At 64.4% G+C, this 230,122-nt stretch carries 202 protein-coding genes, 2 tRNA genes, 3 other RNA genes and 6 pseudogenes (2 of these 213 cut by a window edge); 121 read left to right on the top strand and 92 right to left on the bottom strand.

The features are described from left to right. Positions 1-563 carry the beginning of a glutamine synthetase family protein gene (locus M0D43_RS20285; protein WP_260807551.1) on the bottom strand. It extends 817 nt beyond the left edge of the window, so only the first 563 of its 1,380 coding nucleotides appear in the window; its start codon is at positions 561-563; the stop codon falls past the left edge of the window. Between the two features lie 143 nt (positions 564-706). Here M0D43_RS20285 and M0D43_RS20290 point away from each other — a divergent pair, with 143 nt between their 5' ends. The 10 genes from M0D43_RS20290 to M0D43_RS20335 all read left to right on the top strand — a co-directional run bounded on the left by M0D43_RS20290 (position 707) and on the right by M0D43_RS20335 (position 13,359). Continuing rightward, a complete protein-coding gene (locus M0D43_RS20290) occupies positions 707-1,462 on the top strand; it encodes a gamma-glutamyl-gamma-aminobutyrate hydrolase family protein (protein WP_252162777.1) in 756 nt (251 codons plus the stop codon). Positions 1,463-1,468: 6 nt separating this feature from the next. Further along, positions 1,469-2,854, top strand: coding sequence for a glutamine synthetase family protein (locus M0D43_RS20295; RefSeq protein WP_252162778.1), 1,386 nt, complete (start codon positions 1,469-1,471; stop codon positions 2,852-2,854). A gap of 214 nt (positions 2,855-3,068) precedes the next feature. Next, entirely contained in the window at positions 3,069-4,436 is a 1,368-nt protein-coding gene (locus tag M0D43_RS20300) for an aspartate aminotransferase family protein (protein ID WP_260807552.1), read from the top strand. A 220-nt stretch (positions 4,437-4,656) separates the two neighbouring features. Continuing rightward, a complete protein-coding gene (locus M0D43_RS20305; protein ID WP_252162780.1) occupies positions 4,657-5,772 on the top strand; it encodes a polyamine ABC transporter substrate-binding protein in 1,116 nt (371 codons plus the stop codon). 268 nt (positions 5,773-6,040) lie between these two features. Continuing rightward, complete coding sequence (locus M0D43_RS20310; protein ID WP_260807553.1) at positions 6,041-7,243, top strand: HlyD family secretion protein; 1,203 nt, start codon at positions 6,041-6,043, stop codon at positions 7,241-7,243. Further along, positions 7,240-8,826, top strand: a complete 1,587-nt coding sequence (locus tag M0D43_RS20315) for an MDR family MFS transporter (RefSeq protein ID WP_252162781.1) — start codon at positions 7,240-7,242, stop codon at positions 8,824-8,826. Before M0D43_RS20310 ends, M0D43_RS20315 begins: the two co-directional genes overlap by 4 nt. A 4-nt stretch (positions 8,827-8,830) precedes the next feature. Next, entirely contained in the window at positions 8,831-10,324 is a 1,494-nt protein-coding gene (locus tag M0D43_RS20320) for an efflux transporter outer membrane subunit (RefSeq protein WP_252162782.1), read from the top strand. A 145-nt stretch (positions 10,325-10,469) separates the two neighbouring features. Beyond that, complete coding sequence (locus M0D43_RS20325; RefSeq protein WP_252162783.1) at positions 10,470-11,603, top strand: ABC transporter ATP-binding protein; 1,134 nt, start codon at positions 10,470-10,472, stop codon at positions 11,601-11,603. Beyond that, on the top strand, positions 11,603-12,514 hold the full coding sequence (locus M0D43_RS20330) for an ABC transporter permease subunit (RefSeq protein ID WP_252165138.1): 912 nt from the start codon (positions 11,603-11,605) through the stop codon (positions 12,512-12,514). Before M0D43_RS20325 ends, M0D43_RS20330 begins: the two co-directional genes overlap by 1 nt. Further along, positions 12,511-13,359 (top strand): ABC transporter permease subunit, encoded by an 849-nt coding sequence (locus M0D43_RS20335; RefSeq protein WP_252162784.1) that lies wholly within the window; start codon positions 12,511-12,513, stop codon positions 13,357-13,359. Before M0D43_RS20330 ends, M0D43_RS20335 begins: the two co-directional genes overlap by 4 nt. A gap of 154 nt (positions 13,360-13,513) precedes the next feature. Here the strand turns inward: M0D43_RS20335 and M0D43_RS20340 are convergent, their stop codons facing one another. Further along, the gene (locus tag M0D43_RS20340) at positions 13,514-13,933 is read right to left on the bottom strand and encodes a hypothetical protein (protein ID WP_252162785.1); all 420 of its coding nucleotides are present in this window, start codon (positions 13,931-13,933) and stop codon (positions 13,514-13,516) included. 253 nt (positions 13,934-14,186) lie between these two features. On the opposite strand from M0D43_RS20340, the gene M0D43_RS20345 reads away from it, so the two are divergent. Beyond that, positions 14,187-15,551, top strand: coding sequence for an NAD-dependent succinate-semialdehyde dehydrogenase (locus M0D43_RS20345; protein WP_260807554.1), 1,365 nt, complete (start codon positions 14,187-14,189; stop codon positions 15,549-15,551). A 523-nt stretch (positions 15,552-16,074) separates the two neighbouring features. On the opposite strand, the gene M0D43_RS20350 is transcribed toward M0D43_RS20345, so the two are convergent. From M0D43_RS20350 to M0D43_RS20390, 9 genes and pseudogenes are all read right to left on the bottom strand, one after another. Further along, positions 16,075-17,076 (bottom strand): magnesium and cobalt transport protein CorA, encoded by a 1,002-nt coding sequence (locus tag M0D43_RS20350; RefSeq protein ID WP_101363818.1) that lies wholly within the window; start codon positions 17,074-17,076, stop codon positions 16,075-16,077. A 15-nt stretch (positions 17,077-17,091) separates the two neighbouring features. After that, positions 17,092-18,345: a lipoprotein N-acyltransferase Lnb domain-containing protein gene (locus tag M0D43_RS20355; protein ID WP_425510683.1), complete on the bottom strand. Its 1,254-nt coding sequence runs from the start codon at positions 18,343-18,345 to the stop codon at positions 17,092-17,094. A gap of 14 nt (positions 18,346-18,359) precedes the next feature. Beyond that, on the bottom strand, positions 18,360-19,238 hold the full coding sequence (locus M0D43_RS20360) for a CorC family transporter (RefSeq protein ID WP_003488337.1): 879 nt from the start codon (positions 19,236-19,238) through the stop codon (positions 18,360-18,362). Between the two features lie 95 nt (positions 19,239-19,333). Continuing rightward, on the bottom strand, positions 19,334-19,852 hold the full coding sequence (locus tag M0D43_RS20365; protein WP_252162789.1) for a hypothetical protein: 519 nt from the start codon (positions 19,850-19,852) through the stop codon (positions 19,334-19,336). Further along, the gene (ybeY, locus tag M0D43_RS20370; protein ID WP_252162790.1) at positions 19,852-20,337 is read right to left on the bottom strand and encodes an rRNA maturation RNase YbeY; all 486 of its coding nucleotides are present in this window, start codon (positions 20,335-20,337) and stop codon (positions 19,852-19,854) included. The genes M0D43_RS20365 and ybeY overlap by 1 nt, the downstream gene beginning before the upstream one ends. A gap of 94 nt (positions 20,338-20,431) precedes the next feature. Then, on the bottom strand, positions 20,432-20,968 hold the full coding sequence (locus tag M0D43_RS20375) for a hypothetical protein (protein WP_252162791.1): 537 nt from the start codon (positions 20,966-20,968) through the stop codon (positions 20,432-20,434). Between the two features lie 17 nt (positions 20,969-20,985). Continuing rightward, positions 20,986-21,972 (bottom strand): PhoH family protein, encoded by a 987-nt coding sequence (locus tag M0D43_RS20380; RefSeq protein ID WP_260807556.1) that lies wholly within the window; start codon positions 21,970-21,972, stop codon positions 20,986-20,988. Positions 21,973-22,395: 423 nt separating this feature from the next. After that, positions 22,396-23,850: a tRNA (N6-isopentenyl adenosine(37)-C2)-methylthiotransferase MiaB gene (miaB, locus tag M0D43_RS20385; protein WP_252162792.1), complete on the bottom strand. Its 1,455-nt coding sequence runs from the start codon at positions 23,848-23,850 to the stop codon at positions 22,396-22,398. Between the two features lie 38 nt (positions 23,851-23,888). Next, positions 23,889-24,529: pseudogene (locus M0D43_RS20390) on the bottom strand (glutathione S-transferase family protein). A 104-nt stretch (positions 24,530-24,633) separates the two neighbouring features. Here M0D43_RS20390 and M0D43_RS20395 point away from each other — a divergent pair. From M0D43_RS20395 to M0D43_RS20430, 8 genes and pseudogenes are all read left to right on the top strand, one after another. Next, a pseudogene (locus M0D43_RS20395) lies at positions 24,634-25,595 on the top strand (helix-turn-helix transcriptional regulator). 190 nt (positions 25,596-25,785) lie between these two features. Further along, positions 25,786-26,769, top strand: coding sequence for a lytic transglycosylase domain-containing protein (locus M0D43_RS20400; RefSeq protein WP_260807557.1), 984 nt, complete (start codon positions 25,786-25,788; stop codon positions 26,767-26,769). Between the two features lie 519 nt (positions 26,770-27,288). Further along, positions 27,289-27,933, top strand: coding sequence for a ubiquinol-cytochrome c reductase iron-sulfur subunit (petA, locus tag M0D43_RS20405; protein WP_101363826.1), 645 nt, complete (start codon positions 27,289-27,291; stop codon positions 27,931-27,933). Further along, complete coding sequence (locus tag M0D43_RS20410) at positions 27,933-29,192, top strand: cytochrome b (protein WP_101363827.1); 1,260 nt, start codon at positions 27,933-27,935, stop codon at positions 29,190-29,192. Before petA ends, M0D43_RS20410 begins: the two co-directional genes overlap by 1 nt. Beyond that, positions 29,185-29,943, top strand: coding sequence for a cytochrome c1 (locus M0D43_RS20415; RefSeq protein WP_252162793.1), 759 nt, complete (start codon positions 29,185-29,187; stop codon positions 29,941-29,943). Before M0D43_RS20410 ends, M0D43_RS20415 begins: the two co-directional genes overlap by 8 nt. 371 nt (positions 29,944-30,314) lie before the next feature. Beyond that, entirely contained in the window at positions 30,315-30,950 is a 636-nt protein-coding gene (locus tag M0D43_RS20420; protein ID WP_101363828.1) for a glutathione S-transferase N-terminal domain-containing protein, read from the top strand. Between the two features lie 78 nt (positions 30,951-31,028). Continuing rightward, positions 31,029-31,469, top strand: a complete 441-nt coding sequence (locus M0D43_RS20425; protein ID WP_252162794.1) for a ClpXP protease specificity-enhancing factor — start codon at positions 31,029-31,031, stop codon at positions 31,467-31,469. A gap of 32 nt (positions 31,470-31,501) precedes the next feature. Continuing rightward, positions 31,502-31,833: pseudogene (locus M0D43_RS20430) on the top strand (hypothetical protein). 206 nt (positions 31,834-32,039) lie between these two features. On the opposite strand, the gene M0D43_RS20435 reads toward M0D43_RS20430, so the two are convergent. From M0D43_RS20435 to M0D43_RS20445, 3 genes are all read right to left on the bottom strand, one after another. Continuing rightward, positions 32,040-32,384, bottom strand: a complete 345-nt coding sequence (locus M0D43_RS20435) for a DUF3301 domain-containing protein (protein ID WP_252162795.1) — start codon at positions 32,382-32,384, stop codon at positions 32,040-32,042. A 93-nt stretch (positions 32,385-32,477) separates the two neighbouring features. Further along, positions 32,478-32,723, bottom strand: a complete 246-nt coding sequence (locus M0D43_RS20440; RefSeq protein WP_252162796.1) for a hypothetical protein — start codon at positions 32,721-32,723, stop codon at positions 32,478-32,480. Continuing rightward, positions 32,720-33,235 (bottom strand): SDR family NAD(P)-dependent oxidoreductase, encoded by a 516-nt coding sequence (locus M0D43_RS20445; protein ID WP_252162797.1) that lies wholly within the window; start codon positions 33,233-33,235, stop codon positions 32,720-32,722. Before M0D43_RS20445 ends, M0D43_RS20440 begins: the two co-directional genes overlap by 4 nt. A gap of 210 nt (positions 33,236-33,445) precedes the next feature. Between M0D43_RS20445 and M0D43_RS20450 the strand changes: the two genes are divergently transcribed. From M0D43_RS20450 to M0D43_RS20460, 3 genes are all read left to right on the top strand, one after another. Continuing rightward, entirely contained in the window at positions 33,446-37,861 is a 4,416-nt protein-coding gene (locus M0D43_RS20450) for a DEAD/DEAH box helicase (protein WP_252162798.1), read from the top strand. 440 nt (positions 37,862-38,301) lie between these two features. Further along, positions 38,302-39,990 carry a methyl-accepting chemotaxis protein gene (locus tag M0D43_RS20455; protein ID WP_252162799.1) on the top strand — a complete coding sequence of 563 codons (1,689 nt, stop codon included), beginning with the start codon at positions 38,302-38,304 and terminating at the stop codon, positions 39,988-39,990. 10 nt (positions 39,991-40,000) lie between these two features. Then, positions 40,001-40,510, top strand: coding sequence for a chemotaxis protein CheW (locus tag M0D43_RS20460; RefSeq protein ID WP_101363833.1), 510 nt, complete (start codon positions 40,001-40,003; stop codon positions 40,508-40,510). Positions 40,511-40,552: 42 nt separating this feature from the next. Here the strand turns inward: M0D43_RS20460 and M0D43_RS20465 are convergent, their stop codons facing one another. From M0D43_RS20465 to M0D43_RS20480, 4 genes are all read right to left on the bottom strand, one after another. Next, complete coding sequence (locus tag M0D43_RS20465; RefSeq protein WP_252162800.1) at positions 40,553-41,638, bottom strand: sensor domain-containing diguanylate cyclase; 1,086 nt, start codon at positions 41,636-41,638, stop codon at positions 40,553-40,555. 303 nt (positions 41,639-41,941) lie between these two features. Continuing rightward, positions 41,942-42,118: a hypothetical protein gene (locus M0D43_RS20470; protein ID WP_165786147.1), complete on the bottom strand. Its 177-nt coding sequence runs from the start codon at positions 42,116-42,118 to the stop codon at positions 41,942-41,944. Between the two features lie 160 nt (positions 42,119-42,278). Beyond that, a tRNA-Ala gene (locus M0D43_RS20475) sits at positions 42,279-42,354 on the bottom strand. A gap of 92 nt (positions 42,355-42,446) precedes the next feature. Continuing rightward, positions 42,447-42,848: an H-NS histone family protein gene (locus M0D43_RS20480; RefSeq protein ID WP_039516171.1), complete on the bottom strand. Its 402-nt coding sequence runs from the start codon at positions 42,846-42,848 to the stop codon at positions 42,447-42,449. 224 nt (positions 42,849-43,072) lie between these two features. Between M0D43_RS20480 and M0D43_RS20485 the strand changes: the two genes are divergently transcribed. Continuing rightward, positions 43,073-43,249, top strand: a complete 177-nt coding sequence (locus tag M0D43_RS20485) for a DUF3606 domain-containing protein (RefSeq protein ID WP_252162801.1) — start codon at positions 43,073-43,075, stop codon at positions 43,247-43,249. A 14-nt stretch (positions 43,250-43,263) separates the two neighbouring features. Beyond that, entirely contained in the window at positions 43,264-45,891 is a 2,628-nt protein-coding gene (gene ligD / locus M0D43_RS20490) for a DNA ligase D (protein ID WP_252162802.1), read from the top strand. 76 nt (positions 45,892-45,967) lie between these two features. On the opposite strand, the gene rnd is transcribed toward ligD, so the two are convergent. Continuing rightward, a complete protein-coding gene (gene rnd, locus M0D43_RS20495) occupies positions 45,968-47,059 on the bottom strand; it encodes a ribonuclease D (RefSeq protein ID WP_252162803.1) in 1,092 nt (363 codons plus the stop codon). Positions 47,060-47,266: 207 nt separating this feature from the next. On the opposite strand from rnd, the gene M0D43_RS20500 reads away from it, so the two are divergent. The 3 genes from M0D43_RS20500 to M0D43_RS20510 all read left to right on the top strand — a co-directional run bounded on the left by M0D43_RS20500 (position 47,267) and on the right by M0D43_RS20510 (position 50,938). Next, a non-coding RNA gene (locus tag M0D43_RS20500) (sX9 sRNA) lies at positions 47,267-47,342 on the top strand. Further along, on the top strand, positions 47,331-49,166 hold the full coding sequence (locus M0D43_RS20505; protein WP_434739014.1) for a formylglycine-generating enzyme family protein: 1,836 nt from the start codon (positions 47,331-47,333) through the stop codon (positions 49,164-49,166). The genes M0D43_RS20500 and M0D43_RS20505 overlap by 12 nt, the downstream gene beginning before the upstream one ends. 509 nt (positions 49,167-49,675) lie before the next feature. Continuing rightward, positions 49,676-50,938, top strand: a complete 1,263-nt coding sequence (locus M0D43_RS20510; RefSeq protein WP_252162805.1) for a virulence factor — start codon at positions 49,676-49,678, stop codon at positions 50,936-50,938. 249 nt (positions 50,939-51,187) lie between these two features. Here M0D43_RS20510 and xseA read toward each other — a convergent pair whose 3' ends face one another. Together xseA and queG are read right to left on the bottom strand one after the other, a co-directional pair. Continuing rightward, on the bottom strand, positions 51,188-52,525 hold the full coding sequence (xseA, locus tag M0D43_RS20515) for an exodeoxyribonuclease VII large subunit (protein ID WP_252162806.1): 1,338 nt from the start codon (positions 52,523-52,525) through the stop codon (positions 51,188-51,190). Between the two features lie 133 nt (positions 52,526-52,658). After that, positions 52,659-53,725 (bottom strand): annotated as a pseudogene (gene queG, locus M0D43_RS20520) (tRNA epoxyqueuosine(34) reductase QueG). Positions 53,726-53,749: 24 nt separating this feature from the next. Between queG and M0D43_RS20525 the strand changes: the two are divergent. The 6 genes from M0D43_RS20525 to M0D43_RS20550 all read left to right on the top strand — a co-directional run bounded on the left by M0D43_RS20525 (position 53,750) and on the right by M0D43_RS20550 (position 61,461). Continuing rightward, complete coding sequence (locus M0D43_RS20525) at positions 53,750-55,237, top strand: NAD(P)H-hydrate dehydratase (RefSeq protein WP_252162808.1); 1,488 nt, start codon at positions 53,750-53,752, stop codon at positions 55,235-55,237. Next, on the top strand, positions 55,234-55,734 hold the full coding sequence (gene tsaE, locus M0D43_RS20530; RefSeq protein ID WP_252162809.1) for a tRNA (adenosine(37)-N6)-threonylcarbamoyltransferase complex ATPase subunit type 1 TsaE: 501 nt from the start codon (positions 55,234-55,236) through the stop codon (positions 55,732-55,734). Before M0D43_RS20525 ends, tsaE begins: the two co-directional genes overlap by 4 nt. A gap of 70 nt (positions 55,735-55,804) precedes the next feature. Further along, positions 55,805-57,508 carry an N-acetylmuramoyl-L-alanine amidase gene (locus tag M0D43_RS20535; RefSeq protein WP_252162810.1) on the top strand — a complete coding sequence of 568 codons (1,704 nt, stop codon included), beginning with the start codon at positions 55,805-55,807 and terminating at the stop codon, positions 57,506-57,508. Between the two features lie 138 nt (positions 57,509-57,646). After that, positions 57,647-59,524: a DNA mismatch repair endonuclease MutL gene (gene mutL / locus M0D43_RS20540; protein WP_252162811.1), complete on the top strand. Its 1,878-nt coding sequence runs from the start codon at positions 57,647-57,649 to the stop codon at positions 59,522-59,524. Next, complete coding sequence (locus M0D43_RS20545; protein WP_252162812.1) at positions 59,524-60,459, top strand: DUF1684 domain-containing protein; 936 nt, start codon at positions 59,524-59,526, stop codon at positions 60,457-60,459. Before mutL ends, M0D43_RS20545 begins: the two co-directional genes overlap by 1 nt. 33 nt (positions 60,460-60,492) lie before the next feature. After that, a complete protein-coding gene (locus M0D43_RS20550) occupies positions 60,493-61,461 on the top strand; it encodes a TraB/GumN family protein (RefSeq protein ID WP_252162813.1) in 969 nt (322 codons plus the stop codon). Positions 61,462-61,505: 44 nt separating this feature from the next. Here M0D43_RS20550 and phaR read toward each other — a convergent pair whose 3' ends face one another. From phaR to gluQRS, 3 genes are all read right to left on the bottom strand, one after another. After that, positions 61,506-62,081, bottom strand: a complete 576-nt coding sequence (phaR, locus tag M0D43_RS20555) for a polyhydroxyalkanoate synthesis repressor PhaR (protein WP_252162814.1) — start codon at positions 62,079-62,081, stop codon at positions 61,506-61,508. Between the two features lie 159 nt (positions 62,082-62,240). Then, positions 62,241-62,981, bottom strand: a complete 741-nt coding sequence (gene phbB, locus M0D43_RS20560) for a beta-ketoacyl-ACP reductase (protein ID WP_252162815.1) — start codon at positions 62,979-62,981, stop codon at positions 62,241-62,243. Positions 62,982-63,068: 87 nt separating this feature from the next. Then, on the bottom strand, positions 63,069-63,968 hold the full coding sequence (gene gluQRS / locus M0D43_RS20565) for a tRNA glutamyl-Q(34) synthetase GluQRS (RefSeq protein ID WP_252162816.1): 900 nt from the start codon (positions 63,966-63,968) through the stop codon (positions 63,069-63,071). Positions 63,969-64,065: 97 nt separating this feature from the next. Between gluQRS and htpX the strand changes: the two genes are divergently transcribed. Continuing rightward, the gene (htpX, locus tag M0D43_RS20570; protein ID WP_101363849.1) at positions 64,066-64,944 is read left to right on the top strand and encodes a protease HtpX; all 879 of its coding nucleotides are present in this window, start codon (positions 64,066-64,068) and stop codon (positions 64,942-64,944) included. Positions 64,945-64,994: 50 nt separating this feature from the next. Here the strand turns inward: htpX and M0D43_RS20575 are convergent, their stop codons facing one another. The 4 genes from M0D43_RS20575 to M0D43_RS20590 all read right to left on the bottom strand — a co-directional run bounded on the left by M0D43_RS20575 (position 64,995) and on the right by M0D43_RS20590 (position 69,567). After that, positions 64,995-67,064, bottom strand: coding sequence for a GGDEF/EAL domain-containing response regulator (locus tag M0D43_RS20575; protein WP_252162817.1), 2,070 nt, complete (start codon positions 67,062-67,064; stop codon positions 64,995-64,997). A gap of 220 nt (positions 67,065-67,284) precedes the next feature. Further along, complete coding sequence (locus tag M0D43_RS20580) at positions 67,285-68,466, bottom strand: BaiN/RdsA family NAD(P)/FAD-dependent oxidoreductase (RefSeq protein ID WP_252162818.1); 1,182 nt, start codon at positions 68,464-68,466, stop codon at positions 67,285-67,287. Continuing rightward, positions 68,463-69,011 (bottom strand): YaeQ family protein, encoded by a 549-nt coding sequence (locus M0D43_RS20585; RefSeq protein WP_252162819.1) that lies wholly within the window; start codon positions 69,009-69,011, stop codon positions 68,463-68,465. The genes M0D43_RS20580 and M0D43_RS20585 overlap by 4 nt, the downstream gene beginning before the upstream one ends. Before the next feature lie 70 nt (positions 69,012-69,081). After that, complete coding sequence (locus M0D43_RS20590) at positions 69,082-69,567, bottom strand: YaiI/YqxD family protein (RefSeq protein ID WP_252162820.1); 486 nt, start codon at positions 69,565-69,567, stop codon at positions 69,082-69,084. Between the two features lie 267 nt (positions 69,568-69,834). On the opposite strand from M0D43_RS20590, the gene M0D43_RS20595 reads away from it, so the two are divergent. Next, complete coding sequence (locus tag M0D43_RS20595; RefSeq protein ID WP_033483465.1) at positions 69,835-70,044, top strand: cold-shock protein; 210 nt, start codon at positions 69,835-69,837, stop codon at positions 70,042-70,044. A gap of 170 nt (positions 70,045-70,214) precedes the next feature. Further along, a complete protein-coding gene (locus M0D43_RS20600) occupies positions 70,215-70,913 on the top strand; it encodes a glutathione S-transferase (protein ID WP_252162821.1) in 699 nt (232 codons plus the stop codon). A 181-nt stretch (positions 70,914-71,094) separates the two neighbouring features. On the opposite strand, the gene M0D43_RS20605 is transcribed toward M0D43_RS20600, so the two are convergent. Next, positions 71,095-71,970, bottom strand: a complete 876-nt coding sequence (locus tag M0D43_RS20605) for an alpha/beta hydrolase (RefSeq protein WP_252162822.1) — start codon at positions 71,968-71,970, stop codon at positions 71,095-71,097. A 290-nt stretch (positions 71,971-72,260) separates the two neighbouring features. Here M0D43_RS20605 and M0D43_RS20610 point away from each other — a divergent pair, with 290 nt between their 5' ends. Continuing rightward, entirely contained in the window at positions 72,261-73,817 is a 1,557-nt protein-coding gene (locus M0D43_RS20610; RefSeq protein ID WP_252162823.1) for a protein adenylyltransferase SelO, read from the top strand. Between the two features lie 94 nt (positions 73,818-73,911). Continuing rightward, on the top strand, positions 73,912-74,472 hold the full coding sequence (locus M0D43_RS20615) for an adenine phosphoribosyltransferase (protein WP_252162824.1): 561 nt from the start codon (positions 73,912-73,914) through the stop codon (positions 74,470-74,472). 152 nt (positions 74,473-74,624) lie between these two features. Here M0D43_RS20615 and dbpA read toward each other — a convergent pair whose 3' ends face one another. Beyond that, positions 74,625-76,001: an ATP-dependent RNA helicase DbpA gene (dbpA, locus tag M0D43_RS20620; protein ID WP_101363857.1), complete on the bottom strand. Its 1,377-nt coding sequence runs from the start codon at positions 75,999-76,001 to the stop codon at positions 74,625-74,627. Positions 76,002-76,101: 100 nt separating this feature from the next. Between dbpA and M0D43_RS20625 the strand changes: the two genes are divergently transcribed. Next, positions 76,102-77,994: an ATP-binding cassette domain-containing protein gene (locus M0D43_RS20625; protein ID WP_101363858.1), complete on the top strand. Its 1,893-nt coding sequence runs from the start codon at positions 76,102-76,104 to the stop codon at positions 77,992-77,994. 368 nt (positions 77,995-78,362) lie between these two features. Here the strand turns inward: M0D43_RS20625 and M0D43_RS20630 are convergent, their stop codons facing one another. Together M0D43_RS20630 and M0D43_RS20635 are read right to left on the bottom strand one after the other, a co-directional pair. Then, the gene (locus M0D43_RS20630; protein WP_252162825.1) at positions 78,363-78,788 is read right to left on the bottom strand and encodes a barstar family protein; all 426 of its coding nucleotides are present in this window, start codon (positions 78,786-78,788) and stop codon (positions 78,363-78,365) included. After that, entirely contained in the window at positions 78,785-79,225 is a 441-nt protein-coding gene (locus M0D43_RS20635) for a guanyl-specific ribonuclease (protein WP_252162826.1), read from the bottom strand. The genes M0D43_RS20630 and M0D43_RS20635 overlap by 4 nt, the downstream gene beginning before the upstream one ends. Before the next feature lie 258 nt (positions 79,226-79,483). Between M0D43_RS20635 and M0D43_RS20640 the strand changes: the two genes are divergently transcribed. Next, the gene (locus M0D43_RS20640) at positions 79,484-80,095 is read left to right on the top strand and encodes a superoxide dismutase (RefSeq protein ID WP_252162827.1); all 612 of its coding nucleotides are present in this window, start codon (positions 79,484-79,486) and stop codon (positions 80,093-80,095) included. 260 nt (positions 80,096-80,355) lie between these two features. Here M0D43_RS20640 and M0D43_RS20645 read toward each other — a convergent pair whose 3' ends face one another. Then, a complete protein-coding gene (locus tag M0D43_RS20645) occupies positions 80,356-81,189 on the bottom strand; it encodes an inositol monophosphatase family protein (RefSeq protein WP_005913068.1) in 834 nt (277 codons plus the stop codon). Positions 81,190-81,307: 118 nt separating this feature from the next. On the opposite strand from M0D43_RS20645, the gene M0D43_RS20650 reads away from it, so the two are divergent. From M0D43_RS20650 to M0D43_RS20660, 3 genes are read left to right on the top strand one after another with little or no spacing between them, the layout of a single operon-like run. Beyond that, positions 81,308-82,072, top strand: coding sequence for an RNA methyltransferase (locus M0D43_RS20650; RefSeq protein WP_252162828.1), 765 nt, complete (start codon positions 81,308-81,310; stop codon positions 82,070-82,072). A 51-nt stretch (positions 82,073-82,123) separates the two neighbouring features. Beyond that, on the top strand, positions 82,124-83,053 hold the full coding sequence (locus M0D43_RS20655; RefSeq protein WP_252162829.1) for a phosphate/phosphite/phosphonate ABC transporter substrate-binding protein: 930 nt from the start codon (positions 82,124-82,126) through the stop codon (positions 83,051-83,053). Beyond that, positions 83,050-85,167 (top strand): putative bifunctional diguanylate cyclase/phosphodiesterase, encoded by a 2,118-nt coding sequence (locus tag M0D43_RS20660; RefSeq protein WP_260807560.1) that lies wholly within the window; start codon positions 83,050-83,052, stop codon positions 85,165-85,167. Before M0D43_RS20655 ends, M0D43_RS20660 begins: the two co-directional genes overlap by 4 nt. Positions 85,168-85,317: 150 nt before the next feature. Here the strand turns inward: M0D43_RS20660 and epmB are convergent, their stop codons facing one another. Next, positions 85,318-86,346, bottom strand: coding sequence for an EF-P beta-lysylation protein EpmB (epmB, locus tag M0D43_RS20665; RefSeq protein ID WP_252162831.1), 1,029 nt, complete (start codon positions 86,344-86,346; stop codon positions 85,318-85,320). A gap of 101 nt (positions 86,347-86,447) precedes the next feature. On the opposite strand from epmB, the gene efp reads away from it, so the two are divergent. From efp to M0D43_RS20700, 7 genes and pseudogenes are all read left to right on the top strand, one after another. After that, positions 86,448-87,014: an elongation factor P gene (efp, locus tag M0D43_RS20670; RefSeq protein ID WP_002802373.1), complete on the top strand. Its 567-nt coding sequence runs from the start codon at positions 86,448-86,450 to the stop codon at positions 87,012-87,014. A 127-nt stretch (positions 87,015-87,141) separates the two neighbouring features. Then, a non-coding RNA gene (locus M0D43_RS20675) (sX9 sRNA) lies at positions 87,142-87,217 on the top strand. 59 nt (positions 87,218-87,276) lie between these two features. Beyond that, a pseudogene (locus M0D43_RS20680) lies at positions 87,277-87,429 on the top strand (PA3715 family protein); the annotation flags it as partial. A gap of 20 nt (positions 87,430-87,449) precedes the next feature. After that, positions 87,450-88,787, top strand: a complete 1,338-nt coding sequence (locus tag M0D43_RS20685) for a TRZ/ATZ family hydrolase (RefSeq protein ID WP_252162832.1) — start codon at positions 87,450-87,452, stop codon at positions 88,785-88,787. A 30-nt stretch (positions 88,788-88,817) separates the two neighbouring features. Then, positions 88,818-89,537, top strand: a complete 720-nt coding sequence (ubiG, locus tag M0D43_RS20690) for a bifunctional 2-polyprenyl-6-hydroxyphenol methylase/3-demethylubiquinol 3-O-methyltransferase UbiG (RefSeq protein ID WP_252162833.1) — start codon at positions 88,818-88,820, stop codon at positions 89,535-89,537. Positions 89,538-89,610: 73 nt separating this feature from the next. After that, a complete protein-coding gene (locus tag M0D43_RS20695) occupies positions 89,611-90,315 on the top strand; it encodes a phosphoglycolate phosphatase (RefSeq protein WP_252162834.1) in 705 nt (234 codons plus the stop codon). A gap of 29 nt (positions 90,316-90,344) precedes the next feature. Beyond that, positions 90,345-91,034: an isoprenoid biosynthesis enzyme family protein gene (locus M0D43_RS20700; RefSeq protein WP_252162835.1), complete on the top strand. Its 690-nt coding sequence runs from the start codon at positions 90,345-90,347 to the stop codon at positions 91,032-91,034. A gap of 171 nt (positions 91,035-91,205) precedes the next feature. On the opposite strand, the gene M0D43_RS20705 is transcribed toward M0D43_RS20700, so the two are convergent. Beyond that, the gene (locus M0D43_RS20705; RefSeq protein WP_252162836.1) at positions 91,206-92,876 is read right to left on the bottom strand and encodes a glycoside hydrolase family 28 protein; all 1,671 of its coding nucleotides are present in this window, start codon (positions 92,874-92,876) and stop codon (positions 91,206-91,208) included. Between the two features lie 392 nt (positions 92,877-93,268). Further along, positions 93,269-94,450: a putative acyl-CoA thioester hydrolase gene (locus tag M0D43_RS20710; RefSeq protein ID WP_252162837.1), complete on the bottom strand. Its 1,182-nt coding sequence runs from the start codon at positions 94,448-94,450 to the stop codon at positions 93,269-93,271. Positions 94,451-94,887: 437 nt separating this feature from the next. Here M0D43_RS20710 and M0D43_RS20715 point away from each other — a divergent pair, with 437 nt between their 5' ends. The 3 genes from M0D43_RS20715 to M0D43_RS20725 all read left to right on the top strand — a co-directional run bounded on the left by M0D43_RS20715 (position 94,888) and on the right by M0D43_RS20725 (position 96,945). Beyond that, the gene (locus M0D43_RS20715; RefSeq protein WP_252162838.1) at positions 94,888-95,391 is read left to right on the top strand and encodes a pyridoxamine 5'-phosphate oxidase family protein; all 504 of its coding nucleotides are present in this window, start codon (positions 94,888-94,890) and stop codon (positions 95,389-95,391) included. A gap of 279 nt (positions 95,392-95,670) precedes the next feature. Next, positions 95,671-95,961: a hypothetical protein gene (locus tag M0D43_RS20720; protein WP_252162839.1), complete on the top strand. Its 291-nt coding sequence runs from the start codon at positions 95,671-95,673 to the stop codon at positions 95,959-95,961. Between the two features lie 204 nt (positions 95,962-96,165). After that, positions 96,166-96,945, top strand: a complete 780-nt coding sequence (locus tag M0D43_RS20725) for a nuclear transport factor 2 family protein (protein ID WP_252162840.1) — start codon at positions 96,166-96,168, stop codon at positions 96,943-96,945. A 128-nt stretch (positions 96,946-97,073) separates the two neighbouring features. Here the strand turns inward: M0D43_RS20725 and eutC are convergent, their stop codons facing one another. From eutC to yidD, 6 genes are all read right to left on the bottom strand, one after another. After that, positions 97,074-97,895, bottom strand: coding sequence for an ethanolamine ammonia-lyase subunit EutC (gene eutC / locus M0D43_RS20730; RefSeq protein ID WP_260807564.1), 822 nt, complete (start codon positions 97,893-97,895; stop codon positions 97,074-97,076). Beyond that, positions 97,892-99,304: an ethanolamine ammonia-lyase subunit EutB gene (locus M0D43_RS20735; protein WP_252162841.1), complete on the bottom strand. Its 1,413-nt coding sequence runs from the start codon at positions 99,302-99,304 to the stop codon at positions 97,892-97,894. The genes eutC and M0D43_RS20735 overlap by 4 nt, the downstream gene beginning before the upstream one ends. Then, the gene (gene eat, locus M0D43_RS20740; RefSeq protein ID WP_252162842.1) at positions 99,301-100,665 is read right to left on the bottom strand and encodes an ethanolamine permease; all 1,365 of its coding nucleotides are present in this window, start codon (positions 100,663-100,665) and stop codon (positions 99,301-99,303) included. Before eat ends, M0D43_RS20735 begins: the two co-directional genes overlap by 4 nt. 622 nt (positions 100,666-101,287) lie before the next feature. Further along, positions 101,288-102,127, bottom strand: a complete 840-nt coding sequence (locus M0D43_RS20745) for a M23 family metallopeptidase (protein ID WP_260807565.1) — start codon at positions 102,125-102,127, stop codon at positions 101,288-101,290. Further along, positions 102,127-103,476, bottom strand: coding sequence for a dihydroorotase (locus tag M0D43_RS20750; RefSeq protein ID WP_252162843.1), 1,350 nt, complete (start codon positions 103,474-103,476; stop codon positions 102,127-102,129). Before M0D43_RS20750 ends, M0D43_RS20745 begins: the two co-directional genes overlap by 1 nt. Next, positions 103,473-103,799 carry a membrane protein insertion efficiency factor YidD gene (yidD, locus tag M0D43_RS20755; protein WP_260807566.1) on the bottom strand — a complete coding sequence of 109 codons (327 nt, stop codon included), beginning with the start codon at positions 103,797-103,799 and terminating at the stop codon, positions 103,473-103,475. The genes M0D43_RS20750 and yidD overlap by 4 nt, the downstream gene beginning before the upstream one ends. Positions 103,800-103,883: 84 nt before the next feature. Here yidD and dksA point away from each other — a divergent pair, with 84 nt between their 5' ends. Together dksA and M0D43_RS20770 are read left to right on the top strand one after the other, a co-directional pair. Continuing rightward, a complete protein-coding gene (gene dksA / locus M0D43_RS22065; RefSeq protein WP_313905039.1) occupies positions 103,884-104,912 on the top strand; it encodes an RNA polymerase-binding protein DksA in 1,029 nt (342 codons plus the stop codon). Positions 104,913-105,170: 258 nt separating this feature from the next. Further along, entirely contained in the window at positions 105,171-105,434 is a 264-nt protein-coding gene (locus tag M0D43_RS20770) for a hypothetical protein (protein ID WP_252162846.1), read from the top strand. A 193-nt stretch (positions 105,435-105,627) separates the two neighbouring features. On the opposite strand, the gene M0D43_RS20775 is transcribed toward M0D43_RS20770, so the two are convergent. From M0D43_RS20775 to cysS, 3 genes are all read right to left on the bottom strand, one after another. Beyond that, positions 105,628-106,878, bottom strand: coding sequence for an MFS transporter (locus M0D43_RS20775; protein WP_260807567.1), 1,251 nt, complete (start codon positions 106,876-106,878; stop codon positions 105,628-105,630). After that, positions 106,875-107,312 (bottom strand): SufE family protein, encoded by a 438-nt coding sequence (locus tag M0D43_RS20780; protein WP_101363881.1) that lies wholly within the window; start codon positions 107,310-107,312, stop codon positions 106,875-106,877. The genes M0D43_RS20775 and M0D43_RS20780 overlap by 4 nt, the downstream gene beginning before the upstream one ends. A 309-nt stretch (positions 107,313-107,621) precedes the next feature. After that, entirely contained in the window at positions 107,622-109,046 is a 1,425-nt protein-coding gene (gene cysS, locus M0D43_RS20785) for a cysteine--tRNA ligase (protein ID WP_252162847.1), read from the bottom strand. A 176-nt stretch (positions 109,047-109,222) separates the two neighbouring features. On the opposite strand from cysS, the gene M0D43_RS20790 reads away from it, so the two are divergent. From M0D43_RS20790 to M0D43_RS20855, 14 genes are all read left to right on the top strand, one after another. Further along, positions 109,223-109,711, top strand: coding sequence for a glycine zipper 2TM domain-containing protein (locus M0D43_RS20790; RefSeq protein WP_252165140.1), 489 nt, complete (start codon positions 109,223-109,225; stop codon positions 109,709-109,711). Positions 109,712-110,023: 312 nt separating this feature from the next. Then, positions 110,024-111,037, top strand: coding sequence for an N-acetylornithine carbamoyltransferase (locus tag M0D43_RS20795; protein ID WP_252162848.1), 1,014 nt, complete (start codon positions 110,024-110,026; stop codon positions 111,035-111,037). A 70-nt stretch (positions 111,038-111,107) separates the two neighbouring features. Further along, the gene (locus M0D43_RS20800) at positions 111,108-112,349 is read left to right on the top strand and encodes an argininosuccinate synthase (RefSeq protein ID WP_425510617.1); all 1,242 of its coding nucleotides are present in this window, start codon (positions 111,108-111,110) and stop codon (positions 112,347-112,349) included. Between the two features lie 197 nt (positions 112,350-112,546). Beyond that, on the top strand, positions 112,547-113,647 hold the full coding sequence (locus M0D43_RS20805) for an acetylornithine deacetylase (RefSeq protein WP_252162850.1): 1,101 nt from the start codon (positions 112,547-112,549) through the stop codon (positions 113,645-113,647). Positions 113,648-113,696: 49 nt separating this feature from the next. Further along, positions 113,697-115,040, top strand: coding sequence for an acetylglutamate kinase (locus M0D43_RS20810; protein WP_252162851.1), 1,344 nt, complete (start codon positions 113,697-113,699; stop codon positions 115,038-115,040). A 5-nt stretch (positions 115,041-115,045) separates the two neighbouring features. Continuing rightward, on the top strand, positions 115,046-115,657 hold the full coding sequence (locus tag M0D43_RS20815) for a GNAT family N-acetyltransferase (protein WP_252162852.1): 612 nt from the start codon (positions 115,046-115,048) through the stop codon (positions 115,655-115,657). Next, complete coding sequence (gene argC / locus M0D43_RS20820) at positions 115,654-116,622, top strand: N-acetyl-gamma-glutamyl-phosphate reductase (RefSeq protein ID WP_252162853.1); 969 nt, start codon at positions 115,654-115,656, stop codon at positions 116,620-116,622. The genes M0D43_RS20815 and argC overlap by 4 nt, the downstream gene beginning before the upstream one ends. Before the next feature lie 145 nt (positions 116,623-116,767). Then, positions 116,768-118,063 carry an argininosuccinate lyase gene (gene argH / locus M0D43_RS20825; RefSeq protein WP_260807569.1) on the top strand — a complete coding sequence of 432 codons (1,296 nt, stop codon included), beginning with the start codon at positions 116,768-116,770 and terminating at the stop codon, positions 118,061-118,063. Between the two features lies 1 nt (position 118,064). Continuing rightward, entirely contained in the window at positions 118,065-118,442 is a 378-nt protein-coding gene (locus M0D43_RS20830; protein WP_252162854.1) for a cupin domain-containing protein, read from the top strand. Beyond that, positions 118,439-118,651 (top strand): hypothetical protein, encoded by a 213-nt coding sequence (locus tag M0D43_RS20835; RefSeq protein WP_252162855.1) that lies wholly within the window; start codon positions 118,439-118,441, stop codon positions 118,649-118,651. Before M0D43_RS20830 ends, M0D43_RS20835 begins: the two co-directional genes overlap by 4 nt. After that, on the top strand, positions 118,635-119,426 hold the full coding sequence (locus M0D43_RS20840; RefSeq protein ID WP_260807571.1) for a BPL-N domain-containing protein: 792 nt from the start codon (positions 118,635-118,637) through the stop codon (positions 119,424-119,426). Before M0D43_RS20835 ends, M0D43_RS20840 begins: the two co-directional genes overlap by 17 nt. An 89-nt stretch (positions 119,427-119,515) precedes the next feature. Then, a complete protein-coding gene (locus tag M0D43_RS20845) occupies positions 119,516-119,773 on the top strand; it encodes a YciI family protein (RefSeq protein ID WP_179563951.1) in 258 nt (85 codons plus the stop codon). Positions 119,774-119,789: 16 nt separating this feature from the next. Next, on the top strand, positions 119,790-120,944 hold the full coding sequence (gene proB, locus M0D43_RS20850; protein WP_252162857.1) for a glutamate 5-kinase: 1,155 nt from the start codon (positions 119,790-119,792) through the stop codon (positions 120,942-120,944). Between the two features lie 153 nt (positions 120,945-121,097). After that, positions 121,098-122,342 (top strand): glutamate-5-semialdehyde dehydrogenase, encoded by a 1,245-nt coding sequence (locus M0D43_RS20855; RefSeq protein ID WP_252162858.1) that lies wholly within the window; start codon positions 121,098-121,100, stop codon positions 122,340-122,342. A 69-nt stretch (positions 122,343-122,411) separates the two neighbouring features. Here the strand turns inward: M0D43_RS20855 and M0D43_RS20860 are convergent, their stop codons facing one another. Beyond that, positions 122,412-122,912 carry a hypothetical protein gene (locus tag M0D43_RS20860; protein WP_260807574.1) on the bottom strand — a complete coding sequence of 167 codons (501 nt, stop codon included), beginning with the start codon at positions 122,910-122,912 and terminating at the stop codon, positions 122,412-122,414. A gap of 183 nt (positions 122,913-123,095) precedes the next feature. Next, positions 123,096-123,416 carry a hypothetical protein gene (locus M0D43_RS20865; RefSeq protein WP_252162860.1) on the bottom strand — a complete coding sequence of 107 codons (321 nt, stop codon included), beginning with the start codon at positions 123,414-123,416 and terminating at the stop codon, positions 123,096-123,098. 147 nt (positions 123,417-123,563) lie between these two features. Here M0D43_RS20865 and M0D43_RS20870 point away from each other — a divergent pair, with 147 nt between their 5' ends. Next, positions 123,564-125,477, top strand: coding sequence for a CocE/NonD family hydrolase (locus M0D43_RS20870; RefSeq protein ID WP_252162861.1), 1,914 nt, complete (start codon positions 123,564-123,566; stop codon positions 125,475-125,477). Here the strand turns inward: M0D43_RS20870 and M0D43_RS20875 are convergent. From M0D43_RS20875 to M0D43_RS20895, 5 genes are all read right to left on the bottom strand, one after another. Next, positions 125,458-126,684 (bottom strand): CynX/NimT family MFS transporter, encoded by a 1,227-nt coding sequence (locus M0D43_RS20875; RefSeq protein ID WP_260808302.1) that lies wholly within the window; start codon positions 126,682-126,684, stop codon positions 125,458-125,460. The genes M0D43_RS20870 and M0D43_RS20875 overlap by 20 nt on opposite strands. Before the next feature lie 124 nt (positions 126,685-126,808). Continuing rightward, a tRNA-Pro gene (locus M0D43_RS20880) sits at positions 126,809-126,885 on the bottom strand. A gap of 59 nt (positions 126,886-126,944) precedes the next feature. Next, complete coding sequence (cydX, locus tag M0D43_RS20885; RefSeq protein ID WP_252162862.1) at positions 126,945-127,055, bottom strand: cytochrome bd-I oxidase subunit CydX; 111 nt, start codon at positions 127,053-127,055, stop codon at positions 126,945-126,947. An 85-nt stretch (positions 127,056-127,140) separates the two neighbouring features. Beyond that, entirely contained in the window at positions 127,141-128,292 is a 1,152-nt protein-coding gene (cydB, locus tag M0D43_RS20890; protein ID WP_252162863.1) for a cytochrome d ubiquinol oxidase subunit II, read from the bottom strand. Positions 128,293-128,307: 15 nt separating this feature from the next. Beyond that, positions 128,308-129,927, bottom strand: a complete 1,620-nt coding sequence (locus M0D43_RS20895; protein WP_252162864.1) for a cytochrome ubiquinol oxidase subunit I — start codon at positions 129,925-129,927, stop codon at positions 128,308-128,310. Between the two features lie 151 nt (positions 129,928-130,078). Between M0D43_RS20895 and cydD the strand changes: the two genes are divergently transcribed. After that, positions 130,079-131,815 carry a thiol reductant ABC exporter subunit CydD gene (gene cydD / locus M0D43_RS20900; protein WP_260807575.1) on the top strand — a complete coding sequence of 579 codons (1,737 nt, stop codon included), beginning with the start codon at positions 130,079-130,081 and terminating at the stop codon, positions 131,813-131,815. Then, complete coding sequence (cydC, locus tag M0D43_RS20905) at positions 131,812-133,497, top strand: thiol reductant ABC exporter subunit CydC (protein ID WP_260807576.1); 1,686 nt, start codon at positions 131,812-131,814, stop codon at positions 133,495-133,497. The genes cydD and cydC overlap by 4 nt, the downstream gene beginning before the upstream one ends. A gap of 80 nt (positions 133,498-133,577) precedes the next feature. Here the strand turns inward: cydC and M0D43_RS20910 are convergent. The 12 genes from M0D43_RS20910 to ccmA form a co-directional block, all read right to left on the bottom strand. After that, positions 133,578-133,654: non-coding RNA, sX9 sRNA (locus M0D43_RS20910), on the bottom strand. Positions 133,655-133,716: 62 nt separating this feature from the next. Further along, positions 133,717-134,331: a DUF1294 domain-containing protein gene (locus M0D43_RS20915; protein ID WP_252162865.1), complete on the bottom strand. Its 615-nt coding sequence runs from the start codon at positions 134,329-134,331 to the stop codon at positions 133,717-133,719. Positions 134,332-134,478: 147 nt separating this feature from the next. Then, positions 134,479-135,681: a homoserine O-acetyltransferase MetX gene (gene metX / locus M0D43_RS20920; protein WP_252162866.1), complete on the bottom strand. Its 1,203-nt coding sequence runs from the start codon at positions 135,679-135,681 to the stop codon at positions 134,479-134,481. A 183-nt stretch (positions 135,682-135,864) separates the two neighbouring features. Continuing rightward, positions 135,865-136,878 carry a tetratricopeptide repeat protein gene (locus tag M0D43_RS20925; protein WP_260807578.1) on the bottom strand — a complete coding sequence of 338 codons (1,014 nt, stop codon included), beginning with the start codon at positions 136,876-136,878 and terminating at the stop codon, positions 135,865-135,867. Next, the gene (locus M0D43_RS20930; protein ID WP_252162868.1) at positions 136,878-137,312 is read right to left on the bottom strand and encodes a cytochrome c-type biogenesis protein; all 435 of its coding nucleotides are present in this window, start codon (positions 137,310-137,312) and stop codon (positions 136,878-136,880) included. The genes M0D43_RS20925 and M0D43_RS20930 overlap by 1 nt, the downstream gene beginning before the upstream one ends. Beyond that, positions 137,309-137,911 (bottom strand): DsbE family thiol:disulfide interchange protein, encoded by a 603-nt coding sequence (locus M0D43_RS20935; RefSeq protein WP_252162869.1) that lies wholly within the window; start codon positions 137,909-137,911, stop codon positions 137,309-137,311. The genes M0D43_RS20930 and M0D43_RS20935 overlap by 4 nt, the downstream gene beginning before the upstream one ends. After that, positions 137,904-139,841 carry a heme lyase CcmF/NrfE family subunit gene (locus M0D43_RS20940; RefSeq protein ID WP_252162870.1) on the bottom strand — a complete coding sequence of 646 codons (1,938 nt, stop codon included), beginning with the start codon at positions 139,839-139,841 and terminating at the stop codon, positions 137,904-137,906. Before M0D43_RS20940 ends, M0D43_RS20935 begins: the two co-directional genes overlap by 8 nt. Before the next feature lie 162 nt (positions 139,842-140,003). After that, entirely contained in the window at positions 140,004-140,474 is a 471-nt protein-coding gene (ccmE, locus tag M0D43_RS20945; RefSeq protein ID WP_252162871.1) for a cytochrome c maturation protein CcmE, read from the bottom strand. Then, a complete protein-coding gene (ccmD, locus tag M0D43_RS20950; protein ID WP_252162872.1) occupies positions 140,471-140,641 on the bottom strand; it encodes a heme exporter protein CcmD in 171 nt (56 codons plus the stop codon). The genes ccmE and ccmD overlap by 4 nt, the downstream gene beginning before the upstream one ends. Beyond that, on the bottom strand, positions 140,638-141,390 hold the full coding sequence (locus M0D43_RS20955; RefSeq protein ID WP_252162873.1) for a heme ABC transporter permease: 753 nt from the start codon (positions 141,388-141,390) through the stop codon (positions 140,638-140,640). Before M0D43_RS20955 ends, ccmD begins: the two co-directional genes overlap by 4 nt. Positions 141,391-141,484: 94 nt before the next feature. Further along, on the bottom strand, positions 141,485-142,180 hold the full coding sequence (gene ccmB, locus M0D43_RS20960; RefSeq protein ID WP_101363905.1) for a heme exporter protein CcmB: 696 nt from the start codon (positions 142,178-142,180) through the stop codon (positions 141,485-141,487). Continuing rightward, the gene (gene ccmA, locus M0D43_RS20965) at positions 142,177-142,821 is read right to left on the bottom strand and encodes a heme ABC exporter ATP-binding protein CcmA (RefSeq protein ID WP_252162874.1); all 645 of its coding nucleotides are present in this window, start codon (positions 142,819-142,821) and stop codon (positions 142,177-142,179) included. The genes ccmB and ccmA overlap by 4 nt, the downstream gene beginning before the upstream one ends. Positions 142,822-143,047: 226 nt before the next feature. On the opposite strand from ccmA, the gene M0D43_RS20970 reads away from it, so the two are divergent. Together M0D43_RS20970 and M0D43_RS20975 are read left to right on the top strand one after the other, a co-directional pair. Continuing rightward, a complete protein-coding gene (locus M0D43_RS20970) occupies positions 143,048-144,196 on the top strand; it encodes a pyridoxal phosphate-dependent aminotransferase (protein ID WP_252162875.1) in 1,149 nt (382 codons plus the stop codon). 141 nt (positions 144,197-144,337) lie between these two features. Continuing rightward, the gene (locus tag M0D43_RS20975; RefSeq protein WP_252162876.1) at positions 144,338-145,138 is read left to right on the top strand and encodes an amidohydrolase; all 801 of its coding nucleotides are present in this window, start codon (positions 144,338-144,340) and stop codon (positions 145,136-145,138) included. A gap of 85 nt (positions 145,139-145,223) precedes the next feature. Here the strand turns inward: M0D43_RS20975 and M0D43_RS20980 are convergent, their stop codons facing one another. Further along, positions 145,224-145,994, bottom strand: coding sequence for a glutaminyl-peptide cyclotransferase (locus M0D43_RS20980; RefSeq protein ID WP_313905547.1), 771 nt, complete (start codon positions 145,992-145,994; stop codon positions 145,224-145,226). A 163-nt stretch (positions 145,995-146,157) separates the two neighbouring features. On the opposite strand from M0D43_RS20980, the gene M0D43_RS20985 reads away from it, so the two are divergent. Next, positions 146,158-146,595 (top strand): hypothetical protein, encoded by a 438-nt coding sequence (locus M0D43_RS20985; protein WP_016904973.1) that lies wholly within the window; start codon positions 146,158-146,160, stop codon positions 146,593-146,595. A gap of 217 nt (positions 146,596-146,812) precedes the next feature. On the opposite strand, the gene M0D43_RS20990 is transcribed toward M0D43_RS20985, so the two are convergent. The 3 genes from M0D43_RS20990 to M0D43_RS21000 are packed head-to-tail and all read right to left on the bottom strand — an operon-like array spanning position 146,813 to position 150,663. Next, positions 146,813-148,462, bottom strand: a complete 1,650-nt coding sequence (locus M0D43_RS20990; protein WP_260807580.1) for a pseudouridine synthase — start codon at positions 148,460-148,462, stop codon at positions 146,813-146,815. Continuing rightward, positions 148,455-149,621 (bottom strand): SMC-Scp complex subunit ScpB, encoded by a 1,167-nt coding sequence (gene scpB, locus M0D43_RS20995; protein ID WP_260807581.1) that lies wholly within the window; start codon positions 149,619-149,621, stop codon positions 148,455-148,457. The genes M0D43_RS20990 and scpB overlap by 8 nt, the downstream gene beginning before the upstream one ends. A 13-nt stretch (positions 149,622-149,634) precedes the next feature. Beyond that, positions 149,635-150,663: a segregation and condensation protein A gene (locus M0D43_RS21000; RefSeq protein ID WP_252162878.1), complete on the bottom strand. Its 1,029-nt coding sequence runs from the start codon at positions 150,661-150,663 to the stop codon at positions 149,635-149,637. A 228-nt stretch (positions 150,664-150,891) separates the two neighbouring features. Between M0D43_RS21000 and M0D43_RS21005 the strand changes: the two genes are divergently transcribed. From M0D43_RS21005 to M0D43_RS21050, 10 genes are all read left to right on the top strand, one after another. Continuing rightward, positions 150,892-151,191, top strand: a complete 300-nt coding sequence (locus tag M0D43_RS21005; protein WP_101363913.1) for a YciI family protein — start codon at positions 150,892-150,894, stop codon at positions 151,189-151,191. Then, positions 151,188-151,457, top strand: coding sequence for a BolA family protein (locus tag M0D43_RS21010; RefSeq protein ID WP_101363914.1), 270 nt, complete (start codon positions 151,188-151,190; stop codon positions 151,455-151,457). The genes M0D43_RS21005 and M0D43_RS21010 overlap by 4 nt, the downstream gene beginning before the upstream one ends. Positions 151,458-151,787: 330 nt before the next feature. After that, positions 151,788-152,810, top strand: coding sequence for a LacI family DNA-binding transcriptional regulator (locus M0D43_RS21015; RefSeq protein ID WP_252162879.1), 1,023 nt, complete (start codon positions 151,788-151,790; stop codon positions 152,808-152,810). A gap of 135 nt (positions 152,811-152,945) precedes the next feature. Further along, complete coding sequence (locus M0D43_RS21020) at positions 152,946-155,924, top strand: TonB-dependent receptor (RefSeq protein ID WP_252162880.1); 2,979 nt, start codon at positions 152,946-152,948, stop codon at positions 155,922-155,924. 103 nt (positions 155,925-156,027) lie between these two features. Continuing rightward, complete coding sequence (locus M0D43_RS21025) at positions 156,028-157,647, top strand: glucoamylase family protein (RefSeq protein WP_252162881.1); 1,620 nt, start codon at positions 156,028-156,030, stop codon at positions 157,645-157,647. A gap of 3 nt (positions 157,648-157,650) precedes the next feature. Then, a complete protein-coding gene (locus M0D43_RS21030) occupies positions 157,651-159,021 on the top strand; it encodes a sugar ABC transporter substrate-binding protein (protein ID WP_252162882.1) in 1,371 nt (456 codons plus the stop codon). Next, a complete protein-coding gene (locus M0D43_RS21035) occupies positions 159,018-159,902 on the top strand; it encodes a carbohydrate ABC transporter permease (protein WP_252162883.1) in 885 nt (294 codons plus the stop codon). The genes M0D43_RS21030 and M0D43_RS21035 overlap by 4 nt, the downstream gene beginning before the upstream one ends. Further along, complete coding sequence (locus tag M0D43_RS21040) at positions 159,899-160,735, top strand: carbohydrate ABC transporter permease (RefSeq protein WP_252162884.1); 837 nt, start codon at positions 159,899-159,901, stop codon at positions 160,733-160,735. The genes M0D43_RS21035 and M0D43_RS21040 overlap by 4 nt, the downstream gene beginning before the upstream one ends. 26 nt (positions 160,736-160,761) lie before the next feature. Continuing rightward, positions 160,762-163,896 carry a discoidin domain-containing protein gene (locus M0D43_RS21045; protein ID WP_252162885.1) on the top strand — a complete coding sequence of 1,045 codons (3,135 nt, stop codon included), beginning with the start codon at positions 160,762-160,764 and terminating at the stop codon, positions 163,894-163,896. A 62-nt stretch (positions 163,897-163,958) separates the two neighbouring features. Continuing rightward, the gene (locus M0D43_RS21050) at positions 163,959-164,861 is read left to right on the top strand and encodes an endonuclease/exonuclease/phosphatase family protein (RefSeq protein WP_252165142.1); all 903 of its coding nucleotides are present in this window, start codon (positions 163,959-163,961) and stop codon (positions 164,859-164,861) included. Positions 164,862-165,095: 234 nt separating this feature from the next. Here the strand turns inward: M0D43_RS21050 and M0D43_RS21055 are convergent, their stop codons facing one another. The 6 genes from M0D43_RS21055 to ykgO form a co-directional block, all read right to left on the bottom strand. Then, positions 165,096-166,328, bottom strand: a complete 1,233-nt coding sequence (locus tag M0D43_RS21055; protein ID WP_425510619.1) for a TraB/GumN family protein — start codon at positions 166,326-166,328, stop codon at positions 165,096-165,098. Continuing rightward, entirely contained in the window at positions 166,309-166,848 is a 540-nt protein-coding gene (locus M0D43_RS21060) for a GNAT family N-acetyltransferase (protein ID WP_252162887.1), read from the bottom strand. Before M0D43_RS21060 ends, M0D43_RS21055 begins: the two co-directional genes overlap by 20 nt. A 4-nt stretch (positions 166,849-166,852) precedes the next feature. Continuing rightward, the gene (locus M0D43_RS21065; RefSeq protein ID WP_252162888.1) at positions 166,853-167,737 is read right to left on the bottom strand and encodes a carbon-nitrogen hydrolase; all 885 of its coding nucleotides are present in this window, start codon (positions 167,735-167,737) and stop codon (positions 166,853-166,855) included. A 125-nt stretch (positions 167,738-167,862) separates the two neighbouring features. Continuing rightward, positions 167,863-168,897 (bottom strand): agmatine deiminase family protein, encoded by a 1,035-nt coding sequence (locus M0D43_RS21070; protein ID WP_252162889.1) that lies wholly within the window; start codon positions 168,895-168,897, stop codon positions 167,863-167,865. A gap of 234 nt (positions 168,898-169,131) precedes the next feature. Further along, positions 169,132-169,461, bottom strand: coding sequence for a hypothetical protein (locus tag M0D43_RS21075; protein WP_101363925.1), 330 nt, complete (start codon positions 169,459-169,461; stop codon positions 169,132-169,134). A gap of 248 nt (positions 169,462-169,709) precedes the next feature. Then, positions 169,710-169,835 carry a type B 50S ribosomal protein L36 gene (ykgO, locus tag M0D43_RS21080; RefSeq protein ID WP_005913193.1) on the bottom strand — a complete coding sequence of 42 codons (126 nt, stop codon included), beginning with the start codon at positions 169,833-169,835 and terminating at the stop codon, positions 169,710-169,712. A 172-nt stretch (positions 169,836-170,007) separates the two neighbouring features. On the opposite strand from ykgO, the gene cmk reads away from it, so the two are divergent. The 9 genes from cmk (at position 170,008) to M0D43_RS21125 (ending at position 180,324) form a co-directional block, all read left to right on the top strand. After that, complete coding sequence (gene cmk / locus M0D43_RS21085; protein WP_252162890.1) at positions 170,008-170,691, top strand: (d)CMP kinase; 684 nt, start codon at positions 170,008-170,010, stop codon at positions 170,689-170,691. A gap of 183 nt (positions 170,692-170,874) precedes the next feature. Continuing rightward, entirely contained in the window at positions 170,875-172,560 is a 1,686-nt protein-coding gene (gene rpsA, locus M0D43_RS21090; protein WP_003489652.1) for a 30S ribosomal protein S1, read from the top strand. A gap of 88 nt (positions 172,561-172,648) precedes the next feature. Then, complete coding sequence (locus M0D43_RS21095; RefSeq protein WP_011408447.1) at positions 172,649-172,960, top strand: integration host factor subunit beta; 312 nt, start codon at positions 172,649-172,651, stop codon at positions 172,958-172,960. Positions 172,961-173,027: 67 nt separating this feature from the next. Then, entirely contained in the window at positions 173,028-173,333 is a 306-nt protein-coding gene (locus tag M0D43_RS21100) for a lipopolysaccharide assembly protein LapA domain-containing protein (RefSeq protein ID WP_252162891.1), read from the top strand. A 6-nt stretch (positions 173,334-173,339) separates the two neighbouring features. Further along, a complete protein-coding gene (gene lapB / locus M0D43_RS21105; protein ID WP_101363928.1) occupies positions 173,340-174,518 on the top strand; it encodes a lipopolysaccharide assembly protein LapB in 1,179 nt (392 codons plus the stop codon). Further along, entirely contained in the window at positions 174,518-175,486 is a 969-nt protein-coding gene (locus M0D43_RS21110) for an MraY family glycosyltransferase (RefSeq protein ID WP_252165143.1), read from the top strand. Before lapB ends, M0D43_RS21110 begins: the two co-directional genes overlap by 1 nt. Before the next feature lie 13 nt (positions 175,487-175,499). Continuing rightward, a complete protein-coding gene (locus M0D43_RS21115; RefSeq protein WP_252162892.1) occupies positions 175,500-177,407 on the top strand; it encodes a polysaccharide biosynthesis protein in 1,908 nt (635 codons plus the stop codon). After that, positions 177,407-178,300, top strand: coding sequence for a UTP--glucose-1-phosphate uridylyltransferase GalU (galU, locus tag M0D43_RS21120; RefSeq protein ID WP_252162893.1), 894 nt, complete (start codon positions 177,407-177,409; stop codon positions 178,298-178,300). Before M0D43_RS21115 ends, galU begins: the two co-directional genes overlap by 1 nt. Before the next feature lie 173 nt (positions 178,301-178,473). Next, entirely contained in the window at positions 178,474-180,324 is a 1,851-nt protein-coding gene (locus M0D43_RS21125) for a monovalent cation:proton antiporter-2 (CPA2) family protein (protein WP_252162894.1), read from the top strand. Between the two features lie 152 nt (positions 180,325-180,476). Here M0D43_RS21125 and M0D43_RS21130 read toward each other — a convergent pair whose 3' ends face one another. Next, on the bottom strand, positions 180,477-180,797 hold the full coding sequence (locus M0D43_RS21130) for a DUF1244 domain-containing protein (RefSeq protein ID WP_252162895.1): 321 nt from the start codon (positions 180,795-180,797) through the stop codon (positions 180,477-180,479). Positions 180,798-180,846: 49 nt separating this feature from the next. On the opposite strand from M0D43_RS21130, the gene folD reads away from it, so the two are divergent. The 4 genes from folD to M0D43_RS21150 all read left to right on the top strand — a co-directional run bounded on the left by folD (position 180,847) and on the right by M0D43_RS21150 (position 185,435). After that, positions 180,847-181,731, top strand: a complete 885-nt coding sequence (gene folD / locus M0D43_RS21135) for a bifunctional methylenetetrahydrofolate dehydrogenase/methenyltetrahydrofolate cyclohydrolase FolD (RefSeq protein ID WP_252162896.1) — start codon at positions 180,847-180,849, stop codon at positions 181,729-181,731. A 92-nt stretch (positions 181,732-181,823) separates the two neighbouring features. Continuing rightward, positions 181,824-183,281, top strand: coding sequence for an IMP dehydrogenase (gene guaB / locus M0D43_RS21140; protein ID WP_039434802.1), 1,458 nt, complete (start codon positions 181,824-181,826; stop codon positions 183,279-183,281). Between the two features lie 129 nt (positions 183,282-183,410). Next, on the top strand, positions 183,411-184,976 hold the full coding sequence (guaA, locus tag M0D43_RS21145) for a glutamine-hydrolyzing GMP synthase (RefSeq protein ID WP_252162897.1): 1,566 nt from the start codon (positions 183,411-183,413) through the stop codon (positions 184,974-184,976). Between the two features lie 135 nt (positions 184,977-185,111). Continuing rightward, positions 185,112-185,435 carry a hypothetical protein gene (locus M0D43_RS21150; RefSeq protein ID WP_252162898.1) on the top strand — a complete coding sequence of 108 codons (324 nt, stop codon included), beginning with the start codon at positions 185,112-185,114 and terminating at the stop codon, positions 185,433-185,435. Between the two features lie 61 nt (positions 185,436-185,496). Here the strand turns inward: M0D43_RS21150 and M0D43_RS21155 are convergent, their stop codons facing one another. Continuing rightward, positions 185,497-187,941, bottom strand: coding sequence for a YbcC family protein (locus tag M0D43_RS21155; RefSeq protein ID WP_252162899.1), 2,445 nt, complete (start codon positions 187,939-187,941; stop codon positions 185,497-185,499). Positions 187,942-187,962: 21 nt separating this feature from the next. Beyond that, positions 187,963-189,534, bottom strand: coding sequence for a proton-conducting transporter transmembrane domain-containing protein (locus M0D43_RS21160; RefSeq protein WP_260807582.1), 1,572 nt, complete (start codon positions 189,532-189,534; stop codon positions 187,963-187,965). A gap of 109 nt (positions 189,535-189,643) precedes the next feature. Between M0D43_RS21160 and M0D43_RS21165 the strand changes: the two genes are divergently transcribed. Beyond that, the gene (locus tag M0D43_RS21165; RefSeq protein WP_252162900.1) at positions 189,644-190,534 is read left to right on the top strand and encodes a LysR family transcriptional regulator; all 891 of its coding nucleotides are present in this window, start codon (positions 189,644-189,646) and stop codon (positions 190,532-190,534) included. A 31-nt stretch (positions 190,535-190,565) separates the two neighbouring features. On the opposite strand, the gene M0D43_RS21170 is transcribed toward M0D43_RS21165, so the two are convergent. Continuing rightward, positions 190,566-191,252 carry a LysR substrate-binding domain-containing protein gene (locus M0D43_RS21170; RefSeq protein ID WP_252162901.1) on the bottom strand — a complete coding sequence of 229 codons (687 nt, stop codon included), beginning with the start codon at positions 191,250-191,252 and terminating at the stop codon, positions 190,566-190,568. Between the two features lie 78 nt (positions 191,253-191,330). Further along, the gene (locus M0D43_RS21175) at positions 191,331-191,483 is read right to left on the bottom strand and encodes a helix-turn-helix domain-containing protein (protein WP_252162902.1); all 153 of its coding nucleotides are present in this window, start codon (positions 191,481-191,483) and stop codon (positions 191,331-191,333) included. Positions 191,484-191,585: 102 nt separating this feature from the next. Between M0D43_RS21175 and M0D43_RS21180 the strand changes: the two genes are divergently transcribed. Further along, the gene (locus tag M0D43_RS21180; protein ID WP_252162903.1) at positions 191,586-191,930 is read left to right on the top strand and encodes a nuclear transport factor 2 family protein; all 345 of its coding nucleotides are present in this window, start codon (positions 191,586-191,588) and stop codon (positions 191,928-191,930) included. 287 nt (positions 191,931-192,217) lie between these two features. Beyond that, the gene (locus tag M0D43_RS21185; protein WP_252162904.1) at positions 192,218-192,595 is read left to right on the top strand and encodes a Rap1a/Tai family immunity protein; all 378 of its coding nucleotides are present in this window, start codon (positions 192,218-192,220) and stop codon (positions 192,593-192,595) included. A gap of 27 nt (positions 192,596-192,622) precedes the next feature. Here M0D43_RS21185 and M0D43_RS21190 read toward each other — a convergent pair. Together M0D43_RS21190 and M0D43_RS21195 are read right to left on the bottom strand one after the other, a co-directional pair. After that, a pseudogene (locus M0D43_RS21190) lies at positions 192,623-193,297 on the bottom strand (YeiH family protein); the annotation flags it as partial. Continuing rightward, on the bottom strand, positions 193,294-194,037 hold the full coding sequence (locus M0D43_RS21195; protein WP_252162905.1) for an SDR family NAD(P)-dependent oxidoreductase: 744 nt from the start codon (positions 194,035-194,037) through the stop codon (positions 193,294-193,296). The gene M0D43_RS21195 and the pseudogene M0D43_RS21190, both read right to left, overlap by 4 nt. 88 nt (positions 194,038-194,125) lie before the next feature. Here M0D43_RS21195 and M0D43_RS21200 point away from each other — a divergent pair, with 88 nt between their 5' ends. Then, positions 194,126-194,689, top strand: coding sequence for a TetR/AcrR family transcriptional regulator (locus M0D43_RS21200; RefSeq protein ID WP_252162906.1), 564 nt, complete (start codon positions 194,126-194,128; stop codon positions 194,687-194,689). An 89-nt stretch (positions 194,690-194,778) separates the two neighbouring features. On the opposite strand, the gene M0D43_RS21205 is transcribed toward M0D43_RS21200, so the two are convergent. The 4 genes from M0D43_RS21205 to M0D43_RS21220 all read right to left on the bottom strand — a co-directional run bounded on the left by M0D43_RS21205 (position 194,779) and on the right by M0D43_RS21220 (position 200,601). Beyond that, entirely contained in the window at positions 194,779-195,399 is a 621-nt protein-coding gene (locus M0D43_RS21205; protein WP_252162907.1) for a DUF8082 domain-containing protein, read from the bottom strand. A gap of 42 nt (positions 195,400-195,441) precedes the next feature. After that, entirely contained in the window at positions 195,442-196,596 is a 1,155-nt protein-coding gene (locus M0D43_RS21210; RefSeq protein WP_252165144.1) for a Cache 3/Cache 2 fusion domain-containing protein, read from the bottom strand. Positions 196,597-196,874: 278 nt separating this feature from the next. Next, the gene (locus M0D43_RS21215) at positions 196,875-197,516 is read right to left on the bottom strand and encodes a response regulator (RefSeq protein WP_260807584.1); all 642 of its coding nucleotides are present in this window, start codon (positions 197,514-197,516) and stop codon (positions 196,875-196,877) included. Further along, the gene (locus M0D43_RS21220; protein ID WP_260807585.1) at positions 197,509-200,601 is read right to left on the bottom strand and encodes a sensor histidine kinase; all 3,093 of its coding nucleotides are present in this window, start codon (positions 200,599-200,601) and stop codon (positions 197,509-197,511) included. The genes M0D43_RS21215 and M0D43_RS21220 overlap by 8 nt, the downstream gene beginning before the upstream one ends. Positions 200,602-201,121: 520 nt before the next feature. On the opposite strand from M0D43_RS21220, the gene M0D43_RS21225 reads away from it, so the two are divergent. From M0D43_RS21225 to M0D43_RS21250, 6 genes are all read left to right on the top strand, one after another. Then, the gene (locus M0D43_RS21225; RefSeq protein WP_260808304.1) at positions 201,122-201,562 is read left to right on the top strand and encodes a helix-turn-helix transcriptional regulator; all 441 of its coding nucleotides are present in this window, start codon (positions 201,122-201,124) and stop codon (positions 201,560-201,562) included. Next, complete coding sequence (locus tag M0D43_RS21230; RefSeq protein ID WP_260807586.1) at positions 201,559-202,215, top strand: hydrolase; 657 nt, start codon at positions 201,559-201,561, stop codon at positions 202,213-202,215. The genes M0D43_RS21225 and M0D43_RS21230 overlap by 4 nt, the downstream gene beginning before the upstream one ends. Beyond that, positions 202,212-202,649: a DoxX family protein gene (locus M0D43_RS21235; RefSeq protein WP_260807587.1), complete on the top strand. Its 438-nt coding sequence runs from the start codon at positions 202,212-202,214 to the stop codon at positions 202,647-202,649. The genes M0D43_RS21230 and M0D43_RS21235 overlap by 4 nt, the downstream gene beginning before the upstream one ends. Positions 202,650-202,762: 113 nt before the next feature. Then, a complete protein-coding gene (locus M0D43_RS21240) occupies positions 202,763-204,604 on the top strand; it encodes an amidohydrolase (RefSeq protein WP_260807588.1) in 1,842 nt (613 codons plus the stop codon). Between the two features lie 94 nt (positions 204,605-204,698). Continuing rightward, positions 204,699-206,327 carry an MFS transporter gene (locus tag M0D43_RS21245; protein ID WP_260807589.1) on the top strand — a complete coding sequence of 543 codons (1,629 nt, stop codon included), beginning with the start codon at positions 204,699-204,701 and terminating at the stop codon, positions 206,325-206,327. After that, positions 206,327-206,470 (top strand): XapX domain-containing protein, encoded by a 144-nt coding sequence (locus M0D43_RS21250; RefSeq protein WP_260807590.1) that lies wholly within the window; start codon positions 206,327-206,329, stop codon positions 206,468-206,470. Before M0D43_RS21245 ends, M0D43_RS21250 begins: the two co-directional genes overlap by 1 nt. Before the next feature lie 297 nt (positions 206,471-206,767). On the opposite strand, the gene M0D43_RS21255 is transcribed toward M0D43_RS21250, so the two are convergent. Together M0D43_RS21255 and M0D43_RS21260 are read right to left on the bottom strand one after the other, a co-directional pair. Next, the gene (locus M0D43_RS21255; protein WP_260808306.1) at positions 206,768-207,592 is read right to left on the bottom strand and encodes an alpha/beta fold hydrolase; all 825 of its coding nucleotides are present in this window, start codon (positions 207,590-207,592) and stop codon (positions 206,768-206,770) included. A gap of 550 nt (positions 207,593-208,142) precedes the next feature. After that, positions 208,143-209,477: an Nramp family divalent metal transporter gene (locus M0D43_RS21260; RefSeq protein WP_260807592.1), complete on the bottom strand. Its 1,335-nt coding sequence runs from the start codon at positions 209,475-209,477 to the stop codon at positions 208,143-208,145. Between the two features lie 145 nt (positions 209,478-209,622). Here M0D43_RS21260 and mntR point away from each other — a divergent pair, with 145 nt between their 5' ends. The 3 genes from mntR to orn all read left to right on the top strand — a co-directional run bounded on the left by mntR (position 209,623) and on the right by orn (position 211,270). Next, on the top strand, positions 209,623-210,090 hold the full coding sequence (gene mntR / locus M0D43_RS21265; protein WP_101363950.1) for a manganese-binding transcriptional regulator MntR: 468 nt from the start codon (positions 209,623-209,625) through the stop codon (positions 210,088-210,090). Positions 210,091-210,158: 68 nt separating this feature from the next. Continuing rightward, complete coding sequence (tadA, locus tag M0D43_RS21270) at positions 210,159-210,614, top strand: tRNA adenosine(34) deaminase TadA (RefSeq protein WP_260808308.1); 456 nt, start codon at positions 210,159-210,161, stop codon at positions 210,612-210,614. A 71-nt stretch (positions 210,615-210,685) separates the two neighbouring features. Next, positions 210,686-211,270 carry an oligoribonuclease gene (gene orn, locus M0D43_RS21275; protein ID WP_046964110.1) on the top strand — a complete coding sequence of 195 codons (585 nt, stop codon included), beginning with the start codon at positions 210,686-210,688 and terminating at the stop codon, positions 211,268-211,270. 214 nt (positions 211,271-211,484) lie between these two features. On the opposite strand, the gene M0D43_RS21280 is transcribed toward orn, so the two are convergent. Together M0D43_RS21280 and ppsA are read right to left on the bottom strand one after the other, a co-directional pair. Beyond that, positions 211,485-212,444 (bottom strand): mechanosensitive ion channel family protein, encoded by a 960-nt coding sequence (locus tag M0D43_RS21280; RefSeq protein ID WP_260807593.1) that lies wholly within the window; start codon positions 212,442-212,444, stop codon positions 211,485-211,487. 5 nt (positions 212,445-212,449) lie between these two features. Next, positions 212,450-214,828 (bottom strand): phosphoenolpyruvate synthase, encoded by a 2,379-nt coding sequence (gene ppsA / locus M0D43_RS21285; protein WP_260807594.1) that lies wholly within the window; start codon positions 214,826-214,828, stop codon positions 212,450-212,452. Between the two features lie 142 nt (positions 214,829-214,970). Here ppsA and ppsR point away from each other — a divergent pair, with 142 nt between their 5' ends. The 3 genes from ppsR to M0D43_RS21300 all read left to right on the top strand — a co-directional run bounded on the left by ppsR (position 214,971) and on the right by M0D43_RS21300 (position 217,080). After that, on the top strand, positions 214,971-215,792 hold the full coding sequence (gene ppsR, locus M0D43_RS21290) for a posphoenolpyruvate synthetase regulatory kinase/phosphorylase PpsR (RefSeq protein ID WP_010373220.1): 822 nt from the start codon (positions 214,971-214,973) through the stop codon (positions 215,790-215,792). A gap of 205 nt (positions 215,793-215,997) precedes the next feature. After that, the gene (locus tag M0D43_RS21295; protein WP_101363955.1) at positions 215,998-216,507 is read left to right on the top strand and encodes a DUF1249 domain-containing protein; all 510 of its coding nucleotides are present in this window, start codon (positions 215,998-216,000) and stop codon (positions 216,505-216,507) included. Between the two features lie 84 nt (positions 216,508-216,591). Beyond that, positions 216,592-217,080 carry an NUDIX hydrolase gene (locus M0D43_RS21300; RefSeq protein ID WP_260807596.1) on the top strand — a complete coding sequence of 163 codons (489 nt, stop codon included), beginning with the start codon at positions 216,592-216,594 and terminating at the stop codon, positions 217,078-217,080. 375 nt (positions 217,081-217,455) lie between these two features. Here M0D43_RS21300 and M0D43_RS21305 read toward each other — a convergent pair whose 3' ends face one another. Further along, positions 217,456-218,214, bottom strand: coding sequence for a 3-hydroxybutyrate dehydrogenase (locus tag M0D43_RS21305; protein ID WP_252162918.1), 759 nt, complete (start codon positions 218,212-218,214; stop codon positions 217,456-217,458). A gap of 84 nt (positions 218,215-218,298) precedes the next feature. On the opposite strand from M0D43_RS21305, the gene M0D43_RS21310 reads away from it, so the two are divergent. The 5 genes from M0D43_RS21310 (at position 218,299) to M0D43_RS21330 (ending at position 222,113) form a co-directional block, all read left to right on the top strand. Beyond that, positions 218,299-218,961, top strand: a complete 663-nt coding sequence (locus tag M0D43_RS21310) for a CDP-alcohol phosphatidyltransferase family protein (protein WP_252162919.1) — start codon at positions 218,299-218,301, stop codon at positions 218,959-218,961. 55 nt (positions 218,962-219,016) lie between these two features. Beyond that, positions 219,017-220,243, top strand: a complete 1,227-nt coding sequence (phaE, locus tag M0D43_RS21315) for a class III poly(R)-hydroxyalkanoic acid synthase subunit PhaE (RefSeq protein WP_260807597.1) — start codon at positions 219,017-219,019, stop codon at positions 220,241-220,243. Continuing rightward, the gene (locus tag M0D43_RS21320; RefSeq protein WP_252162920.1) at positions 220,240-221,316 is read left to right on the top strand and encodes a class III poly(R)-hydroxyalkanoic acid synthase subunit PhaC; all 1,077 of its coding nucleotides are present in this window, start codon (positions 220,240-220,242) and stop codon (positions 221,314-221,316) included. The genes phaE and M0D43_RS21320 overlap by 4 nt, the downstream gene beginning before the upstream one ends. 114 nt (positions 221,317-221,430) lie before the next feature. Further along, the gene (locus M0D43_RS21325; protein WP_252162921.1) at positions 221,431-221,628 is read left to right on the top strand and encodes a PspC domain-containing protein; all 198 of its coding nucleotides are present in this window, start codon (positions 221,431-221,433) and stop codon (positions 221,626-221,628) included. Beyond that, on the top strand, positions 221,625-222,113 hold the full coding sequence (locus M0D43_RS21330; RefSeq protein WP_260808310.1) for a hypothetical protein: 489 nt from the start codon (positions 221,625-221,627) through the stop codon (positions 222,111-222,113). The genes M0D43_RS21325 and M0D43_RS21330 overlap by 4 nt, the downstream gene beginning before the upstream one ends. Here M0D43_RS21330 and M0D43_RS21335 read toward each other — a convergent pair. Continuing rightward, on the bottom strand, positions 222,071-223,282 hold the full coding sequence (locus M0D43_RS21335) for an NAD(P)/FAD-dependent oxidoreductase (protein ID WP_252162922.1): 1,212 nt from the start codon (positions 223,280-223,282) through the stop codon (positions 222,071-222,073). The two genes, M0D43_RS21330 and M0D43_RS21335, sit on opposite strands and share 43 nt — an antisense overlap. Positions 223,283-223,472: 190 nt before the next feature. Here M0D43_RS21335 and M0D43_RS21340 point away from each other — a divergent pair, with 190 nt between their 5' ends. Continuing rightward, complete coding sequence (locus tag M0D43_RS21340) at positions 223,473-223,700, top strand: hypothetical protein (protein ID WP_101363962.1); 228 nt, start codon at positions 223,473-223,475, stop codon at positions 223,698-223,700. Positions 223,701-223,803: 103 nt separating this feature from the next. Continuing rightward, a complete protein-coding gene (locus M0D43_RS21345) occupies positions 223,804-226,164 on the top strand; it encodes a Tex family protein (protein ID WP_252162923.1) in 2,361 nt (786 codons plus the stop codon). A 621-nt stretch (positions 226,165-226,785) separates the two neighbouring features. On the opposite strand, the gene M0D43_RS21350 is transcribed toward M0D43_RS21345, so the two are convergent. Beyond that, positions 226,786-230,122, bottom strand: the 3' portion of a protein-coding gene (locus M0D43_RS21350; protein ID WP_252162924.1) for a PAS domain S-box protein. Its footprint extends 59 nt past the window's final position; the window shows 3,337 of its 3,396 coding nt (coding positions 60-3,396); its start codon lies off the right edge, out of view; its stop codon occupies positions 226,786-226,788.

Genomic DNA, 230,122 nt, shown 5'->3' on the forward strand with positions numbered 1-230,122 from the left:
TCGTCCAGATCCTGTAGCGAATACACCTGGGTACTGTCGTTGCGTTCGCCGGTGAGCGGGTCGCGCGGGGTTTGCGGCCGCCCCTGCGCATCGGCCACCGCATCGAACAGATAGAACTCCAGCTCCACTGCGATCACCGGGGTCAGGCCGAGCGCGTCAAATCCCTGCAACACGCGCTGCAACACCGCACGCGGGGCAACCTCGAACAGCCCGCCTTCGGGGGTATGCATCGCCAGCAGCAGTTGCGCCATCGGCCGTGGCGCCCACGGCACCGGGCGCAGCGAACCTTCGATCGGCCGGCAGATGCGGTCGGCATCGCCAATGGCATAGCCAAGCCCGGTTTCTTCCACGGTGTTGCCGGTGATGTCGGTGGCAATCAGCGACATCGGCAGGCACACGCCATCGCGATAGACCTTGCTCAGTGCATCGGCGGTCACGCGCTTGCCGCGCAGCACGCCGTTAGTGTCGGGCAATAACAGATCGACTGCTTCGCAACCGGCGATGCGTACCAAGGTGCCGGCATCGGCAGCGGGCAGGGACGCGATGGAGTTCTCGGAAGCCATGGGCAACACCTGCGAAGTCGCCGCGCAGAGTAGCAAAGCGCACGTGAGCAATCGCAAGCGCAGCGGCGCGCTTGGCAATGCCGGCGATGGCGCGGTAAGTTCGACCGTGTCGAGGTTCCACCCAACGCATTGGATTTTCGCGCATGGCTGTCGTTCCGCTGGTCGGCCTGCCGACCGATCGCATCCTGCAAGGGGCGCACCCGTTCCTGGCCGCCGGCGAGAAGTACATCCGCGCGGTGGCCGAGGCCGCCGGTGCGATGCCGGTGCTGTTGCCCAGCCTGCAGCCGGCATTGGAGGCAAGCACGTGGCTGGAGCGCTTGGACGGGCTGCTGCTGACCGGTGCTGTCAGCAATGTGGAGCCGCATCACTACTGCGATGCGCCCAGTTGGGAAGGCAACCCGCACGATCCGGCGCGCGATGCCACCACCCTTGGGCTGATCCCGCAGGCGCTGGCACGCGGACTGCCGGTGCTGGCGATCTGCCGCGGCTTGCAAGAGGTTAACGTGGCGCTGGGCGGGCGACTGCATCAGCGCGTGCATGACGTCCCCGGGCTGGCCGACCACCGCGAGGACCGCAGGGCACCGTTGGACACGCAATACGGCCCGGCGCACGCGGTTCACCTGCATGCCGGTGGCTGGTTGGCCGGCATGAACGACAGCGCAGAGGTGTGGGTGAATTCGCTGCATGGGCAAGGCATTGCCCTGCTGGCCGAGGGGCTGTTGATCGAAGCCACCGCGCCGGATGGTTTGATCGAAGCCTTCCGTGGACCTGGCCCTGGCTTTCTGCTGGCGGTGCAGTGGCATCCGGAATGGCGCGTCACACAGCATCCGTTCTACCTTGCCATCTTTCAGGCCTTCGGCGAGGCCTGTCGCCAATACGCCGCGCAACGCGGCAAGTGAGGTTGCATGTCCATCCGTACACGTTCGCGCAAAACGACGCCCAAGCAGCCGGAGAGTGCGCTGCGCCGCTGGCTCAAGGAGCGCAGCATTACCGAGGTGGAATGCCTGGTGCCGGATATCACCGGCAACGCACGCGGCAAGATCATTCCTGCCGACAAGTTCTCGCATGATTACGGTACGCGCCTGCCCGAAGGCATCTTCGCCACCACCGTTACCGGCGATTTTCCGGATGACTATTACGAACTGACCTCGCCTTCGGATTCGGACATGCATCTGCGTCCGGATGCCAGCACCGTGCGCATGGTGCCGTGGGCGGCAGACCCCACGGCGCAGGTCATCCACGACTGCTATACCAAGGATGGTCAGCCGCACGAACTCGCCCCGCGCAATGTGCTGCGCCGCGTGCTGGATGCCTACGCACAGGTCAGGTTGCAACCGGTGGTGGCGCCGGAACTGGAATTCTTTCTGGTGCAGAAGAACACCGACCCCGACTTTCCGTTATTGCCGCCGGCAGGACGCTCGGGTCGCCCGGAAACGGCGCGGCAGTCGTATTCGATCGACGCCGTCAACGAGTTCGACCCGATCCTGGACCTGATGTACGACTACTGCGATGCGATGGAACTGGACGTTGATACCTTGATCCACGAATCCGGTGCCGCGCAGCTGGAAGTCAACTTCACCCATGCCGATCCGCTGTCGCGTGCGGACCAGGTCTTCCTGTTCAAACGCACCATGCGCGAGGCTGCGCTGCGACATGGCGTGTACGCCACATTCCTGGCCAAGCCGATGGAAACCGAGCCCGGCAGTGCGATGCATATTCACCAGAGCCTGCTGCATGCCGGCACCGGCAAGAACGTGTTCAGCGGCAAACGCGAGGGCGGCTTCAGCGATACCTTTGCGCATTATCTGGGCGGGTTGCAGAAATACATTCCGATGGCGATGGGGCTGCTGGCCCCGAACGTCAACTCATATCGTCGACTGATGTTCGGTGAGGTGTCGCCGAGCAATGTGCTGTGGGGTTTCGACAACCGCACGTGCGGGCTGCGGGTGCCGATCGATGCGCCGCAGAACATGCGGGTGGAAAGTCGCTTCGCCGGCTCCGATGCCAACCCGTATCTGGCGATGGCGGCAACGCTGGCTTGTGGATTGTTGGGAATTCGCGAAAAGCTCGAACCGACCGCGCCGATCAGCAGCAATGGCAAGGAGCAAGGCTACGATTTGCCGCGCTCGCTGGGCGAAGCGTTGGATGAGCTGGAAGGCTGCGAGGCCTTGCAGGAGATGTTGGGGCAGCGCTTTGTGCGGGCCTATATCTCGGTGAAGCGGAAGGAGTACGAGACCTTCTTTCGGGTGATCAGTTCGTGGGAGCGGGAGTTCTTGTTGTTGAATGTGTGAGGCGTTCTTGCGCCGCGCCGTGAGCGGAGTTGCCTTCTCCCGCAGGGAGAAGGTGCCCGACGGGCGGATGAGGGTACGGCGTTGGCAAGGCTGGCTTCCCCACCAAGCCCACGTGTCGTGCACGCAGCAGATCGCAACTGTCATGCGTCATGCCGTCCACGAGGCAGCAACACGGCCCGGGTATGCTTGTGATTCCTCACGCGCGGAGTAGGTCGTGGATCCATCTGTGCTCAGCGCGTTGCAGCAGCTCGACGCCGCCCATCACCTGCATCCGTTCAACGACAACGCGGCATTGGCGCAGAAGGGCACACGCATTTTGACCCGTGGTGATGGTGTGTACGTGTGGGATGCCGATGGCAACCAGTTGCTCGATGCGTTCGGCGGCTTGTGGTGCGTCAATGTGGGCTACGGGCGCAAGGAACTGGCGCAGGCCGCGGCGCGGCAGATGGAGCAGCTGGCCTACTACAACAGCTTCTTTCAATGCACCACCGAACCCACCATACAGTTGGCCGCCAAGCTGGCGGAGTTGGCCCCCGGCGATCTGAATCACGCGTTCTTCGCCAATTCCGGGTCGGAGGCCAACGACACCATCGTGCGCTTGGTGCGGCATTTCTGGGCGGTGCAGGGGCGGCCGCAAAAACGCATCTTCATTGGCCGCCATGATGGCTATCACGGCACCACCATGGCCGGGGCCAGCCTGGGTGGCATGAAGGGGATGCATCAGCAGGGCGGGTTGCCGATTGCCGATATCCACCACATCGCACCACCGTATCACTTCGGCGATGGCGGCGAGATGGATCCGGAGCGTTACGGGCTGCTTGCGGCGCGTCGTCTGGAAGACAAGATTCTCGAACTCGGGCCGGGAAATGTGGCCGCGTTTATCGGTGAGCCGATCATGGGCGCGATCGGCGTGTATCTCCCGCCGCGCAGTTACTGGCCGGAAATCGAGCGGATCTGCCGGCACTACGACGTGCTGCTGGTCGCCGATGAAGTGATCTGCGGGTTCGGGCGCACCGGGGAGTGGTTCGGTGCGGACTATTTCGGCTTCCAGCCCGACGTGATGACGCTGGCCAAAGGCATCACCTCCGGCTACATCCCGCTGGCGGCAGCGATGTTCAATGACCGCGTAGCCGGTGTGCTCAAGACCCAAGGTGGCGAACTGGCGCACGGTGGCACGTACGCCGGGCATCCAGTGTGCGCAGCGGTGGCGTTGGAGAACCTGCGCCTGCTGCAGGACGAAGGCATTGTCGAGACCGCGCGCACGCAGGTTGCGCCGTACCTGGCGCAGCGCTGGGCTGCGCTGGGCGAGCACCGGCTGGTCGGCGAGGCGCGCATTGCCGGGCTGGTCGGCGCACTGGAACTGGTGCCGGACAAGCAGCGTCGCGGGGTGTATTTCCCGGGGCGCGGGCGGATCGGGGCGATGTGCCGCGATTTCGCACTGCGGCGCGGGCTGATCCTGCGCGCGACCTACGATGCCATGCTGCTGTCGCCGCCGTTGATCATCACCCGCACGCAGGTCGATGAGCTCTTCGAGAAGGCCTGGTCTGCGCTGGATGACACGGCGCAGGCGCTGGGCAGATAGTGCGACGTGCACGCACCACCAGCACTGCTGGGGAATGGAAGAGAGCGGTGACGCTCATGCGCGAGCATCGGCGCCGCTCAGCACCTGCCGCGCTCGCCAAGCGGCGATGTCCTGCTGTGCCAGCCCCGGCTGCGCTGGGCAAACCAGGCCGCGGTGCGTAGGCTGGGGCAAGGCCGGCTTCGCCACCGGCCGCCCACATCGCGCTGCCCCGGAGACCCACATGACGCTGCGACTGCTCGCCCTGACGCTGTCCATCACCCTGTTGTCCGGCTGTGACGGCAGTGGTGCGCCCGGCAAGGCCGATGCGCAGGCCAAGGTGCTCAACGTTTACAACTACTCCGATTACATCGCCGAAGACACCATTCCCACGTTCGAAAAGAGCACCGGCATCAAGGTGACCTATGACGTGTTTGACAGCGACGAGATGGTGGAAACCAAGTTGCTGGCCGGCGGCAGCGATTACGACGTGGTGGTGCCCACGCTGAACTTCTTCGGCCGGCAGATTCAGGCCGGTGTGTTCCTGCCATTGGACAAGAGCAAGATCCCGAATCTGGCCAATCTGGACCCGGATGTCATGCGCCGCATCGCCGCGCAGGATCCCAACAATGCGTATGGGGTGCCGTACATGATCGGTACCACCGGCATCGGCTACAACGTCGACAAGCTCAAGGCGATCTTCGGCAGCACCGATGTCGCCAACAGCTGGGATCTGGTGTTCAAGCCGGAGAATCTGTCCAAGCTCAAGGATTGCGGCGTGACCATTCTGGACACGCCTTCGGACATGATTCCGATCGCGTTGAATTATCTCGGGCTGGATCCGCACAGCACCGTGCCGGCCGAGATCGAAAAGGCTGCCGCGCTGATCAAGACCATTCGCCCGTATGTGCAGAACTTCCACTCCAGTCAGTACGTGACCTCGCTCGCCAACGGCAATACCTGCCTGGCGGTGGGCTGGTCAGGCGACATCATCCAGGCGCGCGACCGCGCAGTGGAAGCCGGCAACAACATCAAGGTGGCGTATGCCATTCCGAAGGAGGGTGCGCCGCAGTGGTTCGACATGCTGGCCATTCCCAAGGACGCCAAGCATCCGGACAACGCTTACGCCTTCATCAATTATCTGTTGAAGCCGGACGTGGCGGCGGCCAATACCAACTTCATCCACTACGCCAACCCCGTGCGCACTGCCACGCCGCTGGTGGATGCGGCAATCCGCAACGACCCCACCATCTATCCACCGCCGGACGTGACCGCCAAAATGTTCACCTACGCCATCAATCCGCCTGAGGTGGACCGGCTGTATACGCGGCTGTGGACCGAGATCAAGACCGGTCGTTGAGTTGCCGTGTGCGGAAGTGCGAGATAGAGCGCTGCGTGGCGAGGCGCTGGTCTGGCATTCCCCTCTAACAGAGCGGGCATACGGCGCCGTGGGGTTCATCCCTGCGGCCGCTTTCTTCAGATGACCATCAGCCCAGGCGCCACCTGACCGGCTCATCACGTAATCTGTACTGGGCGGTACAAATAATTGTATGGTTGCGCCGCCGTTGCTGAAGCCGCCGATGCGGCCGCTGCATGGCGTGTCTCGCCCATCACACAGGACGCATCCTTTGAGCAATCACGACCATCAGTCCAATGACGGCCAGTCTTCGGCCACGGATGCGCAGGGCGCAGGCGCGCGCGAGGAACAGGAGTCGCCCAAGCCCTCGCCGTTGAAGAACCCCAAGGTGAAGTGGACGCTGATTCTGGTCGGGCTGCTGGTGCTGATCTTGCTGGTGGTGTGGCTGGCCTATTACCTGATCAAGGGCCGCTACATGCAGGACACCAATAACGCCTATCTGCAGGCCGATTCGGTCGCCGTGGCGCCGCGTGTCAACGGTTACGTGACCAAGGTGCTGGTGCGCGACAACCAGATCGTGGAGGCCGGCCAGCCGTTGCTGCAGATCGACGACCGTACCTATCAGGCCACCCTGCAGCAGGCCGAAGCCGCCATTGCTGCACGCCAGGCCGATATCGTCGCTGCCACCGCCAATGTCTCCGCGCAGGAATCGGCGCTGTTGCAGGCGCGTACCCAGGTCACCGCAGCTGCTGCCAGCCTCAGGTTCGCCCAGGCGGAAGTGAAGCGCTTTGCGCCATTGGCCGCCTCCGGCGCCGACACCCATGAACATCAGGAAAGCCTGCAGCACGATCTGGCCCGCGCACGCGCCCAGTACGACGCCGCGCAGGCGCAGGCCAAGGCTGGCGAAAGCCAGATTCAGGCCAGCCGCGCGCAGCTGGAACAAGCGCAGGCCGGCGTGAAGCAGGCCACCGCCGATGCCGACCAGGCGCGTGTGGCCGTGGAAGACACCCGGTTGACCAGTCGCATCCACGGCCGGGTCGGCGACAAGACTGTGCAGGTGGGCCAGTTCCTTGGCGCTGGCACCCGCACCATGACCATCGTGCCGCAGCAATCGCTGTATCTGGTCGCCAATTTCAAGGAAACCCAGGTTGGACTGATGCGTCCCGGCCAGCCGGCCGAGATCGAGGTCGATGCGTTGTCCGGGGTGAAGCTGCACGGCAAGGTGGAAAGCCTGTCGCCGGGTACCGGCTCGCAGTTCGCCTTGCTGCCACCGGAAAACGCCACCGGCAACTTCACCAAGGTGGTGCAGCGCGTGCCGGTGCGCATCCGCGTGCTGGCCGGTGACGAGGCGCGCAAGGTGCTGGTGCCTGGCATGTCGGTGGAAGTCACCGTCGACACGCGCTCGGCCAAGGACGCCAAGCAGCGTGCCGAAGCAGAATCCGATCGCGTGCAGGAGCAGGAGCGCGCGCAGTGAGTGCAGCGGCAGCCACCGGCCAGAGCGCCGGCGGCAAGGCTGCCAGCGAGAAGGCCGAGCCGGGCGCCTGGCTGGCCGTGCTGGCCGGCACCATCGGCTCGTTCATGGCGACGCTGGATATCTCCATCGTCAACGCCGCGCTGCCCACCATCCAGGGCGAAGTCGGCGCCAGCGGCACCGAAGGCACCTGGATTTCCACCGCCTACCTGGTGGCCGAGATCATCATGATCCCGCTGACCGGCTGGTTCGTGCGCACGCTGGGCCTGCGCAACTTCCTGCTGATCTGCGCGGTGATGTTCACCGCGTTTTCGGTGGTGTGCGGGCTGTCGACCTCGTTGAGCATGATGATCATCGGCCGGGTCGGGCAGGGCCTGGCCGGTGGTGCGCTGATCCCCACCGCGCTGACCATCGTTGCGACCCGGCTGCCGCCGAGTCAGCAAACCATGGGCACCGCCCTGTTCGGCATGACCGTGATCATGGGCCCGGTGATCGGCCCGTTGCTCGGTGGCTGGCTCACCGAAAACGTCAGCTGGCACTACGCGTTCTTCATCAACGTGCCGATCTGTGTCGGCCTGGTGGCGCTGCTGCTGCTCGGCCTCAAGCATGAGAAAGGCGATTGGGCAGGCCTGCTCAATGCCGATTGGCTGGGAATTTACGGGCTGACCGCTGGTTTGGGCGGGCTGACCGTGGTGCTGGAAGAAGGCCAGCGCGAGCGTTGGTTCGAGTCCAGCGAGATCAATACACTGAGCCTGATTGCGTTGAGCGGATTCATCGCCTTGGTCATCAGCCAGTTCCGGCGCCGGCCTCCGGTGATCCGCCTGTCGCTGCTGGTGCATCGCAGCTTCGGTGCGGTCTTCATCATGGTGATGGCGGTGGGCATGATCCTGTTCGGCGTCATGTACATGATTCCGCAGTTCCTGGCGGTGATCTCGGGCTACAACACCGAGCAGGCCGGATATGTGCTGCTGTTGTCCGGGCTGCCGACCGTGCTGCTGATGCCGATGATGCCCAAGCTGTTGGAAACGGTGGACGTGCGCATCCTGGTGATTGCCGGGCTGATCTGTTTTGCCGCTGCCTGCTTCGTCAATCTGACCCTGACCGCCGACACCGTGGGCACGCATTTTGTCGCCGGGCAGCTGCTGCAGGGCTGTGGCCTGGCGCTGGCGATGATGTCGCTCAATCAGGCGGCGATTTCGTCGGTGCCGCCGGAACTGGCGGGCGATGCCTCGGGCCTGTTCAACGCCGGCCGCAACCTGGGCGGCTCGGTCGGTCTGGCGCTGATCTCCACCTTTCAGGAGCGCCGCATGACGTTCCATACCGAAACCATCGGCAGCGCCGTCACTGCCAATTCGTCGCGTGCGCAGGATTTTCTGGCGGGGATCACTGCACAGATGCAGGCCAGCGCTGGCGGCGAGGCGGCTATTCGCTCGGTCGCGCAGCTGGCCCGGCTGGTGCAACAGCAGGCCTTGGTGATGACCTATAGCGATCTGTTCTGGATCTTCGGCGTGATCGTGGTCTGTACGATTCCGCTGGCTTTTTTGCTCAAGCCGTTACCCAAGGGGGCGCACCTTGCAATGCACTGAGTCCATGCGCCTGATCCGCATGCCATTGGCTGTGGCGTTGAGCACGCTGATGCTCGGCGGCTGCATGCTCGGCCCCAACTACACCAAGCCGCCGGCCGTGGCCGATGCGGCGATACAGGCGCCGGCCCTTCTGCGTGCCAGTGGTGCGGACGTTGTGGCAGCTGCACCGTTGAACCACTGGTGGGAGGAGCTGCACGACCCGACCCTCACCCAGTTGGTTACCCAGGCATTGGCCGATAGCCCCAACCTGCGCGCCGCGCAGGCGCGGTTGCGCGCCAACCGCGCGCTGGCACAGCAACGCCGCGCGGAGCGCCTGCCCAAGCTCAACGCCAGCGCGCTGTATGCCTACGCCGAGCCCCCGCAGGCCATTGTCGATACGCTGGGTGGGCTGCAGCAGCAAGGCCAGGCCGGTCAGCCGCCGGCTAACGGCAACCAAGCGCTGGATCTGGACAAGGCCCAGATCTACAGCGCCGGTTTCGATGCGAGTTGGGAGCTGGATTTCTTCGGCCGCCGCCGCCGCGCCGCCGAAGGTGCGCTCGCACAGGCGCAGGCCTCCGAAGCCGAGCTGGCCGATGCGCAAGTGCAGCTGGCTGCCGAAGTAGGGCAGGTCTACCTCAACTACCGCGGTTTGCAGGCGCGCCTGGCGATTGCCGATGCCAACCTGGGCAAGATTCGCCAGACGTTGCAGTTGGTGCAGCAACGGCGTGGACAGGGCGCCGCGTCGGACCTGCAGGTCGAGCAGATCGCCACCCAGGTGCAGCAGCAGCAGGCGCAACGTCTTCCGCTGGAAATGCAATCGCAGGAAGCGCTGGACCAGCTGGCGCTGATGGTCGGGCGCGAGCCCGGCGCACTGGATGCGCAGCTGGCCACGCCGCAGCCGCTGCCGATGTTGCCCAGCGAGGTGCGCGTGGACGATGCCGGCGCGTTGATCCGGCGACGCCCGGACGTGCGCAAGGCCGAGCGCGAGCTGGCCGCGTCCAGTGCGCAGATCGGCGAGGCCTTGAACGGCTATTTCCCGCAGGTGAGTCTGCTGGGCGGGCTGAGTTGGGTCGCCGGTTCGCCGAGCGATTTCAATTCCGATGCGCTGACGACATTGGCTGTGCCGATGCTGCGCTGGTCGATCTTCGATTTCGGCAAGACCCGCGCGCAGGTGGAACAGGCACGCGCCGGCAATGCCGGTCGGGAAGCGGCGTATGAAGGTACGGTCTTGGCTGCGCTGCAGGATGCCAATTCGGCGTTGGCGCGCTTCGGTTCGGCACGCAAGCAACTGGTGGTCGCGCGCCAGGCCGAAGCCTCGGCGAGACGGTCGGCCGGGTTGATGCAGCAACGTCGCGATGCCGGCGCTACCTCATCCATCGATCTGCTGGATGTACAGCGCCAGCAGTTGTCGGCGCAGGACGCCGCCGCGCAGGCGCAGGTGCAATTGCTGGTGAGCTACGTCGCCCTGCAGAAGAGTCTGGGTCTGGGTTGGAGTGAACAGGCGCAGCAGGCGCGCTGAGTGCCGCTGGCAAAGCGCCTGCGCAGCTGCCAGGCGCGCGTGGCAGCTGCGCGGCGGGTTCAAGCGCGCCGCTGCGGTCGAGCTTTGCCATGATGGTGGTCGGTCGCCGTAGTGGCGGCCCGCATTGGGAAGAGTGAGAGGTTCGATGGTATCCCCCGAGACCACGCCACAGCCGCAGGTTGCCCCTGATGACAGCGGCTATCTGAGCATCCATGAGGTCCGCAAGGAGTTCGACGGATTCGTTGCGGTCGACGATGTCAGCCTGCAGATCCGCAAGGGTGAAATTTTCGCGCTGCTGGGCGGCTCGGGCAGTGGCAAATCCACACTGCTGCGCTGCCTTGCGGGGTTCGAGCGCCCGACTAAAGGGCGCATCGTCTTGGATGGTCAGCCCATCGAGGCGCTGCCGCCGTACGAACGCCCGATCAACATGATGTTCCAGTCGTATGCGCTGTTTCCGCATATGAGCGTGGAGCAGAACATCGCCTTCGGGTTGAAGCAGGAAGCCTTGCCCAAGGCTGCGATCGCCACCCGTGTCGGCGAGATGCTCGAGTTGGTGCAGCTTGGCGCGCTGGCCAAGCGCAAGCCGCATCAGCTCTCCGGCGGGCAGCAGCAACGCGTGGCCCTGGCGCGCTCGCTGGCCAAGCGCCCCAAGCTGTTGTTGCTGGACGAACCGATGGGCGCGCTGGATAAAAAACTGCGCTCGCAGATGCAGCTGGAGCTGGTCAACATCATCGAAACCTCGGGCGTCACCTGCGTCATGGTCACCCACGATCAGGAAGAGGCGATGACGATGGCCACCCGCATCGCGCTGATGGACCAGGGCTGGATTCAGCAGGTCGGCACGCCCGACGAAATCTACGAGCAACCGGCCAATCGCTTCGCGGCCGAGTTTATCGGTTCGGTCAATCTGATCGAGGCGGTCATCGCCGACGACGCGCCCGATTACGTCACCTTGAAGACGTCTGCATTCCACGCGTGCATCCGCATCGGTCACGGCATCACCGGCTTCGAAGGGCAGGCGGTGGCGTTCGCGCTGCGCCCGGAAAAGCTCGCCATCGGCAAGGACGAGCCAACGCAGGCATGCAACAAGGCGCAGGGCGTGATCGAAGACATCGCCTATTTCGGCAGCCATTCGGTGTATCACCTGCGCTTGCCGAGTGGGGTCAAGCTGATGGCCAACTTCGCCAATCGCCAACGCTGGGCCAGCGAGGCGCTGACCTGGGGCGACACCGTGTGGGTGGGCTGGGGCGAAGACGACGGCGTGGTGCTCACCGCATGATGCGGCGCCTGCTCCGCGCGGCAATGCCGGGTGCGCGCTGGGGCGTCATTGCCGCACCGTATCTGTGGCTGCTGGTGTTCTTTGCGATTCCGTTTTTGATCGTGCTGAAAATTTCTTTCGCCGAGCGCGCCACCGCCATGCCGCCGTATACGCCGCTGTTCGCGTATGCGGCCGATGGCGCAGTCAGCGTCAAGCTGCATCTGGGCAATTACCTGGCACTGCTGCGTGACAGCCAGTACGTGGCCGCTTACCTGAGTTCGATCAAGATCGCGGCTATTTCTACCGCGATTGCGCTGTTGATCGGCTACCCAATGGCTTACGTGATCGCGCGGCTGTCATTGGCAACCCGCAACGTGGCAATGATGCTGGTGGTGCTGCCATCGTGGACCTCGTTCCTGATCCGCGTGTACGCGTGGATCGGCATACTCGATGGCAATGGCGTGTTCAATCAGGCACTGCTGGCGCTGGGTGTGATCAAGCAGCCGTTGCAGTTGCTGTACACGCCAATCGCCGCCTACATCGGCATCGTTTACTGCTATCTGCCGTTCATGGTATTGCCGCTGTACGCCAATCTGGTCAAGCACGACAACCGCCTGCTCGAAGCGGCCTACGACCTGGGCGCGCGGCCGTGGCACGCGTTTGTGCGTATCACCTTACCGCTGTCGCGCAACGGCATCGTGGCCGGCTGCATGCTGGTGATGATCCCGGCGGTGGGCGAGTTCGTCATTCCGGAAATGCTGGGCGGGCCGAACACCTTGATGATCGGGCGCGTGCTGTGGGGCGAGTTCTTCAACAACCGCGACTGGCCGGTGGCAGCGGCCGTGGCGACGGTGATGTTGCTGCTGCTGTTGCTGCCGATCCTGATCTTCCACCGCTACCAGCAGCGTGAGCTGGAAGGGCGGCTGACATGATGCGCGCCTCCCTCAGTGGGCGCCTGCTCGGCGGCAGCGTACTCGCGCTGGGCTTCGGGTTCCTGTACCTGCCGATCCTGTTGCTGATGGTGTATTCGTTCAACGCCTCACGTCTGGCAACGGTGTGGGGCGGATTTTCGACCAGGTGGTACGGCGAATTGCTGCGCGACCGGCAATTGCTCGACGCAGCCTGGGTCAGCCTGGAAGTGGCGTTCTGGACGGCCTGCGCAGCGACAGTGCTGGGCATGATGGCCGCCATGGCGATGGTGCGCATGCGGCGTTTCCCCGGCAAAACCCTGTTCGGCGCACTGATTACCGCGCCATTGGTCATGCCCGAAGTCATCATCGGTTTGTCGATCCTGCTGTTGCTGGTGTCGATGGGCGGCGTGCTCGGCATCGCGCCGCGCGGCGCCGTGGCGATCTGGGTGGCGCATGTCACCTTCACCGTATCGTTTGTGACCGTGGTGATCTCGTCGCGGCTGCAGGAGCTGGACCGCTCGCTGGAAGAAGCCGCGATGGATCTCGGTGCCACACCGGTGAAGGTATTTTTCCTGATCACCTTGCCGATCATCGCGCCGGCCTTGGCATCGGGCTGGCTGCTGGCATTTACGTTGTCGCTGGACGATGTCGTGATCGCCAGTTTCCTGGCCGGGCCCAGTTCCACCACCTTGCCGATCAAGGTGTTTTCCTCGTTGCGCCTGGGCATCAGCCCGAAGATCAACGCCCTCGCCACGGTGATGGTGCTGGCGGTGTCGATGGCCGCGGCGATCGGCTGGTGGTTGCTGGCGCGCAGCGAAAAACGCCGCTTGCGCGATGCGCAACTGGCGCAACAAGCCATGGCGTGAGCGCGCGCCAACGTTGACGTCGCCAAAGCACCACAGCAATCGGCCGCCAGAAAGACGCAGTGCCTAAGCGCCGACGTGCGAGAAAGCGGCAGGTCGATTCCGAACGCGTCCTGCACCTGCCGGCCGATGCGCGCAATAGTTCAATCGGCGGCGCTTACCTGGGTTGTGGCGTGTAACCGCTGTTCCAGGGCTGCGGCTTGGTCAGGTAGCACTGATATTCGGCGCTGATGTTGTAGCCATGCTGCTCGACTCTGGGGTGTTCGTCGGCGCGGTTCCTGCCGCTGTCCTTGCCGTCGTCCCTGGACTTGCGCTTCTCTGGAAAGATCGTGACCGTGTTCGGCGACGAACGCGCGGTGATGAGTTGGCGGATCGCGGTGTCTGCGCAGGCGCGCAATGCCTCTTCATCGCAGGGTTGCGCGGGATCGGGCATCAGGCTGGTGCAGGTCACGGTGACAGACCCGGCCGGACCGGGCCGCGGCCCACGCAAGAACTCCTGAAAGGAGGTACATCCAGTAAGGCATGCGCTGATGCCAAGTACAACCAGAACAATGAGATTCCGGCGCATCGTGGTCATCTTCCATGAATGCATTTCCAATCACGCGATGCCAGGGCACTTTGCGCGGTTGAAACATGGGGCAGGGCAGTCCTCGTTCCGTTTACGTTGCGCTGGAGCGGCATTCAGATGGTATGAAATTCGCGTTGTGCGATGAAGGTGCGGCATTGCGTCACGGTGCCGGCAAACACAGCGTTGCAGCGATTTCAGGCGGTTGTGACGCGGCTACAACTTTCCGGCGACTAGCATGGCGGCCTTGCTACTGGAGAACCTCATGGCCTACGACACTGTCAACCCCGCCACCGGCCAGGTCGAGCACACCCAGCAGACCCTGGACGCCGCTGCCATCGAAGCGCGTCTGGCTGCATCCGCCAAGGCATTTCCGGCCTGGGCCGCGTTGCCGCTGGGCGAGCGTGGCGCGTTGCTGCGCCGGGTCGGCGAAGAGCTGACCAAGCGAGGTGAGGACCTGCAACGCATCATGACGGCCGAAATGGGCAAGCTGCGCCGCGAGGCGCTGGCCGAGGTCGACAAGTGTGCGCAGGCCTGCGCGTATTACGCCGACCATGCCGCCGAGTACCTGGCGCCGCGCGATATTCCCACCGAAGCGCAATCCAGCTATGTGCGTTATGAGCCGCTGGGCTGCGTCTTCGCGGTGATGCCGTGGAATTTTCCGTTGTGGCAGGCCTTCCGGTTTCTGGCGCCAAGCCTGATGGCCGGCAACGTGTCGCTGCTCAAGCACGCCAGCAATGTGCCGCGCTGCGCCGATGCCATGAAGGAGGTGCTGGACGCCGCCGGGATTCCACCGGGCGTGTTCGATGTGCTGCATATCGATAACGACCAAGCCGCCGACGTGCTGCGCGACGACCGCATCGCCGCGGTGACGCTGACCGGCAGCGAACGTGCCGGCCGCTCGCTGGCCGCAAATGCGGGCGACCAGCTGAAGAAGTGCGTGATGGAACTGGGCGGCAGCGATGCCTTCGTGGTGCTGGAAGACGCCGATCTGGACCACACCGTGCAATCGGCCGTGCAGTCGCGCTTCGACAATAGCGGGCAGACCTGCATCGCCGCCAAGCGTTTCATTGTGGTGGACGCGATTGCCGACCGGTTCATTGAGCGCTTCGTCGCCGCGGCAGCCAAGCGTGTCCTCGGTGACCCGCAGCAAGAGAACGCCACGCTGGCGCCGATGGCACGTGCCGACCTGCGCGACGAACTGCACAAGCAGGTGCAGGCCAGCGTGGAAAAGGGTGCCAAGGTCTTGCTGGGCGGCAAGCCCGTCGCCGGCTCGCATGCCGGTTATCCGGCAACGATTCTCGACAATGTCGCCCCTGGCATGCCGGCATACGACGAAGAATTCTTCGGCCCGGTCGCCTCGATTATTCGGGTTGCCGATGAAGTAGAAGCGGTGCGTGTGGCCAACGACACCACCTTCGGCCTGGGCGGCAGCGTGTGGACCGCCGACGCCAAGCGCGGCGAACGCGTCGCCCAGCAATTGCAGTGCGGCGCGGCGTTCGTCAATTCTGTGGTCAAGAGCGATGTGCGGCTGCCGTTTGGCGGCATCAAACGCTCAGGCTTTGGCCGCGAACTCGCCGATCACGGCATCCACGAGTTCATGAATATCAAGACGATCTATGTGACTTGAGGCCGGGGCTTGGTGATTCGGGATTCGCAAAACCGGGATTCGCAACGGCCAGCGCGGTTCCTTCTCCCAGCGGGAGAACGTGCCCGAAGGGCGGCTGAGGGTATGGATTACACGCGCGAGTTGGTGGGTGCTGAAACGAACGCCTGCGAGCGCAGCGTCTTGAACGGGAGCTACAAAGCAAGCGCAAGAGCTTGTGCGCTTTTCGGCGCCAGTCACGTTTGTTTTGGCAAAAGTAACCGAAACGATATCGCCCGACACGATCCGGTGCGATAACGCCGCACCGGTCCCCTGCGCTCCTCGCCACACGCGGCACGGCGTCCAGACTCTCTACGCTCAGACAGGGCGCTTCTCCGGCCACGTGCGGCGCCGGTGCTCGGCTCGCTTCAGGGCGAGAGGAAGCCAACAGCCAACCGCTAGAAGCCAACCGCTGAAAGCGGCAAAGCAATACTTAGACGCTAGACGCTAGACGCGATGGCGCAAGGCATGAAACACAAGCTACAAACCAGCGGTCAACGATGCGGCTCTAAAGCCACCGTGCACGCTTGAACAGGCGATACAGCACCACGCACGAGCCGACCACGCCGGCCACGAGTAGCGGATACGCATAGCGCTCGTCGAGCTCGGGCATGTGGGTGAAATTCATCCCGTACCAGCTGGTGATGAGCGTGGGTGCGGCGAGCAGGGCGGCCCAGGCGCCGAGGCGTTTGACCGTTTCGCCCTGGGCCAGCGTCACCATCGACAGGTTCACGCTCAGTGCGGTGCCCAGCATCTCGCGCAAGGTGTCGATGGCGTCGTTGGTGCGCACGGCGTGATCGAGCACGTCGCGTAGATAGATGCCGACCTCGTCGTGGATCAGCGAGCCGGGATTGCGCTTGAGGTGCGACAGCACGTCCTGCAGGGGCGCCACCACCAGCCGCATCTTGTTGAGTTCGCGCTTGAGCTCATACAGGCGTACCACCGTCTCGCGCTTGTAGTTGTCGGCGAAGATGTCCTTTTCCAGGCCTTCCAGCGTGTCGCGGAATTCGTCCATGATCGGCAGGTAGTTGTCGACCACGAAATCGAGCACGCCGTACAGGCAGAACGAGGCGCCCATGCGCAGCATCGCAGGCTCGCGTTCGACCCGATGCCGCACGGGCGCATACGACAGCGACGCGCCGTGGCGCACGGTCAGCAGGAAGCGTGCACCCAAAAATGCATGCGTCTCGCCATAGCGGATACGCTCGTTGACCAGCTGCGCCGTGTTGACCACCACGAACAGCGAATTACCGTAGCTCTCGGCCTTGGGGCGCTGGTGCGCCTTGAGCGCATCCTCGATCGCCAGGTCATGCAGGCCGAACTCGTCCTGCAGTTTGTGCAGCACCGATTCCTGCGGTTCGTAAAGGCCGACCCAGACAAAACCATCCGGGCGCTGCAGCACATCGCTGATCTGCTCCAGGCTGATGTCGTGGCGCTTGCCGTCGCCGTCGTAGTAGGCGCAGGTGATGACGCAGGACGGATTATCGGGGTGATGGCCGTGGCTGTTCATAGGCGCATCCTCAGGTCAGTACGTGCGGACGGGCAAGTCACGCGGCCGCAGGGCAATGGCGAGCGCGGTGTGGATCGGCAACAGCAGCATTACCCATTGCATGTTGTCCTGCGCTTGGAACGACAGCCAGTGAATCAATAGCGCCACCAGCGCACATGCCGCAACCACCCAGGACAGCACATTGAACCAGCGGCCCGGCCGATGGCCCAACTGCAGCCGGATGCCGCCGAACCAGAGCAGGACACATAGTGGGTTGACCAGCAACAGATTGCGGTTGGCCCATGCCGATTGATGCGCAGTGAATCCCCACAGATACACCAGCAGACCACCGCCGATGGCACAAAATAGCCAGAACGGCAGCGCCAGTCCGGCCAGCAGACGCTGCCTGCGGCCCAAGGCCAGCGCGCCGCCTGCCACGATGAGCCCGGTCAACAGCCACGGCCACCAGTGGCGCTGTTGGTCGGCCGGTTCCGGCGCAATGCGATGCGGCAGCAATACCTGCGTGGATTGCACCAACGGGCGACCGGCGCTGTTGTGCACCTGGGTCAGGCTGTCAGCCAGCCGCATTGGTACGAAGGCTTCTTCCCAGCGCGACAACGGGCGGTCTGCGTACGGCCCCAGGCCCAGGTCGAAGCCCAGCCACATCCATGGGGCGGGGGAGGCCAGGCGAATCGCTTCGCTGCGGAAGGTGTTGCCACGCGAACGTCCGGACAGTTGCGATTTGAGCGCGCCGCCCATCGCACGGTCCAGCGTGTCGCGGACCATGGTGGCGCAGTTGGCCATGAAGTAATCGTAGTGGTAACGCGCGTTTTCCGGTTGGCTACGCACTGCCAGACCGTCGGCCAGCGCACGCGCCTGGTCTGGCGGCAGATCCAGCCACTGAATGCTGACACCTCGGCCAGCATCGCGATATTGCGACAGGTCTTCTTCCAGCGGCAGCGCGACCAAGTAGTACATCATGTCGCCGCGCGCAAACCGCGGGACGAAATCGGCCTCGCTCGGGTCGAAGAAGCCGAAGTTGTACGAGGTGGCCTGTTGCGTGCGCGGGTCGACCACCACGATGGCATCGTGGCCGAAGCGTTCGAAAAACGCCTCGCCCGGCTGCATGGTCAACACGCCGATCCGTGGCGCCGGCGTGGACGCAGTGGCGGCTTCCGGGGCGGACGCTTGCGCGAAGGCGGCCGGCGTCACCAACAGTGCCAGCAACGCGAGCAGCCAACCTGCAGCCCAACGCCGGGCGCTGCAGCGAACGTGCGCTGCAGCGGTCATGCCATGCGACAGGTTCAAGCGTCGTCCTGGGGGTCGGGCGGCAGAATGGTGACGTGGAAGGCGTGCACGCGCCGCGCGTCGGCCTTGGCCACGCGGAACGCAAACCGCCCCAGCGTCAGCTCTTCGCCGGTTTCGGGCAGGTGCCCGATCGCATCGGTGACCAGCCCGCCGACAGTGTCGTACTCGTCGTCGGGGAACTCGGCCCCGAAGCGTTCGTTGAAGTCTTCGATCGGCGTCAACGCATCGACCACATAGCGTCCATCGGCCTGGATCGCGATGAGCGAATTCTCTTCTTCTGCATCGTCGTGCTCGTCGTCGATCTCGCCGACGATCTGCTCCAGCACGTCCTCGATGGTGACCAGGCCGGCGACACCGCCGTACTCGTCCACCACGATCGCCATGTGGTTGCGCGAGAGGCGAAATTCCTTGAGCAGGACGTTGAGCTTCTTGGACTCAGGGATCAGCACCGCCGGGCGCAACAGCTCGCGCACATTGCCAGGGCCGTTGTCGGCGACCACGCCGCGCAGCAGGTCCTTGGCCAGCAGGATGCCGAGCACTTCGTCCTTGTTCTCGCCGTGCACCGGGAAGCGCGAATGGCCGGATTCGACCACCTGCTTCATCAGGTCGATGAAACGCGCTTCCACTGGCAGCGAGACCATCTGCGAGCGCGAGATCATCACGTCGCCCACGGTGAGCTCGGACACGGAAATCGCGCCTTCCATCATGCGCAAGGTGTCTGCGGCGATGAGACCATCCTGTTCGGCGGTCCGCAGCAAGGCGACGAGTTCGTCGCGGGTATGGGGTTCGCCAGAGAAGGCAGCGCTGAGGCGCTCGAGCCAGCTACGGCGTTTTTCCGGTGTTTCTAGGGATTGGCTACTGTCGTCTTCGGACATCGTGACGGGGAAGGGCACCCGGCAAACCAGGCGTTAGCCATCAGTCTAGCAGGAAGCCGGCAAGGCGCTGTGGATGCGCCGTTGCCTGGCCTGGCTCAGGGCAGATCCAGGCTGTAGCCGCAGCCGACCACGGTCTTGCCGGGGTGCGATTTGACGTTGGTCACGCTCAGCACGACCGATTCGATCATCGCCTCGCCAGTCTTGGGGTTGATGGTGTCCTCGCTGACCAGCTCGCGCCCGTACATCACCTTCTCGGCATTATCCACGCCCAGTTCCAGGTCCAGTTGCTTGGCCAGCGGGCGTGGGTCGGGCAGGTCCAGGATCGCCATGACGCTGGCACCGGAAAACGCGATGTGGTTGGTGCTGTGGCCGAACACGCTGATCGGCGTGTTGAGCGTGTACTCGGTCATGAACAGGTTGGACTGATCCAGCGGCGTCCAGCCCAGCGCGACTGCCTTGAGCGGGTCGGCCAGCACCGGTGCCAGCGCGCTGAAATCGCCGATGCGCCGGCGGCATTCGATCAACGCCGGCAGGTCAGGGCGCACTGGCGCGGTTTGTGCCCATGCGCCGGGCGCGCTCAGCAATAGCAGGGCACCGGCAATGCAGCGACGCATCAATGGCCTCCCGCGTACGGGTCGTCGATGCCGAGGTCGGCCAGGATCTCGCGTTCGAGTTGCTCCATCGCATCGGCCTCCTTGTCGTCTTCGTGATCCCAGCCGAGCAAGTGCAAGGTGCCATGCACGGTCAGGTGCGCGTAGTGCGCGGTCAGCGATTTGCCTTGCTCGGCCGCTTCGCGCGCCACCACCGGTGCGCAGATCACCAGATCGCCCAGCAGCGGCATCTTGATGCCCTTGGGCAGACCTTCCGGCAGCTCAGCGGGGAAGCTCAGCACGTTGGTGGCGTAATCCTTGCCGCGGTAATGATGATTGAGCGAACACCCTTCCTTCTCGTCGACCACGCGGATTGCCAGATCGGCCTCGCGGATGCGTCCCTTCAGCGCAGCGGCCACCCACTTGCGAAAACTCACAGCGGACGGCAGGCCGGCGCGCGGTAGCGCGTAACTGACGGCGACGTCGAGGCGAACGGGGCCTTTGGTCATGGGAACACGTCTGATGTGGGCAGCTGGAAGGAGTCGACAGTATCGCGCGTGTGACGCTTCGCCGCGACCTGTGGCAATGAGGCCGAGGTGGGAATCATCGGACACATTCGGTCAGCGTCAGCAGTAATGGTCCGCCATCGGCGATGCGATACACGATGCTACCGTGCGGACCATCCTGGCATTGTGGGTCGGTATGCTCGACCGTGATCGCAGGCGCGAAGCCGCTCGGCGCGCGCGTCAACACGGCGGCCTGCCCGCGTTCGAGCAGGGCCCCGACCAGGTACATGCCGTCGCCAGACGCCTGCGCAGCGTCCACTGCGGCGCAGCCGAATCGGTCGTGGGTGTCGCCGGCTGCCGCCAATAGCGCCTGCGCCCGGTCGCCTGCGATCCAGGCTAGCCGCTGTCGTTCATTGCCTACGGGAGCGCTGGCGAGGCTGCGCCGGAACGCAGCGGCCCGCTGCAGTTCTGATTCGGAGAGAACGATGGTGCCTTCATCGACGGAGATCGACACGCATGGCAGGGTGACGGTCTGACTGAGGGCGACGCGCTGCGGCGTGTTCGCCCTGTCCGCCGGTGGTTGGGCGAAACCGTCGGGGCTAAATGCAATGCCGAGCAAGGCGGCCAACGCCACACGGACTAGACGCCGGCTCATGCCGCCGGACCGGTCTCTTTGTCGATACCGTCACGCTTTTCGTAGGCATTGACGATACGCGCCACCAGCGGATGCCGTACCACGTCGCGTGCTTCGAAGAACGTGAAGCTGACCCCGTCGACCTCGTGCAGCACCTCGATCGCATCGCGCAGGCCGGACTTGACGTGCTTGGGCAGATCGATCTGGGTGAGGTCGCCCGTCACCACCGCGGTGGAGCCGAAGCCCAGGCGGGTCAGGAACATCTTCATCTGCTCGATGGTGGTGTTCTGCGCCTCATCCAGGATCACGTATGCATCGTTGAGCGTGCGGCCGCGCATATAGGCCAGCGGCGCGATCTCGATGACGTTGCGCTCCAATAGCTTGACCACTTTTTCCACGACCAGCATTTCATAGAGCGCGTCGTAGAGCGGGCGTAGGTACGGATCGACTTTCTGGCTGAGATCGCCCGGCAAAAAGCCCAGCTTCTCGCCGGCTTCCACTGCCGGGCGCACCAGGATCAAGCGCTGCACGCGCGATTCGTTGAGCGCTTCCACCGCGCACGCCACCGCCAGGAAGGTCTTGCCGGTACCGGCCGGACCGATGCCGAAATTGATGTCGTGCGTGGCGATCGCATGCAGGTATTTGGCCTGGTTGGCGCCACGGCCACGCACGGTGCCACGCTTGACCTTGATGGCGACATCCTGGGCCTGGTATGCACGCTCGGCGACATGCTCGAGGTTGGCATCGTTGAGCCGCAGATGGATCGCGTGGGAGTCGAAAGTGGTGGCAGCGGCCTCTTCGTACAACGCGGTCAACAGCGACTGCGTGGCGGTGATGGCGGGCTCCGGTCCGGTGACCCGGAAGATGTTGCCGCGGTTGGCGATCTCGACGCCAAGCTTGAGTTCGATCTGGCGCAGATGCGCATCGAACGGGCCGGCCAGATTGGCCAGACGTTCGGTGTCCTCGGGTTCCAGGGTGAAGTCGCGATGTGCTGTTGCGTTCATGATTGGATCGGACAGCGCACGCAGGTGCGCGTCGGTAGGGCGGGATCGAAAGGGTAGCGCGCGGCACGTGATCCCACCAACACACCAAACGGCGCGGCACCTCGGCAATGTGGCTGTTCGCAGGTGCGTGCAGGTTTTCCACAAGCGCTGTGGAGTCAGGCCTCACTAACTTGTGGATAAAAGTTGTCGCGCCTACTGGCGCAAGGCCCGCTAGGGTGGTGGTGAAAAAATCATCAGTGCCGACAGGGTTGTCCACACAGGATGTGGATCGAATTCGGCAAAGCCTGTGGGTAAGTGCGACGAGGCCTTGCACCGCAAGGCGCTACGGATGCGTGGTGAAATTTTGACCATTGCGTGCGACACGCTTCGGCGCGTCGTCGCGCTGCTTGAAGGTGCGCCGCAGTGTGCGGCGCCCACGCGCGATCAGTGCGCGCTGTCGTCCAGTTGAATGCGACCACGCAGCGAATTGCTCATCGCCTCGGTGATCAACACATCCACAAACTGCCCAACCAAACGCGGGTTGCCCGGGAAATTTACCGGGCGCATGTTTTCGCTCTTGCCGGTCAATTCGTTCGGGTCGCGCCGCGAGGGGCCTTCCACCAGCACGCGTTGCACGCTGCCCACCATCGACTGCGAGATGCTCGCCGCATGCGCGCTGATATGCGCCTGCAGACGCGCAAGACGCGCCTGCTTCACCGCTTCCGGCGTATCGTCCTGCAGGTCCGACGCCGGGGTGCCCGGGCGACGCGAATAGACGAACGAGAAGCTCTGGTCGAAGCCGACGTCTTCGATCAGTTTCATGGTCTTTTCGAAGTCGGCTTCGGTTTCGCCGGGGAAGCCGACGATGAAATCCGAACTGATCGAAATATCCGGCCGCACCGCACGCAGCTTGCGGATTTTGGATTTGAATTCCAGTGCGGTATAGCCACGCTTCATCGCCGACAGAATGCGGTCGCTGCCGGCCTGCACCGGCAGGTGCAGATAGTTGGCCAGTTGCGGCACGTCGCGGTACGCATCCACCAGGGAATCGGAAAACTCCAACGGATGCGAGGTGGTGAAACGGATCCGGCCGATGCCGTCGATCTGCGCAATGGTGCGGATCAGCAGGCCCAGATCGGCGTACTGCGCGGCGTCGCCGGCATCGGCGCCGTACGCACCGCGATACGCGTTGACGTTCTGGCCAAGCAGGTTGATTTCGCGCACGCCTTGCGCTGCCAATTGCGCCACTTCCACCAGCACGTCTTCGAACGGCCGGCTGACTTCTTCGCCGCGGGTGTAGGGCACCACGCAGAACGAGCAGTATTTGGAGCAGCCTTCCATGATAGACACGAACGCTGACGGGCCATCGGCACGCGGCTCGGGCAGGCGGTCGAATTTCTCGATCTCCGGGAAGCTGATGTCGACCTGCGACTTGCCCGATTCGCGCCTTGCACGGATCAGCTCTGGCAACCGGTGCAGCGTCTGCGGGCCGAACACCAGGTCCACGTAGGGCGCACGCTTGACGATGGCTTCGCCTTCCTGCGACGCCACGCAGCCACCCACGCCGATGATCACCGGCTTGCCGCCGGCCTTCAGCGCCTTCCAGCGCCCCAACTGGCTGAACACCTTTTCCTGCGCCTTCTCGCGGATGGAGCAGGTGTTGACCAGCACCACGTCTGCTTCTTCCGGGTTGTCGGTCAGCTCCAGGCCTTCGGAGGCGGCAAGCACGTCGGCCATCTTGGCCGAGTCGTACTCGTTCATCTGGCACCCGTGGGTCTTGATATAGAGCTTGCCGCGCACCACGGCAGGCGCGGATGGGCGCGCGACGGGCAACGGCAACAGGGCGGGTGCATCCACGGCGGTGGCCGTGGACAGGTCGGAAACGGATGTCCCGGGCATGGCGCTTATTCCAGGCGGGTAGAAGAGAGCCGCGCAGTTTACCCGCTTGCGCCGGCAGCGTCCGCCCCGGCCGGGGCGTCGACCGCCTGGGCACGCGCCACTGCCGGGCGTGCAGCCATCCGGGCGATAGAGGCACGAGTGGGGGCGGGCGGGTCGATCAGGCCAAATTCCACCATCTACGCCAAGGCGCCGCCCCACAGCACATCGGCCGCGCTGCAGCGCCCGCCGAGCAAGTAATTACCCTTTGCCAGCTGCGCAAGACCACCTGCAACACGGTGTCGGCGCTTGCGTAGCGCGAGCGCGAGCGCGGTGGCGCCTCACGTTTGCGGGCAAGGTCCATGATCGCCGGCCCGAAGGCCGAGCCATAGAATGCCAACCAGCGCAGGTAGGCGCCGCGGTCGGCGTCGCCCGGCGCGGGCGACAAACCGGCTTCTGGGTAGAGCTCTGCCAGATATTGATAGATGGCGCCCTGTTCGGTGACCACGCTGGTGCCATGCACCATGGTCGGGAGCTTGCCCATCGGGTTGATTGCGAGGAATTCCGGCGTGCGCTGCTGCTCCTTTTCCAGATCGATGGGGTGCACGCTGTAGTGCGCGCCCAGTTCTTCCAGCAGCACCAGCACGCCACGCGAGCGGGAGCGGGGATTGTGGAAGAGGGTGATATGGCGGTCGTCGCACATTGCGGTCTCCGGGCTGTCTGCGGTGGCGAGGCAGGTGGTCATGGCGAATATGCCGAGCTCACGGGGCGCCTGCGGACAGTTTCTGTCCGCAATAGGGTGGCGCGATGGCGTCTACTGCTGCCCATCTGCTGCGTCTGCTTTGCCTGCTGCAAGGTGGCCGAAGCTGGTCCGGCGTGGCGCTGGCAGAGCGCTTGGACATCCATCCGCGCAGCCTGCGGCGCGATATCGAGCGCTTGCGCGAACGGGGTTACCCCGTCCATGCCGCGCCAGGCAGTGGCGGCGGTTACCGCCTGGGGCAGGGGGCGGCGGCGTTGCCGCTGTTATTCGAAGAAGACGAGGCACTGACCGTGGTGGTCGCCTTGCGCGCCGCTGCACCGGCCGTGCGTGGCATGGACGCCGCGGCTGCACGTGTGATGGCCAAACTGGACCCGCTGCTGCCGCGACGCACGGCCAGCGTGCCAGTGCCGCGCATGCCGCCATGGCCAGCATGCCGGCCGCCGACGCGGAACCGCTGGTCGATGCGGCCTTGCTCGCATACCTGGCCACCGCCTGCCGCGACCGGGTCATGCTGCGGTTGAACTATCGGCGCCATTCCGGCGCGGCCATCACCCGCAACGTCGAGCCTGCGCTGGTGAACTATGGTCGGCGCTGGTATCTGCTGGTCTGGGACTGCGAACGTCAGGACTGGCGCAGCCTGCGCGCGGACCGGATCGATCACGCGGTCGCCACCGGCGCGCAGTTCGCCGCCCGCGCATTGCCCGAGGAACCGTTGCAGCTGTTGCGCAAAGCCATTGGCGAAGCACCGTTCCCGTGCCGGGCGCGGGTCCGCCTGGCCGGCACGGTGGCGACATTGGCAGCGCGCATCCCGCCTTGGCTGAGCGCTTTGGAGGCGGACGGCCCCGCGCACTGCTGGCTGGGCCTTGGTGCGCCGAGCATGCCCGCATTGGCGGCCAACTTGTTGCTGCTGGACCTGCCGTTCGACGCGATTGCGCCGGCCCAAGCGCGTACCGCGCTGACCCAGGCGCTGAACGCGTTGCGCGGGCAACTGGACCGGCTGCCGCAGTAGGAACGGCGAACAACGCGTAGCGAGCGATCGCAGGTGGGCGTGGGCGGCGGGCAGGGACCGGAGTGCAAGCGTGCTAGATGCCGATCCCGAGCACCGGCCGCGTCCGCCTGGGGGCTGCGCAGTCGTGTCTGGCCGCTCTCACGCTGGCCGACACTTGGCAAGCCCTGGGCAAGCTGGGACACTGCGCCACATGAAGGGGATGTCAAGAGTGCTGGGGCTGATGCTTGTCACGTTGTCGGCTGCGCCGGTCAGCGCCGGCACGCTGTACAAGTGCGTCAGCGGCGACGGTATCACCAGCTATCTGAGCAAGCGCCAGAGCGGCGCGACCTGCAGCGTTATCAGCAGCTACACGCCGGATCGGTCGGCCCGTCGCACCCCTGCGTCCACCGCTTCGGCGGCGCGCCCGCCCGCCCGCCCCGCGCCCAGCATGGCCAATATCGACAGCGGCGCGCCGGCCACTATCATCAGCCAACCGGTCACCCAGCCGCCACGCCGTGCTGCCGAGGTCGCTTCGGCGCTGGCGCCGCGTGCGTTGCCGGTATCGGCCACCTCGGTCGTGCCCCCGCCAGCGGCAGCGGTCAACCCGCGCCGGGTGATCAGTGGGCAGGTGTACTCGTATATGAAGGACGGTGTGCGCCACTACACCAGTGCCCGTCCGCGCCAGGTCGCCAGCATCGAAGGCCTGCGCACCATCCATTACAGCTTTATCGAAACCTGCTACGCCTGCAGTGCCAAGCCCGGCGTCAATTTCGGTGCGATCCGCCTCAATACCAGCGCGTATCAGCAGGAAATCGCAGCGGCGGCGCGCGAGTTCGGGGTGGAAGAATCGATCGTGCGCGCGATCATCCACGCCGAATCGGCCTACAACCCGCTTGCGCTCAGTCGCGCCGGTGCGCAAGGCCTGATGCAGTTGATGCCGGGGACGGCACGCCGCTTCGGCGTGAGCGACGCCTATGATGCAACGCAAAATATTCGCGGCGGTGTGCAGTATCTGTCCTGGCTGCTGAAGCGCTTCAATGGCGATCTCACCCTGGCGGCTGCCGGCTACAACGCAGGCGAGGGCGCAGTCGACCGTTATGGCGGTGTGCCGCCGTATAGCGAGACCCAGCGGTATGTGCAACGTGTGGGTGTATTGGCCGGCCGCTATCGTGGCCAGGTGACTGCAGCCAATTAAGGCGGCGAACAAAACGACTGTGCGGCCGTGCGCCAGGCGAGCGCAACGGGTGCTCGGGTCGCCATGTCGCGCGCACCGCCGCTCCTACGCGCTGCAGGGCGAGTCGACGATTGCTGGCTACATTCCTTAGCCACTCTTGATGATGCTCGGCGGAGCGCTGCGCAGCCTGCGGTAGGGCGGATTGCTTTCTGTCTTGGCATAGGCGTTGCAAGTGCCCGCGGCGAATCGTGAGCGATCGTTTGCTGCGCTTGCATCATGCCCACGGATCAATCGCACGCGTGCATTGCCGTTGCAGGCGATGCACGGCACTGCGTCACCGCCGAACCCACGTTCCGCGCGCTCTGCGCTCCACATGATCGGCGCTCCTCTGCATCGGCCGTTGCATCGCATGGGTCCGACTGCGTACATTGCGTTGTCTGTGCATTAAGCGTTCCGCTACACTGCGGTCGATTCATCGCGGCTGGACCCCCCGCCAGCCGTTGGCAGCCTCACGCTACCTAATCAAGATCGGAGAGCCGGATGGCCAACGATGGGGTTAACGCACCTGCTGATATCGGGCGTCGTCGGTTTTTGACCGCCACAACGGCCGTGGTCGGTGCGGTCGGAGCAGGATTCGTCGCAGTTCCGTTCGTGAAGTCGTGGAATCCCAGTGCACGTGCCAAGTTGGCCGGCGCACCGGTAACCGCCGACATCAGCGCCTTGCAGGAAGGCCAGCGCATGGTCCTTGAATGGCGCGGTCAGCCAATCTGGATTGTGAAGCGCTCCAAAGCCATGCTCGACGCACTCCCGTCGCTGGACGACCGGCTCAAGGACCCCAAGTCCGAGAACAAGGATCAGCAGCCGGAGTACGTGCTGAAAAACCCGGAATACCGCTCAATCAAGTCCGACATCTCGGTGCTGGTCGGGCTATGTACGCATCTGGGTTGCTCGCCGGAGATGGTCGCCGAGATCCGCCCCGAGCCCTATGACCCGCAGTGGAAGGGCGGTTATTTCTGCCCTTGTCACAAGTCGCGTTTCGACATGTCCGGCCGCGTCTTCGACGGCGTGCCGGCACCGATCAATCTACTGGTGCCCCCACACCACTATGTAGACGACAACACCTTGGTGATCGGCGTCGATCCTGACAATGCCGGTACGTCGGCCAAAAGCACGGGGGCTGCCTGATGAGCAATGTTCTGGTCCGTACCGCCAACGGCGTCTTCGATTGGGTCAACGAGCGTGCGCCCGGGCTGATGCCCATGTACCGCAAGCACATCAGCGAGTACTACGCGCCGAAGAACTTCAACCTCTGGTACTACTTTGGCTCGCTGGCCATCGTGGTGCTGGTGAATCAGATCGTCACCGGCATCTTCCTGACGATGCACTACAAGACCAGCGCCGCCGATGCATTCGCTTCGATCGAATACATCATGCGCGACGTGGAGTGGGGCTGGCTGATCCGCTACATGCACAGTACCGGCGCCTCGCTGTTCTTCATTGTGGTGTACCTGCACATGTTCCGCGGGTTGATGTACGGCAGTTACCAGAAGCCGCGCGAGTTGGTGTGGATTCTCGGCATGCTGATCTATCTGGTGCTGATGGCCGAAGCCTTCATGGGCTATGTGCTGCCGTGGGGGCAGATGTCGTTCTGGGGCGCGAAGGTGATCATCTCGCTGTTCGGCGCCATTCCGGTGATCGGCAATGGGCTGACCGAATGGATCATGGGCGACTACCTGCCCGGGGATGCAACGCTCAACCGCTTCTTCGCGTTGCACGTGATCGCGCTGCCGTTGGTGCTGCTGCTGTTGATCGTGCTGCATATCGGCGCGTTGCACGAAGTGGGTTCGAATAATCCGGACGGTGTGGAGATCAAGAAGGGTCCCAAGGGCAATCGTTGGGATGCGCACAAGCCAGCCGATGGCATTCCGTTCCATCCGTATTACACGGTCAAGGATCTGGTCGGTGTCGGGTTCCTGCTGCTGATCGCGGCCTTCATCATCTTCTTCGCGCCGGCGTTCGGTGGCCTGTTCCTGGAGCACGACAACTTCACCGAGGCCAATCGCCTGGTGACGCCGGAGCACATCAAGCCGGTGTGGTACTACACGCCGTATTACGCGATGTTGCGGGTGGTGCCTAACAAGCTCGGTGGCGTGCTGGTGATGTTCTCGGCCATCGCGATCCTGTTCATGGTGCCCTGGCTGGATCGCGCCAAAGTGCGGTCCGTGCGCTACCGCGGCTGGATCTCCAAGGTGGCGTTGGGTGTGCTGGTGGTGTGCTTCGTGTGGTTGGGCGTGATTGGTTCCGGTCCCGGTACCGACGCGCACGAAACCTATGTCGGGCGCGTACTGACCTTCCTCTACTTCGCCTTCTTCATCACCATGCCGGTGTGGACGCGGCTTGACAAAACCAAGCCGGTTCCGGAACGGGTGACCGTCCATGACTAACTCCAACGTGACGTCATGGAAGTCGCGCGTGGTCGCCTTGCTCTGCGGCCTGTCGATTGCCGGTGGTGCAATGGCGGCCGAGGGCGGGGCAGTGCAGCACGCAGGCAATGACCTGAGCGACCGCGCTTCGCTGCAACGCGGCGCGCAGTTGTTCATGAATTACTGCTCCGGCTGCCATTCGCTGAAGTACCTGCGTTATTCGCGCATGGCCAGCGATTTGGGCTTGAGCGAAGAAGAGGTCATGACCAACCTCAACTTCACCGGTGCCAAAGTCGGCGAACACATCGAAGGCACCATGCCGCACGATGCGGCGACCAAGTGGTTTGGCAAGGCGCCGCCGGATCTGACGTTGATCGCGCGCGTGCGCGGCACCGACTGGGTCTATACCTACCTCAAGTCGTTCTATCTGGATCAGACCCGCCCGCTGGGCTGGAACAACAAGCTGTTCCCGAACGCATCCATGCCCAACCCGCTGTGGGAGTTGCAAGGCTTGCAGCAGGCGCAATTCGGCCCGCCAGACAAGGCCACCGGCGACAAGCCAGTAGAGGCGTTGAAGCTTGGGCAGCCGGGGCGTCAAACGCCGGTGGAGTTCGATCAGACCGTGCGCGACATCGCCAACTTCCTCGAGTACGCCGGCGAGCCGGCCGCACTGAAACGCCAGAGCATGGGCGTGTGGGTGGTACTGTTCCTGGCGCTGCTCACCTTCCTGGCGTACCTTCTGAAGAAGGAATATTGGAAGGATGTGCATTGAGCGCTGCTTGAGCCGTCATCGGTTGCAATGGCCAACAAATGCAGTGCAGGGCAGGTATCTGCAGTGTGTCTTGCAACGTCACCGTATGCTGAGCCTCTTCCAAGCGGGAGAGCGGGTGTGGTGAGTGGCGGCAAGCCAGGAGTGCCTCGGTTGAGGCCATCAGTTTCGAGCCCCGCGACATTGTTGTAGCACCCACACGGCACCTATTTCCCGTGTACAGGGCAATAACCGCCTTATCGGAACGTTAATAAGGCCTATCACTCTTGGCTTTTGCGTGACGTGATTGCACACTCGATAGACCGTGGTGACTGTCGGCGTTGGGCCGGCCGCGCCGATGCGGCCGGCGGATTCCGGTCGTCGGAGAGCCTTGAATGGCGACGAGTGTGCGTATGCGGAATACCTTGACTTTGTTTTCGTCCAACGACGACGTGTTGTGCCACCGGGTCCGTCTGGTCCTGGCGGCGAAAGGGGTGACCTACGACCTGGTGCCGGTCGACCCGCAAAATCCCCCGGAAGATCTGATCGATCTCAATCCCTATCATTCGGTGCCGACGCTGGTCGAACGCGACCTGGTGCTGTACGCCGCGTCGGTGGTCAGCGAATACCTGGACGAGCGCTATCCGCATCCGCCGCTGATGCCGGTCGACCCGCTCTCGCGCGCGCGGTTGCGCCTGGCGATGTTGCGCATCGAGCATGACTGGGTGCCGCAGGTGCAGGCCATCCAGCTCGGCAACAAGACGCAGGCCGAAGCCGGCCGCAAGCGCCTGAAGGAACTGCTCACCGCATCGGTGCCGTTGTTCAAAGCCAGCAAGTTCTTCCTCAATCCGGAAATGAGTCTGGCCGATTGCGCAATGGCGCCGATCATCTGGCGACTGGACGCCCTGGAGATCAGCCTGCCCAAGGATGGCAAGGTGATCGAGGATTACGGCAACCGCATTTTCCGCAATCCCGGTTTCATCCGCAGCCTGACCGATCAGGAGAAGAAGCTGCGCGATCTGCCGGGCTGATGCGACGGCTGTATGCCAACAGACCGACTTCCCATCGCGTGGCCGCCGTTGCGGGTCGTGTGCGGGTAAAATGACGCGATGAGCGAAGATTTCCCCCGCATGACCAGCCATCGCCCGTACCTGTTGCGGGCCTTGGTTGAATGGATCAACGACAACGGCATGACGCCGCACGTTTTGGTGGATGCAAGCCTGCCCGGTGTGCAGGTCCCCGCCAGTGCCGTCAAGGACGGTCGCGTCGTGTTGAATATCGCCGAGCGCGCGGTGGTTGGCCTGCAGGTCGACAACGAGAGCGTGAGCTTTACCGCGCGCTTTGGTGGTGTGAGCCACCCTGTGATGGTGCCGATGGCGGCCGTGCTGGCGGTGTATGCGCGCGAGACCGGGCAGGGTATGGCGTTGCCGGACGACATTCCCGGGACCAGCAGCGAGCCGCCGGATCCAGGCGCACCGCCGCCGAGCGCGCCGACGCCGGACGAGCCGCCCAGCGGGGGCAAGCGCCCGCACCTGCGCGTGGTCAAGTAGGCGTTGCCGACATGCACGACGAAGGCGTTCCGATGCAGGTGGAGCGCGTTCGTCATGTCCATTGCGGCGAGCCGGATGCGTCCGGCATGTACGATTACTATGACGAATACGACATCTATCGCGTCATCGATGCTGCGACGTCCCTTGTTGCGCGCAGCTGCACCGACACGCCTGCTGAAGTGCATTTCTCAATATCGAAGTGGCCGGCAAGTCGCGACCGTTGCAACCTGCCGATCGTGCTCGTCCGCTATGCGAACGCGCACAGGCGTATCTGCGTCGGGAGGGCAAGCTGGAAATACGCTGGCTGAGTAGCAGGGGCAATGGCTATGAGCCGGTGCCCTTGGATTCCGCGCTGGAGCGGTGAGCTGGTTCGATGTGGAGTGCCTGCCACGCGCATCGCGTCCGTCACCGCCTCCGACCGCATGCGGTCACGCTTCGCTCAAAGTGGGGCTCCGCGGCGGGGCCAGGCCGATCGGCGACCGGTGCGCGTTCGGTTCCTGCTGTCACGTGATCGCTGTCGGGCGAAGGCCTCAGGACGTGAGCGCGACACGCGTTGCCCGGCACTCCCCGTCATTCCAGTCGCTGCTGCTCCGGATGCAGCGCCCGCACCGTCGCGACCTGCGGCCCGGTGAACGCAATCAACTGATCGCCACGCAGCACCAGCTTGCCGCTGTGGCGATCGGCGCCATCGTAGGAATACTCGAAGCGGAACGTGCGCTCGAAGCCCAGCCATCCATTGGGCAGTCTGCAGACGCGCAGATTGGTGGAGTGCACGCTCTGGTCCAGCCACTGCACATCGGCCGCACGGCAGGCATTACGGCCGAGGATGTCGGCACGTTCGGCCGCGGCACGCGACGAGTTCCAGAACGCGAACAGCGCGGCGCCGGCAATCATGAAGAGGATGAGGCTGGGCATGCCCCAATGTGCCACGGTGTCGCCTGCCCGACAATCGCATGGCCGTTTGTGGCCTCAATGCGCGTGCTGTGTGCATGCTTCAGAGTGCGGGTTTCAGTCTGCTGACAGGTGCGCCACCCTCATCGCCAGCGTCGCTTCGCACTGGCCGTGACGTTCGGCATCGCGGAAGGGGCGAACCCGGCTGACGCAGACTTCGGCAGGCGAGCGCGCGCTTTCAGGGTCGGGATGCAGCAGCGCCAGGACTTCATCGGCGAATGTGTCCAGCGGCATGGGGTTCGGGTCCTGCGACTGGCCGGGCGTCAGCTCTGTCTGAACCTGGGGCGGCACGATCTCGATCACCTCGACCTGTCCCTGCAACAGCGGCCGCAGCGCGGCGGTGTAGGAATGCAGCCCGCCTTGCTGGCGCTGTAGGTGGGTGCGGCCGGATAGGGCACGAAATAGGGCACGAAGGCCTTCCCGGAGGACACGTTGAGGATGGCCGCATCCGGTTGCGTGCGCAGATGCTCGATCAATGCGTCGTTCAACCGGATGGGGCCAAGGACGTTGGTGACGATCATGCGTTCGGCATCTGCCAGGTCGCGCTTGCGGCGCGGATCCTCGCCTGCATAGGCGCCTGCGTTGTTGACCAGCACATTGAAATCGGGGAACGCGTCGAGCAGATCGCGCACGAAGGCCGCAACGGCATGGGGATCGGCGATGTCCAGCTCGCGCACCTGCATGCCGGCATGGTCGGTTGCGGTGGCGTCCAGCGCGGCACGGCGCCGTCCGGCAGCGATCACGCGGTTGCCCGCAGCGTGCCAGCGCTGTGCCAGCGCCCGCCCGATCCCCGAGCCGCCGCCCGTGACCAGCATGGTATTGCCGCTCGCCTTCGGGTTGCCTGGGCAGTGATGCAGGGTAGGGAGTCCACCTGCGATTGCCGTGAACGCCGGTGAATCCATTCACCAGCCTTGCAGATGGCGGCTTGCATCGGTGCCACAGCGGCGCCACCTCACAGATATCGTTGCTTCGTTGACCCCATCCGGCTGGTCGTCCAGGCTGGCCATTCGCCACTGACATCGCCCATGCATCCTGTTCTGCAGCATTTCCATCCCGTGGTCGCCGCGTGGTTCGCGCAGACCTTCGCTGCGCCCACGCCGGCGCAGGTGGCTGCGTGGCCGGCGATCCAGGCCGGCCGGCATACGCTGGTGGCGGCGCCGACCGGGTCGGGCAAGACGCTCACCGCATTCCTTGCGGCGATCGATGCGCTGATCCGCGACGGGCTGGACAACGGCGGGGCGCTGCCCGACCAGACGCGCGTGGTGTATGTGTCGCCGCTGAAGGCGCTGTCCAACGACATCCATCTCAATCTGGAAGCCCCGCTGCAGGGCATCCGGGCGGCCCTGGCCGCCGAAGGCCTGCCGGATGTGGCAGTGCGCACGGCGGTACGCACCGGCGACACGCCGCAACGCGAGCGGGCTCAGGCGCGGCGGGTGCCGCCGCACATCCTGGTGACCACCCCGGAGTCGTTGTACGTGCTGTTGGGCTCGGCGTCCGGGCGCAGTGCGTTGCGGCATGTGCGCACGGTCATCGTCGATGAAATCCATGCGGTGGCGGCGGACAAGCGTGGCAGCCATCTGAGCCTGACGTTGGAGCGGCTGCAGCGGCTTGCCCACCAGCCGATCACGCGGGTCGGTTTGTCGGCGACCCAGAAACCCATCGAAACCGTCGCGCACTTTCTGGTCGGCGTTGACGAAGACGGCGTACCGCCGCCCTGCGAGATCGTCGATATCGGCTACACGCGTGAACGCGATCTGGCGTTGGCGTTGCCGCCCACGCCGCTGAGCGTGGTGATGTCCAACGACCAATGGCTGCAGATCTATGCCGACGTGGCCGCACTCGCGCGGCAGCATCGCACCACGCTGGTGTTCGTCAATACGCGGCGCATGGCCGAGCGTGCGGCGCGACACCTGGGCGATCTGTTGGGCAAGCAGCGCGTTGCCGCCCATCACGGCAGTCTGTCGCGCGAAACGCGTCTGCTGGCCGAGCAACGTCTCAAGGCTGGCGACCTCACCGTGCTGGTGGCCACCGCATCGCTGGAACTCGGCCTGGATATCGGCAATGTGGACCTGGTGTGCCAGCTCGGTTCGCCGCGTTCGATCGCCACCTTCCTGCAACGCGCCGGGCGTTCCGGGCACAAGGTTGGCGGCACGCCGAAGGCGCGTCTGTTTCCGCAAACCCGCGACGAACTGGTCGAATGCGCCGCGCTGCTGGATAGCATCCGCCGCGGCGAGCTGGATGCCTTGCGCATCCCGCTGGCACCGTTGGACGTGTTGGCGCAGCAAATCGTGGCCGAAGCCGCGTGCGAAGACTGGGACGAAGATGCGCTGTTTGCACTGATGCGGCGTGCGTGGCCGTTTGCCGGGTTGAGCCGCGCCACTTTCGATAGCGTGGTGCGCATGCTGTGCGATGGCTTCAGCACCCGGCTCGGCCCGCGTGCCGGGTATCTGCATCGCGATGCGGTGCATCGGCGCCTGCATGCGCGGCGCGGTGCGCGCATGACGGCACTGACCTCCGGCGGCACTATTCCCGAAACCGGCGACTACAGCGTGGTGCTGGAACCGCAGGCCGAAAAGATCGGCACGGTGAACGAGGATTTTGCCGTCGAAAGTCTTACCGGCGATGTGTTCCAACTCGGCAACGCGAGCTACCGCATCCTGCGCGTGGAGGCCGGGCGCGTGCGTGTGGAAGATGCCAAGGGCGCACCGCCGAACATTCCCTTCTGGCTGGGCGAAGCACCGGGCCGTAGCGACGAACTGTCGGCGGCGGTGTCGCGCCTGCGCGGCGAACTTGCCGCGCGTCTGGACACCGCGCCACATCAGGCGGCCTGCAATTGGCTGCAGGAAGAGCTGGAGATGTCCGCCGAAGCGGCGCGGCAACTGGTGGACTATCTGGCCAACGCATGCGCCGCACTGGGCGCGATGCCTACCCAACAGTGTCTGGTGATGGAGCGTTTTTTCGATGCCAGCGGCGGTACCCAGCTGGTGATCCATTCGCCGTACGGCAGCCGTATCAATCGTGCATGGGGGCTGGCATTGCGCAAGCGCTTTTGCCGCACCTTCAATTTCGAATTGCAGGCTGCAGCCACCGAAGATGCGATCGTGCTGTCGCTGTCCACCAGTCATAGTTTTTCGCTGGAGGAAGTTGGCCGTTACCTGCATTCGTCATCGGCCGGGCATGTGTTAATCCAGGCATTGCTGGATGCGCCCTTGTTCGGCGTGCGTTGGCGCTGGAACGCGACCAATGCGATGGCGCTGCCGCGCTTCAGTGGCGGCAACAAGGTGGCGCCGCAGTTGCAGCGGATGAAGTCGGAGGATCTGCTGGCCACGGTGTTTCCGGATCAGGTCGCCTGCGCAGAGAATCTGGTCGGCGAACGCGAAGTGCCCGACCACCCGTTGGTGGCGCAGACGCTGGAAGACTGTCTGCATCACGCCATGGACAGCGAAGGCTGGTTGCAGGTGTTGCGCGGGCTGGAATCGGGTGCGGTCACGCTGACTGCGCGCGATCTGGCCGCACCGTCTGCTCTGGCAGCCGAAGCCCTGAATGCGCGTCCCTACGCATTTCTCGACGATGCACCATTGGAAGAACGCCGGACCCAGGCCGTGCAAAGTCGACGTTATACGCCGCAGTCCAGCGACGACCTGGGCCAGCTCGATCCGCAGGCCATCGCGGCAGTGCGCGAGGAAGCCTGGCCGCAGCCGCGCGATGCCGAAGAAATGCACGAGGCGTTGGTAGGGCTCGGTGTGTTGCCAGTCGAAGAAACCACCGACGCGCAGTGGCAGGCCTGGTTGTCCGCGCTGGCTGCGGCTGGTCGTGCCACCTGCATTGCCTTGCGCGGCAGTTCGACGCTGTGGATCAGCGCCGAGCGCATCGATTGGTTTCTACCGCTGTATCCAGAAGCGGCTGCGCAGCCGCCGTTGCAGGCGCCGGACGATTGCCGCGTTGCCGATTGGGAGCGCGACTGGGCGGTGCGCGAACTGCTGCGCGGTCGCTTGTCCGCCGTGGGCCCGGCACACGTGTCGGCGTTGTCCCACGCGTTGCAGGTGCCGGAAGCAGAGATCGCGCTGGCGCTGGCGGCCCTGCAGCGCGAGGGTTACGTCATGACCGGACAGTTCAGTGCGCACGCACAGGCGGAAGAATGGTGCGAGCGTCACCTGCTGGCGCGCATCCATCGCTACACGCTGGGGCGATTGCGCCGCGAGATCGAGCCGGTGTCGCAGCGCGATTACGCGCGCTTTCTGTTCGAGTGGCAGCACGTGGACAGCAGCAGTCGCGTGGCCGGGCCGGACGCACTGGCCAGTGTGGTCGGGCAGCTCGAAGGTTTTGAAGCGCCTGCGGTGCTGTGGGAGAGCGAGCTGTTGCCCGCGCGTATGCGCGACTATCAGCCGGCCTGGCTGGACGAGTTATGCACCGCTGGTCGCACGCTCTGGGCACGCTTGCGGCCCGGCGGTGGGCGGAGCGGTGCTGCACTACGCAGCACCCCGATCGTGCTGCTGCCACGGCGCGAAGCGCAGCGCTGGAGCGCACTGGCGCGCGATGCGGACGACGCACCGTTGGGTTCGCGTGCCGAACGCGTCATGCAGGTCCTGCAGCAGCAAGGTGCATTGTTCTTCGACGAAATTGCCGACGCCGCGCACCTGATGAACACTGAGCTGGAAGATGCATTGAGCGAGCTGGTGATGCGCGGCCGTGCGCATTGCGACAGCTATGCCGGCCTGCGCGCGCTGCTGGTGCCGGCGTCCAAGCGACCGTCGGCGCTGTCGCGTCACCGTCGCCGCGCAAGTGCGCTGGGTATTCGCGATGCGGGCCGCTGGGCACCGGTGCGTGCGTTGCCCGACTTGCCGCTTGCCGAAGCCGGCGAGCGCCATCAAGACACACTCGAACACGTCGCGCGCACGTTGCTGCGGCGCTATGGCGTGGTGTGCTGGCGGCTGCTCGAACGCGAGGCCGGGTGGTTGCCGCCGTGGCGCGACTTGCTGCGGATGTATCAACGCTTGGAAGCCCGTGGCGAAATCCGCGGTGGCCGCTTCATCGCTGGGCTGTCCGGCGAGCAGTTCGCCTTGCCCGCTGCGATCGTCGCGCTGCGCCGGGTGCGTGGTCAGCCGCTGGACGGGTGTTGGATCTGCGTCAGCGCCAGCGATCCGAGCAATCTGCTGGGCAGCGTGCTGCCGGGCGAGCGCATCGCACGGGTGCCGGGCAATCGGGTGCTGTTTCAGGATGGGCTGGCTATCGCGGCCTGGAGCGGCGAGCGATTTCAGCCGCTGCAGGAACTGAGCGTCGAGCAGGGTGCACGGGCCTTGCAGATGCTGCAACGCGGACCAGGCGCCGCGCCGGGCACTGCGTTGGAACGCTGGCTGGCGCAAGCACCGGCCAGCGGCGACTGCGCGATGGCTAATACCTTCGGCGGCATCGCGTCTCAGGGTAGCGGGGACGACTACTAGAGGCGCGTCCGTATCGCGGCATTTAGCGTAGCCAACGGCGAGAGAACCCCTACACGCAGGGCGGGTTCCCCACTCCTGCTAGCCGGTCGCGTTCGATCAATCCGTGTTGTTGCAGCGCATGCCGCGTAAAACCTGAGTTAATCGGGGCGATGGATGTCACATTTTTATCTTTGTGTTCGCTACGCGGCGCCATGGTTTGCGCACAAACCTGTCAGGGTTTTCCTACCCACCATGTCAGGTGTCACAAAAACGGAGATGCAAAAACCTGAATAGCCGCTATACACGGGTTTGCGTCTAAAGCGCATTTGTGCATCGCCGATAGACCTATGCGAACGGTTGAAGTGTAGCGGTGTCACCCGCCCACTCCTGCCTCACGGCAAACCGGCATCGGCCCAGCCTCATCGGACTTTTCCGAAACAAGCACACTTGAAGGTATCCCCGTGTTCAACAATCTCAAAGTCGCTACCAAGCTCTACACTGGCTTTAGCGCTGTTCTCGCTATTCTTCTGGTGTTGGCAGGGGTGGCCTATTTCAACGTCACCAAGCTTTCCCAAGCCAATTACTGGAACAACCATACCTACGAAGTGCTGGCCGAGGCGGATGCGGCGCTCAGCAGTCTGATCAATATCGAGACCGGCGCACGCGGCTTCTCGCTGACCGGCGAGGATGCGTTCCTGGCCCCGTACCACACCGGAACGGCGGAATTCGACAAGCATCTGGCCAAGGCGCAGAAGCTGACCTCGGACAATCCCAAGCAGCAGGTTCGTCTGAACGCGGTCAAGGAAGCACAGGCGCAGTGGCTGTCCGAAGCGGTCGAGCCGCAGATCGCGCTACGCCGCAAGATCAATGCCGGAACCGCATCGATGGAGACGATGGTTGCCACGGTGCGCGATTCCAAGGGCAAGGCGTTCATGGATCGCATGCGTGAGGAAATGTCGGAAGTGCGCCGCACCGAAAGCGAGCTGTTGGCCGCGCGCTCGGCCGAAGCCGATCAGCTGCAGTCGCGTACCAACACCATGCTGATCCTGGGCAGCTTGCTGGCCGCTGCGTGTGCGGCGTTGATCGGCTACCTGATCGCGCGTTCGTTGATGCGCGAACTCGGCGGCGAGCCGAGCATGGTGGTCGATGTCGCCACGCGGATTTCGCAGGGCGATCTGACCATGCAGGTGCACACCAAGCAGAACGACACTACCAGCGCAATGGCGGCAATGAAGCTGATGGTCAGCAAGCTGGTGGCGGTGGTGGGCGAGGTCAATTCCAGCGCCGAACTGCTGTCCGGTTCGTCGGAGGAAGTCAGCGCCACGGCGCAATCGTTGAGCCAGGCCGCAGCCGAACAGGCAGCTGGCGTCGAAGAGACCAGCGCCTCGCTGGAACAGATGACCGCCTCGATCGGACAGAACACCGAAAACGCCAAAGTCACCGACAGTCTGGCCACGCAGGCGGCCAAGGAAACCATCGAAGGCGGTGAAGCCGTGGTCGCCACCACCAAGGCGATGAAGCAGATCGCGCAGAAGATCGGCATCATCGACGACATTGCTTACCAGACCAACCTGCTCGCGCTCAATGCGGCCATCGAGGCGGCGCGTGCCGGCGAGCATGGCAAGGGCTTTGCGGTGGTCGCCGCCGAAGTGCGCAAGCTGGCCGAACGCAGCCAGATCGCTGCGCAGGAGATCGGCGAGGTCGCCAGCTCCAGCGTCGAGCTGGCCGACCGTGCCGGCCGGCTGCTGGACACCATCGTGCCAAGCATCAAGCGTACATCGGACCTGGTGCAGGAAATTTCCGCCGCATCGGAAGAGCAGTCGTCCGGCGTCAGCCAGATCAATGCGGCTGTGGTGCAGTTGAGCCAGACCACCCAGCAAAATGCCAGCGCCTCGGAGGAATTGGCTGCCACGGCCGAGGAAATGAGCTCGCAGGCCGAGCAGTTGCAGCAGAGCATGGCGTTCTTCCGGCTCGGCGGGCAGGAGCCGGTCGCCACCGCTCCCCGGCGCGGCAGGGCGGTTCCCACCCGGCCCAACCGTTCCAGCAGCGGGCAGCCGCGCGAACGCAGTGCGCGCAGCTGGCGCGGCAACGCGGCGCCGGCCTATGCCATGGCCGAAGGTCCGGACGAAAGTCAATTCGCACGCTTCTGAGAGAGCATCAATGGACGCACAGACCCCCGATGTGATGCCTGGCGACGCCGACGCGGCGGCCCAGTACCTGACCTTCCAACTGGATGGCGAAACCTTCGCCACCAGCATTCTCGGAATTCGCGAAATCATTCAATACCGCACTCCTACGCCAGTGCCGTCGATGCCCGATTGCGTGCGCGGGGTGATCAATCTGCGTGGCGCAGTGGTGCCGGTGGTCGACTTGCAGTCTCGGCTTGGGCGCGCAGACAGCGCGATCGGCAAACGCAGCTGCATCGTGATTCTGGCCACCGAGCAGGCACAAGGCACGCAGGTGATCGGCGTGCTGGTGGATGCGGTCAACGCAGTGATCGAACTGGCCGATCAGGACATCGAAGCGGCACCCTCATTCGGCACCCATATCCGCCGCGATTTGCTGCGCGGCATGGGCAAGGTGGGCGAGCGCTTCGTGGTCTTGCTGGAGATGGAGCAGGTGCTGCAGGTGGACGAGATCGCCGGAAACGCCGACGCACTGGCGGCCTGAGCTGCAGCGGCGTGGCGGAACGGCCAGCCCTCAGTGCGCCGATCAGTCCTGTAGGTGCCAACCGGCGAAGCGGTGTACGCGGTTGCGGCCATCGCGACGCGCCTGCTGCAGCGCGTGCCGGGCGCGTGCCAGCAAGGTATTGCTGTCGAGCGCAGCATGCGCGGCAACATCCACCAGCCCGGCGCTAATGGTCAACGGGCCGGTGGGCCAGGCTGCGTCTTCCATGGTCCTGCGCACGCCTTCGGCAGCAGCGAGTGCGGCAGATGCAGAGAGTGTCGGCAGCGCCACGCAGAATTGGTCGCAGGCCAGGTGCGCCACGATTGCGGCGGGCGGCAGCTGTGCTTCGAGCACGGCAGCGACCTGCAGCAAGGTGGCATCTGCCGCTGCTGCACCGGCCTGCAATTTTTGTCGTTTGAAGCCGTCCAGTTCGATCAACATGAAGCCCAGCGTGGCGTCTGGCGCTGCGTTGGGCGCGTCTGCAAGCGCATGCAAGGCGTGATCCAGCCCGGCGCGATTCCATAGCCCGGTAAGCACATCGCGCAAGGCATCCAGTTCCACCAGTCGGGCGGCCTGTTGCAGTTCGATGGTGTTGACGACTTGCTTGGCCAGTGCCTGCAGCGCGTCGCGCTCGGCCACCGACAAGCGACGCGGGGAGTGATCCAGCACGCACAGAGTGCCCAGCGCGATACCGTCGGAGGTCAGCAATGGCGCGCCCGCATAAAAACGGATCTGCGGCTCGCCCGTGACCAGCGCATTACTGACGAAACGCGCGTCCAGGTGGGTGTCGCCAACCTCCATCACCTGATCGGGTTCAAGAATGGCGTGCGCGCAAAAGGACAGCTCGCGCGGCGTCTCGGTCGCCTGCATGCCGATCCTGGATTTGAACCACTGCCGATGGGTATCGACCAGCGAAATCAGCGCCATCGGCGTGCGGCAGAGCGTTGCTGCAATCGAGGTGAACGCGTCGTAGCTCGGCTCAGGTGCGGTGTCCAGCAAGCGGTACGCATGCAGCGACTCCACACGCTCATCTTCGTTGGCTGGCAAGCGGGCACCGAAGTTCGCGTTGACGCCGCCTGGGAGCAGCGTTGCGTGGATCAGATGCAACGTAGGTGCGTCGGGTATTTGCATGCAAAGCACCACCGGAACAAGGCGCCATCAAGGCGATGAAGGAATAAGGCGGCAAGACGCTGGCCGATGTGATCGCCGTGCCGCCATGGCACTGCTTCCCAGGGCATCGGTATACCGGCGAGCGCCTATCCGGATCTTGCCACAGGAGCAGGGGTGCGTAACGGCGCCCGATCCCGGTCCCGCAGCCCTCGCGTTGTCAGGTGCGCGAAACGCCGTACGGTCTTGCGGGCGATGGTGCGTGGAGGTCGACCGTCTCAGCGCGACCCGGGCACGGCGCGATGCCAGGCTGCGGCTTGGGCTAACTCACTCTCCCTGACCAACCGTGCCCTTGGGGCGGCGGCTGTGCTCGTCGTGCACCTTCAGATCTTCCTGGCCCTGGCGCTGCTTGGCGGCATCGTCATGCTTGCGGTCCTGTTGGCTCTCAGTCATGCCGTGCGCATCGTCGGCGACAGGGTCGGGTTGCTGGTCTTTCGTGCTCATGATCTGGGTCCGCTAAGGGGGAAGCCGGACGTTAGCGCGCGCGATGTGATCCCCACGCCACGGCGACCGGCTGCCTTGCACCACTCGTCGCTTGGCAATGGCCTCCAAGACGCACAAGCCCCGGAAACACGACGTTTCCAGGGCTCGTTCGTTGATTCGATGGTGGAGCGGAAGGGGATCGAACCCTCGACCTTCGCGATGCGAACGCGACGCTCTCCCAGCTGAGCTACCGCCCCACGTGTTTCGATTCTACCCACAAGCTGCGCGGTTCGCCAAGCGAAGGACGCAGCCGGCCGTGCACCGCGGCACGGTCGTGTGGGCCTTGGCCTTACTCGCGAACCAGCGGGAACTTGAGGTCCGGGTTCTTGGCCTTCCATTCCTTGTACGACACCGAACCTTCCCAGGCAGCGAAAGCCTTCGGGGTGCGGCCACGGCCGGACCAGGTTTCGCCGGTGTGCGGCAGTTCGTACTTGGGCTTCACTTCGCTGCGGCCGCTCTTGACCACTTCCTTGCGCGCGGCAGTGGTGCCCAGGTACGCGGCAATGTCGTTGCGCTGTTTGGTGTTGAAGTGACCGGCGAACTGTTCGAGCAGCGAGACGATGGTGGCATGCGCAGAGGATGCCTCGCTCGCGCGCTCAGTTTTCTCCTGCTCTTCCAGCTTCTGCAGTTCGTCCAGCAGCTTGGCTTTGGCTTGCGCGATGGAATCCAGTTTCGAAGTGGTATTGCTCACAGAGGTATGGCCTCGGAATAAAGGGTGGACACACTGCCCGAAAGGGCGCGCGGCATTATGGCATGTGGCCCGGGAGCGGCCGTTATGGAACAGGGGCTTGCACACAGCGTGAACAGACCTTTCACGACGCCTGTTCGAACGCTTTCGCATTGTCGCTAAGGGCGTTGTGTCTAGCCGAAGGGCTCGACTTGGCAAACCCGACCATGACGATACAGGAGCATGCAATGAGTGACGACACACGCAAGGTCGGCTCGCCGGGCCGCGACCGCATTAACGCCAACGAAGCCTGCGAGCTGCAGTACTGGACCAAGTCCCTGGGTGTCAGCATCGAGGAGCTGCGCGCGGTCGTGCAGAAGGTCGGCCCGGTCGCTGCCAGCGTGCGCCACCACCCGGGCAACTAGCGGAAAGGTCTGCCATGAGCCTGAGCGAGTACCGCCGCAAGCGCAGCTTCGCCAAGACCCGCGAGCCAGAACCGGGCAAGGCCTTGCCGCAAGGACAGCGCGCGATCTTCGTAGTGCAGTTGCACCACGCCAGCCGTCGCCACTACGACTTCCGCCTGCAGGTGGGCGATGCGCTCAAGAGCTGGGCTGTGCCGAAGGGGCCAAGCTACGACCCCAAGGTCAAGCGCATGGCGGTGGAGGTCGAAGATCACCCGGTCGACTACGCCAACTTCGAGGGCGAGATTCCCAAGGGCGAGTATGGCGGCGGGCATGTGGCGCAGTTCGACCATGGCGTGTGGACTACCACGGGCGACCCGGAAGCGCAGCTGGCCAAGGGGCATTTGCGCTTCGAGTTGTTCGGCAACAAGCTCAGGGGCGGCTGGCATCTGGTGCGCTCGGGCAAGCCGGCGCGGCAGCCGCAGTGGCTGCTGTTCAAAGACGACGATGCCTACGCCGGCGCGTTGGAGGCCGATGACCTACTGGCCGACGTCGCTGCCGCGCCTGCCGAGGATGTACGCCGCGCAGGCGCCGGCAAGACCCAGCGCAAGGCGCTGACAACCGTGCCGCCGCCGGCGGCGAAAAAGCCTGGTACCTGGGCGAAACAGGCGCTGGCGCTGAGCAACGCACGTAGCGCCGAGATGGAAGGTGCCCCGTTTGCACCGCAGCTGGCCAAGCTGGGGCAGTGCCCGCCCGAAGGAGCGCAGTGGCTGCATGAAATCAAATGGGACGGCTACCGCATCCTGGCGACGGTCACCGCTGGCAAGGTGCGGCTGTGGTCGCGCAATGCGCTGGAGTGGACCGACAAGACGCCAGAGATCGCCGATGCGATTCAGTTGCTGGGCCTGCGCAGCGCGCAGATCGATGGCGAATTGATAGCCGGACGCGGCACCAAAGAAGACTTCAATCTCTTGCAGGCCACCCTGTCTGGCGAACGCCAGATGCCGCTGGCGCTGGCAGTGTTCGACCTGCTGCACGTGGACGGAGTAGATATTCGCGAAGCGCCGCTGCGCGAGCGCAAGCACTTGTTGCAGCAGGTGCTTGAGGCGACGCCCAACGCGCGTCTGGCCTACAGCTCGCATGTGGAAGGCGATGGCACCGAGGCGTTCCGGGTGGCCGGCGAGCAGCGCTTTGAGGGCATCATTTCCAAACGCGCAGATCGCCCTTATCGCCAAGGACGCAGCGACGATTGGCGAAAGACCAAGCAGCTTGCCAGCCAGGACTATGCGGTGGTCGGCTACACCGCGCCCAAGGGCAGCCGCAGCGGCTTTGGCTCGCTGTTGTTGGCCACGCCGGACCCGGTGCATGGCTGGTTGTACGTAGGCCGCGTTGGGTCCGGCTTCTCCGATGCGTTGATGCGCGAGATCACCCAGCAACTGGAGGGCGGTGGTGGCCGCAAGCCCACTGCGCATGTTCCCACTAGCGATACCGACTTGCGCGGGGCCATCTGGTTTGCGCCACGCTTCGTGGTGGAGGTGTTCTATCGCGGCATCGGTGGGCAGCACTTGTTGCGCCAGGCCTCGTTCAAGGCGCTGCGCCCGGATAAGCGCATTGCCGATCTTACCGACAGCGATGCGGTAGATGGCCCAGTTTCACTGTTTTCTGCCAAGCGTTTGCCAAAGCGTGTTGCGAAACATGCCGACACTGTGGCGACACAGGCACCGAAACGCGCGGCAACGCGTGCGGCAGCGACAACGCGCAAATCGGCACTTGCCTCAGCTGCATCGGACGCGCTGCCGACGCTGTCCAGCCCGACCAAGCTGATCTACCCGGATATCCGCGCGACCAAACGCGACGTCTGGGACTACTACCAAGCGGTGATGGACCACCTGCTGCCGCAGATCGTGGGCCGGCCGCTGTCGGTCATCCGCTGCCCAAGTGGTGCAGAAAAACCGTGTTTTTTCCAGAAACACCACACTGCTGGCCTTGAGCGCGTGAGTTCTGTCAAGCTGACCGAAGAGACCGGCAGCAATGCGTATTATCTGGTTGTGGAGGATGCGTCCGGCTTGCTGGAACTGGTGCAATTCAATGCGCTGGAATTCCATCCCTGGGGCTCGCATGCCGACCACCCGGATGTCGCCGACCGCGTCGTATTCGATCTCGACCCGGGCCCGGATGTGCCGTTTGCCGAGGTCAAACGTGCGGCCAACGATATCCGTAAGTTGCTGGCGCAACTGGAACTGGAATCGTTCTTGCGCGTCTCCGGCGGCAAGGGTCTGCACGTGGTGGTGCCCTTGAACCCGGGCTGCGATTGGGAAGTCACCAAGCGCTTTGCCAAGGGCTTTGCCGATGCCTTGGCGCAGGCCGAGCCGCAGCGGTTCATCGCCACTGCCACCAAGCGCCTGCGTAACAAGCGCATCTTCGTCGACTACCTGCGTAACGGCCGCGGCGCCACCGCAGTGGCCTCCTATTCACTGCGTGGCCGACCAGGTGCGCCGGTTGCGTTGCCGCTGGCGTGGTCGGCGTTGTCCAAGCTGCAGCGCGCCGATGCCTTCACTTTGCCCGATGTGCCTGAGGAGCTGCGCCGCCGTCGCAAGGATCCGTGGGCAGATATGGACCGCATCCAGCAGAACCTGGCCCGCTGGGCGGAGCAGGACGCGGACTGAGGCGTGACGCCGCTGTTATGCAATCCAGGAAAAAAGCCCGCATCGCTGCGGGCTTACGTGTCAAACCGCTAGCAAGTTACGCTGCGGATTGTTCCAGCAGCGGCATCACCTGCGCTTCCAGCACCGCACGCCGCCACTGGCCTAGCGCCGCGGGCCAGCTGCGCTGTTCGATCAAGGTTTCCAGGTGCCTACGTGACGCCAGCAGACCATCCGGCAGACCGAGTTCACGGCTGCGCTGCGCCACGGTGTCCTGCAGGCGCTTGAGCACGGCCTTGTTGCCGTCGGTGGCGGCTTGCGCCAGTGGCGCATGTTCTTCGTCGGGGAGGGGAGTATTGAGCGCGTCCCACACCGCAGTGGCGAGCTTACGCGGCGCCTTGGGAAATTTATCGAACTGGCGCAGCAACGCGTCCAGATCGGCGGGCGGGAACCGCGCCAGTTGGCTGGCCAGTTCGTTGTCCAGAATCCAGCTACGCGGGCGATCGCTCTGACGTGCCTGCAGGTCGCGCCAACGCAGCAGGCGTAGTAGCCGCCGTTGCGCCGCCGGCTCCAGGAATTGCGCGGTGCGCAGGCTCACATGCGGCCAGCGTTCGCCATCGTCGTGCTCCACCGTGGCGAGCAGGCGTTCGGCATCTTCGGCCAGCCAGTCCAGGCGGTCCTGCTCGGTGAGGCGGCGGGTAAGGTCGTCGTGGATCGCAAACAGATAGCGCACGTCGTCGGCGGCGTATTCCAGCTGCGACGGCGATAGCGGGCGACGCATCCAGTCCGAGCGCGTCTCGCCCTTGGTCAGCAAGGTGCCAGTCACTTCCTGCACCAGTTTCTGGTAGCCCATGCCACCGCCAACACCGGCCAGCGCTGCAGCGATCTGGGTATCGAACAACGGCCGCGGCACCGCACCGCACGCGCATTTGAACGTGACCAGGTCTTCGCTGGCGCTATGCATCACCTTGACGATGTCGGTGGCGGTCAACCACTCCTTGAGCGCCTCGTTCATGCCCGGGATCAGCGGGTCGATCAACAGGATCTCCTCGCCGATGGCCATCTGCACCAGCGCCAGTTGCGGCCAGTAGGTGCGTTCGCGAATGAATTCGGTATCCAGGCCGATGCGCGACGGGCGCGCTGCCTGCAGGCGGTCGGTCAGCTCGGAGGGGTGGGTCATCCAATGGGGCACGTGATTTCCGTCGACAGCAAGGGTTTGCGCAGAACGCGCAGAATAGCCTAACGTCGCGATCGCCTGTCGTGCGGCAGAGCACTGGAAGGAGCGGGTGGTGGGTGAGTGCGGTGACCGGATGGCAGCGTGGGCAATGGTCGCGCTGAGAGCGACCAGCAAAACGACTGCGCAGGCACCAGGCGGGCGCGGCCGGGGCTCGGAATCGGCATGGACCATCCGGACACTCCGGTTCCTGCGCGCCGGCCACCCCCGCCTGACGGTTGCTTGCTACGTGTTGTTGGCCGCGCTTGGCGTGTGCGCCTGTTCGCGCACACCGACACCGGTGCCCGCGGTTGCGCCCCAACCGGCGCCTGCTGCCGCCGCGCCGAGCAAGCCGAATGTCTCCATCGGCGGTGAAGAATCCGCCGAGACCGTGGCGCACTGGCAGCCGCCCGCGGTGGCGTTAGGCGATGAGCCGTTGGCGCAGGTGCGCAAGCGCGCCGACCAGGCATTGCAGGAAGACCGCCTGTATCGCGATGACAGCGATGCGATCCCGCTGTATCTAGCGATTCAGCAGCGTGCCGGTGGCAAGGATGCAGCCAGCCGTCGCGGCCTGGAACAGGCGCGCCGCCGCTTGCTTGAACGCGGCGCGGCATTGATCGAACAGACCGAGCGTCAGGACGATACGTTGGAGCAGGCACGCGAGGTGGCCTTCGTCGCGCTCGCCCTCGCGCCACAAGACCCCAAGGTGCGCGCCCTGCAACGCGAGGTGGAAACCGCGCAGCGCGTGCTGGCGTTCAACCGCGCCGGCGAGGAAGACCTGCGCGGTGGACGGCTGGGCGAAGACGGCAACGGCGCGCTGGTGAATTTTCGCGATGCCGCGCAACTGGACACCGACAACCCGCGCACCCGACAGGGCCTGGCAGCCGTGGAAAGCGGTCTGCTTGAGCGCGCCGAACAGGCGGCACAGGCAAGCGACTTCATCGGTGCCCGTTACTGGCTGCAGATGGCAGGTCAGGTGCGCGAGCGTGCGCCCACCATCGCCGATGCGCGCACGCGGGTGGAGCGCATGCGCCGCGCGCAAATCGCCGCGTTGCACGATGCCGGTTTGCACGATCTGACCTCGCCGCGCGGGCTCAAGGCGGCCGGCGAAAAACTTGCCGAGGTGCTGCGCATCGCCGACCCCGGCGACCCGGTGGCTGGCGATCTGCGTCGCCGCCTGGAGCTGGCCACGCACTACGGCAGCTTCCGTCCCGGACAGGTGTTCACGGACGGACTCAACGTCGGTGGGCGCGGTCCACAGATGATCGTGGTGCCGCATGGCGCGTTCCAGATGGGGGCCGGCGATGCCGAACCGGGCGCATCCGACAACGAGCGACCGGCACATTACGTGCGCTTCGCGCGCGGCTTTGCGTTGTCGATCACCGAGGTCACGGTCGCCGAGTTCCGTCAGTTTGTCGAAGCCACCGGTGCGCGCCCGCGTGCCACCCGGCGCGGGCATTCGGTGGTGTACGACGAGCGTAGCGGCAATTTCATCCGCCGTAGCGGCGTGGATTGGCAGTCCGATTACAACGGCGCCCAGGCCGCGCCCAACAGCCCGGTCATGCACGTGAGCATTCGCGACGCCGAAGCGTACGCATCCTGGCTTTCGGAACAGACCGGCCGCCATTACCACGTGCCCAGTGAGGCCGAGTTCGAATATGCCGTGCGTGCCGGCACCACCGGGCGCTACCCGTGGGGCAATGCGGGCTCGCCTCCGCCCGATGCCGGTAACTTTACCGGCGGCAACGACGTCTCGCGCAGCGGCAGGCACTGGAACAACGGCTTCGTCGGCTACGGCGACGGCTTCTGGGGCCCGGCGCCGGTCGGCAGCTTTCGCGCCAACGCCTGGGGTCTGCACGACATGGGCGGCAACCTGAGCGAATGGGTGGCCGACTGCTGGCACGCCAGCTACCGCCGTGCTCCAGCCGATGGCGCTGCCTGGTACAACCCAGGCTGCCGCCAGCGCATGATCCGCGGCGGCAGCTGGGCCAATTCGCCGCAACAGACGCGTGCGGCCTGGCGGCAGTCGCAGGACTCGGACACCACCAGTGCGCGTATTGGCTTCCGCGTGGCGCGTGGAATTTAACTGCTGCTGACATGGCGTGCGGCGCGGCGATCGTGCCCTGTGTGACCGCCGCACTCGGCCTGGTGTTGTAGCCGCTGGGCGCCCTGCTCGGACCAACGGTGCGATCTGGACATGGCTTTACGAGGGCGTGTTCGCTCTGACAGAGGCAGGCTTGGGCGCAGGCGAAACGAGCTAGGCCTCTCTACCGTACGACGAGCGAACACTGCCGCAGGCACGCTGCGCTGGTAGAAGCAGTTTTTGGGGTGCATGCGGACGGCGGTTCGCTTCTCTACCTCCACTCGACAGCGGTGCTGAACGATTGACCAAGACCGTGGAGTTTTTGGTGCGGTCGTTCCGGCCGTTCTATGAGCGTTGTACAGCACAGCGGCAGACTGTGGGTTGCGAGCCAGGCCGTCACGCGCAATATACTTTGTTCAGCTGGCTTAACGGCGACGAACAGCGCGCACATCGCGACGAAACCGGCCGTGTCTGCTGTGGTCAAATTACAATCGCATGATGGGGACGCCGTGATGGGCATGGGGATTAAGATGTTTCGTTGGGTCATCGCGATTTTGCTGATTGGCGGCAGCGGCTACGCCGTGGCGCGGCATTTGCAGAACAGTAATACCGCCGGGCATTACGGCTCGGTCGAAGTGATTCGCCCGGAAGGCACGCCCAAGGCGATGGTGATATTGCTGCCCGATAGCGGCCATCCTCAGGACAGCCAGCGGCTGGCCGACACGCTGAGCAACGATGGCGCACTGGTGGCGGTGGTCGACACCGCAAGATACCGCGAACGCGCGCGCAAGCACCAAGTCGCCTGCAGTTCGCTGGCCGACGATGCCGAGCGGCTGGGCAAGAAATTGTTGCGCGCCGAACATGTCGATGCGTTCTTGCCGCCGGTGCTGGTGGGGCAGGGCGACGGTGCTGTGCTGGCACGCCAGGCAGTGGCCTCGGCTGCGCCCGACGTGCTGGGCGGCGCAGTGGTCGCCGACGCCGGTAGCAGGGATCCAGGGCTGGCATGCTCGCGGGATATGCCCAGTGCCAGTCAGGGCTTCCTGGACGATCTGGCCGATGAGTCCAGTCCAATGCAGATCGCCGCAGCCACACGCGGCCACTTCCTGGCTGCGCAGTCGCAAGGCCTGGGTGATTTGCCGCTCGTAGAACTGCACGCGCCAGGCAGCGACCGGCTGGTGGTGATGCTCTCCGGCGATGGCGGCTGGCGCGAACTGGATAAAGGCATCGCCGCGCAGCTGCAGCAGCAGGGCGTGTCGGTGGTGGGCTGGAACAGCCTGCGCTACTTCTGGGGCAGCCGCACGCCGCAGCAAGTTGGCGCGGACCTGGATCGGGTGATCGCCAGCTATCGCGAGCGTTGGCATATCCAGCACGTCGCCCTGGTTGGCTATTCGTTCGGTGCCGATGTATTGCCGTTCGCCTATCCGGAACTCTCGCCGCAGCAACGTGCCTCGGTGCAGTTCGTCAGCCTGCTCGGCCTTGGCCACGAGGCAGACTTCAAGGTGCGCGTCGGTGGCTGGCTGGGCTGGCATAACGATGCCGAGCGCGATGTGGAGCCGGCTATCCAGTCGCTGGATGCGCACCGCCTGCAATGCATCTACGGCGAGGAAGAAAAAGACACGCTGTGCCCGGAACTGCGCGCACGCGGCGTGCAGGTGCTGGCACGCCCGGGTGGGCACCACTTCGACCACGATCCGGTGGTGCTGGCCGGGCTGCTGATGCAAGGCTGGCAGCACGCAGCGCAAACACCGATCGCGCAAGCGTCCAGCCGCTCCTAACGCGGCTGTGAGCCAGCGAAGCGCCCTGCATAACGTTTTCTAGAGCGTTTGATCTACAAGTAACGATCGTCATCGTGCACCTTCCACTATGCGAAGGTGCTCGCGTCTAAGCACGGCGTGTTCGACGGTGCTCTCTGGCACCGGGCCGACCTTCGCGGACCGACGTGAAGTGAGAACCTTCGAAGCGTTCACGCTGGCGCTGGGTGCCGGCATTGCTACAGGAGCCACGCTGTCGCGCGTGGCTTGCTGTCAACTCTCGCCAGACTCTACCCGCACTTCGATACTGCCATCGGCCAGTTGTGCGCGTAGGTGTTCGCCTGCTACCACCTCGGCGGCGCTGCGTACGACGCTGCCATCGGCAGGGCGGGTCACGATCGCGTAGCCGCGCGCAACCGTGGCCAGCGGGCTGACCGCTTCCAGCGAGCGCGCAATGCTGCGCAGCTGCAGCTGATCGTGCTGCAGGCGCCGTTGCATCGCCGCCTGGGGGTGCAACGCCCGCAGGCGTTGCTGCAAGCCGGCCAGATGACGTCGCGGGTTGTGTGATTGCACCTGCGCTTGCCCACGCTGCACACGTGCCTGCAAGCGCTCCAGCACTTGCGTCATGCGCGCACGCAGCTGGCGACCTGCCTCTTCCTGGCGGCGATGGAGCAGTTGCAGTCGCGCCTGCGGGCTATGCGCACGCAGGCGAAGCGCAAGTCGGTCTGCGCGTTGCATGGCATTGCCCAAGGCGTGTTGCTGCAGCTGAGTCATGCGTGCCTGCGCACGTCGCACGCGCGCGATCAGCTCGCGTTGATCGGGCACCAGCAATTCGGCCGCGACCGAGGGCGTGGGCGCACGCACATCGGCCACGAAATCGCTGAGGCTGAAGTCGGTCTCGTGGCCTACCGCAGACACCACGGGTGTCTGCGCAGCGGCAATCGCGCGCGCCAGGCGCTCGTCGTTGAAGGCCCACAGATCTTCCAGCGAGCCGCCACCGCGGGTGATCAGGATGACGTCGTAGCGCCCGGACGCATCGGCGCGTTGCAGCAGTGAGGTAATCTGTGCGGCGGCGCTGTCGCCTTGCACCAGTGCGGGCAGTAGGTCCACTTCCAGTAGCGGAAAGCGCCTGGCCAGCACGCTGAGTACATCGCGCACCGCCGCGCCGCTGGGCGAGGTAATCACCGCGAGACGCTGCACATGCGCAGGCAGTGCCTGCTTACGCTCGGCATCGAACAGGCCTTCGGCAGCCAGACGTGCGCGCAGTTCGTCGAAGGCGCGGCGCAACGCGCCTTCACCTGCTTCTTCCATATGGTCGAGCACCAGCTGGTAATCGCCGCGTGCTTCGTACAGGGTCAGGCGCCCGCGCGCGAGCACGCGCAGGCCTTCGCGCGGCTGGAATTTCAGCCAGGTGCTTTTGGGCTTGAACATCGCACAGCGGATCTGCGCACGCGCGTCCTTCAGCGTGAAATAGAGATGCCCCGACGAGGGCCGGGTGACGCTGCTCAGTTCGGCTTCCACCCAGACCAGCGGAAAGCTGCCTTCCAGCAGGTCGCGCGCCAGCGAATTGAGCTGGCTGGGAGTGAGGATCTGTTCGTTGCGGTCGGCCATCGCCGTATTATCCCGTAGCGACGAAGATCGTGGGTGATCCGCTGGCGAACGCCTATGCGGCCGGTGACTCCCTCGGTGATTGTCGTGTCGCAGATGGCGTAGGCGCAAGGCGCGTTAGTCAATGCCTGTCGGCTCACAGACCGTGTTGCGCCAGCGCCCAACCAACGTGTTCGCGCACCAGCGCCGCATCGTCGTGACGACGCGCTTCCAGTGCGGTGAGCACCTCTGGCGTGCCGGGCGCATTGCCCAGGCCGACGGCGATATTGCGCAGCCAGCGTTCATGTCCGCTACGGCGGATCGGACTGCCCTCGGTGCGACGCAGGAATTCGTCTTCGTCCCAGGCGAACAGCTGCGGCAGCGTAGCCACGTCCAGCGCATTGCGGGCGCGGAAATCGGCTTCGTCGGTGCGCTTGGCGAACTTGTTCCAGGGGCAGATCAGCTGGCAATCGTCGCAGCCGAAGATGCGGTTGCCGATCGGCTTGCGCATGTCTTCTGGAATTGCGCCGTCGTGTTCGATGGTGAGGTACGCGATGCAGCGGCGCGCATCCAGCCGGTACGGCGCGATGATGGCTTGGGTGGGGCAGATATCGATACAGCGCGTGCAGGTGCCGCAATGCGCCGTTGCGGGCGTGTCGATCGGCAGCGGCAGGTCGAGGTAGATCTCGCCCAGGAAAAACCACGAGCCGCCGTTGCGATCGATGAGGCAGGTATGTTTGCCGATCCAGCCCAGGCCGGCATTGCGCGCCAACGCGCGTTCGAGCACCGGTGCGGAATCGACGAACACGCGGAAACCGAATGCGCCGATTTCGCCCTGGATACGCTCGGCCAGCTTCTGCAGCCGGTTGCGCATCAGCTTGTGGTAATCGCGCCCTAGTGCATAGCGCGCCACGTAGGCCGTGTGCCGTCGTGCAGGGTGTTCCAGGCCTCGGTGTCGTCCTTGCGGCCGTAATCCATGCCCACCGACAACACGCGCAAGGTGCCAGGTACCAGCTCCTGCGGGCGCGAGCGCTTGTCGCCGTGCTGGGCCATCCAGTGCATGGTGCCGTACAGGCCTTCTTCCAGCCAGCTGCGCAGGTGCACCTCGTCTTCGCCCAGCTCGATGCCGGTAATGCCGCAGCGTTGAAAGCCGGCTTCGCGCGCAAGCACGCGAATGCGCGCGGCGGCATCGGCAGGGTCGGGGCGGGCAAGGACGGCAGACATGGCGACAAGTATAGAATTCCCGGCATGTACGCACCGCTCGATCTTTACGACACCGCCGCCGCACGCACGCTCGATGCGCAGGCCACCATGCTGCTTGGCGGCGACGGCTACATCCTGATGCAACGCGCCGGGCAGGCCGCCTGGCAGTGGTTGCTGGAACGCTGGCCGCAGGCGCGCCGCATCGTGGTGGTATGCGGTACCGGCAACAATGGCGGCGATGGCTATGTGCTGGCGCGCCTGGCGCACCGGGCAGGGCGCCGGGTACGCGTGGTGCATCTGCCCGAGCACGGCCCCGGATCGGACCTGGCGCAGCGTGCCTGCACCGACTACCTGGCGGTCGGTGGCGCGATCGAATTGTTTCCGTACCCGCTGGCGCAGGCGGATGTGATCGTCGATGCGCTGTTCGGCATCGGCCTGAATCGCGCACCGGACGAGGCTACCGCTGCGTTGATCGACGCCATCAACGCGGCCGGCGTGCCGGTGTTCGCGCTGGATGTGCCCAGTGGCATCGATGCAGATCACGGGGTGGCTTTCGGCGCCGCGGTAAACGCTGCGCTGACCTTGCAGTTCATCGTGCCGCATCTGGGGCTCTACACCGGTGACGCGCTGGAAAACGCCGGCGAGCGCGCAGTCGCGCCGCTGGAGGTGCCTGCGTCTGCATTCGATGGACTGACGCCTGCCGCGCACAGTTGGAATGGCGATGCACTGGCGGCGCAGTTGCGCCCACGTCGTCGCAACACGCACAAGGGCCAATCCGGGCGGGTGCTGTGCGTGGGCGGCAATCTCGGCAGCGGTGGCGCCATCATGCTGACTGCCGAAGCGGCGTTGCGCAGCGGCGTCGGCTTGGTGCAGGTCGCGACGCGTGCCGAGCATGTGACCCCACTGCTGGCCCGCTGCCCCGAAGCGATGGTGCGTGCCGTGCAGGCCGATGACGATATCGCCACACTGGCCGAGGCGGCGGACGCAGTCGCGCTCGGACCCGGGCTAGGGCAGGACGCCTGGGCTCACGCGTTGTGGCGTGCGGCGCTGGGCGCCGACACGGCAGTGGTGATCGACGCCGATGGCTTGAATCTGCTGGCTGGCAACGCGGTGCCGGCACGTGGCCCGCGGATTCTGACCCCGCACCCGGGCGAAGCCGGTCGTTTGCTGGGACTTTCGACCGCGCAGATTCAGCGCGATCGTCCGGCCGCTGCGGCTGCACTGGCAAAGCGCTATCACGCGGTGGTGGTGCTGAAAGGCGCCGGCACCGTGGTCGCCGCGCCAGACGCGGTGCCGCGCATTATCGACGCAGGGAATCCGGGCATGGCGGTCGGCGGCATGGGGGATCTATTGACCGGTGTCATTGCGTCATTGTTGGGGCAGGGCTGGTCGCCATTCGACGCCGCCAGCCTTGGCGCATTACTGCATGCCTGCGCCGGCGATGCGGCTGCGCAGGCAGGCGAGCGCGGCTTACTGCCAACCGATCTGCTTCCAGAACTGCGCCGCCTCGCCAACGCTGGAACCATTGCATGATCGACCTCAACGGACACCTGCACGACGCGCAGGCCACCGAAACCCTGGGCCAGGCCCTGGCCGCAGCGCGGCCCGTCACTGCGGTGGTGCAGTTGCATGGCGACCTGGGCGCCGGCAAATCCACCCTCGCACGCGCGCTGCTGCGCGCACTCGGCGTCACCGGGCCGATCCGCAGCCCGACCTACACCCTGGTCGAACGCTATCGGCTGAGTACCGGCGATGAAGCCTGGCATCTGGACCTGTATCGCATCGGCCACGCCGGAGAGCTGGATTTTCTCGGGCTCGACGAGGGCAGTGCGAGCCTGTGGCTGGTTGAATGGCCGGAGCGCGGCGCCGGTGTCCTGCCGCCGGTCGATCTAGACGTGGAATTGGTCGTTGCCGGCGAAGGGCGTCGCGTTCGGTTGCGGGGCCGCAGTGCGGTCGGGCACGGCTGGCTGGAGCGTCTGTCGCGGCAGCCCCAGTTGCAGCCCCTTTTTGCCGCCTCACGAGAAGAATGAACGCCAGGTTGTGGATTATTAAGGGAAATCACCTTGCAATTCACACGGTTGGATGATTGAATCCAGCGCCATGACACCGGGGATCCGCCAGTTCTGTGTTTCCGCCCTGACCGCCAGCCTGAGCCTGGCGGTTTTTGCTGCGTGGGCCGGCGAAATCAAGGGTGTTGGCGTGAGTACCGGCGCAACCGGAACCCGCGCAGAAATTCAACTTGTCGGCAGCGGTGGGTTCAAAACCTTGTCGCTGGCGAACCCGGATCGCTTGGTCGTCGATTTTCCAGATTCCTCCGGCGTGCGCGGCCTCAAACTACCGTCCGCTGCCGGGTTGGTGACGTCGGTGCGCACCGGTCAGCCGGTGCCGGGGACGTTCCGGGTGGTGTTCGAGCTGGCAACGCCGGTGACGTCGCTCAAACCGCAGATGCAGACCATGGGGAGCGGGTCGACGTTGGTGATCGAATGGCCGGGCGATCCGACCCCGCCAGCGACCTCCGCAGTTGCTACTGCGCCAACGGTTGCCCCCGTGTCGCGTCCGCTGAACGCACAGAGCGAGGCTGCGCGCGCAACCGCTGCGCTGGCCGCTTCTGCACAGCGCGCCTCCTCGGTGCCGTCGCCCCAACCACAAACTCCGCCGCCTGCACCGTACGTGCCGGCATCGGCGATGCCAACTGTCACTCAGGCGCCGGTTCCGACAACCGTTGCCACTGGCGTACCAACGCCGCGGCCCGGCACCACCACTCATAACGCAGCGCCAACTGGCGTAGCAGGCAGCACACCTAACCGTGCCACCGTGCCCAGCGGCAACGCATCGGCTGGCGCAGTGGCCGCCGGCAGTAGCGCATCCGCAGCTGCCATCTTGAACGGCGGCAGCGCACCGACGACGGGAGCGATGGCAGGGAGTAGCGCAGCAGTCACCCCCAACGGCGGGTCGAGTGTGGTGGCCGCCGCAAACGACGACGACCTTCCGCCGCGACCGGTGCTGCCCAGCGAGGCATCGCGCGTCAAGATGTCACCAGGCATGCGGCCGTTGATCGTCGCCATCGATCCCGGCCATGGTGGCCAGGATCCGGGGGCGATGGGTCCGACCGGCAAGCGCGAAAAAGACGTGACCCTGGCGGTCGGCCGCGAACTGGCGCGCCAGATCAACGCCACGCCCGGGATGAAGGCGTACCTGACCCGCGACACCGACGTGTTCATTCCGTTGCCCATGCGCGCGCAAAAGGCGCGGGCTGCGAAGGCCGACATCTTCATTTCCATCCATGCCGACGCTGCAGAAAATCGCAGTGCGACCGGCTCGTCGGTGTACGTCCTGTCGACCAAGGGCGCCTCGTCGCAACGCGCGCGCTGGTTGGCCGATAAGGAAAACGCGGCCGATCTGGTGGGGGGCGTGCGGCTGCAACAAACCGAAAGCACGCTGGCCAACGTGCTGCTGGACCTGGCGCAGAGCGGCCACATGAAGGCCTCCGAGGATGCCGCCGGCCATGTGCTCGGTGGCCTCAAGCGTATCGGCAACAATCACAAGCCGCAGCTGGAGCGCGCCAATTTCGCGGTGCTGCGTACCTCCGACATGCCGGCGATGCTGGTCGAAACCGCCTTCATTTCCAACCCGGACGAAGAACGCCGCCTGATCGACCCGGCCTACCAGCGCAAGATCGCCGCCGCCGTGCTGGATGGCATCGATACCTTCTTCACCCGTCAGCCGCCGCCGGGCACCTTGTTTGCCGCGCGCGCGCAGGCCGAGGCCGATGCCGTCGGCACCGTGGCCGGCGGCAGTCGCTGACCCGCTCGGCTATCATTCGGCACTGATTCCCTGAGTGACGGCGCCTGCGCGCCGCCGGATTGCCGTGCCGACGTTCGTCTTGCCTGCCACCCCCGACATCCATCCTGTTTTGCGCTGCCAGCGCTCAAGCGTGCGCTGATGGCGATCCGTCAGTTACCCGAGATCCTGATCAACCAGATCGCTGCCGGAGAAGTGGTCGAGCGTCCCGCCTCGGTGGTCAAGGAGCTGGTCGAAAACGCCCTCGATGCCGGTGCCACCCGCGTGGACATCGATCTGGAAGAGGGCGGCGTGCGGCTGATCCGCATCCGCGACAACGGCGGCGGGATTACGCCCGATGAGTTGCCGTTGGCGGTGTCGCGGCATGCCACCAGCAAGATCGCCTCGCTGGACGATCTGGAAACCGTCGCCACGCTCGGCTTCCGCGGCGAAGCCTTGCCGTCGATCGCCTCGGTCAGCCGCTTTACGCTGATCTCGCGCCGTCACGATGCCGAACACGGCTCGGCGCTGCAGATCGAAGGCGGGCGGCTTGGCGAGGTGACGCCGCACGCGCATGCGCCCGGTACAACGGTGGAAGTGCGCGAGTTGTTCTTCAACGTGCCGGCGCGGCGCAAGTTTCTGCGCGCCGAGCGTACCGAACTGGGGCATATTGAAGAGTGGCTGCGTTCGTTGGCGTTGGCGCGCCCGGATGTGGAATTGCGCGTGGCACACAACGGCAAACCGTCGCGCCGCTACAAGCCGGGCGATCTGTATTCGGATGCGCGGCTGGGCGAAACCTTGGGCGAGGACTTCGCGCGGCAGGCCTTGCGCGTGGATCACAGTGGCGCCGGCCTGCGGCTGCATGGCTGGGTCGCGCAACCGCATTACTCGCGGGCCAGCACGGATCAGCAATATCTCTACGTCAACGGCCGCTCGGTGCGCGATCGCAGCGTGGCGCATGCGGTCAAGATGGCCTACGGCGATGTGTTGTTCCATGGCCGCCAGCCCGCGTACGTGCTGTTTCTCGAGCTGGACCCGGCGCGCGTGGACGTCAACGTGCACCCTGCCAAGCACGAGGTGCGTTTCCGCGAAGCGCGGCTGATTCACGACTTCGTCTATCGCACCTTGCAGGATGCCCTGGCACAGACGCGCGCCGGCGCCACGCCCAACAGCATTGGCAGCGATGGCGTCGGCTACGCGGGCGCCACGTCTGCAGGAATTGGCGGCATTGGCAGCGGAGGCGTTCCGAGCCATGGCACCTCACCCGGTACCGGTGGTGGCGGCTACAGCTACACCAGCTGGACGCCTTCGCAGACGCCGCTGGGCCTGCGCGTGGACGAGGCGCGCGCCGCCTACAGCGCGCTGTATGCGCCGCCGCCGAGCAGCGCCCAGCAATCGGCGGGGATGCCGGCCATGGCCGGCACCGGATTGCCGGCGACTGCAGAAGACAGCGGGGTGCCGCCGCTCGGATATGCCATCGCGCAGTTGCACGGCATCTACATCCTGGCCGAAAACGCCGAGGGCTTGATCGTGGTGGATATGCACGCGGCGCACGAGCGCATCGGCTACGAGCGGCTTAAAACTGCGCACGACAGCATCGGCCTGCACGCGCAGCCGTTGCTGGTGCCGATGACGCTGGCAGTGGGCGAGCGCGAAGCCGACACCGCCGAGCGCGAAGCCGACACGCTTGCCACGCTCGGGTTCGAGATCACCCGCGCCGGTCCGCAGTCGCTGCACGTGCGCAGCATTCCCGCGTTGCTGGCGAATGCCGAACCGGAGGCGCTGCTGCGCGATGTGCTGGGCGATCTGCGCGAGCATGGTCAAAGCCGTCGCATTGCCAGCGCACGCGACGAACTGCTCTCCACCATGGCGTGCCACGGCGCAGTACGCGCCAACCGCCGCCTCACCGTGCCGGAAATGAACGCGCTGCTGCGCGATATGGAAGTGACCGAACGCTCGGGCCAATGCAACCATGGCCGACCGACCTGGGCGCGGTTTACGCTGAGCGATATCGATCGTTGGTTTCTCAGGGGGCGTTGATGGCAGTGCACAGAGGCAAGGGCTGGCTGCTCGGCATGCTGGTCGCAGCGGTATTGGTCGGTTGCGGGCGCGATGCGGCCCCTCCGGCTGCGCCGGTCGCACTCGACAAGACATTCCTGGCCGACACGGCCGCCTGGCGCGAAGCGCGTCTGAAAGAACTGCGCGCGCCCGATGGCTGGACCAGCCTGGTCGGCCTGCACTGGCTGTCGCTGAAGGCGCATTACATCGGCAGCAGCGCCGACAGCGGTATCAAACTCGCAGTGGGCCCGCCGAAGATGGGCATGGTGTCCACTGAGAACAATGCGGTCTGGTTCGTGCCCGAGCGCGGCGCCGCGCTGACCCTCGATGGCAAGCCGCTGACCAGCCGGATCCGCTTCCAGTCCGACCGCGATCCGCAGCCCACCCTGATCCATTTCGACGATGGCAAAGGGGTGTTGAGCCTGATCCATCGCGGTGACCGCTATGCGCTGCGCGTCAAGCATGCCGACGCGACGTCGCGCACGCACTTCGCTGGACTGGACTACTGGCCGTTGGATCCGTCCTGGCGCATCAGCGCGCGCTACGTGCCCAATACTGTCGGCAAGACCATCCCGATCGTGGATATCGTCGGTATCAGCAGCGAGCAGCCGAATGCGGGTGCGATCGCCTTCGAGCGCGACGGCAAAACCTATCGATTGGAAACCATCGGCGAGCCAGGGCGGCCGATGTTTGTGGTATTCGCCGATCGCACCAGCGGCCACGGCAGCTATCCGGCCGGGCGTTTTCTGGATCTGGACATGCCCGATGCCTCCGGGAAGGTTGTGGTCGATTTCAATCGTGCCTACAACCCGCCATGCGCATTTACCCCATTCGCCACCTGCCCGCTGCCGCCGCCGGAGAATCGCATCGATCTGGCGGTATCGGCGGGCGAGAAGGCCTACAAGGTGTCGCACTGACATGTGTGACGTTGATATATGCGGGAAAGCACGATGACAGGGCAACGGACAACGGCGATGCGCCAACGTGTTGCCGCCTGGTGCGGCGGCGCGCTGCTCGGCCTGACCTTGTGGAGCGGGGCGCTTGCGCCGCTGTGGGCACGCGGCGTCAGCGATGCGCCGGCCGGCCCGCCGGTGCCGCTGCTGTGGAAGGTCGATGGCAAGGGCGGCACCTTGTATCTGCTGGGTTCGTTCCATGTGCTCAAGCCCAGCGACTACCCGCTATCGCCGGATGTGATGCAGGCCTTCGCCAAGGCCGACCGCCTGCTATTCGAGTTGCCGCCTGACGATGCGCAGTCGCCGGAACTGGCCAGTCGCATGTTGCAGGCCGCGCGGCGCACCGACGGGCGCACGCTGCAGGACACGCTGGACGCAAAAACCTGGCAGTCACTGAGTGCCTACGCGCGCAGGTACGGCATGTCGCTGGAGAGCTTGCAGCCGCTCAAGCCCTGGTTCGTGGCACTGACGATCAGCCTGGCCGAGATGACCCGGCAAGGTATGGACCCGAACGCAGGGCTGGACCATTACCTGATGGAACAGGCGCAGGCGCGCGGCAAGCCGGCCGATGGCCTGGAGCGCGCCGCCGAACAGATCGCGTTGCTCGATGGCATGTCGCCTACCGAGCAGCATCAGTTGCTGGAAGAGTCGCTGGACGAGGCAGATGCCACCGACCAATTGCGTCAGCTGCATGCGGCCTGGCGCAATGGCGACGTGCATACGCTGTCCACGCAAATGGCCGAAGACATGCGCCGCCAGTACCCGGCGCTTTATCAGGACATCAATGTCGAGCGCAATGCGCGCTGGGTGCCGCGTCTGGAACAGCGGCTTGGCAAAGGCAGCGGAACCACGCTGGTGGTGGTCGGTGCGCTGCATTTGCTGGGGACCGACGGGGTAGTGGAGCGTCTGCGTGCACGCGGCTACCACGTGGAGCGGATCTGCTCGGCAAAGCAGGCCGGCCGCTGATTGACTGCGCCTGGGAGCGTGGACGCTCCTGGCGCAGCTTTGACTTAGCCGCGATTGCGGGCCTTGCCGGTGGTGCCGTGATTGTTGCCCGGCGTGCCGTGCGTGCCGGTTCCCATCGGACCGCTGCCCAGGCCGCTTGCGCCGGGCGGGGTCGGTGGCGTGCCAGGGCCACCCGGGCGACAGAAGCCGGCGCCGAAATTGCGCTGGAATTCCTGCCACAACTCCAGGTTGCGCTCGGTCAGCTGGTTCATCATCGCCCAGGGGGTCTGCCCGAGCAGGTTGCCCATCTGCTGACGGAACTGCTGCTGCTGGTCCAGGAACACCTGCATGCTGCGCTCCAGGTAGTTGCCCATGAAGCCCTGCAGCGAGTCGCCGTAGAAGCGGATGATCTGGCTCAGCAGCTGGGTGGAGAGCATCGGCTCGCCGTCCTGTTCGCGGTCGGCAATGATTTGCAGCAGTACCGCACGGCTCAGGTCTTCGCCGCTCTTGGCGTCGCGTACTTCGAATTCTTCGCCATCGATGATCAATTGGCGCACATCTTCGATGGTGATGTAGCTGGAGATTTCCGTGTCGTAGAGACGGCGATTGGGATACTTCTTGATGATGCGAAGTCCGGCCATGGAACGTTCACCCACACTGATAGTGCGCGCAGGATGGCGCACCGCAGCAGCGCTTGCAACAGCCAAAACGCCTTATTTGCTTAAGCGGACACATTAAAAATGTTGCGCAGCATGGTTTTTGTTGTAAATCCATGCTGCACCGCAAAGTTGCAGCAAACGCTACCAACCCATGTGATGGCCACCATTGATGTCAAGATTGGAGCCGGTGATCCAGGCAGCCTCTTCCGCAACCAGAAACGCGACCGCATAGGCGATCTCTTCCGGGCGTCCCAACCGGCCAGTCGGGATGTCGGCCACGATCTTGGCGCGAACCTCTTCCGGCACCGCCATCACCATGTCGGTGGCCACGTAACCGGGCGAGACCGTGTTGACAGTGACTCCGAATGCCGCATTTTCGCGCGCCAGCGAGATGGTGAAACCGTGCATGCCGGCCTTGGCTGCCGCGTAGTTGGCCTGACCGTACTGGCCCTTGAGCCCGTTAATGGAGCTGATCTGAATCACCCGGCCCCAGCCACGCTTGCGCATGCCCTGGATGACCGGGCGGGTCACGTTGAAGACCGAATTGAGGTTGGTGTTGATGACCTCGTGCCACTGCTCGGCCGTCATGCGGTGGAAGGTGGTATCGCGGGTGATGCCGGCGTTGTTGACCAGTACCTCGATCGGCCCCAGCGCGGCTTCGACCTCTTCCACCAATGCGCGTGCATGCTCGGACGAGGCCACATCGCCGCGAAACAAGGAGAAATCATAGCCTTGCGCCTGCATGCGCTGTTGCCAGGCGCGTGCCTTTTCTTCATCGCGAAAGTTGCTGGCGACCCGGTGGCCCTGGTCGGCCAGGCGCTTGCAGATGGCAGTACCGATACCGCCGGTGCCGCCGGTGACCAATGCGACGCGAGATGTCATGACGACTCCAATCAACAAGTAAGGCTGAGGGCGATCCGGGAGCGTGCCGACGCGGCCGCGCCTGGACGCCGGTGCTGGGGCGCAATTCTAGTCACGCTGGCGCTCGGATGCGCAGATATCACGGTCCAGCCGGCGTTGCCGCGGGAGCGACTGTGGCGAAAAATGCTGCACTGCCTGCTGCAGCAGGGTCTCGACCCCTGCATGCCGCGGCAGCGCGTCCGGCCGCTGGCCCAGCGCGGCCCAGGCGGCGTGCAGGGGCGGTAGTGGGTCGGTATCGTCCAGTGCGGGTGCGTCGTACGACTTGGACAGCTTGCGGCCATCACGATCCAGCATCAGCGGTAGGTGCAGATAGCGCGGCTGCGGCAGGCCCAGTGCGCGCTGCAGCACCAGCTGGCGCGGGGTGGAGTCGAGCAGATCGGCGCCGCGCACGACATCGGTGATGCCCTGCGCTGCATCGTCTACCACCACCGCCAGTTGATAAGCCCAATAGCCATCGGCGCGGCGCAGCACCACATCGCCCACCTCGGCGTAGACGTCCTGCACTACCGGGCCTTGTAGCGCGTCGTGGAAGACGACCGGCGATTGCCGCGGCACCCGCAGGCGCACCGCACGGCGCTCGCCCAGCGGCGCGACGCAGGCGTGGTGGATGCCGCCCATGCCGGCCAGGTCGGCGCGGCTGCAACTGCACTCGAAGGCCTGGCCGGTCTCCAGCAACTGGTTGATGGCGGCGGTGTAGACGGCGTCACGCTCGGACTGCCGGATCACGGGAAGATCCGAGTGCAGACCGAAGGCAGTCAGGGTGCGTAGTTGCCGCTCGCAGGCACCGGGTTCGGCGCGCGGCGGGTCGATGTCTTCGATGCGCACGCACCACCGTCCGCCGGCATGCCGGGCCAGTAGCCAGCTGCCGAATGCAGTCAGCAGGGAGCCGAAGTGCAGGGGGCCGGTGGGCGAGGGCGCGAAGCGGCCGAGATAGGAGGGCGATGGCATGGGCAGCTGAATCGTCGGTCAGGTGCTTGCTTGATTTCAAGCCGCCACACCCGCAGATCCGCAACAGTTCACCCCGCATCCGTGGAGCCTCTGCGCCATGTTCAACCGCATTTTCCTGTTCCTGCTGACCAACTTCGCGGTGCTGATGCTCGCCGGCATCGTCATGTCGGTGCTGGGCGTCAATCCCGCGCAAATGAGTGGTCTGTTGGTGATGGCCGCCATCTTCGGTTTCGGCGGCTCCTTTATTTCCCTGCTGCTGTCCAAGTTCATGGCCAAGCGCAGCACCGGCGCACAGGTCATCACCGAGCCGCGCACCCCGACCGAGCGCTGGTTACTGGAGACCGTGCGCCGCCAGGCTCAGGCTGCCGGCATCGGCATGCCGGAAGTGGCGATCTATGAGGGACCGGAAATCAATGCTTTCGCAACCGGCGCCAATCGCAACAATGCCTTGGTGGCGGTGTCGACCGGCCTGCTGCAGAACATGGACCAGGATGAAGCCGAGGCCGTGCTCGGCCACGAAATCGCCCACGTCGCAAATGGCGACATGGTGACCATGGCGCTGTTGCAGGGCGTGCTCAATACCTTCGTGATCGTGCTCGCACGCGTGGTCGGCGGCGTCATCGACAGCGCCCTGTCGGGCAACCGCGACAGCGGCCGCGGCTTTGCGTACTACATCATCGTGTTCGCGCTGGAGATGGTGCTTGGCATGTTCGCGACTATGATTGCGATGTGGTTTTCGCGTCGCCGCGAATTCCGCGCCGATGCCGGTGGTGCGCAACTGGCCGGCCGCAGCAAGATGATCGCTGCGCTGGAGCGGCTGTCGCTCAACCATGGCCAGAACACCTTGCCCTCCCAGGTGCAGGCATTCGGCATTTCCGGCGGGGTGGGTGACGGCCTGCGCCGTCTGTTCCTGAGCCATCCGCCGCTCACCGAGCGCATCGCTGCGCTGCGTGCCGCCAACGGCACTGCGATGTAAGTTGTCGCGTTGGTTGCCGTGCGATGGTGTGGAGTGAGCGGTGCTGGCTTTCAGCCGAACTCGTAATTCATCAATGGCCCGGTCGGTGCCACGAAATCACCCTGTACGTAGTCCACACCGGCACTGAAGAAGCTGCTCATCGACTGCGCATCGGCGACGAATTCAGCCACCGTCAAAATGCCGGCCGGCTGCGCGCGCGAGGTGATCTCGCGGATCTTTTCCTGGCTTTCCCGGGCCGAGGCGATGTCGCCGGTGATGCCGCGATCCAGTTTGAGGAAGGCGGGCTGGAAATGCGCCAGCAACTGAAATGAATCCAGGCCCGAGCCGAACTGTTCCAGCCCGACCTTGCAGCCCATCGTCGACACCGCGCCCAGGAACTGTTGCGCATTGCGCAAATGTGTAAACACCTTCGACTCTGGCGTCTGCAGCCACAGCCGTTCGCCGGGCACGCCGTAGACGGCCAATTGCTCACGGATGGTGTCGATCATCTGTGGGTCGGAGAACGAGTTCGGCCCGATGCGTACCAACAGGTGCGTGGTGTGTCCGGCACGTTGCCGCTCGCCCAGTTGCCGGATCGCGCGTGCCACCACCCAGCGATCGATCTCGGTGATCAGATCGTGCTCTTCGGCAATCGCCATGAACGCATTCGGCGACATCATTTCGCCATTGCGTTCCAGGCGCAGGAAGGCCTGATACAACTCCAGCGGCTCGCCTTGCAGATTGAGCACAGGCTGGTAATGCAGCACGAAGCCGTCGCCGACCAGGGCCTCGCGCAACTGCTCGACCCAGCGTTCGATGCGTTCCTCTTCCGCCCGATCGGCTGCGGCCGGGTCGTAGATGCTGATCGCATTGCCACCGAGCTCGGCGGTGGTGCGCACCGCTTCGGTGCCGCGCTTGAGCACCTGACCGATGCTGGCGATCTTTTCGCCGATCTGCACGCCGCCGATGCTGACTGTCACCGTGGCCGAGCGCGTTCCCACGCTGATGACGTGCTGCGCGAACGCATCGCGCACGATTTCAGCCAGTGCGTGCGTGCGCGCGTAATTGCCGTTCATCAGCAGGGCGAAACTGTGTTCGCCGAAGCGCGCGGCCACCACGCTGTCGTCCAGCACGCTGGCCACGTGCGCGGCCAGCGCAGCGATCAGCGCATCAGCCGAGTCCAGGCCAAATTCCGGCAGGATGCGGGCGTAGTGATCCGGCTCGATCAACAGGAAGCCAGACTGGCCTTCGCTGCGGCCGGCCTGCGCGACGGCCTGTTCCAGCGCCACCATGAAGGTAGGGCGATTGAGCAGGCCGGTGACCTGGTCGCGCTGACGTAAGTCTTCGACCTCACGTGCCAACTCCGGGTCGAATTCCTCGCGGCGCCGGAACACCACCTGGATGCACGGCTCGCCTTCGTAAGTGGCGGTGGCAAATTCCATGGTCGCCGGGAAGGTGTCGCCTTCCACGCGGCGCGCGTCGACCTTGTATTGCGCCGGCGGCGGCTCGCCTTTGGACATCGCCTTGAGCAACTGCTTGAAATCGTCGACGTATTGGGCGGCGATCATGTCCAGCAACGAGATGCCTTCGACATCGTCGAACGATTCGAAGCCGAACATTTCCAGATAGGCGTCATTGGCGCGGATGTGCATGCCTTCATGCACGTAGGCGATCGGGTCACGCGAGGACGCGATGAGTGCGTCGCAGCGGCGCTCGGTCTCACGCATCTGCGCTTCGATGCGACGCAGCCCGCGACGGGCCTGCAGGTCGTCCCACTCCGAGCGCACCAGCGTAAGCAGGTGTGCGGGGCGGTTGCGCAAGGCAATGGCACGCACGCCATGCGAAGCGGCCTCGACCAAGGCATTCTCTTCGATCCGCTCGGCCAGCAAGATGACCGGTATGTCCTTGCCGCTGCCGGCAATCTGCGTCTGCAGGGCGCTCATGGGGATTTGCTGCGCCTGACCCAGGATGGCCAGATCGATCTGGCCAGACATCATACTGGCCAGTTCTTCCTGGTTTTGCGGCCGCGAAGGGCGCACCGCAATGCCGCCGTTACGCAGCGCGGTGACGATGGTCTCGGCACTCTCCACGCTGTCGTCGACGATCATGAGGCGGAGGGTGAGATCTTTGCCTTTTTGCATGCGCGGCTCCCTAGAGACGGGCTTTAATACACGAAGGGGCTTGGCGCGTCCACGTGTGTGGATCATGCCGCATCGGGTGTGAGACGTAGAGCAAGATTTATGGGTGGAAGACGCCTTTCGGGGAAATATCGACCGCGCTCGAATGCGTGCTGTTCAGACCGCGACAGCGTCCGCATATTGCCGCCCCAGTCATCAATGAGCGATCAGCCATGCCTCGCCATTACGCCACGCTCCCCGCCGCATGGCCGGACGCCCATGCCCACTGGAAGTTGTAACCCCCCAGCCAGCCGGTGACGTCCAGCACCTCACCGACAAAATACAGGCCTGCCATCAAGCGTGATTCCATGGTCGCACTGGAGACCTGATCAGTATCGACCCCGCCCAGGGTGACTTCAGCCGTCCGGTAGCCTTCGGTGCCGCTGGCGACCAGCGGAAAGCGACCCAGCAACTCGGCAGCGGCCTGCAACTGCGGCGGATCCAGCTGACGCACCGGCTTGTCCGGCAGCCAGACCTCGCACAAGCGTTGTGCAAATCGTTTCGGCAGCACGTCGGCCAGCACATTGCGCAGCTCGGTAGCGCCGCGTTGCTGCTTTTGTTCGCGCAGCCATACCGCTGCATCGTGACCAGGCAGCAAATCCAGCCGCAGATCGTCGCCCGGCTGCCAATACGAGGAGATCTGTAGGATCGCCGGGCCGCTGACGCCGCGGTGGGTGAGTAGCATGAAGTTGCGGAAGCTGACCCCGTTGCACTGCGCTTGAACCGGTAACGTCAGCCCGGAGAGCTCCTGCAGACGTTCCTGGTGCTTGCCGCTCAGCGTGAGTGGCACCAGCCCGGCGCGGGTGGGCAGTAGCGCATGGCCAAATTGCTTGGCCAAGCCGTAGCCGAAGCCGCTGGCGCCCATGCTGGGGATCGACAGCCCGCCGGTCGCCACGATCAACGAATGCGCCTGCACGCGGCCCTGGCTGGTCTGTACGTCAAATCCATCGCTTCCGCGCTGCACCGACAGCACGTCGCACTGGGTGCGGATCTGCACGCCGGCCGCGTCGCATTCGTCCAGCAGCATGCGCACGATCTGCTTGGACGAGATGTCGCAGAACAACTGGCCCAGTTCCTTCTCGTGATAGGCGATGGCATGCCGTTCGACCATCTCCACGAAATCTGACGGGCTATAGCGCGCCAGCGCGGATTTGCAGAAATGCCGATTGGCCGAAATGAAGTTGCCGGGCGCGGTGTCGGTGTTGGTGAAATTGCAGCGCCCGCCGCCGGACATCAGGATCTTCTTGCCGACCTTGTTGGCGTGGTCGATCACCAGCACCTGACGGCCACGCCGGCCGGCGGTGAAGGCGCCCATCAGGCCGGCAGCCCCGGCACCGATGACCAGCACGTCGCACCGCATGTTCATTCGGCCAGCGCTTGCCGCACCATCGGGGTCAGGGTGACGCTGCCGTGATCGGCTAGCATCTGCACTTCGCCGTCCTGAATGATCACGTCAAAGCGCATGCCGCGCTGGATCAGCGCGCCGAGCGCTTCGGTGGCCTGCGAGTCGAGTTCGATCACGCGCAGGTTGCGGTGCCGGCCCATCGCGTTGGCGTGCTTCTTCCACCAGGTTTCGGTGGCCTGGCCGCCATAGCCGATCACCACTGCCTCGCGCGAGCGGTTGCAGGCCTTGCGCACGCGACTTTCATCGGGCTGGCCGAGGTCGATCCACAGGTCCGGGTCGCCGGTGTAGTCTCGCCGCCACAGGTCGGGCTCGTCGTCGTTGCTGAGGCCACGGCCGAATTCCAGGCGATCGTCGGCGAACAAGGCGAACGCGAGCAGGCGCACCATCAGGCGCTCGTCGGTTTCGGACGGGTGTTGGGCCAGGGTCAGCGAATGGTTGGCGTAGTAGCCGCGGTCCATGTCGCTGATCTGGAGCTCCGCCCTGCGGACGGTGGCAGTGAGGGCCATCAGGATGCCGATTGCAAAGGGCGCTCATGATACGCGCCCGATTCATCCCGCGTGCGTCATGCCGCCCGCGTCACAGCGGTGGGCGTGGTTGCGCGGCGAGCCAGCGATCCAGCTGTGCGGCAAAAGCTTGGCGATCGCGCGCATGCAGGGCCGGCGGTCCGCCGGTGGCGATGCCTGCGCCGCGCAACTCTTCCATAAAGCTGCGGACCGACAGGCGCTCCTTGATGGTGTTGCTGGTAAAGGGTTCGCCACGCGGGCCAACCGCAGTACCCCCGGCTTCCAGCACACGCGCCGCGAGCGGGATGTCCTGGGTGACGACCAGGTCGCCTGCAGCCACCCGTTCGGCGATCGCGTCGTCGGCTGCATCGGGGCCGCCCGGCACCTGGATGGCGCGCACATGGGGCAGGGTAGGTGTACTGAGATAGTGGTTGGCGACCAGGGTCACGGTGGTGCCGGTACGCGCCGCGGCGCGGAACAGGATGTCGCGGATCACCGCGGGGCAGGCATCGGCGTCGACCCAGATCTGCGGAGGTGTCGGTGTTGGAGGCGTATTCATCGGGTGATTGTGGATGGGGACGGGCCCGACAGACCGTCGGATTTGGCCTGACTGCAAAAGATTTGACGCAGGGTGTCGCTTTTTGTCGAAAACACGAGTACTGTGCACGCACTGTGTTTGCAAGGGTCACCGTGAATCGTGGCCTGGTGCAGCCGGATCGTTACAGATCTCGCTTCATCGTTCCGCTTTACCAACGCCTGCAACTCAGTCTCAGCTCCGGCTTTTCGGACGCTGCGATTTATCAATCAATAGTTCAGGAGTTAGTAAATGTCAGAACGTCAAGGCGGTACCGTGAAGTGGTTCAATGATGCCAAGGGCTTCGGCTTCATCACCCCGGAAAGCGGCCCGGACCTGTTCGTGCACTTCCGTGCCATCCAGGGCACCGGCTTCAAGTCGCTGCAGGAAGGCCAGAAGGTCACCTTCGTCGCCGTGCAGGGCCAGAAGGGCATGCAGGCTGACCAGGTGCAGGCGGTCTAATCCGTCTGCAACCGTAGGGTTGCCAAAAACGCCGGTCGCGCAAGCGACCGGCGTTTTTTATTGCCTGCAAGAATGGCGGAAGCATCGGTCGAGCGTCCACCAGGTGCTACTTGCGCACAGCGACGACGTGCGGATCGGTAGGATGTACCTTTTCCGCGTGCAGCCCTCTCATGATTACTGTTCACCATCTCAATAATTCCCGTTCCCAGCGCGTGCTGTGGCTGCTGGAGGAATTGGCGCTGCCGTATCAGATCGTGCGCCACGAGCGCGACCCCAAGACCATGTTGGCACCGCTGGCGCTGCGTGCGATCCATCCACTCGGCAAGTCGCCGTTGCTGGTCGATGGCGATCTGGTCGTGGCCGAATCCGGTGCGATCCTGGAGTACCTGACCGAGCGCTATGACACCGAGTGTGCGCTGTCGCCGTCGCCCCGGCCGCTGGATTCACCCGAGCGCCTGCAGTTTCGCTACTGGATGCATTACGCCGAAGGTTCGGCCATGCCGCCGTTGCTGATGACGTTGATCTTCGGTCGGATTCGCAGTGCGCCGATGCCGTTCTTTGCCAAGCCCATCGCGCGTGCCATCGTGGACAAGGCGATGTCCGGCTTCGTAGGCCCACAGCTTTCGCTGCATCTGGACTGGATGGAGCAGTCGTTGCAGTCCAGCAACTGGTTCGCTGGCGAACGTTTTACCGCCGCTGATATCCAGATGAGCTTTCCGGTACAGGCGGCCGCTGCACGCGGCGGCGGCCTTGAGAAATACCCGCGTCTGCGCGGGTTTCTGGAGCGCATCGAAGCGCGCCCTGCCTATCAGGCTGCGCTGAAGAAGGGCGGCCCTTTCGAGTTGATGGGAAGCAAGCCGGCAACGTGATCGGCTCAGTGGGTTGAGTGTGAGTCGAGATGGGCGGGATGTATTTCCGCCTGCCGCCTGCCGCCTGCCGCCTGCCGCCTGCTGGCGATGGATCCTGCAATCGGCAGCTCAATGACACAGAGCTGCCCATCGGTCGCTCGCTGCACGCAATCGCTCCATCCATATCAGGACGGAGTGCGCTTCAAGGCGCCCGACACTGGCGTACAAACTGCAGCGCGTCGCTGAGCACCTGCGAGTGCTCGGGAGATTTGCGCAGCGCCAGGAGGATGCCGAGATGGCCCATGCCCGGGTAGACCTTCAACTCGGCGCTGCCGCCTTCGCGTTTCAGCGCCTGCTGCAGCGAAATGCTGTTCTGTAGTTCGACCACGCGGTCGGCATCGCCATGCAGCAGCAACATGGGCGGTTCGTCGCCGCCGACGTAGCGCACTGGCTGCGATTGCCGTTGCGCAGCTGGCGCGTCGCCGAAGATCTCGAGGAGCTCCGGGTCCGTCATCGGCATGAAATCGTAAGGTCCGGCCAGGCCCACCACGCCGCACAGCTGGTGGGGTTTGAGGCCTTGCGCCTGCAGCCAGCGTGCATCGGTGCCGAGTAACGCGGCCATGTGCGCGCCGGCCGAATGGCCCATCACTGCCAGCCGCTTGGGGTCGCCGCCGTACTGGTGTGCGTGCCGGTAGCTCCATGCGGTGGCGCCCGCGGCGTCGGACATGAAGCCGTGCAGTCCGACCTGCGGATACTTGCGATAGTCGGCCACCATCGTCACCACGCCCTGGCGCGCAAGCGCGCGGCCGACCCAGCGATAGTTGGCGCGCGAACCGCGCTTCCAGGTGCCGCCATAGAAGAACACCACCACCGGTGCGTCGACGGCGCCGCGCGGCTGGTAGACATCCAGCGCCAGGCCGTGTGCGGGATCGAACACTTGGTCGCGGTGCTCGACGATGCCCGTCCGGCTGGAGGCGGCATTGATGCCGCCAAAGAAGACGCTGCTGCAGGCCGTCATGGTCAACGAACCGAGCAGCAGAAGAGCAGGACGGAACCAGTGGGAGGCGCGCGAGGGCATCGGCAATATCGGCAGGAGGTCGAAAGGGTGTTTAGTACCGGGCGCGAACGCAAGAGCCAGTCCAGCACAGGCCGACACGGTAGCGCCCCGGCAACATGGTCGCCGTATCGCTGTCTCTGGCCTGCATCGGATCCGCAGCCGGCGGCTATTAGCGGCTATCGCACGTCGCAAGCATGTGCAGGACGAGTCCGCTCTGTGCAAGTCAGCCGGGTGAAGATACGGCGCGCAGGCAGCACCGGATGCGACCTGACCCATGCCAGGTTCACTGCCAGTGGCCTAGGCTTGCCGGCATGACACAACTGCACTTCGATAACCGACTGCGTCAGCAGCTGCCTGGCGATCCGGAAGAGGGTTCGCGCCGGCGCGAGGTGCGCGCGGCCTGGTCGGCGGTCATGCCGACGCCGGTCGCCGCCCCGTACCTGGTGGCGCATTCTGCGGAGATGGCACATGCGCTGGGCCTGGATGCGTCCGAGATAGCCAGTGCAGAGTTCGCCCACGTGTTCGGCGGCAACGCGCTGTACCCGGGCATGCAGCCGTGGGCGGTCAATTACGGTGGTCACCAGTTCGGGCATTGGGCCGGGCAGCTTGGCGACGGGCGGGCGATTTCGCTGGGCGAGGCGATCGGAGCCGACGGCGGGCGATACGAATTGCAGCTCAAGGGCGCCGGCCCGACGCCGTATTCGCGCGGCGCCGATGGGCGCGCCGTGTTGCGCTCGTCGATCCGCGAATTTCTGTGCAGTGAGGCCATGCACCATCTGGGCGTGCCGACCACGCGCGCACTGAGTCTGGTCGGTACCGGCGACGCGGTGGTGCGCGATATGTTCTACGACGGTCACCCGCAACGCGAGCCGGGGGCGATCGTGTGCCGGGTGGCGCCGTCGTTCATTCGCTTCGGTAATTTCGAATTGCCGAGCGTGCGCGGCGATGGCGTGCTGTTGCGGCAATGGGTGGACTTCACCATTGCGCGCGATTTCCCGGAGCTGGTCGGTACCGGCGAGGCGCGCTACGCCGACTGGTTCGCGCAGGTGTGCGAGCGGACCGCGGTGATGGTGGCGCACTGGATGCGGGTCGGGTTCGTGCATGGGGTAATGAACACCGACAATATGTCGATTCTGGGGTTGACCATTGATTACGGCCCGTACGGCTGGGTCGACGACTACGACCCGGATTGGACGCCCAACACCACCGACGCGCAGGGCCGACGTTATCGCTTCGGAACCCAGCCGCAAGTGGCGTACTGGAACCTGGGCCGGCTTGCTCAAGCGATCGCGCCGTTGTTCGCTGACCAAACGCCGCTGCAACAGGGGCTGGACCGCTTCCGCGATACCTATCTTTCCTGTGATCGGCGCGACACTGCTGCCAAGCTGGGGCTGGCCGAATGCCGCGATGAGGATCTGGCGCTGATTGATGCGCTGCGCGCACTGATGCGCGACTTTGAAATGGATATGACGCTGACCTTCCGCGGTCTGATCGACCTGTCGCCCGAGCATCCGGATCCCGCACAGCTGCGCGATGCCTTCTACGACGAAGACAAGCGCCTGGCCGGTGCGCCGCAGTTGCAGGAATGGTTGCAGCGCTACGCCGCGCGCCTGCAGCAGGATGCGCTGTCGCCGGACGAGCGCCGCGCGCGCATGCGTCTGGCCAATCCGCGCTACGTGCTGCGCAATTATCTGGCACAGCAGGTGATCGATCAGGCCGAGCAGGGCGACCCATCCGGGGTGCAAGAGTTGCTGGAGGTCATGCGCCGCCCATACGACGACCAGTCTGGGCGCGAGGCATTCGCTGCGCGGCGGCCGGAGTGGGCACGCGACCGCGCCGGCTGCTCGATGCTGTCGTGCAGTTCCTGACGCGCTCAGATGCAGGTATGCCGTAACGGCGGCGTCAAGGGCGTGCGCAGCCTAGAATAGGGCCGTCTCCACTGGCCACGACGCCACTACTACCATGACTGACTGCAGCCGCTGTGCCGGCACCAACGCTTCCGGACCCAACCATTGGTCGGAGCGTATCCGCGACATCGTTGATTTTCCCAAGCCGGGCATCGTCTTCAAGGACATTACGCCGTTGTTGTCCGATGGCCCGGACTTCGCTTCGGCGCTGGACGAACTGGTGCAACCGTGGCGGACCACCCCGCTGGACGCCGTGCTTGGTATCGAGGCGCGCGGTTTCATTCTGGGTGCGGCCCTGGCGCGCGAACTGCGCACCGGGTTCGTGCCGGTGCGCAAGCCAGGCAAACTGCCAGGACGTACGCTGGTCCAGGAATATGCGCTGGAATACGGTACCGACCGCATCGAAATGCATGAAGATGCGTTGCCACGCGGCGCCCGCGTGTTGATCGTCGACGATGTGCTTGCCACCGGCGGTACGCTGCGCGCGGCACTGGATCTGGCGGCACAGCTGGAACTGGAAGTGGTCGGCGCGGCGGTGCTGGTCGAGCTGCTGGCGCTGCAGGGCCGCGAGAGATGGGCCAATGACGTGCCGTTGCTGGCCACGTTGAGCTATTGATCGTTGATCCAGGCCTGTTACCGATCGAGCAGCTCGCCGATCAGGCTTGCTGGCAAAAGGAATGCGCAAGTGTGCGCATCTGGATGGATCGTGCGGCAGGCGCTATAGCCGCCGCTCGATCGGTTGGTCGGCAGGTAGCGGCCGCGCGCTGATTACAGCTTGCTGACCCGAAACCTGCGTCCCTTGATCTTTCCTGCGTGCAGATGCGCCAGTGCCTTGGCGACCTGCGCACGGGCGATGGCGACATAGGAGCGGGTGGGGTAGATGGCGATCTTGCCGATCGCCGCGCCCGAGAGTCCGGCTTCGCCGGTCAGTGCACCGAGGATGTCGCCGGCGCGCAGCTTGTCGGTCTTGCCGCCGTCGATGCGCAATGTGGTCATCGCCGCCTGCGGCAGTTGCGCCGGGCGGGCAGTGGCCAGCGGCGCACGCGACCACTTCAGCGGTTGGCCCTGTTCGGCCTCCAGTGCCTGCGCACGCGCCGCTTCGCGCGGTGCCACCAGGCTCAGCGCCAGGCCGTGCTTGCCGGCGCGCGCGGTGCGGCCGATGCGGTGGCGGTAGGTTTCGGTATCGGTGGGCAGCTCGTAATTGACCACTGCCGACAGATCTTCCACGTCCAGCCCGCGTGCGGCCACATCGCTGGCCACCAGCACGTTGCAGCTGCGGTTGACGAAGCGCACCAGCACTTCGTCGCGGTCGCGCTGTTCCATGTCGCCGTGCAGGGCGAGCGCGGAGAAGCCGAACTCCTGCAGCGAGCCTGCCACCTCGTCCACTTCCTTGCGGGTATTGCAGAACACCACGCTGGATTCGGGGTTGAAGCGCAGCAGCAGGCCGGCCACGGCCTTCTGCCGATAGGTCGGGTCGACCTCGAAGAACTGCTGGTCGATTTCCGGCGCGCTGTCGGCGCCTTCCACGGTGATTTCGATCGGGTCCTTCAGGATCTCGCGCGCCAGCGTGCGGATGATGTCCGGGAAGGTGGCCGAAAACAGCAGGCTCTGGCGGTGTTTGTCGCAGCGGCTGGCGATCTCGCGGATGGGTTCTTCGAACCCCATGTCGAGCATGCGATCGGCCTCGTCCAGCACCAGCGTGCGCACGCCGCCCAGATGCAGGGCGCGCTTGCGGGCCAGTTCCTGGATGCGGCCGGGCGTGCCAACCACCACCTGCGGGTCGTGCGCTTCCAGCGAGGCCAGTTGCGGGCCGAGCGGCATGCCGCCTGTGAGCACCACCAGCTTCATGTTGGGGATGCCGGTGGCCAGCTTGCGCAGCTGCTTGCCGACCTGGTCGGCCAGTTCGCGCGTGGGGCATAGCACCAGTGCCTGCGCGCGGGTCAGCGCGGGATCGAGCTTCTGCAGCAGGCCCAACCCGAACGCGGCGGTCTTGCCACTACCGGTCGGCGCCTGGGCGATGACGTCCAGCCCCTGCAGGATCGGCGGCAGGCTCTGCGCCTGGATAGGAGTAAGGACGGTGTAGCCAAGGGCGTCGATGCCGGGGGCCAGGGCCGGCGACAGCGGCAGCGCGGAGAATTCGTTCATGGCGCATTTTAGCGGGAATCGGGAGTGGGGAATCGGAAATCGCAATGGCGAGGCTTTTCCATTCCCGATTCACCATTCTCGATTCCCGTACAATTGGCGCATGCCTTTAATCACTCTGCAAAGCGTCGACTACAGCGTCGGCGGCCCGTTGTTGCTGGAAAAAACCGACCTCACGATCGAGCCGGGCGAGCGTATCGCCCTGATCGGTCGCAACGGCGCCGGCAAATCGACCTTGATGAAACTGATCGCCGGCGAGCTCAAGCCAGACGACGGCGAAGTGCGCGTGCAACAGGGCGTGCGCATTGCGCGGCTGGAGCAGGAGGTGCCGCAGGGCACCGGCGGCAGCGTGTTCGACGTGGTGGCCGATGGCCTGGGCGAACTGGGCCACTGGCTGGCCGAATTCCATCAGCTTAGCCATGCCGAGGTGTTCGACGGCGATGCGTTCGGCAAGGTGCAGGCCAAGATCGATGCGGCCGACGGTTGGGCGCTGGATCAGCGCGTGACCGAGACGCTGACCAAGCTGGAACTGGATGGCGATGCGGAGTTCGCGCGGCTGTCCGGCGGTATGAAGCGCCGCGTGCTGTTGGCGCGTTCGCTGGTGTCCTCGCCCGATGTGCTGCTGCTGGACGAACCGACCAACCATCTGGATATCGAAGCCATCGATTGGTTGGAAACCTTCCTGAAGGGCTGGAGCGGCAGCGTGCTGTTCGTGACCCACGACCGGCGCTTCCTGCGCGCGTTGGCCACCCGTATCGTCGAAATCGATCGTGGCCAGGTCACCAGTTGGCCGGGCGATTGGGCCAACTATGAGCGGCGTCGCGAAGAACGGCTCAATGCGCAGGCGCAGGAAAATGCGCGCTTTGACAAGTTGCTGGCACAGGAAGAAATCTGGATCCGGCAGGGCATCAAGGCGCGGCGGACCCGCGACGAAGGCCGCGTGCGGCGTCTGGAATCGATGCGCAACGAGCGCGTGCAGCGCCGCGATCTCACCGGCAACGTACGCATGGAAGTCTCGCAGGGCGAGTCGTCCGGCAAGAAGGTGATCGAAGCAAAGGAAGTCGGCTTCGCCTTCGGTGCGCGCACGATGGTCAAGGACTTCTCGACCATCATCCAGCGTGGCGACCGCATCGGTCTGATCGGCCCCAACGGCAGCGGCAAGACCACCTTGCTCAAGTTGCTGCTGGGCGATCTGCAGGCGCAGGAAGGCGAAATCCGCATCGGCACCAATCTGCAGATTGCGTATTTCGATCAGTACCGCTCGACCCTGCGCGAGGACTGGAGCGCTATCGAAAACGTGGCCGAAGGCCGCGATTTCCTGGAGATCAACGGCAAGCGCAAACATGTGCATGCGTATCTGCAGGACTTCCTGTTTACGCCCGAGCGCGCCCGCGCGCCGATCACCCGGCTGTCCGGTGGCGAGCGCAATCGCCTGTTGCTGGCGCGTCTGTTCGCGCAGCCGTCCAACCTGCTGGTGATGGACGAACCCACCAACGATCTGGACGTGGAGACGCTGGAGTTGCTGGAGGAGCTGCTGGGCGAGTACTCCGGCACCTTGCTGCTGGTCAGCCATGACCGCGACTTCCTCGACAACGTGGTGACCTCCACGCTGGTAATGGAAGGCGAGGGTTTGATCGGCGATTACATCGGCGGTTACAGCGATTCGTTGCGCCAGCGCCGCACGCCGGTGGGCAATGCGATGGCGGTGGCCAAGGCCTCGGCGACCGCAGTGGCGACCGCACCCGTGGCGGCTGCAGCGCCGGTGGACGCTGCGCCCAAGCGTAAGCTCAGCTACAAGGATGCACGCGAGCTGGAGCAGTTGCCGGCTTTGATCGAGACGCTGGAGCAGCAGGTCGCCGCGCTCACCGCGGCGATGAATGAGCCGGCTTTCTATCAGCGCGACAGTGCGGCGATGGCCGCCCACACAGCAGCGCTGGGCGATGCGCAGAAGCAACTGGATGCGGCGTACGCGCGCTGGAGCGAGTTGGATAGTTGAGGGTTGGCCGGCACGCGTGATGCGTGCTGGTCTGGCGTTGTTCGCGGTGCGCAGGAAGACGCTTACATGCCATCGCGCGTGGACGCAGGCGGCTGCGCATGCGCAGCAATCCGTTGTTCTTCAGAACCATCGCCGGTCTGAAACGCCGATGCACCGTGCCGATGAAGTAGCGCGAGCGCTGGTTGAGACGGTGCAGAAGGTATGCCTGAACCGTCGCGCCGGCACGGTCATGCTGCGCCGGCGCCGTATCCATCCAACCGACTGACTGTTGCGCAGTTGTGCGGTCAGCCAGCCTTGGAGCGGCGAATAAACGTCGCGAGCAACTACCTCGCGGCTGCGCAGTCCTCTTATTAGCTGCTTAGCTGCTCTTAGTCGCAGGCGCTGGCTGGAGCAATAAACGCTACAAAAGTCAGCCCGCGTGCTGCCCAGGTGTTAGCGACTTCGTCGAGGATATCCAGCAAGGTGTCGCGGTCGTTGGGTGCCGTGCTGGCTAGCGCCTGGGCGCCGTCAATGAGCAGTGCATAGCCCTGCGGCGAAGGCAGCCACGCCAGGTCGCGCAAGGCATCGCTGAGGGCGTCCCAATTGCGGCCGAAGCTGGCCGGGAAATCCAGTTGCGTGGCCAGGCGCATCAGCAGCATGCGTTTGTCGCTGCAGGTGACCAGATCCACCCGCAGGATGCGCAAGCCGGCATCGCGCGCCAGCGCCGCCATGGTGTCCAGATCGTCGGTGTCGGCCTGATACACGCCTGATTGCTGCGGATCGGACAGGTCCAGTGCGAAGTCGCCCGCGCTCATGGTGCCTGGTCCGGGGTCGGGCCATCGAAGGCCTTGAAGCTCTGGTAATGATCGTTGCTGTAGTACCACGCCTCAGGCGGGGTGCCGCCGGTGACGATGCGGCGTGCGCCGCGATCCGGGCTGCCGGGCGTATCCACGGTGTATTCGCGGTAATAGCCGCGCGGGCGCTCGGGCAGGCGATGCTCGCGGTTGCCGAACACGCTGCCATCCTGCGGATGCGGAAACGGCCCGCCGCGCTGGATCAGCACGATTGTGGCCATCGCCTCGGTGGGCAGAAAGGCGGGCAGACGCGGCAGCTCGCGCGTCGGTGCAGTCACGGCAATTGGCGCGTTGAGTTGCGGCGCGAACTGCGGCTTGGGCGTCTGCATCGCGCGCATGCCCCACAAGCCGGCAACGAGCAGCACGATGGCGACGATCAGCAAAGCGGGCTTGCGCATGAAGACGTTCCGGGAGCGAAGAGTGTGCGGCAGAACAAGTATGCCGTTGCACGACTGTGTCGACTTTGAACGCGGCCGGGCGGCTGCGCGATTCACATCCAAGTAACCGGGGGCTGGTGCAAGGTGTGCAGCGAACAGCGCGCGGCTTGCGATGGGATGAAGTTTCCCCGCCAGCACCCTTGGTAAGCGCCGCCGCCGTCCTTACCATCTACCCCGCAACGCCCGGTCTTCGCCGGGCGGCAAGTCCAGGAGACACGCATGGCTTACACCCTTCCGCAGCTGCCCTACGCCTACGACGCGCTGGAACCGAATATCGATGCGCAGACGATGGAAATCCATCACACCAAGCATCATCAGACCTATATCAACAACGTCAACGCGGCGCTGGAAGGGACTGAGTATGCCGACCTGCCGATCGAAGAGCTGGTCTCCAAGCTGAAGAGCCTGCCGGAAAACCTGCAGGGCCCGGTGCGCAATAACGGTGGTGGCCACGCCAACCATTCGCTGTTCTGGACCGTGCTGTCACCCAACGGTGGCGGCGAGCCCAAGGGCGAGGTCGCCAAGGCGATCGACAAGGACATCGGTGGATTCGAGAAGTTCAAGGAAGCCTTCACCAAGGCCGCCGTCAGCCGCTTCGGCTCGGGCTGGGCATGGTTGAGCGTGACACCGGACAAGAAGCTGGTGGTGGAAAGCACCGCCAATCAGGACAGCCCGTTGTTCGAAGGCAATACCCCGATCCTGGGCCTGGACGTGTGGGAACACGCGTACTACCTGAAGTACCAGAACCGTCGCCCGGAATACATCGGCGCGTTCTACAACGCCGTCAACTGGCAAGAAGTCGAGCGCCGCTACCACGCTGCGATCGCCTGAGTTCTGAGCGAGTGCGGTAACGCCAGAAGGCCGGGAGCGATCCCGGCCTTCTGCTGTGAGGCGATCTGAGTCTGTGCACGGCGATGAGAGTGCGCATGATGTGACGTGCCGGCCGCGCCCGATGGCGTGCATACGCGCTACGAAGAGGGCCTACCCCTGATGTTTCAGCAACGCAACAGGCCGGCTTTGATCCCGGCCTGTTGTCCGTGTGGTCCTGCTGCAGCGACATGCGTCGCGCATTGCGCGGTCAGGCGCGACGCTCAGAACTTGGCGTCGAACTCGCGCGCATAGCCGGTGTTGACGATGACCTTCTGCAGCGCGTCGCTGATCTTGATGTTGCCCGCCACAATCTGCTGGGTCTCCGGTCCCATGTTGTCCATGCGCGGCGGGGTAGCGCCTTTGTAGTCGCAGACGCGGCCACCGGCTTCGCGCACCAGCAGCACGCCAGCGGCGATGTCCCAGGCTTTGACGCCGGCTTCGAAGTAGGCATCGGCGCGGCCGCAGGCTACATAGGCCAAGTCCAGCGCCGCCGAGCCAGTGCGACGCACGTCTTCGGCCTGCACCAACAACGCATCCACGCACTTGAGCTGTGCACTGGCGCGCGCACGTTCGCGCGGCGGGAAGCCGGTGTGGACCATCGCGCCTTCCAGATCCTTGCGCTCGGCAATGCGGATGCGGCGGTCGTTGAGCACCGCGCCGGCGCCGCGGCTGGCAGTGAACAGCTCATTGCGCAGCGGGTCGAAAATCACCGCATCGGTGGGTTCGCCGTTTTCCACCAGCGCGATGGATACGCAGTAGTGCGGAAAGCCGCGCAGATAGTTGCTGGTGCCGTCGAGCGGATCGATCACCCAGGTGTAGCGGCCACTCTTGCCGCCCTGGACACCGCCTTCTTCGCCGAACACGGCGTACTCGGGATAGCCGCGCTTGAGTTCCTTGATGATGACCTTCTCGGCATCGGCATCGACTTCGCTGGCATAGTCCATGCGGCCCTTCTGCACCACGTTGAGCGCATCGAGCTTGTTGATACCGCGCAACAGCACATTGCCGGCGAGGCGGGCGGCTTTGACCATGACGGTGACGGCGGGTTTCTGCATGGTTAAAGCTCCCGTGAAGGCAGAATCGGATAATGGCGAAGTTATAAAGAGCGGTCCGGCGCGAAAGCCGGCCGCGCAGTTTACCATCTACGGCCAAGCAGCTCTCCAATCTCCGTTCATGTCCGTCAGCCAGCGCATCCGTTTTGTTCTTGTCGGTACCCAGCATCCAGGCAACATCGGCGCCGCCGCGCGTGCGATGAAGACCATGGGTGTCTCGCGCCTGGTGCTGGTGGCGCCGGAGCGCGCACTTGATGAAGACGCCTACCGGCGTTCGGCTGGTGCTGAGGACTTACTTGGCGAAGCGCCAATCTTCGCGACGCTGGGCGACGCGGTAGCCGACTGCACGCTGGTGATCGGCTGCACCGCGCGCGCGCGTCGGGTGGCGCTGGAAGAGTTGCTGCCCGACGAGGGGGCGCAGCGCGCCCTGGCCAAGGCGAGCGAGCCGGCCGAGGTGGCCTTCGTGTTTGGCCGCGAGCGCACCGGTCTGACGAATGACGAGCTGCAGCTTTGCCATGCCGCAGTGCATATACCGTCGGACCCGCAGTTCAGTTCGCTCAATCTGGCCGCGGCCGTGCAGGTGCTGGCGTATGAGGTACGGCTGGCACAGCTGGCGGCAGGCGAGGCCGAACCGGCTCCAGCAGTGGCCACCGGCTTGCGCGATGGCCCGGCCAGCCACGCGCAGTTGGAAGGCATGTTCGGTCAGTTGGGCGACACGCTGGACGAGATCGACTTCCACAAGGGCCGTGCGCCGGAGTCGGCGATGCGCAAGTTGCGCCGCCTGTTGCTGCGCGCCGAAATGACCGAACAGGAGGTGCGGCTGATCCGCGGCATCCTGTCCGATGCGCAGCGCATGGCCATGCTTGCCAAGCAGGCCCGAAACTGACGTCTGTCACATCTTCAAAGATTCGGCTAGGCTGTCCGCGGCTCTAGGGGAGTGTCCGTTTTGCGCGGTCTACGATGGTGTCTGATTGCCTGCTGGCTGATCGCCGGGGCAGGCTTGGCCGCGACGGTTTCGGCAGCGCCTTCCCCGGTCCTGGTGCTTGGACGGATCAGCGATGATCCCGCCACCCATTACGCGCAGCTCAAGCCCCTGCTGGATTACGTGGTGCCGCGCATGCGCGAGGTGGGAATCCGTCGTGGCGAGATTCTGATGGCGCCTGACGCGCGCCAGATGTCCAGCTATCTGCGGCGCGGCCGGGTCGATTGGGTCAGCGAAACCACCGGTGCGGCGATGCTGCTGGAGCAGCGTGGCAGCGCGCATCCCTTGTTGATGACCGAGCGTGGCGGTCTGCGCGACTTCCACACACTGTTCTTCGTGCGCCGCGATAGTCCGATCCAGTCGCTCGCGCAGTTGCGCGGCCACACCCTGGCCTTGCGGAACGCCTCGTCCACCAGCGGCTATCTGCTGCCCATGCTCGAACTGCTGCGTAACGGCATTGCGTGCGATGTGCTGCTGTCGGCGGACGACACCCCGGCGCGCGGATCGACCGGCTATTTGATGGTCGGGTCCAAATTGAACGTTTCCGCGTTCGTGCACAAGCGCCTGATCGACGTGGGCGCGCTCAGCAACGTGGATTGGGACGACGAACGCCACATGCCACCGGTGTTCAAGCGCGATTTCCGTATCGTGCATCGCACGGCGCCGGTGCCGCGCGCGGTGGAAATGGTGCGCGCGGGGATGGACCCGGCGGTGGAGCAGCGTCTGCGTGTGGTGTTGCTGCAGGCCGCCTCCGATCCCAAGGCGGCGCCTGCATTGAAACGTTTCTTCGACACCACCGGGTTCCGTCCGCTGGATCCCACCAGCCGGCGACGTCTGCAGGAGTTGAGCGCCGGCGTGCAACGGGTCAGGGAACAGGCGGAATGACGCAGTTGCGCTTCGGCTTGCAGGCACGCTTTCTATTGGTGATGGCGCTGACGCTGTTACTGGTCGGCGCGATTCTGGCCTCGCTGTTGCAGCGACAAAGCGCCATGCAGCGCGAGGTGCGCGGGTTGAGTGCGCAGATCCTGCATGAGCTATTCGACCGCAGCCTGCGCACGCGCGGCGAAACACTGGCAACCGAGCTGGCCTCCGGGCTGGCCAACCCTTTGTATTACTCGGACCTGGGCGCGGTGGGTGCGCTGGTGCGCAATGCCTCGCGCCAGCAGGTGGTGAGCTATGTGCTGGTGTTCGACCGCCATGGCCGGCTGGTGCACGACGGCACGCCGACCTTGCAGCGTTACGGCCAATCCATGACCGATCCGCTCGCGGCCAAGGCGCTGGCGGCGCGGGAGATGGTGTTGCAGTACTCGCCGAAGGTGCTGGATGTCACGGTGCCGATCAAGATCGGCGACCAGCGCATCGGTGGCGTGCGGGTGGGCATGTCGCGCGAGCGGGTACGCAAGATCGAGTCCGGCGCCAATCTGACGTTGGTGCAAAACCTCAACGCCATCGGCAAACGCGATCTGGGTTGGCTGCTGGTGTTGCTGGCGGCGCTGGTCGGACTGGGAATATTGCTGGCCATTTATGTGCAGCGCACGTTGGTGGCGCCGGTGCGGCTGCTGGCGGCAGCGGCCAAGCAGATCGAACGTGGCGATTATGCAGTGCAGCTGCCGCCGCACCCGCGCAACGACGAGATCGGCGAGCTGATTTCCGCGTTCGGACGCATGAGCGAAAGCATCGCCCGTCACGACCGCGAAGTGCGGCACATGGCCTACACCGACGCACTGACCGGGTTGACCAACCGGCTGGGCTTCCGCGAAGGGTTGGATCACCTGCTCAACACCGCGCGCAGCACCGGCAACAAGCTGGCCCTGCTGTTCGCCGATATCGATGACTTCAAACGCGTCAACGACACCCTTGGCCACGAGGCCGGCGACGAAGCCCTGCTGCAGTTCTCCGGCCGCATCAGCCGCGCGGTTGCCTCGCTGGGCGGCGATGATGCGATTCTGGCGCGTTTCGGCGGCGACGAGTTCGTGATCCTGTTGCAGAGCGGCGATGTCAGCCTGCTGGCCGCGCAGTTGGCCGAACGCCTGGTGCATGAGCTGAGCCGGCCGTTGAACGTGCAGGGCCGCGAAGTGTTCCTGGGCACCTCGATTGGCATCACGCTGTTCCCCGATGATGCCCGCGATGCCACCGCACTGCTGAAGAACGGCGACATCGCGATGTATCAAGCCAAGGTGGCCGGCAAGAATTGCCATCGTTTCTACAGCCGCGCCGCCGACCATGCCGTCGAACGCCGCGTGCATATGGAGCACGAGCTACGCGGGGCCTGGGAGCGCGACGAGCTGCGCCTGGTCTATCAGCCGATCTATCGCACCAGCGACCGCGTGCTGGTGGGCGTGGAAGTGCTGTTGCGCTGGCAGCACCCGGCACTCGGGACGATTGCGCCGTCCACCTTTATCGATATTGCCGAGCAGAGCGGCCTGATCGAAGTGATCGGCCCCAAGGTGCTGCGCGCGGCCTGCCTGGAGGCGGCGCAGTGGCCGTTGGTGGGCGAGGGCCTGTTTGTGTCGGTCAACGTCTCGCCGCGACAGCTGCGCAGCGGCGATTTGATCGACACCGTGGCCGAATGCCTGGCCGAGTCCGGGCTGCCAGCCGCGCGCCTCCATCTGGAACTCACCGAGACCGCGGTGATCGGTGATGAAATGATGGCTGCCAGTCTGCTCGATCAACTGCACCGCACCGGCGTGAAGGTGTGGCTGGACGACTTCGGTACCGGCTTTTCCGGCCTGAGCCATCTGCGCCAGGTGCCGGTGGACGGGGTCAAGATCGACAAAAGTTTCATCGCCGACCTGCAGCGCGATCCGGACGATCTGGCGCTGACCACCGCGATCATCAACATGGCCCATTCGCTGGGGATCACCGTGGTGGCCGAAGGCATCGAGCAGGAAGCGCAATTCAACCTGCTGCGCGAACGCGGCTGCGATCTGGGTCAGGGCTATTGGTTCAGCCGGCCGTTGAGCCCGGCCGATATGGTCAAGCTGATCGCCGCAGGGTGAGTGCTGTGGGCGGGCAGTCACGTGCTGGCTGCGGAGGAATGCACCGCTGCGCGATGACGCATTTCCGGTAACGCCTTGGCGCGCAAAAGTGCACTCCTACGGTTTGAGGTTATTCCATCGCATGCAGGCCAGAGTCAAACGCGCTTGCGGTTACAGTGGCCGCTTGCCGGTATCGCCCGGAACTTCGCGCACCAATCGCGGCACCAAATAACCCGAAAGGCGCGTGGCCAGCTCGGTATGCAGGGCACGTGCGCGGGCATCATCCACTTCGAACTGCGCAACGCCGGCCACCCGGTCGAGCTGATGCAGGTAATAGGGCAGTACGCCGGCTGCGAAGCTGCGCTCGCTCAATGCCGCCAGCGCGTCCACGCTGTCGTTGACCCCGCGCAACAACACGGCCTGGTTGAGCAATTGCGCGCCAGTGTCGCGCAACGCGTGCATGGCCGCGTCCACTGCGGAGTCGAATTCATTGGCGTGGTTGGCATGCAGCACGAACGCCACTGGCCACGGCAGGCTGCGCAGCCAGGCCAGCAGCGGCGCATCCACGCGTTCGGGCAGCACGATCGGCAGGCGGCTGTGGATGCGCAGCCGTTTGAGGTGCGGGATGGCCGCCAGTGCATCGGTGAGTTCGGCCAACTTGGGCGTCGCCAGCGAGAGGGGGTCGCCGCCGGAGAGCAGCACTTCGTCGATGTCGGGGTCGGCGGCGATCGCGGCCACCGCCTCACGCCAGCCATCGCGCGCAGCGGTCTCTTCGGCATACGGGAAGTGGCGGCGGAAGCAGTAGCGGCAATGCACTGCGCAGCTGCCGGTGGCGATCAGCAAGGCCCGGCCGCGGTACTTCTGGATCACCCCGGCGGCGGTCTTGGCGGCGGCATCGCCCACCGCGTCCAGGCCGAAGCCCGGCACCGGCTGCATTTCCGCGTCCAGCGGCAGCACCTGGCGCAGCAACGGGTCGTGGAGATCGCCATGCCGCATCCGCGCCACGAACGCGCGCGGCACCCGCAGCGGGAACTGCGCAGCGGCGGCATCGCTGATCGCCGCCGCCTGCGCATCCAGGCCCAACAGTTCCAGGAGCACGCGCGGGTCGCGCACGGCGTCGCGCCACTGCTGTTGCCAGCGCGAGGGCTGCAGGGCAGGGGGCGGAGATGGCTGTAAGGCGAGGGGGGCTGCGGTTATCATGTGCGGTCACAAAACCAATGCCCGCCGGTTGCGGCGGGCGCCCCATTCTAATCCGACCTGCCACCGTGTGGCGGGTCGTGGTCTTATCGAGGAGCTGCACCATGGCCACTGTTGGCATGAACGACGTCAAGAACGGCATGAAGATCCTGGTCAATAACGAGCCGGCGGTCATCACCGAGACCGAATACGTCAAGCCGGGCAAGGGCCAGGCCTTCACCCGCATGAAGTACCGCTTCATCAAGTCCGGACGCGTGGTCGAAATGACCATGAAGGCCACCGACGATGTGGAAGTGGCCGACGTGGTCGATACCGACATGCGCTACCTGTACAGCGATGGCGAGTACTGGCACTTCATGGACCCTGAAACCTTCGAGCAGGTGCAGACCGACAAGGCCGGCATGGGCGGCGCCGACAAGTGGCTCAAGGGCGAGGAAGATTGCATCGTGACGTTGTGGAACGGTGCGCCGATCTGGGTGCAGCCGCCGAATTTCGTCGAACTGAAGATCACCGAGACCGACCCGGGCGTGCGTGGCGACACCTCCGGTGGTGGCGGCAAGCCGGCCACGCTGGAAACCGGCGCGGTGGTGCGCGTGCCGTTGTTCGTCAATCAGGACGAAATCATTAAGGTCGACACCCGTTCGGGCGAATACTCGGCGCGCGTCAAGTAATCCAGATGCGCCTGGGACGCCAGTCCGGCCGAGCAGTACGCAATACAGGTGTCCTGATGGCGCTCGGAGCAGCTAACAACACGACTGCGCAGCTGCCAGGCGGGCGCGGCCGGTGCCCGGAATCGGCATATCCCACGCGGGCACTGCGGTTCCGGTGCGCCGTCCGCACCCACCTGACGACTGCTCGCTACGGGGTGTTGGCCGCTCTCAGTGGCACGCGTATGGCGTGCCCGGTGTTTGCGCACACCGCTGACACCCACGCCTGGCGCCGACTGCCAACTTGGTGACCTCCACCACCGTCAAGGATGCGGACGACAGCGAACGCACGCGCCGCCAACGTCAGGTGCCGCGCTACGACGGCACGCGGTATGTGCCTGTGTCACGCTCCGACGACTCCTGGCCGTTTGGCAACTAACTTTTTCAATGGATCCGCTCATGACCAATGCCCCGCCCGAACCCTGCGACCTGCTGATCGAGGCCGGCTATGTCGTGCCGATCGAGCCGCATGCGGTGGTACTGGAAGACCACGCCGTTGCGGTCAGCAACGGGGCGATCGTCGCGATCCTGCCGACCGCCGAAGCACGCGCGCGTTTTGCGCCCAAGCAGACCGTATCCCGCCCGGAGGCTGCGTTGATGCCGGGCCTGGTCAATGCGCATACGCATAACCCAATGACGCTGCTGCGCGGCATTGCCGACGACTTGCCGCTGATGGTGTGGTTGCAGCAGCACATCTGGCCGGTGGAAGCGGCGGTGATCGGGCCAGAGTTCGTGGCCGACGGCACCACGCTGGCGATCGCAGAAATGCTGCGTGGCGGCACCACCTGCGTTAACGAAAACTACTTCTTCGCCGATGTGCAGGCGGCGGTGTACAAGCAGCATGGCTTCCGTGCGCTGGTGGGTGCGGTCATCATCGATTTCCCCACCGCGTGGGCATCGTCTGACGACGAATACTTCGCGCGCGCCGGCGAATTGCATGACCAGTGGCGCGACGATCCGTTGATCAGCACCGCGTTCGCGCCGCATGCGCCGTACACCGTGAACGATGCCAACTTCGAACGCGTGCGCATGCTGGCCGATCAGCTCGACATCCCGGTGCATCTGCATACGCACGAAACTGCGCAGGAAGTAGCCGATTCGATCAAGCAATACGGCCAGCGCCCGCTGGCGCGACTGGATCGTCTGGGCCTGGTCAACGACCGTCTGATCGCGGTGCACATGACCCAGCTCACGGATGCGGAAATCCATCTGTGCGCCGAGCGCGGCGTCAGCGTGGTGCATTGCCCAGAGTCCAATCTCAAGCTTGCCTCTGGTTTCTGCCCTGCGTGCGCGCTGCAGCGTGCCGGCGTGAATCTGGCCATCGGCACCGACGGCTGCGCCAGCAACAACGACCTGGACATGTTCAGCGAGAACCGCACGGCCGCGATCCTGGCCAAGGCCGTGGCCAACGATGCGACCGCGCTGGATGCGGCCACCACCTTGCGCGCGGCCACCCTGGGCGGCGCGCGTGCCTTGGGCTTCGGCGACACCATCGGTTCGATCGAAATCGGCAAGCAGGCCGACCTGATCTGCGTGGATCTGGCCGCACTGGAAACCCAGCCGCTGCATCATGTGTTGTCGCAACTGATCTACTCGGCCGGCCGCCATCAGGTGACCGATGTGTGGATCGCCGGCAAACCCAAACTGGTGCAGCGCGAGCTCATCGACATGGATCCCGCCGCCCTGGTCGCCAACGCGCGGCAGTGGCGCGAACGCATCCGCAACGTCCGCGCCTGAGCGCGCGTCACCGCATCACGGAGCCTCCGCATGAATTCGAATACGCAACCCACGTCCGGCAATTTTCATCAGAGCGAGCTGGATAAATTCGCCGCGCTGGCCAACCGCTGGTGGGATGCCGACGGCCCGCAGAAGCCGCTGCACGCTCTCAATCCGGTACGGCTGGACTATGTGTCGGCGCGGCTCGAGCTTGCCGGTGCGCGTGTGCTCGATGTCGGCTGCGGTGGCGGCCTGCTCAGCGAGTCGATGGCGCGTCTGGGCGCGCAGGTCACCGCAATTGACCTGGCGCCGGAGCTGGTCAAGGTAGCGCGTCTGCACAGCCTGGAATCCGGTGTGCAGGTCGATTATCGCGTGCAATCGGTGGAAGACCTCGCTGCCGAACAGCCGGGCAGTTTCGATGCGGTGACCTGCATGGAAATGCTGGAGCACGTGCCGGACCCGACCGCGATCATCCGCGCCTGCGCCAGCCTGCTCAAGCCCGGCGGCAAGCTGTTCCTGTCCACGCTCAATCGCACCCCGGCCGCATTCGCGCTGGCTGTGGTCGGCGCCGAATACATCGCGCGTCTGCTGCCCAAGGGCACGCATCACTACAAGGATTTCATCAAGCCGGCCGAGCTTGCCGCGTGGTTGCGCAATGCCCAACTGCAGCTTGAAGACGTCAGCGGCATGCTCTACGAGCCATGGCGCAATCGCGCGCGTCTGTCCTCGCGCACCGAGGTGAATTATTTGGCCTATGCGGTGAAACCGTGATGGACGAGGATGCGAGATTTGGGGTATGGGATTCGCAACGGCGCTTGCTAGGGGTCTCTATGGTCTCGGTGGCATGCCGGACGGTACTCAATTGACTACAGATGTTGCTGTTGTGAGTTTTCCGCAGGCGGTGTTGTTCGATCTGGACGGCACCTTGCTCGACAGTGCGCCGGATATGCTGGCGACGATCAATGCGATGCTGGATGCGCGCGGCCGTGCGCCGATTGCGCTGGCCTCGTTGCGTCCAGTGGTCTCGAAAGGTGCGCGTGCGATGCTCGGCGTGGCCTTTGCCGAGCTCGATGCCGAAGCGTGCGTTGCACTGGTACCGGAATTCTTGCAGCGCTATGAAGGCGTGATCGGCACGCAGTCGCAGCTGTTTGACGGTGTCGAACAGATGCTGGCGCGGCTGGAGAAAGCCGGCTGCGTCTGGGGCATCGTCACCAACAAGCCCGAATATCTGGCGCGCCTGATCCTGCTGCAGTTGGGCTGGGAGCAGCGCTGCGCGGTGTTGATCGGAGGCGACACGTTGTCAGAGCGCAAGCCGCATCCGTTGCCGCTGCTGGTGGCCGCCGAACGTATCGGCGTTGCGCCTGCACAATGCGTGTATGTCGGCGACGATGAGCGCGACATTCTGGCTGCGCGCGCAGCGGCGATGCCTTCGGTCGCCGTGTTGTGGGGTTATCGCCTGGACGAGGACGACCCGTCGCGCTGGCAGGCCGGCGTACTCGTCGACCAGCCGCAGGCGCTTTGGAATGCGGCAATGTGGCCGCAGATCTGATCTCTCTTCGTTTTTTTTCTGGACCCGCCATGAGCCAATCCAGCGCCCTCGACAGTTTTCTCGACAAATGGGCAACCCGCTGGCCGGAATGGTCGGTTGCCGAACCGTTCGTTCCCGAACAGCAACGCCGCCTCGCAACCGCTTGGTTTGCATTGCTGCAGGAATGGGAAGACATCATGAATATCGCCGGCGACCCGTTGCCGGCCGATGCCAAGCTGGCATGGTGGCAACAGGAACTGCGCGACTGGTCGAATCAACGCTCGCGGCATCCGCTGGGGCGCGTGCTGGAGCCAGTGCGTGCGCCGTGGGCACTGCTGGCCGACACCTTGCCGGCGATGCAGGCTGCACGTGTGCAGCCACAGTCGCTGCAGCATGCGCTGGAGGCACTGCGCACATTCGCCGAGGCCGTGGTTGCGGTGGAAGCCGTGCTCTTCGCACGGGCGCGGCCTGGCGATGCCACTGCGGTGGCGGTGCAATGGCTGGACGCACGCCAGCGCGTGGCCGGTGACAGCGCCGCGCCAGGCGGCGTCACCACTGTTACCTGGCGCACGCAGCTGCTACATGCGTGGCCTCGCAAGCCGGCATTGGCACGGCCGCATCGGGTGTGGTCGCGCCTGGCACGGTTGCGTCTGCAGCGCGAACTGGGCGGCAAGCCTGCCTACCCGCCGCCGGTGCAGCAGCTATGGCATAGCTGGCGCGCAGCTAGCGGCGCGGACTGAGCGCAAGCGATATGGCTGCACGGCCGCAACGTGCAAGCGCACGCATGTGTCCTGCGGGCTGCCGGACAGGCCCGTTGCATTGTTGGGTTCGGACCGATGGCTTGCTGCGACCGGCAGATCGCAGCAAGCGTTGCATCACATGCGACTGCCTTGGCGCTCAGCGCGGTGGATTCAAATCGGCGAATCCGGCAGCACCGAGTGATAGGCAATGAAGGCGTCATTGCATTGCAGTGGCGTGCCCGGGCCGGGTTTGCCCTGCAGCTGCACATCGTTGGGCACCGATTCGGTCAGCTGATCGTAAAAGCTCACCGGGCCGCCCTTGAAGGTGAAGTGCGTCGCACCTGGATTGCTCGCAGGCCCGCCGAAATGCGGCTGCGCGAAGCTCACCTTGCCGCCTTCCAGCACGACATTGTCCAGCGAGATGGTGATCGGCCGGGTAGTGCCGGCATCGCGATACCCATAGAAACTCAGTTCGCCGCCACCCAGGGTGGTCGAACCCAGCGAATGTACGTGACTGAGCGAAATGCCGTTGAACTGCGGGGGCGCGGCGCGGGTGGCCGGATTGGCGTAGTTGGCATCGAACACCAGTGGCCGCGCAACCCCGCGCATGCAGATGTTCTCGAAGCTGATGTCGTAGACCTGGCCGCCGCGGGAGGCGTCGGACTTGATGCGCAGGCCATTGGCCGAGTACGGATCGCGCTGCACATCGTTCGCGTTGAAGCCGTCGATGCTCAAGCCGCGCACGGCGATATGGCGCATTCCCGAGTCGGTTTCGCTGCCCAGCGAAAAACCATGGGTGTAGTAGAACTGGTTGTAGGCGAACAGCATGTTTTCCGAGGCGATGCTGCGCTTGCTGTTGGCGTGCGCCTTGATCGCCACACCGTCATCGCCGGTGCCGATGTACGAGTACGCCAGCAGCACATTCTTCGACTGGCCCGGGTCGACGCCATCGGTGTTCTTGGCAGTCTCCGGCGTGAAGCAGGTCGCGTGCGGATTGACGTCCGGTGTGCTGCCTGCCGGGCATCGGTAGCCGGGACGCGAATAGACCAGGCTGGGCGCCAGAATCTTGATGCCCCACACGGTCAGGCCCACTACGTTGTCGCTGATGACATGGAAATTGGGCGAGTTCTCCAGGGTGATGTCGTACAAGGTGACGTCGGTGCTGTCGTCGATCTGCAACAGGCGCGGCACGTGCTGGCTCAGGCCCTTGGTGACGTTGAGATAGGCAAGATCCCACCAGCTGGCCTTGCCGGCATTGGGCCCGGCAGTGAGCGTGCTGCCGCCACGGCCGTCGATCTTGCCGGCGCCGACAATGGCGCTGTTGGCCGTGTCGGAGAGATGGATCAGCGGACGACACGACTTGGCCTTGTCGCTGGTGGCGGTGCCGCAGGTGCCCAGGCCGTTGTCGTAGTCCTGCGGATTGCGCGAGCCGAACAAGGTGACGCCGCGGTCGATCCATAGCGTGACCCCGCTCTTGATGGTCAGCGGCCCACTGAGCACGCCGGATTCGCCGGCATCGCCGGGGACAAGACGCACTGCGCTGCCGGCAGGGCAATCGTCGATGGCCGCCTGCAGGCGCGCGGTATCGCGCTTGGAGTGGGCCGGATCCTGATCCAGCGTATCCAACGAACCGGCCACTGGCCTCAGTGCGGCTTTTAGCGTGGCGCAGATCTGCGTCGGCAAGGTCGGCTGCTGGACCACGCCCCAACGAGTGGAGATGCTGTGCGCGGTGTCGGGCACATCCTGCCCGTGCGGCCGCGCTGCGCCGGCCTGCAAGCTTGTCATGCCGAACAAAGCGAGCGTCAGTGGTGCGACGGCGGAAGAATTGAAAGGAGATCGCATTGGGGGGGGAGTGCTCCGATGGGGTGCGGCGACCGTACGATCTGCGCGCAGCAGCGATACGTTGCATGACAGCCGTGTCACCGTGCCTGGTGCGCCGGGCTTGCAGTGCAGGTATCCATGTTGCGACGTCGATTGCGCAAGCGAGCGGCAAGCCTGGCGCCTCATGTGGTCGGCTGACGTCGGAGGGGCGAACTCGACGCCGCGTCCCCGAAGTCATCAATGCAGTGCCCATTCCATTCAAGCGTTGCCATCGGGCAAGCGGATGCGCGGTAAACACCATCGCCTGTTGGCAGACCGCATCACGCGGATTGCCAACAGGCGATGAGTGCGGCGCTACACCGAAACGTTGCTGCCAGGGCGCTGCAAAAAAACGCAGCTGTCGTGGCGATTGGTCAGTCGGCGGCCCCGGCTCCGGTATTGCCGTACTCGTAAAAGCGGTTCGCCGAATTGGTGCAATTGCTGCTGCAATACGGTCGGCTGACCGTCGATGCATGCCATGGCGCGGTCTTGCGGATATGGCTGCCCAGGGTTGAATCACGCACCGTCACCTGGCCGTTGGGCGATGTGCCGTTGACGTAGGAGCTCAGGCTGCCGACGCCTTCGTCCCAGGCACGTCCAAGATAGGTGTTGTTGTCCGGAGAGCCGGAGACACCGGTAAAGCTGCTGTTGATCGCCAGAAAACCGTAACTGCTGCCGGGCCGCGTGCTGGGTGCGAAAATATAGCCGCCGCGGCTGCTGCCCAGGCGTGCGCCGGTGGAACGGATGGTGGCACCATCGAAAACGCCGACACCGGAGCCGAAGATGAAATCGACATCACCCTCGATGGTGCTGCTCTTGAAATAGGCGCGGATCACATTGGACGCACTGGTCGCGCTGATCAACAAGGTGTCCTGGTTGCCGGTAACCAAGACATCTTGGAAGTTGGCCTTGTCGCCTCGCACTGCCAGCGCCACCGCGGATTGATTGTTGTCGGTGTAGGTGCCTTCCACATAGTTGTTGTCCACGCGTAAGTGGCGCGCCTCGAAATTCGCCGCGCGCACCGTGACCGTCGCGCTGTTGGAGGTGCCTACCGTGGTGGCCGACGCATTGCTCGCACACGGGTGGCTTGCGGTACCGGCGGGCTTTGGAGTGGGGTTGGCGTTGTTGAAGCGGATGATGGTGTCGCCGGTATTTGTGCCAAGCCCGAACAGCGTCAGCGGTGGCGCATCGCTCGGCACGCAGACCAACTCGGTGTAGGTGCCCGCTTTGATGCTGATGTAGCGACGCGTTTTACCGCCTGCAGCGACGGCAGCATCGATGGCAGATTGCACGGTGCGGTAGCGCGTGGAGCCGTCGGCTGCCACCGCAGAGTCGGCACTGAGCAGGGCGACACCGGCGGTGGGGTTCCAGTTGTCAGTCACCAATGCGTTGATCGGCCCGGCCTTGGCCAAGGCTTTGGCGATCGTGTAAGTGCTTGCTTCGCTGCTGGTGAGTTGCGGTCGCGTGGCGGTGCCGGTCAGTGCCAGTGCAGTGGCGCTAACAAGGCTCAGCACTGCGGCAGCGAGACAGGTCGTACGGATGTGCGATGCGGACATGTGATGGCGCTCTCTCTCTCAGAAGGGGACGCGTGCGCAACGCAATACGCGGCAGATGCCAGGCGATCCAGGAGCGACCAATCAGCCGTAGCGCGCTCGCCTGACAGGCAATCGCAACAGCGTCCGGCCGCTTCAGGTCGCCAAGCAATGCAGCGCAACTGCAACGAGGGCCGTTGCCATGCGCGGTGATCGTTCGTGCCGCATGAGCGGCCGGTTGATCCTACTGCCGTGTTCGTTCTTCGGCTGGTGAGGGACGCGTCAATGTGCTGGATCTGCGAGTTGGTCACGCTTTGCAACGCGATACTGTCGCAACCGGCCGCGCGCAGGAGCAAAAGATATTGCGGGTGCACAATTGCAGCGGCGTTCGGCAGGTATGCATGTCCTCACGTGCCGTGGGCGCGTCGCCTCTCAGACTGACCTTTCCGCGTACGACGCGCATGTCAGGAATCGAGATGGCAGACAGCAAAGAGTTGCAGGAAAAATTCTGGAAGGCGCTCAAGTCCGATCGCACCGTGATGCTGGGCCTGGACGGTGTCGAAGACGGTCACGCGCGCCCGATGACTGCGCAGATCGAAGGCGATAGCGGTGGCCCGATCTGGTTCTTCACCTCCAGGGACAATGCCTTGATTTCGATGCTGGGGCAGGGCCGTCGCGTCATCGGCGCCTTCAGCAGCAAGGGCCATGATTTGTTTGCCAGCATCAGCGGCTCGCTGATAGAGGACACCGATCCGGCCGTGGTCGAGCGTTTGTGGAACCCGTACGTCGCGGCATGGTACGAAGGCGGCAAGGACGATCCCAAGTTGGCGCTGTTGCGTCTGGACGCCGACCACGCACAGATCTGGCTCAACGGGTCCAGCCTGCTCGCCGGCATCAAGGTGTTGTTCGGCGTGGACCCGAAGAAGGATTATCAAGACAAGGTGGCGGACGTCCCGCTGCGTTGATGTCAACGCGCACATGCGGCCCACCTGGCCGCCTGTGCGCGATGATGTCCTTGCACCGTGGTCATCGACGTGCACCGACAGCGCGTGTAGCGCTCGCATGGCGTTACATGCATTGAAGCGCGTGGTGGGGCCGTCCGCGCGATGTGCCAGTCGGCGCCCTGTTGCACGCGCCCACGCGGGGCTGATCTGCGCTTCACCGGCACACAACAGCGGACGGCGCAATGATCGTCTGCCAAGGCACAGCGCACCTGAGTCGCAGTGCTCAACCAGGAGACTGACATGCAGCAGATCGAAATCGGCCAGATGATATTTTTGCGCGACGGCGAGGTTGGCGTTGGCGCGGTGCGTGAGATTCGCCACGACGCTGCCGAGCTGGTGATCAATATCGAGAACGGTGGCGATTTCGTGCTGCCGGCATCGGCGGTACGCGATGTGCATTCCGGCAAGGTAGTGCTGGAGGTCGATCGGTTACCCGAGAACGTGCGCAATGCACTGCGTCATGTGCATGACAGCGAGCTGCAGACCAGCACGTATGCCGCAAGCAATCCGCAAGATGGCGCGCTGCCGTAAGCGTCATGTACATCGATGATGCAGGTCGCCGTGCGCTTGATCACCGAGCTGCGTAATGGATGCGCAATTGGAACTGTCGACGCAGTGCATGTTGCATCGCGATCCGATCGCTCCGGTGGGCGGCCATTCGGCAGGGTGACTTCCGGGCGGCGCCAGATGCTCGGCTAATGTTTACCGTCGGACTCCACCATCGCGGGATCCGGCATGAAATTCGTCAGTTTAGCCATCGCAGTGTCGTTGCTTGCCGCATTCGACGTGGGTGCATTCGATTCGCCAGCGACCACCGCATCGGGCGAGGAACGCGAGGTGCGAGAAGCCGATACACGATTCTGGACTGCCTACAACGCCTGCGACATGGATGGCATTGGCGAGCTGGTCACCGCGGACATCGAGTTCTACCACGACAAGACCGGACTCACGAGCTCACGTGCGGCCGTGGTCGATTCCTTGCGCAAAGGGCCTTGCGCCGATCCGACATCGCGATTGCGACGCGAGCTCATCGATGAAAGCCTGGCGTTCCATCCACTCAAGGACGGCTATGCGATCTTGTCGGGCCGCCACCGTTTCTACGTGCACCGGCGCGATCAGCCAGAACGCCTGGATGGGCAAGCCGATTTCACCACCGTGTGGAAACGCGACAGCGGGCGCTGGCGCATGCATCGCGTGCTCAGCTACGCGCATGCACCCGTGGCGTATGTGCCCGCCTCTGTCACGGTCATGCTGCCGGCCGCGACCCTGGCGCGCTATGCCGGCCGTTACCATTCGCACCGCGCCGGCAACATTGCGGTGACCGTCGATGGAAACCACCTGAAACTGGTTGCCGGCAGTTTCGTGGCCACGCTCTATCCCGAATCGACGACGCGTTTCTTTGCGATCGAGCGCGATATCCGCTTCGATTTCGAGATGAACGATGGTGTGCATCCAACATCGCTGGCCGTTTACGAGAACGGAGTCGTCACTGAGCGGGCATTGCGCGAAAGATGATCGCACGCAGTTTGTCATCGGCCTGTCCGCATCCCAGGCTCGCGGCAAGGCTTGTTATGCGTGACGCGGGGTACACACTCGGCTAGCTGCCTTGCTCAAGACCGATTCCATATCCGTCGGCCAGAACGTCATGCATCCGGCAACAGGAACGTGCGCGGAGCGGCATCGGCAGGCCCGGCCGACGGCAGCGCCGGTTGTTCCGCTTCATCCTTGAGTTGCACACCGGACAACTTGCGTCGGAATGATTCGCGCAACAGAAACGCAAGTTTATGCGTGGCATCGGCGTAACTCAGTCCTTCGGCGCGGATATTGGAGATGCAGTTGCGGGCGGCATCGGTCAAGCCGACGCGCGGCGTGTAGGTGAGATACAGGCCGAGACTATCGGGCGAACTCAGTCCCGGCCGCTCGCCGATCAAGACGATCACGGCGCGCGCGTCGAGCAGCTCGCCGACCTCGTCGCCAATGGCGACGCGTCCTTGTGCAACCAGCACTACCGGTGCCAACGACCAGTCTTGCTGCACGGCCAGGGCATCGATCTGTTCGAGCATGTTCGCCGCATGCCGATGTACCGCCAACGCAGAGAGCCCGTCAGCGACCACCACCGCGACATCATGCCCGCCGCCATGAACGGCGGTGAGTCCGCGCAGATGCGTGGCAGCGTCGTCGGCCAGGCGACGGCCCAGATCCGGGCGTTGCAGATAGGTGTGCCGGTCCACCGCAGCGCTGTGCAACAGAATGCTGCGGCGCCCGCGTTGTTCCAGCGCGGCCTGCAGTGGCGCCGGGTCGAATGCCAGATGCACCGCATCGCGCGCCTGCGCATGCGCCAGCTGAAAATCCAGATGGGCTGCGGTGGGCAGGCTGGTGCCGACCCGTCCGAGTGCGATGCGCGCAGGGGTGAGCTGGCGCAGTTGCGCCCAGGCATCGTGCGGGGAGGCTGTCGGCTCGCTCATTGCGGCGTCCTACTGGGGAAGTGCGACAGCGCGCGGCGAAATGCCGCGGGCACCTCGCTGCCCAGTGCAAACCGTCCGTCCTCGTGCAGTCGCAGGATGCCTTGCAGCTCCAGCCATTGCTCGAATTCAGGCGCCGCTCGCAGGCCAAGGGCCTGACGCGCATACAGCGCATCGTGGAATGAGGTGGTCTGGTAGTTCAGCATCACATCGTCCGAGCCGGGAATACCCATGATGAAATTGATGCCGGCGGTGCCGAGCAGGGTCAGCAAGACATCCATATCGTCCTGGTCGGCTTCGGCATGGTTGGTGTAGCAGATATCGCACCCCATCGGCACGCCAAGCAATTTGCCGCAGAAGTGATCCTCCAACCCCGCACGGATGATCTGCTTGCCGTCGTAGAGATACTCCGGGCCGATGAAGCCGACCACGGTGTTCACCAGCAACGGTTTGAACTGTCGTGCTACCGCATAGGCGCGCGCTTCGCAGGTCTGTTGATCAACGCCGTGATGCGCATTGGCCGACAGCGCGCTGCCCTGGCCGGTTTCGAAATACATCACGTTGTCGCCGACACCGCCGCGTCGCAGCGACACGCCTGCCTCATAGCCTTCCTGCAACAGCGCCAGGTTGATGCCGAAGCTGGCATTCGCCGCCTCCGTGCCTGCGATGGACTGGAACACCAGATCCACCGGTACGCCGCGGTTGATCGCCTCGATGGTGGTGGTGATGTGCGCCAGCACGCACGACTGCGTGGGGATCTGGTAGCCGGTGATCACCGCATCGAGCATGCGCAACAACGCAGTGGTGGCCGCCAGGCTATCGCTTGCCGGATTGATGCCGATCACCGCATCGCCATTACCGTACAACAGCCCGTCGAGCACGCTGGCGGCAATGCCGGTGGCGTCGTCGGTGGGATGATTGGGTTGCAGGCGGGTGGACAGCCGCCCGCGCAACCCCAAGGTATTGCGAAAGCGCGTGACCACGCGGATCTTCTGCGCCACAAGAATCAGGTCCTGCACGCGCATCAGCTTTGACACGGCGGCCACCATTTCCGGAGTCAGTCCGGGTGCTAGTGTGGCCAGCGCGGCTTCGTCGGCTTGCGCGCTCAGCAACCAATCGCGAAAGCCACCGACGGTGAGGTGCGCAACAGTGGCGAATGCGTTGGCGTCGTGCTGGTCGACGATCAGCCTGGTGACTTCATCGGTTTCATAGGGCACTACCGCTTCATCGAGGAAATGGCGCAACGGCAGATCCGCCAGCGCCATCTGCGCCGCCACACGCTGTCGCTCCGAGTCGGCCGCAAGCCCGGCCAGTTGATCGCCCGAACGCGTCGGCGTTGCCTTGGCCAGCAGGGTCTTCAGATCGGCAAAGCGGAACTGCTCGCCGCCAACGGTGCATGCAAAGCCGCTCATCTGCTGTTGGCCACAGTCGAGGCCTGGCTGCGCAGGCTCAGCACGCAACACAGCGCGCCGAACAGCAGCAGGCCGACGAAGATCAACGCCACGATCGGGTTGAACCACCCCATCGCCACCAGACAGACCAGCGCGAGCAACAGCGCAATCGCCGGTACCACCGGATACCCAGGTGCGCGGAAGCTGCGCTCCAGACCTGGCTCGCTGCGCCTTAGCTTGAACAAACTGAGCATGCTCATCACATACATCACGATCGCGCCGAACACCGACATGGTGATCATTGCCGCAGTCAACGACATGTCCTGGATCTTGACCACGCTGTCGCTGCAGATCGCGGCAATGCCGATGACGCCGCCGGCCAGGATCGCGCGATGCGGCGTGCGGAACCGCGACAGCTTGGCCAGTCCATGCGGCAGGAAGCCGGCACGCGCCAGCGCAAAGAATTGCCGCGAATAACCCAGGATGATGCCGTGGAAGCTGGCCACCAGCCCGAACAGACCGATCCACACCAGCATGTGCAACCAGGTGGAACTGTTGCCGACCACCGCCTTCATCGCCTGCGGCAGTGGATCGTTGATGTTGGAGAGCTGGCGCCAGTCGCCGACGCCGCCGGCGAACACCATCACCCCAAGCGCCAAGATCACCAGCGTGAGAATGCCGGCGATGTAGGCGCGTGGAATCGTGCGCTTGGGATCTTTGGCTTCTTCGGCCGCCATCGCTGCGCCTTCGATCGCCAGAAAGAACCAGATCGCAAACGGAATCGCCGCAAAGATTCCCGAAATGGCCGCCGGTCCGAACACGTCGCTGCCGGCCCAACCATTGGCAGCGAAGCGCGCCACACTGAAACCCGGCGCCACCACACCCATGAAGACCAGCAGTTCGATCACTGCCAGCAACGTCACGATCAGCTCGAAGGTGGCCGCAATCGCCACGCCGACGATGTTCAAGCTCATGAAGACCAGGTACGCGCCGATCGCTGCGATGCGCGGATCCAGCGTGGGGTACTGGACATTCAGATAGGCCCCGATCGCCATCGCGATGGCCGGTGGCGCGAAGACGAATTCGATCAAGGTGGCCAGGCCCGCCAGCATCCCGCCATAGGTGCCGAACGCGCGCAGGCTGTAGGCGAACGGCCCGCCGGCATTGGGAATGGCGGTGGTCAGTTCGGTAAAGCTGAAGATGAAGCAGGTGTACATCACCGCGACCAACAACGTGGTCACCAGAAAGCCGAGCGTGCCGGCGGTGCCCCAGCCGTAACTCCAGCCGAAGTACTCACCGGAAATGACCAGCCCCACGGCGATGCCCCACAGTTGCCAGGTGCCCAGGGTCGGTTTGAGTTGCTCGTTACGCATGTCGCACATCTCCTGCAGTCGGGGGAGGGGAGATGAAGCACGCCCGACGCGGAAGCGAAGGACCGACCGTCAGCAGCCGAGCGGCCACATGCAGCGACGCTCGACGGTCGTTCCGGTTATACCCCAAAGCCCGTCAGCGAACACAAGCACAACGGGTAGGTCGCCGCTGACCGGGGTGTGCAGCGTTCGGCGCAACGGCCGGCTGCGGGATCGGACCATCGAGCGTAAGCCCTTCTCCTACGCCAGAGGGGCGGGATGAGGGGACGGCCGCTCATCAGGCTCACCGCCGTCGAGCGCGCACGTGCACATATCCAAGCAACGCACCAATTACAGCATGTGCCGACACGAGCGTCGCAAGCGCATCCGCACATCGTCGATGACGTTGGTGACACGCTAACGAACGCCTGCAGGCCAACAGCGACGGCATACCGGGTAAGTCGCGGGGTACGCACGTTTTCGCTAGCCGATCACTTGGCTATGCCTGCCTCTATCCAGCGGTCGCCGCGCGCATTCACTTACCGCGCGCAAGCACCAACATCGGCTTGACCGGCTATCGCGCCGTGCAGCAAAGAAGCGCAGCAACATCTCTCGTCCGCGCCACTGCACATCACAACGGCAATCCCCGAACGCTCTACTTCGTCCGCTCAAGCACCAACAACGGGTCGATGCGCACATCGAACCAATTCATTCCCCAATGCAGATGCGGCCCGGTCGCGCGGCCGGTAGCACCGACGGCAGCGATGACCTGGCCTTGCTCGACCCGATCACCCACCTTCACGTCGATGCGCGACAAGTGCAGAAAATTCGAACTCACGCCAAAGCCGTGATCCAGCAGCACCGTGCCACCGGTCAGATATAGATCGGGTGCTGCGAACGTCACCACGCCGGCGGCCGGTGCTTTCACCGGCGTGCCGGTGGGCACGGCAATATCCATGCCCGAGTGGCCAGCGCCGGGCTGGCCGTTGTACACGCGTGCATTGCCGAAGCGACCGCTGATGCGACCTTGCACCGGCCAGATAAAGGGCTGAGCAAAATCCGTGCGCGCGTCATCGCGATCGCGCGCCGCTGTGACCTGCGCCTGTTCGCGTTTGATGCGCGCAGCAATGTCGGCCGGTGGATTGACCGTCTTGGGCGGCACGCCATTGATGCGCTCCACCGGCCAGTCGCGCGGTGTCACTGCAATGCTGACGGTCTGTGTGCTGCCATCGGGCTGGATGATCTGTACCTGTAATGGCCCGGTGGCATCGCGGCCAATACCGAACACCACGCTGCCATAACCACTCACACGCAGGGTGCGGCCGGCGTACTGCACCTTGCTACCCGCCGGCACCTTGCCGATCACCAGCGCACCTTGCGAGGCGCTTTGCGGAAACACAACATCAGCCGCGGGTGCTGTTTGCGCCTCAGCGTGGCCAGCAACCAGCGACACGCGTGCCAGGATCAACCAAGCACCCAACAGGGGGGCACGCATCAGCGGTTGAAGGTCAGGCGCTGGCCGGCAGCGCTGCCCACCAACTGCTCGCCGTCCCATACCTGCTGGCCATTGACCCAGGTTGCGGCAATGCGCGAACGGAAGGTGGTGCCTTCAAACGGCGACCAGCCGCACTTGGACAACACCTGCTCGCGCTTCACTGTAAACGGCGTGTTGTCGATCATCACCAGATCGGCGAAGTAACCTTCGCGCAGGAAGCCCCGTTCTTCCACATCGAACAATTGCGCGGGTGCATGCGCGAACTTCTGCACGATGCGGGTGATCGGCAGCTTGCCTTCATGCACCAGCTCCAGCGCCGCGACCAGCGCGTACTGCACCAGCGGCAGGCCCGAGGGCGCCTGCGCATAGGGCTTCTGCTTTTCTTCCCAGGTGTGCGGGGCGTGGTCGGTGGCCAGCACGTCGATGACGTCTTCGGCCAGCGCATTGATGAGTGCCAGGCGATCTTCGGCGTTCTTGATCGCAGGATTGCACTTGATCAGATTGCCCAGCCGCGCGTAATCGCTGCGATCGAAGCGCAGGAAGTGGATACAGGTCTCGGCGGTGATGCGCTTGCGCAGCTTGCCGTCGGCATCCACCAGTGGGCCGGCTTCGAACAACGACAGCTCGTCGGCGGTGGAGATGTGCAGCACATGCAGGCGGGTGTTGTGCTTGCGCGCCAGCGACACCGCCAGTTGCGACGACTTCAGACAGGCTTCGCGTGAACGGATGTCCGGATGCATCTCCGGGGTCAGCGCATCGCCGTATTTTTCCTTGTACTGCGCCATCGTCGCATCGATGGTCGGGGTGTCTTCGCAGTGGGTGATGATCGGCGTGGGCGCGTCGCGGAAGATGGCGTCCAGCGTTTCCGGGTTATCTACCAGCATGTTGCCGGTAGAGGCGCCCATGAACACCTTGATGCCCGGTGCGGTCTTGGGGTCTAGCGACTGGATGTGAGCCAGGTTGTCGTTGCTGGCGCCCATGTAGAAGCCATAGTTGGCCCAGGCGCGCCCGGCGGCCGCATCGTACTTGGCCTGCAGCGCAGCGGCGTCCAGGGTCGGCGGATTGGTGTTGGGCATGTCCATGAAGCTGGTCAGGCCACCAGCGACAGCGGCGCCGGATTCGGTCGCGATGTCGCCCTTGTGCGTCAGGCCGGGCTCGCGGAAGTGGACCTGGTCATCGATCATCCCTGGCAGCACCCAGCGTCCTGCAGCGTCCACAACGGTATCGCCAGGGGCAGGGGTGATCCTGCTGTCGATCTTGGCGATGCGGCCGCCCTCGATCAGGAGATCAGCGTCGAACTCCTTGCCTTCATTGACCAAGCGGGCATTGACGATGACGGTTCGGCTCATGGATGAGGTCCTTTGCAACTGCAGGAAGAAGAGGGGGAGGAGGGGGAGGAGGGGGAGGAGGGGGAGGAGGGGGAGGAGGCGGGCGCGTCCGGCACCGGATCGAACCCGCCCGGATGGAAGGGATGGCAGCGGCCGAGCCTGCGTGCGGCAAGCCAACTGCCGCGCAGGGGGCCGAAGCGGCCGATGGCGGTCATCGCGTACTCCGAACAGCTGGGCGCAAAACGGCAGCGCGGCCCGAGCAAGGGGCTGATGAACACCTTGTAGAAGCGCAGCAGCGCGATGAGCAGGCGTGAGATCACTTGCCAATGATATGACACTTGCATTAATAGGTGGTTGCCGGGGGTCCGCAGGGTACGTTATAAAGGCCCGCTTTCCCGGGCCCCGGGGGAACCAAGGATGAGCGTTTCGTGGCTGCTAAAAAACCTGCAAAAAAGGCCGTAGAGGCCGCCAAGAAGTCCGCCAAACCCGTTGCGAAAAAGGCAGCGGCGCCTGCCGCTGCGAAACCGGCCGCCAAGCCGGCGACCAAGCAGCCGGCTGCCAAAAAGGCACCTGCGAAGAAGGCCGCTGCCAAGCCGGCGCCGGCTTCCAAGACCGCCGCGTCCGCAGCCCCCAAGCCAGTGAAACCCGTCGCTAAGAGTGCTGCCAAGCCGGCGGCGAACAAGAAGGCAGCTCCGGCTGCCGCCAAACCGGCTGCCAAGCCGGTGGCGTCAAAGTCCGTACCGAAGCCGGCCACCAAGCCGGCTCCGGCCAAGTCAGTCCCGGTCAAGGCTGAAAAGCCCGCGCCCGCACCGGCCCCCAAGGCCGTCCCTGCGAAGCCGGCCAAGCCTGCGACCCCGCCACTCAAGAATCCCGTGCCCGTTTCGAAATCTTCCGCAAAAACGCCAACCAAAACCGAAGCCCCCGCCAAGCCTGCCGCGACCCGTCCGGTCGGCAAGGTGGCTGTGGCCGTGACGGCCAAATCCTCTAGCCCGACGCCCAAGACCAAGTACAAGGTGGTCGAGTACAAGACCGACGAAGCGACCGGTCGCCCGATCCTGCCGCAGGGCTACAAGCCTGCCGCGGACGAGGAGTACATGAACAAGTTGCAGCAGGAATACTTCCGTCAGCGCCTGCAGAGCTGGCGTAACGAGATGGTGGAGGAATCCAAGCAGACCATCGAAAACCTGCGCGAAGAAGTCCGCGACATCGGCGACGAAGCCGAACGCGCCACGCGTGAGACCGAAAACTCGCTGGAACTGCGCGCCCGTGATCGCGCACGCAAGCTGATCTCCAAGATCGACAGCACGCTCAAGCGTCTTGAAGACGGTGACTACGGCTACTGCGTGGACACCGGCGAAGAGATCGGCCTGGACCGCCTGGAAGCGCGTCTGACTGCCGAGCGCACGATCGACGCCCAGGAGCGTTGGGAGCATCTGCAGAAGCAGCAGGGCGACTAATCGTACGTCTGGCTCACTGAAAGACCCCGCCATGCGCGGGGTTTTTTTATGGTCGTTTGGCTTGGTGCATCGGCGTAGGGTCGGCCGCAACGGCGATGCCGACCTGTGGCGGGCCAAAAGCGTTCGGGCGCAGGAGCCAGCCATGCAGCGAGCAGCAGTGTGATGGATGATGATGTGCGTGCTGGCTTGCGCAGTGGCGCACGCGGCACGGCTAGTCCGAACAGATGCCGGAACCGAGCGAGCGGCAGGCGATTCCCGATGCGGTGGCGCACGTGCTCGACGCGCAGTACATCGATCCTGCCATGGCGCAGCGGCAAGGCGTTGCGGCGCAACGCTGCACGCGGCGACGATGCGGCCATTGCCGACCCTGCTGCGTTGGCGCAACGGCTGACAGAAGATGTCCGTGCGGCCTCGCACGACGGTCATTTCTGGATGGAGTGTCAACCCGAGAGGCGCGACAACGTCGCTTTCGACAAGATCGAGCGGATGCCGAGCAATGCGGGTTATTCAATTCATGTGTAGTGGGATCTGCCACGCGACGCGCTGGTGGTAGTGACTGCTTGCAGTTGCATAAGCGTGGCGCCGTCGCGCGCAATTGCATGTGCCGCGACGGCGCCTGACCTTCTGTTACGTGAGTGCTGCCGGTAGCACGAGATCTTGTTGTTCCACCGACGCTAGCAGCGAGCAAGCGCAAACACGCACGCCGCCGTCCAACTCACTGCAGATCGCGCAGATCCAGCTTGCGCAGGCGCGGCGCCTTCCATGCGGTGGTGGCCACCACGCCTAGAGTGACGCAGCCGCCGATCACCACGGCTGGCACCAGGCCGACCAGGCGCGCCATCACGCCGTCGTAGAACGCGCCCAGCTCGTTGGACGAGCCGATGAAGATGCCGTTGATCGAAGAGACGCGCCCACGCATGACATCAGGTGTAGCCAGTTGCAGGATGGTCTGACGCACCACCACCGACACGCCGTCGCACATGCCGTACACCAGCAGGATCGCCGCCGACAGCCAGAAGTGGCGCGACAGCCCGAAGGCGATGGTGCATAGCCCGAAGCCCGCGACCGAGAGCAGCAGGACGCGCCCGGCATTGCGTTGCAGCGGGTGCCGCGCCAGCCTTATGCCGACCACGATCGAGCCCAGTGCCGGTGCACCGCGCAGGATGCCCAGGCCTTCCGGGCCATAGTGCAGGATGTCGTGGATGAAGGCCGGCAGCATCGACACCGCGCCGCCGAGCAGCACCGAAAACATGTCCAGCGCCATCGCGCCCAGCATGATCTGGTTGGACAGCACGAACTGCGCGCCCTCGGCAATGCTGCGGAAGATCGGCGCACGCGGACCCTCGCTGACCGGCTCGCTGACGCGCAACAGCGCCAGTGCCAGGATCGCCAGCATCGCCACGCTGGCGGCCACACCGTAGGCCAGCCCCTTGCCGCCCCAGCCCACCAGCACGCCGCCCAGCGCCGGGCCGATCACCATGCTGACCTGGAAGGTGACGCTACCGATGCTGGCGCCACGCGCGAATGCTTCGCGCGGCAGCGCCCGCGCAAACAAGGCGTTGTAGACCGGCGACAGGAACGAGCGCGCCGCGCCGGTCAGGGAGATGGCGGCATAGATCGGCCATACGCCTTTCACCGGCAACCAGCCTTGCGTGATCGCCAACAACAGCAACGCGGTGGCGGTCAGGCCCAGTACTGCGACCATGCCCAGCCGGCGGCGCGGCAGGTGATCGACCAGGTAGCCGGCAAACGGGGCGATGCAGAAGAACGGCAGGATTTCGGCCAGGCCGATCAGCCCGAGCGAAAGCGGATTGCCGGTGATTTCATAGATATGCCAGCCAACCGTCACGGCGACGATCTGGTACGACAGCATCGCCGCCACGCGGTACAGCAGCACCAGACCAAAGCCTGGATGGGCAAACAGCGTGCGCAGCGAATCGGCGGGCGAGGGTGTTGGCGTGCTCACTGCTGCGCGCGCGCGGTGTCGCGAATGAAAGCCAGCATTGCGGCCACGCCGTTGCTGCGGGTCGGCGACAGATGCTTGGCCAGGCCGATCCCGGCGATGTAGTCCGGCTCGGTCGCAAGGATCTCTTGCGCGCTACGCCCGGAATACACGCGCAGTGCGAGATAAATCAGCCCGGAGACAATGGCCGAATCGCTAACGGCATGGAAGTCGAGCCGCTCGGCATTGCCTTCCGGCACGATCCAGACCATCGACTGACAGCCATGCAGGCGGTGTTCTTCGGTCTTCCAATGTTCCGGGAAGGCGGGCAACTTGCGGCCGAGATCGATCAGGTACTGGTAGCGCTCGGACCAGTCGCCGAAGAAGGAAAACTCCTCGGCAATGGCGGCTTGCGCGTCGGCGGCAGTGGGTTCGAGCGGGAAGGGGGTGGTGGTCATCAAAAATCCAGAATCGGTTGGTGATAGCGCTGCCGGCGACACCGCAATAGTGCCCCTCTCCCTTCGGGGCGAGAAGGCGCGGTTTGCGCGCCACTGACGCGCGTGCCTTGGAGCGCCCGCGCCGTCAGCGCGGGCGCGCGCGCGGAGCGGGGGAGGGTACGGGCGAGGCCTCGCTGGAGTTCGATGCGGGTGGCTTCGCTCATTCTTTCAAAAAACGATACACGTGGCTTCGCCCGCACCCTCATCCGCCCCGTTGGGGCACCTTCTCCCGCGCGCGGGAGAAGGAATCTGACAGACGCAGGCAAGAGGTCAGCTGCGCTTCCAGCGCACGCCTTGCGGGGTGTCTTCGAGCACGATGCCTTCGTCTGCCAGTTGCTTGCGGATGGCATCGGCGCGGGCGAAATCCTTGGCCTTCTTGGCAGCATTGCGTTCTTCGACCAGCACGGTGATGCGCGCATCGTCGCCAGCGTCGGTGCCACGCGAGAACCATGCAACCGGGTCCTGTTGCAGCAACCCCAATGCCATTCCCGCGCCCAGTAATTTCGCGCGCACCGCATGCAGCTCGGTCATACGCGCCGAAGGTTCGCCGGCATGAACCAATTCGTTGCGCAACGCGCGCGCTTCCGACGCGATGCTTGCCATGACGGACAAGGCGAGCGGTGTATTGAGGTCGTCATCCAGAGCGGCCTCCACCTCGGCAGGAATCGTCTTCGATTCCCCTGCATCGCTGCCGCCATCGGCTTCCAGTGCAGCCAGATCCCGCAACGTGCCATACAACCGGTCCAGCGTGTTCTTGGCCTGCTCGATCAAACCATCCGACCAATCCAGCGGTTGGCGGTAATGTGCGCTCAGCAGCGCGTAGCGCAGCGCTTCGGGCGGATGCCTGGCGATCAGGTCGTGCACGGTTTCGATGTTGCCCAACGACTTGCTCATCTTCGCGCCGCTGAAATTGAGCATGCCGTTGTGCAGCCAAAACCGCGCGAAGGTGGCGCCGCCATGCGCGCATTCGCTCTGCGCAATCTCGTTTTCGTGATGCGGAAACTGCAGGTCCACGCCACCGGCATGGATGTCGATGGTGGGGCCCAGATGCGCCGCAGCCATCGCCGAGCATTCAATATGCCAACCCGGGCGGCCGCGGCCCCAGGGCGATTCCCAGCCGGGCAGGTCGTGGCTGGAGGGCTTCCACAGCACGAAGTCGCCGGGATCGCGTTTGTACGGCGCCACGTCCACGCGCGCGCCGGCCAGCATTTCGTCCGGGTCGCGCCGCGAGAGCTTGCCGTAACCGTCGAAGCTGGCCACCGAAAACAGCACATGGCCTTCTGCGGCGTAGGCATGCCCGTTGGCGACCAGCTGCTCGATCATCGCCACGATGTGCGGGATGTGTGCGGTGGCCTCCGGTTCGATGTCCGGCGGCACCACGCCGAGTGCCGCCATGTCCTGCCGGTAGATCGCGGCGAATCGGTCGGTGATCGTCGAAATCGGCACGCCTTGCGCCTGCGCGGCGGCGTTGATCTTGTCGTCCACGTCGGTGATGTTGCGCGCATAGCGCAGCGCACCGTAGCGACGACGCAGCAACGCGGCCAGCACATCGAACACCACCGGGCCACGGGCGTTGCCGATATGCGCGTAGTTGTAAACGGTAGGACCGCAGACATACAGGGTGGGGCTGGACGGATCGAGCGGCGCGAACGGTTCGAGCCGCCGTGTCAGGTTGTTGTGCAGGCGCAGGCTCATCGGCATCCGAAACAGGGCAATCGCGCGATTCTAGCTCGTTGCGGCGGGATGACGAATCGCCAGGCGACAATAGCGACCGGATGGGCTGCGTTCAGCCCAGGCTGCTGCAAGCTCCATACACTTACGTACTGCCTGGCTGCGCCTCCCTGGTACTGATGCGACCTTCTCCGTTCTTGATGCTGCTATGTACGTTTGCCTGGCAGGTAAGTCCAGCGCATGCGGCAGAGACCGAGCCCAAGAACCGGGTGGTGGTGATCGAGAACGTGAAGCTAGATTACGCGCAGGTGCTCAACGTCGAGCCGGTCTATCAGACGCTGCGCGCCACCCGAATCGAAGAACAATGCGAAGCCGAGCAGGCGGCACAGGTCGCTCCGGCCGAGGACGAGGGCCGCATCAACCGCATGGTGGATTCGGTCAAGGAAATGTTCTCACGTCGGCCCGAACCGCCCGCGCCCGCCGCGGTGCCGCCGACCAGCACACGGCGCAACTGCAAGGTTGTGGAGGTGCCGCGCGAGTTCCGGCGCCCGATCGCCTTCGACGTGGACTACGTGTACAAGGGCACCAAGTACCGCTCGCGGCTGCCGGAAGATCCGGGCAACCGGCTGCGCATCCGGGTGTCGGTCACCCCGTACATTCCCGACGCCATCGTCGCCCCGCCGCGATGAGATGCATAGCGGTTGCGCCGTGTCCGCATGCGTGCGAGGATTCGCGCCCTATGCAAGCAAACGCCTTTCAGCACGACACCAGCGCCGCCCGGATGGCCTCCGGCATGACCTCGCGTGCCCGCCGACCGGAATCCCACATTTTCGCTGGGTAAGCCGGGGCGTTTGCTGTTCCGACGTCGAAGACCCAGCCTACAGGCTGGGTTTTTTCGTTTTGGCGTCACAAAAGTTTCAACCGCAAGAAACGCGCATGTCGCGCACCCCGTCGCTCCTGGCGGACCAACGCAGCAGAAGCACGCAGCAAAGGATCGATCGATGTCACTGAAGCACTTCTTGAACACCCAGGACTGGAGCCGCGCCGAACTGGACGCGCTGTTGACCCAGGCCGCGTTGTTCAAACGCAACAAGCTGGGAAGCGAGCTGAAGGGCAAGTCGATCGCGCTGGTGTTTTTCAACCCGTCCATGCGCACCCGCACCAGCTTCGAGCTGGGCGCGTTTCAGTTGGGTGGGCATGCGGTGGTGCTGCAGCCGGGCAAGGATGCGTGGCCGATCGAGTTCAACCTGGGCACGGTGATGGATGGCGACACCGAAGAGCACATCGCCGAAGTGGCGCGGGTGCTGGGGCGCTATGTCGACCTGATCGGCGTGCGCGCGTTCCCGAAGTTCGTCGACTGGTCCAAGGACCGCGAAGATCAGGTGCTGAAGAGCTTTGCCAGGTATTCGCCGGTGCCGGTGATCAACATGGAAACCATCACCCACCCGTGCCAGGAGCTGGCGCATGCGCTGGCGCTGCAGGAACACTTCGGCACGCCGGATCTGCGCGGCAAGAAGTACGTGCTGACCTGGACCTATCACCCCAAGCCGCTCAACACTGCGGTGGCCAATTCTGCGTTGACCATCGCCACCCGCATGGGCATGGACGTGACCCTGCTGTGCCCGACCCCGGATTACATCCTCGATCAGCGCTACATGGACTGGGCGGCGCAGAACGTGGCCGAAAGCGGCGGCTCGCTGCAGGTGAGCCATGACATCGATAGCGCCTACGCCGGCGCAGATGTCGTCTATGCCAAGAGCTGGGGCGCATTGCCGTTCTTCGGCAACTGGGAACCGGAAAAGCCGATCCGCGATCAGTATCAGCATTTCATCGTCGACGAACGCAAGATGGCGCTGACCAACAACGGCGTGTTCTCGCATTGCCTGCCGCTGCGTCGCAACGTCAAGGCGACCGATGCAGTGATGGATTCGCCCAACTGCATCGCCATCGACGAAGCCGAAAATCGCCTGCATGTGCAGAAGGCGATCATGGCGGCGCTCGCTTCGCAGGCGTGAATCGGTAATCGGGAATAGAGAATCGCAACAGCAAGAACGTTGATCCCCACTTCTACGTATCAAGGAAACAATGATGAGCACTGCTTCCACCATTCCCGATTCCCAACTCCCGATTCCCGGCACAAAGAAGGACATCGTCCTGGCGTTTTCCGGTGGTCTGGATACCAGCTTCTGCATTCCGTATCTGCAGGAGCGCGGCTATGCGGTGCACACCGTGTTCGCCGACACCGGCGGTGTGGATGCCGAAGAGCGTGACTTCATCGAGAAGCGCGCCGCCGAGTTGGGCGCGGCCAGCCATGTCACCGTCGATGGTGGCCCGGCGATCTGGGAAGGCTTCGTCAAGCCGTTCGTGTGGGCGGGCGAGGGCTACCAGGGCCAGTATCCGTTGCTGGTGTCGGACCGTTATCTGATCGTCGATGCCGCGCTCAAGCGCGCCGAAGAGTTGGGCACGCGCATCATTGCGCACGGCTGCACCGGCATGGGCAACGACCAGGTGCGTTTCGACCTGGCGGTGAAAGCGCTGGGCGATTACCAGATCGTCGCGCCGATCCGCGAGATCCAGAAGGAACACACCCAGACCCGCGCCTACGAGCAGAAGTATCTGGAAGCGCGCGGCTTCGGCGTGCGCGCCAAGCAACAGGCCTACACCATCAACGAGAATCTGCTGGGCCTGACCATGTCCGGCGGCGAAATCGACCGGTGGGAAGCGCCGGGCGAGGGTGCACGCGGCTGGTGCGCACCGCGCAGTGCGTGGCCGACCGAAGCGTTGACGGTGACCTTGAAGTTCGTCGAAGGCGAGGCGGTGGAGCTGGACGGCAAGCCGCTGCCGGGCGCCAAGATCCTGGCCAAGCTCAACACCTTATTTGCGCAATACGGCGTAGGCCGCGGCGTGTACACCGGCGACACCGTGATCGGCCTGAAGGGCCGCATCGTGTTCGAGGCGCCGGGCCTGATCTCGCTGCTCACCGCGCACCGTGCGCTGGAAGATGCCGTGCTGACCAAGCAGCAGAACCGCTTCAAGCCGGACGTGGCGCGCAAGTGGGTGGAGCTGGTGTATGAAGGTTTCTATCACGACCCGCTCAAGACCGACATCGAGGCGTTCCTGAAGTCCTCGCAGGTCAAGGTCAATGGCGAGGTGACGCTGGAAACCCGCGGCGGCCGCGTCGATGCGGTGGCAGTGCGCTCGCCGCACCTGCTCAACACCAAGGGCGCGACCTACGCGCAATCGGCCGACTGGGGCGTGGAGGAAGCGGAAGGCTTCATCAAGCTGTTCGGCATGAGTTCGACGCTGTACGCACAGGTCAACCGCTGAGATGACCGCTGCGCAGGCAGCCCGCATCTTCCTTCTCCCGCACGCGGGAGAAGGTGGCGCATAGCGCCGGATGAGGGCGACCTGCCGCATGCCCCCCATCCGCCCTGTCGGGCGCTTTCCCCGGCAGGCGGGGGAAGGGCTGGATGGGCATTAGAACGATCAACCACATGCTGCCCGACGCAATCAAGACGCGATCAATGACCACACTGCTCGACAACACACTGACGCATCTACAGGCACTGGTGTCCTTCGACACCCGTAATCCGCCGCGGGCGATCGCTGCCGAAGGCGGCATCTTCGACTACCTGCGCGCACAGCTGCCCGGTTTCCAGGTCGAGGTAATCGACCACGGCGCCGGTGCAGTGAGCCTGTATGCCGTGCGCGGAACTCCCAAGTATTTGTTCAACGTGCATCTGGACACCGTGCCGGATTCGCCGCACTGGAGTGCCGACCCACACGTCATGCGGCGCACCGAGGACCGTGTGATTGGCTTGGGCGTCTGCGACATCAAGGGCGCGGCGGCGGCGCTGGTGGCAGCGGCCAATGCCGGCGATGGCGATGCGGCGTTTCTGTTTTCCTCCGACGAAGAGGCCAACGACCCGCGTTGCATCGCTGCGTTTCTGGCGCGTGGGTTGCCCTACGAGGCGGTGCTGGTCGCCGAGCCGACCATGAGCGAGGCGGTGCTGGCGCATCGCGGCATCAGTTCGGTGCTGATGCGCTTTGCCGGGCGCGCCGGGCATGCCTCGGGCAAACAGGACCCCTCAGCCAGTGCCTTGCACCAGGCGATGCGCTGGGGCGGCAAGGCGCTGGATCATGTCGAGTCGCTGGCGCATGCACGCTTCGGCGGCTTGACCGGCTTGCGCTTCAACATCGGCCGCGTCGACGGTGGCATCAAGGCCAACATGATCGCGCCGGCGGCGGAGCTACGTTTTGGCTTTCGTCCGCTGCCGTCGATGGACGTGGACGGCTTGCTGGCCACCTTCGCCGGCTTTGCCGATCCTGCGGCAGCGCATTTCGAAGAAACCTTTCGCGGGCCGAGCCTGCCGTCCGGCGACATCGCGCGCGCGGAAGAACGTCGCCTGTCTGCACGCGATGTCGCCGATGCGTTGGACCTGCCGATCGGCAACGCGGTGGATTTCTGGACCGAAGCCTCGCTGTTTTCGGCCGGCGGCTATACCGCGCTGGTCTATGGGCCGGGCGATATCGCCCAGGCGCATACCGCCGACGAATTCGTGACGCTTGCGCAGTTGCAGCGTTATGCCGATTCGGTCCACCGCATCATCAACGGCGCGCACTGACGCCGATTCCTGCGCCTGGCGCATCCTTCATCCTCCTTCGATCACGGCAATGTCCCTCCCAGCACAGCCCCACAAACAGACCCGTCAAACCATCGTGCGCCTGCTCTCGAGCATGGCCAGCGCGAAGGAAATCAGCCAGTACCTCAAGCGTTTTTCGCAGGTGGATGCCAAGCGCTTTGCGGTGGTCAAGGTGGGCGGCGCGGTGCTGCGCGACGACCTGGACGCGCTGACCTCGTCGCTGTCGTTTCTGCAGGAAGTGGGCCTGACCCCAATCGTGCTGCATGGCGCCGGCCCGCAGCTGGATGCAGAGCTGTCCGCAGCCGGCATCGAAAAGCAGACCGTCAACGGCTTGCGGGTGACTTCGCCCGAAGCATTGGCGATCGTGCGCAAGGTCTTCCAGGCCTCCAATCTCAAGCTGGTGGAGGCGCTGCAGCAGAACGGTGCGCGTGCGACATCGATCACTGGCGGCGTGTTCGAGGCCGAGTATCTAGGGCGCGACACCTACGGCCTGGTCGGTGAGGTCAAGGCGGTGAATCTGGCGCCGATCGAAGCCAGCCTGCAGGCCGGCTCGATCCCGGTGATCACCAGCCTGGGCGAAACCCCAAGTGGGCAGATCCTCAACATCAATGCGGATTTCGCCGCCAACGAATTGGTGCAGGAGCTGCAGCCGTACAAGATCATCTTCCTCACCGGGACCGGCGGCTTGCTGGATGCCGACGGCAAGCTGATCGATTCGATCAACCTGTCCACCGAATACGATCATCTGATGCAGCAGCCGTGGATCAATGGCGGCATGCGGGTCAAGATCGAACAGATCAAGGACCTGCTCGACCGGCTGCCGCTGGAATCGTCGGTGTCGATCACCCGGCCTGCAGATCTGGCCAAGGAACTGTTCACCCACAAGGGCTCTGGCACGCTGGTGCGGCGGGGCGAGCGGGTGCTGCGTGCGACCTCCTGGGACGAGCTGGATCTGCCTCGCCTGAAGTCGCTGATCGAATCCAGCTTCGGCCGCACGCTGGTGCCGGATTACTTCGCCAACACCAAACTGCTGCGCGCGTATGTCAGCGAGAACTATCGCGCAGCAGTGATCCTCACCGACGAAGGCCAGTTCGGGGCGGGCAGACTGACGTACCTGGACAAGTTCGCCGTGCTCGACGATGCGCAGGGCGAGGGCCTGGGCCGTGCGGTGTGGAATGTGATGCGCGAAGAAACCCCGCAACTGTTCTGGCGCTCGCGTCACAACAACCAGGTCAACATCTTCTACTACGCCGAATCCGACGGCTGCATCAAGCAGGAGAAGTGGAAGGTGTTCTGGTACGGGCTGGAGAATTTCGAGCAGATCCAGCATTGCGTGGCGCATTGTGCGACGCGCCAACCGACGCTGCTGGGCTGAGTACGATGGCGCCCATCGCATTGCCATCGCTTTGGCGCGAGCTGCCCACGCTACGCGGGCAACACGCAACATTGGAACCATTGCAGGCTGCGCATGCCGATGGTCTGCGCGCTGCGCTGGGCGATGAGGCCTTGTCGCGGCTGTGGTACACCGGCGTGCCGGCACCGGCGCAGGTGGACGACTACGTGGGCGCAGCCTTGGCTGCGCAAGCCGACGGGCGAGTGCTGCCTTACGTGGTACGCGATACGGCCGGTGAGATCGTCGGCTGCACACGCTATTACGGGCTGGATGCGACAGTGCCCAAGCTGTCGATCGGCTATACCTGGTACGCACCGCGCGTGCAGCGCAGCGGCGTCAATACCGACACCAAGCGGATGCTGCTGCAGCACGCTTTCGAAACGCTGGGCTGCCTGAGCGTGGTGTTCGAAACCAGCTGGTTCAACCACATCTCGCGCGCGGCGATCGCGCGGCTGGGCGCAAAACAGGACGGCGTGCTGCGCAACCATACCCGCCATCTCGACGGTACGCCGCGCGATACCGTGGTGTTCTCCATCATCGATACGGAATGGGCCGGGGTGAAACGCCACCTGCAGTTCCGCCTGGGAGCAAACGCATGACGGTTCAAACAACGACCATTGGCATCGTCGGCGCCCGCGGGCATACCGGCTCGGAATTGATCACATTGGTGGTGGCGCACCCGCACCTGCAATTGGTCTTCGTCTCGTCGCGCGAGCTGGCTGGGCAGCGCGTGGCCGAGCACAACAACGGCTATCAGGGGGAACTGCGCTACGAAAGCCTGGATGCCGAGGCAGTGGCCGCCAAGGCTGCCGATGTAGTGATCCTGGCGCTGCCGAATGGCAAGGCCGAACCGTTCGTTGCGGCGATCGACGCGAGCCGGCCACCGACGCTGCTGATCGATCTTTCCGCTGATTATCGCTTCGATCCGTCCTGGTATTACGGCCTGCCGGAGCTGACGCGCGGCAGCTACGCCGGGCAAAGGCGCATCAGCAACCCTGGCTGTTATGCCACCGCCATGCAGCTGACCATTGCGCCCTTGCTCGACCAGTTGGCAGGCCCGCCACAGTGCTTCGGCGTGTCCGGATATTCAGGCGCAGGCACCACACCCTCGGACAAGAACAACCCTGCGCTGCTCGCCGACAATCTGATGCCGTATGCGCTGACTAACCACATGCACGAGCGTGAGGTGTCTGCGCAGCTGGGCGTGCCGGTGGAGTTCATGCCGCATGTGGCGCCGTATTTCCGCGGCATCACCATGACCGTCAACATGTGGCTGCAGCAGCCGCTGACGCGCGAGCAGATCCAGACGCGCTATGCGCAGCGTTATGCCAACGAATCGTTGATCGAGATCGTCGACCAAGCGCCTTGGGTGAGCCGCATCGCCGGCAAGCAAGGGGTGCAGATCGGCGGGATGACGCTGGCGCCCGGCAATAAGCGCGTGGTGGTGGTGGCAACGCTGGACAACCTGCTCAAGGGTGCGGCGACGCAGGCGATGCAGAACCTCAACCTGGCGCTGGGCTTGGGCGAGTTGACCTCGATTCCGCTGTCAGGGCAGCCGCAATGAGGCTTCTTTGCCGCCGAGACTCGGCACCCCCGGACAATGACGCCAAGCGCGCGCACGTCGACATCGCCCGGTCGGTCACGCGCGTCGAAATAGAGCGGGCGACGGTGTTCGATTTCCCATTCTCCATTTCCGATTCCTTCAAAAAATGACCAACCTCCTGTGGCAAAAACCCGGCGTCGCCGTCGACGCCAAGATCCAGGCCTTCCTGGCCGGCGACGACGTGATCCTGGACCGTGAGTTCTTCCTGCACGACATCGCCGCCAGCGGCGCGCACGCCGAAGGCCTGCAGCGCATCGGCATCCTGTCGGCCGACGAACTGGCCGGGCTGCAGCGCGAGCTGGCGCTCCTGGCCGAGGATTTCCGCAGCGGCGGGTTCATGCTAGACGAGCGCTTCGAAGACGGCCACTCGGCGATCGAGGCGCGGCTCACCGAGCGCCTGGGCGATGCCGGCCGCAAGATCCACACCGGGCGTAGCCGCAACGACCAGATCCTGGTCGCCACCCGCCTGTGGCTGAAGGAACGGCTGGCGCAACTGGCGCAGCTGAGCCGCGAGATCGCCAAGGTCGCGCTGGACCGCGCGCAGGCCGAGCAGGCGCTGCCGCTGCCGGGCTACACGCATATCCAGCGCGCCGTGGTGTCCTCGGCCGGGATGTGGTGGGCCGGCTGGGCCGAGGCCTTCATCGACGATGCGATCCGCGCCAGCGACACGCTGCGCCTGATCGACGCCAACCCGCTCGGCACCGCCGCCGGCTATGGTGTCAACCTCAAGCTCGACCGCGAGCACACCACCGCCGCGCTCGGTTTCGCGCGTATGCAGGTCAGTCCGATCTACGCGCAGCTGTCGCGCGGCAAGTTCGAGATGGCCGCGCTGGAAGCGCTGGGCAGCGCGACCCTGGACCTGCGCCGGCTGGCCTGGGATCTGTCGCTGTTCACCAGCGGCGAGTTCGGTTTCGTCGCCTTGCCGGCGCAGTACACCACCGGCAGTTCGATCATGCCCAACAAGCGCAACCCGGACGTGATCGAACTGATGCGCGCCACCCACGCCAGCGTGGCCGCCGCGCGCACCGAGATCGAGCAGCTGCTGTCGCTGCCGTCCGGCTACCACCGCGACCTGCAGAGCAGCAAGGGTGCGATCTTTCATGGCTTCGGCCGCGGCCTGGCCGCGCTGGAACTGCTGCCGGCGCTGCTGGCCAACCTGGAGTGGCGCGAAGACAGGCTGCGCGCGGCGATCGACTCGGGCATGTATGCCACCGATGTCGCGGTCGAGGCGGCGATGGCCGGGGTGCCGTTCCGCGAGGCCTACCAAGCTGCCGCCGCGTCGGCCGCCAGCGCAGGGCAGGGGCGCACGCCGGAAGGCAGCCTGGCCGCGCGGGTCTCGCCCGGCGCCGCCGCCGACCTGCGCCTGGCGCAATTGCAGGCGCGCTGGGGCGAGCTGGCTTGAGATGGGCGTCGTCGACACCGCCACTGCCGAGCACTACCGCTGGGGCAGCGATTGCGACGGCTGGCATCTGTTGCGCGCCGGCGACCTGGGCGTGATCAAGGAGCGCATGCCGCCCGGCAGTGTGGAACAGCGCCACCTGCCCAGTCACGCGCGACCATTCTTCTACGTGCTGGCCGGGCAGACGGTGCTGGAAATGGATGGGTACCGGCATGCGCTCGTCGCGGGGCAGGGCGTGCACCTGCCGCCCGGCAGCGCGCACCAGATGCGCAACGCATCGGCAGCGGATTTGCACAGCCTGGTAGTGTCCGCGCCGTACGGTCATGGCGACCGCGTGTCGCTGCCGGCCGCCTCGGCCGACAACGAGGATGACCACGCGTGACCAGGTTCCACCTGCTGCAGGTGATGCGCAAGCCGGCGTTCAGCGCCGAGGTGGTCACGCCGCACCGCGCGTTCTTTGCGCGGCTGGGCGTCAAGCGCCGGCTGGAACGCGCTGGCGGTTTCGAGGCGGCAGCGGCGCTGCACGCTGCCACGCTGGCGTGGCGACTTAACTTTTCACTGGCAAGGGGGATGCATGAGCCGATCGTCTGATCTGTCCAGAGGGCCGCAGCGCGATGGCTGGACCATGCTGGCGACGTTGCTGTTGTCGCTGCTGCTGGTGCTGTCCTTGCCGTCGCATGCGGCAACCGGTGACGCGCTGAAGGTGGCGGTGTACCGGGGCAAGGCCGGGTGCCGCGGTTGTTCGGAAATGGTGGTGAAATCCTTGCGGGGAAGCGGACTGAAGGTCGAAGTCGCCTATGTCGGCGAGCGCGAGCCGCTCAAGGTGAACGCGCGCACGCTGAGCGGATTTGACCTGTACATCCAGCCCGGCGGCGGGCAGGACATCCCTGCCGCCTATGCCGCCATCGGCGACGACGGCGCCAGCGCGATCCGCGCCTTCGTGCGCAGCGGCAAGGGCTTCCTCGGTTTGTGCATGGGCGCCTATCTCGCCGACCGCGACTGGATCGGGCTGATCGACGTGGCGCTGCTATCGGAGGTCGGGCGCCCGGGCTCGGGCATCGACGACGAAGGCGACCATACGATCGATGTGCGCTGGGACGGGACGCTGGAACGCTTCTACTATCAGGACGGTCCGTATTTCACCGGTGAGGCCGCATCGGGCTATGCGCAGATCGCCCACTACCGCAACGGCGACGTGGCCATGGCCCGCTACGGCTATGGCGCCGGCACGGTGGTGCTGACCGGCCCGCATCCCGAAGCCGACGCCAGCTGGATCGACGAAGAGGGCGGCGACGCTGCGGCGCAGGACAAGATGCGGCGCCTGCTGCGCTACTTCGCGGCCACACGGATGGCTGAAGCGCGCTAGTGCGCGCAGCGGCCGGATGGCAGGCGATACGGGAAGGGATGGCCACCACGTTGGTGGTGCGGTGACGTGATCGATCGAGGAGTGACAGGATGACGCTGTATCTGGTAATGGCGATGCGCAAGCCGGACTTTCCGCCGTCGGTGGTCCAGCCGCACCGCGATTTTCTCGCTGCGTTGCGCGCGCGCGGGCTGCTGGAACTGGCCGGCGGTTTCGGCGACGGCAGCGGCGGCGCCTACCTGCTGAAGAACGTCGCCAGCCTGGAGCAGGCGCGGGCGATCGTCGCCGAGGATCCGCTGGCGATCGAGGACGCGTCCGAACTGAGCGTGCATGCATGGAACGCGCAATGAGCCGGGCGCGGCTGCGATGAGCGTCGTGGTCGTTGGCGCATCGGCGTTCGTCGAGCAGGCGCTGCCGCCGTGGCGGCGCGCCGTGCTCAAGGTCGGCAGCAGCCTGCTTGCCGCTGATGGCGGTGGCCTGTCGCCACGTTTTGCGTTGGGGTTGGCGCAGTTTGTTTCTGCCAACCTGGCGGCGGGGCGTGAGCTGGTGATCGTGTCGTCGGGCGCAGTGGCGGCGGGCCGCGCCATCCTGCCGAAAGCGGTCGATGTCGGCGCACCGATCGCGGCACGCCAAGCATTGGCCGCGTTGGGTCAGGCGCAGTTGATCGCGCTGTGGCAGCGCTTTTTCGAGCGCCCGGTGGCGCAGGTGCTGCTCACCCATGACGACCTGCGCAACCGTCGCCGCTATCTCAATGCGCGCGCCACATTGGGCGAATTGTTGCGGTTGGGCGCACTGCCGGTGATCAACGAAAACGACACCGTCTCGGTGGACGAGTTGAAGCTGGGCGATAACGACAATCTGGCCGCAATCGTGGCCGCCCTGGTCGATGCCGATGCCTTGTTCATCGCCACCGATATCGACGGCTTGTACAGCGCCGACCCACGCAGCAACCCGTTGGCGCGGCCGCTCGACGATGTGCCCGAACTCACTCCGGAGGTACTGGCAATGGCCGGCGGCAGCGGCAGCAGCGTCGGCACCGGCGGCATGCGCACCAAGCTGGAAGCCGCTGCAAAGGCCGGCGCGGCCGGTATCGAAACCTATCTGTTCAACGGCCGCAGCAGCGAGGTGGTGCGCGCCCTGGCACAGGACCGCCTACGTGGCACGCGCATCCACGCCGCACGCACGCGTATCGCTGCACGCAAGTACTGGCTGCGCCACGCACCGGTGGAAGCGGGCGCAATCCTGGTCGATGCCGGCGCTGCAGCGGCGCTAAGCGACAAGGGCGCCTCGCTGTTGCCGGGAGGTGTGGCTGGCGCTGAAGGCGATTTCCGTCGCGGCGACATGGTGGAGATCCTTCTGCGCAATGACGAGGGCGAACGTTGTCTGGCGCGCGGCGTCAGCCAGTATTCGGCGCTGGATATCCGTCGCATCGCACGCCGCCACTCGCGCGAAATCGAGAGCGTGCTCGGTTACAGCTATGGCGAGAACGTGGTGCATCGTGACGATTTGGTGCTGTTGTAGCGGAGATTCGAGATTGGGATTGGCAATAGCATGTGGACGTCCTTTCTCAAACGCTGTCTCTTCGTCCCAACGACTGATCCCTGGTGGTGATAAAACGGTGCTGCTGGCTTTTACCGATCCCCAATCCCGACTCCCCAATCCCGGCCCCCAAAAATGACCATCAAAACGCTCGCTCTGCAATGCCGTGATGCCGCCCAGGTGGTGTCGCAACTGTCTGCGCAGGACAAGCGCGCTTTGCTGGAAGCGATGGCCGCAGCGCTGCAAGCCGATGCCGCGGCAATCCTTGCCGCGAACGCGCACGACCTGGAGGCGGCGCGTGCCAAGGGAACCGGCAGTGCCATGCTCGATCGGCTGGCGCTGGACGACAAGCGCCTGGCTGGCATTGCAGACGCATTGCGCGAGGTGGCCTTGTTGCCCGATCCAGTGGGTCAGATCACCCGCGAAGACGTGCGCCCCAACGGCATTCGTGTGCAGAAAGTGCGCGTGCCGCTGGGTGTGATCGCGATGATTTACGAGGCGCGCCCCAATGTGACTGCCGACGCCGCGGCGCTGTGCATCAAGGCCGGCAATGGCGTGATCCTGCGTGGTGGCTCTGAGGCAATCCATTCCAATACGGCCATCGCACGCGCACTACAGCGCGCCTTGCGCGAGGCCAATGTACCGGACGCCGCGCTGACCCTGGTTGAGGATCTGCGCCGCGAGACCATGCTGGAACTGCTGCAGCTCAGCGATATCGTCGATCTGGCAATTCCCCGCGGTGGCGAAGGCTTGATCCGATTTGTTGCCGAGCACGCGCGCGTGCCGGTGATCAAGCATTACAAGGGCGTGTGCCATCTGTTTGTGGATGCGTCGGCCGACGTGGAGCTGGCTGTGCGTCTGTTGGTGGATGGCAAGGCCAGCCGTCCGTCGGCCTGCAATTCGCTGGAGACCTTGCTGGTGCATGCAGACATTGCCGAGCGCTTTCTCCCGCTTGCCGCGCCGGCCTTGCGCGAACGCAAGGTGGAATTGCGTGGCGATGCGGCAACGCGCGCCGTGCTGCCCGACATCGCGCCTGCCAGCGACGATGACTACGCCGCCGAATTTCTCGATCTGATCCTGGCCATCCGCGTGGTGCCGGATCTGGACACCGCGCTGGCGCATATCCGCCAGTACGGCTCGGACCACACCGAGGTGATCGCCACGCAGGATGGCCACAATGCGGAGCGGTTCGTGCAGTCGCTGCGCTCGGCGGTGGTGATGGTCAACGCCTCCTCGCGTTTCTCCGATGGCGGCGAGCTGGGCCTGGGCGCGGAGATCGGCATCTCTACCACGCGCCTGCATTCCTACGGCCCGATGGGCCTGGAAGCGCTGACCGTGGAGCGGTTCGTTGTGCGCGGCCAGGGTCAGGTACGCCACTGAATGGCATGCGTTGCCGGCTCAGTCCTGTGGCGCTGTGCATTGCAGCGCCACTGGCCGACATCGACTCGATCACGTGGCCCTCTTTTCTCCTCCAAGCACCGTGCTCATCCATTCGTCGCTTATTGGGGAAACAAAGCCACTTCCTGATAGCCACACCTGTTTTCCAGCCCGATCCCACTTTTCCATCTTTTTTTGGAATTCGGCGGGATAGTCGTTTGCCCTGCAGGCGATATTGCACCAGGGGTCGCACACATAGATGTCCGCGTCCCAATCTGTCATGTCCGAAGGCAAGCTGCCTGCACCCGGCACTGGGCCGACAATCGCGGCGGTGTGCGCTGTTCCATTGAAAAAGGCAAGGCGTGCAATCTGGTTGTGATCTTGCTGCAAATAGTGGACGGCCAGGGTAGCCAGCTCACCGCAGTTGTGCGCGTTCCCATCCATGGCCGCCGACACCACGTCCTCTTCCAGGTCATCCACCTGCTTTCGCATCCGGGCGATCTCTGCAGTCGCACTGTGGATTCGAACGGCCTCCTCAAAGCCAGTGTTTCTCTTTTTGTTGCTCGATTTCAAGCGGGGCGCTTTGTAGTACTCGGCCCTGACGGACTGCATGACCTCGCTGACAGCCCTAAGGCTCGGCGAGAGCTGTCGTGAAGACGATCTGCTCGCACTCCTGCGATGGCTCGCGCTGCTCAGTCCTGCCAGCACGCCACTTGTGTGGTCGGGGTTGTTGACATGCTGCGACGTGTTGCCCGCTCACGGCTGCTGGGCCGTAGAACTTTCGGTATATGTGAATCTTCCCGAATGGACACGATCGCTGGAACCGCAAATACCCATGATGAGCACCTGATTGTTGAAGGCCGCTCCATCATGTGCAGGAACATCCGTTTCGAAATATGGAAGCGCGAAGCGATCGACTTGCGTGCGAATCGTGGACATCAACATCGCCTCCAGCACGCGATGCTCCAGCAATGGAATATTTCGCTGCTTATCGTTGGGTTTGATCGCGTGCGACTTGGTGGCAGTGATGCGCTGGCCATTGTTCTCGCCAGGCCTGCGCGCTTGCCAGCTGAGCAATATTGGACTGCGTTGGCTCAGATGCCGGGGCCGCGGCTTGCGCTCGGCACACGTGTTCCCATCCCGCCAACCACGACCTTTGACACTCCCCCGGCAGCCTGCGACCTGCCTACAGTCGACGACTGCCCCCGCACTCCCGGAGTCGTCATGCACCGCCTTGCCACCTGCCTGCTCGCCACCGCCATTGCCGCCGCTACCGGCGGCGTCTGGGCGCAAACCTCGCCGATGACGCCGGACATCAGCGGCAAGCCGTTCGTTGCTGCCGATGCCAGCAACGACTACATCAAGCGCGAGGTGATGATCCCGATGCGCGATGGGGTCAAGCTGCACACGGTGATCGTGCTGCCCAAGGGCGCAAAGAATGCGCCGATCGTGCTCACACGCACGCCTTACGATGCCAGTGGCCGCACCGAGCGGTTGGCCTCGCCGCATATGAAAGACTTGCTGTCTGCCGGCGACGACGTCTTCGTGGAAGGTGGCTACATCCGTGTGTTTCAGGACGTGCGGGGCAAGTACGGTTCCGAAGGCGATTACGTGATGACGCGGCCGCTGCGCGGGCCGCTCAATCCCAGCAAAGTCGATCATGCCACCGATGCCTGGGACACCATCGATTGGCTGGTAAAGAACGTCAAGCAATCCAATGGCAAGGTCGGCATGATCGGCTCGTCCTACGAAGGATTCACCGTGGTGATGGCGCTGACCAATCCGCATCCTGCGTTGAAGGTCGCGGTGCCGGAAAGCCCGATGGTCGACGGCTGGATGGGTGACGACTGGTTCAATTACGGCGCGTTCCGCCAGGTCAATTTCGACTACTTCACCGGCCAGCTCAGCAAGCGCGGCAAGGGCAGCGACATCCCGCGTCAGGGGCAAGACGATTACAGCAATTTCCTGCAGGCCGGCTCGGCCGGCGACTTCGCCAAGGCTGCGGGTCTGGAGCAGTTGCCCTGGTGGCACAAGCTCACCGAACACGCCGCCTACGATGCGTTCTGGCAGGAGCAGGCGCTGGACAAGGTGATGGCGCGCACGCCGCTGAAGGTGCCCACGATGTGGTTGCAAGGCCTCTGGGATCAGGAAGATATGTGGGGCGCGATCCACAGTTACGCGGCGATGGAGCCGCGCGACAAGAGCAATACGCTCAACTACCTGGTGATGGGGCCGTGGCGGCACAGTCAGGTGAACTACGACGGCAGCGCTTTGGGTGCCTTGAGTTTCGAGGGCGATACCGCGCGCCAGTTCCGCCATGACGTGCTGCGCCCGTTCTTCGATCAGTATCTTGTCGATGGCGCGCCGAAGGCGAACACGCCGCCGGTCTTCATCTACAACACCGGCGAGAACCACTGGGACCGCCTGCAGGCGTGGCCGCGCAGTTGCGACAAGGGGTGCGCGTCGACCAGCAAGCCGCTGTATCTGCAGGCCGGCGGCAAGCTCTCGTTCCAGCAGCCGGCGGCCGGGCAGGCGGGGTTTGAAGAGTACGTGTCCGACCCGGCCAAGCCGGTGCCGTTCGTGCCGCGTCCGGTGGATTTTGCCGACCGCGCGATGTGGACCACCTGGCTGGTGCACGACCAGCGCTTTGTCGATGGCCGCCCGGATGTGCTGACCTTTGTCACCGAGCCGCTGACCGAGCCATTGCAGATCGCCGGTGCCCCCGAAGTGCATCTGCAAGCCTCCACCAGCGGTAGCGACAGTGATTGGGTAGTGAAGTTGATCGACGTGTATCCGGACGAGATGGCGTCGAACCCGAAGATGGGCGGATATGAGTTGCCGGTGTCGCTGGCGATCTTTCGCGGCCGCTACCGCGAGAGTTTCAGCACGCCCAAGCCATTGGCATCCAATCAGCCGCTGGCGTTCCAGTTCGGCCTGCCGACCGCCAACCACACCTTCCAGCCGGGCCACCGGGTGATGGTGCAGGTGCAGTCCAGCCTGTTCCCGCTATACGACCGCAACCCGCAGACCTACGTGCCCAATATCTTCTTCGCCAAGCCCGGCGATTATCAAAAAGCCACGCAGCGGGTCTATGTGTCCCCCGAGCAGTCCAGTTACATCAGTCTGCCGGTACGTTGACCGCGCGGGCGCCGCGTGCCTGCGGCGCCCACACGTCTTCCAGCAACTGCGGGCGGCAGACCACCCAGGCGGCGGCCAGCTGCACCAGCAGGCAGATGACGAGGAACACGAAGGGGGAGGTCCAGCCGCCGCTGTGGGCGTGCAGCCAGCCGAACAGGAATGGCCCCAGACAGCTCACCGCATAGCCCACGCCTTGCGAGAAACCGGACAGTGCCGCCGAACCGGCCGCCGTACGGCTGCGCTGGTTCACCAACACCAGTGCCAGCGGAAACGTACTCGGCCCCAGGCCGAGCAGGGTCACCCACAGGATCGGTGCGGCCAGCGGCGCCCACCACAGCCCGGCGAACGCCACCAGATGGCAGGCCGCGCACAGCAGCACGATCGGGAACGGGTTGCGCATGCGCACCGCCAGCGCCGGCATGGTCAGCGCGCCGACCATGCCCAATGCCGCGAACAACGCCACCATGGTGCCGCCGAATGCGGGCGATGCGCCGGCTTCGCGCAGCAGCGTCGGCAGCCAGGTGAACATCGAATAGGTGACCAGCGAGGTCATGCCGAAAGTAATCGCCATGCTCCACCCCAGCGCAGTACGTGCAACACGGCCTTCGGCTTCGGGCGTTGGCGTCACCGGTGCCGGACCGGTGGCGCGGATGCGGCGGTGGTTGGCGTGCACCAGCGCCCAGGCCGCCGATGCCAGCAGGGCCGGCAGTACCCACACCACCATCGAGCTGCGCCACCCCAGCGCATCGGCCACTGGCACTGCCAGCAGCGCCGGCAGCAGCGTGCCGACCTGCAGTACGGTGATGTACAGGGTGCTCACACGGCCCACGCGATCGCCGAAGTAGCGCTTCACCAGCGGTGGCAGCACCACGTTGCCCATGCCCATGCCGGCCAATGCCACCAGCGAGCCGGCCAGCAGCCCGGCGGTGCCCGGCAGCAGCGGGCGCAGCACCAACCCAAGCGTGGCCAGCGCCATCGACAACAGCGCAACGCGCAGCAAGCCGAAACGGCGCAGCAAGGCGGGTGTTGCCACGCCAGTGAGTGCGAACGCTGCGGTCGGCAACATGCCGAGCGCACCCATGGTGGGCGCGCCGAAGGCGTATTCGTTGGCAATGCGTTCCAACAGCGGCGTCAACGACGTCACCGCGGTGCGCAAGTTGAATGCGGAAAGCAGAATCGCGGCCAGCACCAAGCCGCGGCCACGCAACTGGGCGGACGAAGAAGACGCGGTCGTGACAACAGACATGACAGACCATCCGCGCCGTACACGTGTGTGCACCGACGCCTAAAAAACACAAAACCGGCGCTAGGCCGGTTTTGTGTTTTGAAACTGGTCGGGGAGACAGGATTCGAACCTGCGACCTCTACGTCCCGAACGTAGCGCTCTACCAGACTGAGCTACACCCCGAAGGAGCCGCGTATGTTACATAGGGAATGGGGAATCGGCAAGCATCTGATGAAATTATTTTACTGATGCAGTTCGCCACGCTCGGGCTCGCGTGCTTCGAACCACATGCCGTTGAGCACGGCGGCCAATGCTGCCAGGCCGGTGCCCAGGATCCATGCGAAATACCACATTGATGTGTTCCTCGAATCGTCGAAAAAGTAATGGTGAAGCGGCGCGGCAACGCAGGCGCATGCACTGCCGTTGCCGACGCTGCGCTCAGTAGGCGTTGGGATTGGCCGTGACTTCATCGTCGGTGACCTTGCCCTTGAGCACGCGATAGACCCAGCTGGTGTACGCCAGCACGATCGGCAGGAACACGGCGGTGGCCAGCAACATGATCCACAACGTGAGACGGCTGCTGGATGCATCCCATAGCGTCAGGCTCATACGTGGTGCAGTGGAGGAGGGCAGCAGGAACGGGAACAACGCAAAGCCCACGGTGAACACGATGCCGATGATGGCGCTGCCGGAGGCGATGAAGGCCAGGCCGCCGCGCCGCACGCGTAACAATACCGCGCTCATCGCAAGTCCGACCAAGCCAACCAGCGGTGCCATCAGCGTGGCCGGCATGCTGCTGTAGTTATGCAACCAGCCGCCGGCAGCGGTGAGTGCAGCGGTTTTGCCAAGCGGGTTGGTCGGCGCATCGGTCGCCAGCACCGAGGTCACCGCATAACCAGGCAGAACCAGCGCTACCCACGCGCCGCCTGCAGCAAACACTGCCAGCGCACACAGCGCGGCGATGCTGCCCAAACGCGCTGCGCGCGCGGCCACCGGACCTTCGGTGTTGAGCACCAGCATCGCCGCGCCATGCGCGATCAACATCGCCACGCTGAGCACGCCGGCGAGCAACGCGAATGGTGTCAGCAGCCCGAACAGGTTGCCGGTGTAAAACGTGCGCATGCTGTCGTCGAAATGGAACGGTACCCCCAGCAACACGTTGCCGACCGCCACGCCCAGGATGAGCGCCGGAATGAAACCACCGACGAACAGTGCCCAGTCCCAGTTGCTGCGCCAGCGCGGGCTCACCAGTTTGCCGCGGAATTTGAAACCGACCGGGCGCAGAATCAGCGCGAACAGAATCAGGAACATCGCCAGATAAAACCCGGAGAAACTCACGGCATACAACGGCGGGAACGCAGCAAAGATCGCGCCGCCGCCCAGGATCAACCACACCTGATTGCCTTCCCAGACCGGGCCGACGGTGTTGATCACCAGCCGGCGCTCGGCGTCGTTGTTGGCGACGAATGGCAGCAACGCGCCCACACCCAAATCGAAGCCGCCCATTACCGCGTATCCAGATAACAGTCCACCGAGCAGCAGCCACCAGATCACGCGCAAGGTTGTGTAATCGAGCAGTACGAAATCCATGATGTCTCTCCTGACTTACGGTGCGCTGCTGGCCACGGCGCCCGGATTCAACGGTGCGTGACTCAACAGCGCGTGCTCTTGTGAAGCGGGCGGTTGGCTGGGCCGGGTCGGAGGAAACAACGCATCCGGGCCCGTGTTGATGGTCTTCAGCGACAACTTGATCGCAATCACCAGGAGCGTCGTGTACAGCGTGGTGAAGCCGACCAACGTCATCACGATCTCGTACAGATCCAGACCCGAAGCGGCGTAGAAGGTGGGCAACACCCCTTCCACTGCCCACGGCTGGCGGCCGTATTCGGCCACGAACCAACCGCATTCGATCGCGATCCACGGCAGCGGCAGCGTCCACAAGGCCAACGTCAGGAACCAGCGTTTTTCCTGGAAGCTGTGTTTGCACGCAAACCAGAATGCGACGGCGAAGAACACGATGAGATAGATGCCGATGGCGGCCATGATGCGGAAGGTCCAGAACAGCGGCAGCACGCGCGGCACAGTGTCCATCGCGGCCTGGGCAATCTGCTCCGGCGTGGCATTGCCGATATCGTCGCGATAGCGCTTCAGCAGCAGGCCGTGGCCCAGATCCTGCCAATGCGCATCGAAGACCTTGCGCGCTTGGGCATCGTTTTTGTCGGCGCGGATGCGTTGCAGTGCGCCATAGGCGATCTGGCCGCCGCGGATACGGTGTTCGGCACGGCCGACCAATTCGACAATCCCCGGAATCGGCTCATCCAGCGATCGCGTGGCGATCAAGCCCATCAGGTACGGAATCTTGATGGCGTAATCGTTGCGATGGGTTGTCTGGTTGGGGAGGCCAAATGCGGTGAAGTCGGCCGGTGCGGCTTCGGTTTCCCACATCGCTTCGATGGCCGCCAGTTTCATCTTCTGGTGTTCGCTGGCGGCATAGCCGCTCTCGTCGCCCAGCACCACCACCGACAGTGAAGACAACAGACCGAACGCCGCAGCCACTGCAAACGAGCGCCGTGCCATTTCAATCTGCTTGCCGCGCAACAGGTAAAACGCACTGATCGACACCACAAACACTGCGCCGAGCACGTAGCCGGCGCTGACGGTGTGCACGAACTTGGCCTGCGCCACCGGGTTGAACAGCACCGCCATGAAATCGACCACTTCCATGCGCATGGTGTCCGGGTTGAACACCGCGCCGGTCGGGTTCTGCATCCAGCCGTTGGCGATCAGGATCCACAGCGCCGAGAAATTGCTGCCCAGCGCCACCAGCCAGGTGGTGATCAGGTGCTGCACCTTGGTCAGGCGATTCCAGCCCAGGAAAAACAGGCCCAGGAAGGTCGCTTCCAGAAAGAACGCCATCAGCCCTTCGATCGCCAGCGGCGCACCGAAGATATCGCCCACGTAATGACTGTAGTACGACCAGTTCATGCCGAACTCGAACTCCATCACGATGCCGGTGCCGACACCCATGGCGAAGTTGATGCCGAACAGCACGCCCCAGAACATGGTCATGCGTCGCCAGATCTGCTTGCCAGTCATGACATAAACGCTTTCCATGATGCCCAGCAGGAACGACAAGCCCATGGTCAGCGGTGGAAAAATGAAGTGGTACATCGCGGTGACTGCGAATTGCAGCCGCGACAGTTCGACAACTGTCGAGTCGATCATGGCGGGGGGGCCTGGTTGAGTGTCGGTAAGGAACGTGGCGATCATCTGCCGCTATCGCGCCGGACGCGTTGATCCAAATCAATGCGGCCGTGAACAGGTGCGTCACACTGTCCATCCCCGACCGCGAGGTGGCGACTTACAATCGTCTGCAATGCGCAGCCTCCAGAAGAGCGATGTGAGTCAGCCCAACGTGCAAGCCAGCGAAACGCCCGCCCAGCGCCGTCAACGCGGCCAATGGCTGGATGCGCTTGCCGCACCGGCCACGCGTGCGCGGCGGCTTGCTGGCGTGGCGGTTGCGTTGTCGGGCGTGTTGTTGCTGGTGCAATCGGCTGCGATCGCCTGGCTGGTGCAGGCGGTGCTGGTGCAGCACCTGGCAGTGGCGCAATGGCGCCACGTGGGCGCGGGGTTGCTAGTTGCGCTGATCGGGCGGGCGCTGCTCAACGCCTGGGCGCAATCGCTAACCGGTGAAGTGGCCGATGTGGCCAAACGCGAACTGCGCGCGCGCGTTGCCCGACGCCTGGTACAGCATGGACCGCTATGGTTGCGCCGACAACGCAGCGGCGAACTGGGCGAATTGAGCCTGGCGCATACCGACGCGCTGGAGGGGTATTTCGTCGGTTACCAACTCGCACGTACCGAAATGCTGCTGGTGCCGCCGCTGATCCTGATCGCGGTGTTTTCGGTCGACTGGGTGGTTGGGCTGGTGGTGTTGCTCACCGCGCCGTTGATTCCATTTTTCATGATGCTGGTGGGGTGGGGCGCCGAGGCCGCAGGTCGCGAACAACTCGGCGAACTGACGCGCATGGGGGGGCATTTTGCTGATCGCCTCAAAGGCCTGGGATTGCTGCGCGTCTATGGCCGCGGCGAGGCCGAGTTGCAGGGCATTGCCAACGCTGCAGAGGGCGTGCGCGAGCGCTCGCTGCAAGTTCTGCGTATCGCGTTCCTGTCATCGACAGTGCTGGAGTTTTTTGCCTCGGTGAGCGTGGCGATCGTGGCGCTGTACTTCGGCCTGAGTTATCTCGGCATGCTCGAGTTGCATGGCTTGCCATCGCTGGGTGCGGGCATGTTTTGCCTGCTGTTGGCACCGGAATTCTTCGCGCCGCTGCGGCGACTGGCCGCGCATTACCACGACCGCGCAAATGCCTTGGCGGCAGTGGCCGAAGCCGAGCGGTTGCTGCAAGGTTTCCAGTCGCCTGCCGCTGCGCGCACGGCTGCGCCACCTGCGCGTGCGTTGGAGCCGGCGCAAGCGCATGCGCCCTTGTTGCAGGCGCGTGGGCTGGCGCTGCGTCCTCCTGGAGCGCCGCATGTGGTGGTTGAACATTTTGCGTTGACGCTGGAGCCCGGTCAGCGTGTCGCCGTGATCGGCGCCAGCGGCAGCGGCAAGAGCACGTTGCTGGAAGGATTGGCCGGCTGGCTCGCACCCGAGGCTGGCAGTGTGGTGGTGCGTCCCGGTGCGCGCTTCGGCTATGCCACGCAGCGCCCCTATCTGTTTCACGGCAGCATTGCCGATAACTTGCGTCTGGCCGACCCGCAGGCCAGCGACGCGCGCCTGCACGCGGTGGCCGAGGCGGCTCAGGTGCTGCGCTTTGCCGGGCACCTGCCGGCTGGCCTGGACACGGTGATCGGCGAGCGTGGCTTTGGTCTGTCCGGTGGCGAAGCACGTCGTGTCGCATTGGCGCGGTTGTTGTTGCGCGAGCCGGATGTGGTGTTGTTGGACGAGCCAACTGCCTTTCTCGACCCGGAGACCGAAGCCGAATTGCTGCGCACGCTGGGCGTGTTCGCACGCGGCCGCGCGGTGCTTCTGGCGACGCACAGTGCTGCGGTGATGGGTTGGGCCGACACGGTAATCGACCTGCGCGGTGCGGCAGTGACGGCGCAATTGCCATGAGCCGCGCCCACTCCGATCGTCTGCGGGACGTGTTTCTCCGGCATGCCTGGCGTCTGCTGCTGTCCGCGCTACTGGTGCTGGTCACCATGCTTGCGGGCGTGGGCTTGCTTGGGGTGTCCGGCAGTTTCTTGACCGCAGCGGCGCTGGCAGGCGTCGCCGGCATGGGCACCGGTTTCAATTTTTTTTCGCCCTCTGCCGGTATTCGCGCCTTGACCTTCGCGCGCATCGCATCGCGCTACGGCGAGAAATTGATCGGGCACGATGCCACCTTGCGCATCGCCCGTGATCTGCGGGTGTGGTTCTTCCGCCGCGCCTTGCCGCTGGCGCCAGGGCGATTGTCTGCCACCCGCACCGGCGATCTGCTGGCGCGGCTGATGTCCGACATCGGCGAGGTCGATGGCCTTAGCGTGCGCGCACTGGCGCCGCTGGCCGCCTTGCTCGGCATTTGGCTCGCCGGTGTCGCCGCCGCTGCACTGATCTATCTGCCCGCTGCGGAGTTGCTGCTGGTGCTCGGCGTTCTGATCGGCGGGCTGGTGCCGTGGCAGGTGGCACGCGGCGGCGCGCAACGCGAGCAATTGCGTGTGCAGCAACGTACTGCCTTGCGCACGCAGGCCTTCGAAGGCTTGGAAGGGGCGGCCGATCTTGCTGCAGTCGATGCGCAAGGCGCCTGGCTGCAACAGATCGACGCCGCGGCAGCGGCTGTGGTCGACGGCGATCGCATTCAGCGCAGACGGCTGATCAGCGGCAACCTGCTGCATGCGCTCTGCGGGGGCGTGGGTCTGGCCGGCATGCTGTGGCTCGCACTCGGTGCTGCCGAGCGCGGCCTGATCGCTGCCGAGCTAGCTGCAGGTCTGGTGTTCTTGACCATGGCCTTGCTGGAAGTCTGGGCCGGCGCCGGGCTGGCGTTGCAGGCGCTGCAAAGCGCGCGTGTTGCCGCCAAGCGCTTGCAGGCCATCGTCGATCAGGCGCCATCGGTGAGCGATCCTGTGCACGCAATCGATGTGCCATGCGCTGGCATATTGCAATTGCAGCAGGTGTCGTTTGCGTGGCCCGGTAGCGTGCGTCCGGTGCTGCAGTCGCTTGATCTTACAGTGGCGCCGGGCGAGCGCATCGCCATCAGCGGCGACAGCGGCAGCGGTAAAAGTACGTTGTCGGCGCTGCTGCTCCGGCTATGGGATCCGCAGGCCGGGCAGCTGAGCTACGCCGGCATCGACCTGCGCCACGTCGCGCAGGCGCAATGGCATCAGCGTATTGCCTGGCTGCCGCAGAACGCGCCGGTGTTTGCCGGCAGCGTGCGCGAGAACCTCATCATCGGCGACGCCGCTGCCGACGATGCCGCCCTGTGGCAGGTGCTCGAACAGGTACGCCTGAGCGCATGGGCCAGCGCGCACAAGGGCCTTGATACCTGGGTCGGCGAAAACGGCGCCACGCTGTCTGCCGGCCAGGCGCGTCGCCTCGCACTCGCACGCGCACTGCTGCGCAATACGCCGATCCTGCTGCTCGACGAGCCGACCGATGGCCTGGACGTGGAGACTGCACACGCGCTGCTGCTCGACCTTGCCGCAGTTCTCGGCGAACGCAGCCTGGTGATGATCACCCACGACGCGCTACCGCCCGGCGTGGTGCAGCGGCATTACCGGATGCGTGAGGGAACGTTGGAGTTGTTGAATCGACATGCGTAGCGAACCGCTGCGTTCGTCGAAAGCGGAGCCGGGACGTTCGCGTTGATTGCCTGGTGGTGTGTTGTCAACGCTCTTAGAGCGGCTACCAAAATGTAGCGAGCAGTCGTCAGGTGGGCGTGGACGGTGCGCTCACAACCGCAGTGTCCGAGTGGTACATGCCGATTCCGAGCATCGCCCGCGCCCACCTGGCGGTGAACGCAGTGGTTTTGTTAGCGGCTCTTAATCGAACAACACCGGAAGCGATGCCATCATATCGGTCTCGGTCACCGCCAATACCAATGCGCTGACATTCAATGCGACTGTGATCCAGAATTTCATCTGAAACGCCGCTTTGCTGCATTTATGGCGAAAGATTTCCTGCGCCAGCAATGCACCCGGCCAGCCACCGATCAGAGCCAATACGTGCAAGCTGGATTCGGGTGTACGCCGTTGATTGCGCTGCGCGGCAGATTTGTCAATCGCATAGATCAGCAGCGTGACCAGGCTGGCTGCTGCGTACCAGAGCGGCACGACCACCGGCACCACGTGCATCAGCGTGGCGGCCGCCAATGCCAGCATCGACAACGTGGCCAGTGTCTTGCGTGGCAACCCACTGCGACGCTGCTCGGTCCTGGCGGCGGTGGTACGGTCTGCCCAACGCACTTGCGTGGCATTCAAGCGTTTTTGCGCATCGCGCTCGATCGCGTAGGTGATGATCTCGCCATCGCGTGGGCGGCGCGACTGCTGTGCGAACGCGCTGATATGCACGAACGCACGGTCGCCACCACCGTTGGGCGTGACGAAGCCAAAACCCTTGTGATCGTTCCAGTCGCTGAGACGTCCTTGATAGCGCATTCGCAGTCTTCTGTTAGGTGGTGCGGGTTACCGATGCGTTCTTGAAGCGTGCAAATCGATTGCATCAGCGCGCAACACAGCGATCATTACCCGCATGTTCCAGCGGAATTGGCCGATGGCAGTCGCGTAAAGTCGCACCCGGCGAGCTCAACAGTCCTGCAGGAAATCGCGCACCGCGGGGCCGAACCGCGCAAAGTCGACCAGGAACGCATCGTGTCCTTGCGGCGAATCCAATCCGATGAACTGTGCGTCGGCGCCGCCGGCGCGCAGCCCGTCGGCGATCTGTTCTTGTTGCTGCACCGGGAACAGGATGTCGGTGTTGGCACCGATCGCCAGCGCACGTGCGATGCGGATTCGCGCCAGGCCGGCAAGCACGGTGTCGGCAGTCGAAACGCCGGTCTGCGGCTTGGCGGAGGCGGGCGTGGCGCCTGCACCGAGGCTGTCGGTACCGGTGTCCGTGGTCGGTTTGTCATCGACATATTCGGCCAGATCGAACCAGTCCATTGAGCGGCTCAGATACAGATAGCAGTTGGGATCGAAGAAGCGCACAAAGCGGCGCGCGTGGCCTTCCAGATAGCTTTCCACCTGAAATTCCAGCCCGAACGGATCGTCTGCCGCTTGCTCGGAATCCAGCCGCACGCGGCCGAAACGGCCGTCCCATTCCAGCGCAGAACGATAGGTGATCACGCCAAGTTTGCGTGCCATGCGCATGCCCGATTCCGGGTAGCGCGTGTCGTCGTAGTGGCCGCCGTTCCAGTGCGGATCCAGCCGGATGGCCTCGCGCTGTAGCGAGCGGATGGCGATCGAAAACGGCAATGCCTGCGCGCTGCCGGAGATATTGATATGGCTGCGCGCGATGCCGGGATGACGCAGCAAGAGCGCCAGCGCGGTCATGCCCCCCATCGAGTTGCCGATCAGGCAGGCCAGTTGCTCGATGCCCAGCGCACGCACCACCTCGGCTGCGGCATCGGCAACGTCTTCGATCGACAGGTCCGGAAATGTGAGGCGATACAGCGCGCCGTTGGCCGGGTTCAGCGAGGCCGGCCCGGTCGAGCCCTTGCAGCTGCCCAGTGAGTTGACGCAGACCACAAACCAGCGCGTGGTATCGATCGGCTTGCCCGGCCCGAGCATCGCTTCCCACCAACCCGGCTCGGGATTGGCCTGGTGTGCTGCCGCGTGCGCATTTGGCGACAGGCCGGTGACGATCAGGATCGCGTTGCGGCGGTCTGCGGCGAGCGTGCCCCAGGTTTCGTATGCCACGCGTGCCTGATGCAGCACACCGCCGCGTTTCATCGGAAACGGCGAAGGCAGTGCGTGGTACAGCGTGCCGGCAGGGATGAATTCGGTCATGTCGCAATTCTATCTGCCATGGCCTGCGCCGGGGGAAGGGAGAGCGTGTTCGCGCCCTTGGGCTGTGTGATGCCACACGCCACATTTTCCGCGCCGTGCAGACCCGATCGGGAATGCTTGCTGCGTATGTTCGCCGCTCGTCGTCCACCGGCCAGACGCGTCGCAACCAAGCCTGGCGAGCAATCAGCGACCGATCACCAGCTCCACCGGCGCGGCGGCAGGCAGTTCGATCATCACCGGCGCGCTCTCAACGTCATCGGCCTGGCGCATGGCATTGCCGCTACGCGACAGCCGTGCCAACACCTGCACGGTGTCCAGCGACGACAGCGTGCGCGTCGGCATCGGACTGTCGCCATCGTCCAGCGTGATGGTCAATGGCAGCTCGCTCAACGCGTGTTTTTCCACCGCCACCGGCATCGGCGTGTCGGTGGCGCGCGCAATCACGAAGACGCTGGTATCGCCAGGCAATCCGGCGCGTTTGGCGAATTCGGCATCCAGCGTCACGCGCACCCGGATCTGTTTGCCATTCACTGCCTCGGCGGCAGGCGCAGCCGGTGCCTGGAGCGGCGCAAGCTTGGCTTCCAGTCGCGCGAGGTTGATCTGCTCGAGCAGGCCGGGGCGGGTCGTTGCATCGACCACGCGCAGCAGCGGCTCCCAGGTAGCGCTGGCCTTGGCCGGCTCGCCGGCCTGGCGCTGCAACACTCCAAGGAACCAGCGTGCGCGTTGATGGTCCGGTCGCACCGCCAGCGCGTGTTCGAGCAGACGCATGGCTTGCGGATCGGGGCGGCCGCTGTCGTCGGCAAGCATGCGCGATTGCGCTGCGGCGACCAGCACGTCCGGCTCGTCCGGGCGTAGCGCCACTGCGCGTGCGAAGGCATCGCGCGCCTCGGCAAATTTCTGCTGGCTGGACAGTGAGCGCCCCAGCAACACCCAGCCTTCGGCCTGTTCGGGATTGCTCGCCAGCGCCGCGCGCAGTTGCACGATGGCTTCATCCAGCGAGCGTGGCGCGGCCGGACGATTGGCCGGCTGCTCGATCGCGCCTGGCGTCCCGACCAACCAATACAGTGCCGCACTCGCGGCCAGCAGCAATACCGCTGCGCTTGCGGCAAGGCCGCGTGCTTCGCGCCACAGCGGGCGCAATACCAGGCCGAAGGCCAGTAGCGCAATCACGAGTACCGCGATGACAAAGCCGGCCATCACCACTCCTGCTCATCGGCGGGCAAGGCAGGCGCAGCCACGCTGCGCTTGCGCACCACCAGCACCACCGCGCCCACGCCCAGTAGCAACACCAGTAACGGGCCAAACCACAGCAGCCAGGTGCGCGATTCCACGCGTGGGCGGTACAGCACGAACTCGCCGTAACGTGCGACCAGAAACTGGCGGATCTGCGCATCGCTGCGGCCTTCGTGCATCAGCACCAGCACTTCGCGGCGCAGATCCTGCGCAATCTGCGCGTTGGAATCGGCCAGCGACTGGTTCTGGCACTGCACGCAGCGCAACTCGGCGGTAAGTGCGTGGAAACGCGCTTCTTCTTCGGCCGATGCATAGTGCAGCGGCGCCGGGTCGCCGACCGGCTGGGCGAAGGCCAGCAAGGGTAACAACAGCAGCAGGAGCAGCCAGGCGCGCGTCATTGTGTGGCGTGCAGGTCCGGTGCGGCGGTGGGCGAGCGTTCGATCTTGCTGAGCGCCGGAATCAATTGGGTGTCGATGATGGATTGGGTGAGCATGCCGCTGTACTTCCAGCGCACCACCCCACGCCCGTCGACCAGAAAGGTTTCCGGCGCAGCGGCGATGCCGAAATCGATCGCGGTGCGGCCATCTTGATCGGCGACCACCAGCAGATACGGGTTGCCGAGTTGTTCGAGCCAGCGCAGCGCATCGGCGCGCTCGTCCTTCCAGTTGTAGCCGATCACACGCACGCGCTTGGTCAGCGCAAAGCGGCTCAGTACCGGGTGTTCTTCGCGGCAGGCCGGGCACCAGCTGCCCCACACGTTGATGATGTACGGCGCGCCGCGTAGCTCGCGCGCATGCACCACGATGTTGGGATCGTGCAGCAGCGGCAGCGCGAACTCCGGCGCCGGTTTGCCGATCAGTGCAGAGGGCAGGGCATCGCGATCGTCCTGACCGGAGCGCACCACCGCATAGACCAGCAGCGCTGCCAGGGCGAGCAGCAGCACGATGGCGCCCACGAGGACTGCAGTGGGCAGGCGGGGTGAACGTGACTCAACCATCTTGGATCTCCGGAGAACGACGAAAACGCCGGTCGGCCGCGGTGACCAGACCGCCGAGCGCCATCAGCAGCGCTCCCAGCCAGATCCAGCGGACGAACGGTTTGAGATGCACGCGCACCGCCCAGGCCTGATTGCCCAGCGGTTCGCCAAGGGCGACATACAGGTCGCCAAACGGACCGGGGCGGATCGCCGCTTCGGTCAAGGTCTGCCCGCCGCTGGCATAGCGGCGCTTTTCTGCATGCAGCAGGCCCACAGGTGCATCGTCCTTGAATACCTGCAGGTTGGCACGGTCGGAAACGTAATTAGGCCCGCGCAGCTCTTCCAGCCCGTCGAAGTGCAGCGCGTAGCGGCCGATCTGCACCTGTTGCCCGGGCGCCAACGCCACTTCGCGCTGCAGGCTCAATCCTTCCACCAGCAAGGCGCCGGACAGGAACACCGCAACGCCCAGATGCGCCAGCACCATGCCCAGCATTTCGGGAGTGAGTTTGCGCCCCTTGGCCGCGCGCCGCGTCCACAGGAACCGCACGGTGCCCAGCAGCACCCAGGCTGCGCCGGCAACACCGAAGGCGGCTTTCAACTGCCCCTGCGGCGCGGTGAACCAAGCCAGCACGCCTGCCGCCAACGCCAGGGCTGCCCACGGCGCGAGCATCGCCAATGGCCGCGACGCCTGCTCGCGCTGCCAGCGGGTGAGCGGGCCGAACGGCAGCAGCGCCACCAGCGGCGCCATCAACACCACGAACAAGGTACCGAAGTAGGGCGGGCCGACCGACAGCTTGCCCAGCCCCAACGCATCGGCCAGCAGCGGATACAACGTGCCTAGCAACACCATCGCGCAGGCGCAGGTGAGTAGCAGGTTGTTCAACAGCAACAACGTTTCGCGCGAGCTGCCGGCAAATGCGCGACGCGGATCATCCGCCAGCGACAGCCGCGGCGCGCGCAGCGCATACAGCACCAGCGAACCACCGACCACGAGCAGCAGGAACACCAGAATGAACAGTCCGCGCGATGGGTCGGCGGCAAACGAATGCACGCTGGTCAGCACGCCCGAGCGCACCAGGAAGGTGCCCAGCAGCGACAATGCAAAGGCGGCGATCGCCAGCAGCAAGGTCCAGCTGGCGAAGCTGCCGCGCTTTTCGGTCACCGCTTGCGAGTGCAGCAATGCGGTGCCCACCAGCCACGGCATGAAACTGGCGTTTTCCACCGGGTCCCAGAACCACCAGCCGCCCCAGCCCAGCTCGTAATACGCCCACCAGCTGCCGAGCGCGATACCGACGGTGAGCATCGACCAGGCGACGTTGGTCCACGGCCGCGTCCAGCGTAGCCAGCGCGCATCCACGCGGCCTTCCAGCAGCGCGGCGATAGCGAACGCGAACGGCACCGCAAAGCCGACGTAGCCGCAATACAGCATCGGCGGATGGACGATCAGACCAGGGTCCTGCAGCAGCGGATTGAGGTCGCCACCTTCCAGCGGCACCGGAAACAGCCGCGCGAATGGGTTGGAAGTGAACAGCAAAAACGCCAGAAACCCACTACTTACCAGCGCCATGACGCCGAGGACGCGCGCGATCACATGCGCAGGCAGTTGCCGCGACCAGATCGCCACCGCGCCGGTCCACAACGCCAGCACCAGCGTCCATAGCAACAGCGAGCCTTCGTGCGCGCCCCACACCGCCGAATAGCGATACATCATCGGCAGCAGGCTGTTGGAATTTTCGGCGACGTAGCGCACCGAAAAATCCTGCACCAGGAAGGCGTGCGTCAACACTGCGAAGGCTGATGCGATCAACGCCAGTTGCACCAAGGCCGCCGGCCGCGCCACGGCCGTCCAGCTGTTGCGCGCACGCTGCGCGCCGGCCAGCGGCACCACGGCCTGCACCAGCGCAACCAGCAGGGCCAGTACCAGCAGGAACGTCCCGAGTTCAGGAAGCATCGGGTCGGCGCGTTGGTGAGAATGCAAGGGTGCCACCATCGCAGGCGCACCGCAGAGGCTTCATCCCTGCAGCGTTTGCACGGACTTGCCCAGCGTTGTCAGCCGCGCACCCACCGCGCAATCCACCCTCCTGCAGGAACGCCGATGCCCTGACCCATGCCATCAATGCAGCTCTCCAGCCTGATCCGCAGCTGCGGGCACATCGTGCTTGCGATGCGCGCTGCCCATCTTGTCGGCGACTTCCTTCGGCATATAGGTTTCGTCGTGCTTGGCCAGCACGTCTTCGGCGACGAAGACACCGTGCTGCATGCGGCCGGTGGCCACCACGGCCTGCCCTTCGCGAAACAGGTCCGGCAGGATGCGGTCGTAGCTGACGGGCAACTGGGCGTCGCCGTCGGTGACGCGGAAGTGCGCTTCCAATGCGCCTGACGCGCGTTTGAAGGAGCCTTTTTCCACCATGCCGCCAAGCCGGAAACGGGAATGCTCGCCGGCATCGCCGCGCAGCACTTCAGAGGGTGTGTAGAGATAGGCCACATTGCGCTGCAAGGCCATCGCCACCAGCGTGGTTGCCAGCCCGCCGGCCAGCACCAACGCCAGCACCAGCCACAAGCGGCGGCGACGTTGCGGGTTCACCGGATCAGCTCCGCATCGCTGGGCACCGCACGCTTGCGCTCGCGCAGGCGGCGCGCCTGGGCGGTCTTCAATGCGCGCCTGACCTGCCAACGGCCAGCGATCAGGTCCCACAGCAGCACCAGCACGAACACCGCATAGGCGGCGATGACGTAGGGCAGGTAGTTCATGCCGCACCCTCCGGCGCGTCGCGCACGATCCAGGCCTTGCCGGCTTCGCGACGCAGGTTATCGGCGCGCGCGCGCGTCAGCAGCGAGCCGGCAAACCAGAACTTGGTGCCGATCACCATCAACCACAGCGGCAGCAGCATGCTCGCATCAATCGTCGATGGGCCCAGCAAGCGAATGCTCTGGCCCTGATGCAGCGAATTCCACCACACCACCGAATAGCGGATCACCGGCAGCAGCGCCACCCCGACGATGGCCAGCAACGACGCCGCGCGTGCGGCCTGACGGCGGTCGTCGATGGCGTGATACAGACCGATCACGCCCAGATACAGAAACAGCAGAATCAATTCGGTGGTCAGCCGCGGATCCCAATCCCACCAGGCGCCCCACATCGGCTTGCCCCAGATGCTGCCGGTCAGCAGGGTGATCACGGTAAACGCCGCACCGATCGGTGCGCAGGCCATTGCCAGGATCTCGCAGACCTTGATGCGCCAGATCAGCGCGATGGCCGCATACAGCGCCATCAGCCCGAACACGAACAGACTCATCCACGCGCTCGGCACATGGATGTAGAGAATGCGGAAGCTGTCGCCTTGCTGGTAATCGGCCGGTACCGCAAACAAGGCTTGCCAGATGCCAACGCCCAGCAATAACGCGGCCAGCGCGTAGCACCACGGCGCCCAGCGCGCAGTAAAACGGTCGAAGATCGGGGGCGATGCGAGTTGGTGGAACCAGCGGACGACGACGTTCATGCGATGGCAGTAGCCTTTGGAATGGCATTGGCTCTCGAAACAGCAACAACGCGTTGTGCGGGGCGTGCTATCGACAATGCATCGACTGCAACGCTCAACTCAACGAAATGCGGATCGCGGCCGCTGCAGCCAGCGGTGCCAGGACCACGCCGATCACCAGTCCGGCGCCCAACAACAACAACGCACCCACCGCATCCTGCCCTTGTCCGCTAGCCGCCACGCTGCCGGCACCGAACACCAGCACCGGCACGTACAACGGCAACGCCAGCAACGCCACGAGAATACCAGAGCGTTTCATCGTCACCGTCAGCGCCGCAACCACGGCACCAAGCAGACTCAGAAGCGGTGTGCCCAGCGCCAACGATGCCAGCAGCACCGGTAGTTGGTCATGTGGCAGGTGCAGCAATTCGCCCAGCAGCGGCGTCACCGCGATCAACGGCAGCGCGCTGGTCGCCCAGTGCAGTAGCACGCGCACCGCGATCAGCCACGCCAACGGCACCGGCGCCAGCAGCCATTGCTCCATCGAGCCGTCTTCCACGTCGCTGCGGAACAGCGCATCCAGCGACAGCAGCCCGGCCAGCAGCACCGACAGCCACAGCACCGCGGGTGCGGCCTGCGCCAGCAGATCCGGGCGTCCGCCCAGGCCCAGCGCGAACAACACCACGATCAGCAACGCGAACAGCGCCGGCTGCAAGGCATCGCTGCGGCGGCGCCACAGCAGTTGCAGGTCGCGACCCAGCAACGCGCGGGCCGCTTGCCATAGCGACGGCTGCGGCGAATGGACGCTCATGCCGCAGCCTCCAGCGTGAGCATGCGGGTGCGCACTGGTGGCGCTGCATACGCGCCGTGGGTAGTGACTAGCGCCGCACCGCCGCCGCGCAGATGCGCGGAGATCATCCGGTTGACCAGGGTGATGCCGTCCAGGTCCAGATTGGCGTAGGGCTCATCCAGCAACCAGAGTGGCGCCGGCGATAGCCACAGCCGCGCCAGCGCCAGCCGCTTGCGTTGGCCGGCCGACAGCTGCCGCACCAGCGCATCTTCGTAACCGGCCAGGCCGACAATCGCCAGTGCGCTGCCGGGCATCTGCTTGGCGCGGCGGCCATGCAGCCCGCATAGAAAATGCAGGTTCTCCAGAGTACTGAGGTCGGCTTTCAGGCCAGGCAGGTGGCCCAGGTAGGCCATGAAGCGGCTGCGGTCGCCACGCTTGGCGGTTTTGCCATCGATCTGGATCTGCCCGCGCTCCACATGCAAGAGGCCGGCCAGCACGCGCAGCAGCGTGGTCTTGCCGGCGCCATTGTCACCTTGCACCAGCAACGCCTCGCCGGCGTCGACCTGGAAATCCAGCGGGCCGAACACCGGCTCCTCGTTGCGGCTGAAGGCCAGGGCGTGCGCCGCCAGCAGCGGCGGTGCGGTGTGCAGCGGTTCGATCATCGGTGCAGCAGGCTCCCGTCGCAGGACGGCATGGGGAAGGGCCGGCGCAGGCACGCGCCGACCGGGCGCGCATTGTAGCGACGATGGTGGCACGCCGGGGACATCTGCGGCAGCGTGGCAGGCGCTGCGATGGGTCGGGGAACGCTGTTTTGCAGCGTCCGGGCGCAACCACCTGGCGGCTTTGCGTACACTCGCGGTCCCCTCGTTTCTTGTCCGGACAGGCACCATGCCCCTCACGACCAAGCTGCCCAAGGTGGGCACCACCATCTTCACCGTCATGTCGCAGCTGGCGGCCGAGCACGGCGCGGTCAATCTGGGCCAGGGCTTTCCCGATTTTGCGGTGCCGCAGCGGCTGGTCGACGAACTGACCAACGCCATGGCCGCCGGCCACAACCAGTACCCGCCGATGACCGGCGTAGCGACGTTGCGTCAGGCCATCGCCGGCAAGGCGCAGCGGTGCTATGGCGCACAGGTCGACGCCGACACCGAGATCACTGTTACCAGCGGTGCCACCGAGGCGATCTTCAATGCCATCCACGCGGTGGTGCGCGCAGGCGAGGAGGTCATCGTGCTGGACCCGGCCTACGACTGCTACGAGCCGGCGATCGATCTGGCCGGTGCGCGTGCGGTGCACGTGGCGCTGGATCCGCAGACCTTTGCAGTCGACTGGGATGCGCTGCGCGCTGCGATCACGCCGAAGACGCGCCTGTTGATGATCAACTCGCCGCACAACCCGTCCGGCGCGATGCTGTCGGCCAATGACATGCAGACGCTGACCGCACTGCTGCGCGGCACCGAGATCTTTCTGCTGTCGGATGAGGTGTACGAGCACATCGTGTTCGACGGCCGCCGGCACGAATCGGTGCTGCGCTGGCCGCAATTGCGCGAACGCGCGTTCGTGATTTCCAGCTTCGGCAAGACCTACCACTGCACCGGCTGGAAGATCGGCTACGCGATCGCGCCGCCGGCACTGAGCGCCGAGTTCCGCAAGGTGCACCAGTACAACACCTTCACCAGCTTCGGCCCGGCCCAGCACGCCTTCGCCGCGATGATCCGCGACGAACCCGAACACGACGAACAACTCGGCGCGTTCTACCAGGCCAAGCGCGACCGTTTCCGCGAACAGTTGCTGACCACGCGCCTGAAGCCGTTGCCCGTGCCCGGCGGTTATTTCCAACTGGTGGATTACTCGGCCATCAGCGACCTGCCCGACACCGAGTTCGTGCAATGGCTGACGGTGGAGAAGGGCGTGGCCGCGATCCCGTTGTCGCCGTTCTACGAGAACGCGCCTGCTGGTCAGCGCCTGGCGCGGCTGTGCTTCGCCAAGAACGATGCGACGCTGGATGCGGCTATCGCGCGCTTGCAGCAGCTCTGACGAGCTGGGAATCGGGAATGGGGATTTGGGAATCGTAAGAGCGGTTGGTCGCTTTTCGATCTGAATCTGCACTTGGCCCGATGAGATAACGCGCTCACCAAACCGCTGTCCGATTCCCCATTCCCCATTCCCGAGCCTTCAATGCACGACCTGCGCATCTCCCTGATTCAAGGCGACACCCGTTGGCATGATCCGGCCGGTAACCGCGCTTACTACGGTGGGCTGCTGGAGCCGTTGGCCGGGCAGACCGATCTGGTGATCCTGCCGGAGACCTTTACCAGCGGGTTTTCCAACGACGCCATCGACAAGGCCGAGGACATGGACGGGCCGACCGTGGCCTGGGTGCGTGCGCAGGCGGCGCGGCTGGGTGCTGCCGTCACCGGTAGCGTGCAGGTGCGCACGCCCGACGGCGTGTTCAATCGGCTGCTCTGGGCCACGCCCGACGGGGCACTGCAGTATTACGACAAGCGCCACCTGTTCCGCTTCGGCAACGAGCATCTGCGTTATGCGGCCGGGCGCGAGCGACTGACCGTGGAATGGAAGGGCTGGCGGATCAATCCGCAGGTCTGCTACGACCTGCGCTTTCCGGTGTTCTGCCGCAATCGCTTCGATGTGGAACGCCCCGGGCAGCTGGATTTCGATCTGCAACTATTCGTGGCCAACTGGCCGTCCGCCCGCGCCTATGCGTGGAAGACGCTGCTGCGCGCACGTGCGATCGAAAACCTGTGCTTCGTCGCAGCGGTCAACCGCATTGGCGTGGACGGCAATCAACTGCATTACGCCGGCGACAGCGCGGTGATCGATTTCCTTGGCCAGCCGCAGCTGGAAATCCGCGAACGCGAGCAGGTGGTCACCACCACCATCAGCGCAACCGCACTGGCCGAACACCGTGCCCGCTTCCCGGCAATGCTGGATGCCGATCAGTTCGAGATGAGGGAGTAGTGTTTGGGGATTGGTGCAAGCCACTGCCAAGCGGGCGCGAGCCCGCCGCCGTTGCCAATCCCCACTCTCGACTGCCCAATCCCGGCTACTGAGCCAGCTTGATCTCGTAAATCTTCGGCCACCGCTTGCCTGTGACGAACAAGCGATCGTGCTTGGCGTCGTAGGCGATGCCGTTGAGGACATCGTTGGTGGGGTCGGTCAATGTGTCGGGGTCTGGCACCAGTGCCTTAAGGTCGATCCAGGCGATGACCTTGCCGCTGGCCGGGTCGATCCGTGCGATGCGCGTGGTCAGCCAGACGTTGGCCAGCAGCTCGCCCTTGACCCATTCCAGCTCGTTGAGGTTGTCCAGCGGCTTGCCGCGGGCGGTGACCTTGATGGTGCCGATCTGTTTCAAGCTCTGCGGATCCAGCCGGCGGATGCTGGCGGTGCCGTCGCTCATGTAGAGCTGGCGGTCGTCGCTGGTCAGCGCCCAGCCCTCGCCGGAATAGGTGAATTGGGTGCGCGGTGCCAGCGTGGCCAGATCGTAGACGAAGCCGCGTTGATTGCGCCAGGTGAGCTGGATCAGGCGGTCCTTCCAGGCCACGATGCCTTCGCCATAGAACGGCGGCGGCGTGTTGGCCTGCTGCAGGACCTTGCCGGTGTCCAGGTCGACCTTGCGCACGCTGGACTGGCCAAGCTCGCCGGTGCTCTCGTACAGATGCCCGTCGAGATAGAACAGGCCTTCGGTAAACGCGGTGGTGTCGTGCGGATAGGTCCTGACGACGGTGTAGCCCTGGGTGGGAATCGTCTCGCCGCAATGGGCGAGGGAGGGCAGCAGCAGGGCGCTGAAGAGCAGGCTGTAAACGGTGCGTGGCATGCTGCGATCATCCCACGTCGCGGTTGCAGGTGGCAGCGCTGGCGCCATGTCGAAGCCAGGTAAGACTTCGCTGAACAGACGCATGCGCTGCGCTGGGACCTTGTCGCGGCTGCCACATCGGCGCTGCTAGTCTCGCGCCACGTCCACCACTGGCACCGCTCACATGATCAAGTCACTTTCGCTGTTCGCGCTGCTTGGCGCCGCCACGCTGGCTCCGCAGGCACAGGCCGCCGGCAACATCGATTGCCAGCTGTCGTTCAACTTGTCCGGCTGGTCGGTGTTCTACAAGACCGCCAGCGGCACCGGCACCATCAAGTGCGACAACGGTGCGGTCATCCCGGTCAAGATCTCCAGCAAGGGCGGCGGCCTGACGGTCGGTAAGTCCAAGATCGTCGGCGGTCGCGGGACCTTCTCCGGTGCCTACAGCCTCAACGATCTATTCGGCACCTACGCCGCGGCCGAAGCGCATGCCGGCGTGGTCAAATCCAGTACCGCTCAGGTCGTCACCAAGGGCGATATCTCCCTGGCCCTGGCGGGCACGGGCGAAGGCGTGGATCTGGGCGTTGCGGTCGGCAATTTCGTGATCGAACGTCGCAAGTAAGCGTGTGATCCGGCAGCCGGCAGCGCCGCTCCGTGATCGAGCGCTGCACGATGGCAAGCGGCGGTTGGCTGCAGAAGTGTTTGAGGTCGGTGCGCATCGGCCTGTCGTGGGCTGCCATTGCCGATGCTTCCGCCACCTCCTAGATCAGCAATCCGCACTCAGCACCACAAAAAAACGGCCCTTCGCAGGGCCGTTTTTTTTATGCACGAGTCGCAACTCAGCGGCCGCGATTACCGCCACCGGGCGGGCGACGATTGCCGCCGCCCGGGCCGCGCGGTGCGCCACCTGGGCCACCGGGACCGCGTGCACCGCCACCGGGACCGCCAGGACCACGATTGGCAGATGCCGGGCCGCGATTACCGCCCGGACCCGGACGGCCACCGCTTGGACGGCCAGCAGGACGTGCCGCACCGTACGGGCTGAAACCCGGGTTGGCGTGATCGGAGGGGAAACTCGGTGCGTTGCCTGGGTGACCGTACGGGTGCTTGCGCTGCCCCTGGCCTTGACCCTGCGACTGACCTTGCCCGACACCACCAGCCCCAGCACGCCCCGGACCACCCGAGCGTGCGCCGCCCGGACCGCCAGCACCCGGACGCGCGCCGCCCGGACCTTTCTTCGCATACGGGCGTGCCTGGCCGGTACCTGGGCCGCTCGGGCCGGCATTGCGGTGACCGCTCGGGCCGGTGCTCACGCCATCGGGCACATACCAGCTGCGGAACGCGGCCGGGTTGCCGTCTGGCAACGCGCCGCGGTCGCCCTTGGCCGGGCCGCGCTGCTTGAACGGGCGCTGCTGCGACTGCCGAGCCGCTGCTTCGCCGCTGACCGTCAGGCCACCCTTGAAGCCGCCGGGCTTGCCGCGACCGCCGCGGCCGCGATCTTCGCGCAGGTTGTCGAAACGACGCAGTTCGCGGCCTTCATCGGCGCCGGAGGTCTGGCCGTTGACGTAGGCGTTGCTGCGGCCATCGCGCGAGACGTGCACGGTGGACTTGGCAGCGCGACGCTGGCCGATCACCGGCTGCAGGGTCAGTGCCGACGGCGCACCTTCTTCCAGCTTGAGTTCGGCGCGCAGGGCGTCGACCTTCTCCTGCGCCACTTCCACAGACTGCCCACGCAGCAGCTCGCGCGGCAGCGAAATCTTGCCGTAGCGGCTGCGCTTGAGGCGGCTGACCTGGCAACCCTGCGATTCCCACAGGCGGCGCACTTCGCGGTTGCGACCTTCCTTGACCACCACGCGGAACCAGTCGTGCGAGTCGGTGCCGCCGATGCGTTCGATCTCGTCGAACTTGGCGCCGCCGTCTTCCAGCAGCACACCGCGCGACAGGCGCTCGATGATGGCGTCAGAGACCTTTTCTTCGCCTTCCGGGGCGCGCACGCGCACCACGTATTCGCGTTCGACCTCGTAGGAGGGGTGCATCATCGCGTTGGCCAGCTCACCGTCGGTGGTCAGCAGCAACAGGCCAGTGGTGTTGATGTCCAGGCGGCCGATGGCGATCCAGCGCGAGCCTTTCAATGCCGGCAGCGACTCGAACACGGTCGGGCGGCCTTCGGGATCTTCGCGCGTGGTCACTTCGCCTTCGGGCTTGTTGTAGATCAGCACGCGCGAAGGTTCGGTCAGCGCGCTGGCCACGAAGCTGCGGCCGTCCAGCTCGATCTTGTCGCCGCTGCGCACCGACATGCCGGTCTGCGCGACGGCGCCATTGACCTTGATCAGGCCATCGGCGATACGCTGTTCGAGCGCGCGGCGCGAGCCCAGGCCGGCCTGGGCCAGCACCTTGTGCAGGCGCTCTTCCAGCTTCGGCGCTTCGGGCGCGCTGTCGCGCTTGAGGGAAAGCTTGTTCAACGACAGCTTGCGGGGGGTGTCACTCATGTGTCTGGCTCCGGCCGACGCGTTTTGGGTCGGCCTCTGGGTCGGAATCGGCTTCGTCAACAGCCACGGTCGTCGTCGCGACGGCGTTGTCTTCGTCTTCGTTCACTGCATCCGCGCGCGTTCCCGGCGCGGTGTCGGGGTCGCCCTCACGGGCGTCATCTGGGTGTTGCGTGTGCTGGTCGTGCGCCGAGCCATGCTCGGGGTGCTGCGGTGTCTGCGCACTCACTGAGTCGGTCGCCTCAGTGTCGATTGCATCATCGAGATCGGGGTCTTGCTGGTCCAACAGGGCATCGCTGGCGGTTTCCTGCGCGCGCTGGTCGGCAGCGTTATCGATGTCGGTTTCAGAATCGCGCTCGGCGTTAGCCTGCTGATCGCTCGCCGTTTCGGTGTTGCTGGCCGGAGTCGCCGAGGCATCGGCCTCGTCCGCTTCCGAACCATCTTGCGAGTCACTGGTTTCGCTGTCGCTGTCGTCGCCAACGTTGGCTTTTGCATCCGCAGTACCTGCATCTGCATTGTCAGCCGCTGCATTCGAAGCGCCGCCTTCCGCGTCAGCCGCATCCATCGCTGCCGAGGCCGGCACCGCGCCATCCAGCTGCCCGTCGCGGTCCAGCGGCAGTTGCGGTTCCAGCTCGGCGATGTCCTTCAACTCAGACAATGGCGGCAGCTCATCCAATCGCTTGAGCCCGAAGTAATCCAGAAAACCCTTGGTGGTACCGAACAGGGCCGGCTTGCCGGGTACGTCGCGGTGGCCCACCACGCGGATCCACTCGCGTTCTTCCAGCGCCTGGATGATGTTGCTGCTGACCGCCACGCCGCGCACCTGCTCGATCTCGCCGCGGGTGATCGGCTGGCGATAAGCGATCAGCGCCAGGGTTTCCAGCGTGGCGCGGGTGTACTTGGTGCGGCGCTCGGTCCACAGTCGGGCGACCCAGCCATGCACATCGGCCTTGACCTGGAAGCGGAAGCCGGAGGCCACCTCGACCAATTCCACGCCACGCTCGGCGCAGCCCTCGCGCAGCAGTTCCAATGCGCGCTCCACGCTGCCGGGCGGCGCCGGTTCTTCTTCCGGAAACAGACCCTGCAGCTGCACCAGCGTCAACGGCTGGCTGCTCGCCAACAGGGCGGCTTCGATAATGCGGGTGATCAGCGCTTGATCCATTCGGTGATCGGCTTCAGAGGGGTTCGTTGGCGGCATCGCTGTCGTCGAATTCGCTGGAGAATTGCAGCGGCGCATTGGTATTGCCCAACGCCAGCGACTTCACGTAGATCGGCGCCAGCGGCGCTTCCTGCACGATGTCCAGCAACTGCTCCTTGGCCAATTCGAGCAGCGCCAGGAAGGTGACCAGCACGCCGAGCTTGCCTTCCTCGGCAGTGAACAGCGATTCGAAACGGTAGAACTTGCCGTCGTCCAGACGGCTCAGCACATCGCCCATGCGCTGGCGCACACTCAGTGCCTCGCGCTTGATCGCATGGCCGGTGAACAGCTCGGCGCGTTTGAGCACGTCGTACAGCGCCATCAGCATTTCTTTCAGCTCCACCGGTGGCGGCAGCTTGACCGCTGCGCGCTCCGGCAGGTGCGCCTGCACCGGCGCGCTATCGCGGCCCATGCGGGGCAGGGTGTCCAGGTCTTCGGCGGCCTGCTTGAAGCGTTCGTATTCCTGCAACCGGCGGACCAGTTCGGCGCGCGGATCTTCTTCTTCGCCATCCTGGCTCGGCGGGCGCGGCAACAGCATGCGCGATTTGATCTCGGCCAGGATCGCGGCCATCACCAGATATTCGGCGGCCAGTTCGAAGCGCAGCTCCTGCATCACATTGATGTAGTCCACGTACTGCCGGGTGATCTCGGCGACGGGGATATCCAGAATGTCCAGGTTCTGACGGCGGATCAGGTAAAGCAGCAAGTCGAGCGGACCTTCGAAGGCATCCAGGATGACTTCCAGCGCATCCGGCGGGATATACAGATCCTGTGGGATCTGCAGCACCGGTTGCCCATGCACTACCGCCAGCGGCATTTCCTGCTGCTGTGGCGGCGCGCTCGTGGCTGGCGGAGTCGCGACGTGCGCGAGTTCGGAATTCATCAGGTAGACATCGGGTCTTACGGTCGCCGGCCGCGGTCTGAGCCGCGCCTGCAGGGCTTTGCCTTGAGTTATTGCGATCAATGTCGTGCCTGTGCCGGCACGATCCCACAAATCCACATACAACGTACGCCGCGTGGCATGCGGCGACGGAACAGCGAGGAGGTCGTCTACGCGGGCCGGTGGTGGGCAGCGAATCGGTCGTCGAGAAGAGCGTTGAGCCTGGGCCGACGGGCCGCTACGTCCGGTTGCGTGTGCAGTGGTGTCAAGGGTAATGCGTGCGCGGGGGCGGTGTCCAGCGCCGACGCGGCTAGAATCGGCAGGTTGACCTTCAAGTCTGAGGCGAGGTGGCGTGTGTGGTACGTAATCGAAGGGTATGACCGGGCCGACGCATTGGCCGCACGGCAGCAGGCGCGGCCAGCGCATCTGGCACGTTTGCAGGCGCTTGCGGCCGCGGGTCGGCTGCTGGTGGCGGGCCCGTGCCCGGCCATCGATGCCGAAGATCCGGGTCCGGCCGGTTTCAGCGGCAGCCTTGTGGTTGCCGAATTCGACGCGCTGGAAGATGCGCGCGCCTGGGCCGATGCTGATCCGTATGTGGAAGCGGGTGTGTATACGCGCACCGAGGTCCGCCCATTCCGCCGGGTACTGCCATGAACCGGGTCGAGCAGATCCGTGCGGCATTGCAGGCCGCGCTGGCACCGACCGAGTTGGACGTTGTGGACGACAGCGCTCGGCATGCCGGCCACGCCGGCGCGCGTGACGGGCGGGGGCATTTCAATGTGCGCGTGGTCAGCGCCGCCTTCACCGGCAAGCCGCCATTGGCCCGGCACCGCGCGGTCTATGCCGCAGTGGGCGAGATGATGCAGACCGATATCCACGCCTTGTCGATCGAGGCCTTTGCGCCTGGCGAGGCAGGGTAGCTGACGCGGGGAATGGGCGCCTGCGCGCCGACGATCGCCTGTGATCGCCAAAATCGTCTTGTCGCGCATCGGGGAAGACTCGCTATCGCTGTTGATCCATCCGGCAGCGCTCACGCTGTGTGCGCCAAAACGTGATCAGGATCTTGCTTCGTTTGTGGACCAATGGGCTCGGCTTTGTTGCGTCGCAGCACATTATTTCACGTTCCCATCACCCGTAGCCACTTGATCTGTAAGCGTTTTCACGCATGTGAAGCTAGGGGTTTACGCCCTTGTATGAAAACGCTTACAGTCCGCGCCAGTTTCGGGAAGCGGTCGCGGAGGGCGACACGAATGGCCAAGGGTGCGGTCACCATCAAAGATGTCGCTCGGGAAGCACAGGTCTCCGTCGCAACGGTGTCGCGTGCGCTCAACGGGCACGACAACGTCGCCGCGCCGGTGCGCCAGCAGGTGCTGGAAGTGGCCGAGCGGCTGCGGTACAGCCCGCATGCGGCTGCGCGCAGCCTGAGCAGCCGGCGTTCCCAGACCCTTGGCGTCGTGCTGCCTGATCTGTATGGCGAGTTTTTTTCCGAATTGATTCGCGGCATCGATGGTGCGGCGCGTGCGGCCGGCCAGCACTTGCTGGTGTCCAGCTATCACGGCGACCCGGAAGCCCAGGGCAGGGCGCTGCGCTCGATGCGCGGTCGCGTCGATGGCTTGCTGGTGCTGTCGCCGTATGCGGAGCAGCCGGGATTTCTCACCGACAATCTGCCGCAGTCGCTGCCGACGGTTCTGATCAATGCACACCTGCCCGGTGCCGACTATCCGGTCCTCAGCATCGACGACCACGCCGGTGCCATGGCCATGACCGAGCATCTGCTGCGTGCCGGACATCGCCGCATCGCCTTTATCGGTGGCCCGGCGTTGAACTTCGATGCGCGCGAACGCCTGCGCGGCTTCCGCGATGCGCTCGCTGCGTTTGGCGTGCAGGCGCAGGGCGTGGAGTACCCGGGCGACTTCGACGAAGCATCCGGCCACCGCGCCGGTCTGGCGATGCTGGCTGACGGCGCACTGCCGGACGCGGTCTTCGCCGCCAACGACATGACCGCGCTTGGGTGCCTGTACGCGTTCGCCCAGGCCGCTGTATCGGTGCCCGGCGACGTGGCGCTGGCCGGGTTTGACGACATTCCACTGGCCCGGTTCGTCCACCCGGCGCTGACCACCATGCGGGTCAGCATCGCGCGGCTGGGCGAGCAGGCGATGGGCCGGCTGATGCGACTGGTCGAAACGTCTGACCGCGACGATGGCGTCCGTCAATTGCTCACGCCCGAGCTGGTGATCCGCGCTTCCTGCGGTGCGGGCGAACACGGTCACTGACTTGTCCGGCCCTGCGTTTTCAGGCTGCCGACCCTTTCGCGGACGTTCTGTCCGCTCCCGCTGCCCCGCAGCGGCTGTTCCTGCATCACTGCACTACCACAACAACAATCTGTACCGATCCCTGGAGGGACGACCATGCGCCACCACCACCCCCATTCCGCCCGTCCGGCGCGCAAGCTGCTCAGCTGCGCGCTTGCCAGCTGCCTGCTGCTCGGCGCCGTACCGGCCTTCGCACAGAGCACCGCTGCGACCATCCGCGGCCAGGTCACCGTCGATGCCGCACCTGCCGCCCAGGCGCAGGTCACCGCCACCAATCTGGCCACCGGCCTGACCCGCACGGTGCAGGTCAGCAATGGCGGCTATTCGGTCGGCGGTCTGCCGCCGGGTTCCTACCGCATCGACGTCACCGCCAACGGACAGACCAGCTCGCAGAACGTCACCGTGCAGGTCGGCCAGACGGCGACCTTGAACCTGGGCGTCGGCGGCGAACCGGCCACGGCCGCCGGTGGTAACGCCACCACGCTGGACGCGGTGCAGGTGAAGGCGCCGCCGGTGCTGGTCGAGACGCGCACCTCCGAGAACGCCACCTACATTTCCAATGTGCAGATCCAGAACCTGCCGCGCGCCACGCGCAACTTCCTGGAGCTGGCCGACACCGTACCGAACGTGCAGTTCACCCGCGAGGCCAACGGCACCACCAAGGTGCGCACCGGCGCCACCTCGGCCGAAGGCACCAACGTCTACATCGATGGCGTGAGCCAGAAGAATTACGTGTTGACCGGCGGCGTGAGCGGCCAGGACTCCAGCCGCGGCAACCCGTTCCCGCAGTCGGCGATCGGCGAATACAAGGTCATCACCTCCAACTACAAGGCCGAGTTCGACCAGGTCAGCGGCGCGGCCATCGTCGCCTCGTCCAAGTCCGGCACCAACGATTTCCACGGCAGCTTCTTCTGGGACACCAGCAATGACAGCTGGCGCGAAGAGAGCCCGCTGGAGAAGAAGGCCGGCGTGCGCGACGACTTCGAAGAAACCCAATACGGCGCCACCTTCAGCGGCCCGATCCTCAAGGACAAGGCGCACTTCTTCATCGCCTATGAAGCCAAGGAATACACCACCCCGAACGTGGTGATCCCCGGCTCGATCTATTCGGACCGCGTCGATCAACTGCCTGCGCAACTGCAGCCGCTGGTGGTCACCTCCAGCACGCCGTTCAAGGAAGACCTGTACTTCGGCAAGATCGACTGGACCATTGGCGACAACAACCTGTTCGAGCTGACCGGCAAGTACCGCAAGGAAGACGAGCTCAACGACGTCGGCCAGACCTCGACCTACGGGCACGGCAGCATCAATGGCCAGGAAGAAAAGCGCGCCAACCTGCGTTGGCAGTACAGCGGGGCCAGCTTCCTCAACGAAGCCAACCTGAGTTACGAAAGCGCGTTCTGGAACCAGGCGCCGATCAACAACGGCAATGGCTACATCCTCAGCTACGCACCGGTGCGCGGCAATGAGACCGACATCCTGGCGGCCGGTGCCGGCAGCAGCTTCCAGCGCAAGGGACAGAAGGGCTGGACCTTCCAGGATGACCTGACCTTGAACAGCCTGGAGTGGAATGGCGCGCACACCATCAAGATGGGCGTGAAGTTCAAGAGCATCGACCTGGATTCGACCCAGTTCAACCCGGCCAACCCGCAGTACTACTACAACATCCTCACCGACGTCGAAACGCCGTACCGCGTGCGCTTCGGTGCACCGTTGGTGGAAGGTGGCGGCTCGGTGGTGTCCAAGAACAAGCAGTACGGCATCTACCTGCAGGACGACTGGGAGGTCAACGAGCACTGGACCTTGAACTTGGGCGTGCGCTACGACTACGAAGAGACTCCGGCGTTCCTGGATTTCGTCACCCCCTCGGACGTCGCCAGCGCGCTGCAGAACTGGCCCAACCTGCGCAACGCCAACTACAACATCAACGACTTCATCAGCACCGGCAACAACCGCAAAGCATTCAAGAATGCCTGGCAGCCGCGTCTGGGCGCCTCGTACGACTTGTTCGGCGATCAGGCGCACGTGATCTATGGTGGCGCCGGCCGTGCGTACGACCGCAACATCTTCGATTACCTGGCACTGGAGCAGCTCAACAACTCCTTCAATTCGTATAGCTACTACTTCACCAGCACCAACAACGGTGCCTGCCTAGGCGATCCATGCACGGCCTGGAATCCGGCGTACAACAATCAGGAAGGCTTGAACACACTGACGGCCAACAGCACTGGCGGTGGCGGACGTGAGGTCTACCTGATCGATAACAACCTCAAGACCCCGTACTCCGACCAATTCAGCATCGGCATGCGCAACATGGTGCCGTTGTGGGGCCAGGACTGGTTCACCGATGTGACCCTGAGCCGCATTGAGAGCCATGACGGCTTTGCCTTCGTGCGCGGCAACCGCCTGCCGGACGGTTCGTTCTTCCAGCCGGGCACTACTTCCGGCGCGCCGACCGATGGCCCGAACGGCTATAGCGCCATCGTGCTTGGCACCAACGGTGTGGAGACCCGCAACAACCAGCTCGCGTTGCAGGTGGAAAAGCCCTTCGACGAAGAATCCGGCTGGGGGCTGACCGTGGCCTATACCTATTCCGATGCGAAGGAAAACCGCCAGTTCGGCGAGCACTATGCACTGGACCGCGAACGCATCCAGGACTACGGCTGGCGTGAGGCTGGCGGCATTCCGAAAAACCGCCTGGTGGTCACCGGGATCTATGAACTGCCGTATGAGATCAAACTGTCCGGCAAGCTGTCGCTGGCCAGCCAGACCGTGCGCTACGGCCAGAATTGCCTTGCCGGCAACGATCAGTGCGAGATTATCCAGTTCAAGCCGGATGGCACACTGGGCTACAAGGAATTCAGCATTGCCGCGAATAAAGAATGGGATACCGGCGGTGGTGTCAAATTCAATGTGCGTGCGGATATCCTCAACGTGTTCAACTGGGTGAATTACGCCACCTTCAACGGCGATACCGGAACATTGCAGGACTTGAACACGGCTTACGGCACACCGACCGGTGTGCTGGCGTCGCCGATGCGTACCTTCCGTCTGGCCTTTGGCCTGAACTGGTGAGGTGCTCGACCGCCCTGGCTGCAACGCCAGGGCGGTCGAACTCGGCGCCTGGATAGGGTAGGTTTGCGTGCGAGATGTAATCGATTACACAAGTGGGGGGCGGATGGACAGGGGTAACACGTCGCGATGGTTGACGATTCCACTCTTGCTGGGCGCCCTGGTTTTGGCGTCGTGCAAGCAAGCCGAGGAGCCCAAGGTGGCCGAAAAGAAGGCGCCGGTAAAAGTCATCCTGGTTGAGGCGCAACTGCCGCCCAAGCCGGTCAAGCCGCCGCTGCCTCCGCTGTTTTCGGACATCGAGCGCCGCACGTTCCAGTTTTTCTGGGACACTACCAACGAACTCAATGGACTGTCGCCGGATCGGTTTCCGTCGCGCCCGTTCGCCAGTATTGCGTCGGTCGGATTTGCGCTCACCGCCTATCCGATCGGCATCGAAAACGGGTGGGTCAGTCGCAATCAGGCGATCGACCGCACCCTGACAACATTGAAATTCTTCCGCGATGCGCCAATGGGGCCGCAGAAGACCGGTCGGGCCGGCTACAAAGGCTTCTACTACCATTTTCTGGACATGCAGAAGGGCAACCGCTACGACAGCTGGGTCGAGTTGTCCAGCGTGGACACCGCACTGCTGATGATGGGCGTGCTGTTCACCCAGTCGTATTACGACGGCGACGACCCGCGCGAAAAGGAGATTCGCCAGATCGCCGACACGCTGTACAAGCGCGTGGACTGGCGCTGGCTGCAACAGCGTGCGCCGCTGATCTCAATGGGCTGGTTCCCTGAAAGTGGCTTCATCAACCACGACTGGATGGGCTACAACGAGGCGATGATGCTGTACATCCTCGCGCTGGGCTCGCCCACCCATGGCGTCGACCCGGACGCATGGACCAGCTGGACCCGCACCTACAACAACGACTGGGGCGTGTACCAGGGCCAGGAATACCTCTCGTTCGGCCCGTTGTTCGGGCACCAATACAGCCATGTCTGGATCGATTTCCGCGATATCCAGGACCAGTACATGCGCGAACGCGGCATCGACTACTTCCTCAACAGCCGCCGCGCCACGCTGGCCCAGCGCGACTACGCCATCGACAACCCGATGAAGTGGAAGGACTACGGCGAGAACGTCTGGGGCCTGACCGCTGGCGACGGCCCGCAGAACACCAGCCAGGAATACCGTGGCGAGCAACGCCAGTTCCGCCATTACTCCTCGCGCGGCGCCGGCCTGCGCGAGAACTTCGACGACGGCACCATCGTGCCTTCGGCGGCCATCTCCTCGATCGTGTTCGCCCCGGAAGTGGTGATCCCGGCCACCGAGGAAATGCACAAGCGCTATGGCGACTTCCTGTATTCCAGCTATGGGTTCCTGGATTCGTTCAATCCCAGCTTCAACTACGACATCCCGCTCAAGACCGGGCGCATGGTGCCGGACCGTGGCTGGGTGGCCAGCGACTACATCGCCATCGACCAGGGCCCGATTCTGGCGATGATTGCCAACTACCAGAACGAATTCGTCTGGAACGTGATGAAGAAGAACCCCTACATCCGCGCCGGTCTGGAACGCGCCGGCTTCACCGGCGGCTGGCTCACCCCGGAAGGCGAGCCGCAGCCGGCGCCGCAGAAGGACGAGCAGAAGGCTGCTGCGCGGGCGCTGGGCATGGCCGAGTCGCGTGCCGCAGCCGCCCAGGCCCAGCAAGACCCCACGCAACGCCAAAAACCCGAGTAATCCGTGCGCCTTTTGAAACTGTTGATATTGGCCGCCGCCCTGTGCGCAGGCGTGGCGGGATGCGAACGCTCCGATTCGGGCAAGACCACCGTGCGCTTCTGGGCGATGGGCAAGGAGGCCGAAGTGGTCTCTGAGTTGGTGGCCGACTTCGAAAAGCAGAACCCCACCATCCATGTGGATGTGCAAAACATCCCGATGACCGCGGCGCACGAAAAACTGCTCACCGCCTTCGCTGCTGACGGACTGCCGGACGTGTGCCAGCTTGGTAACACCTGGTTGCCGGAATTCGCGTTGCTGGACACGCTGGAGCCGATGCAGCCCTACGTGGCGCGCTCCAAGATCGTCGATCCGGCCGATTATTTCCCCGGCGTGTGGGACACCAATCTGGTCGATGGCACGCTGTACGGCGTGCCGTGGTACGTGGATACGCGGCTACTGTTTTATCGCAAGGACTTGCTGCGCGAGGCCGGCTACAGCGAAATGCCCAAGACCTGGGCCGAGATGGAACAGGTGATGGCCGCGATCAAGCGCAAGGTTGGCCCCGACCGCTACGCCATCCTGATGCCGCTCAACGAGTTCGAGCAGCAACTGTCGTTCGCGCTGCAGCAGGACGACCGCCTGCTGCGCGACCACGACAACTACGGCAACTTCCGCGGCGAGGGCTTCCGCAAGGCGCTGGGCTTCTACGACACCATGTATCAGAAAGGCTGGGCGCCGAAGGTCTCCGAGACCCAGGTTTCCAACGTCTGGTACGAATTCTTCAACGGCTATTACGCGTTCTATCTGTCCGGCCCGTGGAACGTACGCGAATTCAAGCTGCGCCAGCCGCCGGGTATGGAAGGCAAATGGGGCACCGCGCCGTTGCCCGGTCCCAACGGCTTGGGCGCCGGCATAGCGGGCGGTTCCAGCCTGGTGATCTTCAAGTCCTCGCAACACAAGGACGCCAGCTGGAAGCTGATCGAATACCTGTCGCAGCCCACGGTGCAGGCGCGCTTCCACGCCATCATCGGCGACCTGCCGCCGCGGCGCAGTACCTGGAAGCTGCCATCGCTGGCCAACGACGAACTGGCGCATGCCTTCGGCGACCAGCTGGAACGGGTCAAGGCCACGCCCAAGGTGTTGGAGTGGGAGCGCATCGTGCAGGAAATGCGTCTGGTGACCGAGCGCGTGGTGCGTGGCGGTCAATCGCACGAAGCCGCCGTGCAGGAACTGGATAAACGCGTGGACGAAATTTTGGCCAAGCGCCGCTGGATCTTTGAGCAGGAGGGCGGGCATGTCGGCCCGGCCGGTGAGACGGCCACGCCGGCAGCTACGCCGTCTGCTGCAGAAACAGCTGCGCCCGCCGCTGCAGCTGATCAGGGAGCCGCGCGATGATGAAGCGTAATTCCCTCGCCGGCTGGGTGTTCGCCGCGCCGTCGATCATGGTGCTGGGCATGTTCTTCGGCGTGCCGGTGTTCGCCGCGCTGGTGCTCAGCGTCACCGACTTCGACCTGTACGCACTGGCCGACAGCAGCCATCTGCGCTTCGTCGGTCTGGGCAATTACGTCGACCTGCTGCAGACGCCGCTGTTCTGGAAGTCGTTGTGGAACACCACCTACTTCGTGCTGCTGGGTGTGCCGATGTCGATCGGCGTGTCGCTCGGTGCGGCCTTGCTGCTCAACGCCAAGGCATCGCGCTTCAAGGCGCTGTTTCGTACTGCCTTGTTCGCGCCGGTGGTGACCACCCTGGTGGCGGTGGCGGTGATCTGGCGCTATCTGTTCCACATCAAGTACGGCCTGGTGAACTTCGGTCTGAGCCATCTGGGCATCGCCCCGATCGACTGGCTGGGCGACCCGCGCTGGGCGATGCCGACCATCATGCTGTTCGCGGTATGGAAGAACTTCGGCTACAACATGGTGATCTTCCTGGCCGGGCTGCAGGCGATCCCGCAAGACTTGTATGAGGCCGCGCGTATCGACGGCGCTTCGCGCTGGAAGCAGTTCCTGCACATCACCTTGCCGATGCTTGGCCCGGTGCTGATGGTGGTCGGGGTGATCACCATTTCCGGCTATTTCCAGCTGTTCGCCGAACCCTACGTGATGACCCGCGGCGACCCGCTGCAAAGCACCGTCAGCGTGCTGTATTTCATGTTTGAGGAAGGCTTCAAGTGGTGGAACCTCGGCCGCGCGTCGGCGGTGGCGTTCCTGTTGTTCCTGATCATTCTGGCGGTGACCACCGTGATGCTGCGCTTCGGCCGCAAGAAGGACCTGATATGAGTCGTGATGTCGGCCAATCGCGCTGGAACGGCGTGCTGATCAACGGCGGTTTGCTGGTGTTGGCCTTGATCAGCCTGGCACCGCTGCTGTGGATGCTGTCGGTGTCGTTCATGCCCACCGGCGAGGCCAGCCGGTTTCCGCCGCCGATGCTGCCGTCGGCTTTCACCCTGGCCAACTACCACGAGCTGTTCGCGCGCACTGGCATGGCGCGCAACTTCGCCAACAGCCTGCTGGTGTCCGGGCTGATCACGCTCGGTTCGCTGCTGATCAACACCATGGCCGGTTATGCGTTCGCCAAGCTGCAGTTCATCGGCCGCGAGCGCATCTTCAAGATCCTGATGGCCGCGCTGGTGATCCCCGCGCAGGTGGCGATGCTGCCGCTGTTCCTGCTGATGAAGCAGCTGCATCTGGTCAACAACATCGGCGGGGTGGTGGTGCCGGCGCTGGCGACGGTGTTCGGTATTTTTCTGGTGCGCCAGTACGCGCGCAGCATTCCCGATGAATTGATCGAAGCCGCCCGCATCGACGGCGCCAGCGAGATGCGCATCTTCTTCCAGATCGTGCTACCGATGCTCAAGCCGGTGCTGGTCACCTTGACCATCTTCACCTTCATGGGCTCATGGAACGACTTCATGTGGCCGCTGATCGTGTTGACCGACCAGGAGCAATACACCTTACCGGTGGCGCTGGCGGCGCTGTCGCGCGAGCACATCATGGACGTGGAATTGATGATGGCCGGCGCAGTGGTGACGGTGATTCCGGTGCTGCTATTGTTCCTGGCGCTGCAGCGTTACTACATCCAAGGTCTTCTGCTGGGGAGTGTGAAGGGGTGAGGCTAGTGTTCCTGCGACTGTTTGCCATGACCGCCATTGCCGCCGCGGGCGCGGCGCAGGCGCAGGAGCGCGTGCTCGACGGCTTCAACGACATGAACGCCTGGCGCCTGGTGGTGTCCAACCAGGTCAGCGGCTCGCTGCGCCCGGTGGCCACTGCCTCCGGCGGGCATGCGCTGTGTCTGGATTACAACTTCAACGGCGTGTCCGGCTACGTCGGCATCCGCCGCGCGCTGCCGCTGGAGTATCCCGAGAACTACCGCATCGGGTTCTCGCTGCGCGGTGAATCGCCGTCCAACGATCTGCAGCTCAAGCTGATCGATGCCAGCGGCGACAACGTGTGGTGGGTCAACCGGCCGGGCTTCAATTTCCCGAAGAACTGGACCACCTTCAACTACCGCAAGCGCAACATCGAAAAGGCCTGGGGACCCGGTGCGGACAAGCAGCTTCGCAGCAGCGCGGATGTCGAGTTCACCATCTACAACAAGGTGGGAGGCAAGGGCACGGTGTGCTTCGACCGCCTGACGCTTACCCCATTGCCGCCGGAAGACACCTCGCCGCTCAAGGCCGAGGCGATCACCGACACTGCGCCGGCGTTGGAACAACGCCTGGCCGATGGCAAGCCCGACACCTTCTGGCTCAGCGGCGCGGTGAAGCAACAGACCGTCACGCTGGATCTGGGCAAGGTGCGCGAATTCGGCGGCGCCATCGTGCAGTGGGTGCCGGGTCTGCAGGCCTCGCAGTACGTGGTGCGTGCATCGGCCGATGGCCGCAGCTGGCGCGATCTGCGCACCGTTACCGCCGGCGCTGGCGGCACCGATTGGCTGGCGCTTCCAGATACCGAAGCACGTTACCTGCGCTTCGATCTCAAGGACGGCCCGAATTGGCGCTACGGCATCAAGGAAGTGCAGTTGCAGCCGCTGTCATTCGCCGCAACGCCCAATGACTTCATCAAGTCGCTGGCCGCGCAGCTACCGCGTGGCAGTTACCCGCGTGGCTTCTCCGGCGAGCAGCCGTACTGGACCATCCTGGGTCTGGATGGCGGCACCGAGCAGGGCCTGATCGGCGAAGACGGCGCGGTGGAAGTGGGCAAGGGCGGTTTCAGCATCGAGCCGTTCGTGGTCACCGGCGGCAAGGTGCTGCACTGGTCCGACGTCAGCAGCGAGCAGAGCCTGCAGGACGATTACCTGCCGATCCCCAGCGTCGACTGGCATCACGACCTGATGAACCTGCGCGTCACCGCATTCGTGCAGGGCACACCCGATCAGGCGCAACTGGTCGCGCGTTACCAGCTGCACAACACCGGCAAGCAGGCGCGTGATTTCACCCTGGCCCTGGCGGTGCGTCCGTTCCAGGTCAATCCGCCGACGCAGTTCCTCAATACTCTGGGCGGCGTCAGCCGGATCGAACAACTGGCGGTGGACGGCAGCCAGGTCAGCGTCAACGGCAAGCGGCGTGTGTTCGCCGTGCAGCGGCCGGACGCGGGCTTCGCCAGCGCCTTCGACAGCGGCATGGACGTCAGCCATCTCACCGCCGCCACACCGCCTACCGTCACCCAGGTCAAGGACGAAACCGGCCTGGCCTCGGGCGTGCTGCTGTATCGCTGGAAGCTGGAACCCGGCCAGAAACGCGAAGTGGCCTTGGTGATTCCGCAGACCGGCACCGCGCAACTGCCGGCCGGCTTCGATGCCGACCAGGCACAGCAGCAGGTGGCCCAGCAATGGCGCAGCAAGCTCGATCGCGTACGCATTAGCGTGCCGGCCGAAGGCAAGCCGGTGGTCGATACGCTGCGTACCGCGCTGGCGCATATGCTGATCTCGCGCATCGGGCCGCGCCTGCAGCCGGGCACACGTTCTTATTCGCGTAGCTGGATCCGCGATGGCGCGATGATTTCCGAAGGCCTGCTGCGGCTCGGCCGCGAAGACGTGGTGCGCGATTACGTGGACTGGTTCGCGCCGTATCAGTTTGCCGATGGCATGGTGCCCTGCTGCGTGGACGACCGCGGCAGCGATCCGGTCCCGGAAAACGACAGCCATGGCGAGCTGATCTACAACATCGCCGAGTATTACCGCTACACCGGCGACAGGCCGTTCCTGGAGAAGATGTGGCCGCATGTCACCGGCGCCTACGACTACATGGAAAAGCTGCGCGCCAGCGAACGCACCGAAGACAACTTCATGCGCAACCCGGCCTTCTACGGAATGATGCCGGTGTCGATCAGCCACGAAGGTTATTCGGCCAAGCCGGTGCATTCGTACTGGGACAACTTCTGGGCGCTGCGCGGCTACAAAGACGCAGTGATGCTGGCCGGCGCGCTGGACAAGCCCGAGGACGTGGCGCGTTTCAGCACCGCACGCGATGAATTCAGTGGCGACCTGATCGCCTCGCTGGGTGCGGCAGTACGTGAGCACACGCTCGATTTCCTGCCCGGTTCGGCCGAGCTCGGCGATTTCGATGCGACCTCGACCACGATTGCCTTGACCCCGGGCGGCGAGCAGCAACGTCTGCCGCAGGACCTGCTGACCAACACCTTCGAACGCTATTGGAAGGAGTTCTCCGACCGCCGCGACGGCAAGCGCGAGTGGAAGGACTACACCCCCTACGAGTGGCGCAACGTGGCCGCATTCGTACGCCTGGGCTGGCGCGACCGCGCCTGGGACGCCACTGCGTTCTTCTTTAAGGACCGCGCGCCGCAACCCTGGAACCAGTGGGCCGAAGTGGTCTCACGCACGCCGCGTACGCCGTTTTTCGTCGGCGACCTCCCGCATGCCTGGGTCGCCTCGGACTTCGTACGTTCGGTACTGGACATGTTCGCCTATGGCCGCGAATCCGATGCCAGCCTGGTCATTGCTGCCGGCACGCCAACGCGCTGGTTTGAAGGCAAGGGCATTGGCATTGCCGAACTGCGGACACCGTACGGGCGCCTCAACTACACCTTGCAACGCACCGACAAGCAATTGGTGCTGCAGTTGCAGCCCGGGCTGATCCTGCCGCCAGGTGGTGTGGTGTTGCCCTGGCCGTATCCAGGCGCACCAGGCAAGGCCACGGTCAACGGCGAATCGATGGAGTGGCAGAACGGCGAACTGCGCATCCAGCAACTGCCGGCCAACGTGCAAATCGATGTGCCCAGCGCAGTGCGGCGGGCCGAGCGCGCCACACAATGAGCCAGCCGTGGCGGCCGACCCGTGCGGCGACAGCACGGGGAGGTGCGGGATGGCCGGTCGCGTTGCTTGCACTGCTGCTGTGTTCCACCGGCTTACAGGCCGGGCAGGCCACTCAAGGCATGCACTCTTCGCAAATTTTGCAGCGAGGCAACATCGATCCGGCCATGCGAGCCGCAGAGTCACCGAGCGCAGCATCACGCGAGATGACCCTGGTCACGCTCAATCTGCATCACGACCGCGAAGACTGGCCGGGACGACGCGCTTACATCGCCAAAGAGCTCAAGCAATTGGCACCGGATGTGATTGCGCTGCAGGAGGTGATCGAACGCCGCGGCAGCGTGGAAAATCAGGCCGCCTGGCTGGCGCGCAAGCTCGGCTACGACTACACCTTCGCTTCGGTCGATCCGGTCGGCGCGGCCAAACGCTACGGCAATGCATTGTTGAGCCGCCGCAAGGTACTGGCCACGCACCAGCGACTGTTGCAGCCCTTGGACGATTACCGTGTCGCCGCGCATCTGCAGGTGGACGTCAATGGACAGCCGGTCAACATCTATGTCACCCATCTCAACGAGCGCACCGACGCCCGCGGCACTGTCACGCGCACGCGCCAGGTAGCCGATCTGCTCGACTTCATCGCCTCCAACAGCAAGCAAGCGCCGGTGGTGATCGCCGGCGATTTCAACACCGCCGCCGACACCCTCGATCTGGAAGCATTACGCAAAGGTTACGGCGACAGCTACGGCAGCGTGCATCGCAATAGCGATGCCACGGTCAGCACCTTGAACATGCATGTCTTCGACAAACCCGCGCGCATCGACCACGTGTTCTTTCAACAGAACCGCCTGTTGGCCCGCGAAGCCCGCATCCTGTTCGATAGGCCTTATGCCGACGGCCGTTGGGCATCGGATCACTATGGCGTGTGGGTGCGCCTGCAGCTTGCACCCGATCAGCTCGCAGCGCCGTAAACCGAGGCGAGTGGTTGCAGGACAGCCTTCGGCGGCTTACGCATCTCTCCCGCAGACGTACCGCTCCTCAAGCCTCGCCCCAAAGAAGTAGCGGGGATAATCGATCTGCGTAGTTGAAAAGGATCGTGTAGGAGCGCCCCGGGGCGCGATGCTGCATTGCCTATAAAGCTTCTTCGCGCCCGAGGGCGCTCCTGCAAGAGATCCGCGCATCCGGCTGCGTGGATTGCCCGGCACTCACCCATGCAGACGGTTGAAAATCTGCACGCCGGCCAACCACACACCGGTCATGCTGCCGAAATTGGTCAGCAGAAACGTCAGTACCACGCGCGAGACGCGATTGCGATACCAGCCGCGCAGCGTCTGCGCATCGTCGCGCAGCGACAGGAAATCGCCATAGGCCGGCTTGCGCATATGCACTTCGACCAGCGCTGCAAATGCACCGGTTGGCACGCTCAGGCGGAATGGCTTGAACGGTGCCACCACTGCTGCGGTCAGGATGCTCAACGGGTGGCTGCCGGCCAGCAAACAGCCCAGTGCAGCCATGCCGCCGGTGTACATCGCCCACTGCAATAGCAGGTCGGCGCCCATGCTCAGGCCACCACGCCAGAATCCGATGCCGATGCCGGTGATGATGACCGCCAGGATGCCCAGCGTGATCCACGGAATACGCTTGCGCTGCTGCACGTATTCCAGCGATTCGCGCATCGGGCCAGGCGCTGCGGTGTCTTGCTCCAGATGGCGCGCAAGACCGGCCAGATGCCCGGCGCCGACCACCGCCAAGATCTCGCGCTGATCTGCGCAGACTTCTTCGCGCAGACGCGTGGCCATGTACTGATCGCGCTCGGCAATCACCGTCTCGTACAGCTCCGGGCTTTCGCTGGCGAAATCGCCGAAGCTCGCTTCCAGCATGTCGCCTTGCTTGAGCTTTTCGATTTCCTCTTCGCCCACCTCATCGGCAGCGAACAGGCCGCCGAGCAGGCCGCCGGCAAGTTTCATCTTGCCGAAGAATCCCAACCGCCCGGATGCACGCTTGAAGGTCAGCCCGACTTCGCGATCGATCAGGTGCACCGGCAGCCCCTGCGCACGCGCCAGGCTCACCGCTTCCTTCAATTCCGCGCCTGGCTCGATGCCGAGTTGCTTGGCCAGGCGGCGTTGATAGGCGGCAAGCGCCAGATTCGCCGCGAACAAGGCCACGCGCCCCTTGCGGATCACCTGCACCAAATCAAGGCGGGCGAGGGCGTCCGGGTCGCTGAGCGCCTGCAGGCGCTGCGCATCCAGTTCCACCGCCACCGCGTCGTAACGCCCGCTGCCGATCGCGCGTTGCACGGCAGCCACGCTGGCCAGCGAGACGTGGGCAGTCCCCAGCAAGGTGTAGCGCACGCCATCGCGTTCGACGATGCGGTGCGGCTGGCCGGACAGCGCATCGTCCAGAACGTGGGTGGTCTGCTCAGTCATGGGGATATTCATCAGAAGGAGGGGCGGTGTCGCCGGAGCCGAGCGCGCGTTGCATCTGCACGCCGTCCAACCAGCGACCGTGTTTGCGGCCGATTCCGGTGAAGACTCCGACCGTGCGAAATCCAAAACGTTCATGCAAGTGTCGTGATGCCAGATTGCCGGCATCGCCAATCACCGCAATCATCTGCCGGAACCCACGCTGCTCGCAGACTGCGATCAGCTCGCCGAGCAAGGCTTTGCCGATGCCGCGGCCCTGCATCGCGGCGGCCAGATAGATCGAGTTCTCAACCGTCCAGCGATACCCAGCGCGTGCGCGAAATGCGCTGGCGTAGGCATAGCCCGCGACCACGCCATCGAGCTCGGCGACCAGGTAGGGGTAGCCCGCAGCCACGATCGCACTGACCCGCGCGCGCATCTCATCGAACGATGGTGCGCTGTATTCGTAGGTGTTGATCCCGGCGATCTGCTCCGCATAGATTGCGGTGATCGCCGGGATGTCCGCGTCGCGGACTGCACGCAGCTCGACGGGCATGCGGTCAGTCGATGTAGCGCTTGAGCAGATCGCCGTACGCATCGATACGACGGTCGCGCAGGAATGGCCAGATGCGGCGCACGTGCTCGCTGCGTTGCAGGTCGACATCGCAGATCAACACGGTCGGGTCCTGCCCGGCTTCGGCAATGAACTCGCCCTGCGGTCCCAGCACATGGCTGTTGCCCCAGAACTGGATGCCCGATGCACCCAGCGGCGAAGGCTCATGGCCGACACGGTTGCACGACAGCACCGGCACGCCGTTGGCCACCGCATGCCCGCGATGGCTCAGGATCCAGGCATCGCGCTGACGCTCCTGTTCGGGTTGCTGGTCGTCCGGATCCCAGCCGATCGCGGTGGGATAGAGCAGCAGTTCCGCACCGGCCAGCGCCATCAAACGCGCCGCTTCCGGGTACCACTGATCCCAGCACACCAGCACGCCCAGGCGGCCTACCGAGGTATCGATCGGCGTGAAGCCCAGATCGCCCGGCGTGAAATAGAACTTCTCGTAGAAGCCCGGGTCATCGGGAATGTGCATCTTGCGGTACTTGCCGAGCAGACGGCCGTCCCTTTCGAACACCACCGCCGTGTTGTGATACAGCCCGGCCGCGCGACGTTCGAACAGCGAGGCGACCAGCACCACACCGTGCTGCTTGGCCAGTGCGCTCAGACGTTCGGTACTGGGGCCGGGAATCGGCTCGGCCAGATCGAATTCGTCCACCGACTCGTGCTGGCAGAAATACGCACCGTTGTGCAGTTCCTGCAGCAGCACCAGTTTGGCACCCTGCGCGGCAGCCTCGGCCACACGCGATTCGATGACGGCCAGATTGGCCTCGGCGTCGCCGTGGTTGCGCTCCTGGATCAGCGCGACGGGAAGGAGATGACGGGTCATGGCAGCATCCAACTTGAGTGGCGCGCCAAGAGTAGCGCGCCATGGCGTAACACCGGCCTGACGGCCGGAACAGGAACCACACACAGCGTGTGCGGTCGCGACGCAGGCAAATTTTGAAGCTGCGCTTAGGCGGCGAGCAGGCCGGCCGGCAGTTGCATGGTCAGGCAATGCAGGCTGCCGTTCTGCCAGATCAGCGCACGACACGGCACCGGCACGATCGCGTGGTGCGGGAACGCCTGCGCCAGCACCGCCTGTGCAGTCGCATCGGCCAGGTCGCCGTAGGCCGGCATCAGCACCGCACCGTTGACGATCAGGAAATTGGCATACGACGCCGCCAGCCGACGGCCTTCGTCGAGAATGGGTTGTGCCCACGGCAACACGAACAGGCGATACGGCCGCCCGTCGGCGGTGCGCAGCGCTGCCAGCTCGTTGCCCATCGCCTGCAGTTCGGCATAGTGCGAATCGCCCGGCACATCGCAGCCCTGGTAGACGATCGCATCCGGGCCAGCAAAGCGCGCCAGCGTGTCGATATGTGCGTCGGTGTCGTCGCCTTCCAGATAGCCGTGATCCAGCCACAGCACGCGTTCCTGCGCCAGCCACGTGGCCAGATCGCTGCTGAGCGATTCGCGCGTGCGCTGCGGGTGACGCTCATGCAGGCACTTCCAGGTGGTCAGCAATGTGCCGGCGCCATCGGTCTCGATCGCACCGCCTTCCAGGGCGAAGTCGACGGTCTCTACCTGCGCTGGCACGAACACCTGCGCGGCATCCAGGGAGCTCACCAACTGATCGTCCAGGCTGGCTTCGAACTTGCCGCCCCAGCCGGTGAAACGGAAATCCATTAACCGGAAGCCGGTTTCCTGGCGCAGCGTGATCGGACCGGAATCGCGCAGCCAGGTGTCGTTGTATGCGGCGATCACAAAGCGCACGCGCGTCATCTCCACCCGCGCCGATCGCAGCCGCGCTTCAGCGTAGATCTGCAGGTCGTCGTCGGCCACGCAGATGACCACAGGCTCGAAGCGGGAGATCGCCGTGACCAGCGCGATATAGGTCTCTTCCACATCGGCCAGGCGCTCGGCCCAATCGGTACCGGCATGTGGCCACGCAAGCAACACGGCGGATTGAGGTTCCCACTCGGCGGGAAAACGAAGACGGTCGGTCATGCCAGGCAAATACTCTTCTTGGTGTGCAGGCCACCGCCCGCACGTTCATCGATATCCCGCACGGAAATGCAGGCTCTTGCGATCCAGGCGTACATCGGCGCGCCTGGCCTTGTTACAGAATCGCAGCAACGCATGTCCGGTTGCTGACGGACGCAGCACACAGTGCGATGCGTCCGTGACGGCCGGAGCTGCGGCGAACAGGCGCCAGCACCTGCGGCCACGTGTCAGCGTGCTTTACCGAATCGGCGGCTTGGGGCCGATCTCGTTGGCGTCGGCCTTATTGGCGACCACGTCGATCACCTTGCTTTTTTCGAAGTACACGGTGAAGGCCGGATACACCCAGCGATGGATGGTTGGCCACTGACGCTTCTGACCACCACGCGGGTCGAGCTTTTCCTGCGGCGCGCCGTAGCGGCCTTCGACCTGACTCATGCTTTCCCCGCGCAAGGGCAGGGCAGCAGCAGGCTTCTGCTGTGCACGGTCGACCAGCAGCGTATCGGCCGAAGCAACGGCACTGATCCCCATCAGCGCGATCAGCGGCAGGACAAATAAACGGTTGCGCATGTCATCTACTCCCCAGTGGACAAGAATTCAGATGGTGATTACAGCAAAAAACCACGATAGACGCTGCTGTGACACGGCTGGCCTGGCGGCACCGCGATTGCCCGGCTCGCGCCCCGGGGTAGATGTCGTCTCTGCCCTGGCTGGGCCGACGGGCGGCAGACGCATGTAGCAACAGCCCGTGTGAAGCAGCGGCCAAGAAAAAACCGCCCGGAGGCGGCTTTCTCGGGTCTTGCACGCGCCGCAAAGGCTTAGCGCTGACGCGCCTTGAAGCGCGGGTTCGACTTGCAGATCACGAAGACCTTACCGCGGCGGCGGACCACCTTGCAGTCGCGGTGACGGGTCTTCGCAGACTTCAGGGAGGACAGGACTTTCATGGCACACCTCGGCGTAAACGGTTGGATTCGATGGAAGAGTGCGCGCGATAGAGGCTGCACCCAGAATTAAGCCGGCAATTCTAACCGGCTTTTCGTCGTGCTTTCAAGTGGTTGCAGCGCGATCGCTGTGAGCGGCGCTACACTACCGCCTGATGACCTTCCGGAAACCTGAATGACCGACCTGTCGCCCGTCCTCACCATCGATGGCCCCTCCGGTGCCGGCAAGGGCACTGTGAGCCGGATTGTGGCCGCCCGACTGGGCTGGCACTACCTCGATTCGGGCGCACTGTACCGCGCCGTCGGTGTTGCAGCGAGCTGGGCCGATCTGGATGTGTCCGACCCGGCGGCGCTGGTGCGCTGCACCTTCGATACCAAGGTGGAGTTCGACGACGCCGGTGAGGCAGGGCTACGGGTGCTGGTCAACGGCGCCGATGCCACCGGCGAGCTGCGCCTGGAAACCACTGGCGCGCTGGCCTCTGCCATTGCCGCCATTCCCGAGGTCCGCAGTGCCTTGAAAGAGCGCCAACGCGCATTCAGGCGGGCGCCCGGACTGGTTGCCGACGGGCGCGACATGGGCACGGTGATCTTCCCGGATGCTGCCTACAAGGTCTTTCTGACCGCCAGTGCCGAAGAACGTGCGGGCCGTCGCCATAAACAGTTGATGGAAAAGGGTGTTTCGGTTATCTTTGACGACCTGCTGCGCGAGATCATGGCCCGTGATGCCCGTGATGCGCAGCGGGTCGTGGCGCCATTACGGCCGGCCGAAGACGCCGTGCTGATCGATACCAGCGGAGTAGGGATCGAGGATGTCGTCCAGCGTGTGGTCGGGTTGCTCGCAGACCGTACGCCGTCGTAAGCGTTCCGCAAGCGGGCTTGTCCCGCCGACCGTAAGGCGTTCCAAAGCTCCGTCGCGCATCCTGCGTGGCGGTTCTATTACTTCTAAACCGACTCGCTGTCCGGAGTCGACCAACAGGCTGGGCGGTCCGTCTCTGTCGCACCCCGACGATCGGCGCCCGTGTGTTCAACTGAGTAAATTCAAATGACAGAATCTTTTGCAGAACTGTTCGAAGCCAGTCAAGCCAATCTGGCGAAGCTGAAGCCGGGCTCGATCGTCACCGGTACCGTCGTGGAAGTGCGCGGCGACGTGGTGGTGATCAACGCTGGCCTGAAGTCCGAAGGCATCGTGCCGATCGAGCAGTTCCGTAACGACGCTGGCGAGATCGATGTGGGTGTGGGCGACCAGGTCAAGGTTGCGCTGGACTCGATCGAAAACGGCTTTGGCGAGACCGTGTTGTCGCGCGAGAAAGCCAAGCGCGCGATGGTGTGGGACGAGCTGGAAGAAGCGTTGGAAAAGAACGAAACCATCACCGGCCGCATCAGCGGCAAGGTCAAGGGTGGTTTCACCGTGGACATCAAGGATGTCCGCGCGTTCCTGCCTGGTTCGCTGGTGGATGTGCGCCCGGTGCGCGACCCGGCCTACCTGGAAGGCAAGGAACTCGAGTTCAAGCTGATCAAGCTGGACCGCAAGCGCAACAACGTGGTGGTTTCGCGTCGTGCCGTGGTCGAGAGCGAGCACTCGGAAGAGCGCGAGCAGCTGATGGACAAGCTGCAGGAAGGCGCGATCCTGAAGGGCGTGGTCAAGAACCTGACCGACTACGGCGCGTTCGTGGACCTGGGCGGCATCGACGGCCTGCTGCATATCACCGACATGGCCTGGAAGCGCGTGCGCCATCCGTCCGAAGTCGTCAACGTCGGCGACGAGCTGGACGTGCGCGTGCTGAAGTTCGATCGCGAGCGTAACCGCGTCAGCCTCGGCCTGAAGCAGCTGGGCGAAGATCCGTGGGACAACATCGCGCGTCGCTACCCGGCCAACAGCCGCGTGTTCGGCAAGGTCTCCAACGTCACCGATTACGGCGCGTTCGTCGAGATCGAGCCGGGCGTGGAAGGCCTGGTGCATGTGTCCGAGATGGACTGGACCAACAAGAACGTCAACCCGTCCAAGGTCGTGCAGGTTGGGGACGAAGTCGAAGTGATGGTGCTGGATGTCGACGAGGAGCGTCGCCGCATCTCGCTGGGCATGAAGCAGGTTGCCGCCAATCCGTGGGAAACCTTCGCTGCCACCCACAAGAAGAACGACAAGGTGTCCGGTCAGATCAAGTCGATCACCGACTTCGGCATCTTCATCGGTCTGGACGGCGGCATCGACGGTCTGGTGCACCTGTCCGACATCAGCTGGAACACCACCGGCGAAGATGTCGTACGCAACTACAAGAAGGGCGACACGCTGGAAGCCGTCGTGCTGGCAGTGGACCCGGAACGTGAGCGCATCAGCCTGGGCGTCAAGCAGCTGGAGCAGGATCCGTTCGGTCAGTACATGGCGTCCAACCCGAAGGGTTCGAAGGTCGAAGGCGTGGTGCGTGAAGTGGATGCCAAGGGCGCCACGATCGACCTGGCCGATGGCATCGAAGGCTACGTCGCTGCACGCGATATCGCCAACGAGCGCGTCGACGATGCGACCCAGCACCTGAAGGTCGGCGACAAGATCGAAGCCAAGTTCGTGGGCATGGACCGTAAGGGCCGGACCCTGCAGCTGTCGATCAAGGCCAAGGACGATGCTGAAATGCGCGAAACGTTGGAGGACTACCAGTCCGCCTCCGCGTCGGGCGGCATGACTCAGCTGGGCGCGCTGCTGCGTGCACAGTTGAACAACAACAAGTCCGAGTAAGCGCGTAGCGCTCGCAAGAGCGTGATGGATCGGCCCGGGCTTGCTCGGGCCGATTCCGATGTGTCAGTCGAAAAAAGCAAGTCTTCCCATGACCAAGTCCGAATTGATTGAAATCCTGGCGCGACGCCAAGCGCATCTGAAGTCGGACGACGTGGATCTGGCAGTCAAGTCGCTGCTGGAAATGATGGGGCAGGCGCTCTCCGATGGTGATCGGATCGAAATTCGCGGGTTCGGCAGTTTTTCGCTGCATTACCGCCCGCCACGTCTGGGGCGTAATCCCAAGACCGGCGAATCGGTTGCATTGCCGGGCAAGCATGTTCCCCACTTCAAGCCGGGCAAGGAATTGCGTGAGCGCGTCAGCTCCGTGGTGCCTGTCGATATGTCCGATACGACGGACTGAAGTCCGTTCTGGCGCTGTGTGTATGTCGTCTCGGTTAAGCTAGCCCGCTTCCCGACGGAGTCTCGCCATGAAGGTGCTTCGCTTGCTGGTGATGTTGGCCTTCCTGTTGGTCGGTCTGATCATCGGTGCTGTCAATTCCCAGGACATCACGCTCGATTTCCTGTTCTCCAGCGTGCATACCAGTTCCGGTGTCGCGATCATCGTCGCGCTGCTGGTCGGTGTGTTGATCGGTGCCGGCATGGTGCTGGTCAGTGTGGTCATTCCCCTCTATTCCAAACTGCGCCAGGCCAACAAGGCTGTTGCGGTCAGTCGCGCCGACGCCAGGGCTGTCACGCCTGCCGCCGTCGAGTCGCGCCCCATCGATGGACTGTAAGGACGTATGGACTTTCTGACCGAGTGGATCTGGTTCTTTCTGTTTGTGCCATTGGCTGCGCTGGGCGGCTGGATCGTCGGTCGTCGCGGTGGCCAACGCCATGGCGACACGCAGGTCAGTCGTCTTTCCAGTACCTATTTCCGCGGCTTGAACTATCTGCTCAACGAGCAGCCGGACAAGGCGATCGAGCTGTTCCTGCATATCGCCGAACTGGACAAGGAGACCTTCGAGACCCAGGTCGCGTTGGGGCATCTGTTCCGTCGCCGCGGTGAAGTGGACCGTGCGATCCGCTTGCACCAGGGCCTGGTGCAGCGTGGCGATTTGACTGATCAGCAGCGCGTCCAGGCGTTGCTGGCCCTCGGCGAGGACTACATGAAGTCCGGCCTGCTGGATCGTGCCGAAACGGTGTTCACCGAATTGGCGCAGCTCGACCAGCGTGCACCACAGGCACTGCGCCACCTGATCGGCATCTACCAGGCCGAGCGCGATTGGGAAAAGGCAATCGACAACGCCACCCGCTACGAAGAAGTGACCGGCGAGCCCATGGGCAAGCTGATCTCGCAATTCGAATGCGAACTGGCCGACCGCAATCGTGGCCTGGGCAAGACCGACGACGCACTGCAGGCGATTGCGCGTGCCTATCAGGCCGATGGCACCTCCGTGCGCGCCGGCATTCTGGAAGGGCGCATCGAAGCCGAGCGCGGTCACGACGAAGCGGCGGTGCGCGCATTCGAACGTGCGGCCCGGCATGATCCGGAATACCTGCCGGAGATCATTCCTGCGTTGATGGCTGCGTATCGGCGGGTCGGCGATATCGCGGGTGCGCGCAACTTCCTCTCGGAGATGACCGAGCACTATCGCGGCATCGCGCCGGTGCTGGCGCTGACCCAGTTGATGGAAGCCCAGGATGGTGTGGCGCCTGCGTTGGCCTACCTGGGCCGCCAGCTCAAGGATCGCCCGTCGGTGCGTGGCGAGTCGGCGTTGATCGACCTTACCCTTGCCGAGGGAAGCGACCCGGTCGGGACACTGCAGGACCTCAAGCACATCACCGACCAGCTGCTGGTGCGCAATCCGAGCTATCGGTGCACCCGCTGCGGCTTCGGGGCCAAGACGCATCACTGGCAATGCCCGAGCTGCAAGGAATGGGGTACGGTCAAGCCGCTGTTGAACTACGCGGTGGTCTGATGGTGTGGCTATGGTGCGTGCTGCACCTGCTGGTCGCGGCGCTGGGGACTTGGCTGTTGCGGCGTTATGCCTTACACCGCCGCTTGCTCGATCATCCCGGTGAACGGCGTAGCCACGTGGTGGCGACGCCGCGTGGCGGCGGCATGGCGATCGTGGCGGCAATCTTGCTGGGTTGCGTCGCGGCAAGTGTGCTGTGGCCAGCGGCGCGCTTGACGCTCGGCTGGTTTGCAGCGGGATTGGTTGCAGTGGCGGGTGTGGGCTGGTGGGATGACCATCGTCCGCTCTCGGCCAGGCTGCGGTTTGCGATCCACCTGGCCGCATCGGCCTCGTTGGGCGCCTTGGTTTGCCATTACACCGGCAACGGGTGGGATGGGGTGCTGACTGCAGCGGCGTCGGTGGTGTTGATCAACGTCTGGAATTTCATGGATGGCATCAACGGTCTGGCGAGCAGCCAGGCGGCGTTGGCCGCCTTCGGATTTTCGCTGGTGGCGCCGGCTGGGTGGTCGTGGGTTGGGCTGGCAGCTTCGGCATCGTGCCTGGGGTTTGTCCCGTTCAATTTTCCGCGCGCGCGCATCTTCATGGGCGATGGCGGCAGCGGTGCGCTCGGCTATATGTTGGCAGCGTTGCTGGCACTGAACGTGGCGAGTGGTCAGGTGAGCTGGTGGATCAGTTGGCTGCCGCTGACGGCCTTTCTTGTAGACGCCGGCTTCACACTGCTTGCTCGCATGCTCGCAGGGCAGCGCTGGTGGGAGCCGCATGCCCAGCACGTCTATCAGCGTCTGGCGCGTCGGCTTGCGACGCACGTTCCGGTAACCGGCATTTATTTTGCTTTCAGCGTCGCTGCCGTCTGCTTGTACGTGTTAATCCGTCATGATGCATTTTGGCAGCAGGTGTGTGGAGCTCTGGTTTGGGGCATCGGCGCCACTGCAATCTGGCATTTTCTGCGCGATGGACTGCGCAATTCCTGAGTAATGGATTTTTATGATTTCCTGGCGTGACCGTTTGACAAAGGCCCTGCCGCAGATAGCGGTCGTCGTACACGACCTGTTGATGGTGTGGGTGTGCTGGCAGCTATTGCACGCCGGCCGCTACTCCATGTTGCGCGATGCGCCGGATCTGCCGCTGTGGGACTGGCGTACCGGAGTGGTCCTGGTGGCGCAGGGGGTGGTGTTCTGGAAGATGGGGTTGTACCGCGGACTGTGGCGCTTCGCCTCGGTGCCGGACCTATGGAACATCTTCAAGTCGAGTTTCCTCGGCCTGGTCGCGATCGTGCTGGCGCTGTCTTATGACCGCCTGGATGGCGTGCCGTTGTCGGTGCTGGTGGTGTATCCGTTCGCATTGTCAGCCATGCTGGGCACGCCACGTCTGCTATATCGTGCCTGGAAGGACTACCAGATCGCGCATTCCGGTGACGCCGGGCAGCGCGTGCTGATCCTCGGCGCAGGGCGCGCTGCCGAAGGTTTGGTGCGCGATCTGCGCCGTACCGGCGCGTTTGTGCCGATTGGTTATCTGGACGACGCCACCAACCTGCATGGCGCCAAGATCCAGGGTCTCAATGTCCTGGGCAATCTGGATCAAGCTGCGGCGATTGCCAAGGAGACCGCCGCCAAGTTGCTGGTCATCGCGATTCCATCGCTGGACGCCTCCGGCATGCAGCGCGTGGTGGCGATCTGCGAAAGCACCGGCCTGCCGTTCCGCATGGTGCCCAAGCTGATCAACGTGCTGGAAGGGCGCTCGTTGCCGGGCGAGTTGAAGGAGGTCGCAATCGAGGACCTGCTCAACCGCAAGCCGGTTACGCCCGACTGGCGCCTGATCCGCGACTGGCTGACAAACAAGACCGTGATGGTGACCGGCGCCGGCGGCTCAATCGGCTCTGAAGTCTGCCGCCAGTGCGCGCGCCACGGGGCGCGCCGGATCGTGCTGCTGGAGATCGACGAGTTGGCACTGCTGACCATCGATTCTGATCTGCGCAGGCTGTTCCCGGATATCGAAGTCGTGCGCGTGTTGGGCGATTGCGGCGACCCGGCGGTGGTGGCGCATGCGCTCAACACCGCGACCCCGGATGCGGTATTCCATGCGGCCGCTTACAAGCAGGTGCCCTTGCTGGAAGAGCAACTGCGCGAAGCGGTGCGCAACAACGTGCTGGCAACCGAGAACGTGGCGCGGGCCTGCCAGCGTGCACGCATCGAAACCTTCGTCTTCATTTCCACCGACAAAGCGGTGGAGCCGGTCAACGTGCTGGGCGCAAGCAAGCGCTATGCAGAAATGATCTGCCAGAGCCTTGACGCGCGCGATGCGCCGACGCGCTTCATCACCGTGCGCTTCGGTAATGTGCTGGATTCGGCCGGCAGCGTGGTGCCTTTGTTCCGCGAACAGATCCGTCAGGGCGGCCCAGTGACGGTGACGCATCCGGATGTGACGCGTTACTTCATGACCATTCCCGAAGCCTGCCAGCTGGTGATTCAGGCGGCGGCCTCTGCATCCCATGGTGCGATCTACACGCTGGACATGGGCGAGCCTGTGCCGATTCGCCTGCTGGCCGAGCAGATGATCCGTCTGGCCGGCAAGCAGCCGGGCAAGGACGTGGCAATTCTCTATACCGGCTTGCGTCCAGGCGAGAAGCTGCACGAGACGCTGTTCTATTCCGACGAAGACTATCGTCCCACTGCGCATCCCAAGATTCTCGAAGCCGGTGTGCGCGAGTTCTCGCATGAGCAAGTGCTGCAGCTGGTGACGCGCTTGCGCGAGGCCGTTAACCGCTATGACATCAAAGCAATGGAGACCGTGCTGGGCAGTTTGATGCCGGATTTCGCGGCTGCTCGACGGAAAGTCGACGCGCGATCTGATACGGTCGTCCCATTCCCCGCACGTGAGGTCAGAAGACTGTAATGAGCCAGCGTATTCGCAAGGCAGTATTTCCCGTCGCAGGTCTTGGAACCCGCTTTCTTCCGGCAACCAAGACAGTGCCGAAAGAAATGCTGCCAATCATCGACAAGCCATTGATTCAGTACGCCGTCGACGAAGCCATCCAGGCTGGTTGCGATACGCTGATCTTCGTGACCAACCGCTACAAGCACTCCATTGCCGATTACTTCGACAAGGCCTATGAGCTGGAGCAAAAGCTTGAGCGTGCAGGCAAGTTGGAACAGCTGGAGCTGGTGCGCCATGCATTGCCAGAGGGCGTTCGCGCCATTTTTGTGACGCAGGCAGAAGCGCTCGGCCTGGGCCATGCGGTGTTGTGTGCCAAGGCTGTGGTCGGTGACGAACCGTTCGCGGTGCTGCTGCCGGACGATCTGATGTGGAACCGCGGCGATGCTGCGCTGACCCAGATGGCCGACGTGGCAGAAGCCTCCGGTGGCAGCGTCATTGCCGTGGAAGATGTGCCGCACGAAAAGACGGCCAGCTACGGCATCGTCTCTACCGACGCATTTGATGGCCGTAAGGGCCGCATCAATGCGATCGTCGAGAAGCCCAAGCCGGAAGTGGCGCCGAGCAACCTGGCAGTGGTCGGTCGTTACGTGCTGAGCCCCAAGATCTTCGAATTTCTTGAGGCGACCGGTGTAGGCGCGGGCGGCGAGATCCAGTTGACCGATGCGATTGCCGAGCTGCTGAAGAAAGAGCAGGTCGATGCATTCCGCTTCGAAGGCCGGCGCTTCGATTGCGGCGCGCATATCGGCCTGATCGAAGCCACGGTGCATTTCGCGCTTGAGCACGAAAAGCATGGCGGCCCAGCGAAGGAAATCCTGCGCAATGCATTGGCCCAGGCTGACGCGCGCGGCTGATTGCTGCCTGATCGCTGTCTCCACGAACGACGCCAGCTGGCGTCGTTCGTCGTTTAGGGGCTTGCCGTCCGATGCAACTGCGCTGGCAGAGCTCGGTATCGCAAGGCCAAGCGCCGCGCAGATGCGCACCCAGGTGCAGGCCGATGTGGCGTGAGTGTCGCTAGAATCCGGGCATGAGCCAGCCTGCCGAATCCAGTGAACTGATCAACGTGGTGGTCCTGTTGGGCGCTGCTGTCGTTGCGATCCCGTTGTTTCGCCGATTGGGCCTGGGCTCGGTGCTGGGTTATCTGGCGGCGGGGCTGGCGATTGGTCCGTTCGGGTTCGGTCTGTTCAACGAACCCCAGGCCATCCTGCACGTGGCCGAGTTGGGCGTGGTGATGTTCCTGTTCGTGATCGGGCTGGAAATGCGGCCATCGCACCTGTGGAGCCTGCGCAAGGAAATCTTCGGGCTGGGCACGCTGCAGATCGCGGTCTGCGCGCTGGTGTTGACAGGCATCGGCATCCTTCTGGGCTTTGCGCCACCGGTGGCCTTCGTGGCGGCGTCAGGTTTTGTGCTGACCTCCACCGCAGTGGTGATGCAGCTGTTGGCCGAGCGCGGTGACGTCGCCTTGCCGCCGGGGCAAAAGATCGTGGCGATTCTGCTGTTCGAAGATCTGTTGATCGTGCCGTTGCTGGCGATCGTTGCCTGGATGGGGTCCAACGGCGATCCGCAGGCCGCGTCGCAGCGCTGGCAGGGCATCGGCATCGGTCTGGCCTGCATCGTCGGCCTGCTGGTGGCCGGGCGTTGGCTGCTCAATCCATTGTTCCGCGTCCTTGCCGCGTCCAAGGCGCGCGAGGTGATGACGGCAGCAGCATTGTTGGTGGTGTTGGGCGCGGCACTGTTGATGCAGGTGGGCGGGCTGTCGATGGCGATGGGCGCATTCCTGGCCGGCGTGCTGTTGTCCGGGTCCACGTTCCGGCATCAGATCGAAGCGGATATCGAGCCCTTTCGCGGCATCCTGCTAGGACTATTTTTTCTGGGTGTCGGCATGAGCCTGGATCTGCGCGTGGTCGCGGCCGATTGGCGCTTGATCGTGGCCGGCGTGCTGGCCTTGATGGTGGGCAAGGGCGCATGCATCTACGCAGTGGCGCGGTTGATGCGCAGCGACCATCGCCAGGCGCTGGATCGTGGCGTGCTGATGGCGCAGGGTGGCGAGTTCGCATTCGTGCTGTTTGCCGCCGCCTCGGCATCGGGCGTCATCGATGCGCAGGTCAATGCCAGCCTGACCGCCATCGTGGTGTTGTCGATGGCGTTGACGCCGTTGTTCGTGCTGCTGCAGCGGCGGCTGATGCCGGCTGCGGCGATCTCGCTCGATGGCGTGGAAGAGGCCAGTGGGCAGACCGGCAGCGTGTTGATCATCGGCTTCGGGCGCTTCGGGCAGGTGGCCAGTCAATCGCTACTGGCGCGCGATGTGGATGTGACCATCATCGACAACGACATCGAGATGATCCAGAGCGCCGAAGAGTTCGGCTTCAAGATCTACTACGGCGACGGCACCCGACTGGACGTGTTGCATGCCTCCGGCGCGCACAGCGCACGTGCGATTGCGGTGTGCGTCGACAACCAAGAGGCGGCCAATCGCATCGTCGAACTGGCAACGCGCGAGTTTCCGCATGCCAAGCTGCTGGTGCGCTCTTACGACCGCCAGCATTCGCTGCAGTTGGTCGCTGCGGGCGTGGATTACCAGATCCGCGAGACGTTCGAGTCGGCCGTGATCTTCGGCAGGGTCGCGCTGGAGGAGTTGGGGGTGGACGAGGACGAAGCCGGCATGATTTCCCGCCAGATCCGCCGGCGCGATGCCGAGCGTTTCGAATTGGAGATCGCTGCCGGCGATGCACGCGCCGGAGCCAGGCTGATGTACGGCAATATCACGCCAGCGACGCCGCGACCCACACCGTTCACGCGGCCGCGTCGCGGCAGCCGCACGCTCAATCCCGATGCGGTGCCGCAGGCCGAAGAGGCGGAGACAGCAAGTCGCGACTAAATGCAGTAAACAGCACGCCTGTGCAGTTGCCGGGCCGGGCGCGGTGCTCTGCAGCCGCATGTCTGCCTTGTACGCACCGGTTCGTGCGCGCCGTCCACATCGCCTGACGACTGCCCGCCAGGTGTTGATGCCGGCGTTCACTCATGCCTGCCTCAGCCATGCTTGCGCTGGGCGGCGGCGAAGGCGTCCAGCTGCTCAGGCGTGGCCTCTTTTTGATGCTGTTGTTTCCACTCGGCAAATGGCATGCCGTAGACCGCTTCGCGCGCCTGTTCCTTACTCATGCTCTGGCCTTGCGCTTCTGCCGCTTCGCGGTACCAGTCGCCCAGGCAGTTGCGGCAAAAGCCGGCGAGGATCATCAGGTCGATGTTCTGCACATCGGTGCGGTCCTGGTTGAGGTGCTGCAACAGGCGGCGAAATGCTGCCGCTTCAATGGAAGTGGTGCTCGAATCGGTGCGTGAGGTGGTGTCGGTCATGACGGAATCGAGGACAATAGACGGCCTTCGACTCTACACCTGACGCCCCATGACCGCTTCCGCGCCAGCTGCCTCCGCTTCGGCCCGCCTTCTCGATGGTCGCCGTATTGCCGAGGAATTGCTTGACGGGCTGAAGCTGCGCGTGGATGCGCGGCTGGCAGCCGGCAAGGCGCGGCCTGGGCTGGCGGTGGTGCTGGTCGGTGGCGATCCGGCATCGTCGGTGTACGTGCGCAACAAGCGGCGCGCGGCGGAGAAGGTCGGCATCGAGGCCTTCGATTACGACCTGCCGCAGGGCACCAGCGAAGCCGAGCTGGCGGCGCTGATCGATCAGCTCAATGCTGACCCCAAGATCCACGGCATCCTGATTCAGCTGCCGCTGCCGGGCATTCCCGATGCCAACCGGCTGATTCAGCGCATTGACCCGCGCAAGGACGTGGACGGGTTCCATCCGCAGAATGTCGGGCATCTGGCCCTGCGCGAATTCGGGCTGCGCCCGTGCACGCCGCGCGGCATCGTGACCTTGCTCGGTCACACCGACCAGCCGGTGCGTGGCCGCAATGCCACCATCGTGGGCGTGAGCAATCATGTCGGCCGGCCGATGGGGCTGGAGTTGCTGATTGCCGGTTGCACCGTCACCAGCTGCCACAAGTTCACTCCGCCCGATGTGCTGGAAGCCAGCGTGCGCAATGCCGACATTCTGGTGGTGGCGGTGGGGCGCCCGGGGCTGATTCCGGGCGACTGGGTCAAGCCGGGTGCGGTGGTGATCGATGTCGGCATCAATCGGCTCGATGACGGCCGTCTGGTGGGCGACGTCGGCTTCGACGCAGCCGTGCAGCGCGCGGCCTGGATCACCCCGGTGCCAGGCGGGGTAGGGCCGATGACGGTCGCAACGCTGATGCAGAACACGCTGGAAGCAGCTGACGCCGCCCGCTGAGGCGCGTGCGTAACGCAGCATTGCGGCTGCGTGGTGTCTTCGTGAAGCCTTTCAGGGTAAAATGCCGCGCTTCCCCAAACTCGGGTCCGCCGATGCTCCGCATCCAGGCTGAAGCTCTCACCTACGACGACGTTTCGCTCGTCCCCGCTCATTCGATCGTCCTGCCCAAGGACGTCAGCCTGGAAACCCGGCTGACGCGCGACCTGCGCCTGAAACTGCCGATTCTCTCGGCGGCAATGGACACCGTGACCGAACACCGCCTTGCGGTGGCCATGGCGCAGTTGGGCGGCATCGGCATCATCCACAAGAACCTGACCCCGCAGCAGCAGGCGGGCGAAGTGGCGCGGGTCAAGAAATTCGAATCCGGCGTGATCACCGAGCCGTTCACCGTCAGCCCGGACACGACCATCGGCGAAGTGCTGGCGCTGACCCGCGCGCGCAACATCTCTGGCGTGCCGGTGGTGGATGGCAGCGAACTGGTGGGCATCGTCACCAGCCGCGACATGCGCTTCGAAAAGAAGCTCGACGATCCGGTCCGTCACATCATGACCAAGAAAGACCGCCTGATCACCGTGCGCGAAGGCGCCAGCGATGAGGAAGTGCTCGAGCTGCTGCATCGCAACCGCATCGAAAAGGTCCTGGTGGTCAACGACAGCTTCGAGCTGCGCGGCCTGATCACGGTCAAGGATATCCAGAAGAAGACCGACAACCCGAATGCCGCCAAGGACAGCGCCAAGCGCTTGCTGGTGGGCGCGGCGGTGGGTGTGGGCGGCGATACCGAACAGCGCATCGAGTTGCTTGCCGCAGCCGGCGTGGACGTGGTGATTGTCGATACCGCGCATGGCCATTCGCAAGGCGTGATCGATCGCGTGGCGTGGGTCAAGAAGACTTACCCGCAGTTGCAGGTGATCGGCGGCAACATCGTCACCGGCGATGCGGCATTGGCGTTGATGGATGCCGGCGCCGATGCGGTCAAGGTTGGCGTGGGCCCGGGGTCGATCTGCACCACGCGAGTCGTCGCTGGCGTGGGCGTGCCGCAGATCACCGCGGTGGACATGGTGGCCGAAGCGCTGCAGGACCGCATTCCGTTGATTGCCGATGGCGGCATCCGCTATTCCGGCGATATCGGCAAGGCACTGGTGGCTGGTGCGTCGACGGTGATGGTCGGCGGCCTGTTGGCCGGTACCGAAGAAGCACCGGGCGAAGTCGAACTGTTCCAGGGCCGCAGCTACAAGAGCTACCGCGGCATGGGCAGCCTGGGTGCGATGGAGAAGGGGTCCAAGGACCGCTATTTCCAGGACGCCTCCGACGCCGACAAGCTGGTTCCCGAAGGCATCGAAGGCCGCGTGCCGTACCGCGGCCCGGTCGGCGGCATCATCCATCAGCTCATCGGCGGCCTGCGCGCGACCATGGGGTATGTGGGCTGCGCCACCATCGAAGACATGCGCAGCAAGCCCAAGTTCGTCAAGATCACCGGCGCCGGCCAGCGCGAAAGCCACGTGCACGACGTGCAGATCACCAAAGAGCCGCCGAACTATCGCGCTGGGTAGAGCCCGCGCGTGGGAGTGGGGAATTGCGAACCGGAATCGCAAGAGCCCGCCGCTTCCTCGCCCGATAGCGGCTGGCGCCGCGTTTGCTGTTGCGATTCCCCAATCCCGATTCTCGATTCCCGGCTGTCAATGACCAACATCCATACCGACAAGATCCTCATCCTCGATTTCGGCGCGCAGTACACCCAGCTGATTGCGCGGCGCATCCGCGAGATCGGGGTCTATTGCGAGATCTGGGCGTGGGATCATGATCCGTCGGAGATTGCCGGTTTCGGTGCCAAGGGCATCATCCTGTCCGGTGGCCCGGAGTCGACCACGTTGCCAGGCGCACCGGTGGCGCCGCAGCAAGTGTTCGATAGCGGCTTGCCGGTGTTCGGGATCTGCTACGGCATGCAGACGCTTGCCGCACAGTTGGGTGGTGCGACCGAAGCCGCAGATCAGCGCGAATTCGGCCATGCCGAAGTGGACGTGGTCGCGGCCGATGCGTTGTTGGCCGGACTCACCGATCACGCCGGCGCTTCGCGTCTGAATGTGTGGATGAGCCATGGCGACCACGTGTCGCAGGTGCCGCCAGGCTTCACCATTACCGCCACGACTGACCGCATTCCGGTCGCGGCGATGTCCAACGAAGACAAGCGCTGGTACGGCGTGCAGTTCCACCCTGAGGTGACGCATACCTTGCAGGGCCAGACCTTGCTGCGCCGCTTCGTGGTCGATGTCTGCGGCTGTCAGACGCTGTGGACGGCAGCCAACATCATCGACGACCAGATCGCCCGCGTGCGCGCGCAGGTGGGCGATGACGAAGTGATCCTGGGCCTGTCCGGCGGGGTCGATTCATCGGTGGTTGCGGCGCTGCTGCACAAAGCGATCGGCGACAAGCTGACCTGCGTGTTCGTCGATACCGGCCTGCTGCGCTGGCAGGAAGGCGACCAGGTGATGGCGATGTTCGCCGAGCACATGGGCGTCAAGGTGATCCGCGTCAACGCGGCCGACCGCTATTTCGCAAAGTTGGAAGGCGTCAGCGACCCGGAGGCCAAGCGCAAGATCATCGGCAATTTGTTCGTGGATATCTTCGACGAAGAATCCAACAAGCTGGCCAATGCCAAGTGGCTGGCGCAGGGCACGATTTACCCGGACGTGATCGAGTCGGCCGGCAGCAAGACCGGCAAGGCGCATGTGATCAAGAGCCACCACAATGTGGGCGGCTTGCCGGAACACATGAAGCTGGGCCTGGTCGAACCGTTGCGCGAATTGTTCAAGGACGAGGTGCGTCGCCTCGGTGTGGAACTGGGCCTGCCACGTACGATGGTGTATCGCCACCCGTTCCCCGGCCCAGGCCTGGGCGTGCGCATCCTGGGCGAGGTGAAGCGCGAGTACGCCGAGCTGCTGGCCAAGGCCGATGCGATTTTCATCGACGAGCTGCGCAAGGCCGATCTGTACGATAAGACCAGCCAGGCATTTGCGGTGTTCCTGCCGGTCAAGTCGGTCGGCGTGGTCGGCGACGCGCGCGCTTACGAATGGGTGATCGCGCTGCGCGCGGTGGAAACCATCGACTTCATGACCGCGCACTGGGCGCACCTGCCGTACGACTTCCTTGGCACGGTGAGCAACCGCATCATCAACGAACTGCGCGGCGTCTCGCGGGTGGTCTATGACATTTCGGGTAAGCCGCCGGCGACGATCGAGTGGGAGTGACCCCAGGTCCGGTATGGACCGGCAGTAAGTTGCATGAAAATCCAAGCTCGCGTCATTGCGGGCTTTTGCATTTTACATCTCACATTATCTGGTCGATTTTCGCATTGAGTCTGGCAAAAGATTAAGTGGGCCTCTATGTCTGAGATAACCAGTCCATCCAGGCAGATTTTGCTTCTCTCAAATTGCTTTGCTGATGAAGGGCTGGCAATTGATGCTGCAAAGCTTGGCCTTGAACAACAAGGTGAATGCCAAAATTGCCGAAACCCGGATGAGAAAAAGCTGACCCTAAACCACCTTCGTTGGCCATGGCGGGCATTTTTGTGCCAGTTAAGTGTTGATATTTTTTGGATGATGAGAGAAAGCGCAGGTTTATCTGGTGGGATTACTGCCCGGCTATGGTCGCCTGCTGTGATCGGAAGGTTTTGCAGTGGTTTGAGCTGGCTGTTTTCGAGGTTTTAGCGCATCTGCGGATTCGCCCTCGCCATTCCGAGCGAGGGCGCCAGTTCGGCCAGAAGCTGCTTTACGCAGCGGTGGGCGTGCGATTGCTCTCTGAGGCCGCATCGCCGAAACACGTCTCCCATTGCAGGTCGCCGAGATAGCGGCGCGCCATGCGGCCTTCGTCGTCCAGGGCGAACAGGTGCAGCCACCGATTGTCGAACAGGGCGCGGACCTGCGGGTGCCGTTCGAGGATCATGGCGATGGCTTCCGGTGGTGCCTCGATCAGCACGGAAAGTCGCAGCGGTTCGTGGGTCAGGCGTTCGCCGTCGTGCACTGACTGCCAGGGCAAGCCCGTGCGAAGGATCCCGCCGTTCCCCTCGACCACACCGATGCCGCCGGTGACGTTATGCAGCAGCTTGTTGCCGGCCCCGAAACTCTCGGGCGCAACGGTCGATCCGTAGTATTGCAGGCTGATCCAGCTGGCGACGACGACCGGTGCGGTCAGGATCAGCTCCAGCACACCGAAGCCTTCGTCGCACCGCCAGTCGTAATCGTGGAGGAAGGCCCGTCCCGCCAGGTCGCGGCCGGTGCTGCGTGAGCGCGGCGCAGCGATGAAGGCCTGGCATCCTGCAAGCGCCCATTCGGGGCGAATCTCGGCCCAGTCGCGGGCGCGATGTGCGATGTCCTGGCTGCGGTGCGCGCGAGGCAGGCGTATGGCGCGCTCTCCGCGTGCCAGCGCACCGGCTGCGGCCAGCCACTGCGTCACTTGGGCAAGATCCTGGGCATGCGCGGGGGAGGGATTGTCGTTGGTGAAGAGCGTCACTGCGTCGGTCGTGGTGTCGTGCAGTGCGGCCAGGAACAGCGTGTCTGCGGGAATGACGATGCCGCGCTCGGCAAGACCGAGGCGCACTTCTTTGTCGTTGAGCAGCGAAGCCAGTAGCCGCGCGTTCACTTCGCCCGAATAGCCGCCGCAGGCGCCGCAATGCAGTGCGCTGGCATGTGGGTTGTTGACGACCGTGGCGCCATGGCCGGCAAGCACGACCAACCGTGCGAAGTCGCTGGTGAACGACATCGCCTTGAGGATGCGCGAAGCCATGTTCAACCGCGTGTCCAGGTCCAGATCATGGGTCGGGCGCGGCGCGGGATCGTTCGGTGCGTGATGGCGGGCCAGCGCCAGCCCATCGCGCAGCAGCTTGGCAATGTAGATCGGGCCGGTGGCTTCGACGAAGGCGAAAGAGGAAATGGCCGCCAGCTTGAAGCGGCCCCACGCGCGCTTGGCACGTGCCGCAATCCGCGCGGTGAGGTCTGCCGCGTTCGCAGCCGGCGTCGCGTCTCCTGCGAAAGTGACCACCCCCGGGTTCAGCAGTACGGGCAGTCGCGCTTCGACCACGTCCGAGGCGAAGCGCCGATGGCCGATGCCGAAGCCGAAGAACCCTGCGAAGCCGAGCGTGGTGATACCGGAATCGAGGCTTTCCAATGCACGGCGGAACACTTCCGAGCGCACGTCGATGCAGAAGGCCATTTGCAACTTCAAGCGACCAGGGGAGAGCTGGGCTGACGAGGGTGCGGCCAGCACGGCGTTGAGCTTTCGCTGCGTCGCACGCTCGGCCGCTTCCTGCAGAATGCTATCGACGACATCCTCTGAAGACGCAGCGACCGGCTCGGCGTAAGTCGCGATCGCCGTGTGCCAGCCAGGCACCAGCGCGGAGCCGCCGTTGCCTAGCAGCGCGGCCTCCCAGAGCAGGCGAATGGCGAGCAGATCGGTAACGCATGCATCCGTTTGGCCGCTCAACTCCGCCTGCCAGAGCCGGTACCGGGCAAGCTGACCCCAGCCGCCCCACGTGGCCAGCAAGCGGTGGAAATAACCCTCCAGCGCGTCCTGCGAGAGTCCGAGGCGCGCGACGCAGTCGGCGATTGCGTCTTCGGCATTGGCGGGCGCATCCGCCACATAGCGTGCGAAACCTGCAAGGCCGGCGATTTCCGGGGTCAGGTCGTGGGTCGCGATGATCCGCCAGGTGCTGTAAGCACCGCCGGATTGGCCGACCGCCCAGAGCGCCTGGCCCTGATCGAAGTAGCCGGCGGCCCAGTGGCCGGTGCGCTCGTCGACGATGCCGGGCCAGTCGACTGCAGCGGCGTCGCGAGCGAGCTCGGCGACCGTGGGGATCGCTTGTGGGGCAGGGCGAGCGGCCTCGACGGCGTGTTGGAGCGCGGACACGCTCGGCGGGCGCAGCGCGGCCGGCGCGCTCTGCAAGGCCGCCTGCAGATCTTCTTCGGTGATCTCGCCGGACTGTAGCCGCTCTGCATACCAGGGCCGCGGCATGGTGACGGCGATACCGGACGCACGCCGCAGTCGCGCCGCCGCCATTTCCAGCGGCTCGCTGACCTGGCCGAGGAAGGGGTTGACCGCAACGCTGGAGGCGAGCGGCCATAGCGGCGGGATGGCGCGTGCCGCGCGCTGCGCGGCGGCGATGATCACATCGTGGGAGAGGGACGTAGACATGGTGGTGGTCGTCGTGGTCATCAGCATGGGTGCCTGGCAGTGAGGAGGTCAGGAGGTCTTGCGAACAGACCAGCCGCCGAGCAGGCGATCGATCGTGGCGTTGGCATACAGCCCATTGGAGAGGTGGACGCGGAGCCCGGCGGCAGCGGGGTGCGATGCCCAGAGTGGAAACAGCGCCTGCGCCACCGCCACTAGCCCGAAGCTCAGGACCGCGAGCGTCATCAGCGTCCACTCCAGCCGTCCCGGCGCCGGTGTCGCCGGCAGCACGCCGGCCGTCAGCCATTCGGCGGCGGTCTGCAGCGCGAAGTAGCCGATCGCCGCGGCGCTGGCGTAGATCGCCGTCTTGCGGGTAAGGGGGCGCGGCGCCGCATCGGCAAGGCCCTGGGCCAGCAAGTAGGCGACACCGAAGATCAGGATCGCGCCCAGTGCCAGCGCCTGTGGCGACTTGTGCTCGAAGCCGAAGGCGAACCCGAAGGCCGTGCCGATGCCGAGATAGATCGCCAGTGCGATCAAAAATGCGCGGCCGACCGCCGACCCATTCGGAACGGCGACCGGCCCGGGCCGGCGAATGGCTGCGACCTGCTCAACCGCTCCACCAGACGCCAGGAAGGCATGCGCCTTGTAGAGCGAGTGCGCGACGATGTGCAGCAATGCCAGCGGGAACAGCGCGAGACCGCACTGGAGCATCATGAAGCCCATCTGCGCGACCGTTGACCAGGCAAGCGAGGTCTTGACTGCCGGTTGGGTCAACATCACCAGCGCGCCGAACAATGCGGTGAACCCGCCCAACATGGCCAGCACGGCGAGCACGCCGGGAGCGGCAAGCATCAGGTCGGCGAAGCGGATCAGCAGGAAGCCGCCGCCATTGACCACCCCGGCGTGCAGCAACGCCGACACCGGCGTGGGGGCTTCCATCATTTCGGTGAGCCAGCCGTGAGTGGGGAACTGCGCCGATTTCAGCACTGCAGCGAGCGAGAGCAGGGCGGCCGCCGCGACCAGCGCCCATGCGTGCTGCCCGCTCCGGGCCAGCGCATTGATCGTGGCGATATCGGTCGTGCCCATGCTTTTCCAGAGCAGTACCGCTGCGCAGGTCAGGGCAATGCCGCCCGTGGTGGAAAACAGGCGCTTCTTGCGCGCTGCACGCTGCGCCTCCACGCGCTCGGGATAGAACAGCAGCAGGCGATGCAGCGCGATGCTGGTGGCGATCCAAGCGGTGACGACCTGGACCAGGTTGCCTGCTTGCACCAGCAGCAGGACCGCTGCGAGCGCGATGCATAGCCAGCCGGTGAAGTAGCCCTGGCGCGCTTCGCCGTCGAGGTAGGTGCGTGCGTACCGCACGACGATCCAGCCGACGAAGGCCACCAGCAGGAGCATGGTCACGCTGACCGCGTCGAGCCGTGCGGACAGGCCGATACCGCCCCATCCGATCAACCGGCTGCTGCCGGTGCCTCGCAACAGCAGGAGTGCAAGTGACGCGATCGCGATCAGTAACGCGCCGAGCGCGGCGCCTTCGGCGATGAGGGGAACCCCGCTTGGGCGGCGGCCGCTGCGAACCAGGGCGACGACAGCGGCGGTCAGCAGCAGGAGTGGTGCGAACAGTGGGAGTAGATAGAGCGACAAGGCGATCCCCTAAGAACGAGCGTGGTGGCGAGCTGCGCCACGATAGCGATCGGTAGGGTCGAAAAAAAATTCATTGTTCTTGCAGATTCGTTCGTTATTATCGAACGATATGGCCGCCTTGAACTACAACCACTTGCGCTACTTCTGGGCAGTCGCGCACGACGGCAATCTCACCCGCACGGCCGAGCGCCTCAACCTCACCCAGTCGGCGTTGTCGGTGCAGATCCGCAAACTGGAAGAGCGCCTTGGACATGCGCTGTTCGAACGCCGCGGGCGGCAACTCCATCTGACCGAAGCGGGGCAGATCGTGCTGGACCATGCCGATGCGATCTTTGCCACCGGCGATGAGCTGCTCGGCACGCTGCGGCAGACAGGTGCGGCGCGGCAGGCGCTGCGCGTCGGCTCGCTGGCCACGCTGTCGCGCAACTTCCAGATGGAGTTCCTGGGCCCACTGCTCGGCCGCACCGACATCGACCTCATTCTGCGTTCGGGCAGCGCAGGTGAACTGCTGCGCGCGCTGGAGGCGCTCAACCTCGACGTGGTGCTGCTGAATCGGGCCCCGGCCGGTGACGCGCTGTCCCCATTCGTCACCCACCGGCTTGCGGAGTATCCGGTCAGCCTGGTGGGGACACCGGATCGGTTGGGCCATGCCGCCAGCTTCGCCGACCGGCTTCGCAACCACCCCATCATCTTGCCCACGGTCGATAGCAGCGTGCGCATCGGCTTCGACGCGTTGGCCGATCGCCTGGGCGTGCGGCCGCAGATCGTGGCGGAAGTGGAGGACATGGCGATGATGCGACTACTTGCCCGCGAGGACATCGGCCTGGCCGTTCTGCCACCGATCGTGGTCAAAGACGAGATTGCCGCTGGCGCACTGATGGAAGGCGATCAATTTCCGGACATCGTGGAGACGTTCCATGCCGTCACCATGTCGCGGCGCTTTCCGAATCCGTTGGTACGGCTTCTGCTTCAGCCTGCGGCGTCGTCTGGAAACCTGTAGCTCCATCCCGATTTCGCGATGGGGCATGGGCCTAAGGCTCAAGGAGATCGAACGGTGGTCGGTCCAACAGGCAGTCGATGAAAGCGCCCAGGAGAGCTGGCCGATGCTGCCTGTTCGGGTAGTAGAGGAACAGCCCCGGCCGCGAAATCGACCAGTCCGCCAGGATCTGGACCAGCCGTCCCTGAGCCAATAACGCGCCGACGCCATCCCGCTCGAAGTGGTAAGCGATGCCGAGCCCATTCAACGCGGCAGCAATGCCGATATCGGCGTGATTGGTGACCACAGGGCCGTCCACCGCCACTTCCAGGCGTTGCCCGCGCTTTTCGAACTCCCAGCGATAGTGCCTGCCGTCCATGTGCAGCCGCCAGTTGATGCATGCATGGTCATGCAGCTCGGCAGGCGACTTGGGCGTTCCTCGACGCGCGAGGTAGCCCGGGGACGCGACGGCGACCATGTTCAGATCCGGCGTCAGGCGGACCGCAACCATGTCTTTCTCAAGCTGGCCGCCGACGCGGATGCCCGCATCAAAACGGCCAACGACGATGTCGGCCGGCGCGTCGTCGACCACGAGGTCGAGCACGACGTCGGGGTGTGCGTGATGGAAGCGCGCCAGCCGGGGCGCAATGATGGTTCGTGCTGCAATTCCCAGCGTGTTGATGCGCAGCGTCCCGCGCATCTGGCCTGTGGCTTCACCGGCTTCGGCGACGGCAGCCGCCATCTCGCGAAATAGCGGCGCGATGCGGTTGTAGAGCAGTTCGCCACTTGCCGAACGGCGCGACGCTGCGCGTCGTGCGATTCACAGGCGCGCGCCGATGCGCCCTTCCAACTGACGAATGGTCTGACTCAGTGCCGACGGCGACAGGCCCAGATGCTCTGCGGCCCGCGCAAAGCTCTGACGCTCCACCACGGCCACGAAGGCTTTCAGCTCAGCAAAATCAGCCCCGCGCATTATGCATTCCTTTCTGCCTAGCCCATCCGGATTCTAGAGTATTCACTGAATTCACTTCGGTGCGCATGCTGAGGCCTCCACTCACTCGACGGAGCTAGCAACATGGACATCTGGACCCTTCCCGAGCCGATTGCCGCGTACTTCGCGGCCGAGCACGACCCCGACGCCTTGGCGCATTGCTTCACCGCGCACGCCGTCATGACCGACGACGGTCACCGCTATACGGGCATCGACGCGATCAAGGCTTTCATGGCCGAGGCATCGGCCAAGTACGCCGCAACGAGCGTGCCGTTCGCCATTGAGCGCGAGGACGGCATCCACTGCGTGCGCGCCAACGTCGGCGGCAATTTTCCCGGCAGCCCGGTCGTGTTGTCGTATCGCTTTCGCCTCGAACGCGGCCTGATCGCATCGCTTGAGGTCACGGTATCAGCTTCGACCTGCATCTGACCGGCCACCAGGCCGTGGTCACCGGCGGCACGCTGGGCCTGGGCGCTGCAGTGGTGAAAACCCTTATAGACGCCGGTTTGATCGTCTTCTTGGCCTCCCCGCGCGCGGCCTCGATCGCGGGGTCTGAATACCGGATCGACGGCGGGACGGTATCTACGGTGTAGGCTAGATTCTGTGGTGTGTGTCTTGCGCATGACGGACACACGAGAAACCGCAGCTGTTGGCAACGCTACTCATTATCGCGGGAGCCACGTATGCGTTGGATGGATGTTTGCAGTCGTCGCCGGATGCTGACGGCGATCTTGCTCTGCGCAGTGATGCCCGCTGCATGGGCGGGTTCGGACGACGCCAGCGGTAAGCGCGACTGGATCGTCAGTGGCGCCGAGTTGATGCAGGGGATCGAGGGCAAACAGGGCGGCGTGGCGAGTGGTAACCAGGCCCGACGTCAATTGGCGAGTACGCGCGCGATGGCCTACATCGAAGGCGTGGCCGATGCCAGCAGTGGTGTGCGATGGTGCGGGGAAGGGCAGATGCTTCCGCACGAGCTGGTCGATCGGGTCTACAGCTATCAACGCGGTTTGCCCGCCGAGCGCCTGCAACAAAGCGCAGCCACGCTGGTGGTCGAGGCACTGGCGCAGGCGTTCCCGTGTGCCTCCACGCCTTGATGGGCAGCGCCCATCCGAGGCGCCGCGTCAGTTGAGCAGGGCGGTGATGCCGACAGTGATGGCATCACCGCCGCAAACCAGCCAGGCAAACAACACGGCCGCGAGTGCCAGCGGCTTGATGCCGGCGTTGCGGATGGCCGAGACGTGCATCGTCAGGCCCAGTCCGGCCATGGCCATCGCGAGCAGGACGGTGTCGATGTCGATCATCTGCTGCACCGGCGCACGGGGCAGCAGCGCCAGTGAGTTGAGTCCGGCGACCACACAGAATCCGAGCGCGAACCAGGGAATCACAATGCCGCCGCGCTGCGCGGCGTGGCCTTGGTCAGGACCAGCCTCGTTCTCTAACACCTCTGCGTGCTTGCCATCGGCGCGAGAAAGATGGGCCGACAGGGCAGCAAGAAACGGCGCCAGCAGCATCACCCGCACCATCTTGGCGATGACGGCGGTAGTGACGGTCTACTCGCTGACGGCGCGACCGGCCGCGACCACCTGTGCCACTTCGTGAATGGTGGAGCCGGCGAACACGCCGTATGCCGTCGGCGACAGCTCGAACACGCGGTAGTGCGCGATCAGGTGATACAACACCGGATACAGAACCATCGCCAACGTGCCGAACACCACCACCGTGGCCACCGCGACGATCAGCACGGCCTCCACGCGCAGGGATCGCCATGCACCGCACGCGACTTGCCCAAGGCCTAAACCGCAGCGACACCGCCATCGACGAAAAGCTCATGTCCGGCGACAAAGCTACTCTCGCTTGATGCCAGGAATAGGACTGCCCGCGCTACCTCGTTCGGTTCCGCCAACCGTCCTAGCGGAACACTTTTGCTCAGCGTCTCTTCAACTTCCGGTTGCGAGTCGAGGTAGCTCCGTATCAGGCGCGTTTGCGTGCCACCAGGCGAGACGACGTTCACGCGGATGCCTCGCTCCTTGAGGTCGTTGGTCCAGCTTCGGGCGAAGGAGCGCACCGCTGCCTTGCTGGCGTTGTAAAGAGACTGGCCTGGCAGACCTTTACTGCCGGCGATGGAGCCGTTGAGGACGACAGCGCTGCCCGCGGTCATCAGCGGTAGCGCTTTTTGCACGGTGAACACCATGCCTTTCACATTGACGTCGAAGGTCGCGTCGAAATGCGGATCGTCGATCGCATCGAGTGGGACGACCTCGTAGATGCCTGCATTGGCGAACACGACATCGACCTTGTGGTGATCGCGTTGGATCCGTTCGTAAAGCCGAGCGACGTCGCCGGAGTTGGTGACGTCGCCTTGCACACCCACTGCTCCGTAACCGATTTCCTTTACGGCCTCGGCAAGTGCTTCTTGCCGACGCCCCGTGATGTACACGTGCGCGCCTTCCATGGCGAACAGCTTCGCCGTTGCCAGACCGATGCCATCGCTGCCCCCAGTGATCACCACCACTTTGTTTTCAAAACGTTTCGTCATTTTCCGGTGCCTTTTCAGATATGTGGAGGGTTGCTCCACTTATGATATGGAGGTAGCCTCCACTTGACAACAAGAAGGTGGGAAACGAGTGAGTGATGAACCTGCACTGCGGGCTGACGCGAAGATAAATCGGGAACTTATCCTTTCTGCAGCTGAAGCGCTTTTTCTCGAAAAAGGAGCTGGTGTCTCGTTGGAGGAAGTTGCCAAGCGTGCAGGTGTCGGCATCGGTACGCTTTATCGTCGGTTTCCCACGCGCGAGGCATTGTTGGCTGCGACCAGCAACGAGCGTTTCCTGTCGCTGGCGCAAGCCAGCCGTACGCGCGACCGGGACCTTGCCCCAGGCGAGGCGGTACGCGCGTACCTGGAAGAACTTGCCAGGAACACGAGCATTTATCAGAGCCTTGCTGCTTCGATTGGGGCTGTTATCCAATGCGGGACGCCCGGCTGTAATGCGATCACCGCGGAAGGCCGCCGGCTGCTTCAGCGCGGGCAGGACGCGGGTACGATCCGTCGCGACGTCACTTATGAGGATTTCATTTGCATGGTCACTGCGATTTCCCTTGCAGTCGAAAATGATCATTCATCGAAATCGCGTATCGGACATCTTGTCGACGTGTTCTTGAATGGCATCAGCGTGAAAAGTTCGGATTAGCCACCGATAATTCAACGATCCCCGCACGCGTGGGCGCAAAAAAAGCCGCGCAATGCGCGGCTTGATCCTGGATCTATTGCAGTTGCAGGTCAGCGCAGCTTGGCCAGCGCCACACGCGCATCAGCCATGAACTTCTGCGCTTCCTGCGGTGTTGCCAGGTTGGTGCCGAGCTGGCTAAGCACCTGCTCGATGTCGCTGGAGGCGTCCCAGGCTTCATCGCACAGCATGCCGGCGATTGGGCCGAGATAATTCAGCGCGATCGCTTCCAGTGCATCGCGGACGCGATCGTCGGGTCCAGCGTTATTGCCGCTGGAACCCGGCGCCGCACTCGCGCTTGCAACGGGTGCCGCAGGTGCCGGGGTCGGTGCCACGACGGCACGCGCCGGAGCAGGGGCGCCGCCCAGGTCCTGCTCGAAGCCGCCCATCAACCACTGGCGCGAGTCGTCGCTCAGTAGCGATGGCTTGCCCAGGCCGGCACTGGGGTCGACCTGGAAGCGGGCCTTCGCGGCGCCAACCATGGTGAGGCGTTGCACCGCCTCATCATTGCGCAGCATGCGGAATACCACCTCTTCGATCTGCCCGCTGTTGATGCGGACAATGCAGGAATGGTTTTCCTCGGTGACGATAAACAGAAAGCCGGACGCTTTTTTCAGCGCCAACGCCCTGAGTTCGCGCAGCACCTCGATCAGCGGAGGGAATTCATTGGACATGCCGTCTTCCTTGCCTCATTCGTTCGGATGGGAAGGGCTGGCTCAGCGTTTGCTGAGCCGCTCCATCGCCAGGCGCACGCTATTGGACAAGCGCGAAATCGCCCTTGCCAGGGTGCCGATCTCGTCCTTGAGGTTGACCTCGGCGATGGTGTGATTCCATTTGCCCATGCTGAGTTCTTCCGCCACGGCGGTGAGGTTCTGGACGGGGCGCAATACGCGGTTCCAGATCAGCGCGGACTGCACGCCGACCATGAGTGCGCAGACGAGCAGGCCGATGCCGGCAATCCACAACGATTGATGCAAGATCAAGGTGTTGATGTCGCTCTTGGGATAGGCCGATGCCAAGGTGAAGCCCCAATTGCGTATCTCCTCTTTAACCACCACCCAGTCTTCCGGGCTCTCCTTGACGATCCGCTCGATGGTGGCGCTATCGGTGGTGGAACCAGTGGTCGACTGGAAGCGCAATTTATTCTTGCTGTCCAACACCGCGACGAAGCCAGACGAGAGCATGCTACGGCTGCCGATCACGGTCGCCAGCTCAGGCGTATCGGCCTTGTAGGCGATAGCCAAAGCACCGATGACGCGTTTGTCGTTGTCGGCAAAGATCGGTTCGTAGCGAGTCACATATGGGTTGCCGAGAACATCGAGCACACCATAGAAGCTCTCTCCATTGCGCAGCTTGCCAGCGGCCTTGCTGTTCGGATCGAGCACGGTGCCGACGGCGCGATTGCCATCGGCATTGGTGATGTTGGTGGAGATACGAACGAAGTCGTCGCCGGCACGAGAAAAAATCGTTGCGTTGCCCTGCTTACTGATGGAAGCGCCGTCGTCGACCAAGCTGGAAGTGGCGGCGTCGACCAAGCCGAACGTATTGGCCTGCGACTTCTGACCCAGCAGTATGTCGTTGGCAGTGCGGCGCCCGACGCGGACTTGGTTCCCTTGACTGGCCGGGCCTAGCTCATCGACTTGCTTGCGCAGATTGCGCATGGAGACGTCGACGCGATCGAGCAGCATCTCGCGGGTAAGCGAGAACATGGTCTGGCTCAGAATCGAGGTACGTCGGATCGACGCTTCGGTTTCAGACTCGATCCGTCTTGCTTCGGTAACAGCCAGGATCACAGTTAGTCCCGACATCACGATCAGCCCCAAGGCCAATACCGGCAGCAGCAGGCGCACCCGCAAAGAGTGACGAAGCATTGCATTCCCCCTGAACGCATTAAGAAAAATGTACGACACTGCGCGCGTTGCGCAGTGCGATGGTTGGTGTCTTGGTTACTAGCGGCCGATGAAAGCCATGCTGAAGCGGCTCCCCAGCCGCACCCCATGCATACGATAGCGCAAGCCGATCTATTTTGTGATGCGCTTCTCGCCTCTGCGTGTGTGTTGATTCAACATTCGCTCCCGCATGGAGCGGGCCAACAGGCCGTTTTGCCTTGCCAGCTATGGAGGCGGTCGCTTGGCGACCGTTCGTCTGCTCAGGTGTCCAACGACAGGATGCCACGCCGCAGCGCGACGGTGACCGCATGGGTGCGGTCGCGTACGCCGAGCTTGGCCAGGATGTTCTTCATATGCGCCTTGACCGTTTCTTCGGAGATACTCAAGGCGCTGCCGATCTGTTTGTTGGAACAGCCGGTGGCGACCAGGTTCAGCACCTCGGTCTCGCGTGCGGACAGGGCATCGTCGAGCACATGGGCGGCAATGTTTTCTGCCACCGAGGCCGGAACATGCCGGCGCTGGCCGCGGCGCACGTCGCGGATGGTGTCGACCAACTCGCGGCGCAGTGCGCTCTTGAGCAGGTAACCGCAGGCGCCGGCCTGCAGGGCGCGCACCGCACGCACGTCACCGGTATATGTGGTCAACACGATGACTTTGGCAGCGGAATCGACACGGCAAATGCGCTGGATCGCTTCGACTCCGTCCACGCGCGGCATCTGCAGATCCATCAACACCACGTCCGGACGCAGGCGGGTGTAGCAGGCCACCGCTTGCTCGCCGTCTTCGGCTTCGCCGACCACCCGCATGTCGTGTTCGGCGGCGAGCATGGCGCTGAGCCCATCGCGCAGCAGCGGATGGTCGTCTACCACCAGCACCCCGGTTGGGCGGACCATTTCAGCCATTGGAGCTCTCCGTGGATCGTGCTGTGTGAAATGGCCACCAGCATCGTCTGGCGTGCACATAAGCGGCATGGGCGGGCAGGGTGATCTGGATTTCGGTGCCGCTGCCGGGGCGCGACCACAGCTGCATCTTGGCGCCGATGCGCTGCGCGCGTTCCTGCATGCCGGTCAGACCCCAGTGCCCGGTGCGGGCGTGGCCGTGCAGCACATCCGGGTCCAGGCCGCGGCCATCGTCGCGGATGCGCAGCGTGAAGTCACGTGAACCGTAACGCAATTCCAGCGCGATGCCGGTGGCATCGGCGTGCCGGTCGGCATTGGCCAGCGCTTCGCGGCCGAGCTGGAACAGCTCGTCGGCCACCAGGGGGCGCAAGCGCATGGGCCGGCCGTCGACAGAGACCTGTAGTGCGGCGCTCGGCGGCGGCATGGTGGCGTTGCGCGCCCGTTGCATGGCAGCGGCGAGGTCTTCGTGCAGGGATTGGCTGTCGCGCAGCCCGTTGACGCGGTCGCGGCCTTCGGCGAGTGCGTTTTCGGCCAGGTCGACGGCCTGTTCCAGCTCCAGTCGACGCGGGTCGTTCCAGGGCAGCGAGCGGCTGGCGGCATGCAGCCGCAGGATCAGCCCCTGGGTGCCTTGCAGCAAGGTGTCGTGCAATTCGCGGGCGATGCGTTCGCGTTCGCGATAACGCTCTTCCAGGCGCGCGCGCAGCCTACCGGCCACGTGCCGGGCGCGCATCCGCCAAGCGATGCCGAGCGCCAGCAGCAGGGCCAGCACGCAGCACACCTTGAACTGCCAGGTCTGCACGAAGGCGGCCTCGATGACAAAATCCAGGGTGTCGCCGCGCGCGTTCCAGACCCCATCGTTGTTGGCCGCAGCAATCCGGAAGCGGTAACGGCCTGGCGCGAGGTTGGTATAGAAGGCCTCGTTGCGGTTGCCGGCGTCCTGCCACCGGGGATCCACGCCTTCCAGCCGGTAACGGAACCGCACGCGTTCCGGGCGGGTGAGGCTGATTGCGTCGTAGCCGATGCGCAGGCGGTCGGTCCCTTCGGGCAGGTGCAGGCCATCCTGACGCGGGTAGAGACGGTCGTTAGCGACCACGTCGGTGATGAACACCTCCGGCGCGGTCGGGTTGCGGTAGGTGTGCTCGGGATCAAGCCAGGCCATGCCTTGGTTGGTGGCGAACCAGAGCAGACCATCGGCAGCGGCCACCGCGGTGGGTACCGGGGTGGCCTGTTGGGCGACGCCGGGCAGGCCATCCATGATGTCGTACACGCGCAGGGTTGGGCTGGCCACTCCGGTGCGCAGGCTGCGCAACAACGCCTGCCTGCCGATTTGCACCACGCCGCGATTGCCGTTCAACCAGAAGGTGTCGTGGCGGTCGCGCACGATGCCGGTGATGCCCTGCAGCAGCGGATTTGCCTGATCGGCCACTTGCTGGAAGCGGCCATCGTGACGGAGCACGGCAAGCCCGCTTTCGCCGGCCACCAGGGTCAGGGCGGCGCTGCGCCAGATCGCGGTGATCGGGCCGACCGCCAAGCCGTCGTTGGCGGTGTAGTGCTGCAGCTGCCCGCCACGCAGCACGCTGACCTCGCCCTTGACCGTGCCCATCCATAGTGCGGCATCGGGCGCGGTGACGAGGACGGAACAGGGTTCGTCCAGCAGGCGGGTCATCGCCTGCCAGCGATTGCCATCCCAGCGCTGCGGGCCGCTGGCGTCGGGGCATACCCAGGGAGCGTTCTGCGCATCGACGGTGAACGCGCGGATCGAGCCGGTTAGCACGTCCTGCGGTAAGGGCAGGGATTGCGTGCGTCCTTCCTGCAGGCGTAGCAGGTGGTTGTCACCGAGTAGCCAACCGTTGGCGGTGGAGGGCACTTTCAACACGCTGGCAGGAGCGCCGCGTTGCAGGCGTTCGATGCCCGAACGCGTCAATGCCAGCTGGCGCTCATCGCGCAGGACCGCCAGCAACAGCGGTGCGTTCGGCGTGGCTGCGGCCGCGAAGATCGCCACCGCGGTGGTCTGCCCGGGTAGCAACGCCGAAAGCGGGAGCAGCGCGCGGTGGCGGAAGCGGTTGAGCCCAAGGTTGGTGCCGGCCCACAGATTGCCTTCTTGATCTTCCAGCAGCGGGCCGGCGGTAGACGAGGTCAGACCCTGCACCGGACCATAGCGTTCCAGCACCGGCGCCGGCGACGTGGGTTGGGCGACACGGAACACCCCGCCTGCGCTGTAGTCGCTGCCCCACAGCGCGCCGTCGCGCATGAACCGGATGCGACCCGCAAACAGGCCGGGAAACTGCAGCTGGTCGCGTGCTGCGGCGGATAACACCGCGCCATGCGTGTCGGTCAGCGCGAACACGCCGCGGTGCGGATCGGCGACCCAGATCGTGCCATCCGGATGCTCGGCCATGGTGGTGAAGTGCCCGACCTGCTGTCCGGTGGATTCGAAGCGTTGTCCGCCGGGCCGCAGCAACAGGATGCGGCTGCCATCGCTCACCCACAGGATGCCGCGGCGATCGTGCAGCAGCCATTGCGCGCTTGCTTCCGGGTAGCCCCAGTCGGCGCCCGCCCGCTGCCAGCGTTGCCCGTCGAACCAGCACAGCCCGCCATCGATTGCCGCCCACAGACGGCCGCTGCCATCGCGTTCGATGCGGAACACCATCCCGTCCGGCACATCCTTGCCAGGGACGAAATGGGTGAGGTGACCGTCGGCCAGGCGATCAATGCCGGCGTTGAAATAGCCGATCCACGCGCCATCGTCCGCGGTCAGCGACAGCGCCGTCATGTTGTGCGATGCGTAGGCTTCGCCCTCCGGTGCTGCCTGCCGGGTGAAGTGTTCGCCGTCGAACTTGAACAGCCCGAAGCCGGTCGCCAGCCACAACGCACCGCCGTCGGCTTGCTGGATGTCCCAGATATCGGCCGGTGCACCGCGCTCGATGCTCCAGGCGGTGTGGTGGAATTGCAGTAGCCCGTTGCGCGTCGTCGCGATGCCGGCCGCCCGGACCGGCGCGCAGAGCAGAACTACCCAGCACAGCGTCACCACCGCAGCCGCGCACAAGCGCGACAAGAACGGCGAACGGATGAGGGGGGCATGCGGCATCGCATCATTGTCAGGCGGGATCGGGGCAAGCACCACCACCTCTTTCGAGGGAGGGACGTGCGCGGCGAAATCGGTTAGCGCCCGCCGCAACGGCGTACGTGTGATGCGGCAGCGTGCTGCGCGAATTTGTAGGGCAGCACGTAACGCTCGGCATGCTGCAACTCCGCTGCAACGGATCGCAGTGGCGTTCGCTTGGTGGTCGCGCTGGCTTGATCTCTGTGCTGATCGCATTGCTGAAAGGCGACGCGCTGGCTGCCTGGTGCGATGCGGATGTTCTGCGATGCGTTTGCGTTATTTCGATTCGACGACGTGCGTTGTATCGGTGGACGACGCAGCGCTGCGCCGAGCGCGCATCACATCCACGCTGCCCCATGGCCGAACACGGACAGCACTACCCCAAAAGGGGGAGCGATTCGCCTCACCATCAGGGGTAGGGCGGTGAGGATGTCCCTCGCACCATAGGGCCAGTTCCCCGCGGAGACGCAGCATGGCACCTCTGATTGTTGTCGGTGGCCCCGATATGCGTGCCGCAGCACACGTGCAAACGCAGGCGCCGCGTGCGCGCGCTGTTGCTCGCGCAATGCAGTACATCGACACGCATTTGTATGAGCCTGTGAGCGTGGCGCATCTCGCGGAAGCTGCCTGCATGAGCCGTTTCCATTTCGCGCGCGTGTTTCGTGATGCGATCGGTGCCAGCCCGATGGAATACCTGCGCCTTCGTCGGCTCGAACGTGCACAGGCGCTGCTGCGCGAAGGCCGCCACACAATCAGCCAGATCGCCAACGATCTGTGCTTCTTCGATCAAAGCCACTTCGTTCGCAGCTTTCGCAATGCGACTGGTTGTACCCCTGCGCGGTTCGCCGCGCAGATGGCGATGGATGCATGCGGCAACGCACACATGTCAACTGCGCAGCGGTGCGTTGGTCATTCTATTTCACTTTCCCTGGAGCAACACGCATGACCACCGCAACTGCCGTGCCCGGCACATCCTTGCTATCGCCCGGCGATCACACCCTGATTCTGATCGACCACCAATCGCAGATGGCGTTCGCCACGCACACCATCGACATCTCGGCGCTGCGCAACAACGTGGCGTTGATTGCCAAGGGCGCCAAAGGTTTCAAGGTGCCCGTGATCCTGACCACCGTCGCAGAGAAATCGTTCTCCGGCCCGCTGTTTCCCGAGCTGCCGGAGATCTTTGCCGGCGAACCGGTGTTCGATCGCACCAGCATGAATGCCTGGGAAGACCAGGGTGTGATCGATCGCGTCAACGCCATCGGCAAGCAGCGTCTGGTGGTTGCCGGGCTGTGGACCAGCGTGTGCATCGTCGGCCCGACGCTGTCGGCGATCGAGCAGGGGTTCGAGGTCTACGTCATCACCGATGCCTGCGGCGATGTGAGCGATGAAGCGCACGAACGTGCAGTGACGCGCATGGTGCAGGCCGGCGCCGCACCCATCACCAGCGTGCAGTACCTGCTGGAATTGCAGCGCGATTGGGCACGTAGCGATACCTACGACCTGACCACCGGCATCGCGCGCGCGCATGCGGGCGGCTACGGCATCGGCATTCAGTACGCCAAGACCATGTTCGGCGCGCAGGAAGGCGGGCATTGAACGCATCGGCACCACGCTGCAATGCCGGCCTTGCAGCGGCATGGCTGATGCTGCGCATTGCCGGTGGCGGTTTCCTGCTGCCGCATGGCCTGGGCAAGTTGCTTGGATGGTTTGGTGGACCGGGACTGGCTGGATTTACCGCTGAATTACAGCAATTCGGCTTTCCGTCTGCGCAACCGTTGCCGTTGCTGCTGGCCTTGGTGCAGACGCTCTCGGGGCTGGCGGTGTCACTGGGTCTATGGACGCGCCTCAGTGCTGCGCTGGCGTCGGTGTTCATCGCCACCACCGTCGTGGTGGCCGTGCCCAAAGGCTGGTTCTGGATGCATGGCGGGATGGAATACCCGCTGATGTGGCTGCTGGTGTTGCTGGGGCTGGTCGCCGCCGGCGGTGGCGCATGGTCGCTGGATGGGCTGCGCAGGCGTGGTGCGGCATGAGCGGCGGACCGAATGATCACGATGCCGGGCGACGCCTGTGGATGCAGGGCGCCGCCGCCGGTCTTGCGTTGGGCGCCTTGCCCGGCGCTTGGTCTGCTGCAAGGAAGTCTCCGATGGTCGATCTTGTCGTTCGCAACGCACGCATCACCACCCTCGATCCACGCCAGCCCAGCGCCACCGCCATCGCAGTGGCCGATGGACGCATCGTGGCGGTGGGCGACGACGCACAGATCATGGCGCTGGCAGCTGGCGCCCGCAGCATCGATGCGCAAGGCCGACGCCTGTTGCCCGGCCTCAATGACAGCCACACCCATCTGATTCGCGGCGGGCTCAACTACAACCTGGAGCTGCGCTGGGATGGCGTGCGCTCGCTGGCCGATGCGATGGCGATGTTGAAGGCGCAGGTGGACCTCACGCCAGCGCCGCAGTGGGTGCGCGTGGTCGGCGGCTTCACCGTCTATCAATTCGTCGAAAAGCGCCTGCCGACGCTCGACGAAATCAACGCCATCGCACCAGATACGCCGGTGTTTCTGTTGCACCTGTACGACCGCGCCTTGCTCAACCGCGCAGCGCTGCGTGCCTGTGGTTACGACAAGACTACGCCGGATCCGCCAGGCGGACGCATCGAACGCGATAAATTCGGCAATCCAACCGGCCTGCTGCTGGCCAAGCCCAACGCCTTGCTCCTCTACGCAAGCCTGGCCAAGGGCCCGCGCCTGCCGCTGGAGTATCAGGCCAATTCGACCCGCCAATTCATGCGCGAACTCAACCGCTTGGGGATCACCTCGGTGATCGATGCCGGCGGCGGTTTCCAGAATTATCCGGAGGACTACCACGTCATCGAACAGCTGCACGCGGCTGATCAACTGAGCGTGCGCATCGCCTACAACCTGTTCACCCAGAACAAGGGCAAGGAGGTCGAAGACTTCCGTGGCTGGACCGAGTTACTGCCGGTACGCAAGGGCGACGACCTGCTACGCCACAATGGCGCCGGCGAGATGCTGGTATTTTCTGCTGCAGACTTCGAGCAGTTCAGCGAGCCGCGTCCCGAGCTGCCGCCGGAGTTGGAACCTGAGCTGGAGCAGGTCGTGCGACTGCTGGTGGAAAAGCGCTGGCCGTTCCGCATCCATGCAACCTACGACGAAAGCATCGGGCGCATTCTCGATGTGTACGAAAAGGTCAATGCCGACATTCCGTTCGATGGCCTGCATTGGTTCGTCGATCACGCCGAAACCATCACGCCACGCAATATCGACCGCATTCGCGCCTTGAATGGCGGTATCGCCGTGCAACATCGCATGGCTTACCAGGGCGAAGCGTTCGTGCAGCGTTACGGCATGCAGGCTGCGAAACAAACGCCGCCGGTACGGCGCATGCTGGCAGCGGGGATTCCCGTCGGCGCGGGCACCGATGCCACGCGCGTGGCCAGCTATAACCCGTGGGTGGCGCTGTCGTGGCTGGTCACCGGCCGCACCGTCGGTGGCCTGGCCTTGTACGGCGAAGAGAATCTACTCGATCGCGAACAGGCATTGCGGCTCTGGACGCAGGGTAGCGCCTGGTTTTCTGGCGACGAGGCAACCAAGGGCACGTTGGCGGTAGGGCAGTTGGCCGACTTCATCGTCTTGTCCGACGATTATTTTCGCGTCGACGATGCTGCCATCGCCGACATTACCAGCGTGCTGACCGTGTTGGGTGGGCGTGTTGTACACGGTGACGGCGACTTTGCCGCGCTGGCACCCACGCTGCCACCGGCCATGCCGGACTGGTCGCCGGTGAATCGCTCTGGCGGCTATCACGTGGGTGGCGTGGTCAGCGGATTGTCTGCTGCGGCGCACGTGCTCGGCCACAGCTGTCGCGCCCACGGCGTGCACGGGCACGCGGCGCAGCATGCTGCACCCACCGACGACCTGCGCGGTTTCTGGGGTGCGTTGGGCTGCGCGTGCTTCGCGTTTTGAGGGCGCTATCGCTACCACGCAGGTGTGCAGGTGCGATGGATGCCGCGCACCTTGTCATGGTCTGTTTCATCCCATTGCCTGGAGCCTTGCCGCGATGACTGTTTCTGCCGCACCTGCCGAAGGTGGTGCCTGGGCGCCGCTGCGTGAGCCAGTTTTTCGCGCGTTGTGGCTGGCGATCCTGGGCAGCAATATCGGCACCTGGATCAACGATGTCGCCGCGTCCTGGGTGATGGCCGAACAGACCGGCTCGCCGTTGATGGTGGCAGCGGTGCAATCTGCCACCACCTTGCCGGTGGTGTTGTTCGCCCTGGTCGCCGGCACGCTGGCCGACATCGTCGACCGTCGCCGCTATCTGATGTTCACCCAGGGCTGGATGTTGCTGGTGGCCGGCACGCTCGCCATGCTGGCGCATCTGCAGTCGCTGACGCCGTGGGTTCTCGTTGCGCTGACCTTCGCGATGGGCATGGGCGCAGCGATGGCGATGCCGGCGCAAGCGGCGATCGTCTCGGAGCTCGTGCCGCACCCGATGTTGGCCTCGGCAGTAGCGCTCAATTCGATCGGCATGAACATCGCCCGATCGATCGGTCCGGCCGTGGGCGGCATGGTCGTGGCGCAATTCGGCCCACCGTGGGCATTCCTGCTCAATGGCGTGACGTTTGGCCTGATGCTGTGCGTGTTGTGGCGATGGCGCCGCGATGTGCATACCTCGGCATTGCCGCCTGAGAGCTTCGGCGCAGGTCTGCGTGCCGGGTTGCGTTATGCCGCGCGAGCCGGCCGCCTGCAGGCGGTGCTGATCAAGGCCGCCGGTTTTTTCCTGTTTGCCAGTGCATTGACCGCATTGCTGCCCTTGGTGGTCCGCCGCGATATGCAGCTGGGCGCCGGCAGCTACGGCATCCTGCTGGGCTGCATCGGCATCGGCGCCATCAGCGGCGCCTTGCTGTTGCCGCGTCTGCGTGCGCGCTACGACCGCGATCTGCTGGTGTTCGTCGGCACCCTGGTCTGCGCTGCATCGCTGTTGGGGTTGGCGCTATCGCGGCAGATCGGCGTGTTGTGCGTAGTGATGGTGGTGAACGGTCTGGCCTGGATCACCGTGCTGTCGTCGTTGCAGATCGCAGCACAGACCTCCGTGCCGGCGTGGGTGCGCGCACGTGCGTTGTCGCTGTATATCGTAGTGTTTTCTGCCGGCATGGCCAGCGGCTCGCTGTTATGGGGCGCGTTGGCGCAGCGCACTTCCATTGCGACAGCCCTGCAGATCGCCGCTGCCGGTGCAGTGATCGCAGCGCTGCTGGTCAAGCGCGCACGCCTTGCCGGAACCGAACAGTTGGATCTCGCTCCCGGCGGGCATTGGCCTGCACCTGCGCAATCGGACAGCGTGGAGCACGACCGTGGCCCGGTGCTGGTGACGGTGGAATACCGGATTAGTGCCGACGCACGCAGCCGGTTCTTACAGTTGATGACGCAGCTGGGCAATGCGCGTCGCCGCGATGGCGCCGTGGTCTGGGGCATTGCCGAGGACGCTGCAACACCTGGCGTGCAACTGGAATACTTCATCGTCGCTTCGTGGTTGGAGCATTTGCGGCAGCACGAACGCGTCACTGGCGACGACCGCCACTTGCAGGAGCAGATCCGTGCCCTGCATCAAGGCGAACGGGCACCGGTGGTGCGCCACTTCGTCGGTGGCGGCGGTGCGCCGTTGCCGCCACACGCGCATTCGGATATCTGATGCCCGTGAATTGGAAGGCCATCAGCGGCATCGGCTGCCGGCTGCTCAAGCTTCCGTTGCCTGTACCGCCACGCCTGACAGGTGCCTTGTTGGTTGTGGCGATGAGCGGTGATTTTCTACTTGCCGAATGGTTGCTGCATTAAATCAGCACGATGTTCGAAAGCGGGTGGCCTGTGCAACCCTGCCGAATCAACGCTTTTGGGTGAATGCTTGATAGCGACTGCGGAGGAACTTCGCGCTGGTCCATGGCGGGGTGGATGATGTGAGTCTGGGTCGCAGAGCGGCTGATTTGTATATTGGCCGCAGGGCCCTTGCCCTCCCGCCATCGCAGAACACGCCACAAGTACGTCCATGTAGCCTTTTACGAGTTATCCATGCCTGGTAAATCAAAAAAAGGCCGGCTCGCGCGCGCCGGCCTTTGCTGAGCCGCTACGACTGGATCAGGCTTTCGCAAACGCCAGTAGATCCTTGTTGAACTGATCCGTGTGGGTGAAGGTCAGGCCGTGCGGCGCACCGGCATAGATTTTCAACTCTGCATTCTTGATGATCTTGGCCGACAACTTGGCAGATGCATCGATCGGCACGATCTGATCGTCGCCGCCGTGCACCACCAGTGCTGGCACATCGATCTTCTTCAGGTCGGGCGTGTAATCGACCTCGGAGAATTCCCTAATGCAGTCGTACTGGCCCTTGTGTCCACCCAACATGCCCTGCAGCCAGAATGAATCGCGCATGCCCTGGGTGACCTTGCTGCCATCCCGGTTGGCGCCAAAGAACGGCGTGGTCAGGTCCTGATAGAACTGCGAACGGTCCTTGGCCACACCAGCGCGGATGCCATCGAACACGCTCATTGGCAGGCCACCCGGATTGGTCGGGCTCTTCACCATCTGCGGGGGCACTGCACCGACCAGCACCACCTTTGCGACACGCTTGCTGCCATGGCGGCCGATGTAATGCGCCACTTCGCCGCCACCGGTGGAATGGCCGACCAGGATCGCGTCCTTCAAATCCAGCGCGTCGATGACCGCAGCCAGATCGTCTGCGTAGCTATCCATCTCGTTGCCGTCCCACGTCTGCGACGAACGGCCGTGGCTGCGGCGATCATGCGCAATCACCCGGAAGCCGTGCTGACCCATGAACAGCATCTGCGCATCCCAGGCATCGGCGCTGAGCGGCCAGCCATGCGAAAACACAACCGGCTGGCCCTTGCCCCAATCCTTGTAAAAAATGTTGGCGCCGTCGGGACGTTTGACGAAATTGGACATCGTGTTGACTCCATGAGTGGACGAGTGGGGCGACGAGGTGGACTGCGCGCGCGTGGCCGCAGCAGCATTGGCGAGCGTTGGCAGCGATAACGCTGCCACGGCTGCCGTGCCAGAAATGAGAAAATTGCGGCGTCCGGCATCGGCCGGATGCGCCTCGAACGGATTCATAAGAACTCCTGTAGGCGAGGGTATGCAACCCGGCGGTCGCATGCATGCGCAAACGCGTCATGCCGGCGTACCCACGCAGCGCAAGCCATTGCGGGCAACGGACAGACCGGTGCATGCGCCAAGTACAGCGCGAGTGGCATGCACGCAGATTGCACGCGCGTGCTCAGTGCACCGGCCAGCGCGTGGACTGTCATCGGGTGGAGCGATGCGCAGGCCGAACTGGAGACGTCAACGGACGCGGCCGCTTAACGCGCGCCGAGGCCATGTCCACCAGTGATGTTGCGTAGTGAAGCGAGCAGTGCGCGAGGTCTTCTTTCAGCGTCCTAGCCGCACGACTCAGCGAATCGAACCCAAGCGCAGCGATGACGGAAGAGATCGCCTTTCAGTGCAGCGCGGTGTCCCACAGCAGCTTCAGATTGAGGCACAGGATAACGGCCGCAATCACCCAGGCGATGCGCACCAGCCACGCCGGCGCCACCAACGCACCCATCAATTGCCGGTCGGAGACGAAGCGCACCAGCGGAATCACCGCAAACGGCAATTGCATCGACAATACCACCTGGCTGAGCACCAACAACCGCGCGGTGCCGGCTTCGCCGTATAGCCAGGTCACGATCACCACCGGCACGATGGCAATGCCACGGGTTAGCAAGCGCCGCACCCATGGCGGCATGCGCAATTGCAGGAAGCCTTCCATCACGATCTGCCCGGCCAACGTGGCGGTCACGGTGGAATTGATGCCGGAAGCAAGCAGTGCCACCGCGAACAGGGTCGAGGCCAGGCCAACACCCAGCATTGGCGCCAACAACGCATGCGCCTGTTCGATCTCCTGCACGTCGGTGCGGCCCTGCGCATGGAAGACCGCTGCCGCCAGGATCAGGATCGATGCGTTGATAAACAGCGCGAGCATCAACGCCACGGTGCTGTCGGTGACTGCCCAGCGCAGCGCCGATTTCCTGCCGACATCGGTCCGCGGATACGCGCGCGTCTGCACGATCGACGAATGCAGATACAGGTTATGCGGCATCACCGTTGCACCGATGATGCCGATCGCCAGGTACAGCGCCTGCGGGTCGGTAACCACCTGCGCACGCGGAATGAAACCGCCCAGTACTGCCGCAATCGGCGGCGCGGCCAATGCGATCTGGATGCCGAAGCACACGAAGATGATCAGCAGCAGCGCGATCACGAACGCCTCCAGCGCACGGAATCCGCGGTTCATCAGGAACAACACCAGTACCACATCCACCGCGGTGATGATCGCGCCCACGGTGAGCGGGATGCCGAACAGCAGCTTCAACGCAATCGCGGTGCCGATCACCTCGGCCAGATCGCAGGCGATGATTGCCAGTTCGCAAATGCCCCACAGCGCCAGATTGACGCCGCGTGGGTAGCGCGCGCGGCAGGCCTGCGCCAGATCCAGCCCGGTCGCGATGCCCAGCCGCGCCGACAGGCCTTGCAGCACGATCGCCATCAGGTTGGACAACAGGATCACCGACAGCAACAGGTAGCCGAACTGCGAACCGCCGGCCAGATCGGTGGCCCAGTTGCCCGGATCCATGTAGCCCACCGACACCATGTAGCCTGGCCCCAGAAACGCCAGCAGGCGGAACCACCAATGGCCGCCCTTGGGCACGGAGACGCTGGCGTGGTGGTCGCCTAGGCCACCGGTGGTGGTGGCTGACGATAGCGCTGAGGCGGTGGTGTCGGCGGACATGCGGGGGGAGGCCAGGACGGGTCGATGAGGATGATATAGCAAGTGCTATGCTGTTGAGCATTGGCAAACTCAATCGTATTGATCGGCCGCGTGCTTCAAACTACGCATCCCGGCAGCGACGCCGGCGACGATAGCGAGGACAAGGGTGGGCAAGAGCGAAAAGGTGGAAGCGGCTGCGCCGGTCCTGATCGATGCACAGGTGCATATGGAAAGCTTCCGTCAGGTGCGCGAAGCGCGCCGCGCCGAGCTGGTCGAAGACTATGTGGAGCTGATCTCCGATCTTCTGGTCGACGGCGGCGAAGCACGTCAGGTCGACATCGCTGCGCGCCTGGGCGTGGCGCAACCCACCGTGGCCAAGATGCTCAAGCGGTTGGTACGCGATGGTTGGGTTGTGCAGCGGCCCTACCGCGGCGTGTTTCTGACCCCGGCCGGCGAGGCATTGGCTGCCTCCAGCCGGCAGCGGCACCAGATCGTGGAGCGCTTCCTGCTTGCGCTTGGCATCGACGAAGCCACGGCGCGTCGCGACGCGGAGGGCATCGAGCACCATGTCAGCGAGGCGACGGTTGCTGCGTTCGCCGCGTTCTTGGAACGTCAGGGCGGCTCGCCTACGTGAGCCTGCCTGCCGGGTTGCCCACCGATGCGCCGATCGATACGCCACACTCGGCGATCGACGTGCACTGGATGCAGCACGCCCTCCACTTGGCCGCGCGTGCCGAGCGCGACTACGACGAGATTCCGGTTGGCGCGCTGGTCGTCGATGCCGTAGGCAACGTGCTGGGCGAAGGTTGGAACTTCAATATCGCCAGCCACGATCCCAGCGCGCATGCCGAAATCGTGGCGATGCGCGAAGCCGGGCGCCGCCTGGCCAATCACCGCCTGATCGGCTGCACGCTCTACGTCACACTGGAGCCGTGCGCGATGTGCGCCATGGCGATGATCCATGCGCGCATCGCGCGGGTGGTATTCGCTGCCAGTGACCCCAAAACCGGTGCCTGCGGCAGTGTCTTCGACCTGTTGGCCGACCCGCGCCACAACCATCACGTGCAGGTGGCGGGCGGCGTGCTGGCTGCAGAGGCAAGCCTGCGGCTGACCAATTATTTTCGTGCCAAGCGTGGCAAGCCGCCGCTCGTGCCCTGAGCGGCACGGCCGCGGTATGATGCGCGCCCTTTCAGTACCCCGGCCGGCAACGGCCTCCACAGGACGGTGATATGGCAGACAACGTTGCGGGTAACGACCGACTGATCTGGATCGATCTGGAAATGACCGGCTTGGATACCGATCGCGATTCGATCATCGAGATCGCCACCATCGTGACCGATGCGCAGTTGAACGTGCTTGCCGAAGGGCCGGAACTGGCCATCGCCCACCCGTTGGCCACCCTGGAAGCGATGGACGAGTGGAACCGCAACCAGCACCGTCGCTCCGGCCTGTGGCAACGCGTGCTCGACAGCCAGGTCACCCATGCACAGGCCGAAGCGCAGACGGTGGCGTTTCTGGGCGAGTGGATCCGCGCCGGCGCCTCGCCGATGTGCGGCAACTCGATCTGCCAGGACCGCCGCTTCCTGCATCGCCAAATGTCGCGCCTGGAGCGTTATTTCCACTACCGCAATCTGGATGTGTCCACCATCAAGGAACTCGCGCGGCGTTGGGCGCCGACGGTGGCTAATGGGTTTGCCAAGAGCTCGGCCCACACCGCCCTGAGCGATGTGCGCGATTCGATTGATGAGCTGCGTCACTATCGTCAGTTCATGGGCGCACTTGGCGGCGATACCGCTGTGGGTGTGGAAGGCTGAGAAACTGCCGGCGTGTGTTCCGCAGTGTGGGCGGTGCAGTGGCTTGAGGCGTCCAGCAATCTGCTGTGTCCAGCGTGCCATTGAAGCGCCTGTCAACGTCACTTGGTTGCATGGCTCGCAAACACGACTCCGAGCAATCCACACGAATAAAACAGGCCGCATCGTCCGATGCGGCCTGTTTGTTTTCTACTGCGGGATTGCCTGTCTCGCCGCATCAACGCGCCAACGAAGGTCCCTTGTTCAGATCGCCATCATCGGTAAGGCCTTTGAGCAACAGATCGGAGATCGGCTTGCCATCTGCATCGTGGTGATACACGTGCAGATCGCGCTGCGGGTAGGGGATGTTGAGCCCGTTTTCCAGCAGCTGGTTACGGATCTGTTCCAGCGTGGTGCTCTTGGCCGCACCGAAATTGCCGTTGGTTGCATACGCAAACAACATCAGATCGACCGTACTTTCGCCCAGGTTGGTGACCTGCACGAACGGCGCCGGCGACTCCAGAATGTTCGGATTGTCCTTGGCGATCTGCAGCAGCAGTTGCTGGGCCTTCTTCAGATCGTCGCCATATCCCACGCCAACGGTCACTTCCAGGCGGCGGTTGGGCAGGGTGCTGTAGTTGACGATTGGCGCGGTGGTGATGGTGCTGTTGGGCAGGGTGATCATGCGTTCGTCGAAGCTGCGCAGCCGGGTCTGGAAAATCCGGATCTCGTCCACGATGCCTTCCTGGCCGGCGATCACCACGTGGTCGCCATCGCGCATCGGCCGCAATACGATCAGCATCACGCCGGCAGCGATGTTGGACAGCGAATCCTTCAACGCCAGGCCGACGGCCAGACCGGCCGCACCCAGTACCGCGATCAGCGAGGTCGGCGGCACGCCGATCTTGCTCAGCGCGCTGACGAACACCAGCACCAGCAGCAACGCATACGACACGTTGCGCAGGAAGTTGGTCAACGTGATCTCGATGCGGGCGCGGGTCAGCGCACGGTGCAACCACTGGCTGAGTTGCTTGGCCAACCACATGCCGGCCACAAGAATCAGCAGCGCCAGCCCCCAGTTGAGCGCGTATTGCGCCCAGGGAATGTTGGCCCAGTTGAACGCGGGCTCCGCCGCCTTGGCTGCCGCCGGCTTCGCAGCGACTGCTCCCGCAGCCGCTGCCAACAAAGCACCCCCCATTCCTGTTATCCCTCGCTCTTAAGCTTGGCCAGACGCAGCCAGGTGTCGACCACGGTGTCGGGATTCAGCGACACCGATTCGATGCCTTCCTGCATCAACCACTCGGCCAGCTCCGGATGATCCGACGGCCCCTGGCCGCAGATGCCCACGTACTTGCCCTTGGCGCGCGCAGACTTGATCGCCATCGACAGCAGCTTCTTCACCGCCGGGTTCCGCTCGTCGAACAGGTGCGCCACGATGGACGAATCGCGGTCCAGACCCAGGGTCAGCTGGGTCAGGTCGTTGGAGCCGATCGAGAAGCCGTCGAAGATCTCCAGGAACTCGTCGGCCAGCAGCGCGTTGGACGGCAGCTCGCACATCATGATGATCTTCAGCCCGTTCTCGCCCTGCTTGAGCCCGTTCTGCTCCAGCACCTCGATCACCTTGCGGCCTTCTTCCAGCGTGCGCACGAACGGAATCATCACCCAGAGGTTGTCCAGGCCCATTTCGTTACGCACCTTCAATACCGCCTTGCACTCCAGCGAGAAGGCCTTGGTGAAGGACGGATCGACGTAGCGGCTGGCGCCACGGAAGCCGATCATCGGGTTCTCTTCGTGCGGCTCGTAACGCGAGCCGCCGATCAGGTTGGCGTACTCGTTGGACTTGAAGTCCGACAGACGCACGATCACCGTGTTTGGCGCCACCGACGCGGTCAGCGTCGCGATGCCTTCGGCCAGACGGTTGACGTAGAAGCTGACCGGATCGCCGTAGCCGGCAATCTTGGCGTCGATCTTCTTGCGGACGTCGGCATCCTGCTTGTCGTATTCCAGCAGCGCGTTGGGATGGATGCCGATGTGCGCGGCGATGATCATTTCCAGGCGCGCCAGGCCGATACCGGCATTGGGCAGCTGGCCGAAGTCGAAGGCACGCTCCGGGTTGGCCACGTTCATCATGATCTTGAGCGGGGCAGGCGGCATGTTGCCCAGGTCGGTGGTGGTGCGCTCGAACGGCAGCAGGCCTTCGTAGATGAAGCCGGTGTCGCCTTCGGCGCAGCTCACGGTCACTTCCTGGCCGTCGCTGAGCACGTCAGTGGCGTTGCCCGAGCCCACCACGGCTGGCACGCCGAGTTCACGCGCGATGATGGCCGCGTGGCAGGTACGGCCGCCACGGTTGGTGACGATCGCCGACGCGCGCTTCATCACCGGCTCCCAATCGGGGTCGGTCATGTCCGCAATCAGCACATCGCCTGCCTGCACGCGATTCATGTCGTCCAGCGAGCGCACCACGCGTGCCACGCCGCTACCGATCTTGGCGCCGACCGCGCGGCCTTCGACCAGAATCTTGGCGTCCTTGGCCTCCAGCGAGAAGCGCTCGATCTGGGTGGCGTGGCTGCGCGACTTCACCGTTTCCGGGCGCGCCTGCACGATGAACAATTTGCCGCTCACGCCATCCTTGGCCCACTCGATATCCATCGGGCGGCCGTAATGCTTTTCGATCACCAGCGCCTGCTTGGAAAGCTCCTGCACGTCTTCGTCGCTGATCGAGAAGGTGCTGCGCAGATCCACCGGCGTGTCTTCGGTGCGCACACGCTCGCCCGGCACATCCGAGTACACCATGCGAATGGCCTTGCTACCAAGCGAGCGACGCAGGATCGCCGGCTTGCCCGCAGCCAGCGTGGGCTTGTAGACGTAGAACTCGTCCGGGTTGACCGCGCCCTGCACGACCATTTCGCCCAGGCCGAAGCTGGAGGTGACAAACACCACGTCGCGGAAACCGGACTCGGTGTCCAGGGTGAACAACACGCCGGCAGCACCCACGCCCGAGCGCACCATCAGCTGCACGCCGGCCGACAGGAACACGTCTTCGTGCTTGAAGCCATGGTGCACGCGATAGGCAATCGCGCGGTCGTTGTAGAGGCTGGCGAACACTTCCTTGACCTTGTGCACCACGTCGTCGGCGCCGGTCACATTGAGGAAGGTTTCCTGCTGGCCTGCGAACGAGGCGTCCGGCAAGTCTTCGGCGGTTGCCGAGGAGCGCACGGCAACCGCAACGTCGCCGCCGCCATTCTCGGCGCACAGTTGTTCGTAAGCGGCGCGGATGTCGCGGTCCAGTTCCGGCTGCAGCGGTGCGTCGATCACCCAGCCGCGGATTTCCTTGCCGGCCAGCGTCAGCGCGTTCACGTCTTCGACATCCAGCGTTGCCAGCTTGTCGAAGATGCGCTTGGACAGATCGTTATGGGCGATGAAGTCCTTGAAAGCTTCCGCAGTGGTCGCATATCCACCCGGAACCGAAACGCCCAACCCGGCAAGGTTGCCGATCATCTCGCCAAGTGAGGAATTCTTACCGCCTACGCGGGCCAGGTCGGCCAGGCGTAGCTCATGCAACCACAGGATATTCTCGTTCAAGCGCGATGCTCCGTATGGCCATCGCCCGAGCGGGCTGGATGGCCGCGTCCGTAGGAAGAAGCCGCTATGATGCAGTGCACAGCGGAATATGCACAAGCATGAACCCGAAGTTTTGAACACTAGTTCTAAAGAGGTGGTCTTGATGTCAACAATTCGGCCGGTGTTTTACGTCTCCGATGGAACCGGTATCACCGCTGAAACGATTGGGCATAGCTTGCTCACGCAGTTCAGCGGGTTCAACTTCGTCACCGACCGCATGTCGTTCATCGATGATGCAGAAAAAGCGCGCGACGCCGCGATGCGTGTGCGCGCTGCGGGCGAGCGGTATCAGGTGCGTCCGGTCGTGGTCAATTCGTGCGTGGATCCACAATTGAGCATGATTCTGGCCGAAAGCGGTGCGCTGATGCTGGATGTGTTTGCGCCCTTCATCGAGCCGCTGGAGCGCGAGCTCAACGCGCCGCGTCATTCGCGAGTGGGCCGCGCGCACGGCATGGTCGATTTCGAAACCTATCACCGCCGCATCAACGCGATGAACTTCGCGCTGAGTCACGACGATGGCATCGCACTGAATTACGACGAGGCCGATGTGATCCTGGTAGCGGTGTCGCGCGCGGGTAAAACGCCGACCTGCATCTACCTGGCCTTGCATTACGGCATTCGCGCCGCCAACTATCCGCTCACCGACGAAGATCTGGAAAACGAACAGCTCCCGCCGCGGTTGCGTAATTACCGTAGCAAGTTGTTCGGTCTGACGATCGATCCGGAGCGGCTGCAGCAGATTCGGCAGGAGCGGCGGGCCAATTCGCGCTACAGCGCGGCAGAGACCTGCCGGCGCGAAGTGGCGATCGCCGAGCGCATGTTCCAGATGGAGCGCATTCCCTCGCTCAGCACCACCAATACGTCGATCGAAGAAATCTCCAGCAAGGTGTTGTCTACGCTGGGACTTCAGCGCGAAATGTTTTGATCGGGGAGGGAGGATTGGACATTCGGGAGTGGTAGCCGTCTAGCGGGTCTTCGGTGGGCGTGCCCAGTGGCCGGGGGAACTGGCCTAGCAGTTCGTGCGGTGGCTTGGGAACGAAGCGGGCGGGGCAGGGCTCCGCCAAGGTAGGCCTGCGATTGGGCCCTCGTCAATGCTGCCCGTGCGGCGGCGCAGCGTGTAGGATCGGCCCATGGCGCAAGCACTGAGCAAACTCGAACGCATTCCCAAACTGAGCCGCTTTGGCTGGCTGATGGGCTTGTATGCAGAAAACTTCCAGCATCTGACCCGGCTGTTCGCTCCGGCCGATCTGGCCCCCGGTTCCTATGTGTCGTCGATCGGCGACGGCCTGAACCTGCGGCTGGACGTGATCGAGTGCCACCGCTACACGGTGGAATTGCGCTTGACCTACGACCTGTGCGACCCGGTGACTGGCGAGCCGGACCCGTCGGCGTATGTGCGCCTGTATCGCGACGCACGCCAGGCCGAGACCACACATTGCTATGTCGGTCGTCGCTGGCAGGACGTGATGGGCATGTTCCCGCCGCCGGCCGAGCTGATCAGCCACCGCATGCGGATGAATACGTTCCTGGGCAAGTGGCTGGAGTACCTGGCCGAGCGTGGTCACGGCGTTGCGACGCTGCGCCTGGATACCGATTACGTGGCACCGCCGCGGCCCAACCCGCAGGCCGCCGTCGGCTGAGCCAGCGTTGCCGCGGCGTACGCCACGCCGCTTCGGTCATACCGCTTCAGTCATACTGATGCGCTTCATGTCAGATCGCGTGCCATGCCCTATACCCCGATTGTCGCCACGCTCGGCTACCTGTTGTCGCCGGACGGCACCCAGGTGCTGATGATTCACCGCAACGCCCGTCCCGGCGACCAGCATCTGGGCAAATACAACGGCCTGGGCGGCAAGATGGAGCCGGACGAAGACGTGCTGGCCTGCATGCGCCGCGAAATTCGTGAAGAAGCCGGCGTGGACTGCGGCCAGATGCAACTGCGCGGCACCATCAGCTGGCCGGGTTTCGGCAAACAGGGCGAAGACTGGCTGGGCTTCGTGTTCCTGATCCACGGCTTCGAAGGGACGCCACACACGTCCAATCCGGAAGGGACGCTGGAATGGATCGCGATCGACCAGATGGACCAGGTGCCGATGTGGGAGGGCGATCGCAATTTCCTGCCCCTGGTGTTCGATGGCGACCCACGCCCGTTCCATGGCGTCATGCCATATCGCGACGGGCGCATGCAGTCGTGGACGTATTCGCGCATCTGATCGGTTCGCGGGCCCCCTCGCTTGCACGGGACGCGGGATACGCGTTGCCGATGCCGCGCCAGCAGGGACGTTCGCCGAAGCTGACTGCCGCATGTGGACTGCATCGGCGAGCGATGTCGGTCAGCGACCTAGCGCTCGATACCAGATCGGCGGGCAGGCCCGGCGAGCAGCGCAGCACTCGACACCCGCCAGGCTCAACCGTTCCGTTTTGAACAGCGATCATCGGCGCGCATCTCGGCTCTCTGCGGCACGGCGGACGTCACATCGTTTTCCACATCCCCTGTGGATGGACGCTGCGCAAGTCTGTGGACAGATGCGCACAGCCCTTGCGCCATCTGGCGCGCGCGACGGCTGATCAAAATTTCGCCAGCGTGGTTAGTGCGCCGTCCAGCCGCCGTCGATGGCGATGGATTGCCCGGTGATGTTGCGCGCGACATGCGACATCAGAAACGCCACGGTGCCGGCCAGCTCGTCGTAGTCGATGAAGGTGCCCTTAGGCATCGGCTTGAGCATCACATCGCGGATCACCGCGTCCTCGGCGATGCCGCGGGTACGCGCCTGATCGGCGATCTGCCGCTCCACCAGCGGGGTGCGCACATAGCTGGGGCACAGCGTGTTGACGGTGATGTCGCAATCGGCGGTTTCCAGTGCGATGACCTTGGCCAGGCCGACCAGTCCATGCTTGGCTGCGACGTAAGCGCTCTTGTACGGGCTGGCCACCAACGAGTGGATGCTGCCGATATTGACGATGCGGCCATAGCCGGCAGCGCGCATGCCGGGTAGCACGGCCCGACTGAGACGTGCTGCGCCGGTGAGCATCACATTCACCAGCAGCGCCCACTGCTGCATCGGGAAGTCTTCCAGCGCGGCCACGTGCTGCAGGCCGGCATTGTTCACCAGCACTTGCGGGGCGCGGGATGCACTGGCCAGTGCCTGCGCGATGCTGGCTGCGTCGGTGACGTCCAGCGCCAGCGCTTCGGCCGAGCCGCCAGCCTGGCGCACCGCATCCGCCGTGCGCTCGGCGGCCGGCAGTTCCATGTCGCTGACGATCAGGTGATGGCCATCGGCCGCCAACTGGGTGGCGATACCGGCGCCAATGCCGCTGCCCGCGCCGGTGATCAGGATGCTGCGCATCGGGTGTCCTCACGAAGTGATGCGCAGCCGGGAGCGGTCGCGCGGATCGCCAGCCTAGCCGAGTGTGGGGAAACGGTCGCCTGCATGGCGCGCGCGCGTTACCCTTCGCGTCTTGCTCATCTCAGGCTCCGCATGAAACGCCATTTTTCGATGCTGCGCGATTTCCAACTCGCGGACTGGTTCACACTTGCCAACGCTTTCTGCGGCACCGGCGCGGTGTTTGCGGCAATGCGGTTCCTGCAAGAGGGGCATCGTGGCGATCTGTTGCTGGGCATGGCGCTGATTCCGCTGGCATTTGTGTTCGATGCGCTGGACGGGCACGTGGCGCGTTGGCGCAAGGCATCGTCCACCTTGGGCCGCGAGCTGGATTCGCTGGCGGATGTGATTTCGTTTGGCGTGGCGCCGGCGGCTCTGGGGTATGCCTGCGGCATGCGCGGCGGCTGGGACTGGCTGGTGCTGAGCTATTTCGTCTGCTGCGGCGTGAGCCGGCTGGCGCGCTACAACGTGACGGCCGAAGAGATCGCCGGCGAGGCCGACAAGGTGCCGTATTTCGAAGGCACGCCCATTCCCACCAGCCTGCTGCTGGTGATCCTGCTCGCGGTCGCCGCCAGCAGTGGCCATATCGGCGAGACTTTGTGGTGGGGCCGGTGGCAGCTGGGGCCGTGGCAGTTCCACCCGCTGGTCTTGTTGTTTGCGGTGTCCGGCTCGCTGATGATCAGCAAGACGCTGCGAATCCCCAAACCTTGAGCGGCACGCTGGGACGCACGCGGTAGGATGGTTCGGTGAACGGTCACGGGACGGAATGATGGCAAACAGCGGTTCGGACAACGGCAACTTCGACGACAAGGCGCGCCAATACTGGGCTGCCTGGGGAGATGCCATGCGCCACGGCCAGGCCGGCGCCGCTGCGCAACAACCGCCGCCTGCGTCCGGTGGCGAGGCCCCCCAGGATTGGCGCAAGGCGGTGGATTGGTGGTCGCAGTTGCTGCCCACCCAGGCCGCACCGCAGGCGCAGGAGGCGATCAATCGCTTCCGTACCCAGGCCGGTGATTGGTTCGGCACCATGCAACAAGTGGCCGCGCAGTTTGCCGGGCGCGACACGTCGGCCAATGAAGTGGCTGATGCCTGGCGCCAAGCCGTACAAGGGCAGGGCGAACAGCTGATGCAGTGGACGCTGGGCTCGCTGCGCGGCGGCAGCCCGGGCGGGTTCGACCCGTGGCTGCAGGAAGCGGCGCAGACACTGCAAAAATGGCGGGAGGAAAACGCGCCGTGGCTGGACATGCCGGCGTTTGGTTTGAACCGCAATCACCAGTCGCGCCTGCAGAAGTTGGCCCGCGCGCAACAGGATTTCCAGGCCCAATCGGAAGCCTACGGCGAGCAACTCAAGGCGGCGATCGAGCAGGCGTTTGCGCTTTTTGCGTCCAAACTGAGCGAGCACGAAAGTAGCGGCAGCCAGTTGACCAGCGCCCGCGCCTTGTTCGATCTGTGGATCGAAGCGGCCGAAGAATCTTATGCCGACGTCGCCTTGTCGGATCACTTTCGCGAGGTGTACGGCGGCTTCGCCAATGCCCACATGCGCCTGCGCGCTGCGCTACAGGAAGAGATCGAGCAGCTTAGCGAACGCGTCGGCATGCCGACACGCTCCGAGATGGACGCCGCGCACCGCCGCATCGCCGAACTGGAACGCTTGGTCAGGAGGATGTTACGCGCCGCAGCGTCACCGCCGAGCAAGCCCACGGCGGCGCCCGAACCTGATCCGCTCGCGCCGGCCGCAGGCAAGCGTGCAGCGGCCGCCAAGCCGAGCGGTGCAGCCCGGCCGCCTACGGCAGCGCGGGCGGTGAAGCAGGGTGCATCGAGAAAGGCGTCCGTCAAAAAGTCTGCGGGCCCAAAGACGGCGGCTAAAAAGACCTCGGCCAGCACTAAGCCAGCGAAAAAGACGCCGGCTAAAAAGAGCACTGGCGCGAAACCCTCGGCCAAGCCTGCGGCTGGCCAACCCACCGCACGCAAGCCACGTGGAGCCCAGGCATGAAAGGCCCGTTGGGATTCAGCGCCGAAGACCTGATGCAGGAAACCCTGTCGATGCAACGCAAGTTGCGCGAAGGGCTCAAGCTGCTGCCGGGCGTGGACGACGTGGATTACGGCGTCACCGAGCGCGATGAAATCTGGCGCGACGGCAAGGTGGTGCTGTATCGCTTCATCGGCGAGCAGGCGCCGGTGGCCAAGACGCCGCTGCTAATCGTCTATGCGCTGGTGAATCGCCCGTACATGGTCGATCTGCAGGCGGATCGCTCGCTGGTGAAGGGGCTGCTGAGTCACGGCCAGGACGTCTACGTACTGGACTGGGGCTACCCGGATCGCTCCGAGCGTTACCTCACGCTGGAAGATTATTTGCTGCGCTACATCGATGGTGCAGTGGATCACTTGCGCGCGCAGTCCGGGCTGGAGGCGGTCGATGTGCTCGGCATCTGTCAGGGCGGCACGTTCTCGTTGTGCTACGCGGCGTTGCAACGCGACAAGGTGCGCAACCTGATCACGATGGTGACGCCGGTGGATTTCCACACCCCCGACAACATGCTGTCCAACTGGGCGCGCATGGTCGATGTGGATTTGTTCGTAGACACGATGGGTAACGTGCCGGCGGATCTGATGAACGCCAGTTACCTGATGCTCAAGCCGTTTCGGCTCAATCTGCAGAAATACGTGGGTCTGCTCGACATCCTCGACGACAAGCAGGCGCTGGAAGATTTTCTGCGCATGGAAAAGTGGATCTTCGATTCGCCCGACCTGGCGGGCGAAGCCTTCCGCGAATTCGTCACGTTGTTCTACCAGCGCAATGGGCTGGTCACCGGACAAGTAAGGATCGGCGGGCAGGCGGTCGATCTGCAGGCGCTCGATATGCCGGTACTGAACATCTACGCCGAACACGACCACCTGGTGCCGCCGGATGCCTCGCGCGCACTGCGTGGGCTGGTCGGTAGCGACGATTACAGCGAATTGAGCTTCCGCGGTGGGCATATCGGGATCTACGTCTCCGCACGTGCCCAGCGCGAGGTGCCGGTGGCAATCCATCGCTGGTTGCAGGAACGTGGCGGCAATGCCTGACATCGCTGCCTGCAGCACGCGCGGGTGACGCTGCGCTGAGCAGGCTGTGCAGCCATCACGATGTGCTCCCGTCGCGCTTTTTAGACTGTTGGCTACGTTTGCAGGAGTCTTGCCATGTCCACTAGCACGCTGTCCCGCTCCCTGAATGACCGCATGATCGCCGGTGTCGTTGGCGGCATCGCGCATCGGTTTGGCTGGAGCTCCACGCTGCTGCGCGTGTTGTTCGTGATCGTGTCGATTGCCTCGGCCGCATTTCCCGGCATCCTGGTCTACCTGATTCTGTGGCTGCTGATTCCCAACCAGGCCGACTGAATCCGGCAACGCGCGTGCGGCCTGCACTGCAGGCGCTGGGCGCGTTATGGACGCTGCCCAATACCTTGCTCGGGCTGGCGATCGGCGCTGCCGGGTGTTGCTTTGGCGCACACGCACTCTGGTCGGCGCGGGAACATGCCGTGGTCTTCCATGCCTGGCCATGGGGGCCGGGCGGGGCGATGACGTTGGGCAACGTGATCCTGCTGAAGGGTGCGTCGCTCGACCTGCAGTGCAGTACCTACGCGCACGCTGCGGGCCGTTGCGAGCATCCTCCAGTGCGCCTGGGCGACCACGAGCGCGCGCATGTGTATCAATACATGCTGCTGGGACCGCTGTTTTTGCCGGTGTACCTGTTGTGCGGGGGCATCCATCTACGCAACCCGCTGGAGCGGGCCGCCGATAGGTACGCGATGCATGGCCACGGCTGGTGGCCTTGGTGGTTTCAACCCAAACGCGAGAAGCCGAACACGTCGGATAACGGGTGAGGCCTGCCCTCCAGTTGGGCGCGTAATAAGCCGGCGCCAATCGCGCTGTAGGTAATGCCGTTGCCGCCATACGCCATCGCGAACGACACGCGTGGCCCCAGTTCGGCGTGCGGCCCGAAGAACGGCAACCCGTCGGCAGTTTCGGCGAAGGTGCCAGCCCATGCGAACGCCGGGCGCAGGCGCATATCCGGCATGGTCTTGGCAATGTTCTTCAGCAACGTCTTGAGCTTGTTCTGCACCCGCGCATCGCGGCGCGTGGGGATGTCGATATTGTCGTCTTCGCCACCGGCGACCACGCGCCCATCCGGGGTGCTGCGGACGTACACATACGGGCGCGCGGTCTCCCACATCATGGTGTGCTTGAGCGCACCCATCTCGTCATCGTGCAAGGGGTCGGTGACGAAGGCGTAGCTGCTGCGGTTACGCGCCACCCGCTGCGAGAGCCAGCGCTGGTTGGCATAGCCAGCCGCCAGGATCACGTGACGCGCGCGCACGCTGACGCCCTCTGCTGTGCGCAGTTGGACATGCTGGTCGTGCGGGTCGATCGCGGCAATGGTGGTGCGGTCGTAGATGCGCGCGCCGTACTGCTCGCACTCGCCAAACAGGCGGTAGCAGAGGCGGTAAGGGTCCACGCTGGCGGCCAGGCGGCTCAGAATCGCGCCGTCCGAATGCACGCCGTAGTTGTGCCAGAGCGGCTCGCGTCCGATCCATTCCACCGGCAGTTTGTGCTCCATGCGGGTCTCCAGCTCGCTGCGCAGGTCTTTTACATCATGCGAGCGGCTGGCGTAGTAGAGGCTGTCCTGGCGTGTGAAGTCGGTACCGCCCAAGGTATTGCACAGGCCCTGCAGATCGAGAATGGCTTGCGCGCACGCGCCATAGGCCAGCGCCGCTGCCTGCATACCGTGCTGTCTGGCCAGTTCGATCATCGGCGTATCGATTTCGTACTGCAGCAAGGCGGTGCTGGCCGAGGTGCTGCCCCAGCCGATGTCGCGCTGTTCGATCACGACCACTGCGTGTCCGTGGCGCAGCAATTCGTGCGCAAGCAGCGCGGCGGTGACGCCGCCACCGACGATGGCGATCTCGCATTGGGTGTCTTGCTCCAGGCGCGGGTAAGCGCGCATTAATCCATTGCGGATCGACCAGAACGGGTAGCCACTTTTGAGGTCCATGCGGTGGTGTATAGAGAGCGGGCGGATCGCGATTGACAGCCAAGCGGGGTGAAGCGGCCGTGAGGCGGGCCCCGTCTTGCCGCCGTCACCAAACCGCAAACAGCCGGCGTTAACGTGCGTGGAAAGCTCCTCACGGCGTGCTGGTTATCCTTGCGCCACAACGCAGCAACAGCAGCAAAAGGGTGTGGGTATGTCGATTGTCCTGTACGTCGGTGGCAGCAAAGATGGCGACAAGGGCGTGGTGCCTTACGGCTTCAGCAAGTCGCGTGCGATGACCGACGCTGGTCCTGAGGTGTATGTCGAGCGCATGGTGCCGCTGAAGGACGTCGGCAAGGTCCGTGTGATGGCGCTGGAATCGCTGCACGAAAGCATTCTGGTCGAACGCGCCGCTACCCACTACGCACGTCACGTCAGCTGAGCGCGGCGGCATAGAGTTACGACGGCGCTGTCAACGGGTTTCCGTGGCGGGCCTGCACTGCGAAAATGCTTTTTTTCAGTGAAGCGGTTCACGCCGCGCCGTCATGCACGATAGCCAGCTTGCCCAGCAGATTGCTCGCACCATCGCCGACGAGATCGGTGCCCAACCCGCCCAGGCGCGCGCCGCCATTGCCCTGCTCGATGAGGGCGCGAGCGTTCCGTTCATTGCCCGCTATCGCAAGGAAGTCACCGGCGGCCTTGACGATACCCAGTTGCGCAACCTGGAAACGCGCCTGACCTACCTACGCGAGCTGGAAGAACGCCGCGCGGCGATCCTGTCCAGCATTGGGGAGCAGGGCAAGCTCAGCGACCAATTGCGCGCCGAGATCGTGGCGGCCGACAGCAAGTCGCGGCTGGAAGATCTGTACCTGCCCTACAAGCCCAAGCGGCGCACGCGTGCCCAGATTGCGCGCGAAGCCGGTCTGGAGCCGCTGGCCGACGGCCTGCTGGCCGACCCGAACCAGGCGCCGGAAGTCGCTGCTGCGTCGTACATCGACGCAGAGAAGGGCGTGGCCGATATCAAGGCAGCGCTGGAAGGTGCACGCGCCATCCTGATGGAGCGCTGGGGCGAAGATGCCGCGCTGGTCGGCGAATTGCGCAGCTGGCTCAACGACAACGGAGTGATCCGCGCGCGCGTGGCCGAGGGCAAGGAAGAGGCCGGTGCCAAATACCGCGATTACTTCGATCATGCCGAATCGCTGTCCAAGATTCCCTCGCACCGCTTGCTGGCGCTATTTCGTGCGCGCCGCGAGGAGTTCCTGTACCTGGATCTGGAGCCGGGCGACGATGCCGAGGCCGGCCATCAGTACGCCGAGGGCCGCGTGGCGCGCAATGCAGGCATCTCCAACCAGAACCGTCCGGCCGATCGCTGGTTGCTGGATGCCTGCCGGCTGACCTGGCGCGCCAAGCTGCACATGCATCTGCTGCTGGACCTGTTCAACCAGGCGCGGGAGAAGGCCGAGGCCGAGGCGATCGCCGTGTTCGGCGACAACCTCAAGGACCTGATGCTGGCCGCGCCGGCCGGCCCGCGCGTGGTGCTGGGGCTGGACCCGGGTATCCGCACCGGTTGCAAGATCGCCGTGGTCGATGCCACCGGCAAGCTGGTGGCCACCGAGACGATCTACCCGCATGAGCCCAAGCGGCAATGGGATCAGTCGCTGCAGACGATCAAGAAGCTGTGCATGCAGCACAACGTGGAGCTGATCGCGATCGGCAACGGCACCGCCAGCCGCGAGACCGACAAGCTCGCCGGTGAGGCGATCGCGCTGTGCGGGGCAAGCAAGCTGCAGAAGATCGTGGTCAGCGAAGCCGGTGCGTCGGTGTATTCGGCGTCCGAGTTTGCCGCCAAGGAGTTTCCGAATCTGGACGTCTCGCTGCGTGGTGCCGTGTCGATCGCGCGGCGCCTGCAGGATCCGTTGGCAGAGCTGGTCAAAATCGAACCGAAGGCGATTGGCGTGGGCCAATACCAGCACGATGTGGATCAATATCGTCTGGCCAAGGCGCTGGAAGCGCGCGTGGAAGACTGCGTCAACGCGGTCGGCGTGTACGTCAATACCGCCTCGGCGGCGCTGCTGTCGCGCGTGTCCGGGCTGTCGAGCACAGTGGCGGAAAACATCGTGCGCCATCGCGACGACAATGGGCCGTTCAAGCGCCGCAAGGACCTGCTCAAGGTGCCGCGTCTGGGCGACAAGACCTTCGAACAATGCGCGGGGTTCTTGCGCATTGCCGATGGCGACGAGCCGCTGGACGTGTCGGCCGTGCATCCGGAGGCGTATCCGGTGGTCGAGCGCATCGTCAGCAGCACCGGCAAGCCGATCAAGGCATTGCTGGGCGACGGCAGTTTTTTGCGTGGCCTGAAGCCGGAGCTGTTCACCGACGAACAATTCGGTGTGCCGACCGTGCGCGACATTCTCAAAGAGCTGGAAAAACCCGGCCGCGATCCGCGTCCCGAATTCAAGGCAGCGCAGTTCGCCGAAGGCATTGAGGACATCAAGCACCTCAAGCCCGGCATGGTGCTCGAAGGGGTGGTCAGCAACGTGGCCGCGTTCGGTGCATTCGTCGATATCGGCGTGCACCAGGATGGTTTGGTGCACATCTCGGCATTGTCGGAGACCTTCGTCAAGGACCCGCGCGATGTGGTCAAGGCCGGCGACATCGTCAAGGTCAAGGTGCTGGAAGTCGATGTGGCACGCAAGCGCATCGCGCTGACCTGCCGTTTGTCCGATACGCCGCCAGCGGCGGATGGCTCAGCGCAACCGCGCCAGGCGCGCGGCCCCGGTCCTGGGCAGGGCCGGCGCGACGGTGGTGGGCGCGGTCAGGCGCAACCCAACAGTCAACCGCGGATCACCGCGCCGCCGGCCGACAATGCGCTGGCAGCTGCATTTGCACGTGCTAAGCGTCGTTAAGTCGTGCTTTTGATTGTTCGGTTGATCGGCGTGGCATGGATCTGACGTCGCAATGGGCTGGTCTGCGGTTGGGCTTGGATGTCTTAGCCGCAGATCATGACGCGATAGGTGGCGCGCACCTCTGGTTGGTTTCTTTGGTAGCTGCCATGCCGCCAGAAGCTTCGAGTGATCTGCGACGTCGTTGCAGGGCGCTTGCCCGCCCACCATCGTGGGGCACGCTGCAAGTACGTCCAGGTAAGCGCTTACGCAGCATCCATGCTACGTAAGGTCCCGCCACGGTAGGCGGACAAGGACCAGTCAGCCTGGTCGGTACGCAGCGTTTTCAACAAAGCGACCGCCAAGTTGCGCGACGCGCTGTCCTTATTCGTCAAGAAAGCAACTAGCCAGACTTTTCAGTGCCGTCGCCTGTGAATGCACCTGTGCAGCTCGGCTTGGGCGATTTTGACGATCAGTGACAAGGTAATTTGCGCAGTCTTGTCCGCGCGCAGCGAGGGCATCGCGCCCTCGACGAACTAAGCGTTCCACCCTCTCTGCACCGCAGGAAGAAAAAGCGTTCGGTGCAGGCAGGCATCCTCAGTATGCCGATCAGTGATCAAGTCATCGACCAGGCACGCTCCAGCGCTATTCCACCGCATCCCGCACCGCACGCGTCGGCAAGATCAAGCGCTCGATCAGATCGACCAGACCGGGCGGTTCCACCGGTTTGCCCATGTGCGCATTGAAGCCGGCCACCACCGCGCGGTCGCGGTCTTCTTCGCGAACATAAGCGGTGAGTGCGATGGCCGGAATATGCCGCGCTAGATCGGCGCGGCCCGAACGCACCGTGCGGATCAAGTCGTAGCCATCGCGCAATGGCATTGCAATATCGCTCACCAAGACATCGAAGCGCGCATTCGCCAAACACTGCTCGGCCGCGTCCACCGAGCCTGCAGCCTGCACCTGTGCGCCGGCCAGCATCAGGAACTGCATCACTGCCTCGCGCGAATCCTGATCGTCGTCGACCAGCAACAGGCGCACGCCAGCCAGGCGGTGACGGCACTCGTCCGGCAAAGCGCCCACCTGTGCGGTGTCTGCCGACGCAGGGCGTAGGTCGCTGACCCCGTGCTGGAACGGCAACACGATGGTGAACAGCGCACCCTGTCCTTCGCCTGCGCTGGACGCACCCAGGCTGCCGCCATGCAGATCCACCAACTGACGCGAGATCGACAAGCCCAAGCCCAGTCCGCCGACGCGGCGTGTCGTGCCGGCATCGGCCTGCCGAAAACGGTCGAACACATGTGGCAGGAACTCTGCTGCAATGCCGATGCCGGTGTCCTGTACGCACAGGCGCAGGCGCTCGTCTTCGACGTCCATCGCCACCCGTACCGTGCCGCCGGCCGGGGTGAACTTGAGCGCATTGCTGAGCAGGTTGGTGAGCACCTGCTGTAGCCGCCCGGCATCGCCGAAGAACCACAATTGGACATCGCAAGGCGCATCCAGTTCCAGCGCGATCTCGCGCGCCAACGCGGTTGGCTGCATCAGTTCCAGCGTGCTGCGTACCAGGCCGGCGATGTCGAAATGCTCGGCCTGCAGGCGGATTTTGCCGGACAGGATCGCGCTCATGTCCAACAGGTCGTCGATGATCTGCGTCTGCGCACGCGCACTGCGTTCGATAATTACCAGGCCACGGCCAAGATTGGCCGGCTCCGTCATGTCCGATTGCATCAACCGCGACCAACCCAGAATCGCGTTGAGGGGTGTGCGCAACTCGTGGCTGAGCGTGGCCAGGAATTCGTCTTTGACGCGGCTGGCATGCTCGGCTTGTGCGCGTGCGGCGGTTTCTGCCTGCAACGACAACTTGAGCTTGGCATCCACGCGGGTGCGTTCGATCACGATGCCGGCCAAATGCGAGGCCGAGCGCGCCATTGCCTGTTCGCGTAACGAGGGCAGGTGAGGGCGGTCGTAATAAATGTTGAGCGTGCCCAGGACTTGCCCATTGCTGGCCAGGATCGGAGTGACGCAGCACGCCGCGATGCCCATCGTCGCCGAGATCGCATGGTGGCTGGCAAAGCTGGCATCGGCCTGGATGTCCGCACAGATCACCTGACGGCCCAGATGTGCCGCAAGTGCGCAGGGCGGGCCATCCGGCCCGATCGCCGATGGTTCGAAGTGTCCGCGGTATTCGATTGGAAAATGCGGTGCCGAGCCGAAGCTCAAGGTATGGCGGACCTCGTCGCGCACCATCACCGAGCAGTAAAGCGGGATTTCGCCGCGTGCCTCAACGCTCAGCGCAATTGCATCCAGTACCACCGCCAATGGTGCGCCGGTGGTGATCAAACTCAGGATCGCCCGGTCGGAGGCCGTGGCGTCCTCGATGTGCTTGCGTTCGGAGATGTCGGTGAGCGAGCCGATGTGCCCAAGAAAGCGCCCATCGCTGGCGAAGTGCGGCGATGCGGTGTCGATGCACCAACGGTATTGCCCATCGTGGCGGCGCACGCGGTATTCGGCGAGGAATTCGCCGCGTTGATTGAGCGCCTGTTCGAAGGCATGCCGCACGCGTGCCGCATCATCGGCATGCATCACATCCCACCAGCCCTGATCCAGCGCCTGGTCTTCGCCCTGTCCGGTGAAGTCGTACCAGCGTGGATTCCAGTACACGCAATCGCCTTGCGCGTCGGACATCCAGATCATCGCCGGTACGGTTTCGCAGAGCGCACGGAAGCGCACTTCGCTTTCGCGCAATTGCTGTTCGAACGCGCGCCGGTCATGGATGTCGGTATAGGTGCCGATCCACTCGCTGATGCTGCCATCGTCGCCGCGTACCGGCAGTGCACGCGCCAGATGCCAACGCGACAGCCCATCGTGACGCAGCAGTTCGCACTCCACCTCGAATGCGCGCTCGCCGCTCAATGCCAATGTCCAGGCCTGCGTGGACAGGCGTAGGCCGTCGGCAGTGTGCGCCCGGTGCCACGCGGCATCTTCGTCGTTGGAAGGATCCAGGCCGGTATACTCGTACCAGCGCTGGTTGAAGTAGTACGGTCGTCCGTCTGGATCGGCAATGAAGATGATCTGCGGCAGCGTGTTGGCGAGGCGACGCAGGCGCGCTTCGTTGGCGGCCAGTTGCTGCTGTGCCTTTGCCCGTTGCATCGACTCCCAGCAGCGTGCCGCCACCAAGCGCACCAGTTCGATCTCGGTCGACAGCCAGTGCCGCGGCGCGCGCTGATGCACGCCAATCGCTGCCACCAGGCGACCGTGCTTGTGCAATGGAATGGCCAGCGAGGCACGCAAGCCGGAGCGGCGGTACTGCTCGGCCACATAGTCCGGCGCACCCGGTGCCATTGCATCGGTGGTGAACCAGGGACGATTTTCCAGCAACGCATCGCGCAGGCCCTGCGCCGCCTCCAGCGGAAAATCGCCTTGCAGGCTCGGCATGTCCTGTACATGGTCGCTGATCACATGCAGGGTGCTGCCATCGGCGGCCGCCAGGCCAAACGCGCAACGGTTCGCGTGCAAATGTTCGCCAAGCAAGCGCACGCTGGTGTCGATGATCTGTCGCGGATCGGACACGTGCTGTAGCGCGTCCTCCAGCATCAATAAAAAGCTGTCGCGACAGTCGCTGTGATGTTGTTCGCTGACGTCAGTGGTTGAAGCTGCAACGCCGACGTACAAGGTACCCAGCCGCTCGCCAGCTTGCAGTACCGGGCTGCATGACCAGGTCGCCAGATCCAGGGGTGTATTGGTCGCTTGCTCGCCCTCGCCACCGGATGCGTTCGTCAGCGCCGCAAGCGGCTGCCCGAATGCCGCCGGATGACTAGGCCCCAACACTGCAATACAGGCATCGTTGTAGATGCAGCGGTCGTCGCGGCCCCACACCAGCAGCATCGGAACCTGCGCATGCAAGCAGATCGACAAGGCTGTGCGCAGCGCGGGGCTTTCGCGCAGCAGGGCGTCCGCGGTGTGCGCGGAAGCGGCTAACAAT

It is taken from the genome of Xanthomonas prunicola, assembly GCF_025266575.1.
Lineage (GTDB): Bacteria > Pseudomonadota > Gammaproteobacteria > Xanthomonadales > Xanthomonadaceae > Xanthomonas > Xanthomonas prunicola.

Coding starts and splice junctions, on each gene's coding strand:
- M0D43_RS20290 (WP_252162777.1), top strand. CDS start 707: ATGGCTGTCGTTCCGCTGGTCGGCCTGCCGACCGATCGCATCCTGCAA.
- M0D43_RS20295 (WP_252162778.1), top strand. CDS start 1,469: ATGTCCATCCGTACACGTTCGCGCAAAACGACGCCCAAGCAGCCGGAG.
- M0D43_RS20305 (WP_252162780.1), top strand. CDS start 4,657: ATGACGCTGCGACTGCTCGCCCTGACGCTGTCCATCACCCTGTTGTCC.
- M0D43_RS20320 (WP_252162782.1), top strand. CDS start 8,831: ATGCGCCTGATCCGCATGCCATTGGCTGTGGCGTTGAGCACGCTGATG.
- M0D43_RS20325 (WP_252162783.1), top strand. CDS start 10,470: ATGGTATCCCCCGAGACCACGCCACAGCCGCAGGTTGCCCCTGATGAC.
- M0D43_RS20330 (WP_252165138.1), top strand. CDS start 11,603: ATGCGGCGCCTGCTCCGCGCGGCAATGCCGGGTGCGCGCTGGGGCGTC.
- M0D43_RS20335 (WP_252162784.1), top strand. CDS start 12,511: ATGATGCGCGCCTCCCTCAGTGGGCGCCTGCTCGGCGGCAGCGTACTC.
- M0D43_RS20340 (WP_252162785.1), bottom strand. CDS start 13,933: ATGACCACGATGCGCCGGAATCTCATTGTTCTGGTTGTACTTGGCATC.
- M0D43_RS20345 (WP_260807554.1), top strand. CDS start 14,187: ATGGCCTACGACACTGTCAACCCCGCCACCGGCCAGGTCGAGCACACC.
- M0D43_RS20350 (WP_101363818.1), bottom strand. CDS start 17,076: ATGAACAGCCACGGCCATCACCCCGATAATCCGTCCTGCGTCATCACC.
- M0D43_RS20355 (WP_425510683.1), bottom strand. CDS start 18,345: ATGACCGCTGCAGCGCACGTTCGCTGCAGCGCCCGGCGTTGGGCTGCA.
- M0D43_RS20360 (WP_003488337.1), bottom strand. CDS start 19,238: ATGTCCGAAGACGACAGTAGCCAATCCCTAGAAACACCGGAAAAACGC.
- M0D43_RS20365 (WP_252162789.1), bottom strand. CDS start 19,852: ATGCGTCGCTGCATTGCCGGTGCCCTGCTATTGCTGAGCGCGCCCGGC.
- ybeY (WP_252162790.1), bottom strand. CDS start 20,337: ATGACCAAAGGCCCCGTTCGCCTCGACGTCGCCGTCAGTTACGCGCTA.
- M0D43_RS20380 (WP_260807556.1), bottom strand. CDS start 21,972: ATGAACGCAACAGCACATCGCGACTTCACCCTGGAACCCGAGGACACC.
- miaB (WP_252162792.1), bottom strand. CDS start 23,850: ATGCCCGGGACATCCGTTTCCGACCTGTCCACGGCCACCGCCGTGGAT.
- M0D43_RS20400 (WP_260807557.1), top strand. CDS start 25,786: ATGAAGGGGATGTCAAGAGTGCTGGGGCTGATGCTTGTCACGTTGTCG.
- petA (WP_101363826.1), top strand. CDS start 27,289: ATGGCCAACGATGGGGTTAACGCACCTGCTGATATCGGGCGTCGTCGG.
- M0D43_RS20410 (WP_101363827.1), top strand. CDS start 27,933: ATGAGCAATGTTCTGGTCCGTACCGCCAACGGCGTCTTCGATTGGGTC.
- M0D43_RS20415 (WP_252162793.1), top strand. CDS start 29,185: ATGACTAACTCCAACGTGACGTCATGGAAGTCGCGCGTGGTCGCCTTG.
- M0D43_RS20420 (WP_101363828.1), top strand. CDS start 30,315: ATGGCGACGAGTGTGCGTATGCGGAATACCTTGACTTTGTTTTCGTCC.
- M0D43_RS20425 (WP_252162794.1), top strand. CDS start 31,029: ATGAGCGAAGATTTCCCCCGCATGACCAGCCATCGCCCGTACCTGTTG.
- M0D43_RS20435 (WP_252162795.1), bottom strand. CDS start 32,384: ATGCCCAGCCTCATCCTCTTCATGATTGCCGGCGCCGCGCTGTTCGCG.
- M0D43_RS20445 (WP_252162797.1), bottom strand. CDS start 33,235: ATGCTGGTCACGGGCGGCGGCTCGGGGATCGGGCGGGCGCTGGCACAG.
- M0D43_RS20450 (WP_252162798.1), top strand. CDS start 33,446: ATGCATCCTGTTCTGCAGCATTTCCATCCCGTGGTCGCCGCGTGGTTC.
- M0D43_RS20460 (WP_101363833.1), top strand. CDS start 40,001: ATGGACGCACAGACCCCCGATGTGATGCCTGGCGACGCCGACGCGGCG.
- M0D43_RS20465 (WP_252162800.1), bottom strand. CDS start 41,638: ATGCAAATACCCGACGCACCTACGTTGCATCTGATCCACGCAACGCTG.
- M0D43_RS20470 (WP_165786147.1), bottom strand. CDS start 42,118: ATGAGCACGAAAGACCAGCAACCCGACCCTGTCGCCGACGATGCGCAC.
- M0D43_RS20485 (WP_252162801.1), top strand. CDS start 43,073: ATGAGTGACGACACACGCAAGGTCGGCTCGCCGGGCCGCGACCGCATT.
- ligD (WP_252162802.1), top strand. CDS start 43,264: ATGAGCCTGAGCGAGTACCGCCGCAAGCGCAGCTTCGCCAAGACCCGC.
- M0D43_RS20510 (WP_252162805.1), top strand. CDS start 49,676: ATGGGCATGGGGATTAAGATGTTTCGTTGGGTCATCGCGATTTTGCTG.
- xseA (WP_252162806.1), bottom strand. CDS start 52,525: ATGGCCGACCGCAACGAACAGATCCTCACTCCCAGCCAGCTCAATTCG.
- M0D43_RS20525 (WP_252162808.1), top strand. CDS start 53,750: ATGTACGCACCGCTCGATCTTTACGACACCGCCGCCGCACGCACGCTC.
- tsaE (WP_252162809.1), top strand. CDS start 55,234: ATGATCGACCTCAACGGACACCTGCACGACGCGCAGGCCACCGAAACC.
- M0D43_RS20535 (WP_252162810.1), top strand. CDS start 55,805: ATGACACCGGGGATCCGCCAGTTCTGTGTTTCCGCCCTGACCGCCAGC.
- mutL (WP_252162811.1), top strand. CDS start 57,647: ATGGCGATCCGTCAGTTACCCGAGATCCTGATCAACCAGATCGCTGCC.
- M0D43_RS20545 (WP_252162812.1), top strand. CDS start 59,524: ATGGCAGTGCACAGAGGCAAGGGCTGGCTGCTCGGCATGCTGGTCGCA.
- M0D43_RS20550 (WP_252162813.1), top strand. CDS start 60,493: ATGACAGGGCAACGGACAACGGCGATGCGCCAACGTGTTGCCGCCTGG.
- phaR (WP_252162814.1), bottom strand. CDS start 62,081: ATGGCCGGACTTCGCATCATCAAGAAGTATCCCAATCGCCGTCTCTAC.
- phbB (WP_252162815.1), bottom strand. CDS start 62,981: ATGACATCTCGCGTCGCATTGGTCACCGGCGGCACCGGCGGTATCGGT.
- gluQRS (WP_252162816.1), bottom strand. CDS start 63,968: ATGCCATCGCCCTCCTATCTCGGCCGCTTCGCGCCCTCGCCCACCGGC.
- htpX (WP_101363849.1), top strand. CDS start 64,066: ATGTTCAACCGCATTTTCCTGTTCCTGCTGACCAACTTCGCGGTGCTG.
- M0D43_RS20575 (WP_252162817.1), bottom strand. CDS start 67,064: ATGCAAAAAGGCAAAGATCTCACCCTCCGCCTCATGATCGTCGACGAC.
- M0D43_RS20580 (WP_252162818.1), bottom strand. CDS start 68,466: ATGAACATGCGGTGCGACGTGCTGGTCATCGGTGCCGGGGCTGCCGGC.
- M0D43_RS20585 (WP_252162819.1), bottom strand. CDS start 69,011: ATGGCCCTCACTGCCACCGTCCGCAGGGCGGAGCTCCAGATCAGCGAC.
- M0D43_RS20590 (WP_252162820.1), bottom strand. CDS start 69,567: ATGAATACGCCTCCAACACCGACACCTCCGCAGATCTGGGTCGACGCC.
- M0D43_RS20595 (WP_033483465.1), top strand. CDS start 69,835: ATGTCAGAACGTCAAGGCGGTACCGTGAAGTGGTTCAATGATGCCAAG.
- M0D43_RS20600 (WP_252162821.1), top strand. CDS start 70,215: ATGATTACTGTTCACCATCTCAATAATTCCCGTTCCCAGCGCGTGCTG.
- M0D43_RS20605 (WP_252162822.1), bottom strand. CDS start 71,970: ATGCCCTCGCGCGCCTCCCACTGGTTCCGTCCTGCTCTTCTGCTGCTC.
- M0D43_RS20610 (WP_252162823.1), top strand. CDS start 72,261: ATGACACAACTGCACTTCGATAACCGACTGCGTCAGCAGCTGCCTGGC.
- M0D43_RS20615 (WP_252162824.1), top strand. CDS start 73,912: ATGACTGACTGCAGCCGCTGTGCCGGCACCAACGCTTCCGGACCCAAC.
- dbpA (WP_101363857.1), bottom strand. CDS start 76,001: ATGAACGAATTCTCCGCGCTGCCGCTGTCGCCGGCCCTGGCCCCCGGC.
- M0D43_RS20625 (WP_101363858.1), top strand. CDS start 76,102: ATGCCTTTAATCACTCTGCAAAGCGTCGACTACAGCGTCGGCGGCCCG.
- M0D43_RS20630 (WP_252162825.1), bottom strand. CDS start 78,788: ATGAGCGCGGGCGACTTCGCACTGGACCTGTCCGATCCGCAGCAATCA.
- M0D43_RS20635 (WP_252162826.1), bottom strand. CDS start 79,225: ATGCGCAAGCCCGCTTTGCTGATCGTCGCCATCGTGCTGCTCGTTGCC.
- M0D43_RS20640 (WP_252162827.1), top strand. CDS start 79,484: ATGGCTTACACCCTTCCGCAGCTGCCCTACGCCTACGACGCGCTGGAA.
- M0D43_RS20645 (WP_005913068.1), bottom strand. CDS start 81,189: ATGCAGAAACCCGCCGTCACCGTCATGGTCAAAGCCGCCCGCCTCGCC.
- M0D43_RS20650 (WP_252162828.1), top strand. CDS start 81,308: ATGTCCGTCAGCCAGCGCATCCGTTTTGTTCTTGTCGGTACCCAGCAT.
- M0D43_RS20660 (WP_260807560.1), top strand. CDS start 83,050: ATGACGCAGTTGCGCTTCGGCTTGCAGGCACGCTTTCTATTGGTGATG.
- epmB (WP_252162831.1), bottom strand. CDS start 86,346: ATGATAACCGCAGCCCCCCTCGCCTTACAGCCATCTCCGCCCCCTGCC.
- efp (WP_002802373.1), top strand. CDS start 86,448: ATGGCCACTGTTGGCATGAACGACGTCAAGAACGGCATGAAGATCCTG.
- M0D43_RS20685 (WP_252162832.1), top strand. CDS start 87,450: ATGACCAATGCCCCGCCCGAACCCTGCGACCTGCTGATCGAGGCCGGC.
- ubiG (WP_252162833.1), top strand. CDS start 88,818: ATGAATTCGAATACGCAACCCACGTCCGGCAATTTTCATCAGAGCGAG.
- M0D43_RS20695 (WP_252162834.1), top strand. CDS start 89,611: ATGCCGGACGGTACTCAATTGACTACAGATGTTGCTGTTGTGAGTTTT.
- M0D43_RS20700 (WP_252162835.1), top strand. CDS start 90,345: ATGAGCCAATCCAGCGCCCTCGACAGTTTTCTCGACAAATGGGCAACC.
- M0D43_RS20705 (WP_252162836.1), bottom strand. CDS start 92,876: ATGCGATCTCCTTTCAATTCTTCCGCCGTCGCACCACTGACGCTCGCT.
- M0D43_RS20710 (WP_252162837.1), bottom strand. CDS start 94,450: ATGTCCGCATCGCACATCCGTACGACCTGTCTCGCTGCCGCAGTGCTG.
- M0D43_RS20715 (WP_252162838.1), top strand. CDS start 94,888: ATGTCAGGAATCGAGATGGCAGACAGCAAAGAGTTGCAGGAAAAATTC.
- M0D43_RS20720 (WP_252162839.1), top strand. CDS start 95,671: ATGCAGCAGATCGAAATCGGCCAGATGATATTTTTGCGCGACGGCGAG.
- M0D43_RS20725 (WP_252162840.1), top strand. CDS start 96,166: ATGAAATTCGTCAGTTTAGCCATCGCAGTGTCGTTGCTTGCCGCATTC.
- eutC (WP_260807564.1), bottom strand. CDS start 97,895: ATGAGCGAGCCGACAGCCTCCCCGCACGATGCCTGGGCGCAACTGCGC.
- M0D43_RS20735 (WP_252162841.1), bottom strand. CDS start 99,304: ATGAGCGGCTTTGCATGCACCGTTGGCGGCGAGCAGTTCCGCTTTGCC.
- eat (WP_252162842.1), bottom strand. CDS start 100,665: ATGTGCGACATGCGTAACGAGCAACTCAAACCGACCCTGGGCACCTGG.
- M0D43_RS20745 (WP_260807565.1), bottom strand. CDS start 102,127: ATGCGTGCCCCCCTGTTGGGTGCTTGGTTGATCCTGGCACGCGTGTCG.
- M0D43_RS20750 (WP_252162843.1), bottom strand. CDS start 103,476: ATGAGCCGAACCGTCATCGTCAATGCCCGCTTGGTCAATGAAGGCAAG.
- yidD (WP_260807566.1), bottom strand. CDS start 103,799: ATGCAAGTGTCATATCATTGGCAAGTGATCTCACGCCTGCTCATCGCG.
- M0D43_RS20770 (WP_252162846.1), top strand. CDS start 105,171: ATGCGGTGGCGCACGTGCTCGACGCGCAGTACATCGATCCTGCCATGG.
- M0D43_RS20780 (WP_101363881.1), bottom strand. CDS start 107,312: ATGACCACCACCCCCTTCCCGCTCGAACCCACTGCCGCCGACGCGCAA.
- cysS (WP_252162847.1), bottom strand. CDS start 109,046: ATGAGCCTGCGCCTGCACAACAACCTGACACGGCGGCTCGAACCGTTC.
- M0D43_RS20790 (WP_252165140.1), top strand. CDS start 109,223: ATGCTGCTATGTACGTTTGCCTGGCAGGTAAGTCCAGCGCATGCGGCA.
- M0D43_RS20795 (WP_252162848.1), top strand. CDS start 110,024: ATGTCACTGAAGCACTTCTTGAACACCCAGGACTGGAGCCGCGCCGAA.
- M0D43_RS20800 (WP_425510617.1), top strand. CDS start 111,108: ATGATGAGCACTGCTTCCACCATTCCCGATTCCCAACTCCCGATTCCC.
- M0D43_RS20805 (WP_252162850.1), top strand. CDS start 112,547: ATGACCACACTGCTCGACAACACACTGACGCATCTACAGGCACTGGTG.
- M0D43_RS20810 (WP_252162851.1), top strand. CDS start 113,697: ATGTCCCTCCCAGCACAGCCCCACAAACAGACCCGTCAAACCATCGTG.
- M0D43_RS20815 (WP_252162852.1), top strand. CDS start 115,046: ATGGCGCCCATCGCATTGCCATCGCTTTGGCGCGAGCTGCCCACGCTA.
- argC (WP_252162853.1), top strand. CDS start 115,654: ATGACGGTTCAAACAACGACCATTGGCATCGTCGGCGCCCGCGGGCAT.
- argH (WP_260807569.1), top strand. CDS start 116,768: ATGACCAACCTCCTGTGGCAAAAACCCGGCGTCGCCGTCGACGCCAAG.
- M0D43_RS20830 (WP_252162854.1), top strand. CDS start 118,065: ATGGGCGTCGTCGACACCGCCACTGCCGAGCACTACCGCTGGGGCAGC.
- M0D43_RS20840 (WP_260807571.1), top strand. CDS start 118,635: ATGAGCCGATCGTCTGATCTGTCCAGAGGGCCGCAGCGCGATGGCTGG.
- M0D43_RS20845 (WP_179563951.1), top strand. CDS start 119,516: ATGACGCTGTATCTGGTAATGGCGATGCGCAAGCCGGACTTTCCGCCG.
- proB (WP_252162857.1), top strand. CDS start 119,790: ATGAGCGTCGTGGTCGTTGGCGCATCGGCGTTCGTCGAGCAGGCGCTG.
- M0D43_RS20855 (WP_252162858.1), top strand. CDS start 121,098: ATGACCATCAAAACGCTCGCTCTGCAATGCCGTGATGCCGCCCAGGTG.
- M0D43_RS20870 (WP_252162861.1), top strand. CDS start 123,564: ATGCACCGCCTTGCCACCTGCCTGCTCGCCACCGCCATTGCCGCCGCT.
- cydX (WP_252162862.1), bottom strand. CDS start 127,055: ATGTGGTATTTCGCATGGATCCTGGGCACCGGCCTGGCAGCATTGGCC.
- cydB (WP_252162863.1), bottom strand. CDS start 128,292: ATGGATTTCGTACTGCTCGATTACACAACCTTGCGCGTGATCTGGTGG.
- M0D43_RS20895 (WP_252162864.1), bottom strand. CDS start 129,927: ATGATCGACTCGACAGTTGTCGAACTGTCGCGGCTGCAATTCGCAGTC.
- cydD (WP_260807575.1), top strand. CDS start 130,079: ATGCGCAGCCTCCAGAAGAGCGATGTGAGTCAGCCCAACGTGCAAGCC.
- cydC (WP_260807576.1), top strand. CDS start 131,812: ATGAGCCGCGCCCACTCCGATCGTCTGCGGGACGTGTTTCTCCGGCAT.
- M0D43_RS20915 (WP_252162865.1), bottom strand. CDS start 134,331: ATGCGCTATCAAGGACGTCTCAGCGACTGGAACGATCACAAGGGTTTT.
- metX (WP_252162866.1), bottom strand. CDS start 135,681: ATGACCGAATTCATCCCTGCCGGCACGCTGTACCACGCACTGCCTTCG.
- M0D43_RS20925 (WP_260807578.1), bottom strand. CDS start 136,878: ATGGCCGGCTTTGTCATCGCGGTACTCGTGATTGCGCTACTGGCCTTC.
- M0D43_RS20930 (WP_252162868.1), bottom strand. CDS start 137,312: ATGACGCGCGCCTGGCTGCTCCTGCTGCTGTTGTTACCCTTGCTGGCC.
- M0D43_RS20935 (WP_252162869.1), bottom strand. CDS start 137,911: ATGGTTGAGTCACGTTCACCCCGCCTGCCCACTGCAGTCCTCGTGGGC.
- M0D43_RS20940 (WP_252162870.1), bottom strand. CDS start 139,841: ATGCTTCCTGAACTCGGGACGTTCCTGCTGGTACTGGCCCTGCTGGTT.
- ccmD (WP_252162872.1), bottom strand. CDS start 140,641: ATGAACTACCTGCCCTACGTCATCGCCGCCTATGCGGTGTTCGTGCTG.
- M0D43_RS20955 (WP_252162873.1), bottom strand. CDS start 141,390: ATGAACGTCGTCGTCCGCTGGTTCCACCAACTCGCATCGCCCCCGATC.
- ccmB (WP_101363905.1), bottom strand. CDS start 142,180: ATGAGCGTCCATTCGCCGCAGCCGTCGCTATGGCAAGCGGCCCGCGCG.
- ccmA (WP_252162874.1), bottom strand. CDS start 142,821: ATGATCGAACCGCTGCACACCGCACCGCCGCTGCTGGCGGCGCACGCC.
- M0D43_RS20970 (WP_252162875.1), top strand. CDS start 143,048: ATGCCCCTCACGACCAAGCTGCCCAAGGTGGGCACCACCATCTTCACC.
- M0D43_RS20975 (WP_252162876.1), top strand. CDS start 144,338: ATGCACGACCTGCGCATCTCCCTGATTCAAGGCGACACCCGTTGGCAT.
- M0D43_RS20980 (WP_313905547.1), bottom strand. CDS start 145,994: ATGCCACGCACCGTTTACAGCCTGCTCTTCAGCGCCCTGCTGCTGCCC.
- M0D43_RS20985 (WP_016904973.1), top strand. CDS start 146,158: ATGATCAAGTCACTTTCGCTGTTCGCGCTGCTTGGCGCCGCCACGCTG.
- M0D43_RS20990 (WP_260807580.1), bottom strand. CDS start 148,462: ATGAGTGACACCCCCCGCAAGCTGTCGTTGAACAAGCTTTCCCTCAAG.
- scpB (WP_260807581.1), bottom strand. CDS start 149,621: ATGGATCAAGCGCTGATCACCCGCATTATCGAAGCCGCCCTGTTGGCG.
- M0D43_RS21010 (WP_101363914.1), top strand. CDS start 151,188: ATGAACCGGGTCGAGCAGATCCGTGCGGCATTGCAGGCCGCGCTGGCA.
- M0D43_RS21015 (WP_252162879.1), top strand. CDS start 151,788: ATGGCCAAGGGTGCGGTCACCATCAAAGATGTCGCTCGGGAAGCACAG.
- M0D43_RS21020 (WP_252162880.1), top strand. CDS start 152,946: ATGCGCCACCACCACCCCCATTCCGCCCGTCCGGCGCGCAAGCTGCTC.
- M0D43_RS21025 (WP_252162881.1), top strand. CDS start 156,028: ATGGACAGGGGTAACACGTCGCGATGGTTGACGATTCCACTCTTGCTG.
- M0D43_RS21035 (WP_252162883.1), top strand. CDS start 159,018: ATGATGAAGCGTAATTCCCTCGCCGGCTGGGTGTTCGCCGCGCCGTCG.
- M0D43_RS21040 (WP_252162884.1), top strand. CDS start 159,899: ATGAGTCGTGATGTCGGCCAATCGCGCTGGAACGGCGTGCTGATCAAC.
- M0D43_RS21045 (WP_252162885.1), top strand. CDS start 160,762: ATGACCGCCATTGCCGCCGCGGGCGCGGCGCAGGCGCAGGAGCGCGTG.
- M0D43_RS21055 (WP_425510619.1), bottom strand. CDS start 166,328: ATGAATATCCCCATGACTGAGCAGACCACCCACGTTCTGGACGATGCG.
- M0D43_RS21060 (WP_252162887.1), bottom strand. CDS start 166,848: ATGCCCGTCGAGCTGCGTGCAGTCCGCGACGCGGACATCCCGGCGATC.
- M0D43_RS21065 (WP_252162888.1), bottom strand. CDS start 167,737: ATGACCCGTCATCTCCTTCCCGTCGCGCTGATCCAGGAGCGCAACCAC.
- M0D43_RS21070 (WP_252162889.1), bottom strand. CDS start 168,897: ATGACCGACCGTCTTCGTTTTCCCGCCGAGTGGGAACCTCAATCCGCC.
- M0D43_RS21075 (WP_101363925.1), bottom strand. CDS start 169,461: ATGCGCAACCGTTTATTTGTCCTGCCGCTGATCGCGCTGATGGGGATC.
- ykgO (WP_005913193.1), bottom strand. CDS start 169,835: ATGAAAGTCCTGTCCTCCCTGAAGTCTGCGAAGACCCGTCACCGCGAC.
- cmk (WP_252162890.1), top strand. CDS start 170,008: ATGACCGACCTGTCGCCCGTCCTCACCATCGATGGCCCCTCCGGTGCC.
- rpsA (WP_003489652.1), top strand. CDS start 170,875: ATGACAGAATCTTTTGCAGAACTGTTCGAAGCCAGTCAAGCCAATCTG.
- M0D43_RS21095 (WP_011408447.1), top strand. CDS start 172,649: ATGACCAAGTCCGAATTGATTGAAATCCTGGCGCGACGCCAAGCGCAT.
- M0D43_RS21100 (WP_252162891.1), top strand. CDS start 173,028: ATGAAGGTGCTTCGCTTGCTGGTGATGTTGGCCTTCCTGTTGGTCGGT.
- lapB (WP_101363928.1), top strand. CDS start 173,340: ATGGACTTTCTGACCGAGTGGATCTGGTTCTTTCTGTTTGTGCCATTG.
- M0D43_RS21110 (WP_252165143.1), top strand. CDS start 174,518: ATGGTGTGGCTATGGTGCGTGCTGCACCTGCTGGTCGCGGCGCTGGGG.
- M0D43_RS21115 (WP_252162892.1), top strand. CDS start 175,500: ATGATTTCCTGGCGTGACCGTTTGACAAAGGCCCTGCCGCAGATAGCG.
- galU (WP_252162893.1), top strand. CDS start 177,407: ATGAGCCAGCGTATTCGCAAGGCAGTATTTCCCGTCGCAGGTCTTGGA.
- M0D43_RS21125 (WP_252162894.1), top strand. CDS start 178,474: ATGAGCCAGCCTGCCGAATCCAGTGAACTGATCAACGTGGTGGTCCTG.
- M0D43_RS21130 (WP_252162895.1), bottom strand. CDS start 180,797: ATGACCGACACCACCTCACGCACCGATTCGAGCACCACTTCCATTGAA.
- folD (WP_252162896.1), top strand. CDS start 180,847: ATGACCGCTTCCGCGCCAGCTGCCTCCGCTTCGGCCCGCCTTCTCGAT.
- guaB (WP_039434802.1), top strand. CDS start 181,824: ATGCTCCGCATCCAGGCTGAAGCTCTCACCTACGACGACGTTTCGCTC.
- guaA (WP_252162897.1), top strand. CDS start 183,411: ATGACCAACATCCATACCGACAAGATCCTCATCCTCGATTTCGGCGCG.
- M0D43_RS21150 (WP_252162898.1), top strand. CDS start 185,112: ATGTCTGAGATAACCAGTCCATCCAGGCAGATTTTGCTTCTCTCAAAT.
- M0D43_RS21155 (WP_252162899.1), bottom strand. CDS start 187,941: ATGCTGATGACCACGACGACCACCACCATGTCTACGTCCCTCTCCCAC.
- M0D43_RS21165 (WP_252162900.1), top strand. CDS start 189,644: ATGGCCGCCTTGAACTACAACCACTTGCGCTACTTCTGGGCAGTCGCG.
- M0D43_RS21170 (WP_252162901.1), bottom strand. CDS start 191,252: ATGGCGGCTGCCGTCGCCGAAGCCGGTGAAGCCACAGGCCAGATGCGC.
- M0D43_RS21175 (WP_252162902.1), bottom strand. CDS start 191,483: ATGCGCGGGGCTGATTTTGCTGAGCTGAAAGCCTTCGTGGCCGTGGTG.
- M0D43_RS21180 (WP_252162903.1), top strand. CDS start 191,586: ATGGACATCTGGACCCTTCCCGAGCCGATTGCCGCGTACTTCGCGGCC.
- M0D43_RS21185 (WP_252162904.1), top strand. CDS start 192,218: ATGCTGACGGCGATCTTGCTCTGCGCAGTGATGCCCGCTGCATGGGCG.
- M0D43_RS21195 (WP_252162905.1), bottom strand. CDS start 194,037: ATGACGAAACGTTTTGAAAACAAAGTGGTGGTGATCACTGGGGGCAGC.
- M0D43_RS21205 (WP_252162907.1), bottom strand. CDS start 195,399: ATGTCCAATGAATTCCCTCCGCTGATCGAGGTGCTGCGCGAACTCAGG.
- M0D43_RS21210 (WP_252165144.1), bottom strand. CDS start 196,596: ATGCTTCGTCACTCTTTGCGGGTGCGCCTGCTGCTGCCGGTATTGGCC.
- M0D43_RS21215 (WP_260807584.1), bottom strand. CDS start 197,516: ATGGCTGAAATGGTCCGCCCAACCGGGGTGCTGGTGGTAGACGACCAT.
- M0D43_RS21220 (WP_260807585.1), bottom strand. CDS start 200,601: ATGCCGCATGCCCCCCTCATCCGTTCGCCGTTCTTGTCGCGCTTGTGC.
- M0D43_RS21225 (WP_260808304.1), top strand. CDS start 201,122: ATGCGTGCCGCAGCACACGTGCAAACGCAGGCGCCGCGTGCGCGCGCT.
- M0D43_RS21230 (WP_260807586.1), top strand. CDS start 201,559: ATGACCACCGCAACTGCCGTGCCCGGCACATCCTTGCTATCGCCCGGC.
- M0D43_RS21240 (WP_260807588.1), top strand. CDS start 202,763: ATGGTCGATCTTGTCGTTCGCAACGCACGCATCACCACCCTCGATCCA.
- M0D43_RS21245 (WP_260807589.1), top strand. CDS start 204,699: ATGACTGTTTCTGCCGCACCTGCCGAAGGTGGTGCCTGGGCGCCGCTG.
- M0D43_RS21250 (WP_260807590.1), top strand. CDS start 206,327: ATGCCCGTGAATTGGAAGGCCATCAGCGGCATCGGCTGCCGGCTGCTC.
- M0D43_RS21255 (WP_260808306.1), bottom strand. CDS start 207,592: ATGTCCAATTTCGTCAAACGTCCCGACGGCGCCAACATTTTTTACAAG.
- M0D43_RS21260 (WP_260807592.1), bottom strand. CDS start 209,477: ATGTCCGCCGACACCACCGCCTCAGCGCTATCGTCAGCCACCACCACC.
- tadA (WP_260808308.1), top strand. CDS start 210,159: ATGCAGCACGCCCTCCACTTGGCCGCGCGTGCCGAGCGCGACTACGAC.
- orn (WP_046964110.1), top strand. CDS start 210,686: ATGGCAGACAACGTTGCGGGTAACGACCGACTGATCTGGATCGATCTG.
- M0D43_RS21280 (WP_260807593.1), bottom strand. CDS start 212,444: ATGGGGGGTGCTTTGTTGGCAGCGGCTGCGGGAGCAGTCGCTGCGAAG.
- ppsR (WP_010373220.1), top strand. CDS start 214,971: ATGTCAACAATTCGGCCGGTGTTTTACGTCTCCGATGGAACCGGTATC.
- M0D43_RS21295 (WP_101363955.1), top strand. CDS start 215,998: ATGGCGCAAGCACTGAGCAAACTCGAACGCATTCCCAAACTGAGCCGC.
- M0D43_RS21300 (WP_260807596.1), top strand. CDS start 216,592: ATGCCCTATACCCCGATTGTCGCCACGCTCGGCTACCTGTTGTCGCCG.
- M0D43_RS21305 (WP_252162918.1), bottom strand. CDS start 218,214: ATGCGCAGCATCCTGATCACCGGCGCGGGCAGCGGCATTGGCGCCGGT.
- M0D43_RS21310 (WP_252162919.1), top strand. CDS start 218,299: ATGGCGCGCGCGCGTTACCCTTCGCGTCTTGCTCATCTCAGGCTCCGC.
- phaE (WP_260807597.1), top strand. CDS start 219,017: ATGATGGCAAACAGCGGTTCGGACAACGGCAACTTCGACGACAAGGCG.
- M0D43_RS21320 (WP_252162920.1), top strand. CDS start 220,240: ATGAAAGGCCCGTTGGGATTCAGCGCCGAAGACCTGATGCAGGAAACC.
- M0D43_RS21325 (WP_252162921.1), top strand. CDS start 221,431: ATGTCCACTAGCACGCTGTCCCGCTCCCTGAATGACCGCATGATCGCC.
- M0D43_RS21335 (WP_252162922.1), bottom strand. CDS start 223,282: ATGGACCTCAAAAGTGGCTACCCGTTCTGGTCGATCCGCAATGGATTA.
- M0D43_RS21340 (WP_101363962.1), top strand. CDS start 223,473: ATGTCGATTGTCCTGTACGTCGGTGGCAGCAAAGATGGCGACAAGGGC.
- M0D43_RS21345 (WP_252162923.1), top strand. CDS start 223,804: ATGCACGATAGCCAGCTTGCCCAGCAGATTGCTCGCACCATCGCCGAC.